The organism is Marinomonas vaga (assembly GCF_055388305.1).
In genome coordinates this window covers 2,536,200-2,766,885 of record NZ_AP043903.1, presented here as the reverse complement: position 1 = coordinate 2,766,885, position 230,686 = coordinate 2,536,200, and the positions used below count along the sequence as shown (strand labels likewise).

The window sequence follows — 230,686 nt, the reverse complement described above, 5'->3', positions numbered from 1 at the left end:
AAGCGATAATTTACAAGCGACCATCACCATTCCAGCCATCTATGGTGGCCAAGGCTCACACTCTAATCCTAAGGAGCTGTATGTCGCATCCACTGCTGCTTGCTTCATATCTACACTTACGGCGATGATTGAAGGTAAAAAATTAGCCATTGACGCTCTACGAGTCATTACTCATGCAGAAGTGGACGACGATAATTTTTCGATCACACACACAGCTGAAGTGAAGCTCTCTGAAGGGGTAACCGATCAGTTAATTGAGAAAGCTAAAGGGATAGTTTCTAAAGCAGATGAGATCTGTACAGTTGGAAATATGGCTAGAAAAGCTGGCGTACAAATCAGCGCGATTGCAAAGATTTCTTAAATTGAACGTTGCTACCCTCTAGAAAATGAGGGTAGCAAAAACTAAAGTCTATGCCTGTTTCCAGCTCAGCAACAGGCAATCCGCTGCCTTTAAAAGCGCATCTGAACTGGCTCCGTCTTTGGCTTGAATGGCAATCCCCTTCACAAAACTATCGAGCATCAAAGTGTAGGTTTCAATATCAGTTGCTACAGGCAACTCACCCTGCTCTACACCGCGCTTAACGCAACCCAAAATAGCATCTCTGGTTTGCTTTCTGACTGTAAAAGCTAGCTCCTCAACTTCTTTATTGTCTTCGCTACAGTGAATACCTGACAGTACTGCCATACACCCAAGGGGCGAAGTACTCGAAGTTTGTATCTGAATCGTATGCTTGAGCATGTCACTCATGGCCTCTCTTGGGGACTTCGATAAATCCACCAAGTACGACGTCACTTCACCACATGTTTCTGAGTACCGTTTTAAACATTCCTCATACAGTGACTTTTTTGAGCCAAATGCTGCATAGAAGCTTGCTGATGACAAATTGAGCAAGTCTCTAAGTTCAGACAATGACGTGCTTTCGAACCCTCTCTCCCAAAATGCATTCATTGCTGCATCGATTGCTTTATCTCGGTCAAACTCTCTTGGACGACCTGTTCTCGCCATAAATCCCCCTCCTAAATCATAATTTATAGATTAGTCATTCCATAATAAATTGACAAGCATACAAAGAGCCTTTAACTTATGGATCAATCAATCCATAAAAGAGAATTTTATTATGCCAATTGCCCTCTACGCACTTGCTGCGGCGTCTTTTGCCATAGGTATGGCCGAATTTGTCGTAGTCGGTATCTTGCCTGCTATCGCTAGCGACATGGGAGTAGACATCCCTACAGCAGGACAACTCGTCTCCCTATACGCACTAGGCGTTGCTCTAGCCGCCCCTCTATTAACGGCTGCTACTGGAAAATTCGAGCGCCGCAATCTTTCACTCATTTTGATGATCGCATTTGTGGCTGCCAATTTAATTGCTTGGCTAGCCAGCAGTTATTCAATGCTATTAGTCGGTAGGGTTCTAGCCGGGATGGTTCAGGGTGTTTTTTACTCCATGGCAACCGTGCTCGCTGCCAACCTAGTGAGTAAAGAAAAATCTGGGCAAGCAATTGCCCTAGTATTCATGGGGCTGACCGTGGCATTGGTATCTGGCGTGCCCATGGGAACCTTCATCTCTGACTTATTTGGTTGGAGAGCGACGTTTCTATTTATCAGCATTCTAGGTTTGATGTCAGCCATTGCCCAATGGATGTTTCTGCCTAAAAAAATCGAACGACCTGCTCCTGCAAAACTGCATCAACAACTAAGCGTGATCCTAGTACCGCGCATGATGTTGGTGTTTGTTATTACTTTGTTGAGTTACGGCGGGGCGTTTATCGCGTTCACTTACCTTTCTGAAATTCTTCAAAAAGTTACTGGCTTTTCGGTCTCGACCGTCAGTGCTGTGCTCATTCTATATGGGGTAGCAGTGACATTGGGCAACATCTATTGTGCCAAGTACGCAGGAACCAAAGGCCCAATCAAAGCGATGGTGGTTATGTTCGCCATCCTGACTGTTGTGTTGGCACTGATTGAGCCAGTGGCAAGCAACCCATTTTTAATGGTGCCACTGATCATGGTATGGGGTGCGATGGCGTTCGGGAGTATTCCTGTTCTGCAACTTTACGTTGTTCAACAAGCTGAAAAACATGCACCGCGCTCTATTGATGCAGCATCAGGCATGAATATCTCGGCTTTTAACGCGGGTATAGCCTTAGGCGCATGGTTAGGAGGGATAGTCGTCGCAAACTATGGCTTGCTTGCTACAGGTGGCGCCGCAGCTATCGTCGTAGCATTCAGCATATTACTTGTCGTACTCAGCGGATATCTCGATAAGAAAGACCGCCAACCTAAACACACTGTCGCGAGCTCTTTATAAGAGCTCTCACTACATCGCATTTCGAGGTCATTATGTCTGTTAACCCAATAACCCTAGAAAATTTCAATACCATTGTAATCGATGAGCCAGGAATCAAACTATTGCGCTTCTGGGCATCCTGGTGCCAGCCATGTGTAATCATGGGCCCAATGTACAAAAACGCCGCAAAGGAGCTAAAAAACAAAGCTCTATTTAGCGAAGTGGACGTCGTCTCTCAGCCAGAGCTCGCGAACATGCATCACATTCGCTCAATACCAACCATCGTTGTTTATAAAGACAACGAAGTCATTGATCGAGTGTCAGGGATATTGAATGAGAAAGGGCTGGCAACACTCGTAAATAGATATGCTAGATCTTAGATAGATCAACTCTTTATCTGTATAAAAAACCATCATCTAAACTAAGGGCGATTAGGTTCGTATACAGAGCTGAATCGCCTTTCTTTAACTGCCCCTTGCCAACTGAATCGACCCGCTTTAACTAGACAGCTTTTTACCCAAATCGTCAAAACCTTCTTCAACCTCTTTTGCACCACTTCTGTCTCTTTTGCACCAGTTCTGTGCAAAACCAAAAGTTAACACTCCAATTCCATTTTTGGCGGCATTTTGCGAGAAAAACGCTGAAAGCCCCAGTGCATCTAGCATTGGGGCGTTTTGAAGAAAATTCGGGCTAAAAAGTTAACAGTTTAATTCCAACAGAACCGGAGAAAGTTAACAGTACAATTAGAAAGTTAACACTTTAATTCCAAGGATCCACTCATGGATCGTTGGAATTGTACTGTTAACTATTTGACGCTGTAGGCCGCATGGTTGTGTCCGCAATTTTGGACAAAATTGGAATTGATCTGTTAACTTTTGCTCCAAAAGCCCATTTTGATCAAAAAACATACTAAAAGGCATAAAATGCAATTAAACCGTTAACTTTTTGATGCCAAAACGCACCAATATAGAGCATTTTTCAGTCGGGTTTTAACTACTTTTCATCCCCAAAAAGTAAGCTAAGAAGCAAACTCAAAAAACATACTAAAAACCATGAAATGAAATTAAAGCATTAACTTTTAACATAGATTCTGCAGCATAAAAGTGCAGAGAGCGACATCAAAGAGAATTTACCGTAACCTGGGCACTAACTCATCAATCTGAATTAGAGCATGCCTCATACTGTAGACTTTCCACCCTAACTTTGCTGCAGCAACAGCATCAGCTTTATCTACAGCAACCCCAACTTTTCTTAGCGGCCAAGCCAATTCCAGTTTAGCAACAACTCTTCCTCGTTCGTCTTGAAGCTCTTCACCTACTTCTGGAAAATGAACTTGATAACGCTCTAGCAGGTCAATCACACCGTGCATACCAGGATCTGCTAGTTCATATACACTTTTCCAGCTCTCTTTGGTGGTTATACCTTGTTCTTGCCTTAAGTGATTGATTTGTTGTGTTTGCTCATGGCTAACGAACATATGATTATGATTTGGCTGCTTACGATGACAATCACAACACAAAGATCTTAAGTTATCTTCGCGGTTATCTGACTTAACTCCATTAACGTGATGGACATGTAAAAGGCTCTTATTAAAGTTAAGATCCAGTCCACATTGCTGGCATTGATAGTTGTACTTTTCACGTATATTTCTAGAGATTTGATCCCAATCTTTGGTGTAACCGCTGGTAAGTTTTTCTGCTAAGCCTGATGGCATAAATTTGAAGAACGAGCTGTAGGTATCAAAGAAATCTGCGAGGCTAAACTGGTCAACAAACTCTCTTCTAGCACTTCCCTTCGATAAAGAGGCAAACTTCTTATAATTAATGTTTTCTAAACAATCTTGGCAAACATTAAGATTAGCCTCTCCCTCTATCTGCTCATTAGTACGCTTATCATGACCTGAAATCTTGAAAATACCGTCAACCTTGTTGGTTACAACGTAGCGATCAAATCGTCCGTTCCTACGCATCTTTTCCAAGGTTTTGCAATCTGCAATATGAAACTTATTACCTTTAGCGCCTTCTTGAAGAGCGCTGTGGAATTTGTTCCCATAACTATGATCTTTTATATAAAGTAAAACTTGTCGTCCCTGATAACTTGCCAAACCTGTAACAAAGTCAATATCTTCAAAATTAACTTCAATACCTTCGTCTAACTGCTTATCAATTGGTTCTATAGGGATAATTTCGTCATCAAGTTGTATTTCAACTGTTTCCGCCCCCATTGTGACAACGGCTTGCTCTAAAAGGGAAAAATCTACATCTAGTTTCATCTACAGACCTTCAACAATTCTACGAATTTGGATGTCTGCATTAGTGATAACCCTGAAAGAAACACGACGTGACCGTTCTTTATCTTCCGTCCCATCTCCATTAAGTCGGAGTTTTGATGATGCTAACCCCACCGCTGCGAAAGAAGACTTAATCCAAGATTGTTGCTCTTGTGATAGACTCGGTAAGAAATATGAGTAATTGAGTACCGAGCGCGTTCGGTTTTGCGAGAGCTGCATATTAAAGAAATACGCATCATCTTGGTTAGTTTCAGCTCCCCACTCAGAAGAGGTATGACCTTCGATACGAATTTCTCCTATACTTTCTTTATAACTCTCGAGAACAGATAAATATCGAGGAATAAAGCCTTTAAGAATCGCCTCGAATTCTGGCTTTAGTGAGCTTTCACCTGGAGAAAATAGCACTTCAGGTGAGTTAAATTGAAAAGATAATGTTGAATCGCCACTAGTTAGCTAGACACCTTTTAGTTAGATAAAATGATCTAATTGAGAGGTATTTATGAGCAAAACACGTTACCCAGAACAATTCAAAATTGAAGCGGTTAAGCAAGTGACTGAAGCAGGCTTTAGTGTTGCTGAAGTCGCTAATCGCTTAGGTACCACCACTCACAGTTTATACGCTTGGATTAAACGATATGGCCCTGAGGCAGAATCGTTTGCAGAGGCTTCTGCTGAGTCGAGCGAGATACTTCGTCTTCGGAAAGAGCTCAAGCGAGTGACGGAAGAGCGCGACCTGTTAAAAAAAGCCGCGGCGTACTTCGCAAGCCACCCAGACTAAGATACGCCTTTATCAGGGATCACAGTGCCGACTTTTCAGTAAGGCAACTATGCAATCTCTTCGATGTTCACCCTAGTGGCTATTACGTTTGGTTGAAAGAGCCAAAATCAAAACTTGCTAAGGAAAATGAACGCCTAACAGGTCTTGTCAAACAACTCTGGTTGGAATCGGGTTGTGTTTACGGCTATCGAAAGATCTATCAAGACCTGAGATCCTTGAATGAATCTTGTGGTATTAATCGAGTGCATTATCTGATGCGAAGAGCGGGACTCAAGGCTCAGGTGGGTTACCGTAAGCCTAGAGCTCGGTCAGGAGAAACACATACGATAGCCAGCAATGTGCTTGAAAGACAGTTTAATCCAGAAAGCCCGAATACAGCGTGGGTTACAGATATCACCTATATCCGAACTCATGAAGGCTGGCTGTATTTATCTGTCGTGCTTGATCTCTATTCCCGTCGAATAATAGGTTGGAGCATGGGGCCAAGAATGGTGAAGGAACTTGTTCTTGATGCACTGATGATGGCTGTGTGGAGAAGAAAGTCAAAGCAAAGGGTAATAATCCACTCAGATCAAGGCAGTCAGTTTACGAGCTATGAGTGGCATAGATTTTTGGAAGATCACAACTTACAAGCCAGCATGAGTCGACGTGGGAACTGTCATGATAATGCTGTTGCTGAAAGCTTTTTTCAGCTGTTAAAGAGAGAACGAGTGAAGCGAAAGATTTACTCGACAAGGGGCGAAGCAAAACAAGACATTTTTAATTATATAGAAATGTTTTATAACCCTGTCAGACGCCATAGTGCTAATGATATGTTGTCACCTGTTGAGTATGAGAAACTGTTCGAAAAGATGACTGAGAAGTGTCTACTGAACTAGTGGCGATTCATGTTTCTTGGTCAATAGATGCTTTCCAAGCAGATAAATCCGACTCAAACTCGTTCATCAACGCGTCATATATAGCTACTTGGTTCTCCTGATATGCAACAGCAACATCTTTGATCTTGTCTCTCTCAATTGATACGTGTCTCATGAAAGCTATCGCTATAAACAAAAACACGATCATTAGACCTGACATTAGATCAGAGACCGTTAGCCAGTGCTCACCGTCATCTTTGATAGAAGGCGATCCAAATATATTTTTAAAATCAGACATATTCTATTACCCAGCCTTGCTAACAACCTTACTCATCTGCTCAGTCAGGCGAGAATAGTCTTTTACAAACTGACTTGCGATTTGGCCTAGCTTAGTCCCCATCACGTTCATGACTTTGTTCAGCTCTTGCTGCATTGACTGATCGATCATGTCCAATTGCTTTTCAACAGCTTCACCAGTCTTACCAACTTGATCTCTCAAGCTCGCATCAATATTTGAGAACACTTTGTTCATGTGCTGCGTTTGCGAAGCTAATACATCTTCAAGAGAAGCTTCCAAGCGCTTCTGTAAGGTTTCGATACTTTGGGTAACCGAATCACGGACGGAGGATGTATCTGTCATCAAGGCTTTGTTAGCATCAACTAATGTTGCAGATAACACTTTAGAATCCTCTACCAATTCGTTAATCATATTACGAACATGGTTATTGAGATCTTCCACTGTGTCTTTAAGGTGATCTTTAATCATTTCGGTTTGGCTAGTAATATGATCCGCCGTAGTTTGAAGGCTACTGTTTGTATGATGAACTTTTTCTGTAAAGTCATTAGCCCCTTCTGTGATGACTTTTTCTACTTTAGAAGCACTGTCAGCAAGCTTTTCACCAATGATTGAAACGCCTTCATTAGTATTCGAAACAAACTTCTCTAATAGCTCATTCGATGAAGAAATATGAGACTGGATATATTTATCTGACTCTGTAAGCAGTTGATTGTAATGCGAACTTGCCTTCTCTACTGATTCAGCGATCGTATTTACCGTCTCATCAATTTGTTTTCTTATTTCAGGTACCGCTTCTACAGCTCGATCGCGAATATCTTTAAATGCGTCTAGGTGTCGTTCTAGCTCAGCCAATTGATGCTGATTTACTACCATGACTTCTTTTAGATTTTCCATACTTTCCGGAATCACTTTAGATTCGGTGCTGATCTTAGAAACGGACTGTTCTGTTGCAGAAATAGATGCAACGCCTAGCTTGTACTGCTCAGTCATTTCTGAGATTTGTTGTTTGTAATTTTCCTGCCACTGAACTAGCTCTTTTACGGCTTCATTCAGTTGCTTGAAGTTCTCACCAAACTGCTCAGTTAAGTTGTTATTAAAGTCTGTAATCACTTGCTTAAGTGCTTCAATAACGGTCTCTGTAGCTGACTTCGACAACATATCAGCAAAATCTTGCATCTTGATCCAAAGCTTATCTTTGAACTCAGAAAAGGCTTCTTGCTGTGTTGATAGCTGTTCGCTGATTTTTGTTAAACTTTCAGATGACTCTTTTTGAAAGTTAAGCGACTGCTTCTGATTATCACTCAGGTCGGAACGCAAAAGCTTCATTTGACTAACAACTGATGCATCCCCTTCGCCGCCGATAGATTTAATAAGAGAATCGATAGACGATTTCTGCTCTCGAATAGCCGATAAGATATCTTCAGGTGTCGCTGAATTAACAACAGAAGCATGCTTAGAAGGCCGAATTAAGCTAGTAGAATGAAGCAACTTATACAGAATTGAGGCAGCGATACCGACAATACTTGTGATAAAGGCAGTTTTAAGACCGTTTAATAATCCAGTGACACTGCCATCAATGTCACTAGCATCGAATGCCATGAGGCCGACAACAATGCCTGCAAAAGTACCAAAGATACCGAGAGATGTTAGTAGATTGGGAGCATAAGAAACAAACTCATTTGCTCTACCTAATTTTGAGTTAATTGCAGCAAGAATAAAAAATAAAATTATTGCCCCTCCAACAAACCAAGTTATTTGAGAAGCTAAAGTTGATGCCTGTTCAATTGTTAAATTTGTAATATCCATGTATTAAAAATACCGTATGTTAAAATATCAGTTGATAGTGTTTAATTCACAAATGAAGCTTTGGCTGTTACCAAAAAAGCCATTTAAATAAAGTCGGGGCGCTTCAGACTTTTGTGAGTCTTGGGCTATGGAAATTTTTGACAGAAAGCCTGACAAGTATTCTTGTTCTAAAACGAAGACAAGTGCCTTAGACGAACCTAAACCAATTATTTGATCACTGTAAGTAGATGGCAGACACCAGCGGTTTTCGCCATCTTCATCAATACATATGGCTGTCATGGCATTCATGTCACGCTGTACGTTCTTAAAGAGACCTTGAATCCCTTTTTCAAGCGCTGCATGAATTCTCGAAGTGGTTTTGTACCTTGGCTTTTTTGGAATGATTTTCAATATTGCCAACGTACGAAGTAGGGTGTCGTACTGTGAACCCATTTTGCATCCTTACTATCAAATCCAGTACACCACATCTAGCCTGAGCGGTAACTAGCTCCTTTACTAGGAGTTTACACTGAATCGACCAGTCTTATCTAGACACTGTATTGATATACAACTAAGTGTCTAGATAAGACTGGTCGATTCACAGAGAGGTAATACCAAGGCCTCTCGGTAATATGTACAAGCCGTCATTATTGGTCTTTAATGACATGACACAAACGTACTTGGGTAGCGACATGACGACATACTGTGAACTGGCTTTGAAAATAGAACCGGGCTTGGATGTGGAACAAACCCTCTCACTGTTTGCTGTTGAGCAATTTAACGGTCGTGAAGCGGTACCCATCGATTCTACTCAATACAATGTCGATAACGGTTTAAATGACTTACGAGCGGTCTTAAAACCTGAAATTGGTTTAATCACCTTTTGCTGTCGTTACAGCCAAGACGTGCCACGTGCCGAATCAAAAGTGCTCGCTTTCAGCCAGAAGTACGACTTAGCTACGGCTCGCTACGCGAAATAACCCACCCACTCATTTGTAGCTACGCCTTCTAGCAGGCATTTTAGGCGGCAACAGCTCTTCTAACCGTTCTCGATCATATTTGTAGAGATAAAAGAATTCTTTGTTGTACGCTGTTTTAACGTTCTGACGCGACCAATCCGTATGAGTGGTAACAGCATGTTTGATCATGAATACAGAGCGTTGCCAACGTCGCATTTTCTCAAGCTCTAAGCGCCACTTTGCTAGCCCTTTTACCTTACTGATCTCAGATTCCACCACATGAATCGGAAGGCCTAACTTTTGAGCGATGTATGATCGATCCCTCCCAAGTGAAGCCATAATAATAAGATGATGTCGCCAACGTGGTGCCTCGTTAAGCTTAATACCGTTCAAGGCCGCCACCCGTCTGACAACACTGTGAGCACAGCCCAACTTCAACGTAATGTCCCGAATGGATTTCCCCGTTTTTAACAAAACGAGCACCTCATCATCGATGTTTCGTTTTGGAGCTACCTCATCGGCTATTAGCTTAAACCGCGAGTCATCTATCGACACCGTGTAATCGATCCAAGTACTCAGCAACAAGTGATGAAAGGGATTTTGATTGAAGCTGGTTTTGTTACGAAGCATCGGCCCTAAGAAATAAAACTCTGTTACAGCTTCCATTCCCAATGGTGGCTGATAGTCCTGATAAAAACGAGTTAGGTCTGTTTTCAGGCTTTCCATTTTAAGTTGGCCGCTATCGAATACGTATCCCAACTGTTTTAGTACCGAAAGGTAGTATCTTTGGTGTTGTTGATGCGACCGTTCTCCTGCAACAAGCGCCACATTGACCAATTCACGGGCTTTAAATGCTAAGAGTCGGTTTTTGTATGCGCTCTTTTCCTCAGAGGTGCGCTTATAGGTAGGAAGCATCAACTTACGGTCTATGCCTTCATCGGAGCTGTCTATGATTTGCAGTTGAATCCCGTGCATTGGGCAACAATCAATCCCTGGAAATTGATCGTGGATTACATAAGGACCCAAACCAGTGCGGGTACGATATTCTTCAACACAGTGAGAACAGAAGTAATGCCCTGCTTGAATCCCCATTGACGCCTTCGCCCGGTGGCTCTCGACCACGCCAGTGGGGCCATAACACATGCTATTGAGTAACTTCGAGTCTTGCTCGCTTCCAAAATAGGCAAACAGAGAATACAAGGTGTGATCTCGGACCAGCGTTTCAACGTCAAAGTGTGTGTTGATATACGAGATATTGGAAGGTAGATAAGGATGAATTCGGGTGCGGCGACTCCCCAACAAGCTTTCTGTCGTCATCTTAAAACTACCGTTGCCGTATCGGTAATGATAACGACTGACCCAACTAAAAATGGTCTCGCTGGGTTCAATCGGTAAACGCTCAAGATAATCGAATTCGCCACTCATAATCGATCCATCCCAAGCTAGGAAGTTTATCCCGTAACCAAAACAGCACCATCAGCATATAGATAGGATGGCGAGCCCTACTTTGCATCACATCGTAATCGTATAAGACCACCCAGATTGGATTCGTTTTTTGCTTACATTCAAGCTCAAAGCAGGCAATCATGTGTTTGAAAAAGCTCTCTCCCAGTTCGGCTTCCATCACTTTAAGCGCTTCATCGAAAGAGCCTCGCTCGCGGTACAGCAGATTCCCGCTGACACCAAAGTAATCAAAGACTTCTCTCCGCAGTCGCTCAGGTAAGGTCACATCTTCTTCAAGTGCTGCAGACAGTTGCAGCATAAATGGCTGCCATAGGTACTGCCACTCATACTCGATTTGAATCGGTGTGCTGGTGTCTTTCCACTGCTGTGGCAGCCGAAAGTCAGCCTTAAATAACTCATCGTGCGTATGCAGCAGACAGTGGTGCTTTGCACATACCTGTACACCAATGTGTTGATGGGAGGTATGCCAATAAGAAAAACCATGTTCTGAGCAGTCTTCTTCAATACACTCAGGACAGAGCCGCCAAACTTTCTGGAGAGAGGAACAGACTGCAGGCATCTTGTAGGGCTGGCTTTCATTTGTCAGATACGAAAGGTATTTCTCACGACTTATAGACAAAAGCCACGGAGCTAAGGGGGAATGCTTCAAGCCAAACTCAATACTGACTTGATCATCGTATCGCTTCATGGACTCGATCAAAGCTTTGTTCAAGATTTTGTGCGTTTGCAATCGCTCGCAAGGCAGCCCCATTTCTTTGAGCCACCGAAAGTCACTCATGTGCATACCAGCACTCAACAATCGAGAACGCATAATCCCACTGAATACATGCTCATCAGCTTGCAATCGTTCAAGGTTCATTGGGTGCTCCCGTTCCATCAAGGTTTTGGGACGCATCCAACACAATGGAGCCCTCAATCGTCTGAGATCCATTTTCAATAAGTTGCTTAGCTTTCAGTTCACTGGCGAAATCTTTTAGTAACTCTTTTTCTTCGTGTGAAACACTCTGACTCGCAATCAAATTCTCTACATGTGCAACGGCGTCTTTCGCTGCAGGCCCTTTCACGCCATGTGTATTGAGCACCTTTCGAACACGTTTGAACTTATTCATACGGTTATGTTGATACATTTCATTAACCGTCATGCTATCAATGGGACGGCTAGCATTCTTTTCACGAATGTTATGTACGAATCGCAGCATATGAGGATACTCTTTCCTCATCGTTTCACCGACAAGCTTAGCGCTTAACAGCTTCCGCGTTGAAATAGCGACATCGATGCTCGCACGAAGTAAATCAAATAACGTTGCAGGGATACCAGCGCTTTGAAACCAAAGCTCTTCCTTGACTTCTTCCAAGGACTCAACAGCCACCGCTTTTTCAAGCTCGTTAAACAAAGCGCTATTCAGCTCATTAATCTCTTCTGGCGACTCGATGCGTGTAAATTCAAAAATGCGTCCAAGACGACGAAGATTACTGCCATATTCTTGAAATAGAGGCAGCATGTTCGGTGTACCAACTTTGATATGCGGGATCTTTAGATCATTACTGATCTCATCAAAAAGCTGCTTCATGAGAGTCAGTTCATCGCCTTTTAGAACTTCGATATGCTGAACATCGTCAAATAAAATTAGCCCGACATGATGTCTAACGAGTGCTGTTTTCAGTATGTTTATCATTTCAGCAATCGGGATACGCTTTCCATTTTTCGTTTTGACGCGAGCGGCGTAATTCATTTGTGGCCCGCCATGTTGTGCGATGAGCGTATCCATTTGAAATAACAGCCGCGCTATGAGTTCGGCTCGGTTTGCATCATGAGGGATACGAACCATGAGGTACACGATTTGCAGATCTTTAAAATCAGGCTTGTCGTGACAAACAACTTGCTCAAACGTACTGGTAAGTATGTGAGTGACCATTGTCGATTTGCCAAATCCTGTTGGGCCAACAATTACCTTAGTGTCGGAGACTGCATTGGATTGTGGTGCAGCAGACTTTGGATCCATCGCAACTTGATACATCCAACTGACATACGAAGGGTCCGTTGGGTACCGCCATTGATAGGTCCTCTGAAGCATCGTTAGTACGCTGTTGAACAGCTCGTAATGCTCTTGTCGTATAAAGCGAAACCAATCTATCTCACTAATGACTTCTTTAAGCAGTTCGCTTTTGTCATCAAACTGTGCTGCATCAGGATATTCGATGCTGCGTTCTGTCTTCTCACAGAATTCACGTGGGCTTAGCTTGCTAGGCAAGCCTTCAGACAAATAAGCCGGATATTGACTGTGGGGGTGATCCTTTCGGTATTTCATCGCGCGTATTACTCCTCATCTTTCCAAGATGTATGCTTAGTGGTGGTGTTATTATTTTTATTGTGTCCACTATCCTGGTTGGATAAGGGAACGTCTGAGTCTGTTGCATGCATAGGCGACACATCGTGACTGTGGTCGAACTTTCGATTCTCAGTAACCTCTGATTTGTTCGTAGTACTATTACCTTGATTTGCTTTGCGTCGTTTTTCAGCTTTTAAAACCGTATTTTGAGTACTATGAAACAGCCTTGCTTTAGAATTTGCGTGCGCTTGGCGGGCTTCATGCTCATTCTCAAGTTGCTTCAAGTTGAGTGCTGCACGCTCCGCTCTATTAAGACCTATGTAGCGTTCGTATTTTTTATCTAGCACTGCCTCGAATACTTTATTTTCAACGTATATCCAGATCTTACTGAGATCATCTGGGTCATAAGAACACTGAAATTTAGATGACTTACTTCGACCTTTAGCCGGTCGATGTTGATATTCTGATAATCGAATTTCATTGGAGGAAAACCATACCTCATGCTCCATCCCAAGCAGTCTTATGCCTTTTTTGTGAACAGTCACGTCACCACGAGGTAATAATGATTTTCGAAGGTCTTCATCCGTGTAGTTTGTACGCAAACAGGATTTCGAGTTCTCCACACTCCAACGAAACAAGTCTTTTGGTATACGAGACACACCATCATCAATAGCTTCGCGTGGCAATTGAATGTGTTTATTAATATGAAAGTTGTTATGATGGATGATTGTTTCCATCAAGATTTTCACTAACTCTTGTCGAATCAAAGAGGCATACCTTCTAGCAGTATTTGAGCGCTGTTCAGAAGGGCTTTCACTCTTATGCCCACGAGATAAATTCGGTAAGTTTCCAACGAGAGTTTTAAATGCGCTTTCAACGAACGGTTTGTCTTTACCTTGACCGGATTTAGAAAAGTCTAATCGTATCCCTAAAGTTTTGGCGATGTATTCAGACTTTGTATTATTGAATTCAGCATTATCAACAGCTAGCGCTTCAGGTAACCCTGTGTGTTTCCATTCATCAATATATTCTGGTAACCCTAGGCTTTCCAACCAATCCGCTTTACTTCGAAAACACTGATATAGTGCCGTTGCTGCTTGCTCAACAGAAGGTGCGCCAAAAGTGACATGAAAAGAAAAGATGTAGCGAGTAACAGCACATCGCAACACATAAAGTGTGATCTTTCCTACACGTTTAGTAACATCAAAACTGGATACCAATTCTTCGTCAAACGGCGTTTCATCAAACTCTAAACGCTGACCGACATTGATAAGATTTGTGAACGCATGACCATGATGACCATTGAAGTTATTGTTGCATTCGGCATTAGTCATCTGAGCATTTCTTAAAGCAGTCTTTTTGGGACCATATTCCTTTGTTAACCAATAATAAAACTGACCATAGCTTGGCTTAAGATGCTCTTCAAATGACTCATTATCTGAATTACTCCCAGTATCAGCCACTAGCGAATTATCATATACACCTGTTAAATAGCTGTACCTCTTATTTATCATATGCTCGTAAGTTGCAAAGAATGATCTTAGGCGTAACTTAGTATTTGACGTCAACTGCTTAACCGCCCATCTGAAATTTTCAAAATCTTCTGGCGTGAGCATTTTACGAGTAGGTTCACCTAGCAGCTTTTCTATATCACTCTTCCTTCCTAATGGCTTAGTAACGTTGCGCTCTTTCTTACGGACACGGGTAACTGATTCGCCAAGTCCTTTCCCTAGGGAAGCATAACAACACTCGTTAAAAAGATAGGTCCATATTATTTTGTATACTTGCTGTTTCGAGTAACCATGTTTTTTAGCAACACCGACAATAGTGCCTTTCCCATAGTTATTAGCAAAGAACTCATCCAAGTCACCAATCGTCTTAATGACGGCGAATCGCTTACTGGCTAACTGCAACTCCTTCTCACTCAAATCATCTAAGTGGACCGTTCGGCTTCTCTTAAAGCTACTTACCTTAATGACCTCTTTCCTTTGAATTGCTTCAACTAAATCAGTGATCGCGACTTCTTTGGGTTTCTTAGGCTTAGTACGAATATTCATCAAAAAAGCCGCCCCTCGCACAAGATCAATATGAACGATAAGGGAATCAGCAAGTATTTCAGTACCACCGATGACTACTGGCTCAACATCACCATAGTCATCTTCTGTCAGTTTAATGACTTCAAATTTGTTGATCGGAGCGCATACCTCCATAGGGAGTGCGCCAGCGCTTTGAGTAACCATCATGCTATTACTCATAGAGGCATCACTCATAGAGGCATCACTCATAGAGGCATCACTCATAGAGGCATCACTCCTAGAGACTCAGCACTTCGCTCATATCGAAGGCGTTGGCTCCAGTCCATCTTAAAATCTTTGCACCATAAAGCGTGGCAAAAGAAATGCGCGGACAATTCATCTTCGATACCAACACTGGATGCCACAGCCTTGATGAGTTTTCCTAAACGCATATCAGCATTGAACAAAAGCTCACCGCGAAAAGTATTCAACCAAGTGTCGTAGTAAATCTCTGTCGAGGGACGTAGTTTGTAGTGAAAATACAAAGTGTCTAAGGTTTCACTGTAAACATTCCTAATCTCATCATCTGTAATCAGACAGAACTCATACCCTTTCATGCGAGCGAAAGCTTCTTGAATTAAGAGTTTTTCGATTACACGTTTATTCGAGGCGTGATAACTTGATTTCACAGCCACCGCAAGCCATTTGACGTCTTCAACGCAAGTGTCATCGTTAGAGGCATCTAGCTCCACCAGAAGATCAAAGCTTTGATATGCCCAACTGGAACCTCGAGGAATTTTGGGGTGTTCGATGTCCAGCTTTTGGCAAATCAACATTGAGCTTTCGAGGTCGATGGCCCACTGTTCATAGACGTCAATCACATCGCAGTTGTGAAGAATATTAAGAAAAGCCCATCGTTCATTAACAGACATAAAGTGAATCAAGCGATCAGAGTCTCTGAAATGAGGGACTTTGGATCGGTTACCTGCGGATCGAGTAAAGTCCATCGTACGAATCATAGGGATGTAGGGTATCTCTGAATTAACGAATGATTCGTGATGCTCTGCGTAACGCTTATTTTGATTAACTTGTCTCATTTTCCTGAACCGATTTAAAACTCAATAAATATCAAATTACACGAATTTAAAATCGATTCAATATAGAGCAATTCAGTTTTCTATATATTATGAAAAATTCAGGGAAATATTATAAAACCTCATTAAAAAAGATATCTCAGATTAATTCAAATCCAATAAAAAACATATAAATCAATAGCTTATAAAAAATAGAGAACTGTGTTATTTTGACATAATATATTTTATTACTAATAAAAACCCCCTAAAATATTAGTTTAAAGCTAATATTTTTTAGCTTATTTGAAATATTATAAAAGAAATCTTTAAAATGGCTGACTACAAAAATTCACAATTCTTGCGTAATTTTAAAGGCATCAGATACTGATCATTTAGTAAACAAGCGGTAGGTCAACCCACCCAGAGGTCTACGCTGAGGACAGATGCTCACGCTTCATAGACCATTGAGGCCTGATGCCCTGTGAGGCTGAGAATACGGTGCCCTTTACGGTATAACCTGTCATCCACCAAACAGGAGTAACGCATTCAGGCAGTATTCATCAGCCACGCTCAAACTTACGGACAACCCCAGTTACTACGCCGAAAATCTCTAACTGGGATTCCTCTGTGATCTCAATGGGACGATAGGCTTTGTTTTTCGGACGGAGCAAGACTTGGGGTTTTAATTCAAGGGTTTTGACCGTCATCTCACCATGCAGACATGCAATCACAATGTCCCCATGGCGAGCCGTTAACGAACGATCCACCACCAAGATATCTCCTGAATAATCCCCGCTTCCACCATGGAATCCCCTTGAGCACGAACAAAGAAGGTCGCACTCGGGTGCTGAATACACAGCTCGTTCAAGTCTAACGTACGCTCCACAAAGTCCTGAGCCGGAGACGGAAACCCCGCCGACACCGACTCCACATAGAGCGGAATGTTTAACTTATTGATCGAAAGAAAAGCGGCTGATTCAGCAGAGCCAAGATACGTGACCTTCATAATACGCAAAATCAAATTACTGTATATTTATACAGAATAGTTTTGACAACGGATTGTGACAACAGGTTTTGGGGTTTGTAGGCTCGACACACAAGCCTGTCAACTCGATAGGTCAAGCAGGATCTAAGGTGGAAGGAAGTACGGATGGGATTGGGGCAAAAAGTCTAAACGTGGCGTATTGTGTGACTGGGGAATACGCATGGGGTCAGTGATCTATTTTCATCTGACCCCATTGTTACGTTCAAGTCTAACGTGCGCCCCACAAAGTCCTGGGCTGGGGACGGAAACCCCGCCGACACCGACTCAACATAGAGTGGAATGTTCAACTTATTGATCGAAAGAAAAGCGGCTGATTCAGCAGAGCCAAGATACGTGACCTTCATAATGCGCAAAACCCAATAACTGTATATCTATACCGTAAAGTTTTGGAAACGGATTGTAACAACAGGGTTTGGTGTTTGCAGGCTCGGCACACAAACCTGCCGACTCGATAGGTCAAGCTGGATCGAGGATTGAAGGAAGTACGGATGGGATTGGGGTGAGAAATTTAAAAATAGCGTAATGTACGTCTGAGGAATACGGATGGGGTTAATGCTCTATTTTCATCTGACCCCAATTATTTTTATTTTGATCCCAATTATTTTTTTAGTTTCGTTCTTATTTATTTTGGATCATTGTTGCAGCTATGCACGTTTCTGGAAAATCCTTTTTGTTTATATCACCGTCAGGATCAATATATTCTATAGAAATAGTACATGATGTAGTTGCAATATTATTTCCGTGTTCATACTTATTATAAATGACAGAGCTATACAGCTTAGAATCTAAAGATTCAATTATTCTAGATTTATCTTTTTCTAAAAGAGCTCCAATATTTTTTATTTTTGCTTGGTTTTTTACGTCGACATAAGGAACAGAAATAAAAATTCTTTTAAGTACAACATCATTACCCCCTGTATTGCTTACCAGAAGTGCTAACTTTTCATTTTCACTTATTATCGTTGCGGCATTTATGTCTGATACTTTGCTATCAAAATAGTTATATATAAAAATTCCTGCTGCAAAAATAATTGATAGAGAGGCTAAAAGGTCTGATATAATACTTATATTATCTTTTAAAAAATAGTTTAATTTCTTCCAACTAACTTTTTTCTTAGTGCTTGGGACTTCTGAAGCATCCATATTTACTGACTCATCGCTTATTTCATTAGTTTATGTTTTTTACTACTTAATAATTATTTGATGCTAAGAAGCTAGCGCCCGCAGCTTTGAAGTGGAGCCGAAGGCGCAACGAAGAAGCCGTAGGGTTGCCTGCGATTGTTAAGGCTGCTCGTTAAATATCGTGTGACCATATCCTGTTTCCATTCCATCCAGGATAACCTGTCTCTGCCCCCAAGATCATTAATACTATACCTTCGCTCTTGGATAGCCACTCTATAGCCTTCTTCGAATCGCTCATTGGTGTTCTCGAGTGCCAAAATAACCACAATAGAGTGCCCAGTTATGAAAGATGGAGGTAGGTTCCAAGTATCACCTATTGCCATGCCTGAACTATTACTAAAGTGAATCGATCTCCTTAGAGCATAACGCCAAAGTTAGCGCATCAGCAAGCCAAAGGCTTGTGGTTCCGCTGCACTTTATTATAATCTTAAAATTAATAACACTTGGCACATCTAGATTGAAGCTATATTAATCGTATCTATATAAAGTTCTTGATAATTCTCTAATGATTGAGAAAGGAAACCACGTTCAATCTGTCCACTACCTATGTAAAACAACTTTGAGTTTGATGAAAAGTAAGTGTCTTTAACGTCTTTGACTCTTACCTTTTCTATAGGTTTAACGTTTTCTTCATCTTTAGTACCAGAATCATCTTTAACGTGCTCAGATATAGAAATAAACGTCTGAGTATCGGACGGGATGTTGTTGCCAACAAATGACAAAATAGTCTCCAGATTGGTCTCGTCGATATCTTCCTTGAGAATCGCGTCTAGCAAGAATGGTAATCTATGAGCAGTATTCGACTTCGCAATCATAGCATTCAATGCAAAGTGATAAGCCATAACAGTCTTATGGAGTTCAACTCCTTGACGAGGGAAAGAGTGAATTTTATATAAATCCAGATATCGAGGGTCAGTAAGCGGCTTAAGTTCTAACTGTGACATATAAAATGAAAATAAGTTTTTGAATGCAACTTCTTTCTTAATCCGTGCGGCTATCGTTTCTTGTTCTGTAATCATAGAGCTAAGAGTCTTTTTAACGCTGTCTAGTTCATTTTCTGAGGCTTCAATATCAGCTTGCATTTGTTTATATAACGTAATATTTGCCTTATTAGCAACCCATTTCTCAAAAGTAACACCATCTACATTCTTGCCTAAAAGAACGCCGTAATCATCAAAAATCTCGTTCCTTATAGTTTTTATTTTCTTATTAGATGTATGTATCTTGGATTTTTTATCAGTTAGCTTATCAGTAATATGTGATTCAAGTTCGACAGTATCATTATATTTCTGATAATGGCTGTACAACCCTTCTAATGAGTATGACAAAACCTGTGTACATGCAGGACAGCGATCTAAATCATTGTAGTTTTGCTGCTTGATATTTCTCTTAGTTCTTTTCAAGATTTTATGGTGGTTCTGCAATAAGGAAAGTTCATTACAGAGCTGTATGTACTTATTCCTTTCTTCCTCTAATGAGTTCGACTTTTGAACATAGTTTTCAATGTACTCTTCCGCCTGTTCACCAAATGCCTCGTCAACCAAGTTAGAGAACTGGAACTCAGCTTTTTTGCTGTATCGCTTAAGATTATTAATATCAGCTAATAGCCGATCTCTTTTCTGCGTCAGCTTTCTATGCTCCACACGATCAAAGCTATTACTTATCCCCAGAAAATAGTCTAAGTAATCGTCTTTAAATCCCTTGTAATATTGAAGATTAGAAAATGATTCACGCAAATATACCCAGCCTACAGACTGAGAGATGTAATATGGTAAGAACATGCTTTCGAGTGGAGCTGATTTTAGTTCACCTTTTTGCTCAAGGTACAAGGTAAAACCAACTAAATCTCGTATGTAGTCCTTTAGCTTAACGTGTTCGACACTATTGTCGGCGTCGATACCATGGAAAGGCACTACTTTGCCATTCGGCTCTTTGACATAAATGGATTTGGGTTCCCTTACAATAGTGTATGTCTCGTCAATACCATCAACTGTCTTGGTGAAATCTACTCTGAAGGTTGGCTGATAATCGAGAATTTCATCCAAGTTTTCCTTAACATCATTAACACCAAAAGAAAATAATAAGCTTTGTATTAGTGTACTTTTTCCAGATGTGTTACGCCCACTAATAATGTTTGTACTGGGCGAAAATTCTTCGAAGAAGCAGAGATGATGCAATTCTGAGCTGACGAATAATCTGTTAAATGTAATAGTTGTATTCATTATAAAGCCTTACCGTGGCACTCTACAAAAGCGCATAACGTAGAGAAGAAAATATCGATATCTTTTAGATTCATGCTGTTTTTAACTTTGATATCATCAACGTATGCTTCAAACATATCCTCATTACTGTAATAGTTCATAGAGTAGTCATTTTCCCTAACGAAGCTTTTGATTATTTGATGTTCGTTATTATTCATGTCTTTCAAGAGTTCAAATGTGTTCCTAATATAGCTTTCGTGATTATTTTGGACACCTACAGGAACCCGAAACTTACGAGATAACGCTGTAGAGTAATCTCTCCATAACTTGAAAGTCTTTTGCTCTGTCTCAATAATATCAATCGCTTGCTTGATTTCATCGCCTTCAACCCTCTTGGTACTGTCAAGTAAGGTGATAACTTTACCTTGGTTGTATATGGCTTCGACCTCTCTAAATAGGCTAAGAAGCAGCTCAACTGCTGCTAAAGGGTCTGAAACATGTGAAAACTTCCTACACATTAGTCCGACTAGGGCATCTTTTTGTTCGTTCTTTTTGCGTGGGAAATCCACCCATTGCATATGCAGGTTATCGAGCTCAGCTTTGTGGTAAGTAAGTTTTTCCTTATTACAGAAACTATCTACTTTCTGGTTGATTTTATCTTTAATATCAATAGGAATTGCACCGTAACTACTCTTACAGTTTTGCTCATTAAGAAGATAGGTTATTTCCTTTTTCCCAACTTTCTTTTCTTGGTCGGTAGGCTTGTAGTTCAGTTTGATATCGGTGTTAGATACGAATGTTAATTCATGAGTGTAGCTTTGGCATTTAGGCGCTGGGTCGTTTATAAGTTCATTTCCAACATCAAGCATCTTGGCTATCACTTCGGAAAACCGCTTGTCTATAGTCCATACACTGCCTGAAAGTTTTTTTGCTTGATAAGAATGAACTTCTTCTATTTTACTGCGGCAATCTGACCTATAGCAAAATAGGAAGTCATCATGATGTTCGATGCATAGAAAGAACTCTCTTCCTTTAAAACGATTGTATTCATTCAGCAGTAAGTACAACGCACAATTACGCTGAAACTCAAAGCCTAATAAAGCATCTATTCCGGAGTTCGCCGCTTTTTTTCTTGTACTCAAAGCTTCACCTATGAAAGCTGGACTATTTATTTTTATGATAGTCCTATGCACTTACCTGTAACCTCCGCATTTTCTACTGGTATGGTACACAGCAAAAATCCATCCTTAAGACATGCGGTTGTTACGACTTAAATTTCTGCAAATGGAATTACGCATAGCTTACTTGTAATCAAGCTAACTAGCTGATACATAAATTGCTTAGGCAGTATTGCAACTGCTTCAGTTGCTATTGGCCTTAATTCACCTTGCATTATCTCTTCAATCTCACTTGGTCTATATCTGGCAGAATGCCCCAAATAAAACATTAAAAGATAAGAATTACACAAGTGATGATATGTTCCTTCTTGGAGAGAGCAGTAATACTTATATCCATTTCGTGTTAAAATTGACGCAATACCTAGACCTGAGTATTCCTTAAGAACATTTTTGTAAACTGTAGACCAGTTTTCATTACTTACCCGTTTTCTCTTTTGACTTCGGTGTATTACTTTTCCGTCTTTTTCATATGCCTCCAAAAAGTAGTCTTTACGATTATTTTTTAAGAATTTCGATGTATCAAGACTATTTTCTAGACCTTTAGCATAATCGACTTCAGTCATAAGATAAGTAGCTGTCTCATTAACGCAAAACCTGATATTTATTGGAAGATATTTTGGCTTCTTAAAGAAACCAAGGTTCCTACTAATACTGCTCAGCTCAGGTATGAAAGTGCACACATGGCGAAGTGCTAACTCATGCTTCCCAGATACTGGTGTTCCGAGTATTTTGGCGAATTCCAAAAATACATTTGTGCAATTATTAATTTTTCCAGATATCGTTAGGGAATGTTTTTTTCCGTGTGTGTTTGTTATACCATGATGCTCTACAACATCCTCAAGCTTTACTTTATGAACAGACAGCAGAGCCTTAACAAGATTCATCATCCCATAGTAAAAAAGCGTTCCTTTTGCTGGCATACTTGCTGATTCAGCTGCCTTATAAAAATCCTCAGCCAAAGAAGCAAAATATCTTGCTCTTTTATAGCATTGCCTATTATTGCCTGCAGAATTACTAATTTTTTCTAGAAGGTGACCATGCATAAATGACCAAGGATCAGCCGTTAAAGTAGCGGACTCCGCAGGTTCCATCGATATATGCGAAAACCTAACCTTTTGGTACTTATACTTCGCTTCCTTTACTTCTTGTAGTGCCATAAATCCTCTAGCCAACTAGTCATCTGTATAATCATGACGCCCCTGTAAGAGGCCGATAATGCTTGACTATACTGTTTAGCGAGACGAAACGAAACCATACTTAAGCAGCCTAGCTTAATTGGCTTGTTAGAAACCCGATCTATCGAACTAAAAAACAAACTATGCAACTCAAACTTCCGAGTATTCTTGGATAAGAAGTAAAATTGATACCATAAATAATGATAATTCTGGACTTCAGAGCAAAAAAACTCTTTACCGTTTATATCATTTTTTTGTGGTGACTGCAGGATATATCGAGCTAAGGCCCGAACTACAAATGGCAGGCTATCTGCTAATTCGAATCGGCATCAGGGTTACGAGCTCCGTCAACGATGCAATCAGTTCCCACAACATGCAGTTGCTTCGAGTAGCATCTGGTTTGCTGACCCACCTCAGTATAGCCAGCAAAGACATTCAGGCTAAACAAGAGCTGTTAGACATAACGATGATTCAATAATACAGATTTATCCCCATATGAATGGACAACACTTTGCGGGAACTAACCGTCAATTAGACAGCATTCTATAATGACACCGTAGTCGACCATTCTTTAAAGCAGCTCGATACAGCGATATTGCATTACAGAACACCATCAGCTCAAAAACCCTAATGCACCACCTTAGTGCAAACCAAAAAGTTAACACTCCAATTCCATTTTTGGTCGTATTTTGCGAGAAAAACGCTGAAAACCCCAGTGCATCTAGCATTGGGGCGATTTGGGAAAAATTCGGGCTGAAAAGTTAACACTTTAATTACAATAGAACCGGAGAAAGTTAACAGTACAATTACATTGTTAACAGTTTAATTCCAACGATCCACTCAAACAAACTGCCCTGCCGCGAAGCCGGACGACCATGCAAATTGGAAGTTGTAGCCCCCAAGCCAGCCGGTCACGTCAAGCACTTCACCGATAAAGTACAAGCCTTGGGCGCTGGTGCACTCAAAGGTTTTGGAGCTGACGTGTTGGGTGTCGATGCCCCCAAGGGTGACTTCCGCTGTGCGGTAGCCTTCGGTGCCATTGGGCTGCACATCAAAGTGGGTCAGGTATTGAATCAATTCGTTCAGGTTGTCGTTGGACAATTCCGCCATGGGGTTGGTCATCCATGGCAAGTCCTGTTTGATCACTTCCACCAGTCGTTTTGGCAGAAGTGTGTTGAGCTCCGTTTCTAGGGCACGTTTGGGTTTGTCTTGACGTAGAGCTTTAAAGTGAGCCTCAGGATCCATATCTGGCAGCAGGTTGAGTTGTAGTCCATCGCCCGGTTGCCAGAAGTTGCTGATTTGCAGGATGGCTGGCCCACTGATACCTCGGTGGGTAAACAGCATAGGCTCTTTAAAGGTCATGCCATTGGCACTGGCTTCGATCTCAAGACTCACACCGGAGAGTGTGGATAACTTGTCTTTCATGGCCGGTTGGATGGTAATTGGCACCAAGCTGGCACGTCGTGGTAATACCGATAGGTCAAATTGCTCCGCGATCTGGTAGCCAAATCCACTGGCTCCCATCGTCGGGATAGACAAGCCCCCTGTGGCAATCACTAGCGACTCACATTGGAGTGTGCCTTGAGTGGTTTCCAGTCGATAGCCCTGCTCTTGGGAAATCTTAGTGACGGAAGTCTCGAGTTTGATCTCGACGCCTGCCCACTCACATTCGGTCAATAAAATCTCTAATAAGTCTTTCGCTGAATGCTGACAAAAAAGCTGGCCTGGGGCTTTTTCTACGTAATCTAACCCATGCCGATCCACCAGATCGACAAAGTCCTGGGGTGTGTAACGACGCAAAGCAGATATACAGAAATGCGAGTTGGCTGATAGGTAGTGTTTGGGTGCTGCATCCATATTGGTGAAGTTGCAACGCCCACCTCCTGACATGAGTATTTTCTTGCCCGGTTTGTTGGCGTGATCTATCACCAGCACTTTGCGACCACGGTAGCCTGCCTGCGCTGCACAGAACAAACCTGAGGCCCCAGCCCCAATAATAACGACATCGTAATTCTGCATTTCAACCCCTTTTAAGAAGGTCGGCATTATACCTGAGCCACTAGAAAGGGAAATAAAACCTAGGATGTAGATGACAGAAGGCTTACCCGCTTATTTCCACAGAAACCGTGAAAAAGACTGTGGGAAGATCATTTTTATTCTTATAAATCAAGGCATTAAATTTAATCAAGCAATTTTTTAAAATTTTAAAAACCCAAAGGCACAGGTCAAAAAACAAAATTTTTAAAGATTTTGTCAAGGAAAAGCTAGACAAATTAACTGATCATTTATACAGTACTGTATAAACAAACAGTATAGGTGATTTGAATGAACGCTCTAATCAATTACTTACGTAAACATTCTCTTGTTGCACTGTTCGGGATTTTCGCGGTGGCCATGTATGCACCTGCTAAAGATCTGATGAATTACACCAATGACAAACTTGCTGACGCCAACATTGAGCTCGCCAGTATTTCGTTTGGTAACCAATCCCCTTGGTCCGGTTCCAATGTGGAAACAGGCTTTGTAAAAGCCAGCCAGAGCTTAAATAGCCCACAGCAAATCTTTACCAAGTTCACTTTGAAGAATCCCAGTGATGAGAAAGTGGTCTATCGCAAATTATGGCTGTACTTTGAACACGCAGATGGCAAACGTGAATACACAACTGACTACACTTTGTACGATCCACAAACACGTCAACGCTTAATTGGCCACTCTGTGGAGCTGGGTCCTAATAGTGAAGTGACAGTATTGGCGTCATACCGTTTTATTCCTAGCTACACCCAGAGCAGCCCTGAGACAGTATCTATTTCATGGGAAAACAACAGTCACTTCCGTGACAGCAGCTGTGAATATGAGTTATCCACAGGTGCTTTAAGTCAGTTCGGTGCCGCCTGTCGATAAAGGGCTAAAACGCCCTTTTGAATACTAACGAGAATAATTTATATTTAGGCATTGAGCTCTATTGATAATCATTTTCATTTTTACTAGAATGCGAACACAAATTGCATATGGAGCAGTAATTATGAAAAAAATATTGACGCCCATCGCTGCGGTCGTTGCAGCCGGGATGTTAACAGCCTGTGGTTCACAAGCCGTTAAGAGTGATAACGTTGCAGTAACACCAAGTACAGTTGTTACTCATTACGCAGACATTGCAGAAGCCGCCTACGGTGACTCTTACACCACTGCATTAACGCTACAAACTGCCATTGATACTTTCTTGGCTGCTCCAACTGAAGCCAACCTAAGCGCAGCCAAAGAAGCTTGGGTTGCTGCTCGTGCACCTTACCAGCAAACAGAAGTGTACCGCTTCGGTAACGCTATCGTTGATGACTGGGAAGGCAAGGTCAACGCTTGGCCACTGGATGAAGGTTTGATCGACTACGTGTCTCCTTCTCACTACGGCTCTGAATCTGACATTAACCCACTTTACACTGCCAACGTTGTTGCGAACGACAGCCTGATGGTTGGTGGTCAAAAGGTTGATGCTTCTACCATCACTCCTGAGCTAATCTCTGATTACCTACAAGAAGCAGACGGCGTTGAAGCCAACGTTGCCAGCGGCTACCACGCTATTGAATTTCTACTTTGGGGCCAAGACCTTAACGGAACTAACCCAGGTGCAGGCAACCGCCCTGCTTCCGACTACGACCTAGACAACTGCTCTAATGGCAACTGTGATCGTCGTCGTGAATACCTAAAAGCCGTGACTCAGCTGCTAGTTGATGATCTTAAATACATGGCTGACGCATGGAAAACTGGCGGTGAAGCACGTGTTGCCTTGTTCGAACAGTCTCCAGCGGAAGGTCTAAGCACTATGCTGACTGGCATGGGTAGCCTTGCATACGGTGAGCTTGGCGGTGAGCGTACTAAGCTTGGCCTAATGCTTCACGATCCTGAAGAAGAGCACGATTGTTTCTCTGATAACACCCATTGGTCACACTACTACGATGCTAAAGGCATCAAAAACGTTTACCTTGGTGAATACCAACGTGTCGACGGTAGCTGGGTGAAAGGTCCCTCTTTGTCTGCCCTGATCGCCGAGCAAAACAGTGAACTAGACAACGAAATGAAAGCGGATCTAGAAGCTACAGAAGCAGCTGGCCAAGCCATGGTTGATGCGGCTGCAAAAGGTCAAACCTTTGATGTGTTGATTGCCATGAACAACACCCAAGGTAACGCCCTAGTACAAGACTTCGTTGACTCTTTGGTTGACCAGACCCGTACTACGGAAGATCTGATCCGTGAGCTTGACCTTCAAGGCATCGCTCTAGAAGGTTCTGACAGTCTAGATAACCCAAGCGCAGTATTTGAATAATTGCTGATTTGGGATTGATATAGGGGATGACGCAGGTCATCCCCTTTTTCCGTTTATAAGCAGTACCAAAGATGTTACCAATTCGTACCCTTTGTGTTGCCATTTTTTTGTGGTCGACTAGCTCGGCACTTATGGCAACTGACAGTGCTTACAACTCTCCTTTCTCGGGGTTAACCGCCGAGGAAAAGCAAGCCTTTTACCTGGGAGAAAGCCTCTTTGAGCGCTTTTGGGTGCCCTCCCCATCCTCTACCACCGCCAGTGATGGCTTAGGTCCATTGTTCAACGCCCGCTCCTGTCACAGTTGCCATATTAACAGTGGCCGTGGCCATGCCCCCAAAGACGGTCAATTAGGCAGTCAGGTGCCCTCTTTTTTTATTCGCTTAGGGCAAATCAAAGCCGACAGCCAAACCAATGTTTTGGGTGATCCGGTATATGGTCGTCAGTTTCACCCCTTAAGCAGCACCAATATTCTGCCCGAAGGGGATTACACACTGGATTGGCAAGAGTCATTAGTCATCTTGGATGACGGCACCGAGGTATCTTTACGTAAGCCAATCCTGCATTGGCAGTCATTGCATTACGGTGAGTTCGATCCGAACACTGGCTTCTCCCCGCGGGTGTCTCCCCCATTGGTTGGCATGGGGTTATTGAATGCAGTGCCAGAATCGGTCATTTTAGAGTACGCCGACGAAGACGACAGGGATCAAGATGGCATTTCAGGTAAACCCAATTGGGTCGTTCGTGATGGCAAGCAAGTATTGGGGCGCTTTGGTCACAAGGCCCATATCCCCACATTAGACGAACAAAACCAATCGGCTTTTAATGGAGATCTCGGGTTATCTACGCCACTCTTTCCTAACCCAAGCGGTGATTGCACGCCTAAGCAAGAAGATTGCTTAATTGCTCCCAATGGCAATAGTCCTCACCTTGATAACCTTGAAGTGGGTCACGAGCAAATGGCTGTAGTAGATGCCTATGTTGCCCTTAGCCGACCACCGACCATGCGAAACCTGTCGGAAGATTGGTTTCTGGACGGCAAGAAGATTTTTGATACATTAGAATGCGGCAGCTGCCATCGACCCAAGCTGTCCACCGGTACGGCGTCTTATGATGTCCTAGCAAATCGCGACTTTTACCCATTTACGGATCTGTTATTGCATGATTTAGGTCCAGAATTACAAAACGGATTCCCCGTCGCCAACGCCACACCACAAGAATGGCGTACGGCACCTCTTTGGGGGATCGGTCTTTCAGAACAAGTGTCGGGGCGAAACGGCTTTTTACATGATGGCCGTGCTCGCACCATTGAAGAAGCCATTTTATGGCATGGGGGCGAAGCTGAATCCAGCCGCAACCAATATAAGTCACTGGACGCTCGGCAACGTGCGCTCTTTATCAGATTTTTGGAGTCTCTGTAATGTTTAATAAGAAAACAGCCCTAGCCGCTGGTTTCGCAGTATTAGCGGCCTCAGCCACTAACGCTGCTGAATCTTGGAATCCTACCCTAGATCAGATCCAGTCTCAGTTCATTATTCCAAAATACGAGGCCATGACTCAAAGCGCCCAGCAGTTGGCAGAGTCTGTTGAGTCCCTCTGCACCACACCGGATGCCAGCCACCTTGCCAAGTCCCAAAAGGCGTTCCGTGACAACGTTGCCGATTGGCAAACCATTCAATGGTTAAACTTTGGCCCAGTGACCTACTTTATGCGCTATTACGCTTACGAATACTGGCCTGATAAAAAAGGCGTAACTCAGCGTCAACTTCGGGCTCTAAGTGCTTCTCCAAACATGATGGAAGCGCCTAAGTTCTGGTCATCTGCGAGCATTGCAGTACGTGGTATGACCGCCATTGAGTCGCTGTTGTTTCACCCTGATTTTGATGTAGTCAATCGCAACAGTGATTGTGAAGTACTCGAAGCGGTAACACGCCATCATGTGACCACATCTGCCGATGTACTGAAACAGTGGCGAGAGAGCCAAGCCACTGATTGGGTCTTTGCAGAAGAAGGTGATAACACAAGCCTAGATCACATGGTGGTTGAGCAGTTTGTGCAGCAATGGCTGGAGCACATGTCTGTAGTAAAAGACGCCAAACTAGAAACGCCCATTGGCTACAATAGCCGCCCTAACCTTAAGCTGGCGGAGTTTTACCGTAGCGAGCAATCCTTGTCGTCCATTCAAACAAACTTGAAGTCTTACCGTGTGCTTTACCACAGCGGTAGCCCATCCTTATACGACACGGCCATCACTGAGCAACCTGAATTGGCAGTGGCATTAGAAAATGCTTTAGCTGACAACGTAAAAATTGCCCTGCAATTGCCTGATGATTTCTTCACTGGAGACTACAGCCAAGAAGAACGGGTTAACTTAGCAAAACCTCTGGTGAAATCCATTTCTAACAGCCAAACGCAGCTGACTAACTTAGTCACAGCCTTGGGCTTTCAAATTGGCTTTAACAGCCGAGATGGAGATTAATATGCTAAGCAGACGTGCATTTTTAGGGGTGTCTTTAGCAGCCTTATCCATTCCTACCTGGGCTTCCAGTGTGCCCGTTTCTGGGAAGTCGGAGTTGTTCTTTTCGGCCTTTTCCAAAAGTGCCACTGAGCATTTTATCGGTGCCTTTGGTAGTAATGGACAGCTTATTTGGTCTATGGCGTTGCCAGACAGAGCCCATGCACCGGTCGTACATCCGACTCACAGCGTAGTAGGTGCCGTGGCCCGTCGTCCTGGCTTTTATATGGACTTCTTTAACCCGCTTACAGGGGAAGCCATTACTTGCATTAAGCCTCAAGCAGAGCACCATTTCTATGGTCATGCCCTATTCACCTCGGACGGCACTCGCCTCATCGCTCAGGAAAACCATTACCCAACGGGACATGGCAAGATCACCATTCGGGAATGGCCATCCGGAAAGTTGCTAGCACAATACAGCAGTGGCGGCATTGGCCCCCATGAATCGGTGCTGGCTCCCAATGGCACCTTAGTGATTGCCAATGGCGGCTTAAAAACCCACCCAGACAATGATCGAGAGATTCTTAATCTCGAGACCATGGCGCCTAACGTTTCTTATCTGTCTCTTGAGACGGGGGAGCTACTGAATCAAGCGGCCCACGAGCAGGCGCTACATAAGCTCAGTATTCGCCATTTGGATGTGAACCAAGACGGTGTGGTCGCGTTAGGCTTCCAGTACCAAGGTGAAATCTGGGATCAAGTGCCCCTAGTTGCCCTATCTACACAAGACTCTAACCAGCTTGAGTATTTGGAAATGCCAGAACAGATTCGCTACCGATTTAAACAATACTGCGGCAGTGTGTGTTTTGATGCTTCTGGCAAAACCTTAGCGATCAGTACCCCACGGGGTGGATTTGTGGCTTACTGGGATGTAGCAAGTCGAGCATTCCTTGGCGTAGACAATTGTCGCGATGTTTGTGGCTTGGTGGCCACGAACAACGAAGGGGAATTTGTCATGACTAGCGGATCAGGCAAACAGTTAATTTCGACCCCAAGGTCAGGATCAATCTCTCAGATCAACCAAATTGATGGCGCAAAATGGGATAACCATCTGAGGCGTATAGAATTTATTGTGTAAAAATTGTCGTTTAAATCAAACTCAGGATAGTCAGAAGACGTTTTTTTAGGTAATGTTTACCTCTTGTGTTTGCACATTTTGTGCAAACACTGTCCCGTTTTCTAATTGTAGTAGTTTGATGTTATTAGACTTTTTTAAGCATTACTTTTTAGTTGGTAGCAACTCTGTTGAAAACAGTGACAAGGATTCGTTTCAAATCAGTGCATTACGCATTTTATTAGCGTCATGTCTGATTGTTTTTACAGCATTCACCATTCACAGCTTGTCATTCAATACGTTTGACAATGATAGCCTTTATATTACTTTGCTTAGCAGCGCTTACGTGGCCTTATTTGGCTTGTTGCTTTGGCTCTCCCAAAGCTACACCAAGCTCGCCGCCTCGGCCCTTGTGGTTTTGCTCGCCACCACAGGTGTCTCTCTGGTGCTGCTTTCTACAGATTCCAGCGCCATCAAATTTGGCTTGACTGCACTCTACTCCCTGCCCTTGATTGTGCGGCTGTTTTTCAGCTTCCGCGTGTCCTTAGCTTTTAGCTTTGGTAACTTCGGCACTTTCGCATTGGAGCTGCAAGAGTCTTATCACTTCCCAAATCTCGGCGCTTTAGGCGCACCTGACTATAGCTCCTTCTATTTTCAGTTATTGGTGTTTGCCTTATTGAACTTTGGCCTACCTCTGGCGGTGTCCCGTGTCTTGCACACATTGCAAATGTCTATACAGCGCTTCAAAGCACTGACAGCAAAGCTCAACCACCATACGGAGCTTTACGAAGAGATCTTTGAACACACAGGCACCCCAACCCTTTTGTGTGATCGCAAAGGTAAAATTCTTAAGGTGAATGAAAAGGCCGAGGCGCTGCTGACAAAAGGCCAGCACAAGACCATCGAAGGCTCCCGCATCAATGATTGGGTGACCTCTACGTCGGACTCTTCTAACCGCTATTTTTGGCAAAAGAACGCCTCAGAATGTACCCTAAAATCTGACACTAAGAGTTCACTCGAGGTACATCGCTCGTCCCTAACAACACACGGCCACTATGTGCTGCATCTACAAGATGTCACCCATTTACGAGCCTTAACCCAAGAGCTGGAAAGCACCCAACAAACCAACTCTCGCCTGACGCACTTTGATTCTTTAACCCGCTTACCGAATCACCCTAACTTCTGTCGTCAGGTAAACCACCGTATTCGCAATGTGTCCGACTACTACAACGGCGCCATGTTTATCGTTCGTATCAGCCAGTTCAAGCTACTGAACAAGCAATACGGTCGTGAGCAGGCTAACCGAGTGATTCTAAACTTCTCAAAAGTGCTGCAATCTCGCCTATCGGACAAAACCATTTGTGGTCGTTTACGTGGGGTGAAGTTTGCGTGCTTTATGCCCGTGGGACAGACCTATTTGATTCAGCGCAATTTGCGTACCCTGATTAAATCCGTCTTGCCAGAGCAACTTCAAATTGGTGAGGATCTACTGAACATCGACTATCAAATCGGCGTGACCTACTACAACAACGAAGGTGAAACCTCAGAAGAACTGCTAGAACGCTGTGAAATGGCGTTGGAGTACTCCACCTCCGCCGAGCGTATCTCTTTCTTTGACCAGCAGCTTGAAGCCAAACTGATTCAAGAGCATAAGCTAGGGCTTGCCCTGTCTGACGCTATTAAAGAAAAATCCATCGACATCTGGTTACAGCCCCAAGTGATTGGCTCGGGTGAAATCCGATCTTTTGAAGCCCTTGCTCGTTGGCGCTTAGAAGACGGCAGTTTTGTCTCCCCAATTGTCTTTATCAAGCTTGCAGAAGAGCTGGGCTTACTGCCTAAACTGGCTGAAAGTCTCCTAAAGCAGCTAGTGGAAGTATTAGAAGGCTGGCACAAGGAACACATCAAGACCCCTGTTGCTTTTAACCTAGCTGGGCAGGAATTGATGAATGACCACTTCTTTGCCCAATTAATGGCGATGACATCTGAGCGCCCATGGTTGAGTGACATGCTGGAATTGGAGATTACTGAAACCAGCCCGGTCATGACTCACCCATTGATTCATAAGCGTCTACGCACCTTGTCACAATATGGCTTCTCCATTGCCATTGATGACTTTGGCACGGGGCAAGCGTCCATGGGGCAGTTGATCGATATCCCTGCCAACATTCTGAAAATTGACCGTCGTTTTGTGGCGCCACTTCCAAATGACAAACGCCATTTGGACATTGTGAAGTCCACCATTCAACTGGCCAGATCCCTAAACCTTGCGGTGATTGCAGAAGGTATCGAAACCCGCGAGCAAGCGAATCTATTGATTGGACTTGGCTGTGACACCCTTCAAGGTTATTACTTCGGTAAGCCCTGCCCAATCACTGACTGGACTCAGAATAACAACGAGAAGGCCAAAGAACTGCGTATGGTGTACTGATTCACCGGGCCTGATGTCATAAAAAAAGCCAGCATTATGCTGGCTTTTTTATGTTCGGATCACACCGCCATTAGAATAACAACTTGTCAAAGACAGCACAGTCCGTGTAAATGAATTCTTCATCTGCCCTAAGTCGAGCGGCTTTATCTATGAGCTTTTGCGACGCTTCTTTCTGACGGGGTGAAATGTAATCTGAGGCAACATTCTTTTCCAATGTTTCTAAGTAACGATTCAGCTTGTCCGTGCATTCGTCTGGCGTTTGACCATGGGCATAGCTTCCTAACAGCACGACCGCTGCAGCAACCATTGGCTTAGATACGCTTCGAACAATACGTTTTGACATGACACCCTCAGACCCTGATTTATGAGCCGATATTTAAGCATAAGCAAGCTCTAGGTTGAACGTCAATCCAAGAAAGTTTTGTGCAACGGAGAGTTTCATCAGGCAAAAAAAAACCAGAGCAATAAATTACTCTGGCGAACAGAAAACTAGTAGTCAGGGTGAACAAAAATCAAACGTAGAAACGCTTATTTCGCAAACAATAGACTCATGTCTTTGAATGCTTTGAACTCAAGCGCGTTACCGCATGGGTCCAATAGGAACATGGTTGCTTGCTCGCCAACCTGTCCTTTAAAACGAACATAAGGTTCAATCACAAACTTGGTATCAAAAGATTTAAGACGCTCAGCAAGCGCTTCCCATTGCCCCCATTCCAATACGATACCGAAGTGTGGCACAGGCACATCGTGACCATCCACTGGGTTAGTTGTGGCATGTTCTTGGTCAGGTGTTTTTGGGTGGTTATGGATAACCAATTGGTGACCGTAGAAGTTAAAGTCAACCCAAGTGTCCGCAGAGCGGCCTTCTTCTAGACCAAATACATCACGGTAAAATGCACGAGCCAATGGAACATCGTACACAGGGATTGCTAGGTGAAACGGCTGTAAACTCATTTTGATTTCCTTTTATGTGGTCAGTCAGAACGCTTTTGAACGTTTTCTTTGATGTTTTCCATTCTAATACTGGCAATAGAGCAAAAAAATCAATATATTTTTTAAAAATACATAAAGAGATTTTATGAATGATTCGCGAGTTAAAAACCCTGCTCATGGTAGCCAAAGAAGGCACATTTGCCGCTGCTGGCAGTAAAATCGGCCTGACCCAAGCGGCGGTTAGCGCCCAGATGCAACGCCTAGAAGAAGAGCTAGGGCTCAAGCTGTTTGACAAGGTAGGTCGTAGCTCTGAGCTCAATGCCACGGGCCGCCAAATACTAGAGCAATCCAAAGACATCATTGAGCGCTACAACGCCTTAGGCACGAGTACCGACTCCAATGTGGGAGAATTAACCCTAAAACTGGGGGCGATTTCCTCTACCCAACGTAGTGGGCTCCCCACCATCTTGAAACACTACTTTCAGATTCAGCCAAATGTGCGCATCAAGGTGTTACCCGGTGTTTCGATTAAATTAGTCGACTTGGTGGACAGTGGCGAATTGAGTATGGCTGTCACGATCCTGCCCCCCTTTCCTTTGCATGCGGATTTGATCTGGCGCCCCTTGGTTAGCGAGCCTTACGTGTGCGTGGTGCCAAACGGCTGTGACGTCCAAGATTGGCGTACTGCCTTGAAGACCCTACCCTTTATCCGTTACGACAGATCTTCATTTGGGGGGCGTCAGGTGGATCGTTTTTTACAGCGAGAAGCCATAGAAGTGCAGGACAAGTGCGAAGCAGATGAGTTAGAAGCCTTGATTGGCTTAGTGGCAGCAGGAACAGGCGCAGCTCTGATCCCGAGGGCTTTTGACTTTACCCCATGGCAAGATGCCATCAAGGAGCTGTCCTTAGACAGCCACACCTTCTATCGAGAGGTGGGGCTGGTCTACCCTCGAAATCAGCAGCATTCTGCGCCGATTGCAGATCTTATTAAAACCATTGAAGCGTATTATCACGCAACAGTGGAGTAACGTCTCGACAAGGTATCTAAGCGAGCATGGAAGAGGACGCGCTCTTGCTCTTCTTCTTCCACGGATATCGCGCTAAATTGCACTTTATCTCCAGCCATTTTTTGTGCCAATAACGACCCACCCCACGTGGTGACACAACCCATTTTCGGGTAGCCACCGATGGTTTGGCGATCCTTCAGCAGCACAATGGGCTGACCATCCTTTGGAATCTGAATCGAACCATAGGCAATGCCTTCGGACACAATACCAGCACCATCATAAGCAATAGAACGACCTTCCATGCGATATCCCATGCGATCAAAGCTTTGGGACACCTTATATTCACTGGATAGGAAATGGGCCACTTGGATGCTGTTAAACTGGTCATGTTGGTAACCAAGCACCATGGGAATCTCTTTGCTTGAGTAATCCGGAATAGCAAACCGTGGCACATTGTTTTGCAGGGCTCCAAAGAAGGCTTCAAAGGGAATCAGATCTCCTTTTTGCAGCTTTTCTCCTTTACCGGTCAAACCACCCACTTTTTCACGGATTACGGTAGATACACTGCCCAGAGTCGGCTCACATTGAAAGCCCCCTACCACCGCAAGATAGGCACGCAGACCATACTTGGGTTGCTGGAATGCCAGACGGTCACCCTTTTCCACTTTATAAGTTTGCCAACAGAGCAAGGGCTCACCGTTTAACGTGGCCCCCAGATCTCCCCCGCATAGTGCAATGGTAGTCGGCGCTGTGGCTTCTAATGAAAATAAACCATAGGTGATTTCAATCTGAGCAGCATTGTCATCGTTACCCAATAGACGGTTACCTAAACGAAAGGCATATTCGTCCATTGGCCCACCATTGGATAACCCAATGGCATGAAAACCACGACGGCCTAGGTCTTGGATTAATGCTAAGACACCGGTTTGAATGACTTTAAATGCCATTAGAACTTACCTCCCATGGCCAGATAATCGTCCCGCGTAATAGGCTTAAAATGAATCCGATCCCCTACTTTCATCAGAGAAAGGGACTCACTCCCCCAGTCCACTAGCTCTATGGGGGTACGGCCCACAAGGTGCCAACCACCAGGGCTTTCGCTCGGGTAAACGGCGGTTTGCTTCTCCGCAAACGCCACCATCCCCTTCGCCACTTTGAGACGAGGCGTGTCTCGACGAGGTAACTGAATGCGCTCATCCAAGGTGCCTAAGTACGCATAGCCCGGCATAAAGCCGATGGCGTAAGCACGGTAAGAGCGACCACTGTGGATGGCGATGACTTCCTCTGGGGTTAAATTGCATCGCTTCGCCACGTCCAGTAAGTCTGGCCCCACTTCTGGGTCATAAAACACGGGAATCTCAATGTCACAAGCGGAAGTATCTTCTACCTTGCTGGTGGCCAAATTGGCAAACAAGGTCTGAAAGCGCTTGGCAATACTGTGGCGATCATAATGGTACGGATCAAACACCACCATCAAGGTGGTGTAAGAAGCAATCACATCGACAATGCCTTTATCTCCTTCCAAGGCATTCACCACAGAAGCTATGTATTCAGAGACGGCTTCGTCCACTTCTTTAGAGAACTCAAAGAAGCAGGTCTGACTATTTAAAAACTGACATTCGGTTGGGTACATCATAATTCAAAACGCCTTACAAAATGGCGCGAGCGCGTTTCACTGCATCCAATGCATGGGGGTTATCTCCATGAATACAGATACTGTCTGCTTTCACCTGTAGCACACTGCCAGTTTCAGTGGTGACTTTGCCCTCTTTTAACAAGCCAAGTACCTGCTGCTCAATCAGGTCAACGGAGCGATGGACGGCATTGGCTTGAGAGCGTGGCGTTAAGCGTCCTTCTGCGGTATAGAGACGATCCGCAAAGGCTTCAAATAACACAGGCACATTGTGCTCTTTAGCAAGGGCTTCGATCTCCTCACGCTCAGGCACGGCCATCACCATCAAGGGTAAGCTACTGCTTATTTCCGCCACAGCCTGCATCACAGTTGCCAGCATTTTGCTGTCAAAGGCCATCATGTTGTACAGCGCGCCATGGGGCTTCACATAATCCAAACTCACACCATGGGCCTGACAGATACCCTGTAAAGCACCCACTTGATATTGCACTAGGGCTTTTAACTCGTCTGGGGCAATGTCCATACGACGGCGACCAAAGCCTACTAGATCAGGGAAGCCCGGATGAGCCCCCACAGATACGCCATGCTGTTTCGCTAAGGCAACGGTTTTGCTCATAATCAATGGATCGGACGCATGGAAACCACAGGCAATGTTCGCTTGATTGACGAATGGCATGATCAAGTCGTCCTGTCCCATTTTCCAAGCACCAAAGGCTTCGCCCATATCACAATTTAATAACATTTGAACTCCTTAACGCTGAGACATAGTGGTTGGCAAGTAGGTCACGATCTCTGGGAATACAGTCACCAGAACGATTGCCAAACCAATCAGTAGGAAAAATGGCAAGGCTGCACGAGCCACATAAAGGATGCTCTTGCCGGTTAATGCTTGAATCACAAACAGGTTAAACCCAACAGGTGGCGTGATCTGGGACATTTCCACCACGAAGACGATGAAGATCCCGAACCACAGCAAGTCGATACCAGCCGCTTCTACCATAGGCAGCACCACAGCTACGGTCAGAACCACCACGGAAATACCATCCAAGAAACAGCCCAGCACCATAAAGAAGATAGTCAGGTAAACGATCAACATCATGGGCGACAGATTGAGCTCTGCAATCCATTCCGCAAGGGATTTAGGAATACCTAGGAAGCCCATAGCAATGGTCAAAAAGTGCGCTCCCACCAAGATAAAGGTGATCATACAAGCGCTCTTTACAGCCCCCATTAAGCTGTCCATAAAGCTTGCGAAGCTTAACGCTCCCGTTAGCCCAGCCAGCGCCAAAGCTCCTGCCACACCGATGGCTGCAGCTTCCGTTGGCGTTGTTAATCCACCGTAAATGGAACCCAACACAAAGCCGATCAAGCCCATCACAGGGAACAAACGGCGGATGGCAATAACTTTCTGAGCCAAAGGCACCGCGCTTGCGGATTTAGGCGGCAGCTCGTCTTTGTGTAGCTTCGCCCAGATCATGGTGTAACCCATAAACAAGGTCACAAGTAGTAAGCCCGGTAGCGCACCCGCCACAAACAAACGGGCGATGGAGACTTCGGCTGCCACCCCATAAACAATCAAGATAATGGACGGAGGGATCAGCAACCCAAGGGTGCCCGAACCCGCCAAGGTACCAATGGCCATACGGTCACTGTAACCTTGCTTTTTCAGCTCTGGCAAAGTCATGCGGCCAATGGTCGCAGCGGTCGCAGCCGAGCTACCAGAGACTGCCGCAAAGATGCCACAGCTAAAAATGTTCACATGCAGCAGCTTACCCGGAACGCCCCCCAGCCATGGGGACAAACCTTCAAATAAATCCGTAGAGAGCCGCGTGCGAAACAGGATCTCCCCCATCCAGATGAACAATGGTAATGCGGTAAGGGACCAAGCCGTCCCCGCACCCCATGTGGAGGTACCAAACAACAAATCGATTTGGTAATTACCCGACAGCAGCAAACCCAAGCCGCCCACGGCGATCAGGGTAAAGGACACCCACACACCAAAGGCCAACATGGCGATCATGACCACCGCTAGAAAAATAGAAATTAACGTCATATCCATGGTTAGCCTTCTCCCAACTCATCTTCATGTTTCATGTAGTCAGGAGTCTGACCTTTCAGGGCGCTCCAAAGCGCATCTAGGGTAGCAAACACCAAGGCGCAGGCACCGATAGCAACAGGCAGTTGTGGGATCCAAAGCGGTACCGGCACATAGCCATAGGACACTTCGTCATAGACGTAGGATTCATACACCATGAAGACACAGGCGTAGGCGATGCCAATGCTCAGCAGTACGCCCAGCACCAACACACAACGTTCTTGTAAAAGACGTGCTTGGGTGCCAAAACGTTGGATCACCAAGGTCACGCGAATATGGCCCCCTTCACGGAAGGTATAAGCCAAACCAAAAAAAGTAGAAGCGGCCAAAGCAAACCCAGCAAAGTCCTCTGCTGAGGGCACAATAAAACCAAACAAACGGCCGACAATTTGTAGCAAAAGCAACAAGGTAATAGCGACAATACAGGCGCCAGAAAGCAAACCAGACAACTGGTAGCCTTTAGATTTCAGGGAACTCATAGAGACCCTCCCAAGAGTGGCACCGCGTCAGAGACTGACGCGGTGGGTGGAGAGGTAAGGTATTAAGGGTTGTAGCGTTCTAGGATCTTACCGATCGCTTCTGGATCTTCCGCTTTCCATTCTGCGGCCATGGTTTTACCGATTTCCACCAACTCTTCGACGAATTCTTGAGTCGGCTCAGTCACGTTCATACCGTTATCACGCAGGATTTGTGTATCGTTTTCACCACGCACCTCTACACGCTTCCAGCCTTCGCTTTCAACATGCTGAGCAGCCGCCATAACGATGTCTTGGGTTTCTTTGTCTAGACGACGGAACGCACGGTTGTTAACGATTACGATGTTTTTCGGAATCCATGCTTTGATGTCTGTGTAGTAGTCAACATAGTCCCAAGCTTGCGTGTCTGCCCCCGTAGAAGGAGATGTCACCATGGCCTGAACGATGCCAGTACTGAACGCTTGAGGCACATCAGGTACTTGTACTGTGGTTGGCACTGTGCCCATCAAGTCCGCTAGACGTGACGTGGATGGACTATTTGTACGCATTTTTTCGCCTTTCAGGTCAGCTAGGTTTGACACAGGCATCTTGGTGTACAAGCTTTGTGCTGGCCATGCCACAGTGTAAAGAAGCTTCATACCGCTTTCAGCAAGTTTGGCCTCGATAGAAGGCTTAGCAGCTTCCCATAGGGATTGAGCGTCACCATAAGTAGACGCCAAGAATGGAATGTTGTCGTGTTTGTAAATAGGGTCTTCGTTACCCATGATCGCCATGAAAATCTCACCTACTTGGACTTGTCCAGAGCGCACAGCTCGTGGGATTTCCAAGTGCTTAACCAAAGAGCCGCCGGAGTGAACGGTAATGTCCAAGTCACCGCCAGTTTTCTCTTTGATTTCTTCAGCGAATTCGTATGCCAGTTGAGTAGATAGGTTACCGTCACCGTATGGCGTTGGCATGTGCCAAGTCGCAGCAAATACAGAAGACGACAGCAAGCTGGTTGCGATTAAAGTAGTTTTTAATGGCTTCATGAGTGTTCCTATTTAGTTTTTAGTATGTTTTGTCTGACTTTCGTCAATGCACTCCTAAAAACTAAACAGTTCAAACTCAAAAATCCAACTAATATTTTTTTACAATACAAAAAAATAATTTATCAATTAGCCACATTTATAAGGACATTCTGACCGTGATCCCAGAAAATACGGGTGAGATTCATTAACGTTGTTGATCTAATTGCCCCATGCTGCCAATAAAGAGGTACATCAACGGGGTTTGATTCATCTAGCATGGCCACTCGGTTTGAGCCTAAATCAGACTCAATCATGCACTCAGGGACCATACACCAGCCTAATCCTAGGGCCGCCGCCTCTACAAAGCCTTTCGAGGTAGGCAGGTAATGGGTTGGCGGAGATAAGATGTCATGGGTCTTGGATTTAATAAAACGGTTTTGCAATTCGTCTTTGCGGTTAAACACCATCATGGGCGCTTTAGCTAAGGCTTCTCGACTCACGCCCGCGGGAAAGTAACGTTTAATAAACTCAGGGGACGCGATGGCTTGATAGCGCATGGTGCCCAGCAAATGAATGTCACACCCTTGGATCGCTTTAGAGTCAGAAGTGATGGCACCAATCGCCGTACCATCCCGCAAGAGATCAAGAGAATGGTCTTGATCGTCCACCACCACATCAAACAAATAACCATACTGTCGGTTAAGCTCTGCTATGGCGGGCAGCACCCAAGTCTCTAAGGAGTCATCGTTGACGGCGATGGTCAGCCTGCGCGCCACAACATCGTCCCCTTGGTCTAGCTGAAAAGCCTCAAAGGCTTCCGCTTCCAGCACCTGCATGGACTTCACTCGACGTAACAGCAATTGACCTGCTTCCGTCGGACGACAAGGGGGCTGACGCACGATCAGCACCTGTCCCATGCGATCTTCCAAGGCTTTTACCCGTTGGGAGATGGCAGAGGACGTGACACAAAGGCGTTTCGCCGCCCCATCAAAGCTTCCCTCTTCTATAACTGCCGCAAACGCGGCCAATTGCGGATGCAAAAGACTCATTTCTATCCTTCTTGTAACGATCTGCCCTATTCGCCGCCGACGGCGGCTTTTGGAGCAAGTGATTTCAATACGCTCTCTAAACGCATGACGGCTTGCTCAAGTTTGTCAGGCGTAGCATTGGTAAAATTCAATCGTAACGCAGATTGACCTTTGTCACCGGAATAAAATACATCACTGGGCACAGCAGCGATGCCTTGGTCCAACAACCTATACGCTAAAGCCATGGTGTCGCAATCGGGTAAGGTTAACCAAACAAACATCCCCCCTTGTGTCGGCAAGGTACGACAGCCGTAATCTTCCAGAGCGGATAAGGCTTTCGCCAATACTTGGTAACGCCCTTGATACAGGTCACTTACTTTTGCCACATGGGCGTCAAAGTCTGGGTGTTCTAACAAGCCTAACAACATGGCCTGAACGGGCACACTGGAATGCAGGTCTGCCCCTTGCTTAACCTTGATTAAGGCATCCACCCAAGCCTCTGGCCCGGACACAACCCCCATCCGCAACCCAGGAGAGGCTATTTTAGAAAAGGAGCGTAATACCAAGGACTGATCTGGACAAAAGCTCGACACCATAGGTAACGCATCGCCACTAAAGCGTAAATCTCGATAAGGGGCGTCCTCGATCAAGGTCACCTGATAAGCCAGACAAAGCTCCGCTACCTTGTGTCGCGTGGCTAAGGACCAAGATACCCCTGTGGGATTATGAAAATCGGGGACGCCGTAAAATGCCTTGGGACGTTGCGTTGCAAAGCATACTTCTAAGGCCTCCAGATCCGGCCCCTCGTCCGTTTGCGGTACTTCCAAAATGCGAGCTTGTACCAAATCAAACACCTGCATGGCGCCAAGGTAGCTTGGTGCTTCCATAACAATCTTATCTTCTGGATCAAAGAAAGCCCGTGCGATGAGATCCAATCCTTGTTGGGAGCCCGTTGTTACTAATAGTTTATGATGATTCGGCACCTCATAACGGGCCGTTAAATGTTTCACCAAGGGCCCATAGCCTTGAGTTGGGCCATATTGAAACAATGAGACATCCTCAGGGATCTTAGTCATCACAGGCTTGAGAATATCGAGTGGGAAGGTTTTTTCGTCCGGCAATCCGCCTGCCAAAGAAATCACATTGGGATCGCTGGCCGCCGCTAATATTTCTCTGATAAAAGATGATTTCATGCGCAAAACCGGTGTCGACAACTTCATTGTATCCTTCCTTCGTTGGGTTAAGGGAGGCTTTATGCTACGGTTCTACCATCTAAAATAATTGTCCGTTTATGCTATAACTAATGTCCATTTATGCGATATACGTTGTCCATTTATGCTATTTTAGCGTTTTAACTTTTTTCAATTTTTAACAAGGCCATAAAGCGGATGTCAAAGCAGCACCTAAGCCGTATCAACGAAGTTTTGTTTTACATCCATCAGGACATCAGTCGTCCTTTGTCCGCAAAACAGCTTGCTGACATTGCCGCCTACTCTGAGCAACACTTTCACCGCTTGTTTAAGCAGATCGTAGGAGAATCCATCCACCAGTACATACGACGGGTGCGAATGGAATACGCTGCCAATCAGCTTATGTTTGATACCAGCTCTTCGGTGTTGGACATCGCCAATCGCTGTGGCTTTAGCTCAGCATCCTCTTTTAATAAAGCCTTTAAGAGCACCTTCCATTGCGCCCCATCCGCATGGCGCCAGCAGGATGAGCCCTCCACCGATAAGCCTTATTTAACGGACCCTGACGTGGCCCTTGGCTATCAGCGCATCAGTCATCAAACTTTACCTTCCCCTAAAATTATCGAGGTACCCTCTCGCTTGGTGGCCTACAAACGCCACCTTGGCTATGGGCGCTCCATTAAAGAAGCGTGGATGACCTTATTTGCTTGGGCCAATGCGGAACAGCGGGACACCTCTGGGCAATTTGGTTTGCATCACTCTAATCCAGCATGGGTGGAACTGAGCAAATGTCATTATGTGGCTTGCTTAGAAATCGACCGCCCTATCGGTCGCCAATCCCTCGTCAGTCAATTGACCATTCCTGCGGGACTGCACGCAGTGTTTCATTTAACAGGCAAGTATGGAGAGCTGCTGCCCCGCATTAGCCAAGTATTCGAAACCTGGCTACCAGCCTCTAAGTTCAAACTGCGTTCTACGCCGGGTTACGTGCGCTATCATAAAAACCAATTTATCGAAGCAGACGAAACCTTTGATCTTGAGTTCTATCTACCGATCAGTGTGTTCTAATTAGCTTTTCTTAACTTATCTAAGATTAATTAATTTTACTTACAATAACACCCATTGCATCATGCCCCCAGTTCATTGATTCAACTAGGGAACCTACATGCTTATTACCGCTATGCTATCGGGCTTTACCGCAGGCGCTGGACTCATTATCGCCATTGGCTCGCAAAACGCCTTTGTTCTGCGCCAAGGACTGCTAAGACATCACGTGGGTGTCATTGTCGCCATGACTTCCCTTAGCGATATGCTGTTGATTACTCTGGGGGTGGCAGGCATAGGCTTTTTAATCACTGAATGGCCCCAGTTGATAATAGCCTTGCAATACGGTGGTGCGGCGTTTCTCGCTTGGTATGGGCTGCTCGCCGCAAAACGAGCCATCACAGGCTCAGGGGCATTAGAAGCCAGTCAATCAGAAGCTCAAGCCTCCTTATCGAAAGTAGTACTCACCTGCTTAGCCTTCACCTTTTTAAACCCCCATGTGTATCTAGACACCATGGTGCTGTTGGGCAGCCTATCGACCCACTATATAGGATTAGGACAAATCGCATTTGCAGTGGGGGCTTGCCTCGCCAGTTTGGTGTGGTTTGTGGCGTTAGGTTATGGTGCGCGCTTATTGCGCCCCCTGTTTGGCAACCCTAACGCCTGGCGAGTATTAGACGGTTTTATCGCGGTATTTATGTTGCTGCTTAGCAGCTGGATGGCCTTTGGTACTCTTTAGCTAGTAAAACCAAACTAAATGGATCACCGCACGAACGAGCAATCCCAGTAACGCACCCAATATGGCATAACGAAACACCTTACCAATACGTGGGCCAATGGCTGAAAACAGCGCCAAGCCCACTAAATCCAATGGGTTACTGGCTAAACCAGCAATGATGTTTAAATCCCGTGGGGACAAGGTGCCATGTTGGGCTTGGTCAATGATCACACCTAGGTAAGCGGTCCCTCCCGCTACATATTTAGTGATAATGGGCAACACGGCTGCCCCAGGTAGACCAATGGCCTGAAAAGCCGGAGCCAGTAGATCCGTCAAAAATGCAATGACGTTTAAGTCTTTCAAAATGGTCAGAATAAAGATGGTAATGATCAACATCGGCAGCATACCGATGGCAATCTTCATCCCTTCCATGCCCCCGTCTGACAAGGATTGAACAATGGTTTTCTTAACAGCTGGCCCCTTTTCCACCACATCAATACTGTTGGCAGACGGAGACACATCACGCATCAGCACATAATAGGTAAACGCCGACGCAATGATACCGCCCACCAAGGACGAAAACAGCAATACCCAGATATTCAAGCCGTAGGCAATCAAAGGAAAGGAGATGTTACCCTGAGTCATGGTCATGACCAGAGCGATGGTAGCCGCCACTTTACGCTGATCGGGCTCCATGGCGTCCACTTTAATTAAGGCAGGAAACGGTGCCACAGAACTGACAAATAAAATCTTGATGGACGCGATAACCCCAATCCCTGATGCGCCAAAGGAATGGGTTACTTTCGACAGCTTAACTGAGAGCCAGGCCAACAGGCCCTTGTTCTCAAGCACCTTCATTAAGCCTCCCATCACCACAGTGATAGGTAGCATCAAATACAACACAAGATCGATGGCCAAACGACCTGAACTTTCGATGTTTGTAATAAATTCCATTTCGTCCTTCTTACTGCCCGCGCCACATGACTCGTTTAACAAGAGTAACAGTATACGCCAACCTTATTGGCAATACTTGTATCACGGCGCCAAACGAAAAAAAGCGCCCGATTACTCGGACGCTTGGTTAACGAAGGAGCGGAATAACTTCGTTAGAAAATCAGTAGGCCAAGGCCGATTACGACACCTGAACCTAACAATGCAAGTAAGCAGTAGCCCATCACGTCTTTCGCACCAAGACCTGCGATGGCTAATGCTGGCAACGCCCAGAACGGCTGGATCATGTTAGTCCAAGCGTCACCCCAAGCAATCGCCATGGCGGTTTTCGCCGCATCAACACCCAGCTCTGCCCCTGCTGGCATCATCACCGGTGCCTGTACTGCCCATTGACCACCACCAGACGGTACAAAGAAGTTCACAATGCCCGCACTTAAGAAAGTGAATAGTGGAAACGTAGTTTCATTAGAGATGGCCACAAACCCTTGAGAGATAAGACTGGCAAGACTGTCCCCAGTGCTGCCCACTGCCGTCATCATGCCCATGATGCCCGCGTAGAATGGGAATTGAAGCAAGATTCCAGAACAGTTTCTCGCACCGTCCGATACCTCTGACAACAAGCTCTTAGGTGTGCCATGAAGTAAAATGGCGGTGAACAAGAACACAAAGTTAACAATGTTTAGGTTAAGCGCGAAGCCATTTTTTATGAAATACACCACCACAAACACATAACCCATTAGACCGATCAAACCAGACAACACACGGCTGTTTTCCATGCGCTCTGCGGGGGTCATGTTAGCCTTGTCTAAGGGTTGCTCAGGGTTCTTGTCGATCAGCTCAGAGGTATCAAACTCGATGGTATCCTGTGGCGCTGGGTGCATGAAGCGGTTCAACACTGGGATGGTCACCAACATCACCAGCAAGATGGTAATGTTCATGGGAGAGAAAATGGTTTCCGACGTCGGAATGGCAGAGGTTACCGCACCATTGGTAACGGCTTCAATGTTTGAGCCACTGGCAATGGCTAATGGAATCGAGCCTGATAGGCCAGCATGCCAAAATAAGAAACCGCTGTATGCGGAGGCAATCAATAGACGGTAATCCACACCGCGTACTTTGGCGGCTAATTCACGGGCAAAGATGGCCCCAACAACAAGGCCAAAACCCCAGTTTACCCAACAGGCAATGGCACTGGTAACAGTGACGAGTAAGATGGCTTGGCTTGGGGTTTTGGCAATGCCTGCCATCATGGCAAGTTTGCGCTTAAAGGCGGGCGCGCTCGCCATAGCATGACCTGTTACCACAACCATAGCCATCTGCATGGAAAAGCTAAGTAGCTTCCAGAAGCCACCGGCCCATGCTTCAACCACCTGAACGGGGCCTTGGCCAGTACTTGGCATCACCAATGCAAACACCACAAGGGTCAGAACGATGGCAAAGATAAAAGGATCCGGCAGGTATCTTTGCAGGAGCGTCACGAAGAAATAGCTTAACCGCTGCAACGCAGTTTTTTGTGTCGTCAATTGAGACATGGTTTTTCCCTATTTTATAGTTATTTTAGGCAGGGCTTGTGGCCCTTTTTTAGTTTTTCATTTTTAGTGCTTAGCGCTGAACTGGCTTAATGTGCTTGGCTGATCAACATGGCAACACCCATGCCACCACCAATACACAAGGTCGCAAGTCCTTTTTCTGCTTTTTGCTTTTGCATTTCATGAATCAGTGACACCAACACGCGGCAACCTGAGGCACCGATGGGATGTCCTAGGGCAATCGCACCGCCATTGACGTTGACGCGATCAGCGGTCAGTCCTAACTCTTGGCTGACACATAGAGCCTGTACCGCAAAGGCTTCATTGGCCTCAATGAGATCCAGATCTTTTACTTCCCACTGGGCTTTGCTTAACGCTTTTTGGCTCGCAGTAATGGGGCCTGTACCCATGATTTGTGGATCAACCCCTGACGTGGCTGAGCCTTCGATGGTGGCTAAGATTGGCAAGCCCAAACGTTTTGCTTCTTCATCCGTAGTGACCACGACCATGGCTGCGCCGTCGTTCAGGGTCGAAGCGTTGCCTGCGGTCACCGAGCCAGTTTTAGTGAACGCAGGACGCAGACCACTCAAGGACTCCGCACTGCTATTGGGACGAATTTGTTCGTCTTCGCTCACTACAATGGGATCCCCTTTTCGTTGGGGGATAGCGATGGGCAAGATCTCTTCTTGAAAGCGTCCTGAGGCTTGAGCCTTGGCAGCTCTTTGCTGAGACATGGCCGCAAAGGCGTCTTGTTGCTCTCGAGTGATCTGCCATTGATCGGCAATGTTTTCGGCGGTTTGACCCATATGGTAATCATGGAAGGCATCCCAAAGGCCATCACTGATCATGGTATCAATCATGTTCCAGTGGCCCATTTTTTTGCCACCGCGGCTATTAGGTAATACATGAGGCGCTTGGCTCATGCTTTCTTGTCCGCCCGCGACCACCACTTTAGCGTCCCCATTGAGCACCGCTTGCGCCGCCAATTGAACCGCTTTAAGCCCTGAGCCACAGACCATGTTCACCGTCATGGCTGAGATATGATTAGGCAAGCCAGCATTTAACGCGGTTTGTCGAGCTGGATTCTGGCCACAGCCAGCGGCTAACACTTGACCTAGGATCACCTCGTCAATCTGCTTCACTAGGGCTGGATGCTTTTTCAGTAAGCCTTGCAATACTTGTGTGCCGATCTGAACCGCAGACAGAGGTGACAATGCCCCTTGAAATGCGCCAATAGCACTACGACCTGCTGCAACAATCACTGCTTTCATGGTCGATTCTCCTTGTCTCGTTGTCTTGTCAAAAGACGCTGCTTACGCAACCGCCATTTCTGGGACATGATCTGGGATCACCAGCTTGCCCGCTGTTTTTTCTTGGATCTCTTCAACCGATACGCCCGGTGCTCGCTCTTTTAGTACGAACGCCCCGTCTTCGATTTCGATCCATGCTAGATCCGTTAGCACTTTTTTAATGCAGCCTTTGCCGGTCAAAGGTAAAGCACAATCCGCCAAAAGCTTAGATTCACCGGTCTTTGATGCGTGGGTCATGGTCACAATGATGTTGTCCGCACCAGCCACCAAATCCATAGCGCCTCCCATGCCTTTCACAAGCTTGTTGGGAATCATCCAAGACGCAATATTGCCGTGTACATCCACTTCAAATGCGCCTAATACGGTGAGGTCCACATGACCACCGCGTATCATGGCAAAGGATTCTGCTGAGGAGAAAATCGATGCACCCTTGATCGCCGTAACCGTTTGCTTACCCGCGTTAATCATGTCTGCATCCAGTTGATCTTCGGTTGGGAACGCCCCCATACCCAGTAGACCGTTTTCTGATTGCAACATAACTTCCATGCCTTCAGGCACATAGTTGGCCACCAAAGTGGGGATGCCGATACCTAGGTTTACGTAAAAACCATCACGTAACTCTTGGGCCACACGTTGTGCCATTTGTTCTCTTGAAAGAGCCATAGCCACCTCTTGTTTTTGTTTAAATGGATAAATCGTTATGAGCGTACTGCGACTTTCTCAATGCGCTTTTCAAATGTGCCTTTGATCACACGGTTTACGTAGATACCCGGCGTATGAATTTGAGTAGGTTCTAGCTCCCCTACTTCTACGATCTCTTCCACTTCTACAACGGTAATCTTGCCTGCGGTGGCCGCGAGAGGGTTGAAGTTCTGTGCAGTATGGCGATATACCACGTTGCCAAAGCGGTCGGCTTTCCAGCCTTTCACAATGGCAAAATCACCTTTAATGGCGGGCTCAAGCAGATACTCTCTGCCATCAATTACACGGGTTTCTTTGCCTTCCGCCACTGGGGTACCCACACCTGTTGCGGTGTAAAATGCAGGAATACCTGCGCCGCCAGCGCGAATCTTTTCGGCCAATGTGCCTTGAGGGGTCAACACAACGTCGATCTCGCCGCTAAGCAGTTGCTGCTCGAACAGGTTGTTTTCACCCACATAGGACGCGATCATTTTTTGGATTTGTTTGTCTTCAAGCAAGATACCGAGTCCGAACCCGTCGGAACCACAGTTGTTGGACACTACGGTCAATTGCTTAGTTTGACGACGCTTAATCTCTGCGATTAAGTTCTCTGGGATACCGCAAAGGCCAAAGCCTCCGGCGATTATGGTCATGCCATCTTCCAGGCCATCCATGGCCTCTTCGTAAGATGTAACTACTTTGTCAAAACCTGCCATCACGACTCCTAATTATTATTGTGCGATGAATACTGTCTGGAATGTCTATGGCAAACAGTTTGACTTATCAGTTCGGATTAATTAATTTTATTTTTCATATATATTGATAAATAAATCAAATGAATATCAAGCAAATCAAGGCCTTTTTGGCGGTGGCTGAGTCCCTTAGCTTTGCCCAAGCAGCCCATCAATTACACCTTTCTCAACCTGCTCTAAGCCTTGCTGTTAAAGGCTTGGAAGACTCCTTGGGAGGCAAGTTACTGACCCGCACCACACGCACTATTTCCCTGACTCCAGAAGGGGATGCCCTAGTCCCCATCGCAAGGCGGCTGTTAGCACAATGGCAGGATGCGGAAGACGAAATGAAGCAACGCTTCGCTTTGCAGCTAGGCAAAATATCCATTGCAGCCATGCCCTCCTTTGCAGGCTCTTTGCTTCCCAAAGCCATCCAGCAATATCATCAGCGCTTTCCAAACATTCAAATCGCCATCGACGATGTCCTGTCAGACATGGTGGTGGAGCGAGTGGCAAACAACAGTGTGGAATTGGGGGTGACCTTTGAACCCAATCAAGCGGAAGGTCTAACGTTTTACCCCCTTTATCGAGATGAATTCATCGCCATTCTGCCTCAGGGACATGTGTTAGCAGAGCAAACGGAACTCACTTGGCAGGCGCTGTTAGCATACGATTTTATTACTCTGCAGCGACCATCGAGCGTGCGTACCATGATTGAAAAAAGCCTGAAAGACGCCCAGATTGATTTAGCCGTGGCATTTGATGCTCACCAACTTACGACGGTAGTGAGAATGGTCAGTGAAGGAATGGGGGTAGCGGTTGTCCCCGCAACCTGTCGTCAGCAAATCAGGGAACAGGGGGTACTGGAACGCCCTATTACCCATCCGACGATTGAGCGAACCGTGGGGGTCATCTGTAAACCTCGATCCATGTTATCCATCGCTGCTGCCGCTATGCTCGACACGCTTGTGGATGCCTACGCTCATACTCAACAATAAGCTGAGATGGCAAATCCTGGCTGGAAAACTGAAAATAGCAGAAAGCATCAATCCGCCTGCTTGATCGATGCTTTTTTGCTTTTGGGGCGCACTTCACTGAGCAATAACCCCGCCACCACAAACACGCCCCCAAGCATGGCAATGGCAGGCAAACGCTCCCCTGCAATACGACCCACAATGCCCGCCCAAACAGGCTCTCCCGCATAAATAATAGCGGCGGTAGAAGACTCCACACTGCGTTGCGCCCAGTTCATCGTGAGTTGGATCAAAGCACTGGCAAGCCCTAAGCCCACAATTAATCCCGTCAACTCCCAGGAAAAATCAGGCAACTGGGTTTCCCCCACAAACGGCATGGCAATAAAGGCAAAGATCCCTGCAAATAAAAGCTGCAGGATGGTGACATTTTTGAGATTCACATGGGGCGCGAAGTGGCTAATAAAGATGATTTCAAACGCCAACGCTATGGTGCCAAACGCTGTGATCACATGACCAAAATTCAGAGTCTGAGCACTGCTACCCACCCCAGATAACAGCATCAAACCTACAAATGCCACCAAGGCTCCCACACAGGTCATGTAATGGGGCACCTTTTTAAACACCATAAAGACAATCATTGGCACCAAGGGGACATATAACGCCGTAATAAACGCCGATTCACTACTGGTAATGTATTGCAAGCCCGTGGTTTGAGAGCCATAGCCCAGGGTAATGGACGCTCCAATGGCCATGGCTGCAACCACATCTGCACGACTGATGCGGCGCAAGGAATGATAAGAGATTAACGCAATGGCAAGAGAGGCTGCGGTAAAACGACTGCCCACAAAAAACATCGGCGTACTTAATGTGAGACCCACTTTAATCACGTAAAACGTGCCACCCCACACCATAGTGACTAGCACCATGGCTAATTTTGGGCCCAGCAATCTAGCCATTAAAGGGTGAGACAACACAGAAGACATAACCAACAACCTTGCCGAAAAGGCTCCTATACTGCCTGAGCGCGGCCTGAAAGGCTACGCCCTCACCTTTGAATCCAATTTTATAGGGGGTCAGCTAGGGTCTTGGCCAGTGCACATGGTGTTCGTCAATGACAAACTTATGCCGGTGTCGTTGCTTACTGTGATAATGGGGATGAATATGGGGCTCAGGGCCTTCCCAGCCTTGATGCTCATGCTGATGATGTTCATCGTGAACGTGGGGGTGTAAATGCTCCATGGCCGGATGTTCATGCCATAGGGTCTGTTGATCATCATGACGCCAAACCACCCATGCCAAAATGGTCGCGGCACCCGCTAACACAGCCAAACCTAAGAAGGCTCCGTTGATACCAAAGCGACTACCAAACCAGCCAGCTAGAAAATAGCCCAGCAACCACATGCCGTGAGTTAGAGCGAAATTTGCGGAGAAATAATCATTGCGATCACTCTCTTTACAGGAATGTCGAACCACCCGCCCCGTGGGAATCAAGATCAAGCTAGAGCCGAAACCAATGACCGCCCATAAGGGCATCATTTGCCAATAATTCGGCTCCCCTAGCCCAGCGAGTAAGGCCACTGTCAATAATCCAGCGCCACTAAGCATGACCCTTCGATCAGACCAATGATCTAGCACACTGGGCAAGATAAATGCCGCCAACATAGAACCCACACCCGCGGCCAGCATGAGCATAGGGACAAACTCCTCTCCCATGCCAAGCTTTACTCGCACATACACGACACTGTTGACGATCACCATAGCACCTGCTGCAGATAACACTAGGTTAAGTAGCAACACACCCCGTAAGCGTGGCGTCTTAAGGTAACTTTTTACGCCAAAAGTGACCCGTTGCCAGATCCCACCACTGCGATCACTTAAGGCCCCTTTGGGCAATGCTGCTGACAACAAACAACACGCCGCTAACACAAAGGCGATGGCATTTAATTCAAATAACAACTGATAGCTGGTGAACAATAATAAAAAGGCCGCCAATGCCGGGCTAAACAAGCTCTCCATCTCCATGGCAAGGCGAGATAAGGTCAACGCACGAGTGTAATCTTTGTCATCGGGTAAGACATCTGGCAGCAGGGCTTGATACACCGGGGTGTAGCCCGCCGCCATACTATTCAGGAGAAACATTATTAAGAAAAATTGCCAGACCTGATCGCAAAATGGCAGCAGTGCCACCAAACAAGCACGCCCCACATTCAGACCCGCAAGCCAAGCCTTGCGGGGCAACTGGCTGGCGTATCCCCCAACCACAGGCGCCACCAGTAAATAGGCCACCATCTTGATGGACAAAGCGATGCCCAATACCCAACCAGCCTGACTGGGGTCCAACTTAAAGGCAAGGAGCGCCAGCGCAACTGTGGTCAAACCCGTACCTAATAAAGACGTCACTTGTCCTAAAAATAGCCACCGAAACGTGGCGATTTTAAGTGGCTGAAGCATCTCCATTTCAAGCCTCCAAAACTAAAGTATGAACGATTAACGTCTTTGATCAACCAGCTTTCCGTCGACCAAGGTAACTTCCCGAGTGGCAAGTTGAGTCACCAGATCTCCATCGTGGGAAATAATCACCATCGCTTGAGGTAAGCATAGCAAGGTATCAATTAAACGCTGTCGTGCTTGGGTATCCAAGGCATTGCTCGGCTCATCCAGCAGTAACACATCAGGCTCCATGGCAAGCACAGACGCTAGGGTGATCATGCGCTTTTCTCCCCCAGAAAGCTGATGAGTAATACGCTCCTCAAACCCCGCCATCCCCAAAGAGGCCAACGTTTGCTTAGCAATCTCTAACGCTTGATTACGGGTTTTACCCAGATTCAATGGCCCAAAGGCCACGTCTTCCAACACCGTGGGACAAAACAACTGATCGTCAGGATCCTGAAATAAAAACCCGGCCCGAGCGCGCACTTCAACGAACTCTTTTTCCACATTGCGCTCTGCACCAAAGGCCCAAACCTGACCCGCCTTCGGCTTTTTCAACCCTACCAGAAGATGCAAAAAGGTGGTTTTACCTGCCCCATTTGGCCCAGTCAACGCGACTCGCTCGCCTTTCTTTAAGGTGAAATCCACCTGATCTAACACCACCCCACGTCGTGGATAACGATAACTAAGACCCATAACACTGATTAAAGCATCTGACTCAACCATAAAAATTCAGTCCAATTAAAAGGGTCAATAACACACTAAAAAAGCCACTAAACACAACGTCTGACCGTGTGACTCTCATGTCATCATAGAGGTAAAACTTGCCTTGATAACCTCGGCACTTCATGGCGTCCATGATACGTTCCGAGCGCTCAATGGAGTGCACCAACAGCATGCCGACTAAATAACCGATGGAGCGCCAAGTATGGCGATTGGTCGAAAGGACAAAGGCTCTTGCCTGCATGGCACGGCGCATGCGCTTATATTCTTGCCCAATCACATCCAAGTAACGCACAGTAAAAAGCATCAAATGCACCAGTTTATCTGGCACTCGCAACCGCGCCAAGGCATGACCTAGATGACTAGCACTCAAGGTTCCCAGCAAGGCTAATAATGCCAACACCACCGCATGGGCCTTAAGTAAAATCATCAAAGCATGCAAAAAACCGGCTTTGCTGGCAGACAAGCCAAGCAGGGTAAACCATGTTTCTCCTGGAGTCGTAAAAGGCAACAGAATGATCAAAAAGATCATAAACATGTCCATGGCGATGACCCGTCTCAAGGTACGCCTTAGATTTAACCGAGCCATCAAGGCCAATATCAGTGCCACACCCACCCCTGCGGTGAGTGCTATAAAGCTATGGGACAAGACCACGGTAAGGGCAAAAGCACACACCAACACCACCCGCACTCTGGGATCCAGACGGTCAATGGGAGACGGTCGATGTTTAACGGTCTGCCCTTGCCATGAGGTACCACTGTGCTCAAGATACTGAGGCATTATCCGTATCCTGCTGAGTGGTTTTTGGCTTGTTAGCGTTTAATTGTTGCTGACGGTGTCGCCACCAAATGCCTAACCCACAAAGCCCAAAAATGTATCCGATTCCCCCAATGATATCCTGAAGACCCGCTTTGGCTTGGTAAGCGGCCAATTCTTGGCGTAGAGGTTTTACCTGCTTGGCTACAGCGGCTTCAATCATTTCTGATAATTGAGCGTGATCAGTAGAGTTCACCGTTCCCCCTTGGCTGCTGGAGACGGGTTGAGATTGCCTTTTAGCCCCGCTCCCGCCCCCAAGAGAAGCCGGAAGCTGATCTGCAGGCAACAGCATCTCTGCCACATGCCCCGCACTCAGATTTGCATAAAATGCATAATCCATACGCTCAGAGGCTTGATAGGAAAACAGCCCCTCTCCATCGGTCTTAACACGATCTAGCTCATTTCCTTGTGCATCCGAGACAATCACCTCGGTGCCTTCAGGGGCCATATCTCCATTGGAAAAGCCAATCTCACCTTCGATGGTTGAGCCAATGGCATACACCCCACTGATGACGTTATGGGCATGAGCATTGTAAGACAGGCATATGAGCATCAGACAAGCCAGCCTTTGGCCCGTTGCAATCAATCCCTTAGCCATACACACGCTCCTCGTCTAGACCGAGGAATTCAGGCTTCACCTTACGAATCAGCAACACCGCCGCCGCGGTCACAAAACCTTCCACCACCATCACCGGAATATGAGCAACAAAGGTCGCTTTCGCCGCCAACACAAAGGCTTCCCCTGACATCATCAATGACAAGGCCACCATTAGGGTCGTGACAATGATGGCGCCCGCCCCGCCTATGGCTCCCCACACAGCAGCCACTTTGGGAGAGGACGCACTGATCCCATGACGACACAGGTAATACATCAACACCGCTGGCAAGGCGATATTAAGGGTGTTCACACCGAGCACCACAAAACCGCCAAAGCCAAAAAACACGGCTTGTAAAAACAAAGCTACTAATAACGCAGGGAACGCCGCCCATCCCAGAGCCAATCCAATCAAGCCATTTAAAATCAAATGCACACTGGAAAAACCAATGGGTAAATGAATGTAAGAAGCGATAAAAAAGGCAGCGGACAACACGCCAACCTGCGGCAAATGGTCATAGTCCATCTTCTTCAGACCCAAGGCGACGCCACCCAAGGTCAGTATGGCCCCTGTCGCCACCACGGGGATAGACAAAGCCCCATCAACTATATGCATGATGTCTTTCTCTGGTTAATTAACAGGATGGGCTTGCACCCAGATGACCGCATCTTGCGATAACTCTTTTCCTTGGTATTCGGTATCAGTGCCTACCCCAAGGGCAGCAAAGCCCCACTGCCCAGCCTTAGGAATGCCAAAGGTAAAGGTGCCATTGGCATCGGCAAAAAGAGTCATAGTGATAAAGGCATCCGCAGGAGGCTCAATTTTTGCCTCTTGAGCAAAGCCATTGGTCGCCATATCAGGCTCGTAGTTCACGTATTCCACTTCAATCTCTGCAAAAGGGACAGGTTCACCTTCGCTTCTGACGACACCGGTAAACGTGCCTCCTTCGTAAATGGCATAGGGCTTAGTCAAAGGCACGATTTCAGCCTTTAAGCCAAAATCTTGATTCCAGTCTGTTGGCAAACTGCCCACGTTGACGATGGATTTGGTGATCTGCTGGATATAGATATCTTCCGACGCTTCGTAATACGGCGCCATCTCATAGATGAACACGTAATCCCCCAAGCCACGCAAGCGTACATCTGCCTCATAGGCATCACCTGTATTGCTTGCACTGGTCCATTTGGCAGGCTTGACCGAGTTCAATAGATCCGTGGTCTTGCCTTTTTTAACCATATAAAAGGCCTGCGGCGGATCCACCGCCATCACATGCCCGCTTTCGGACGGATGGGTAAAAGGCAACTTTAAGGTGATCTGACCGCCGCTATCACGCAGTAGCTCCGGGGTATAAAGCATTTGAAAATGCGCTGACGCAGCACTGGCGTACACGCCCGCACCGGCCATCAAAGACAGGGTAAATTGTTTAAACAAAAGTACTCTCCAACAATATAAAACGTCGGAGTTGGGAGGATAAGTATTCTCAGCAGCGATGCATCCTTACTCGGTGAAGCCCTCCGCAACACCATGGTAAATCCTCATCAGGCTGGTATCCGGACTCATCAGCATGAGACTTAAATGCTCACAGTCCCCTCACCTTCCCATGACGAGCACAGTGGTCTTTGAAGGGGGCATAACCGATTTACCGTTGCGGGGGCAGTGTTGGGATAGCCACTAAATAGCGCACCAACTTCCCGAGTCTAAAAGACTTGTACAAAGTACGACCTAACGAATCCTAATAAGGTACGTTTGGCTCAAGCAAATTGCAACTGCGCGGTTTTGTCATTGGGATGAGTAGAATGCATACACCCGCCCCAATGTCCCGAACCCCTAAGGAAACTCTAAACTGCCTAAATACTCCTGAAACTCCCCAATCACCCTTTTCATTTCCACCTTAACATTATTCAGCAAGGGGGATTCCCGCCCTATTGCTTGGCAAAGGTATAAATCAGAGGTAATACCCGGAGGCAGATCAATGGCACGGAAACACAGATTTTCCATTCGTTGAGCACAGGCTGACATGGGCACTAATGCCAACCCAAGTCCCTGATTTACCATGGCCAGCATGGTTTGGGTCTGGGAGACTTCTTGGACAATGGTAGGCTGGGAATGGGTTAAAGCAAACAGAGCTTGATGCACCTTATGCAGCACCCCGCCTCGATACCATGAATACCCCACAAAGGGTTGTCCATCTAAATCCTGCATGGTCACTTTCGGCTGCACCGCCAAAGGATGATCCTTATGCACCACCAAGATGAGGTCTTCGGTCAGTACTCTAACGGACTCAATATCCTTGCCTGATTCATGGCTGCGGGTTAAACCAAAGTCAATTTCCCCACGGCGCAGCCCTTCAATGATTTCATAACTCATCATTTCCACCGATCGAATGGAAATGGTAGGCAAGGATTTATTCAGCTCAGACACCACTTTGGGCATCACGTCGATGGCGGAAGAAGGCACTGCCCCCACATGAACTTCTCCTAGTTCGCCACGCTCGGCCTGTCGGGCTTTAAGCACAGAATGCTCAGTACTGAGAAGAATTTCGGTGGCACTTTTGTACAGGCTTTCCCCTGCTGGGGTGAGTGTGACATTGCGGTTGGTTCGCTCAAATAAGCGACAACCAACGGCGTGCTCAAGCAGCTGAACCTGCCGTGATAAGGGAGGTTGCGTCATGTTTAATCGAACAGCCGCTTTGCGAAAATTCAGCTCTTTCGCCACCGCAACAAAGCAACGCAATTGATGTAATTCAATGTTTCCACTGGCCATGGTGTGATCCTTTTTTTGTTTTTATCCAAGCCTTGATTCAAATCTTATATCAAATCAATCCAACTTTGAAATATACACCTTGGCAGAAATTGCTAACCTCAATATCGCTGTCTCAACCACCTTATGCAGGCGTTGGGGGCAACAAGGCTACCTCCCAACGTGTAGGGAACCTGAAACGAAAAATCGAGGAGAATAAAAAAAATGAATTCGAAACGTATCATGCTAGCCACGGCGATTATCGCCACTACGACTTCGGGCTTCACCCTCGCAGCCAACCCATCTGATCTAACGGTTGTGCTGTCAGAGGAGCTGGATGTGGTAGAACCTTGCATGGCCGCACGCTCAAACATTGGTCGTGTTGTCTTGCAGAACATCTCTGAAACCGTGACTGAAATGGTACCAGGTGAAGGCCTAAAACCTCGCTTGGCCACTCAATGGGAAGATCAAGGTAATGGCACATGGCGCTTTCACTTGCGTAACGACGTGTCATTCAGCGATGGCACCCGCTTTGATGCAAAAGACCTAGCGCACACCTTGACCCGTCTCACCTCTGGCAAAATCGTATGTGAAACGGGTGCCAAGTACTTTGGGGGATTTGAACTAACAACTCAGATCCTTGACGACTACACCATTGATATTAAAACCGTTCCAGCCCAGCCAATTTTACCGCTGCTGATGTCAACCGTCGCCGTGGTGCCTAACGAAGCACCAGAGGATAAATTCATCACCAAACCAGTGGGAACAGGCCCTTACGTGTTTGACGAATACGCTCGTGGTCAACATATCAAGCTCTCTGCCAACCCTAACTACTGGGGCGAGCAACCTGCGGTGAAGAAAGCGACCTATGTATTCCGTTCAGACAGTGCCGTGCGTGCGGCTATGGTGCAAACGGGTGAAGCAGACATTGCGCCAAACATCGCCCTTCAAGATGCCACCAATGATAAAACAGACTTCTCTTACCCTAATTCAGAGACCGTCTACCTTCGCATCAATAATGGCACGGCACCGCTAAACGACACTCGCGTACGTCAAGCGTTAAACTATGCCATTGACCGCGAGGCCTTCATTGGCACCATCTTAGCGGATGGCACCTTGATCGCGACAGGCATCACACCTCCTTCAACCCTCGGTTACGACAAAGATTTGAAGCCTTATCCCTACGATCCTGATAAAGCTCGGGCGCTGCTTAAGCAAGCCAAAGCGGATGGGGTTAAAGTGGATACAGAAATCACCATGATTGGCCGCACAGGTAACTTTGGCAACGTGCTTGAAACCTTAGAAGCACTCCAGTCTATGTTCCAAGAAGTGGGCTTCAACGTGACCTTGCAAATGTACGAAGTGGGCGAATGGAATAACTTCTTCTCCAAGCCGTTTCCTACGGACAAAGGCCCCATGATGGTCCAAGCCCAGCATGATAATGCCAACGGCGATCCAGTGTTCTCGATGTTTTTCAAATACGGCAGTGACGGCCTCCAGTCCGGTGTAACCGATGCCAAATTGGACAAGATGATTGCCAAGGCAACGGCCGAGTCCGGTGAGACCCGTGAAGCCCTGTGGGGCGAGGCATTCCGCTACATCTATGAGGATGCCAAAGACGTGCTCTTGTTCCACATGGTGGGCTTCACCCGTGTCGGCGAAAACCTCGACTTTGTACCGACCATCAAGACCAATAACGAGCTTCAGCTCTCTCAAATTTCGTTTAAATAAATTTGTGGTCTAGCAGGCAGAGCGCCATGGGCTCCATGGCGCTCTGTCCTCACCCACTTGGTTAGGAAACTCTCATGAAACACGTTTTTTTAAAACGCGCCCTGGGCAGTGCGCTCTCACTTTTGGGCTTGGTTGTGCTGGTGTTCTTTTTATCCAGACTGACCGGTGACCCAACTGCTCTGTATTTACCGATTGATGCTTCCATGGAAAGCCGTGAGCAATTCCGTGAGTTACACGGCCTAAACGACCCGATTCTGATGCAGTTTGGCCATTACGCCACCGACTTATTGCAAGGGGATTTTGGGGAGTCTATTCGCCGCTCAGCGCCCGCATTAGATGTGGTGCTTGAAGCCTTCAGTTGGACCCTTCAACTGGCCGCTATCACCATGGTGCTGGTGATCTCAGCAGCCATCATCGTGGGCTCCCTTGCAGCGTTTCACGTAGGTGGATTGTTTGATCGTATTGCTACCTTCTTCTCTCTAGTCGGTGCTAGTGCCCCTGATTTTTGGATCGCCATTGTTGCAATTGTGGTCTTCTCCGTAGGGCTTGGCTGGGTGCCTACCTCCGGCACAGGGTCCATCCTTCACTGGATCTTACCGATTGCGGTGCTCTTCATCCGCCCCTTTGGTTTGATTGTGCAGGTGGTACGCGGCTCTATGATCAGCGCCCTTGGGTCTGCTTACGTTAAAACTGCCAAAGCCAAAGGCATTAAAAATCGCTCTATTATTTTCGTTCATGCCTTGCGCAATGCCATGTTGCCCGTCATCACGGTAGCAGGTGATCAGGCCGCCGCATTACTAAACGGTGCCGTGGTCATCGAAACCATCTTTGGCTTCCCTGGGGTTGGCAAGCTGATGATCGATTCCATCATGCAGCGAGATTTCACCGTGGTGCTTGCCGCCATCATGGTCACGGCGTTAGCGATTTTCATCATGAACCTCTTGATCGACATCGTTTACGCCATCTTGGACCCACGGATTAGGTACTGATTTATGACGACTTTAGTAACGCCTGCACAGGCGACTCCGACTCATCCTGCGCTGACCACATTACGCATGTTGTGGCGCAATAAAGTAGCCACCGCTGCCGCCATCTTTGTTGTGCTGGTGGTGATCACTGCAATATTTGGCTCCAGCATGCTGGAGGATATCGCCACCAAGCAGAATCTGCGTGGCCGTAACTTACCACCATTCGACTTTTCTAAGGATTGGTTGTACTGGCTGGGCGGGGATGCTCTGGGGCGTCCGTTGCTCGCACGCATCATAGTCGCATCAGGCAATACCATCCTAGTGGCCAGTGGCGCGGTATTTTTCTCATTGACCATTGGTACCCTGTTGGGATTAATCGCTGGCTATACCTCGAAGAACTTAAGCCAAGCCATCATGCGTCTGGCTGACGTGATCATGTCCTTCCCTTCATTGCTGTTGGCAGTGATCGTGCTGTACATGCTGGAGCCATCGGTTACCAACTTGATCATAGTGTTGGCAATCACGCGCATTCCGATTTACCTGCGAACCACCCGCGCGGAAGTACTGGAAATTCGTAAACGGATGTTTGTGCAAGCGGCACAAGTGATGGGGGCCTCAACCCTACGCATCGTATTCCGACACATTTTGCCAGTGGTGTTTCCAACCATTGTCACCATCGCAACCCTCGATTTTGCCTTTGTGATGTTGGCGGAATCTTCTTTGAGCTTTTTAGGTATCGGCATTCAGCCCCCTGAAATCACTTGGGGATTGATGGTGGCACAAGGTCGCTCTTATCTAACGACCGCATGGTGGCTGTCGTTTTGGCCAGGGCTTGCAATCATTTTAACCACTCTATCACTCAACCTACTGTCCAACTGGATGCGCATTGCCTTTGATCCAGTACAACGCTGGCGTCTTGAGATCGAGAGGAAGTAACCATGAATCATCTTTTAGAAACCAAAAATCTGTCAGTGGACTTTCATACCGCTGGTGGCACTGTGCACGCAGTACGTAATGTTAATTGGCACTTGGACGCTGGTGAAACCCTCGCCATTCTTGGGGAATCCGGTTCGGGTAAATCTGTTTCTGCGTCCGCCATCATGAACCTTATCGACACGCCTCCTGGGGAGATCGTCTCAGGGGAGATTCTTTACCAAGGTAAAGATGTGCTGAAAATGTCCACAGAACAAAGACGCCAGCTGAATGGACATAAAATCGCCATGATCTTCCAAGATCCCCTCAGCCATTTGAACCCTGTCTATACAGTGGGATTTCAAATCAGTGAAACCATGATGGCTCGTGGGGTTTCCAGGGCCGAGGCCCAGGAACGTACCCTACAGCTCATGGAGCGAGTCGGCATCATTGAGCCCCATATTAAGATTGATGCTTACCCCCACCAGTTTTCTGGGGGGCAACGTCAGCGCCTCATGATCGCCATGGCATTGGCCTTTGAGCCCGATGTCTTAATCGCAGATGAACCCACCACGGCATTGGATGTGACCGTACAAGAGCAAATTTTGAAACTGCTCAAAGACCTGCAACAAGAAACAGGCATGGGCATCTTGCTGATTACCCACGATCTGGGGGTGGTTGCCGAAGTGGCGGATCGTGTGGTGGTGATGAACAGTGGCGAAGTGGTCGAGACAGGCTTAGCCAATGATGTGTATCGTCGCCCTTCTCATCCTTATACACAAAAACTGATCAGTGCCATTCCTGGCAGTGGCGAGTTGGCTCAGCCCCTGCCCGATTCCACACCCAATATTTTGGAAGTGAACCAGCTCTGCAAAAGCTATGGCAACTTTCATGCCCTGCAAAACGCGTCCTTTACCATAGGTGAAGGGGAAAGCGTGGCCATCGTAGGAGAGTCTGGTTCAGGAAAATCCACCCTAGCTAAGTGTTTATTACGCTTAGAAGACACCAGTGAAGGCACAGCTCTGTACCGTGGCAAAGACCTACTTTCCCTCAAAGATAAAGAATTACTGAAGATACGTCGTGATATCCAAATGGTGTTTCAGGACCCTACCCAGTCCCTTAACCCACGTATGAGCATCTTTGACTTAATCTCAGAAGCCTTTGTGATTCACCCAGACATCTTGCCTAAAAGTCAGTGGAAATCCCGTGTGGCGGAACTCTTAGAACAAGTAGGCTTATCTGCTCAGCATATGAGCCGCTATCCCCATCAGTTTTCCGGTGGTCAACGACAGCGAATTGCCATCGCTCGAGCCCTCGCCCTAGAACCTAAGTTAATTGTCTGTGATGAGGCCGTTTCGGCATTGGATGTGTCGATTCAAGCCCAAGTAATCAACTTGCTCACGGACTTACAACAAAAGCTTGGCATCAGTTATCTGTTTATTGCCCATGATCTGCCATTGGTTCGAGATTTTGCCCATCGCGTGATCGTTATGCGCGGTGGACGAATCGTGGAACAAGGCACAGTCGAGCAAATTTTCGAACACCCACAAGAAAGCTACACCCGCAATCTATTGGCGGCTTCCCTTCATCCAGATCCAGAAGTCCAACAACAACGCCGCCAAGAACGTCTATTGGAGACCGCCTAATGTTAAAACCCAATGTACTGGTCATGTACCCCACTCGTCCAAACGCTATGGCGCAATTGGCTCAGACTTATCAGCTTCATCGCTACGATCTAGCAGAAGATAAAGACGCCTTCCTGCAAGCCCATGGACCAGATTGTGTCGCCATCGTAACCAACGGTCATACGGAATTGACCCGTGACCAGCTGGAATACTTGCCTAAGCTAGAAATCGTCTGCTGCTCTTCGGCTGGCTTTGAATACATTGATGTGGCCGCCCTCACCGAGCGCAGCATTCCTTTTACCAATTCTTCTGCGGCGTTATCAGACGATGTGGCGGATTTGGCCTTGCTGCTGGCTTTGGCTTGTCGACGTCAATTAGTCAAAGCACACCAGTATGTCACGTCGGGTGAATGGGGCAAACAGGGCATGTACCCCCTATTAAGTTCCATGGGTGGCAAAAAGGTCGGCATCGTTGGAATGGGGCAAATCGGCAAAGCCATTGCAACCCGATTCTCTTGTCTAAATGCCCATATCGGCTACACCGCCCGTTCCGAAAAGCCATTGGATTATCACTACTTCTCGGACGTCACAGCCCTTGCCGATTGGAGTGATGTCTTGATCGTGATCGTCCCCGGTGGCGCTGCCACAGATCGCATGATTAACCAACAAGTATTACAGGCTCTAGGACCAAAGGGTACTTTGATCAACGTGGCTCGGGGATCTGTCGTGGATGAGGCGGCACTGATCGATGCCCTATCGAACGGTACGCTTGGGGCAGCGGGGTTAGACGTTTACCAAAACGAACCCAACCCTGATCCGGCCTTAACCCAGCTCCCTAACGTGACCTTGTTCCCCCACCATGCGAGTGGCACCACCGAAACCCGAGATGCCATGGCTCAAACCGTTGTCGACAACTTGGCCGCCCACTTCGCGGGGAGCCCACTGCTCAACCAAGTGTCATAACACCCCATTCAAGGTGTCCTGTAGAGCGAATGACTGATTCGTTCTCGCTTCGCCCGAATGAGTCATTCATTCGGGCGTTTTTTTAGTTACCAGTCTCCTATTGGATTATGGCCAATCAGAAAATCCTGCTTCTGACAGCTCATTTTGTTCAGTGGTTTTGACCGCATAGTGACGCTTAAAATGACTGGGAGAATGTCCCATCTCTTTTTTAAAAAAATGACTGAATTGACTCGCGTTGGAAAAACCCAGTCGATTAGCAATCACTTGAATCGAGTCAGAAGACTTTTTTAATCGAAGAGTGGCTTCCATCAAGATGCGATGATTGATGAGCTGCAAAGGCGATTTTTGTAGGTTTCGTTGGCAAATAGCATGGAGGCGATCATAGGTCATCGCCATAGCTTCACAATAGAATGAGACCGTCCGACGATTGCGGTACTCCACTTCCACTAACTGGCGAAACTGCTGCAATACCAGCTCATCAGGAGAACGCACAATGGGTTTTGTATCCATATTACTCAAACGATAAATGCAAATCAGCAACACCCGTATTAATGAACAGATCACATTTCGAGAGCGCTTATTCGCCGTGGCAATTTCCACTTCAATCAAACGCAACAGAGGCAAAAACTCCTCTGTAATACTCTGCTTGTTGCATTGAGTGATAGAAAACTGGCGCATGAGCACATCCAACTTTACGCTGTCATGATCTGCTCCTGTCACCAATGCGGTCAGATCATCACTGTATCCCAGTATCCAAATTTGACTGCCCGGCGGCACAACGACCTTGGCGGATTTTTTATGGGGAATACAGAAAATGGAGGATTCAGTTACCTGATGGGTCTCATCCATGACGACAGACACCTCCCCCCATTGCACCCAGCCCATAAGGTTAAAATCCCTAAAACTGTCTTGCCCAGTACTAAAGGTACGAGTTTGTAGACTCGACTTAATGGACTCAAAACGCACCATCGAACCAATGATATTTGCCAGCATTCGGATACCTTTTGGGTTATTTTCGACTCAAAAACCAGAAATCAACAACATTAAACCATTTTTTGACATATCGAGAACAATAATTGCTGTTAACCTGTAAGAAATCACTCAGCTCGTTGACAATAAATTTAATAATAATCAGGGTGAAAACTTGAACATGGCATACACCAATATCGACCTAAATGACGCGCCTAAAGTGGATCTGTTTATCAATGGACAGTTCACTCCTGCCAGTGCAGGAGGCTACTTTGAACGACTTGATCCAAGCACGGATTTAGTGGCTTCAAGGGCTGCCTGCGGACGCCGAGACGATGCCGAACACATGGCAGCCGTCGCCTCTGCGAGCTTTCCAAAATGGTCGGCTATGCCAGTCACAGAGCGAGCCAAAATTCTACGCCGAGCGAAAGACCTCATACCAAGCTACCGGGATCGCTTTGCCACCCTCATGCTCCGAGAAATTGGCGCCGTGGAACAATGGGTCGACTTCAACATCAGAGTGGCCACAGAAGCATTAGAAGCCGCTGTGGATCTAGCCCTCAAATACCCAACCGCACCCAACGACAACGAGAACGAACACTCTTTTATCACCCGTCACCCAGCGGGAGTTTGCTTGGCTATTGCCCCTTGGAACGCCCCTATTGTATTAGCGGTAAGAGCCATTGCCTTTCCGCTGGCGTTTGGTAACAGCGTCATTTTAAAAGCATCCGAACTGTCGCCTGCCACCCATTCATTGATCGCCGAAGTCATGCAAGAAGCGGAGTTACCGAATGGTGTTCTGTCCATCATGACCAATGCGCCAGAGCATTCCGAAGAAGTGGTTGCGACCCTGATTGCGCACCCTTCCATACGTCGTATCAACTTTACTGGCTCCACACGAATTGGCCGCGTGATTGCGGGGTTGGGCGCACAGCACCTCAAGCGGTGCTTGCTTGAGCTTGGGGGGAAGTCACCACTCATCGTACTCAAGGATGCGGACCTTCAACTGGCGGCAAAAGAAGCCATCTATGGAGCCTTTTTAAATCAAGGTCAAATTTGTATGGCAACGGATCGGATCATTGTTGAGCAAGCAGTAGCCGATGAATTTATTGGTATTTTAAAACACTTGGCAGAAACATTGATCGCCGGTGACCCACGACACGAAGGGGTAAAATTAGGACCTGTCGCAAGCCCCTCCATTGCTTCAAGACTGTCCGCTCTGATCGAAGATGCACTGGATAAAGGAGCAACCCTAGTCTCTGGCACGCCCCGTCGAGGACAATTCATCGATGCCACTTTATTGGATCACGTGACCCCCATGATGCGTATCTACTCAGAGGAATGCTTTGGCCCCATCGCCGGAATCTATCGAGTAGATTCACCAGAAGAAGCCATTACGGTTGCGAACAATTGCGAATATGGCTTAGCCGCTGCGATTTTTACCCGCGACCTGACCCTAGCTAGACAACTGGCCAACCAGATTGAGTCGGGCATTTGTCACATCAACTCAACCACTGTCAAAGATAATCCTGCCATGCCATTTGGCGGGCTCAAATCGAGCGGCTATGGCCGTTTCGGTAGCGATGCATGTGTCGACGAATTCACCGAAATTCGTTGGATTACTTGCGCTCCACCCTCGTAAAGCTCTCCGTTTAAGACATTTCTAAAACAAAAATAACGCCAAGAGGTTCTTATGAAAGCACGTCTAATAGCCCCGTTCGCCCAAAATTTGGGAAAAACCTTGCTCTGCGCGGCAACTGCAACCGGCATGTTGTGGTCAGCCAATATTGTCGCCGCAGATGAGGACACCATTCGAATTGGCTTTATCAGCCCCAGAACAGGCCCACTCGCGAGTTTCGGTAAAACAGATGGTTTTGTCTTGGAACAAGCGCGCAAGTCTCTCGCAAAGGGTCTGACAATCGATGGCAAGCACTATCAGGTGGAAATTCTAGACCGGGATACGCAATCTGATCCCGCTCGGGCTGCACAACTGGCCAAAGAGCTGATTAACCAAGACATAGATTTGATGCTTGCTATTTCGACACCTGAGGTGATCAACCCAGTGGCTGATGCCAGCGAAGCAGCAGGGATTCCTTGTCTATCCACGGTGATGCCTTGGGAAGCTTGGTACTACGGCCGAGGCGCCAAGCCTGGAGAACCTAGCCCCTTTAACTGGACCTACCATTTTGGGTTCGGCACAAACGAGTTCTATCAGACCTATTTGTCCCAATGGTCCTTGCTTGATACCAATAAAAAAGTGGGGGTCATGTACCCCAATGATGCTGACGGAAATGCGATCCGCGCCGTATTAGCGCCACGCATAGCCGAAGCGGGTTACACAGTCATTGATCCCGGCGCTTATGAAACAGGTACATCTGACTTCTCTAGTCAAATCGCTCTGTTTAAAGCCGAAGGGGTCGATATCATTAACTCCTTCCCTATTCCGCCAGATTTCGCAGCATTTTGGCGTCAAGCAGCGCAACAAGGACTACATCGTCAAATCAAAATCATTCAAATCGCGAAGACCGGATTATTCCCATCGGACATCGAGGTACTGGGTTCCCTTGGACCTAAGATCGCATCTGCCGCCTATTGGCATAAAACCTTCCCTTACACCTCGCCACTTACGGGCTTGAACGGTGAGCAGCTAACGGACATGTGGGAAGCGGAAACCGGTGAACAGTGGACGCAACAGTTGGGAGCCACCCTATCCCTTTTGGATGCGGGGACGGAAGCACTTAAGCACTCAAACAACCCCAAATCCCATGATGCCATTCGTGATGCCATCGCAAGTCTCAATGTCACCACCATTGCCGGCAAAGTGGACTTCACCTCAGGCCCCGTTCCAAACGTTGCCTCTGGCCCTATTATCGGCACCCAATGGATCAAGGGAACCGGCAAACACAAGCTGGACTATGTGGTAACAGAAAACGTCACCGATCCGAATGTCGAAGTGTCTCACACCCTGCAACCTTATAACCGCTAACAGGACCCTATTGTGCAAAAAACGCCCTATTCACAATTAAAAGCAACGGGGATTCATAAGTCCTTTGGGCACGTTCAAGTGCTCAATGGGATTGATTTCACCATGGATACCAGCGATGCCATTGGCATCGTTGGACCCAATGGTGCAGGAAAATCAACACTCTTGAGTGTGCTATCAGGTGCTCAACCACCATCAAAAGGACGAATCCACCTTAACGATCAAGACATCACCCAACTGCCCGCCCGCCATAGAGCAAAACAAGGGCTGGTCAGGACCCATCAAATCCCTAAACCATTTTCGGGTATTAGTGTGTTTGAGAACGTCTTTGTCGCCGCGATCCATTCTGCGACCCCAAACCGTAGCGAAGCTTATGACATCGCCTTAGAGTCACTGGAACTGTGCGGCATGATGCACATTGCAAATCGTGAAGCAGACAGCATTGGCTTGTTAGATCGTAAACGCTTGGAGTTAGCCAGAGCGCTCGCCACCCAACCAAACCTGTTATTTTTGGATGAAATTGGTGGCGGCTTAACCGATGGCGAAGCGCTCCAACTGGTCGACACGATTCTCACACTGCGCGCCCGAGGGATTGGCATCGTATGGATTGAGCACATCGTCCATATACTGCTTCGGGTGGCAAAAACACTCATCTGTATGGACAACGGCCGGATACTCGCCCAAGGCCTGCCCAGCCACGTTATGGCCAACGAAGAGGTGATGCGCGCCTACATGGGAGGTTCTCAGCATGCTTAATATCTCTGATTTGGATGTTCGATATGGTCAATTTAGAGCGGTTCAGGGTGTGTCTTTATCGATTATAAAAGGGGAAACAGTGTCTCTCATTGGAGCGAATGGTGCGGGAAAATCTACCTTTCTTAGGGCCATCGCGGGGGCACTTCCCTGTCATCAGGGACGCATCACCTTTAAAGATGAAAATATCACCTTAAGTTCTGCCAGTCACCGGGTTCAACGTGGTTTAGCACTGGTTCCAGAAGGGCGTCGCCTATTCAGTGACATGACGGTGGAAGAGAACTTGTTATTGGGAAAAACCACCAATCGTGACGGGGAATGGACCCTTGAGCGCATCTTTGAGACCTTCCCAAATTTGGTCAAACGTCGTACCGCAAAAGCCGGCAATCTCTCTGGTGGGGAGCAGCAAGCCACAGCAATTGGCAGAGCCCTCATGTCCAACCCTGAGCTGTTGATTTTAGATGAAGTCAGCCTGGGTCTTTCACCATTAGTGGTCGATCAGGTCTATGACTCCATCGAAAAGCTTCGCCAGACTGGAACCACCATTGTGCTTGTGGAGCAAGATCTAGCTCGCGCCATTGCTTTTTCAAACCGCGCCGTATGCATGCTCGAAGGTCGCATAGTGCTTGATAAACCCTGCGCAGAAACAAACCGTGATGAAATCACTCAAGCCTATTTTGGTCTCGATCCATCACAGACTCAGGAGGCCATATGATCAATAGCTTAATTCAAGCCATACTGCTTGGGGGCTACTATGCACTGGTCGCCTGTGGATTAGCCTTTATGTTTCAAGTGATGCGCATTATTAACTTGGCCCATGGTTCCTTGGCGATACTAAGTGCCTACATCGTATGGGAGATCACTGATCTATTAGGCTTATCGCCGTTTATTTCAGTACTTATGGTGCTGCCCATCATGGCTATCATCGGGCTGATTTTGCAGCGCATCATTCTTGAACGCGCCGCAAAAGGTGGCGAATTGCTCCCGGTACTGACCACCTTTGGCCTAGCCATTGTGATCGATAACTTGTTGTTCCAACAATTTGGTGCCAATACCCGCTCCCTCTCCCCGTACTTGGGTGATTTAAGCTGGGAATCCTATGAAATCATGGGACTATGGATTGGCAAGCTACCGATCATAGTTTTGCTCACGGCGGTGGTTGTCATTGGCGGATTGGATCTTGTTCTGCGCTTTACGCCACTGGGGCGTCAAATCCGAGCCACGGCTTTTGATCCAGATACCGCGGGCTTGGTGGGCATTGATGCCAGAAAAGTAGCAGGCATCTCCGCTGCCATTGCCATGATGACTGTTGCCATATCCGGTACGGCGCTGGGGTTACGAGGGACATTTGACGCCTATGCTGGCGGGCCGCAATTACTGTTTGCCTTTGAAGCAACCATCATTGGCGGCGCAAGCTCCCTATGGGGGGTGTTCATTGGCGGAATCATTCTTGCCATGGCGCAAAGTCTTGGAGCGCTTATTCACCCTCAAGGGTTCTTATTAGGCGGCCATTTCGTGTTTCTCGTCTTTCTCTTTGCACGTATTTATCTTGGCAATCATGCATTGCTGTTTAAACACTGGCTCAGTAAGTGCTTTGCTAAAGGAGGTGTCCTATGAAGGTGACTCGTTCAAATGTGTATTCTAGGGGTGTCATCTTGAGTGTCGTGGTCATCACTCTACTCATGACAGTCCTACCCTTATGGGTCTCTAATAACGCCATTGAGCGCCTTACTGTGCTCTTTATTTATATTACCCTCGCGGCCATGTGGAACACCTTGGCTGGCTTTGGCGGACTCATCTCCATTGGGCAACAGCTGTTTTTTGGCTTAGGTGCCTATGCCACCATTAGACTTTCAGACCTTGGCGTTACTCCCTTCGTGGCCTTAGTGTTAAGCGCTCTTATTGTAGGACTGTTAAGTTGGCCTATCTCCCGCTTCATGTTGCGCTTGCGAGCTGGTGAGTTTGCCATCGGCATGTGGGTACTTGCGTCCATTGGTCACTTATTAGTGAACCTTGATCCGCTGATTCAAGGGGAAACCGGGATATCCCTGATCGCGTTGAATCAATACCCAATTGAAACCCGTCGTACGCTTATTTACTGGTCCGCATTAATTGGCATGCTGGGGCTGCTGTTAGGGCTATTCTGCCTATTGCGTTCCCGAGCAGGGATTGCCATGCAAGCCATCCGCGATAACGAAGAAGCAGCGGATTCCATTGGCGTCGATCCCGAAAAGGTAAAACGCTGGTTCTTCCTATTTGCAGCCTTTGGCACCGCTTTAGCGGGCGCCTTGTGGCTGGCCCAAGCGTCCACTTTTCAACCTAAAGCCTATTTCTCTGTGCAGTGGACAGCCTACATGATCTTTATGGTGTTGGTGGGCGGCATTGGACGTTTTGAAGGGGCAATTTTAGGCGCCTTATTGTTCTTCGTCGTAGAGACTTGGTTTGCAGCCACAGGGGTCTGGTATCTGGTTGGGTTAGGAGCTGTGGCTATGTTGTGCTCGCTATTTTTACCAAAAGGCTTGTGGGGTTTCATCGAGCAACGCCTCGGCATCCAGCTGATCCCCGTTGGCTATCAAGTGACCTCTCCAACCTCACAAATAGCAAAGCCCTCACCTAAGGAAACCCTATGCCGCCACTCGGAAAAACCCTCATCGTAACGAAGGGCTTGAAGCCTCAGTCACCGTTAAACTTGTAAAATAAAAAGGACATAAAATCATGACCGTACTATTAAGCATTGGGGGGCAGGATTGCTCCGCTAGTAATCATAACGTCTATGAGCGCACTGACCCGGTAACAGGTAAAACTGCTTCTACCTGTGCCGCAGCAACCCTAGACGATATTAAAGCCGTCACCGAAGCCGCTCAATCTGCCTTTGGCCATTGGGCTAAAAGTTTACCTGCTGAGCGCCGCACGTTATTGAATCGTGCTGCGGACATTATGGAGACCAAGCAAGCAGACTTTATCCAAGCCATGATCACGGAAACAGGTGCAACCAAACCCTGGGCGCAATTTAATGTGATGCTTGCAGCAGGCCATATTCGGGAGGCGGCAGCGCTCACCACGCACGTGGGGGGCGAGGTACTCCCTTCCAACAAACCTGGCACACTGGCTATGTCAGTGAATACTCCCAAAGGGGTTTGTCTGGCGATGGCACCTTGGAATGCGCCAATCATTTTAGGCTCCCGCGCCATTGCAACACCCTTAGCCTGCGGCAACACCGTCATTCTTAAAAGCTCTGAGTTTTGCCCATTAACGCACCGTCTTATCATTGATTGTTTCTTAGAAGCCGGCTTCCCATCGGGTACTGTGAATCTTATTTCAAATGATCCAAGTGATGCCCCAGAGATCGTCAAAGCCTTAATCGAAGCGCCTCAGGTGCGACACGTCAACTTCACTGGCTCCAGTCCAGTCGGTCGTATTATTGGTCGTTTAGCAGGTGAAAACCTGAAGCCAGCGTTACTGGAACTGGGTGGCAAAGCCCCCTTAGTGGTGTTGTCCGATGCGGACCTAGAGGGGGCGGTCAATGCCGCGGTCTTTGGCGCCTTTATGAATCAGGGACAAATCTGTATGTCCACAGAACGAGTCATTGTTGAACGCTCGATTGCAGATGAATTCGTTGAGCGTATGGCAAGCAAAGCGTCTAAATTACCTTGGGGGGACCCGCGTGATCAGGTCGTGCTGGGGTCTTTAGTTAACCCAGACGTCGCCGAAAAAATGCATGAGCTCATTCAGGACGCTACCAGCAAAGGAGCGACGCTTCTCTGTGGCGGCGAAAATCGTGGCACCTGCTTTGCCCCGACGTTATTAGATGGTGTCGACAGCTCCATGCGAATCTATAGGGAGGAAAGCTTTGGCCCAGTGAAGTCCATTATTCGAGTCGACAATGAAGAAGAAGCCATTCGTGTCGCCAATGACAGCGAGTATGGTTTATCCTCTGCGGTCTTCTCACAAGACATCAACCGAGCCATCAAATGCGCCAATGCGATAAACAGCGGCATCTGCCATATTAATGGCTCGACCCTTGCCGATGAACCCCACATGCCTTTCGGAGGTGTTGGTGATTCTGGTTATGGTCGATTCGGCGGTAAAGCGGGCATCAGTGAATTTACGGATATCCGCTGGATCACCATTGAAGACCCCAATCAGCACTATCCTTTTTAAATACTGACTAGTGAACGGCCCATTTGCCCGTTGGGACAAATGAGTCGTTCACTGAGTCCCCTGCATCCATATTCAGAAATATCACTATATTCATGACAAATGCCTTCACGGATGTGTACCGTAAGCTGCGCTACGACCACCAAAGATCTGAATCTCGATACTATTTAGAAAAGGTCACTAAAGCGAAGAAGAATTACCAATAACGAGAAGAACAATAGGGCAATAAGGAATCTATTTAAAATTAGATTTTCAAAGTAAAAGAGAAGAATGACCAGAAAGTGGTGGGTGTGGAGAGGTTCGAACTCCCGACATTCGCCTTGTAAGGGCGAAAAATCAAAAGAACTTTAACTTATCTCAACCAACACTTTGGGGAATTTCAAGTAAATCAGATTACAAATCAACAACTTATAAAATAACTTATTGGTTAAAACCGAAATAGAAAAGACTGCTCATTGCTGATTGTGACCAATTTTTTTAAAAAAATTGGTCACAAATCTAGGCATACCAATTATCAGAGTTTACACCAGTTTATGAGCTTCGCTCAACAACGAGCGCAGGTGATACAACATTGAATTTTTATAACTAGCTTTGAATAACAAATTTTTGAAAAAACTAACTCGTTGTTAATAAAGTAGAGTAAATTATTTTGGGAGAACTAGTTGCTACCGCTAAACCACCTCCCCAATGAAGAGAATGAGTCAGAGACTTCATTATTTACCTTAAGTAGAAGATCTCTCTCACCCAGGCGGTTTTTTATCAAGTAACGATTAGTTCTACAGCTATCACAATGTAAACTAAATGTACTATTAGCTTGGCTTTTTAGTGGTATATTTCTTGAATCACACACTGGGCATTGTTGCAGTACTTTAATCTCTTCTATTCGTAATATTAAAGAATCAGCTTGTTCATGAGCGTTATTTTCTCTTAATAGTTTTATCAACGCTGAGGAAAAATCATTAGAAACATCCTCAAGAACACATAAACTTGGCGGAATATCTCCAGTTAACTTCAATGACTTTTTATGTTTACTATTTGATGCACTTAAAAAGTCTAATAATTCCTGGGGGAGTTTCTGTATCGGCTCACCGTAGTTTGCAACTAAAAATTGGGTCATGGTGCGATCAACAAACCACCCCAACCTCTCTACACCGTACAAATCCATTGGTGATAGAGGTATTGCATTGTCACGATCAATAGAAGGCTTTAGCTCTTGGTCTATTGATGAGAAGGCAATCAGCGAGTTTGATTTTTCATAATTATGGTCATGAAAACCTAGCCATGTTTTGATCCGCAGCACATCAACCTGCTCTCTATTTTCTACTAATGTCCAGTCAAAACCTTCTCTGGTTAACTTAAACTCTCGTCCAGCCCAAACAAACACCTTCTCTTGTGATTCATATTTACACTCAACCTCAGCACTATAGGGTTTCAATGCATGCTGAAAATGGAGCCCAACATAACGACAATAGTATTCTGATAACTCTTGGTTACGGACAAATTGTTCTGCAGGTGAACTCTTTAATCTCTGTTGGTTTTTACTTAGCATTTCCCAAAGTATTGATAAATACCGATAGTGAGCATCGTGATTAAGGATGTTGGTACGGTGTAGTGCACCACCGATTTGCGTGTTACGGTTGATCAATAGATACAGACCGCTTTGTTTGAGGTTACAAATGCTGTGATGCATGGCCCGCAACGTGGTAAGGGTTTCTTCCAGTAACGTCAGTGTTTCCAGTGTGGCTTCTTCATCAAAAGTTTGTCCCCAAAGATCACATACTTTGTAGGACAAACGATGGTGAATATCACGGTTGTCGTAAAACCTGAGTGCCTTGTCCAGTGTGTCGTTCAGTTGCTCAACAGTGCGGATACGCTGGGTTAAATGAGTATCAAGCTTATCTAGCAGGCGTGCATACACCCGGTTCTCGTAGATGTGGAAGTCATCTTCACTAAAACGGGCTTTTACTTTTTTGGGAACGACGCCACTCAGGGTTTGGCGTTGCCAGCACTCTGAGTGGGATGCTAGGTGTACCAGCGCACCTTTGGCCAGTCGTTTGGCGCGGGCTACATCGGTGATTTCTTCTTCATAGCGAATATCCAAACGAGGCCGATGAGATATCTGATGCAGGTGGCCTTTTTCAAGAATAATCTGCAGTTTTTTTTCCAATGGCAACAGGTGAGAATCAGCATCAACGACTGCAGAAGGCAGCATGGGGGACATTAGTTTGCTATCATGCTCCAGTTGTCTGCCAATGGTGGCAATAGCGTTTTCAAACAGGCTGATGTCCTGCTGTCGGTTTTTGTCTGGCATCAAAAACTGATGGTTTGTCTGATTCAGGCTGCAGCGCTCTGAGCCATCGCTGACCAGTATCTCCCCTGGATAAATATCGGAGTGCCCGTTCAGACACTCGGCATGCTTTCCTTCCCAGACATAACGCCCGGAATCGATCTGCATTGGCAGATCGAAGCATTTGGTATTGGTGAATCGATCAAACCACATTAGCCACCGCGCTCCTTGCGTTGACGGTCTGTTTCCAGCAGTTGCAGGGACTTGTCTGGATCGCCCTTAAGGTCGGTTTTGCTCCAGAAATCCTGCAATGCATCGCTGAGCTTACCCACATCCTCGGCGGTAACATCGTAGCGGCCAGTCACCTTGCCATTACGCATCACTCGGGTAGACAGCAGGTGGTCGAGTGCTTCACCTTCTGTGGCTCCACAGGCCAGCATGACTGGAATAAAGCGCTTGGCCTGACGCTCAAAACGGTTGCCCCAGCCAAGGTCAAAGGTCTCAGCAAGTTGAGTGGTGATGTCGTGATCTGCCAATTGCTTGAGAAGCTCTTGCACTTGCGGCGTGTGCTGTTGGCTAGCTTGTTGAAAAGCTCTCTGTAAGGATGTGAATGAAAAGCTTGCTGAATCGTACTTGGTGATTTTGAATCGATTGTCCTGCTTCGGCAGCGTCATCACATGGGCGCGGTCGTAGGTCTTGTCGGCTAGCTCGTTGGTGGTTTCGTCGTGGTTGGCGGTGCCGATAAACCAGACGTTACTTGGCACCAAAATCTGGCGGCCTTCTTTCAATCCTTTAGGCGCATTGGGCAGCGCGGTTTCGGCCAGACTGATTAATCGTTCCTTGCGGTCGTTTTTCTCCAGTGCTGATAAAAACTCAGAGAAATACTGTTCCGGACGTGAAAGGTTCATCTCATCGAGCAGAATCACGTTGCAGGTATCACTCCAGCGTGGAGTCTGCGCCTGATACAGGGCTTGCAGGCAGTCCTTTTCGTAAAACTTGCGCTCAAAGGCGTTGTAATGACCCAGCAGATCATCACGATCGCGCCAACCAGCCTGAACAGCAATATCGGTACAGAAACCGCCCATAGCTTTGGCGAAAGCCTTGGCTAGGCTGGTTTTACCTGTGCCACTGATGCCCTGGAATACGTGTAACTGACTCATGGCCAGGCCACCGAGCAGTGTGCGGATATCCTCGATTGGATAGTAGAGTTTTACACGCTCGGCCAGGGCAATGCGGTGTTGGAGCTCTTCGGCAAAGGTGGACAGATCCGGGATATCTTCCAATTCCATAGTGGCCTGGAAATCCTTGCCAGTATCCATACCAGACATTGCTGGGAATGGTGTCTGGGTCTTGTGAGCATCGGTCAGCTGGCTGATACGGCTTTCAAGGTCATCGATATGAACCTGCAAGGTATTTTTATGCTGGGTCAGAAGTCGGTTTTCCTGCTCTTTACTGTAAAGCTCGGTTGCTGCAATTCGTTTATGAGCCGCTTCTGTTTGCGCTTGTAAGAGCTGGGGGCGCAGCTGGGAAAGTTCTGTTTCCAGATCAGACACACGACTACGCAGGAACTCGTTGGTTTCTTGCAGTTCGGCAGTGTCGGATTCATTCAGCTGACGTTCTAACTGGCGATTTTGATCTTTCAGGTTGTCCAGCTGCTGCAAAAACTCTTCTGCTGTTTGGGAGCCAAGCGCGTTTTCCAGATCTCTAAAGCTGGATAGCTGGTCTTTAAGGTCGTCGATTTTTCCCCAGTTGTCATCTAACTTGGCGTTTAGCTTGTCCAGCGCAATTGAGTGTGACTCGCGCTCACGCTCCATAGCTTCGTCTACCAATGCATCAAGGTTTTCTTTGGCTTGACGAAGATCCTCCCATTCGGCATCGATTTTTTGACGTTCAACAGACAGTGTGAACTCAATTTGCTGTCGGTCGTTTTCGATACGTTGTTGGGTAAATTCGTTGCCAAGGTCCAGATCCAGTTTGTAGGTCTGTTTATCCTGTTTCAGCGCTTGCCTGGCGTTTTCAAGCAAGGCTTTTTCTTTGGCAAATTTGGCCTGTTCAGTTGCAAGTTGAACGCTACTTTGCTCCAGCTGTAAGTCACGTTCATCCAAGGCTCGTTTACGTTCTTGTTCTGCCGCCGTCAGTTCTATTTGGGCCTTCTGAATCGCCAGTTCCAATTCGTATTTCTGTTTTTGCAGCTCTGCAAGAGCCGTCTTAAAAGTCGCTTTTTCATCTTGATGCTGCTGCTTCAGCTTTTCCAACGCCTTACGGTTTTGCTGTTCAAAATCGGCTTCAGCATTTAATTCGCGTGCACTGATTTCTCGCTCGCGTTTGGTCAATTCACCTTGTAGTTTGGCTTGTAGGGTTTGTTGTTGTTGAAGTTCTTCTTGTTGTTCTGAAAACTCAGCTTGGGCATCAGCAAGTTCCTGAGAGAGCTTTGCTTGCTCGCGTTCTTTGCTTTCGGCTTCTTGCCATTTTTGATTGCAGGTATCCCAGCGAGCACTGTATTCCTGCTCCAGGTTTTGCTGGTACCTGCCAATCTCCTTGCAGACGTCCGCAAACCTTTGAATCCATTTTCCGAACTCATTTGCCTTATCGGCGGGAATGGCGTTGATCAGCGCTTTCAGATATTGCTGATCAACATTAATGTTCAGTGAGTTATTGGTGCTTTGATAGATCTTGCTGGCGCTCTCAAAAGATGCCGTCCACATGGGCACCTGTTTTTCGAGGTTCATAGCAGGCGTTGGCTTCAGGGCTGCTGCTGTACTTCCCTGTGGCGGAGGGGTTGGACGATTTTGTTTCTTAGCCATTAATCCATTCCTTGAAGTGTTCGGTAAATTGCAGCGCGTAGTCGATATGTTGCTGCGCAATTTCCAGTGTTATTTCTGTGTACTGTTTGCCGGTATAACGGCTATTACCATGGCTGGTCTGATTGCGTAAATCCGCCAGATCGAGCAGTTTGCGAAGTTGTAGCCGTTGGTTGGTGAGCTGTTTAAACGGGTGATTGTCGTGGCCGAGTGAACCTAAGGCAGCGGCGAATACCAGGCCTTTTAAAGAGCTGGATGGTGTTCGTAAGGTACTGATGGCCACCTTCAGGCTTTGTCGTGACAAAGGCTCGATTACCTGATCGGTAAAAGCAGGCAAGGCCAATGCGGTCAGGAGCTTTTTATTCAGCTCGTGATTGTTTTTACTCTGCTTAGGTAATGAGCCTGTGTTGGCAGGAAAGGTTTTGATCAACCATTGCATCAAAACCTCCAGCAGTTTCTGGCTCTCGGTAACCGCCGTTTCCAGGTCATTTTTGTGATCCTGGCCTTGCTCGAGTGTTTCTTTACGGGTGAGCAGCACCGCAATGGCCGCAGCAATGTCTGGTTCTTTTTGTGCCCATGGATAGTTCACTAGAACATGCAACTGAGATTGCTCCTTCAAGCTCTGTAGCCATTCGGCGACTGTTTGTGTATCTGGCTCGGCTTGCCCAATCAGCTTCGCGAGCTGTTTAAGCAGGTGGTTATTGTTTTCCAGCAATTGGGGAAGGGTATCCTTCAGCCACCAGGCTTCGTCGCGAATATCGAATGGGTCTTTGATGCTCCAAAGATTTGAATCATGGCTGGGGGTCACCCAAACCAGAATCCAGGCAGACTCCGGTTGTTCAGTTTGAAAACGGATACCTGATAATTTGATCTGCTTTGGAATACCGCTACCGGAATGTAGCTGTTTGGCTGCCCGGTAATCAGCCCGGTAATCCTGCCAGGCATTCAGTGCGCCTTTGGTATCTGGCTGTGAGCAGTCTGATTTTGGGGGAGCTGGCTTAAAGGGTTTCAGGGTATATCCGGTCTTACGATCCTGAACAAATTCGGGGTATTTGGATTGGGGATTACTGGCTTCCATCACCTTGAGTTTGTTATCAATCCGTGGCCATAGTTTGCCGGTAACGGCATCCTGAAACAAATAACCGCTGGCCAGCTGCTCACTTTGATTGTCTTCCTCAGTGATGGCTTTGATGCCGTTATCAGTAAGTTCGGTTGCTTGATCATTAATCCAGCCACGACTTACTAGCTGAGCCTGAATCAGCTTGATCAAGTTGGTGTGTAGGCCAGTCAGCTGTGCAATGTCTTCGGCGTCGTGGTTTTTGGCCCGAATCAGGCGCAGCACGGCTTTCTGAAACAGGTTCATCGTGGGCTGTTTTACCTCTGGGTACAGCACTCGGTGAACCATAACTGGCCATAACACGGCTTGCACTTTATCGTGCTTGCCGGGCGGACGACGCCCATATTTCAGGTAGGTTGAGGAATCAACGAAGGCTGCCATGATCACCTCCACACAGTTGATAGAAGGCCTGCAGAGCAGGAACACCTTCTTCGGCATCCGGATTGGTGGCTAATTGAGCGTCGCCCACACAGATCAGCATCTGACGTTGACGGCTCATGGCCACGTTCATACGGTTAGGCAAGCGCAGGAAGCCAAACATACGGTTGAGTTGGGTTTCGTGGCTTTCCTCTGCCGACTTCTCTGATTCGTTATTATTGGGATGTTTTGCTGGTTTGGGTTTGTGCCAGGTGCGTACACAGGAGAGCAGTACAACGTCGAATTCTTTGCCCTGGAAGGCATCGACGGAACCAACGCGCAGTCCTTCCTCGCCTTTGGATGTCGTTGCAAACTCCGCTGAAGGCTCATATTGGCCATTCACTTTTTTCATCAAAGGTATGTCGTTGATACGGGTACGAGCGAGCTTTTCCATGATCAGCTCGCGCTGGGGAGCATAGAAGGTAATCACACCAATTGAGAGATTGTTTCCTGCGGCTTCAAATAACACCTTCACTTCTTCAGCAATTCGCTCGGCTTCTGCCTCGCGAATCCGGCTGGTGCCTCGTTTGGTCGATTTACCCTCTGATGCTGGTACATCAATCCATTGGCAAACCTTGTTCTCGTAGCTGGATTTGCGATTGCCAAGGGCTTTCAGAAACTCGGGCTTAAAGGCAAAGTAACTTTCCGGGCGACCGGATTTCACCTTGTCCATACCAATGGATTCGTAGAACTGCTGGCTGACAAAATCCCCCAGTATCGGATGCATACGGAACTGCGTATCGAGCATCACCACACGCTTGGTTTCATCCTGTTGCTGCAGTTTGCTCAGTAAGGAACGCATACGCTCGAACATGCTGGTGCGATAAGCCTCGAGTTGCTGTTCTGTCAGCTGGTGCTCTTCCTGAAGCTGGCCCTCGATATCAGGTTCCAGCATATGTGGAAGCTGGCGATCATCCCCGACCAGAATGATTCGGCGCTTCGCCATAGACATAGGGATGAACAGGTCCAGAGGATTGGCGCGAGCGGCTTCGTCGATAACGACGGTATCAAAGTCGATTTCTGAGCTGTCCAGCCCAGCCACGGACTTCAAGCTTGCCATCTTGTTGCCTGCGGCCTGCTGGCAGGTTGCGCCGACGACCATGGCGTATTCTTCTGTTGTCGTCAGCGCGGCCTGGCGATCTGTTTCGATACTGTTCGCCAGTTCCTGTAACGCCCAGGCAACGCCTTGTTTGTGTTGCTGCATCTGTTGATCAAGAGCGCTTTCGATCTGGTCGATCAGCTTTAGCCCAGCGTCATCCAGAGACTGTTTCAGCTCCGGTGGGCGGTAGTCGGGCAGATGCTGATCTAGTAATCGGTTTTGCAAATCTTCGAGTAATTTCAGTAAGCCGTCGTCTGCCTGTTGAGTTTGAGCAGCTTGCTCCAGTACCGCTTGGTCTTCGTGCTGGAAGCGGTAGAGCTGACGCTTCAGTTCTCGCAACAGGTCATCGGCACGCAACGATCCATCATCAGCAAAGCTGGTGGGCGTAATTCGCAACCCTCGGATAAACCGCAGCGTGTTTTGGTTATGTTCGATATTGCTGGTTTTTGGGGCTTTTCTTTTTTGCTCTGCAACATAGTCTTCAAATTCACTGATCAGCCGGGATGGCAATCTGACTCGATGCTGCTCCAGTTGCTGTAGCTGCTTAAGTAGCAGGCTCAGTTGCCTGACATATTGAGCAGGTGAATACTGGCTTACCCGCAACAGCGCCAGATTGGCGTTGAGTTCATCCAGTTGCTTTAGCAACGGCTGTTGTTGGTATTGCTGGTCAATTTGCTCATTCAGGTATTGAGCCTGAGCATCGACCCAGCGACCAAAACCGCTTTCTTCTTCGGCACTGCCTTTTTTACCACCAACTCGTGTTGCGGGCAGGTTAAAGACCTGGCTTCGATCCAAGGCGTTATCGACAGCATCGTGTTGAAAGCTGCTGACCAGCACCTGACCGCTGAGGTTTTGTTCCTCAAACTCTTCTGCCAGTCGGCGTTGAAGCGCGGCGATTACCTGGGTTTTCCCTGTGCCAGGTGGGCCAATAATGATCGCGACATCCGGTGTGTTCAGAGCGGTTTCCAGGGCAAGCAGTTGCTTGTCGGTAGGCTTGCCACCCTTGAACGTTTCTTTGGCGTAGGACGTCAGCCCTTGGATTTTGCGGCGACGATCCGAAGGGATCGATACACCTTCCAGTAACGATTTGAGTTGCGGCATGCGTTTGCCAGAATCGATCGCCTGGCGCGCAATCATACGACGCTTGGCAATGGTGCACTGACCCGCTAGGGAGAGATAAAGCCAGCCGTCTTTGGGCTTGTCGTTTTTATCGGCTAACTTTTGTGGCAGGTCAAAGCGGGGAATATCTTTTTTGCGGTCTAATGCCGGTGTAAATACCAGATGATCCTCTTCAAACCGTATTTCACCACGAGCATTTTCTTGCTGCGGTTCGGCTTTATTTTCGGTTCTCAGCTCTTCAGCCCAATCGGGGGCTTGATGTGATAAATCCACTTGCTCGGATTTTCCAATGTCGAGTGATCGCCAGCGTTCCTGGAACTCTTTGAATGCATCACTGGACTTGGGCCAGATCCGCCAGCGGTTGGTACGACCATCTTCAAAGGCTTCTGCATGGGTAAAGCGTAACGCTTTCAGGGTCTCTGCCTGTTTCAGGGCAATGGCCCACTCCTTGTCGTTGTACAGATTCCAGAGCTCCAGATAGCTGCCGTTGTCTCGCAGGGCTGCGTCCAGAGTTGCTTTGTGGGTTGCGCTATTCAATGCAGCTGTAGCGCTAGCATCCTGAAAAGAGAAACTGCCCGAGAGCAGAGAAAAGCCATTATCGCGACGAGGATGTCGGGTAATACGACGGATCAAATGACGCCCGTCTTTTTCGGCTTCTACGTCAGCACGCCAGCCTTTGCCCAGCAGTTGGAAACCCTTTCCTGAACCAGAGTTGCTGAAGCGGGCTATGGCCAGCCAGTGTTCTTCAGTCGCCTCGGGAGACTGGCTTGTTACCACAAAGTGCTCTTGCAGCCACTGACCCGCCAATTCAATGTCGTTTTCTTTGATTTCCTGTTTGGTGAACAAATCATCGGAGATCAGGCCGTCGACACCCAATTGCAGATCCAGTGCAGTGACCTCGACGGGTGCCAGATACTGCAACTGCAATGTGTTTTTTTCTACTTGGGCCAGCATCCAGCGAGTCTGATCGCGCAGTGTCAGGCTGGTTAAAAATGGCCAGTCCTGAGCGGAGCAGGATACCTGAATATGTTCCATCTCCTGTTGGAGCATCCAGCCATCGTTGTAGGGCATCAGGCTGACAGGCTGGTTTTCCCGAAGCCCGGAAAGGTCTTCGCTTGAGCGCAGATTAATCAGATCACTGGCAAAATAAGGGAATTCATGTAATTGCATAAATCACCACCGAAATTGCCAAAAAACGTGGGTTTCTGCCGGGCTGTCCAGGTGAATGCAGTAAGGCTCCTGGTTCTTTCCACGGGTTTCTGATTTCAGAGGGATCTTTTTTCTGAACTCTTTCATGTTGTCGTCACCACGGGAAATGTGTAGAGGATCAACAGGCGTGATAACCAGCTTCGTTTCTGAATATTCAATCTGAATATGGTCGCTGGGAACTCTGTCGTAACTGAAAGACGGCATCAGGCGTTTCAGTTCTTTCTGGTCACCGGGTTGCAGGCAAACCCTCCTTCCTGTGGCAATCTGGTTACCATCCAGCTCCGGGTATTTATCCTGCTTTTCGGTTTCTGAAACCCTGATGAACTCCTCGAACAATACCAGTTTCGGGTCGACCGGTGAGTCACAGAAGAAACAGCAGACGTCATCCATACACTCAGTGTCAGAAGGCAGTATCGTTTGGCCGTTGCACTCCTTGCACTTAAACAAGTGCTCATCGACTTCTGTCAATGCTTCCAGCCATTCCGCCATGGATGGGCGTGACAACGGGGTTTCTTTACCTACGCCGAAGGTTTGTTGGAATAACTCCGGCAGTTTGCTGTTGTCGATCAGTTGAATCGGCAGATTGGTGAAGCACTCGTTATCCGGGTTGTCTGGATCATTGATCCAGGGATGCTTACCACGAAGCGCTTCGTCTTCTATCTCGGGTTCGCCGTCGTTGATCATTTCGCCCTTTAACGGATGGTTATGGGTGAGCAACTGATAAGCAATGACTGCAAAGCTCCAGCAGTCTGTCAGGCTGGATAGCATGGCCTCGCCACGAACGACTTCCGGGGCACCGTAATCCGGCGTATGTACGGTTAAACTCGAGTGGGATTCATAGCTGATGTTGTCGCAGTCAATCAGCCAGGTTTCGGCATGGTTCGGGTCGTCTGAAACAAAGATATTATCGGGAGAAATATCACCGTACAGCATGCCACGGCTATGCAGTTGGTTAAGAGTCCGGGCCAGTTGGCAAAGGATACGAATGCGACGACGTAAGCCGCCCTGATCCAGATAGTTCTGAATATGAGGGGCCGGGTTCTCTTCCGTTGCGTTATCATTGGCCTGGATAAAGCTATCAAGGATGGATTTTAATGGGACCAGACCATCCATCAACTCCATGGCGTAGGCCATGCGCGGCTCTTTCATCAATGTCAAAGGCCGCGCCAGTTTCAGATCGGCGATGTCCTGTCGTATCAGCCATTCAATATGGCCGCGCCATTTCTTCTTCGCAGTCTCATCTTTATTTGTGAAGCCTTTGATGAGTACTTGAGGCCGGTCGGTGGTGAAAACCACACCCTGACCGCCTTCAGCCAGTTTTTCTTTGAGCTCGTACTTCATGCCCCGCACATCTTCCAGTGGCGGTAGCTTCTTCTTTTTACTGCCTGGGTTACTCATGATCTATTCAGTCCTGAATATGCCTGCAATGCTTTTGTCATCCCCGTGTCTTGGGGTGGTCCATTCGTTCAGCTCTTTGGTCAGCCAGCGTTTGCAGCGGCGTTTGTTACTGCGCTTTAACTGCTGAAAAATCGCATCAAAAAAACCTTCCAGGTGCTCTGGAATCAAGTCATCTGATATGCCATCAGTCATCAGCAGTACGCCGTCACCAGGCTGGGCCAGAGTGAACTCAACGCTCGTCCAGTCATGATCTTTGGCCTTGGAGAGTGTTTGTGTCTGATTGCCAAAGCCATCTCTCAAGGAGGTAACCACTCTGAGCTGCCCCTGGCTCTTGATAAGCAGTAATCCATCCCCCACCTGGGCGGCCATGCCACTTCCAGCTGGAGTGACAGAGGCCCAGAGGCAAGTGGTCTCAAACGCTGAGTGACTATCGCCAAAGTGGCTTAGCCAGAATTGCTGTATCTGTTGGCTGATCTGCAACGGTGTTGAATTGAAACCAGCCTGCAGCTCTAGCGAGCGTTGAACACTCTGGACGCAGTAACGGGAGCCTATGTAGCTCAGTGGTCGACTGCCCAGTCCGTCGGCAACAGAAATACACCAGCCCTTTTGGATGCCGCGCACGAGCACGGCATCCTGGTTAGGAATGTGTTCGAAGAGGTGAGCCGGGCCGATTACTGAGCTACCGGTTGCAGCCAGTTTCATCAGAAGTCTAGCTCTTCGTATTCATCATCTTCGTTTTCCAAGCTGACAGAAGTCGCTGGAATCACTAGAGGGGTAACTTGATTCGGCGTGGTTGAACGACTTCTCGTAGTTACACTCATAGTGACAGCCTTAAAGAAGCGATGAATATCCCGTGCATTTTCTGCTTTGAAAACTGGTGCTTCAATGTCATTAGCAAAATCGTTTAATAATGAAATATCTGCATCAGCACCAATGCCCATAGCAAAACGGGTTGCTTTACTTGAGCGCTCTCCGCTCAGTAATTGTTCAAATGGAGCTTTAATATCATCTGTAGGATGACCATCAGATACTAAAATAATCACTGGTTTATAGGCACGAGAAGGAATTTTATCGATATCTTCAATTAGTTTTGATACCAATTCAAAAGCTGCGCCCATCGGAGTCCCCCCCATTGCAGGTAAAGGCTCGAAAGACTCTATTTTATGAGCAGCTATAAGAGGAAGGTGAACTTCTGCGTTACCACCAAATGTTATTAAGGAAACCTGCAACTCGGCACGCAAACGACTTTCACCAGAAAATGTACTAATCATGTCTTTCAGCGCAGAATTAAGCGCTTCAATTTTTCCATTAACGGACATGCTTCCACTGGTATCAGCCATTACAATTACAGGTAAAGGGCGGGCAGTCTGAGTTTGGAATTGTTTTAGGCTATGAGCCATAGTTTTTCTATCCTTGTCTTAAATTAAAACAGTAGCGTCTCGATAAGAAAGTTATCTAAATTAATTCACCTAATAACTTAATATACGGAGAGGTTAGCTATATCCATGCCAAGATTCTTAGTTATCTATTTTCACCCTATGTTTTTCAATCCAATTATTTAATGTTTGATAGTTTTTTAGGCCCAAAAGCTTAGCTGCATCGGACTTATTGCCTTGGGATGCTAACAGTGCTCTCGGCACATAGTGACCTACCAACTCCGAAATAATATCTTGTATATCAACACCTTGAGACACATCCCTATCTAGCAGGCCATCTTGTTTTTGTGGCCGATGGAAAAATGCTTGCTGCATTTCCTCACCACTAATGAGTTCATCACTACTCCATAGTGATGCTCGTAGTATCGTAGAGCGTAGTTCGCGAATGTTGCCAGGCCAGAGATGCAGTAGGATAAGATTTTTTGCATCAACAGAAAGTTTTTTATCTTCGAGCGCTTTATCTTGTTTTGCTAGGCCTGCAAGCAGCGTTTCAGAGAGATGCAGTAGATCTCCTTCACGACTTCGTAAAGGAGGCAGTGTTAGCACGCCAACCGCTACACGATAAAATAAGTCTTCTCGAAACCCCCCATTGGCGATGTCTTCGATAAGATTTCGATGTGTCGCAGTAATAATTCTGACATCAACGGATTCTTCTTTTTGAGAGCCTACTGGCGTGACTAAGCCCTCTTGTATCGCGCGAAGTAAACGCACTTGAGCAGCTGTTGTTAATTCACCAAATTCATCCAAGAATAACGTACCACCATGGGCTTGCTGAAAAACACCCGCTCTATCTGAGGCTGCCCCCGTAAACGCTCCTTTTTTATGGCCGAAAAGCGTCGTATCGATTAATTCTGGCGGTATTGCTCCGCAGTTCAATGCGATAAAGGGCTGATTAGCACGCCGACTAACGTTATGTATAGCTCTGGCAAATAGCTCTTTGCCGGTACCCGTTTCACCTTGAATCAAGACTGGCACTTCACGTTCTGCCAAAATCTGCGCCTGTTTCTTAAGGCGCAACATATTAGGGTCTTGTGTGATGATGTCATCAAATGCAGCATGAACGAGTGCTTGGTCATTGATCAGATTCGCTAAATGTTGGTCATTCACTGACACCGCACTAGGAATGTATTCAGCAGCAATATTGAACGGAATCTCGACCTGCTCAACCCCTTGCTCACGACTAGATTGATAAAAGGTCACCGGGTACTTAGTTTTACCTAGTAATATCCATACCGCCTGCATTGCTGGCGTGCCAGGCGAAAGTAAAATCGAGAGATTTGATTGGTCAGAGTGAAGACGCTGGAGATGTCGGTCAGCCACTTGGTAAATGCTGGTAAAATCTATTGGCGAATTGAGCGGCTCATGGTGAGATTCAATCGAAGGTGCAGAGTCCCTTAAACGTTCAACTAGCCAGGACTTATACTTTCGAAGTTCACTCGATGAATAAGAACTTAAAAGAACGACCCTGCTAAACTGGAAGGCCTTCAGGGTACTTAGAACTGGGCCTTGATCAGTACAGGTAATTGCTTCAAGGTCACGCTTACCTACCCAGGTTAGTAAAACTGCTTCCATACACCCCACTTTAAGTTTTTCCCTGCAACTACCAACAATCCAATAACCAATAAAACCTATCACAAGCTTCAGTAATAAGAAATCACCGGGACTATATAGATACGGTATCGAACCGCTACATTTTAGCTAGCCAATTTAAACAGTATTCAATTTAGAATGCTTGCTAATTAAAAATACAGTTAATTAAAGTAGCGTATTACTACTTATATATTTCTTCGACAGAAGTGCTTGGTTATCATTTTTTGGTTTCACTCTCTACTAAACCAAACTCAGGCATTTCTTGCGCAGCATGTAATATTGACTCAGTAAATCGTGAAAGTGACGCATGGGGTCTAGTATTTGTTGGATACGATATTCCATAAGGGTAGTAAATTGCTGGCTCAAATGGTCGGGTGATTACGCCATTAGCCTTCCATACATTTGCTGCAAACGGCTCGACTACTGCGACCGCAAGACCTGCAGCAATCATCGAATATCCTGTATGAGAAGTGTCAATCATAATCGCTTGGTTGAGCTTATCTTTTACCGAGCTCAGTACCCCACCCAACTCACTCCAGTAAACTGGTGAGCTGTCTACAACCTTAAGAACAGACTCTCCAATTAAGTCTTCCGCACAGATAACCTTTTTCTTTGCCAATGGATGATCATATCGCGCAGCAAAAACAAAACGAACTTTGCCGATAGATCGCCTATCGATCCCCGTTAGTGATGGAAGCTCCAGCCCTACCGCGGCATCGACCTGATTACTTTGCAGTTTTGCCACCAATTCAGACATACCATCGGTGTGAATAGTAATCCGTTCGACCGGGTAATATTTTAGATGTTCTTTAAGCGCCATAGGCAGTAAGGTCGTGGCAATGGCCGATGTACTGGCAATTTTTAACTCAGTAGGCGCCTTCGCACGTATTTTTCCTGCCACAACTTCCAGTTTTTCAAGCCCTAGAAAGCTTTCTTCAACGGAACGAAAAAAGTCTGTGGCCTCTAAAGTAGGCAGTAAACGCCCTTTTTTCCTTTCAAAAAGTCGAAAACCCAAATGATCTTCCAAATCTGCTAGCAACCTACTCACAGCTGGTTGAGAAATATGCATTTCTGCTGCGGCAGCGGCGGTTGTTCCTCGTAGCATGATGAATCGAAACGCTTCTATTTGCCTAAATTTCATTCTCAACCCTTTTCAATAACATTCAGTTATCGACTATGCATTAATATAAGTGGATGTCATTTAATTTAATACACATTATAGAAATCAGTAAAGAATAAGAATGATCACAAGGAGTACTTTGCTATTGCTTAACACTTCACAGCAATCACACCAAGGCTATAAGGAACACATCGTGCCAGAGACTGCCAATACGCCAATTCTGAGCGTGGATAATTTGTCAGTAGAGTTTGACGGTCATCGCGTAATCGAAGATTTAAGCTTCACCGTCGAAGCAGGAAAAACGCTTGCTATTGTTGGTGAGTCTGGATCGGGTAAATCGGTTACCTCTCAATCCATAATGCGCCTAGCTGAAGGCGTTGGCGCTCACTACCCAAGCGGCCATATTTGGTTTGAGTCCGAGAGCTTCGGCACCATCGATTTACTCCAAGCACCATTAAACACTATTCGCAAAGTGCGCGGAAAAGACATCGCCATGATCTTTCAGGAGCCGATGACATCCCTAAACCCGGTATACACCATCGGTGATCAGATTTGTGAATCATTAACGTTACATAAGCAAATCAGCCAAGATGTTGCACGTAAAGAGGCTGTCGAGCTCTTAAAAATGGTGCGACTGCCCGACGCCAGTGAAATGCTTGATCGTTACCCGCATCAATTATCAGGCGGTATGAGGCAGCGTGTCATGATTGCTATGGCGCTAGCATGTCGCCCAAAAATACTGATTGCTGACGAGCCGACCACTGCATTAGATGTCACGATTCAAGCTCAGATTTTGGCGATTCTGAAAGAGCTTCAAAAAGAGCTCAATATGGCCGTGATTTTCATAACTCATGATATGGGCGTGGTTGCAGAGGTAGCAGATGACGTTGTGGTTATGTGGCAAGGTAAGAAAGTCGAGCAAGGCCCTGTAACAACGATTTTCACTGAGTCAAAGCACCCCTACACTCGAGCTTTGCTTTCTGCTGTGCCAAAACTCGGCACCATGGAAGGGCAACCCTACCCTAAGCGCTTCCCCATAACTATCGTTGAAAATAACGAACCAACTGTGATTGGCGAAGAGTGTATTCAGAATACTGCTGATTATGAATCAGAACCTTTATTGTCTGTGCGCAATCTTGTTACTAGATTCGACACTAAAAAGAACTTTTTTGGTAAAGCAACTCATCGAGTCCACGCTGTTGAGCAAGTAAGCTTCGATATCTTCAAAGGCGAAACCCTAGCATTGGTGGGCGAATCAGGATCTGGAAAATCCACGATTGGACGCACCATTCAACAACTTCAGAAAGCCACAAGCGGTGATATCAGCTTTAATGGCAAGTCATTTGACAAGCTATCTAAAAGCGAGCGCAAGAAGCTTCGCCAAGAAATTCAGTACATTTTCCAAGACCCATTAGCCTCTCTTGATCCTAGAAAAACCATTGGCTTTTCCATCGCTGAACCGATCAGAACACATAACCTTATTCAAGGGGAAGGTAACATTCAAAAGCGCGTAACGGAGCTTCTTGAACGAGTGGGATTAACAAAAGACCACGCAAATCGCTATCCGCATCAGTTCTCGGGTGGCCAGCGCCAAAGGATTTGTATCGCCCGAGCACTGGCCTCAAACCCCAAATTAATCATTGCAGATGAAGCGTTGTCTGCACTGGATGTCTCCATCCAAGCACAAATCATCAATCTATTCATGGAACTGCAAGAAGAACACGGGATTTCTTATCTCTTCATTAGCCATGACATGGCAGTAGTTGAAAAGATGAGTCACCGCGTCGCTGTCTTATATCTCGGACAAGTAGCAGAGCTTGGTTCTCGCCAGCAAGTACTGGAAACGCCATCTCATCCTTACACCAAGCGACTTCTAAGCGCTGTACCGGTCGCCGATCCATTTGTGCAGCGCGACTTTAGCAAGATTGAGGGCGAAATCCCCAGCCCTGTTCGGATGGTTGGTGATGAACCAATGATCTTGACTCAGCTGGAAATCGCTCCAGGGCACTTTATTGCCCAGTCATAAAACAACAACACTCATCACAAAAGAACGGAGAATATCTTATGTACAAAGCATCTTTAAAAGCGATGTTACTGAGCGGAAGCTTCGCCTTAGCGCTACCCGCTTTAGCAAGCACGCTGACAGTTTCATCACCGCAAGATCCAGGCAGCTGGGACCCAGTAGACACCTTCTTGGTAAACTGGTCTTCGGTAGCGACCAACATCTATGACGGTCTCACCTACCGCGCCCCTGACCTGACGCTACAACCTGGACTAGCAACGTCATGGGAGCAATTGGATGAAGGCAGCAGAATCCGCTTTCACCTGCGTGAAAATGTAACCTTCCATAACGGCGAATCATTTAACGCAGAATCCGTTAAATTTACTTTTGATCGGCTTATGGGCGAAGAAGGTAAAAAGGGACCTCAACGTTCTAACTATGCTGCGATCCAGTCTGTTGAAGTGATCGACCCTCTAACGGTTGATTTTCATCTAAACGCCCCTGATCCTGTTTTATTAACTAAATTGGCAGGCTACGGTGCGATGATTGTGCCGCCGAACTACATAAAAGAGTACGGCGAAGAGTTTTTCAACACGCATCCTGTTGGTACTGGTCCATTTAAATTTGAGACCTACGAGCCAAAAGTGCGCATCGATCTAAGTGCTTACGAGAATCACTGGGGCGGTGCTCCAAAGCTTGATCACTTGAACTACCGTTTTATCAGTGAGCCTTCTACTGCAGTCGCCGAATTGCAATCTGGACGTGTTGATTTGGTGATTCCACCGACTATCCCGATCGGCATGATTAGCACCATCGAAGACGATCCAAAGCTAGACGTTGTAACTACAGCAAGTCCAACTGTATTTGCTCTACGCTTTAACACTCGTGATGGAATCACGAAAGACGAACGCGTACGTAAAGCGTTAATTTATGGGGTCGACCGACAAGCAATTATTGATTCCATCCTAGGCGGTCAAGCGGCTCAAATTTCCAGCTTCCAGAGTGATATTTCCTTTGGTAATGACCCGGACATGGCGCCTCTTCCTTATGACCCGAATAAAGCAATGCAGCTATTGAAAGAGGCTGGCGTTAAACCCGGCACAAAACTGCAAATCGACATTCGTGGCAATGACGCAACGTTCAGCGAAGTGGCTCAAGCCGTCGCAAGTTACCTGCAAATCGTAGGCATTAACGCAACGATTAAGCCATACGAAACCAATGTGCTGTTAAATGACATCATTCCGTCTGGTAAAACCGGTGCAATGTTCCAACAAAAATGGGGCGGCTGGACGCTTGATTATGACAACACAGCGTACTTCATGTACCACACTGGCGAAAAGTGGAATCCATACGACAGCGATAGCGCACTAGACGAAATGCTGGAGTCGCAACGCTCCATTACCGATATGTCAAAACGTGAAGAGATCTTACAGTCGATCGCTCGATACACTGCTGATCGAGCGCTTGAGATGCCGCTTTACAGTCAAGATGCCATCTTCGGTATTTCGAAGAAAGTTAAAGACTTTACACCAGTCCCAGATAATCGACTTCGCCTAAATGAGGTCTACGTCGATTAAATACCACCTTGTCTACGGCATTAGTACACGAAGAATGCCGTAGACAACTTTTAAAAAGAACGCCATCAAGCATCACTCGCTTGAGTCATCACTGTTAAAAGGATTAAGTATGGGAAGCTTTTTATTAAAGCGCCTATTTCAAGCAGTCTTTGTACTGCTTGCTATTACTCTAATTGTCGCTTACGCAATACGCCTAACGGGCGACCCAGCATTAATGCTGACACAAGGCGCAGGGAGCGTTACTGAGGCGGATTTACAAATGATTCGCGAATCACTTGGCATCAATAAGCCCTTTGTGGCTCAGTATTTAGAATTTTTGCAAAGCTTGCTTGTTTTGGATTTTGGACGCAGCTTTTTAGGCGGTACCCCTGTATCCACCCTCATAGCTCAATCTCTTCCTGCAACACTTGCACTTGCTACCTGCGTAATGTTTGTTTCAATTGCCATCTCAATTCCATTAGGCATTAAAGCAGCAGTATCAAAAGGCAAATGGGCTGACCAAGTCATCCGTATCGTGTCTCTCATTGGCTTATCATTTCCGAACTTCTGGCTAGCGCTAATGCTGGTCTTAGTGTTCTCAATTTGGCTACAGTGGCTTCCACCTAGCGGCATGACAGACTTCACAAGCTTCATCATGCCGGCGTTCACTATGGCGATCATACTCACCGCAACCAATGTGCGCTTGGTTCGCTCGTCAATGTTAGAAACCTTGCAGTCTCAGTACATCATGGTCGCGCGCGCAAAAGGCCTAAGTGAAAACAAAGTCCTCTACAAACATGCATTGCGCAACTGCGCCATTCCTTTGATTACGTATTTTGGCCTTCAATTTGGTGGTCTCTTAGGCGGCATCGTTGTCATCGAGCGAGTGTTCAACTGGCCTGGCCTTGGCACCTTGGCGTTTGATGCCGTTGGCTCAAGGGATTACCCCGTTCTCCAAGCCGTGATTACCGTACTGTCCATGCTCATCGTCGGAGTAAACCTGTTAGTGGATATTGCTTACGGCCTTATCGACCCTCGAATTCGCACGGAGTCTTAACATGTTGTTTAACCGTTTCAGCAGCAACTTATCAAATTATAAAAGCTTAGAGTTCATACTGGGGTTCCTACTTACTGGCTCTATCTGTCTACTCGTGCTTCTTTCCGATTTTATTTTCCAAGGTGGAGACAAGATCAATCTGAGCGCGCGCCTGTTAGAGCCGTTTAGTAACCCAGACTACCTGCTTGGCACAGATCCTCTGGGCAGAGACATTATGGCACGGGTTATTTCAGGCGGAAAAATCTCTCTACAGGTAGGGTTTTTATCGGTTGCAGGCGCTGTCGTTCTTGGTGTCATCATGGGCTTGATCTCTGGCTATTACCGAGGTTTTTGGGATGTTATTGTGATGCGCTTCGCCGATGTCCAGCTGGCGATGCCCTTTATCCTGCTTGCCATCACATTCATCGCCATCATAGGCGGCGGGCTCACTAATATGATCATTCTGCTGATCATTTCCCAATGGGTGCAGTACGCACGATTGGTTCGAGGCTCGGTCCTGTCTCTTCGTGATAGAGAGTTCATTCAATCCGCAGAAGCGATTGGTGTGAGTCATTTAAATATTCTATTTCGTCACCTCCTGCCGAACCTGATCGGTCCGGTGATTGTGTTAATGACACTGAACGTCGCCAACAACATTTTGCTTGAGAGCAGCCTTACATTCTTGGGCTTGGGCGTTGACCCCTTGACCCCTAGCTGGGGTGGCATGCTCGCTGATGGGCGTACTTATATACAAACCGCGTGGTGGGTGAGCGTTTTCCCAGGACTGGCAATTCTTCTAACTGTACTTGGCTTAAATCTACTCGGTGATTGGCTTCGAGACAGCTTAGACCCAACAGGTAGGACCGCAAAATGAGTATTACTTTCACAAAAACGTTTCAATCTACTGGAAATCATCTTATTGAGCGATTCTCAACTGAAGCCAGCAAAGGACGACTCATTGAGGCTTGGATCTTTGCTGACAGAGAGAAGCGCCAAAGTATCGAAAGAAGCCTTCTAAACGCAGGCATCAAAGCCAAGGTGCGCAGTGCTTACAAGCCACTGCTGCACTTTATGCTTGAGGACTTAAACCTCAATGACAGCAACTTAAAAAAAGTGGAAGTGTTTTATCCTGTTCATCAAAAAGCATCGGATAATAGGTTTCTTCTAGAAGCCTACCCGCTTGCTGCTCTAACAGGAAAAGCAGAAATCGCATTTCATCCAGATAACAGCAGTGACCATCAGTACCGAGTGATACTTCACTCCCGGTCTGGAATGTACACTGAACATAAAGTATTTGCGCCAAATCACACTCACACTGATGTAATAAATCAAGAGCATCTATCCCCTACTGGCTGGTTAAAAGTACACGACGAAAATGGCGAACTCGAGACTGATGAACGACTCGAAACAGACTACGAACAATTATTCAACTGCGTGTTAGAAGTCGTTACTGAGCATAATTGGACAGGTCAAGAGCCATTTTTTGAAACGTTGAGCATTGACGTCGAACTGCCGTGGCCAGACCAGCCAATCGGTTACGAACAAGAAAACATTAGCCTTACAGAGGCCCTTCATGAAGATTTGTACTTCTCTTTGCAAGAATGGTTTAAGGTCAAAGCGGGCTACCAGCCCAAAGACCGTGAAGGACAGCCTGGGCAAATTGTCCCTTCAGTCATTCACTCACATGCAGATGAGTTAACCCTGAAAATGCGCACTCAGCCCTACAATATGTCAGAGAGTGGGCATTTACAGCCAATCGACTCTGCCACCAAGCCACTGAGTACCCACCAAATTGCTCAGGAGCTGGCGCAAATCTCGGGCACAGAGCTTGACGCTCACTCTATCTCAGGAAGAAAGGTAGCCGCTCGTTATCATCATGGCTCGGACATCCCTGTCATGATCAGTGGGGGCCAACACGCAAATGAAACGACAGGAGTCATCGGAGCACTTCGTGGCGCCTTAGAGTTGTCTAAAAAGCAAAATTCTAACTTTGTCATTTCTCCATTAGAAAACCCTGATGGCTATAGTCTTCATCAGACACTCATCAAAGATAACCCTTTCCATATGCATCATGCTGCAAGGTATACCGCGTTAGGAGACGACCTCGAATATCGTAAAAAAGGACCGATGTATGAGAAAGAGATTCGCTTTAAAGCAAGAGAAATAAGTCAGGCTGAACTCCATATTAACCTTCATGGCTACCCTTCTCATGAGTGGGTTAGACCCTTTTCAGGCTATGTTCCATTAGGGTTTGATATGTGGACTATCCCTAAAGGGTTTTTCTTAATATTGCGCCATCACCCTACTGACTTTTGGAGAGAATACACACTCAAGTTCACCGAGCGTTTAACCGAAAAGCTCATGAGCATTCCTGGAGTATCCGAGCTTAACCAAAAGCAAGTGGACCTGTATAACCAGCATGCTGGTATAACTAACTTCGAACTGATCAATGGTTTTCCATGCCTCATCTCTGAGAGCAAAGAAACAGATATTCCTTTGCAACTCATTACAGAGTACCCAGATGAAACCATCTACGGTGAACTATTCATACAGGGTCATGAAGTTCAAAAGCATACCGTGGTATACGCTTATGAAATTCACCAACAACTTATGAGCGAATTAAACCTCCCTTCCTAAGCGCTCTCAAGCACCTCAATGGTCTCCCCCATTGAGGTGCCGTTTAATACATATGGCAATGGATAGCTGTAAGTCCACTTCATCACATCACAAACAATAGTGTAATTGAACCGTTCGAAGGTTCGCTGGCCCAAAGCCGAAAATACGCTGAGATCCGTAATATGTAGGTAAATATACAACTCTTTTTTCTTATTCAGTTGGTATTTGTATGATTTTTGAGCGAAAATAATCTTAATTAATATGTGGCGTATCAGAAATTAGTTTTAGAGGGAGTTACAGGGATGAAATCAGTAAATGTTGACCCGTGGAAGGATGGAAGCGCAAACCTTTCAAGTGCGAAAAAGTCACATCGAAACTCTGACGAACCACATATCCAGCATGCAATAGAAAAAAGCAAAGTCTTAGTGGCTCTAACGCTTGTTTTAACCATCGCTCTTACTGGCGGTGTGGCTGCGTATTTAGCAGGTGGAATACCTCTGGAATATATCGTAGCTTTTATTATTTCTGCTATGTCTCACATCTTTATCTGTGCGTATCCAAACACCAACCTAAGCTCCAAAAAATTGTTTGGTGGTCATATTGGGGCTGTTCTAGCGATGGTTGTTGTATTCGTAAGCCTCAAAAAAGTCGCTCAAGAATTGGGGGCCAACTCTGTTAGTCAAACTCTTGAATCATTTGACTTGGCTGGCTTCGTGTTCGCTTTAGTGCTTGTAACTATTGTATTGAAAGTGGGTATGAAGTTTTCAATTGCTCTTATGAAATGCAAGAGTGTATCAGGCTTCATCGCTATAGCATCAATACAGGCTGTGCTTGCGCTGTTCGGGGGAGAGGATTACTTCGGTGTGACATTCATTTTCACAGCGTATGCAAGTGTTATGGTAGGGATTGGAGAAAAGATTGGTTTATACGCTAATAATCCCAAAACAGTGCTAACGTTTCGATTTGATAACCACTATAAAGATGATCAAGCAACACGATTGAAGGATGAGTATGTAGACCCCTCTTATTCGATGTATTCACATAACATGCATTATCGTTATCGTAATCGCGATCTATAAACAATAGTAACGGCTGCTACTAATTGGTAGCCGCCGTTGAATCCAGAATATCCCTATCTACTAATAAATTTAAGCGAACTCAAAATGGGAATGTTAAAAAGCTTGAAAGGATTTAATAACAAACTAAATAGCGCTTCAACAGCAACTAGCGCGTATGCGGGAATGCTACTTTGGGGGGGATACCTTACTTTGTTTGTAGGAGCTAATACCTTCAATGCTGCTGTAGTCCTATACGCAGGTTTTGGCTTATTTCGTGTTTACACCCCGACTAGTGGGCTTTCTAAACTGGTTGGTAAGATAGGGTTCATTGGTAACGCATTTTTAGTTCTGGTTCTTAGTTTTCTTCTGGCAGCTTTGGAAATCGATAACACTCTTGCTATTGTTGGGGCGCTGTTTGTTGCAATGGTTCTAGGGGTGATTTCAAAGGTGTTTGTGTCTTTTGTGCCTTCATCTACAGCAACTGGTGCGACTCTATGGGGGGTAATTGCTCTATTTTTAACTCCTGTTCTAGGTATCATCTGCCCTTTCAGCTTTTCGATCGCATTGTCTTGGATGAGGATAGCAAACCAAGAAAAAGCTTATGGAAAGCTTCATCCTAATTATGCTAAAAGCAAAGCAAGGATTAAATCAGAGGAATGGAGTCACTACAAAGCAACGCCAAATGTTTCGGTTTCGTCTGAAAGTGACGCTGGTGAAGCGGTATTAAATAAGCGAAATAGGGGAGCTTTTGATTCTGACCATAATATCTACAGCGACTTAAGTTTTGACTTTGGTCCTCGATAGCCAACAATAAGGCAGCTTAAAAAAGGCTTTCGGTTGAAAGCCTTTTTTATGATCTCAATAACTCTCTTTATTGTTTTGAGTCTTCGATTGCCTCACGGTCAGCTTGAAGAATTATTTCATTCACGCCTTCGTCACTTCCATTGTATCCCCTGTCGTAGCTATTGTTCAGCATTGCAATGCTTGCAAAATGGCCATCTTGGAAGGACGAACGTAATTGGCGATTAAATTAGCTTAAACCTTATTTCTTCGACGAAATCTCTTTTCTCCGTTATAAGCTGCTCTCCAACGCAAATATGCTTCATCAAGACCAGTTATTTTCGGCGGAGATTCAAGCGCTGCCACGAAACGATCCATTCCCTTTGCCGTTAGCCTGATCTGTTTATTCAATGCCTTTGAAGTCATTAGTATGCTCCTCTCAACTTAGCTTGAGCTTATTCTGGTTAGCCTTCCTCAATATCAGCCGTAATTAAAATGATGCTCCAAGGAAAATTTCAGATGGCACCCTCGACCTAAAGCTAATTCTTCGATCTGTTTCCATAAGAGCGGCAAGTAAGCTTTGAGAATTTCCGCATGCGATTGGTGGTAATCGTCGTCACAATTTCCGTCTGCCGCTTTAAGCCACTCAGAAGGAGTTAAAAGAGTTAGCCCTTGTTGGAAGTATTCAGGAATAAATTCCCGAATTGATTCTTCACTACCACTAGCGACAAAAAGTGTTGCGCCCTCACCTGTGGCGAAATAATACACAACCCCTACATAAAACATTTTCACTCCTAGACACTTTGTCATAGCACCATAACATCAGTTGAAAGTCTGAAAAGAAGCCCTCATTGAAATCCTCCCAACTCTCGACCATCCACCCACTCGTGAAGGGCTTCGATTCCTCCATTATGGTACGACTTAACAACGTCAGAAGGGGTCAAACCATTGAACGGCGCCAATGGTTCATTGATGAACCATTCCCATGTTGCTTTATCAGAGTTAAACCATGGCCGAACTCGACACAGTAATTTATGGATATCGAGCAATCGAGTATGAGTGAGCTCAAGGCTTTTACTATCTAGCGACTTCAAAGGATTTAATGGTAGGCCGACATGCTGCGCGACCAAATCAACAGAAGTTGGAAACGCCTCAGCCCATCTCTCCAGAAGTTCAGTTCCTAGCTCAGGGGTAGACTCAATTTCAAACATAGTAATAACCCCCATTTAGAGCGCCCTACTTTTCTTCAGGCAAATATTCAGCAATTTCAGACAATGTACACCCAAAATAAGCACATAATTTATCAAGGTTGTCTGTGACAGTGCTGTAGCCTTTTTGATTTGCCATTTTTGACAAGGTAATACGGCTTATCCCTGTCTTCTCAGCAACCTCAACCATCGTAATACGGCGCCCTTCTTGGAACGACTTTTCTGCCAGCATCTCTTTAAGCTTGAATCTTAACAAACCTTACACCATACATATGTATAAATAATTTAACATTAATATCTTGACAGGTACTTTAATGCCTATTAAGCTAATTCTAAATGTTAAATTATTTTAACATTTGAACAAGCATAAATACTAAAGGATCTATATATGAGCACTTACCTTAGCACAGAACAGTTGTCAGAGAGAATCCATTACACTCCACGCACGATCCGCAATGAGCTTTTGGATTCATGTTTATTCGAGGGACGCCATTACATCCGTCCATTCAACCGCCGCAAAATCCTTTTCATCTGGGAGAACATCGAAGCAGATATGGTGAGCCAAGATGATTCTCTAGCTTTGGCATTTACAGAGGAGGCTTAACATGGCTAGTGTCAGTATCCGAAAGGAAACCAATACGCTATATCTTGACTTTCGCTACATGGGAAAACGTTGTCGAGAACAAACAACTTTGAAACCCACTCTGGCGAATCGTAAAAAACTCGAGCGCACTCTAGTGCAAATTGAGTCCGAGATGATCTCAGGGACTTTTCGCTACAAGACTTACTTTCCAAGCAGCAAAGTTGCGGAGCAGTTCACGGAACTTGAGCTACAAATCCATAGCCCTGAAGAGTGGAAAGCTCTTAAAAACCAAGGTGAAATACCCACTTTTGAAGTATTCATTGAAGGCTGGATTGATCGCAATAAGATCTCATGGCGCAGATCACATATTGTGAACATCGAGAGCATCGTCAAGAAATACTACTTGCCTTTCTTTGGAAAGCTAAAGGTCGACGACATCACCCGTAATGACATTCTTAAATTTCGAACCTCACTCGCCAAAGTTCCGGGTCGAAATGGTAAAGAAAGCCTAGCCAACACACGCATAAACAAGATCATTAATCCATTAAAACGCATATTTGAGGACGCCGCCGACGAGTACAACTTTACCACGCCATACATTCGTATCAAGCCTTTGAAGAGCCCTAAAACTGATGCATTCCCATTTACACTCGAAGAAGTAAACCTCATTCTTGATACCGTTCGACCAGACTATCGAGACTACTTTCTAATTCGGTTTTTTACCGGTATGCGTACTGGCGAGATAGATGGCTTGAAATGGAAGTATGTCGATTTTTCACATCGAGTCATAAAAATTCGTGAGACCATTGTTGCAGGTGAAGAAGATATTACCAAAACTGAATCGTCAGTCCGCGACATTCACATGAGTACTCCAGTCTATAACGCCCTACTCCGCCAGAGAAAACACTCAGAGCATTTTGAGAAATTTGTGTTCTGTAATCGTCATGGTGAAGCGATCAATCATAACAATGTAACGCAGCGTATCTGGTATCCACTACTAAAACGTCTAGGTCTAGAGAAGCGTCGCCCTTACCAAACGCGTCACACCGCAGCGACTTTATGGCTTGCTTCCGGCGAATCCCCTGAGTGGATTGCTCGTCAGATGGGCCATGCCAATACATCAATGCTCTTTCGAGTCTACTCACGATACGTTCCAAACCTAACACGTATGGACGGCTCAGCCATTGAAAAGTTATTACAAAGCAAACTGGGGGCGAAATATGCATAGCTTGAATGCTCAACCTAACCTATCAGAAGCCATGACTCACCAACGCTTCAAAGGCTGTTATTTGCTAGCGTCCGTACAAATGAAAATCACAGCATCAGGCTGGCCCGTTCGCATAGCGACGATTAAAGATGTACAGGATCACAACACCTTAGAGCTACGTTTACTCGGCAATCATTTTTTAGCGATTAATCACTTCATTGGGGATTACGTCCAACTGGAAGCAGCAATTAAACGCTTTCGAAATGGCCACTTCTATTATTTAGCATGGTACGAGCCCGTTGTTGAACCTCTAACGACACCAAAGGCGTTAGGTCAAGCTACGGCTAACTCCAAAACAGATCGCGAACGCTTCCTACAAGCCATTAGGCAACGCATACAATTTTTACCGTCACAATCTGAACAGTCATTTTGTTTTAATGTATTGAGCAATCTCAGTCATGAGACTTCAACAGACGTGATGAAATGCTTATCCGAGCAATTACACACACTTGATGATGACACGTTCATTCTAGAACTTGCTTATCATGTGAATAAGCAGAATGATGATGTCGGTGCGACTGGCGAACTATTGAGTCAGCTTATTAATATGCGCCCTTATGAAATCTGGGAGCATCGGGTACTTGGTTTCTAACGAATTAGGTCGCTGTTTGAATTTCCAAAGCAGCGACCTAACGAGTATATTTTCATTTGAAATGCTCTAATCCCCGCTGATAGAAGGTAATGCAATGCTCGATAATGACATGACAGGTATCGAAAGAACCGCAATCGAATGGTTGGAAACAATGCGCTCCGAAGATAGGTGGAATCTTACAACAGATGAAATGTGCATTTTATTAGCCACTTCAATAGAACAATATCAAGCATGGTTAGAGCTTGCAGCTGACGAAGTAGACTTCAAGCTCGATGAAAACACTCTGATGCGAGCCAGTGTATTAGCAGGTGTTCACAAGGCATTGGCTTCAACAGCTCCATCGGGACAGGAATATACTTTTTTTAATAGAGCAAGCAAGGCTTCACCATTCGACGGGCGTACAGCGAAGGAATTGCTGCTAGACGACCCCTCTATCGAAAATTTATTTCTTGTCAGAAATTATTTTGGATCACGTATGTAACCACCAGCCAGATCTCAGCGAGTGATGTTTACGTTACCCACTAGATCATTTTCAAAATATCACTAGCGATACTTGCAGATACAGTACGTTATTATTGACGTGATAGTTACTGCCACAAATATAGCGATTTCAATAAACATTATTACTCACCTCGTTTCTTGGAGCTTTGTTAGCTCTCGTGATTTAGAGTCTTCATAGTACTCATTACTATAATCTTTCATTGCGCTTCTGCAATCATCCATATAGTTTTATCATTCAAGCCATTACCTCTAAATGAATGCTAGGACGCAATATGAATTACACGGAGTTAAAAGCACGCCACCGTTCGGAACGCGAGAACTACGCGTCAAACGCATTATCCTTGAGACTTCATCGAGCACTTAGCTGGCTCAATAAAGCCGAACAAGTGGAGGATGATGACTCAAAATTTATCTTTCTGTGGATTGCTTTCAACTCTGCGTATGCACAAGAATCAGGTCAAAAGCACTACGATACTGAACGAGAACGTTACATCGCTTTCATCGAGCGTTTGGTCTCATTGGACTCTGAGAAAAAGCTCTACAATCTAGTTTGGAGCCAATACTCCAGTAACATTCGCTCTATACTTAACAATCAATTTATTCTTGCTGATTATTGGCGATTCCAGTCTGGAGACATCAAAGAAAACGCTTGGATTGAAGCAAAAAACAAAGCAATGAAAGCCGCGCACACCGCTTTAGCACATAATGACACGACAACCGTGCTGTCTATCATCTTGTCTCGCCTCTATGTTCTAAGAAACCAAATCATGCACGGTGGAGCGACTTACGGTAGTGGTGCCAACCGTCAGCAACTGGCGGACTGTTCGGCATTGATGTTTGATATCGTTCCGCTCTTTATCGAACTTATGATGGCAGGACAGCATCAAGTATGGGGCGATGCCGCCTACCCTCTGATTGAGCATTAACACGCTATGAATCACTTCGATATTTGATTAACAAAAAGCACAACACGAAAGCTGGGGGTATCCCAAACACTAAACCCGCTGGTCAAATCTGCATAGCTTGATAACTGTTCATGAAGCGCTTCATTGATCTCTGCATAATCAGCGAGAGTGAAAGACTCAGGCGCCCAAATATGCATCAGAATCTTGGTGATACTATCGTCATCTTCTAAAGATTGGGCGTCTTGTAGCAATGGAAAGTCAGTAATCTTCTCAATGATGGATTCAGAGTCCTCGGCTTCGATAACGCTGCCTCTCCCTACTCCATGACCCGACAAAACCGATAGCAAGTGAGCAAAATCAATCCGTGCAATCGCCTCACTATCAATGGTTGCCAACAATCCCGAGACCAGTTCATTGATATAGTGGTTTGCGGCTTCCAAAGCATCGTCGAGCCTGACGTCCGCACCTAACGCCTGCTGTAGCTTGGCATTTTCTAGAACAAAGGTCGTTCCCGCTAGATTGCGACAACGCTCAATTAACGTATCAGCTAAGACTAAACGTCGCTTACCTTCAAAGCTGAAAGGGCGCACGATAAATGCAATGGTCGGCACACGAAGCTGTTCACATACTTCTAGTAATACTGACGTAGCCCCCGTACCAGTCCCGCCACCACCTGCGCTAACAGTGATGACTAAGTCTGCGCCTTGAATCAGTGCTTCGAGACCCTGGATTGACTCACGAGCAGACTGCTCGCCAACATGAGGCATCGAGCCGGCTCCAAGGCCTTTCGTAAGTACCTCTCCTATTGGGATCTGTACTGGGGCTTTTGTTAACTTGAGCTCTCGTTGGTCTGTATTGATTGCAGCCAAAGTCACCTTTTCAGCTATGGCAGAATGCATCATTATTTCCACTGCACTGCATCCACAGCCTCCAATCCCCACCAATAGAATATTAGGTACTCGATCTTCGGCCAGCGCAAACATCATTTCGGATTGGCTTTTACTCATAACCCCTCTCCTTGCTCTAATATCATCCAATCCTGCTCTCCATTGGCTACTGCAAGCCACCATTCCAAAAAATCTGTATCATATTGACGTCGAGTCCCATCACGACGGACGGCATTAATCACTTCCCAACGACCATCGCCCAAACACTCAAATTCAATCACGCGTTCTTTACCTGGTTCGTCCACTCGATAGACATAACGCTCACCATTTCGAATCTGCTCAATAGTGCTTTGAATATGCCCATTCATATAACGTTGCTCGTTATGAAACATGCCCTCCGTTTCGATGGCTGTCATACGTCCATCTGACTCGTACGGTGGCAGTGGAAAGAACACATCATTAGGCTTTGCAATTAGAGCTCGACGACGCTTTTGATAAGTCGCCAAAGAACCTTCATATTGATCAAACCAATCCTGTACCGCCTTTAACGTTTCCGGTGTCGCCTCGGCATTTTCACGGCCTTTGATCTGCCCTAGATTCCAGACACCGTTCAAACAAGTCAGCTCTACCGTTGCACGCTGTTCGCCCAAATACTGATAGATATAACATTCACATTGTTTGATTGCGTCACTGTAACTGGCCACACAATGCTTCATCCGCTCACTCTCTTCGATTAGGGCGAACCCTGTACGGATCGGCTTAATCAACTCAGAACCCTCTAAAGGCGGTTTAGGAAAGACACTATACAACCCTGCTTCGTTGGGTAGCGCCTTAATCAAGCGTTCTGTCCATTTATCATGACGCTTTTTAAGCCCAGCAAACGAACACAAGCGATCAAAGTGGCTGCAAGCAGGAATGCCTAGTGCCTTACCAATACGCTGAGTATCTACAGCAATATTCTTCACTTCCCACAGCCAACTGCGAATATCTTTGCCTGAGAGCGATTTGACCTCTTCTAAGTCTTCTTTCCATTGGCGAATATCCACCGGCAAATCAAACAAAGTCTGAATTTGTAAGAAAGACACACTCGCTTGCCCGAAACCATTTAGATAAGCGACGTGCTGCGGATCACGTAACCATTTTTGCAGTCGTTGCCAATCATGCACATCACCTACATTGGCGCTCACTTTTCGTAGCCACTTGAGCATCCATTTCTTACGATGTCCTGCCACAAGCTCTAATAAATCTACACGCGGGCGTGTTAACCAATGCTCGACATCATCCTTTGCCAACTGCGCTTGCTGGGCATGGTCCAAGAACAGCCAGGCCAAATTAAAATCTGACTCACACAGTTGTTTAAACGCATCAGATTGATGGCACATATTGAGCATCGAGATCTGTAAATACCGAACCGACAGAGCTATCTTTTTTACGTCATCAGGTAAGAAGCGCACTACTTCAGCCAAGATTGGGCACGTTTGTGCCCAAGTCAGCAATGGCAAACCCGCGTCCTGCTCGATCTCCTGCCAGCGGTCGTCATTAAGCTTACTGCGCTTAATGACTATGCCTTCGTGAATCGGTAGATAGGGTTGAATCAGTAGCCTCTCTTTGATTGGGTAGGTAATCTCCCAAACCAGTGCTGAGCTCTCTAAGTAGAAGGCCTCATCGTGAGCTTGCAAAGCGACGAGCTCTGATAATCGCTTGTCACGGGTTTCTATGTGTTCACGTAAGATCGCCATATCAGTGCTCCTTACTTCTTCGACTTACGTGATCCATTACGGTTGATTTTGCGGGGCACCCACTCGTCAGACGATCGTGGCACAGCCTTTAGCGGCGCTTTCTTTTCGCCTGGTTTATCGTGCAGTTCAAACGTAATCGATTTAACGCTAAGACAATCCGAGCGATGACCAACGATCTTAGCCAGCATGTGTTCTAATATCTCATAAAGCTCGGCTTGTGCGTGCTGCTCATCACCGTACGCCACCATGGTACGATCGCCATCTTTCAAGATGTTCTTACGAGAAAGTTTTACCTTGCCATCTTTCTCATCGAAACAACCAAAGCTACCGCACTCAACACTTTCGCCGTTATCCCATAGGAACCACTTCTGCTGTTGATCTGGATACCAAATTTGGCTGCTCTCCACATGAAACCAAGGCTCTACCTTCGAGGTACCTTCTCGCCAAGTACGCACATCGACCGCACGTAGGAATCCCGTCTCATTGATTAATTCCTCAAGTTCGAAGTACTCCTCGAAGTCCTCTGCTAGCTCCTCAAAGTCGATCCACTCTTCAAGGTCCTCCACCGAAGCAATGTAAATAGGATCTGTCGCGAAGGAATCCAAGACACGCTGACGCGATACCCAGAACGTCGCCGCCAAGTTAGCGTCGTTATAGACGCGTTCTTCCAAAGCATCGACTATGGCTTTTTTAAGGCGCTGCGCCGCACTGCCCATTAAATAATTAGCGTGATCATTGCGCTCATCAAAGGTGTACAAGTCAAACTCATACACATACTTCACACGGGGAATATAGAAATCCGGCTCAATCTTACCCATATTGTGAACTGGGTTTGAATCCGGAAAAAATCGTAAATTGCGAGAATGAATAATCATAGAAAGTGTCCTTATGTCTGTCGTTCAACAAGGACTACTTTAACACTACCAAGCGACAGAATAAATCGATATATATCATTGATTTTAAAGGAAAAGTTTAACTAAAACCGTAACCATAACACACCGCCTAACTCAATAAACGTCAACTAAAAACGGCACCATTTTTGACGCTAGAACTTAGCCAGACGAGACTATAAATACCTACAATCCTCCCCTCAAAATAAAGGTTTAGCGCATGAAATTCGGACAGTGGCAGGGTTATAAAATGCGCTAAAGGGACTTAGCGGCAACACAGCTGCAAGCAAAGAGAATCTATATGCCCAATATCGGAATATTTTGGTATTTCAATGGAAAGATCATTGGTCGTAGCCGACCTTTTCAGGAAGGAGAATGCAGCCTACCAGGCCTGTGGGACACACCGGATAATCATGTCAACCTATGGGAACACGCCCCCGATATCATCCAACTGCCAAATGAACTTAGGCATTTGGAATATCAGTCCATACCGAAAGGGAGAGTCCTTTACAACCAGCATAGCAAAACAGCCATGGTGTATAAGGATAGAACGCTCTTCAACGATGGCAGTAAATCAGCTATTCGTGACTTCTTCGAGCTACAAGGCAACAGAATAAAGTGGTGTCGAGACCCTCATTACCAAGTGTTCTAGATTGACTCAGTACCAACAGAGCAACCACCAAAAAATCAAGTTTGAGTAAACATGAGCTTGCTTTGCGACAAGCTCTGCTAATCGCTTGTCACAGGGTGCTATGTGATGTGTTCACGTAAGATCGCCATATTCCACCGTCTTATTTCTTGGGCTTACGGGAAACGCTACGGTTAATCCGTTGTTTATGCACCCATTCGTCTGAAGTAGTCGGTATCGCTTGTAACGGCTGAGTTTTTTCCTCTTCCGTTTGATGCAACTGGAACTTAAGTGACTGTACACTGATTTTACCGACCGGATGATTCACGATCTTGGACAATAAGGTTTCAATGATATAAAACAGCTCGGCCTCTGTGTGCTGGGTATCACCATACGGCATCATGGTTCTATCATCGAGATCCAACGACCAAAAGTAACACGGCATTGTCTGTCATCTGCGAATGGCACAGGGTTTGTAGACATAGAGATTAGAACTTCTTGGCGTGTGTTCTGACAGTCTTTGTTCTCATCATCCCAGCCATGTCCGAACTGATCTCGACTGTACGTAGTTGCTTTTGAAGAACTTGATGTTGTGTCTTTTGCAGGGCTCTGAGAAGGGCTTAAAGACTGGCCTTTAGGTAATCTCCCCCCGCTGGCAAGACAGGCTTCAATCGTCTCATACGCAGTGAAATTCTTTGTTCGAAAGTAATACTCAGTGTTAGGCCTGTGGCAGATAGAAGACTGACTTCTTTACTGGTTGGTCTGCCCAAGCAGGTTGGAAGAGGCATAAAAGGATGAGTGATGTTAGCAGTGTCTTCATGAATTGCATTGAGTGGCGCTCACAGTTGTCCATAGGTGATGCCTGAGTGTAACCAATTGAGGGGCTTTGAATAAGCATTGAGAGTGCCTACTGGTAAGACACTCCCAATTCTCTTGAGTGACCTAATGGATGATTGGAGGTGCTGGAAGTGGCTGACCTGTCGCACTAAACATGGCAGTAAGACGCTCTGGAAGATCGTCAAAATTGACCACTAGCAGGAGTTGCTCTTCTTGTGGTGAATATTACAAAACCAAAAGTAGACATGACCTAAACCCCATTACAGGTAAAAATGGTCTTAATCTTAATATCTTCGATCTTTCGCGTTGGATTACGCCTTAGCATTTGAAGTCGCTGAGTACTTTCGTTTATCTGCGACAGAGGCTACCCGCATTTATGATGAAGTGTTGGGTGCGGTGGGAGGCTGTAGCCAGCAAGATATTAGTCACAGGGAGCAACTTCTAAAGCTGGTTGCGTTTAATGTATGAGTGAATATCAATTTATTAAATAAGTATTAAAGTTCAATAAATCACTTAATGGTTTTTATATCTGATTTAAATAGATTGTCCACTTATAATGTCGTACTTGAGTGCTACTGAGGAATCTTCCCCTTGGAAGGGGTTGATAATGAAATGCGAAGAAAATGAATGTTAGATGTCGAGTACGCTTCAGTAGCTTTTCAGGCATAAGGAAAAGTGTAGAATCAAAGGTTAAGTAATTAGAGCACTCTCCTGGCGACTGATCACGGTGTGTGGGAGAAGATCAAGAAACCATTTAGTTTTAAAGGAAAAGGAGTTCAGTATGTCTTCTATCGAGGCTCGTGCTGAGAAGATGCGATCTAAAGTGCATGACACGCTAAATTCAAGCGGAATGCATGAACACCAGCGTGAAGCGGCTAAAAAAACATTCAATGCGTTTGATGGCAATACTCGAGCTGTAGTCCTCGCTGCTGAGATGCAAGCGGGTAAGTCGGGTATATCAGTAGCTTTAGCCTGCCAACAACGCCTTAGTCTGTCAGATGAGGCCATTACAGATCGATCCCAGTTAAAAGATACTCTGTATATGCTGACTATGGTTGATACAGCACTTCTACAGCAAGCTGAGGATGATCTCAAGTCCGCTAAAAATGCTGTTGTCACCAACTTCAACCGATTTGAAAACGATATTGAATCCAACTTCAAAGGTTGTCCGCCCAAGTTGATCATTATTGATGAGTGTCACTATGGTTCCAACATAAGCGCGGTGCGCTACAACCGAGTATTTGATTACCTGGAAGAACACACCGACTGCAAAATAGTCTTCATTTCTGCAACGCCATTTGGTGCGCTCTACGCAGCAGAACAAGCCTACGATGAAGCCATAGAAATCGCAGAAGAAGCCGATTTGGATGGCGATGTGGAAGTAGCCCAGGAGGCGCAACAACTGGCCGAAAGAGCGGCACAGAACTCGATTCTGCGCAGAAGCTTTGGCACAAAGCTAGTTTTTCATCGTACCAGTGATGAGTACTTTGGTGTTCGCGAGATGCTGTCTGCAGACCTGGTTCATCCGTTAGTTGATGAAGAACGAAACTTCTCCACACAATCTTCAGCTCGCGATCGTTTCATGGAGAAATTTAACGCCTATGAAGGAGATGGTTGGGCTTTGGTCCGTGTTCCTGCTGGTACCGTAAATGACGCTAAATCATTCTTTCTGGAGCAGGGTGTTTCACCAGATAACATTTTTATTATTGGTAAGTCCCTCCAAGGGATTCCAAAAGACGATCAAACCGAAATCGAGCGATTCAAGCGTGAGTACGAAAATGCAGAAGGCTTTGATGAAAAATTCATCGCCATCACTGTTGCAGGCTGTCGTGCCGGTATCAACTTCGGTGGTATGAAAAACACTCTGATCTCTACTTGGGATAGTACGGTTGCCAGTGTTGCGGCTGTCGTCCAGGCTAATATTGGTCGTGGCTGCGGTTATCACAGCAACCATGAAGCCTTGCACTTTACCAACCTTCCAGCTGTTAAAGCCTATGCCGAATCACTCGACTTTTTAGAAGACAATACTAACGAGTTGGGGGCGTCGAATTTCGAGGGTTTACGCGAGTTTTTTGATGAGTTGTGCGATGAATACAACGTCCAAGGGTTGGATGTTGGACTGACAGTCAAACGAAAAAAACGTCGTCCGATTGGCGACGTGGACACCTATCATACGGGAGAATATGCAGTCGTTCCATTACAGCTTTTTACTGAGAAGCCAGACTACTCACTGTATACGAAAAACCAAGATTTCATTAGAGCACTGGAACTGATTACTGAAGAATATCTTAAGGATTCAGGCCCACGCCCTAAAGGTCATCGTGCCATGCGTGGGAAACAGAAGAATTGGCTTAAAGCTCAATGGGTTAACGGCGATAGTTATGATAACCCAGAGAAGGCTGGTCGCTTGGGTACAATGAAAGAGCGAACCTTGAAGTTTATCAATAGGTTGGAGAACAACGAACGAGTTGAGTACAACCAGATTGTTGCTCCAGGTAATGGTGAATCCTCTGCTGCAAAATCGGTTACCGCAACCATATTCAGTCGCTACAACCAATCTCGTAGGAATGTCACAAAAACTCAAATGAGTAACAGTGACTTGCAAGAAATTGCAGACCTGCTTGATGTACCACAAGACAATACGATCGTGGTCTTGTATGCACAAGGTGAGTTCGATGCTAAAACCACTCAGGCCAAAATCAATCACAACCAGCTTCCTGAGTCAGAAGGAACAGTAAATGATGAAAGCCAGTTCAGTGGCATTCCGGATGTAGTGTTTTAATGGCAGAGCTAATTGTCGAGCAAGTGAGCAAACACCGTCAGCGCGTTCTCGAAGCGCTGACGGAGCATACCTTTGAACATCAGCGCCAAGCAGCTGAGAGAACGTTTGAAAAACTCAATACCGGTTCAAGAGCGGTGGTACTGGCAGCCGAGATGCAATCCGGTAAGTCAGGCATTGCACTGGCGCTGGCCTGCTTACAACGCAACAGCCTAAGCGATGAGCAAATATGCGACAAGCAACTGCTGAAAGACGTGTTGTACCTGGTTACCATGGCCGATACTGCCCTGCTCGATCAGGCCCAGGAAGACCTGTTGCCTGCACGCAATGCCGTAGTCAGTAACTTCATACACTTCCGTTCTGCTATCGCACGGGATTTTAAAAAGCACCCACCAAAACTGATCATCATTGATGAATGTCACTACGGTTCAGCCAAATCGGCGATTCGTTACCGGGAAATCTTCAACTACCTGGAACAAGAAAACCTGCAAGGTAAGGTGGTGTTTGTATCGGCAACACCGTTCAGTGCGCTGTTTTCCAGTGGTGAAGACTCGATTCTGAAGCATAACTTCAACACCTCTATTGTGTTTCATAAAGCCAGTGCCGAGTACCGTGGTATTAGGCAAATGCACCGGGACCGCCAAATCACCAAAATCGCGGCCGATCAGCGCAACTTCTGCAATGACTCCCTGATGCGGCGGCAGCTTTTCCAGCACCTGGAAGACTTCGATGGCCCAGGCTGGGCCCTGATTCGTGTGCCACCCAACAACGCCAACGAAGCCAAACAAATCTGCATCAAGGCCGGATACTCCGCCGATCAGGTTTTTATCATTGGTCAGAGCCTGAAAGGGGTAGACGAAAACGAATTAACCTCGCTGACGGAATTCAAGCGCGAGTGTGAAGCGGCCATTGAGTTTGACGATAAAGTCATTGCCATCACGGTCGCCAGCTTTCGTGCCGGTATCAACTTTGGCCAGGATCTGAAGGCGCACTTGCTGGCAACCTGGGACAGCACGGTTGCCAATATCGCCGCCGTTGTTCAGGCAAACATTGGTCGTGCCTGTGGTTACCACCACAACACCCAAGCCATCCATTTTACTAACCTTGATGCCATCAGCGCCTACAGTGAGATCCTGGCTCACCTGGAAATGGCGAATACCGAACCCGACCTGCTGGCAATTCGCAGCACATTCGAAAGCATTTGCGAGCGTTACGACATCCAGGGCTTTGATCGCGGTTTAACGGATATTCCTGATCCGATCAGCCCGCAGAAAAACGATAAACCCGTTATACAGCAGAGCTACGAAGCCGGTGACTTTGCGGTGGTGCCCCTGCAGCTTCACGCAGACTCATTCTGCCCGAATCTGTTCACACCCAACGCCCAGCTGCAACGAGCAGCGGAGCTGATTCGAGATACTTTGCTAGATGATGAAGGGCCTGTGATTAAACCTAATCGTGCTTTACGTGGTAGTGACAAGAACTGGATCAAAGCACAGTGGGTGAATGGTGTCACTTTTGATGACTACAGTAACAGCATGAGCTCTGCTCGCTTTCGAGCCTTGCACTATCTGAGAGAACTGAAAGACGGTGCCAGCGTCGACTACGAAACCCTGGTGAATCTAGGCGGTGGTGAGAGTGTTGAAGAAAAAAGCGTGTATGCGGTGATTTTCAGCGTTTATAACCTGTCGGCTCAGGTCGACAAATTCAAGCGAGCAATTGACCAATACGAGATGGACGACCTGTGCCGTGAGCTTGATTTATCAAGCGATGACAGTGTGGTGATTTTGTTTGAACGCGGTAAATCAGCCACCAGCTCCCAGGATACAAAACCAACTACAACAGCTCAGTCACGCCAATCGGGCAGCTCCGTCTTCGACTGATTGAAAACGTCGGTAGTGGCTATTTTACAACTGACAAGCCACTACCGAAATTCAAAGCGCTCTCAGCGAATATCAATCACAGGCGTTAGACACTCCTGCAAACTCAGGCCACCGTGGTCGTAATGGGAACCTGCTCGGAAGGCTTTGATGCCTGGAGCAAAGGCAATATTAACATGGTTGTTCCAGTACCAGGGCGCCGTAATATGTTCACTGCTCGCGGCACTTTTCATCATAGCGCAACGCAACGTTTTATCGATGGTGGCGTTTTTGTTTAACGTGGCTTTTGGCATGCCACCGGGAACCCATAACCAGCCATGGTCGGTGACAATACGAATATGTTGCCAGCCTGCCTGCTTCAAACCGTGAACGCGGGCGATGACTTCATCGAGGATATCTGCGATGCGGCTTGGTAAGCGCAGCTGCTCTTTATGCCCCGCCTTATCCAGATCACCGGTTTGCACCCAGGCAAGGCCACTAGGATCACCGGTTTCAACTCCATCCAGATATTGCCAGCCTTCCTGCTCCAGCAACTTTTTAAAGCTGGTGGGCGACAGATCACTACCACTGCTTTTGACCCGAGGGATAAAGTTGCTGCTATCGACATCGCCATCAAGCAAGGCCTTGATCGGCATCACCGCTGCTTTGGCAGTGGCAGTCAGCGAAGGCAAGGCTGACCACTGCGTTGACACCGCTACGGAATAATCCACTTCCAGGCTTTTGGCAAATTCCCGCGCCACATCAAAACGCAGCCCGTCGACGAAAAACACCACCTGACTGGCGGTCTGGTAAGAAGCTGTAGCGCATTCCCTGATTTGATAGTCGCTGCTGTTGTATCCATTCTCTTTGATTAGTTTCTGGAAATATTCGGCGCGGCTTTCCAACCAAGGCGTGTAAATCACCTTCAGTACACCTTCGATCGCCTGACGATGGCTGTCGTGTTGAGCGCAGGCCATGGCTTGCAAAGCCGCGTAGTCCAGTTGCCAAAACTCACGTTCATAGGCACTGGCCATAATATCAATATCGGGCCCGCCAAAAGGTTTGTTTTTCAGTTCAACCAGTTTGTCAAAATGCGGCAACGCGCAGGCATAAGGGGTGTAACCCAAACGAGACCACAGGCTTTCGTTTCTACCTGCGTGTTCTGACTGCAATCGAGTAATCTCAGGCTCAATTTCCAGATCACTCTTGTTGGCCATATCTGCAAAAGTTTTGGCCAGCACCTGCTCCTCTTTCAAAGCGAGCGACAAATAGCATTCGGAATTGAGTGCCAACGCCAGCGGCTCAACTGTTTCCAGCTGTTTGAGCAACCCTGGCAGTCGTTCAGCCATATCCTCGAAGCGCGCCCACAGTGCCGACCAAACTGGCTGAGGCTGTTCACACAGGTTGGCTAAAAACGTGCTGCGATTGTTGGTATCGGCATTCAGGCCATATTCACGCTGGCAGTATTGCTGCAGCATGGTTTGGCGCATGGGCGACCAGCTATCTGCATTGGCTGGGTTATCCAACCAATGCAACAGATCACGAAGCGGGTCTTCTACCACCAGCGCACCCAATTCGGCAGAGGTAATGCGCTTGCCTTGCAGCGTATTCACCTCGGCTTCCAGCAAGGGCTCCAATACCTGTGACAGTGTCTCCTGGGTCACTTTGTCTTTGGCGATATCCAGTTCCAGGCCAATGGTGTTATTGGCCAAAAAGCCGGAGACCGTCCAGTCACGATTATTGTTGGGGGTGGACCACCAGCGGGAGCGATATTGCAGCTCGGCCAGCATGGCTAAATGGCCAGGGCAGGATTCAATGGCGCGAAGCTCACTGCGAGAAATACCAGGCAGATAAATCACAGGCACTTTGTCTGTTTCAAGCGGGCTAGCAAGACCTGCAATCACGCACTTAAGCCACACTGCCGGGCCGGTACGCTGCTCCGGGTTGTAGTCGCCCAGTTCCAGCAGCTCGGGCATGGCGCTTTTTAGCAGCGGCATGGCGGGTTGCCAGGCCGCGTCTTTATCCGTCCATAAAATCGCCGCCGGAGGCAAGGCCAGTAAATCGGCCTTATCCCCGAGCCTGCGAATATGTTTGATCAAGGCGTCAATAATCTTCATGCGTTGTTGCCGCCTTCCAGCTCAAGTGTGTCAGCACCTGCATCAACACCAGCGGCTTTGGCCTTTTCAGCCTGGGCTTTGGCATAGGCTTCACGCGCTGCCTGCTTTTCGGCTCGGGTCAGGTGGTGGTCATTAATGCGGTCACCCTCTTTACCACCGTATTCGAGGCCAAGGTAATACCAGGGGGCACTTGGCACATCCGAGCCCCGGTCTTTTTTCCAGTGGATATTGGGTTTGGCACGCAGAATACCCGCGCCTTTTTTAGCCACGTCTTTGGCGGTCATAAAGGGGCGAATATTCAGGCGTACACCGTCATTCAGGTCTGGCTGCCAACCGATCGGTTGTTCGTGTAATGGCTTCCAGCGAACGAAAATATCGTAACCGCCAGCACCATCATTGGTGGCCTCACCCTGTTTGATGGCTTCCAACTCGGTTTTCAGGGCCTGGGCGGCGCTTAACCGAATGTCCGCCCCATCCACACCCTGTTTAACCCCTTCGGCTTGCTGGCCAATCCAGTCGTTCAGGTAGGTATAAATCAAGCGGTCGAGGTTATTGGCATCAAGCTGATGGTAGTTTACCAACGCACTGAAACCGTCTTTTAAGCCATCCCAAACCTGCCAGATAAATGGGCGATGTTGGAATAGTTTGCAGTGCTGCTCAAAGAACTTATCGCGCAACCATACTTCCAGAGACTTGGCCCCGACGCTGGCCAATAACTGCTCACGCACAGTGTTTGACCAGGCATCGCCATAAGCGGCTTCCAACATCAGCTCCAGACGATGGGCTGCGGTTGCTTCACCACGCAGCGCAGGCAAACAGACGATGCCATCGTCATCAACCAAATCACCCAATAATTCATCGCAGCGATTTACCCAGGCGCGTTGTTCTTCTACCAGCTCCATCTCTGGGTCCAGCTCCGCAGGCCAGCGGTAACCTAATAAGCGTGCGGTAGCGATTTGCAACACCGAATCGTCGATACGCAGTTCACCTTCCTCAATCCATTTGGATTCGTCGCTCCAGATTACTGAGCCACAAGGGTGGCCATGAAAAATCCATTGAGTGGGATCGTTGGTGTAGGGTTGCGGGAGACCGTTGGGGTATTCTTCTTCGGCTACTTTTTCCCATCGCTGTTTGTCATAAACAATTTTTACTAATGTTGAATTTGTCACTTTTAAAGATTGATCAATTTCACGAACCGAGTCGTTGAAAAGCTCTGAAGCACAAAAACACCATATAGCTTCCATGCTTAGAGAGTCATCAGGAATTAATACTGCGGTGTTGTTATCAAAACGACATCCAGAGTAAATAGCTACAGGGAGATCTCCCATACTGCTGACAGCCAATCCAGGGTGCCCCCAAACATCCTGACCGCGTTTCCAGTTTTGGACGGCGTGATTCGTACCCTTCATTTCTTCAGCAAGAGAGTAAAGAGCTCCCTTGCCCTTTTGCCAAAATATGACTTGTTGCAATCCTGCAAAGTGCTGAGTTTGGGATACTGTCGATTGTAGAAACTCCCAGTTCTCTTGAGTAAGAATTTGCTCCCAAAAAAACCTATAAAAACGCTCACTATCACTTGTTAAACAGCCTGATCTATCAATTACACATTCTGAAAGCAACGCTTCCCCTCTAGATAAATCAAAACTCACTCTGAAATCTGGGTTTTCCAGCTGTACAGCCTGACTAACCGACTTCACTTCCTCTACCAGCAAGGCCTCGGCTTTATCCGAAGCTGTTTTGTAATCAGCAACATCTAAGCCACGCAGTTTATGGGTGTTTTTCTCGTCAGTATTGCCGAGCGACAGCGCTGGCTCTTTTTGGCCACGGGTAATTCCCAACAAGATGGCCTTCACTACTTCGCCAGAAATAGTTTCAAACGCACCACTCCCCATACGCGCCACCATATTCCAGGTATCCTGGGTCAGTAGCTGTTCGCGGAATTTTTTATAGCTAGTTAAAAATAGCCAGTTTTGTGGCAGCACCACACTGGTATGGCCTCCCTGGGTATTCATTTGAAGACAACGATCAAGGAACACCGTAGCTAAATCTGCCTTGGCACCTGAATGAAATGTTTCCGAGAAGTTTTTAAGTATCTCGTTCTGCTTACCACTCTTTAAATACGGCACATTGGTAATTACCCAGCTGTATTGCTGGCTAAGTAATTGCGCGGCCTTGGTCAGGCCCTGAGCGGCGACCTGGGCTTCAAAGGTAGTTGCATCGCTGCTGCTATCCAGCGCCTGGGTTAACGCTTGCTGCAGGGTTGGCCAGTCGACAATTTTCGCGGCGTCGCTGCGGCGTGGGTTAATCAGGCTACCCAACACCGGCGCGTGCTCGAAGGTTATTTGTAACCAGTCGAGGGCAATACTGAGATTGTTCTTTTTCTGCTCGGCGCTGTCTGCGATGGCTGTACTTTGAGCGGCAATTTCTTTTGCCAGTTGCTTCCATTCACCTTTAGCTGAACCAATAGCGGTGCCACTGCAGGCCAGTTGTAGCTCGGGCAGTTTGCGATAGCCCAGTGGCTTACCGGTTTCATCCGGGTAGCGCCAGGCTTCCAGGGCGATGGCGAAGGCGGCCAGTTCCACACAACGCTGATCCAGCTCCAAACCGTGCAGGTTCTGGCTCAGTACCTTGTTTACTGCCTCTTTGGCACTCAGGCCTTCGTCGGCCATACGCAGAGGTACCAACATCAAGAAGGCGGCCACCAAGAAGTGCCCCGAACCACAACAAGGGTCGATCACCGTGAGGTCTGGCAGCTGCTCTGGCCACTGTTCAAACGTGCCTGCGGCGGGTGCCCAGGCGTTGTTTTCGCTCGGTGGCTGGTCGGCGTTGGGTTTTACAAAGCGCAGATACTGCAGCGGTACACCCGGTAAACTGGCGGCTTGGCGCAGTTCGGCTTCGGTGGTGGTGGTGGTGATATCGTTTTGCGTGAGCTTGCGATTAGCCCACCAGGCACCCAAAGCGTTGTCGAGCAGAAAGCTCACCATATAGGGCTCGGTAAACAGCTGAGTCACCGGGCTCAGTTCTTCAGCTCCGATTTTGACGCCCGAGGCGTTCACGGCGTTTTTGCGTTCGCTCTGCCAAAACTGATACAGCCAGCCCAGAGCATCCTGGGCCTGAAAGGTGTCCGGGTGCAGATTAACAATCAGCTGTTCCAACTGACGTACCGCATCGATGGGCAGCACGATTTTGAGCGCAGGTGAGCTAGCACGGAATACCTGCGGCAGCATTTGAGCCGCCAGTACACCAGCCGCTTCCCAGCCATTACGAGCGTCCAGTTCAGAAGCCAGCTCGTCACATTCTTCCATTGTGACGGCATACCCTTCACATATCAGCAGGTTGTTTTGTGCCAAAAAATAGGCGAACAACATGCGGTGCCAGTGTTCGTAAGCGACTTCGCCCACCAGATGCTCAATTTGCTGGCTGTCGTCACTGTTTTTAATATCACCCAAAGTGCGGCCATGGGCACGCAGCTGGACACGCAGTTTGGCATCTTTGGGCTGCAAATAACTGGGCGCACTGCCTTCGCCAACACCCAGGCGTTCGATTTCTTCGCGTGCCGCTTTTTCGACCAGCGCACGGGCCTGACCAACGGTTTTTTCCAGCTGGCCACGCAGGGTTTTGTTCAGTGGTTGGCGCATATGAGTTGTTGTCATGTGATTACCTGTTGATTCCTACTCACTGCCGTTAAATAACGGAGACTGGGCCATTGGAGAGCTTGGCGCGAATGCTGGCTTCAGACTCTGCCAACCATTGTTTCAGCTCATCTTCGTTACTGATCACTTTGCGTGGCGCATGCAGGGACTGTACACGTGGCTGCAGACGACGGACGGCCTCGGCCCGTGCGCGATCAAATTTGGAAATCAGCGAGGCGGTGCGGTCTTGCCATTGCCCCAGGGAGCAACGCTCCAGACTGGTCAGCACCTTGTCGTTACTGCTCAGATCCAATGGTGGCATGGTAGAAACACTGAACTGCTGCAGCACCTCTTGCTGCTCGTTGGCCTGTAATTTTTGCCACTGTTCATCCGATTCCAGCTGCAGTAAGCAGCGGTCATATTCTTTCTGATACTCGCTCTGGTGATGAACAATGGCATCACGCAGTTTCGAAATGGCATCGCGAATCAGCGGCTTAACCGGGTTAGGATCAGCCAATAGGCTGCGGTTACTGATAATGGCCTGTTGTTCTTTTTGCAGATCGACATAAAAGGCCATATCCCGGCACAGTGGCATCAGGCTAAGGAATTCACTCCAATCCTTTTGGCGTTCTTTAATCAGCTCAATTTTGCCTTGCCACTCTTCCACATCCGCTTTGATCTTTTCCTGATTAATGCAGATTTCTAGCAGCAACTCGTTACCTGAGTACTGCATGATGTCATCCAGGTAACTCGGCACCGGACTCGCTGGCAGTGGTGCATCCCCCCCCGCCTGTCGGGCAATGGCCTTGGCTGCCTGCAAAGCAGGCATTGCGGCACTGGCTTCTTCGCCAGGCTGCACTTGCTGCCCTAGCACCTGCAATACGCCCTTCACCTTGATCAGCTGCATATTGGTCAGCTGTACCTTTTCTGGCTTAAAGTTGGCTTTGGCAATATCACGGCGTTCCAGGTTTTTGGCATCTACTGCCTGACCATTGATATTGGCGTTCAACTGGCTGCTGGCCAGCATCGCGACCAGGGCACCGTCAATGGCATCAGATGGCCAGCCGTAAGGTTCACCCAAGAAGTTCTGTTGAATTTCCTTGCCGGTTTTGCCAACCCCCAGATAACGGCTGATCGCTTCTGTTACCGGGTGACTATTACCCTTACTGCCGCTTAATAAATCGAGAGCAGTTTCGCCTCCGGTTTTACGGGCAGCGTTGTAGACCTGAGCCCACTTTGGATCGTCCGCTTTATCAAAGTCCGTGTACAAACGCTCAATCGCTTTACGACCAGCACTTGTCAGTTGTTCGGCGGTGGTATCGCCATCAACATCGCTGCCACCGGCCATCTTGATTTGAATGCCAGCAAAGATTTCTTTGTTGATGACATCGATTCGGCCTTGGGCGACCGCCATACGGTGCTCCATGGCAGCTTTGGCATCACGTCCCGCTTCGGTTTTAGGTGTACCTTTATTGCTTAGGGTCTGCTCTGCAGCTTTCAGCTCGATCATGGCGTCAACCAGATCGCTCTTATGCAGATTCGGCACATACAGCAGAATAGTCGCCTGATCAGAAGTGGCTCCTCGAGCGGTGTGAAGGAAATTTTTCTCTGAATCGTTGTGAACCCAAACATAGAGCTTGTCTTTCGCATCGGCTGGCAAAGTCGATTCGAAGCAGGTACTCAGTGGGCGCGGTTCGGCACACTGGCCTTGAGTCAGGCGAGTTTGACCGACCATTCGGCGAATGTGAGTTTGCACCATCTCCAAACGCATGTTTTCAATGCGATTCAGGTTGCCATTCAGCTGGTTTTGTTCTGATTTAAAGTGGTCGTACCACTGGGCACTTTCAGGCGTTTGCAGGCGATATTCGTTGTGACCGTGCTTGTTCTGGAAGGTCATCAACAGACCTTCTTTCACCAGCTCATCCAGCAAAGCTGGCACCTGTTGACGCATGCTGTTTTTCTCGCCCGCCAGATCTTCGATCATCAAATCGGCAAGGTAGTCAGCTGTCGCAACAATGCCGTGGTCAACGTCGGTTGGAAGCTTACCAATCAACAACACCAGTGCCAGCACACGGGCCTGCTGTTGCTCAGTTGAATCACCGTCTGCTTTGCGGCTGATAGTCTCGTGAATGTCTTTCGAGATGACCTGTGCTTGAACCAGCTGGGTTTTCAACTGGTCATAGATGAAGTCTGCAGGCAGTATGTTACCGAGCGCCTTGTCTGCGGTGCTTTTACAGGCATCGTGCACAATTCTTAGTTGGGTGCGCAGCTGGGAAACGGTACCGGTGGCATCCAGGGCGTGTAGAACACGGTCCCAGAAGCGACGGCGAACTGGCAGCAGTGGATAATCGGCCACCATGTTCTTTTCATCAACCGCACTGTGTTCAATGACAGAGCCATGTAAGTGGCGGGATATTTCGCCCAGATGGCTGTTCAACTCAGCCTGAATCTCTGCGCGGGCAGATTCTTTCTTCTGCAGGATCACTTTACGGATTACCGAATCCACGTCGGTATCTTCCAACTGTACTTTCAGCTGGAAACGCCCCATCAGGCGCTGCAGGTTTTCGTTACTGCTCAACGCGCTCTGACCGGTTGCGACAAAAATTACTCGTGACTTTAGCAAAGAGGAGGAACAAAGCTTCTCAACCACGTGCTGTACATCGTGAGCGCGGTCTACTTCGTTACCAATAAACTGCTGAACTTCATCCAGCACAATAAGAGTCAGTGGTATTTCACCGTTTTCTTCCAACACATCAAAGAAGGTTTGCTGCAGCTCAGCGTCGCTGATTTCTTCCGTTTTTTGGAACTGACTTGCGAGGAGCTTACCAACAGCAACCGGAGATTCTGCCAAGTCCGGGATGTGTTTAAGCAGTATTTTATGGAGGTCTGGGGCCACATATAAATTACGTAGAGCTTTGGTCCATTGCTGCTCACCCAGCTCTTGTTTAATGGTGTTTAACAGACCTTGCTGTTTCAGCCAGATGCAAAAACGTGCAAGGTGGTATTGCTCAGGCATCCCCAATGAGCGAAACAAAATAGCGAGTACAGCCAAACGAACGTTTTTGGTTCCTGCGCTACCGATGGTACCAGATGCATGATGTTTGCCTGGCGTTTGTACTGCGATGCTATCCAGCTCGTTAAAAAGCTCGATAGTACTGTAGGGTAGATCTGCCAGTGATCGTGCGCTTTGGTCAGCAATATTCTCATTGGACCAAAGGGCCGCAAGCATTTTCGCCAGATGTGATTTACCCGAACCGAAGAAGCCCGAGATCCATACCCCTTGCTGTTCTTCTCGGCCTTTAAAGCAGCTAATGAACTGCGACAGTATATCTTCAACGCCTTCCTGGTAACGGCCATCACAAACGAAGGTTTTTAGCTCGTATTCCAGTGTTGCCAGGGATTCTGCATCACGGCTATCACCAACTTTAGCGACCCCCTGGTTTTTCAACAGGTGAGTGGTCGGATCGTTTTGGTAGATGTCTTTGTTTAACATGAGAAGTCCTTATCCTTTTAATGCAGTTGCCAGATAGCCCCAGCCGTTTTTTGCATCGAGTAGTCGATAGGTGTTGCCGTCTTTTTCTCCTGGGAAGAAGACCAACAAGCGACCTTGAATAACGTCAGCTAACTGGCGAACCAAATCGGAGACAGAAGTAATACCAAACAAGGTGCCACAACCCAGTAGTGCCACTGCGGTTTTGCTGGCGTCACTTTCATTGTTTGCTTGAATTTTTTGACGTAATTCCTTCACCAGGTCTTCAGCGAAGAATTCGTAGTTTGCTTCCAGGTATTCTGGATTTTCGTAATAGGCCTCAGCGTAGTCTTGCTCAGTCAGCCATTTTTCAAATGAATGGGTTATATCGAGTAACAGCCACTGGTAGCCATGCCAGGTGGTGGCCTGTTCAAAGGCTTCAACACGAGCGCGCAGTTTTAGTTCATCTTCCGGTTTGTAAATGGCAAAAATAGAGCGCTCCTCACCGGAGGCAACTACGGGCCAGCTGAGACTAATGTGACTCTCATACTCTTTGAGAAGGTTGCTGATGCGATCAGCCATTCAGAATTTCCTTTTCGTGTTCGTTTAACCAATTTGGGAAACGTATCTCAACAACTTCCCCTGCATGGGTGAATTTAATCAGTCCGCGGCTATGTGCATTATGTGCCTGTGCGACGATCTCATCTTGATTTAGGCCAAGCAGCTTCACCCACTGACTCTTCAACGCGATGCTACCATCCTCACCATTCAAATGAGCGATGAACAGAGCAAAAGCCACATTAGAAGCACCAACGCTTGGCTGACTCCTCACCTTCTTAGTACGGCCTTGTAGAAAACCAGCTTGGGTCAGGCTGCCGTTGATGTTTTGGGCAAACGAACTCAGCGATGATGGACTATAGCCACCTGGATTATGTTGCTCTAGCAACTCTATAGTATGTTCTTTGCTGTAAGGCTCACCAGCGGAGATTGAGCTCAACATCGGTAGCGCTAGACGAAGTAGGGGGTCGCGGCAAAAAGCCAGCTGCAACGCCAATATAGGCCGTTTTTGTGCGTCTGTCTGCTCCCACAGGGCTAGAAAGTTGCGGTACAGACAAACGTCCGTTTTCAGGCTGTATAAATCCACTAAGTGTCGATACGTTAGTTTACGGCTATTCGCGGTACTTTTATGCAACACGTTACAGTGAATGATGTCATCTTTAATCGTTTGCAAAGGCGAACCATGAGGGTGCAAAGTTAACAGTTCGTTGAGTTCTGTAATCATCATGCTTCGCGCAGAGTGCGCACCACTCATGCCAAACTTGAAGCCTAGCTGTTCTAATTGAACTTTATCGGAATGAGCCGCCATATTTCTCAAAATTATCTCCAGACTTTGCGTCTCAGCCAACAGTAGTTGGCAATTATAACCTTCAGCATATACACGTTGCCAAGTTGTTGTACATTATATATTTATGAGAAATATAAGTGGCTTACAGGGCTACATTTCTTCAAGGTAGATATAACGATAGTAAGCCCTTCAACGCCTTTGAATTTACGGTTCAACAAGTGTTCTGAAATATGGCTGGGGTGTCAATAGAGGCTGTCCACCACTTGGTCTTTTCGGATGAATTTTACCTTACTTGATGATACCGATGTAAGCCAAGCTTATGTGGCTTATTTACGTGAGTTACGCAAGCAGGCAAAACTGTCACGAGCGGCGCTTGCTGAGCGAAGCTGCGTACCTGCGGCCACCATTAAGAAATCTGAGCTGACCGCGCAAATTTCATTTCGCCAATTGCTTTTGCTATGGCAAACCCTTGATTCGCTAGATAGACTTTATCAGCTCACACAACCTAGCAAAGAACGCGCTGCTATGCCCATGAGTATTGATGAGGTGCTAAAAGATGAGTTTTAAACCCATTCAAAAACTCGCCGTAACTCGCACCTTAAGCTCAGGTGAGCAGGTTGCTGTAGGGGTCTGGCGCAGAATCGGCAAGGTGTTTTTTCCAGTATGCAGACGGCTATTTGCAGCAGTTTGGTAATTTATCGCTTTTTACCTTGCAACCGAATACGCAAGTTCAAGCCGCACCTAAAGCGCCGCATCAAGGTCTACAAACTGTTACCTGTGAAGTCACTTTGTGTAGACCTATAACTGCTGAATTTCCCCGTTCGGTAAAACGTATAGAGGAGTACTCAACTCGCATTGCACACTTTTATGCGAGTATAAAGCAGTCCCTCAATAGCTCCCTTTCTTCTTTGCTGATGCCCGCTTGTTGAGCAAGGGCTTCCCATTGAGAAACGGCTTTTAACAATCTTTGGTGGATGGCCTTGGCTTTACTTTCAGTAACGTGAAAATACGCTGCAACGTCAAATGCTAAGTCAATCGAAAGCGCGTTGCTTACGTCATCAATATTAAGGTGTAGACCAGTAGCGTATAACATAGGATTGATATCGTAAGCAGGAGATAGCCGCCAACCAGAGGGCTCCAGAATGAATCCATGATTTCTAAGATGATCATCACAATTAGATACCATAATATTAAACAGTATTCTGGTCCAAAGTTGTTCAAGATCTGCCTGAGTATTCGAGCCGTGTTGGATCAAAAACTCAGCCAACTCTAAGTAACTTGCCCCTTCATCCTGGCCATCAAAGTACTCTAGTTGAGTCATCGCAGAGCTGAAGTGTAACCGCTTCCCTGTTTCGGTACGGTCGAACCTTTTTGTTAAAAAAATATGATAAATCCTCAGCAGAGGGCCTCATAGTGCAAGGTTTTATGGCCTTTCATTAAGCCAAGATCGTAGCCATCTAACAGCCAGTTAATCTGTTCGCCGGTGAGAGATAGCAACTCATCCGATGCTTTGGGCCATTTAAACTTTTCTTCTGCCAAACCTTTGTAATAAAGCACGAAGCCATTGTCTTCCCACATCACGCACTTGATCTTATTACGATGCCGATTAGTAAAGGCATACAAGGCCCCAGAAAATGGGTTATGTCCAAGTTCTTGTTCAATCAACACCGCTAACCCATGAGCCTGCTTTCTAAAATCCACAGGGTCTCGGTACAAAAATATCTGGGGTAGATTTAAAGCAGGACGCAGATAACGGGGTTTCATAAAGCAGCGACGAAGCGAGCCACTAATGAAATATTATCCGAATCAATGCCACGTATGAGCACACCATTGGGGAGCTTGATTTCTAAATCACTAGCCTGCTTGGAAGGCGGTGCCAGTACTACCGATACTAATTTCGATCCGTTTGGCGAGTCACCGGCAGGAGAAAATTTCTGCCGCCAATAGCCGAACTGGTGATACACCAAGCCTTCTTGTTCACAGAACGTTTTGGCGGATAATCCAGATGACCGCCACTTTTCGATATGGGCAGCCCAAGCTTGGTTTAATGCAGTGTTTGTGCTCATGTTGATTACCTCGTCGATTATTTATTGGGACGAAGCACAGTGTGTAAGGGACTAAGTACGAAGGCTAGAGGCGGATTTAGTGACGCTTACGCACAGCAAAGTTATCAAATTCACGAGCAACTGGATTCAGACCTAGTGTTCGTCTTCGTCTTTGAGACTCTATTTTATCTGGCCCCAATAATCCCCATTCCATGTTTTATTCGATCTCCCCCAAAATTCATCTAACTATTTTGTACATCTTGCTCATTGAAAAAATATTATTACCACTATTTCTACTAGAAATAGAAATTTAAAAGGTACAAATCATTAGCTTAATTAAATAACACCACCAAAAAATGTTGGATTGTAGCTTTTTACATCAACTATATTCTTTAAAGCCTCTGAAACTCACTTCATAATTGAAGACTAGAGGGTTAAGTTTACAAAACTCCTCTACAACGTCTTACGCCAATCTAAACTCGCTCTTGCTATGCCATAAATTTGCAGCACTATTACGTGCTATCTGATACGCCCAATCCGCTACAGCCATGGATTTATCTTTATCGCATTCAACGTAGCTGGCAAGTTCCTCAAAGATCATGTTGGCGTGGTTGGCAAGGTTGTTTTCCTCCCATTTATATTTGTGTTCATAACTGGCGAGGTAATCTCGTTTACTGTTGTTGCAGGTACGATCCGCCAACACAAAGTTGTGGCCAAGGTCGAATGCGTATTTGGCAAATGGGATAAAGTGATCCACTTCGGCATGTTGGTCGAGCTTTTTGCCACAGTAGAAGCAGGTATTTTTCTGTATCTCTTGAAGTAGTGGCTTGGCATAGGCTAAGGCCTTACGGTCTTGGCCAAACAGAAATTCCGGTAAGTTCGCTTGTGCACCCACGAGGTATTGGTTGTGCTTAAAAGAAATGATTTTGTCGATCCAAGCGGCCCGTGCAAGATAGGTGATCAGGTGATAAAACTCACGAAAATAGCCCGCGATGCCAGCATTCAACTCGATATGGTTCTGGCTTTTATCATGCGGATATAAAAAGCATTCTTCTTTTTTTGCCAAAATCTGCAAGCGCCACAACGGACCATTTTTGAGGGCTGTCTTGGCTACTCTATGCACAGTTTTATAGTGTGGGCTTTTATATAGCTGATTGATGTTGTACAAACCTGTTTGCTGGATGCTTTGCACCGCCGTGATAATAGCGATTTGCTTTTGAGAATCACTGTTTTGATGCAATTGCATTGTTTGGCTAGAACCACCAAACGGTCGGGCCTGATTCCAATACAAACGAAGCATTTTGTCCGCTAAAACATCTAACTGGATAGGGAGTTTACTGTTGCCGGTCACACTGGAACTTTCCACACATACATCCGCAATCGCATGTAGTAACGCATACTTGTACGTCGCGGTAAAATCGCCTTCTACCAACATCCGTTGAATGTAAGCAATAAACTCGATGGCCGTTTTCATCGATAGGCTACTCTTGTTTCTCAACGATTACATTGAGCCACAGTTCGGACGAGCGACCTTCTCTCTGATCACCTGTGATCCACATATCTTTGACGTCGAAGCCTGCCAAATACTGGTTGATCGTTTGTTCATTTTGGTCACAAAAAAAGCGCCCTTCTTTGATACGCTCTTCATCACCATACTTGAACGACATATACAAAACGCCATGCTGTTTGAGCGCCCTACGTAATCGAGAAATCGCATCCATAAGCTCAACTTTGGGGACATGCAATAAACTCGCACAGCACCAGATGCCATCATACATATCGGACTCATTAAATGTTTGAAAGGTGAGCACATCGACGTTGATATTCAGATAATTCGATGCCATCTGAGCAAGTTCAGAGCTCGCATCAAAAGCCGATACTTCATACCCTAGTGATTGAAAATATTTCGCGTCGCGACCACTGCCACAACCCGCATCGAGAAGATGACCGCTTGGAGAAATAAGAGGGAGAAAACGCTGATACAAATCAGACATATCGACTGACAATGTACTCTGTGCAAAATCTTCAGCGTACGTGTTGTAATACAAGGTCGTGTTAGCTTTCAAATCCATGTTGCACCTTAGCCAAAAAAGAATGATAAAACTTAAAATGACGACTATCTATCAAGACGTCAGCCCCAACACTTCCCTCGCCTGTTGATGAATATGCTCGCGCCATTTTTGTGGTTCATGCACATCAATCGCTGAGCCATAACCTTGTATCCACCATAGTGTTTCTTGGTCATTTGGTACCGTGGCAGTCAGTTGAAACCAGCCTTCGTCGTCCGGCTTTAATTCTTGATCTTCGCTTAAAGGCGTTTCGGACAGCAGCCAAGCGATCTCAGCTTTCACCCGCGCTTTAAGCACAACTAGCCCTGAGGATTGGCGATAGCTAAAGCCGCCCTGTTCGATGTATTCGGTTAGATCAAACCCTTTAAGCGGTCGGAACTGTTTATCCGAACGCTCAACAGTTTGAATTCTATGTAACGCAAATTGGAGTATGTCGTCGTAGTCTTTTACGGTTGCCAAAAGGTAGCTGACGCTATGGCGAACAACGCTGGCTTATGGGTGAAGTGTGTAGCTTTTGGGCTCATTATGCTTTCGGCTTAGATACGTCACTTCAATGGCATATTCTTCTAGCGCTGCCTCCGATACCGCTTCCCAAATGCCCGCTTTGATTTGTGCTGGTATTAGGGTTTTACCATTGGGTATCGCTTTGACACGGTTGGCCCAACCGGAATAATGATTGGAAGGTAAAGCATTCAGATACTGCTGCGCCGCTTTGAATTGAGACGAGATCTGATCAACGGCGATTTGAGGCAATAGGTCAGAAAGATATTCGTGAGCCAACACTAAAGTCAGCGCGGTAGGTGTATCCAATCCCAATTTAGAATCATTAAAACTTGCCGACAGACTCCAGCGACGCTCTCCATCGCCTTCAAGGCATATCAAAGGCAAGTGTGATTCCATCGCATTCAGATCACGCTGAACGGTCCGCAAAGACACCTGAAAACCTTTTTCTTCTAATGCGGCATGAATTGTTGAGGTGGCTTTGTAACCAGGCTCTTTTGGAATGATTTGCAGCATCGAGAGCGTGCGAAATAAGGTGTCGTGCTTAGCACCCATGAATGATCCTTATTCAAAAATCCGTTAATCTTCAGACTGATAGCTTCTTTACTGAAGGCTTACATTACCTGATTTGAAACACAACCTCTACGCCAAACACCTACAATTCATAATTTACGCTGTAGCGTTAACAAGAACAACGCATGACTAAATTGCGGAATGGATATGGGAGCCCTCTTAATACTCAGTTGCTCAACCGGTAACGAATCACGAACCACTCCTCCTGAGCGTCTATTAATCCCTTCTTTGCCTGTCTCAAATGCGAGTAGACAATTTGCAAATGCAGATTTGGCCTCTTGCACTTGATTTGATGCGATATAAAGCTTCTTCTTTGCGTCGTACCATCCATGCGCCCATTGCTGTGCTAGCGCCATAAATGCTTCCTCATTGGATTCTCTGCATTTTATCAAGTGTGCGAGCAGACTATAGAAAGCCGATTCTTTGAAATAGTTTCTTGCTTCATATAGACGAGGCTGTCCAATGAACGCTACCCCTTGCTCATTAGAAGGAATCTTATAAGCCCTGTAGGAAACATGGTTAGAGAGAACAGCCTGGTATACATTTCTAACACTCTCCACATAAGACTGTGTCAGCCCATATTGGACGCTTGAAGGCGATATAGGTGTGGAATCTGAATCAATACAAAGCTGCTTTTCTATGTCTTCATGGTAGCGAAGAGCTTTTTCAATCTTTTGAATTTCGCTGATAACTGGAGTGATATTGTCTTTCTCTTTCAAACTTAGACGAGGCGCAACATCACTGTCTTCGACTTGGTAACCAATGACCTCGGGCAACATGTTCTTTTTTAGTCTCTTTAATACAGCAAAGCTTGCGGACAAACCCCATTCGCTTTTCATTTCGGTGAGTCGCTTACGTGGTATTGAAGATAATTCTGATAAAACTCCATCCAGGTTTTTGATCTTTTTAAATTCAGCCTCAACTGATAACAAACGCCAATACTCCATTAAGTGTGTGTATGAGGACAACGTAGTGGTCGCATTAGAATGCCCCACCATAAGAGCCAATGCAGGGAGTAAAGCATGACGTGTCGACGGCGCCGCCACACATGTATCAGCAAAACGATCTCGAAAGTCTGTAAACGAATCAACTCGCATCCATTCTTTAACAACTTTAGATATTGGGTCCTTCTGTTGATCTTCGAGAACAAGGGACGTAGCAGTAAAGCTGATAAAAGTATGACGCCCATCATGAAGACGCATGCTTGGGTCACCAGTAATAAGCTTCAACGCCTCAATAACTCGGCTAAAGTGGCTATCCATATAGCGAATTTCGCTCGGATTCATCGAGTCAAAAAATAATGGTGTGGATTGTTTATTCTGAGCTTCCGCCTGCTCCATGCACCAACTAAGTAACCGCATTTCTGTGTCATTAAGGAACAAAAAGTAAGGAACGCGACGATTGCCGCTTTTTGACTTAACTCGAACCGTTTCGTTTGAAATACGATGAGTCCTTATGTGGAGCACCTGATCTTCAAGCGAGAAATCTCTCAACTTTAAGCGCCTCACTTCTTGCCGCCTAAGGCCCAAACGGCAACAGAATATTAATATTGCTGCATTAATATACTGCTCATGCAAATTAGCATCTTTGTCAGTCAACAACATGGTCAGGGCTTGCTCATACTCCCAAGGCATGACCACTCTTCCCGTCGTTCTTGTTTCATGACTTCCTACATCCAGATCTCGAAAGTCCAAATGAACAACACCAAAAACCTCATGAATTTGAGTATGGAAATCAGCCAATATCTTAGCCCTTTCTGAGCGGCTAGACGCATCTCCCGAATCAATGACATCCTGATAAAGATCCAAGAAATCTTCGTAATCAAATGTCGTCAATGATTCGTTCGCAGCAAACTCACACAAGCTTGGCGCTATTTTAGAAAAATAGGTCTGAATCGACGAAGGGGCCAAACCGCCCGCTCGCTGCCCTTTTCTGCCTGACGCCCTATACAGCCAAGTAAGGATCAGCAACAGAATTTCAGGTAGTTCGTGAGATGCTTTTACTAAATCAGCGAGCTTCTTTGCGCTTTCATTGGCGATTAGATCCTGCCAAAACCTAACAATTTTTTCATTTGATGTTCCAGAGTAACGCTCAAACTTCTGACGAAAATCCGCCATAAACTTTTTGTAGTACTCATTCGAGTGCCGTGATTTTTTGAAGAATGTGCGTTCAGGAACAATCTGCATTGCCGTCTCTGTATTAGAAGGCATAACATAACGATGCTTACGATCTAGCATACGTATGAGCGTATGATTTGATAACCCTTTCACCCGTAACGTGCCTTGACGTAGACCGTATAGACTCCCAGATTCAAATCGCCTAGGTGCATGTTCAATAAGTCTAAAAAGCATACTGAACGTCATTGCCTTGTTATGCACTCTCGCGAACCACGCAGAAAACTTTTTATAGCTATTCGCTATTGATTTATCTACTTTGTCTTCCTGACACTGACCACTCATCAACGCCGCCAGGCCTTTCGGATTCAATGTAATCGTTTGAGAGTCTTCCCTTTTAACCAGCATAGCCAAAAGAATCGCAGACAAACCACCGAAAAAAGTTGTACCGCCATCATCCATTTCAGCATTCATGTAACCGTTAATATATTGGGCAGAGTTAATCGCCACTTGTTTCTTTAATGTCTGAGGAGATAGATCCCCCGTACCATCAAGCACCATAGAAAAGAGTAACGCACTGCCCAATGTCTCTTTAGACACTTTCTTTTGATGTGCTAACAGCGTTTGCACGAACTCATAAAACAAGGCTGTTAAGTCGTGGTAATGCCGCTCTGAAAGCATAGCGTTATATGGCAAAATTGCGGTAGTAACGGGAGGCTTCTTGAAACTACCTACCAACGCTGACTTTAAATCATCAATACTGACCACTTCCTGACTATCAGAGCTGTTGCTACCTGCTTTATTAACTAACTCCAGCACTTGCTCATGCAGATAAGGATCATCACAGTAAAACTCAGACAGCAATTCGTAGAAATCTTTATTTGATTTAATCGCTTTATCAATCAAAGCCCTTAAGTCAGCCTGCAACGTCTGCACTATATTCTTTGACTTGAGAGTAGTTTTTGATCTTATGGAACAGGGGACAAACTGACCGTTATTGCGCTTTCCAGAGTTAGAAGAACTCATTCGTCCAAGCACCTCGAACTCCAATTCTTCAAGGCATTTAGAAATTACATTTCGGTGAGTATCAAATTCGGAACTATTTCGAAGCATCACAGATGTATTTTGAAATGAATGCATCTCAGAAGAAATATGTCCCATTTGATGATCTAAGTACGGCACAGCTTCTCTGTAGCCAAATAATGTATGATACGAAAGGTGGCGCATGACATTCTGTGGCAAGCTCCATCCCTCCCCCATAAATACCTCGATCTGGGACGTACTGGGCGTGTCCAACGAGCCATCACTTTGCCATAAACCTAAAAACGGGGAATTGCCATCACGAAGAATGGATGCACTAAGCTTCTTTGCCATTTCCGTATCCAACAAACGAAGACGCTTAACAGTTTTCTCAATCCAGCCCAAAGTGTTGAGAATCTGCCTAGTCATAAGCTCAGGCACTGGAATAATTCGCGTTGCGCTTTCACCAAAGTGTATTTTGTCGGCCACAAGCACACACGTATAATCGTCATTCCAGCAGTAATGCTCAATGAACATGCTCTTACTGCGTCGGTGACTGGTTACAATGGAAAACATTAATACCGTATAAGAAACGAGCTGATTATAGGTTTCTCGTAACGTACTTATAGAACGACTTTTCGATACTTTTTCTAACGACGCTTTTAGAAGACTTACGCGCTCAGCCAACTGCTGAGAAAAAGTCTCCCTACATAAGGCTAATCTTGTTCCCACCACAAGGTCTCGATTCGAGTCGAAAACATCGCTTTCAAATTCGAATCTCAACTCTTGCGCACAGGTGTCAATAAACGCCGCCTGCAAATCACACACTTTAGATGTCATGTAATAATGCCAAGTTGACAACCCAAATTCGTTATTGGCAAACATGAGAGCAGCTTTATGTCTTCCGTACTTGGATACCACACACCCATATAGCAAATAACGAAGCGCTTTATGGGTCAGGCGCCTATTAAAATCATGGGAATGAACAATCTCACGACAAACCGTCGTCAATAAGGCGAATGCATTCCCAACAACCTCTGAAGGCAATATCTGCTCAACCAAACCAGCCTCAAATGAATTAAAGTAAGCCCTGAACAGGCACAGAAACGGTTTTGGTATGGGTAACTTAAGCCAATTAGAATGAGGGCTTAACCACCGCTCATCTGAATCAGTCGGCTGATAACGATCACTGATATCTAGCTCTTTACGCCAATACACGCCTGACTTTAGGTTAATAACACCATAGCTATCATCTAGTTGCTTAAATGCATCTTGATCACTGTCTGACAATGCTATGTGTAAACCGAGCACCTCATGTAACTTCAAAGCGGTCAGCATTGTTAGAAAGGCCAGTGCAGAACCGTGCGAAGGAGATGCACTATTAATCCACTGAATAACTTTTCTCAGCTCTGAAGGTGTTAGACGATAAGTGACATATTGAAGACCAAATTGCTCTTTAGATGTGAGAATTTGATTTCGAAAGATCTCACGCTCTGCCCTTATTGTTGGACTAATTGCGCTAGGATCCAGCTCGACCGCATTGACGTCGGGAACGTCTTCGATATCTAAATCGTTGCCGTCAAAGGGAAATGGCTCAACTTGGATAGGTGATTTAACTTTGGGGTTAGGGCGTCGCTTCTGGATTCTTGGTTTTTTGATTAAAGGCTGTTCATCTTTGAAATTTGAACAAACGTTCCAGCCATTACGGACCATTTTTAAATAGACCTGAGAGATCGTGTATCGTCCTGTAATTTCATTGCATAGATAACTTAATGTTTCGACCGTTGAAAGATGCTTAGGGATAGACTTAATTTTAGATACGTATGCAGTGCTCGACAATATTAGCCGAATTTCCTTAGCAGCCTCCGTAACAGAAGTAAAATTGAAGGTGGAATCTTCACAGACCAATGCAAAGTACATTGAAGACTTCAGTTTTTGAACGACGAGCTGCTCTGACTCTCCATGTAGCGTTGCATCATAAGATAAAAGAGAAAGTAAAGGATACTGTGAAAGGCTCTTATGACAGCTATATTGAACACGGTCTTTGAGTATATACAGTTCTTCATTGTGTAATGGCTGATAGTGGTGAAGAACATCCAGCTCGAGGTCATTAGCTCTAAAAAGGTTAAAAAGCAACAGCCCTAGACCATCACTACGCAACAATAGCGTCGAGCGCTCCTTTGCCCAACGTTCTTGTAAACGCCCCTCAAACAACAAACTCAAATATCAAAACCTGTCTGAGCACTAGCGCTTTTTACATCAAGCAGTTTAAACAGCTTTGGCTTAATCTGCGTGACAGTAAAATTGTAAAGCTCGTAAGCTCTGAATGAAAAACACCTATCGCAAAAAAAAGCAAACTGTTCCGCAGTCAAGACTATTTTCTTCTCGCCTTTGCCTGATTCAGAAACAACAAGAATACTACGATCTTTATTAAGTCCCCCTATTATTTCATAGCGTTCCCAGTACAAATCCCGATCATCTGGTTCAAATTCAGGCCTGCCAGGCGTAACCTGAAAATTGATTTTTCGAGTTTTATCCAGCCCTGGAAACTTAATAGGAACTTCATCAAGGCCCTCTCGGACAATAAGATCGTCAAAAACCCTCATCATTTCATACGCATCTTTTGGATTAGAAAACCCCGATGCTTCATATGAGCGATTTACTGGCTGCTTCTTCGTATTAAGTTCGAAAGCAGAGGTCTCGATTCCAGCAAATTGGCGATCTAAAACATCACGCAATACGTCCATTCTTGAATCAAGCAAATCAGAGGTATCATCCTCAAAATCATAGAGCACTTGAATACTATTAGGTAACGCATAAGCAGAGAATTTTTTAGCTTTCAGTTTAAAGCCTTTTTTCTTTTCTGCTTTATCTGCAGAGCCTTTAGCATTCGCCACCTTTGCAGATATTTTAAACAGCTTCGCTAATGCTTTGAGCGAGGGGTTACCACTCTGAGCAAATTCAGTGATATGAATGGCCTTTGTTTCTTCGTCAACGGCAATCCCGCGAAGCCCTATTCCGATTTCAAAAACGCTCTCTCTCATTCAAACTCCAATCATGATTTAAGAACCGCAGATACGATAACTCGTTGTTCCTGATTAGAATTTACACAGAAAAAAATGATAATCAAAATAAGTGCGTCAAAGAATGTACCACAAACACAATAACCATCATAAAAATTACATTTTGTAACAATCCTATTCCATCTTTGCTTTCAGCCCTCCCAAGCTGTCTGACAACTCTTTTATAGACGCAACCTCTTCAAGCAATGAGCTTTTTAATGAAATAGGCTCTCGCACGATGAGCTCAGCTCCCCTACTTAGCAACCAAGATCTTGTATCCCTATCATCTGGAATGACAGCCCTAAGGAGCCGCCACTTCTCATCATCAGTTTCCAAAATAATTTGAGAGTCACTTAATTTTGTTTCGCTTAGTCTTTTTGCTAAGTCTTTGCTAATCAGAGCTTCTAGTTGAATAGGCTCATCGGAGTATTTAACCCCCGGTTCACCAGCATCTATGTATTTCTGAATGGTGAATTCTGGACGAGGTCGAAAGCCCCCAGAGGATATCTTTAAGGACGTGAACCGGTGAAGAGCATACTGCCTTACATCATCATAATTATTGTAAGAGCCCAAAATATAAGTGGCGCTCTTGCGAACCATCACTCCGTATGGATGAAGAACGAACTTCTGGGGTTCATCTTTAGAATGGCTTTCATACACAACATCTAATGCCTTGTTTGACATAATTGCCTCACAGACACTCTTCCAGAAATCTGGGTCGATTGCAGCTGGTCTAAGCACCTTCCCTTCGGGAACAACCGCAACTTTATCCAACCAATTCAAGTACACACCATCGGAGTGAGACTGCATAAAATCCCTTGCTCGATTTAGCTGCGGTGTAAGTTGAGACAAAAGTGGTGCAGGCACAACCCCAGCAAGGTATTCATGTGCAAGAATGGCATTCACTGCAGTGGCTGGATCCATAGCAACAAAGCTACCTTTATACCCAAATTCAAAGCTCCACCGGTAAGGTCGAGACTTATCATTACATTCAATTGGGTAATACATTGATAAGCTCGTTAAATCGCGCTGAAGCTTGCGCGAAGAGATTGAAAACCCTTTTTCGCGTAGAGCCTTAAGTATTCCTGTTGTTGAAACAGCATTGTCTGGCCCGATAGGTATCAGCTCAAGTATGCTGATATATCTAATTATAGAATCCATTTCTGACTCTCATCGTATATTCAGAGCAGATTCTAGTCTAAAGAGTGCCTCGGTTGACCTATAGCTTGTCATTTTTCGCAACCTAAGAGCATCACAGCTCAAATGAAAGCCAATTCCCCCCCTCTATCGAGACACATCAGTTCGAATAGAAAAACTTTTACACTAGAACAGACGACAACTAACACGGCAAACATATTAAAAATAATCGAGAAAGAAGAGTCACAATAAGGTAAATCAAGGTACATGAAATAGCGAAATCAGAGAAAATGTGGCGTTTTAAAGCGAAATGCAAAAACGCTAGAAAAATGGCAGATATTTCAAATCATAAAAAATGCGAATCGCTGACTTGGTCACAGGTTGGTCACACCTGGGTCACAACGGAAAAAGTGAAAAGTCTTGGTGGAAATGTGATTACGAATTACGAGTAAAGAGTTTTAATTAAAAAACTTTAAAATCATGAAGTTAGGGGAAACTGAGAAAGATTTATGAGTGGTGGGCGTGGAGAGGTTCGAACTCCCGACATTCGCCTTGTAAGGGCGACGCTCTCCCAACTGAGCTACACACCCATCTTGAAGATGGCTACTTACTTTACTGAAGAAAGTAAGTGGCGGAACGGACGGGACTCGAACCCGCGACCCCCTGCGTGACAGGCAGGTATTCTAACCAACTGAACTACCGCTCCTAACCTCAACACAAACAATCGTCTGCGTCAGAAGATGGAGCGTATTATAGGGAAACTTTTCTCGAACGCAACAATTTTATTAAAAATAAATCGTTAATAAACAGTAGGTTAAAATACAACCAGATAATCGTCGTTTCGCTTCGGTTTACACTCTACAGCAATGAATCTAACGATTTCTCAAAAGTTAGGTAATCCCATCATTTTGACAAACAAAAAGCCAGTATGAATACCATGCTGGCTTTTTATGACCTAAAGAACTGTTCGGGTTAAAGAGAAGTACGCAAACAGGCTTCGATCACCTTTTGTAGCTGCTGTTTGATATTAGGCAACTTATCCTTATCCAACTGATAGATAGACTGCTTTGCCAAGTCATCATCAAGATAGGTCGCTTGGGACAGCTCAAGCTGAATCCCATGTATGCCTTGGTTTGGCTGACCAAAATAGCGAGTAATGTAGCCCCCTTTGAAGCGGCCATTTGTGACCTGAGAATACTCTGGTGCAATCACATCACTTACCGCTTGCGTCAGTGCTCCATGGCAGGCGTCGCCGTTGTTCGTTCCCCAATTAAAGTTCGGCAGGGTTCCTTCAAACAGCATGGGAACTTGAGCCGCAATACTGTGGGCATCAAACAAAATAGCGTAACCAAACTCCGCTTTCATGCGAGCTAATTCTGAAGCAATGGCCTCATGATAAGGCCGCCAGATATGCTCTTTACAAAACGTCTTATGGGCATCAGAAGGCATCTGGCCAGTTTTAAAAATGGGCGAGTCTTCAAATAAGATGTCAGGAAACAATCCCGTTGTTTTAGTGTTGTACAAAGGCTTGTCGTCATAGGGACGATTCAAATCAATCACATAACGGGAGTAATTTGCCTTGATCATCCCTACCCCTAATGTGGGCAAGAAGTCGTATAATTCAGGAATGTACCAATCCGTATCCGGCAACTTGGCCGCTTGATCCGTCAAGCCAGCTTGCACTTCAGGTGTTAACGCCAAACCGGAATGGGGCATGCTCACCAACATGGGCACACGTCCTTGGCTAAACTCAAACGCCGGTAAAATTAATTCATTGGCAGTCATACGACCTCCTCTACCCCTTGGTAAATGCGTTGTTTAATTAACTGACCACCTAACCAATAACTTAGTTCACCGGGGCTTTCTACGTCCCAACACACAAAATCCGCCACTTTACCCACTTCTAAAGTGCCATGGGAATCTTCCATTCCTAATGCTTTTGCCCCATGGACTGTCGCTCCCGCCAAGGCTTCTTCCGGTGTTAGTCCAAACAAAGTACAGGCCATATTCATCATCAAACGCAATGACAAGGCAGGAGAGGTTCCCGGATTCGCATCTGTCGCGATCGCCATGGGCACCTTGTATTGGCGCAACCAATCAATAGGCGGCTTTTGTGTTTCTTTTAGGGTGAAAAATGCCCCGGGGAGTAACACCGCCACCGTGCCGGATTCCGCCATGGCTTTCACATCCGCTTCTTCAATGAATTCAATGTGATCAGCGGACAGGGCTTTGAAGGAAGCTGCCATGCGAGTGCCCCCTAAAGACGAAAGCTGCTCCGCATGGATCTTCACTGGTAGCCCAAGTGCTTGGGCAGTTTTAAAGTAGCGCTCTACTTGCTCGGTACTGAAGGCAATGCCTTCGCAAAACGCATCCACCGCGTCCGCCAAACCTAAAGCCGCTACCTTGGGCAGTACGGTGTCACACAGGTAATCAATATAGGCGTCTTTGTCGTCGTACTCGGGAGGCATGGCATGGGCAGCCAAACAGGTTCGCTTAATACTGACGGGAAATTGGTTTTCTAAAATAGACGCCACCCGCAGCATTTTCAGCTCGTCCTCTAGACTCAAGCCATAGCCGGATTTGATCTCCACCGTAGTGACCCCATCCGCCATGAGGCTTTTTAAGCGACGGGCAGCACTGGCGACCAGATCCGCTTCACTGGCTTCACGGGTCGCCTTTACGGAAAAGGCAATCCCTCCACCCTGCTGGGCAATTTCTTGGTAACTGACACCGTTTAAACGCTGCTCAAACTCTCCCGCACGATTGCCACCGAACACCAAGTGCGTGTGGCAATCGATCAGCCCCGGCGTTACCCAACCGCCACCGAGGTCGTGCTCCCGAAGAGCCTCATAAGCAGGCAAATCCGCGGCTTTACCAAGCCAAGCAATACGCCCACCTAGGACACCGATGGCGGCGTCTTCGATGGTGTTATATTGACCATTTACCATGGTCGCGACCTGTGCACCGCGCCAGAGACTGTCAAACTGTACCGGCGAATCAAGGGTCATTAGATCAGGCTCCTAAGCTCGGCAACAAGCCTACAGGCATTGCGCTATTGTGAACCGCTTCTGCTAGCAGCTCATTGGCTTTTTCGATATCGGGTGCAAAGTAGCGGTCTTTGTCATAAAACGGCACTCGGGCACGTAACTCCGCACGAGCATGCTCCAACGCCTTAGTGGATTTAAGGGGCGCACGGAAATCCAACCCTTGCACGGCAGACAAAATTTCGACGGCCAATATGCCTCGGGTATTCTCTGACATGTCTTTTAGACGACGTGCAGCATAAGTTGCCATGGACACGTGGTCTTCTTGGTTAGCAGATGTCGGTAGACTGTCCACGGACGCAGGATGGGCGTGGCTCTTGTTTTCACTGGCCAAGGCCGCAGCCGTCACCTGCGCGATCATAAAGCCCGAGTTCACACCGCCGTTATCCACCAAGAAAGGTGGCAATTTGCTCAAGTTGCTGTCGATTAATAAGGCCATACGACGTTCTGACAAGCTGCCAATTTCAGCAATCGCCAGGGCTAAATTATCCGCCGCCATGGCCACAGGCTCGGCGTGAAAGTTACCACCAGAGATGATATCGCCCTGTTCTGCAAACACTAGGGGGTTATCAGAAACCGAGTTGGCTTCCACACACAGCACGCTCGAAGCACTGCGAATCTGCTCTAAACAGGCTCCCATTACCTGTGGCTGACAACGTAACGAGTATGGGTCTTGTACTTTTTCACACCCTTGGTGAGAGTCGCCCAACTCTGATGTTTCGCCCAATAAATGACGGTATGCCGCCGCGGCATCGATTTGAGTCTTATGTCCGCGAACTTCGTGAATACGAGCATCAAATGGACTACGGCTACCCAATGCAGCCTCTACGGACAAGGCTCCGCATACGGTGGCTGAGGCAAACAAATCCTCCGCCTCAAACAAGCCTTCTAATGCAAACGCAGTGGATGCCTGAGTACCGTTCAGTAGGGCTAGACCTTCTTTCGGTGCCAAAGAAATGGGCTCCAATCCTGCAATGGATAAGGCCGCTTGTCCTGAAATCACTTCCCCACGGAAGCGAGCTTTACCTTCACCCAAGAGAATCGTGCTCATATGAGCTAAAGGCGCCAAGTCACCGGACGCACCAACAGAGCCTTTTTTCGGAATGCATGGGTAGACTTCTTTATTAATCAGCGTCAGCAGTGCTTCGATGACTTCTAAACGAATGCCTGAGAAGCCTCGCGCTAAGCTGTTTACCTTGAGAGCCATGATCAACTTAACGGTTTTGTCATCCATTAACTCACCAATACCCGCCGCATGGGACAACACGATACTACGCTGTAGCTCATCTAAGTCCTCTGGTGCGATGCGAGTATTCGCCAACAAGCCAAAGCCCGTATTAATACCGTATACGGTGCGGTTCTCAGCAATCACATCATTCACTACCTGAGTACTCGCTTGGATCGCTGGAATAGCGCTCTCATCAAGGCTTAAATTTACTTTGCGACGGCTAATCTGACGCAATTGATTCAGGGTTAATTGCCCCGGTTTAATAGCTAATTCAAACATAATGTGTCTCTCTAAAAAGTTGCGATGTTCTGCGGTGATACCACCCAACCTCCCCCAAGTTCCCTCCCCTTATTTAAGGGGAGGGTTAGGGAGGGGTTTAAGTTATTTACCTTGACCACCCGTAATCATTGGCAAGTTAAGCCCCTGCTCTTTCGCACAATCAATAGCAATATCGTAACCCGCATCCGCATGGCGCATCACGCCTGTTGCTGGATCGTTATGAAGAACGCGAGCAATACGCTCTGCCGCGGCATCGGTTCCATCACACACGATCACCATACCGGAGTGCTGGGAGAAGCCCATACCCACACCACCACCGTGATGTAGAGAGACCCAAGTTGCGCCTGAGGCAGTGTTCAATAAGGCGTTTAGCAGTGGCCAATCGGATACCGCATCCGAGCCGTCTTGCATACCTTCCGTTTCACGGTTTGGACTGGACACTGAACCCGAGTCTAGGTGGTCACGACCAATCACGATTGGGGCAGACAATTCACCACTGCGCACCATTTCATTAAAGGCTAGGCCAAGCTTGGCCCGTTGACCAAGACCCACCCAAAAAATACGTGCTGGCAAACCTTGGAATTGAATACGCTCTCGAGCCATGTCTAACCAATGGTGCAAATGCTCATCATCAGGAATCAACTCTTTCACTTTTGCATCGGTTTTGTAGATGTCCTCTGGATCACCAGATAAAGCCGCCCAACGGAATGGACCAATACCACGACAGAACAAAGGACGAATGTAAGCAGGCACAAAGCCTGGGAAGTCAAAAGCGTTTTCGACCCCCTCTTCCATTGCCATTTGTCGAATGTTGTTACCATAGTCAAACGTTGGAATGCCCATTTGCTGGAACGCCAACATGGCTTCAACGTGCTTCGCCATGGACTGCTTCGCAGCTTTGACAATGGCTTGGGGCTCCGTTTGCCCTTTGTCCCGGTACTCTTCCCAACTCATACCAAGGGGCAAGTAACCATTTAATGGGTCATGGGCAGAGGTTTGATCAGTCACCATGTCTGGACGAATGCCACGTTTGACCATTTCAGGAAGAATTTCGGCGGCATTGCCACACAATGCGATCGAAACAGCTTTGCCTTCCGCGGTGTATTTCTTAATTCGCTCCATGGCATCATCAAGGTCTGTGGCTTGCTCATCCACATAACGGGTACGCAAACGGAAATCGATACGACTTTGCTGACATTCGATGTTTAAAGAACAGGCCCCCGCAAGAGTGGCTGCCAATGGTTGAGCACCGCCCATACCACCTAGACCTGCGGTAAGCACCCAACGACCCGTTAGTTTGCCATCATAATGTTGGCGACCTGCTTCCACGAAGGTCTCGTAGGTTCCTTGCACGATACCTTGGCTACCAATGTAGATCCAAGACCCCGCGGTCATTTGACCGTACATGGCCAGACCTTTGGCATCTAACTCGTTGAAGTGTTCCCAGTTTGCCCAATGGGGCACTAAGTTTGAGTTGGCAATTAAAACACGGGGAGCATTGCTGTGGGTTTTGAACACGCCCACGGGCTTGCCCGATTGCACTAATAGGGTTTCGTCTTCTTCTAGAGCTTTTAGGGATTCAACGATTTTGTCATAGCTTTCCCAGTCACGGGCGGCACGACCAATACCACCATACACCACCAATTCTTCAGGGTTTTCCGCCACATCTGGATCAAGGTTGTTCATCAACATGCGCATAGGCGCTTCAGTCAGCCAAGATTTTGCTGAGAGTTGTGTGCCGGTGGCGGCTTTCACGACACCTGGACGGTAACGATTTGGAGTGTGGGCTTGCTTAGTCATCGTCTTCACCTACGTAAAAAAGAATTAGTTAGAATTACTTTGTCTTTAAATGTATATACAACTTAAATTTAAAATAAAACCTAACTCACCAAGATGCAAGCCATTTATCTAATAAATTCTTTTGAATGGCTTAAATAAAAGGAATAAACCGTTATTAATGACGCATTTAAGAAATTTGATTGTATAGACAGATAAGTATGGTAACGACTGGATTGGACTTTTAAGTGACAAATAAAAACGCCGTAGTAAAGACTACGGCGTTTTATCAAATAAGCAGACGATCACCCCCCACAAGGATGATCAGATCTCCACTAGCGGCCGAAATGACCGAACAGTTGGAAGCGGGAACCCGGGTGCAACAAACGGGCGGCGGTGACAATGTCGTCACCTGCCCAAGTCCGACGTTTAATTTGCAAACAAGGTTCCGAGGACTCTATAGCTAAGCGCTGGCACTCTTCAGGGGTAGGCAGTACGGCCTCCACCAGATGTTCACCTTCGGTCATAGGAGCAACGCTGGTTAGGTATTCATATGGGGTATGTTTATCGAAATCTTGCTGGGCGTAGTCAGGTGCCAGTTTTGCGTTGACGATGCGCTCTTCGATCTGGATCGGCAGCTCGTTTTCATAGTGCAGTACCACGGATCGAAATATGCTGTGATTGGTTCTCACCCCTAGCATCATGGCTTCTTCTACGGTGGCTTTCGCTGGCTCTAAGATTAATAGCTGAGAGCGATGTTGATGGCCACGGGCGGCGACTTCTTCTGCAATATTGTGAACTTCAAACAGCGCGGAGTGAGATTTTTTCTCCGCCACAAAAGTACCCAGCCCTTGATGACGAACCAGTAATCCTTCTGCCGTTAGTTCACGCAGGGCACGGTTGACTGTCATGCGACTAACAGACAAGGCTTTTACAATCTCTGCCTCTGAGGGCACACGCTGATTAGCTTGCCACTCACCAGAGCGTACTTTTACCGTAATGGCGTGTTTGAGCTTGGCATAGATGGGTTGAGACGTTTCTGGCAAATCATCTAAAAGTTCCGTCAAGGCTGACGACATTACATCTGACACAAAACACTCCATTCCCAAATTAAGCACAATAACGGGTGATCCTTTGAACACCGCCCTTCATCATAGCGTTTTTTGTCTGATTCGATCTAGCAGATTGAGAACACCAATCACCGAATCGAGGCAAATATTCACAAAAAAAGCCGGTTCAATAGGCTTGAACCGGCTTTTTACGCTTTATGAATCTAACCCATACCTTTCACTACAAGGTATCCACCACGGTAGGAGTTAGCTTCATATACCCTTCCGCGTACTGAATAGTTCGCTTAGCCGTAATACCAATATTGCGCTTTGCTTGAACACCACGCTGCAGGGCCACACGCGTGTAATATTCCCAAAGGTGCTCCTGACCTGCCATACACTGAATGGCTTTTAACTTCGTATCCCAAACATCGGTAATATCGAGGAAAGTATTCGGCTCCCAATGGCACTGTTCCGTTTGATGAGGTTCAAAGGCGTAGACAGGTGGTGCACCAAGGATCTGTTCTCCAGGGTTATGCCCCTCTGCCTGAGCAATGATGCGTGCTTCTTGGGCTGCCCGCATGGCCAATGGATGATCAAAATTATAGGGATCTCGCTCTGAGTGGCTTAATACAAACTCTGGCTGCAAACGGCGATAGACATCCACCAGCTTGAACAAAATGTCATCTGAGATGCGCATGGGGTAATCCCCAATATCCCAAAACTCCATATCTGCACCAAGAATCTCCCCTGCGGCACGGGCTTCTTCTTCACGAACGGCTTTGACCTTGTCTAAGGTCATATTAGGCTGGCGCCACAATTTCGCGGACTCTCCTCGCTCCCCATAGGACAAGCAAATCACTTTCACTTGCCAACCTTGTTGCACATGGCTGGCAATGGCACCCCCAGCTCGCCAAACAAAATCTGCGGAATGGGCACTCACAACCAATGCTGTTTTTGGATTGGACATAAACTTCTTAATCCTTAGTCTTTTTATTTATTGAGGTTATGTTATAACATAACAGATAGTATCAAGATCATTGAAAATAGAACCATACCTATCGATTTTTGAGTAAAGCCACCCGTAACCCCGATCAGGATTTACCCCTTGTTATGACCATCCCAACTCCACTACCAGATGTGGCCAGTAACAGCACCACTCACTTGCCTATTGATCAAGTCGGTATGGCTAATATTTCCATCCCGATTCTCCTTGAAATAGACAAACAGACACTTAGCTGTCCCGCCTCTGTTAGCATTCAAGCGAATGTTGTGAACGATCAAAAAGGCTTACACATGTCGCGCATGTACCAATCCCTCCAAGGATTAGTACAGACGCCCCTCACTCCAAGGAATATTAAGACCTGTCTCATTGAAGCTTTGCAGCAACAGCGAGAGGTGGCCTCATCGGATATCCACATGACCCTAGAGTCTAAAGTACTGAGAATTCGACATGCCCTGCATACGGATCAATTTGGCTGGAACTCATATCCAATCCAGCTCACTGCCAACTACAATCCAAGCCAAGGGTTCAAGTTAGAACTGTCCGTGACCATCACCTATTCATCCAGCTGTCCTGCCTCTGCCGCTTTATCAAGATCAGCGTTAAAGGAAGCCTTTCTGGATCAATTCCATTACGCCCCCAACAAATTGGATAAACAGCAGCTTGCCGCTTGGCTTGACCAGCAAGGTACCTTAGCTATTCCCCATAGCCAGAGAAGTCACGCCGTGGTGACGGTTGTGGCAGATCAAGACAATTTAGAAATCGAAGCACTCATAGACCTCTGTGAAACCACCCTTGGTACCCCAGTTCAAACCTATGTAAAGCGTAAAGATGAACAACAGTTCGCCATTAACAATGGCCAAAACCCAATGTTTGTTGAAGATGCCACACGCCGCCTGATGGAAGTTCTAAGCGCCCACGGCTATCAAGGATCTTTAAGTGTGTCCCATTTCGAAAGCCTGCACGGCCACGATGCTGTGGCCCATTCCACTTTTCCTCAGGAGGTTGCCCCAGCATGACAAACATGGATTTACTGATTAAGAATGTCTCCGTTTTTCTCCCTACAGGCCTTACAAACGCCCATATCATTTGTCATAGGGGCAAAATTGTCGCCATCAATACGGAAGTAGAAGACATAACCGCAAAAGAAGTACTGGATGGGCAAGGTAAGGTATTGTTACCCGGTATTATTGATTCCCAAGTGCACTTTCGGGAGCCCGGTCTAGAGCATAAAGAGACCATCGAAGCTGGCACACGGGGAGCAGTATTAGGTGGCGTCACCAGCATCATTGAAATGCCCAATACAGCGCCTCCGACCACCTCAGTTGAGGCGCTACAACAAAAGCTCGCCATCGCCGAGCAAACCGCTTGGTGTCACTATGGGTTCTACGCGGGGGCCAGTGCAGATAACACAGCACTGCTACCGACACTGGAGGCGACCCCTGGATGTGCTGGCATTAAAGTCTTTATGGGGAGCTCCTTTGGCTCACTACTGGTGGACGATGATCAAGTGCTGCGCAACACCCTATCGACCTGTAAACGCCGCATTGCGGTGCATGCAGAAGATGAAGCCCGATTAAAGGAACGCAAACACATAGCCGAGGCCAGTGGCATCGTATTATCCCACCCAGAATGGCGGGATGTGGAAAGCGCCTTAATTGCCACTCAAAAAGTGGTTTCTATCGCCGCAGACACAGGCGCAAAATTACATCTATTGCATATTTCGAGTGCAGAGGAAATGAGCTATCTAAGGGAACAAAAGCGCCGCCTACCCGAACACCAAGTAACGGTAGAGACCTTACCGCAATACCTGCATTTTCACGCCCCCTCCTGCTACATCGAGCGGGGAACCCGAGTACAAATGAATCCCCCCATTCGCGAACGCTATCACCAAGATGCCATATGGGATGCCATCCATGACGGCACAGTGGATGTGATGGCCACAGACCATGCTCCCCATACTCTCCATGAAAAGCAGCAAGCCTACCCTACTTCCCCAAGCGGCATGCCGGGGGTTCAAACCTTGCTGCCCGTACTACTCAATCAAGTCCATCTAGGCAAATTGACTCTAGATAAACTGGTCGACCTAGTATGTGAAGGTCCCTGCCGAGTCTTAGGCATTCAAAACAAGGGCCGCATCCAAGTTGGCTACGACGCAGACTTTGTATTAGTAGACCTAGAAAAACAGCACACCATTGATGACCAGCAGATTGCCTCGCAATCCGGTTGGACGCCCTACCACGGGGATACCGTCACGGGCTGGCCCATTGCCACCGTTATTTCAGGGGAGGTAGTGATGCAAAATGGCCAGTTAATAAAACGGCCACAGGCGATGCCACTTTCTTTCAAGACACAAGATATAAACCTGATCGTGTGATCAGGTTTCACTTTAAAGTGAATGTTTTGATGAGACTTTAAATAAGAATCGTTCTAACATTCGCCTCGATTTTAGGATTATTAAACCTAAGGACAACGGTTAAATGAAACATTTTTTTTCTCTCTCATGGCTTAGCGCCGCATTACTCGTTACCACCAATGTGTCGGCCACTGATTACCCGCTCACCATTGAAAACTGCGGCTATACACACACTTATCAGCAAGCTCCAGCCAGCACGGTGACCATTGGCCAAGCCGCAACAGAAATACTCTACGCCCTAAAGTTGGAAGACAAGGTCAAAGGCACCTCGGTTTGGTTTAACGAAGTCCAGCCTAAATACCAAGACATTAATGCCAACATTCCACGCCTAGCAGATAATGACCCAAGCTTTGAGTCGGTACTAGCGAAACGACCAGAACTCGTCACCGTGCAGTATGAATGGCACGTGGGTCCACAGGGCATTGTTGCCACGCGAGAAATGTTCCACGATGTGAATGTGCCAACCTACATTCTACCGACGGATTGCGACGCTAAGGATAACTCTGTCGGGCTGGATGGTACCCGATTAGATCAGTTCTCTACTGCTTCCTTGTATAAGTCTATTGACCAGTTAGCGGATATTTTTGACGTATCTGAACGAGGTGATGGGTTAGTTGCATCACTTCAAGATCGTGAATCCGACGCCATTGCGCGAGCGAAAGCTGCAGGCAGTCAAGGTAAAACCGCCCTCTATTGGTTTTCCAGTGCTGCCATGGACATAGACCCATACGTTGCTGGGCAAAAAGGCGCAGCAGGCTACCAGATGAAAATCCTAGGCTTAGAAAACATCGTCCAGTCCGATGAAGAATGGCCTACAGTGGGCTGGGAAACCATTGCCAAAGCTAATCCAGATATTCTAGTCCTCGCTGAAATGAACCGCCGCCGTTTCCCCGCTGACGATGTTGAAAAAAAACTTGAGTTTTTGCGCAGCGACCCAGTGACCAAAGAAATGGATGCCGTAAAAAACAACCACATAGTGATTATGGATGCCTTAGAAATGGATGCGACAATTCGCATAATCGATGGGCTCGAAAAACTCACTAAAGGGATTGAACAGCTTTAATCATGCCAGTTCGCTTTATTACCAGGGTGATGTTTCATCACCCTCTGCTGTTTATATCTGTCAGTCTCGCCATGCTGTTGTGCGCGATCACCGCGGGAGTAGTCATAGGTGAAACCAATATCCCTTTCACCACGGTTATCCAAGCAGTGGGCAATGGTATGCTGCAAATGGATTATCCTATCCACCCAATTGATCAAGGCGTGATCTGGAACTATCGCCTGACTCGCACACTTGTAGCAGCTTGCTGTGGTGCTGGTCTTGCCCTAACTGGGTTAGTTTTACAATCTCTGCTACGCAACGCCCTTGCCGATCCTTACCTACTTGGCATATCCGCCGGCGCCTCTACCGGAGCTGTGGTAGTGACCATTGCTGGCGTTGGCATTGGGGTCATCAGCATGTCTCTCGGTGCACTTTTGGGTGCGATTCTGGCGTTTGGCTTCGTGGTTCTGTTATCTCTATTAGCATCACGCCGGCGTATGGGACAGATTTCAACACATATTATTTTGGCAGGTATTGCTGGCTCACAGTTGTTTAACGCCATGACGGCCTTTGTCATCGCCAAGTCTGCAAATGCGGAGCAGGCACGAGGCATTATGTTCTGGCTTTTGGGCAACCTATCAGGTGCTAGGTGGCCTGTAGTCACCCTTGCGTTCCCTGTTTTGATCACCGGTTTTGCCATTGTTATTTGGCACGCTAGAGCGCTAGATGCCTTTCTGTTTGGCACGGATGCGGCTGCTTCCATCGGTATCCCAGTTCGCAGAGTACAAGTGGTGTTAATCTTTTGCACCGCTATGATGACAGCTGTGATGGTCTCTATGGTGGGTGCTATTGGCTTTGTGGGTCTGGTCATTCCCCATGCGGCCCGTTTCTTATTTGGCACCTCACATCTAATATTGGTACCAGCCTGCGCCATCATCGGCGCCCTGTTTATGATTTTCTGTGATATTGGTTCTCGAATTGTTATCCCGGGTCAGGTGCTTCCGATAGGGGTTGTGACCGCATTAATCGGCGCTCCCTGCTTCGCTTTGATTCTTATTCGAGGGCAAAAACAATGAACCTAACGGTGACCAATGCCCATTTCCATGTGGGTAAGAAATCCCTTATTAAGGATGTCTCTTTCCATCTAAAAACGGGTGAACGAGTGGCTTTAATCGGCCCCAACGGCTGTGGTAAGTCTACGCTTTTGCGGTTGATTTGCGGTTTAAACAAACCCAGTTCCGGGGAGATTTTACTGGATGATAAAGCAGTGCACGCCTACCCCAGACGCAGCTTGGCTCAGCGCTTAGCTTATGTACAACAAAAATCCAGCACAGAAGAATTAGTCAAAGCAGAGGATGCCGTCGCCTTAGGCCGAACCCCTTGGATCAGAGCCTTTGAGAGATGGGGCGACAACCACCAAGCCCATGTTGATAAAGCCCTCAAACAAGTAGGAATGCGCCATAAGCGCTCCCAGTATTGGCACACTTTATCTGGCGGAGAGCAACAACGCTTGCACATTGCCAGAGCTTTGGCCCAGAGCACACCTTTTATCGTCATGGATGAACCCACTAACCATTTGGACATTAAACAGCAGTTGGTGGTTTTAGGCTTGATTGAGCACATCGAGCGAACCCTATTAGTGGCGGTCCATGATCTGAACCACGCCATGCGCTTTGATCGTATTATTGCCATGAAAGAAGGCTGCCTCGTTGCTCAAGGCACACCGGATGAGCTCATCAGCGAAGCCTTTATCCAAGATGTATTCGAAGTGCGATCTCGAATTATCCGCTCCGAGGGGCATCCACCTCATATTCAATTATTGTCTTAAATAGGTTAAAAAATATGCGGAACCTTTTTACAGCCCTACTACTTATGTTTGCTATAAACAGCCTTCAGGCCGCTCATTACGAGGTTCAGATGGTGAATCGTAATGCCCTAGGTGCCATGTCGTACGAGCCCAGCTATTTAAACATCCAGCCGGGGGACACGGTAAAGTTCATACGTACGGCCCCTGGACACAATGCTGCCGCCATCGTCAGTATGTGGCCAGCGGATGCCAAGCAATACCGTGGCAATATCAACGAAGAAATTGAAATGACCTTTGATAAAGCTGGTATTTACGGTATCGAGTGTACGCCTCATATGGCCATGGGAATGGTCATGGTGATTCAAGTGGGTAAAAAGGATTTACCTGCCATCCAAGCCCCAAAGTCACTTCCCTCAAGGGCCAAACAACGCATTCAGACAATTAAGACTCATTACAGTCAACAGTAACCTCCTTCACTTGGCCGCCAGAGGCGGCCTCTCTTCTCTTTTTTAAATCCATATTTATTTCTTAGATTTGCGTTATTAGGTCTTCTGCCACTTGGTAAAAAGTGATAAATTTCGCCGTTACATTATAACATATCAAAACGGCTGCATTTCCTGTGATACCTGCGCTCTTAGCGGTCCAAGGTTTGACCATTTCATCCCAAGAAAAAAACCTGTTTCAAGACATCTCTTTTTCCGCTCATGCGGGAGAATTGATTGCCATTATGGGGCCTTCTGGCATTGGTAAATCCATGCTCACACGGGCCATTGCAGGCTTTTTACCCAGCGCTTTAACGGCTCAAGGAAGTATTCGCATCAATGGCTCAGAAGTGGCCAATGTACCTTTGATTCAACGGGCAGCTAGCCAGCGCCCAGCGTTTATATTCCAAGATGCCCTGCAAGCACTTAACCCATTAGTCAGTGTAGGAGGCCAACTGACACTGGCACTTACATCTAGCCGGACCCGTCCTAATAAAGCTCAAAAACAAACCATTGTGTCTCTTTTAGAACAACTAGGGTTTGAATCACCAAAGGACACTCTAGGTAAGCTTCCCAGTGAGCTGTCAGGGGGGCAACGGCAGCGTATTTGTATCGCCGTTGGACTCCTCAGCAGCACCAACCTACTTGTGGCAGATGAACCCACTAGCGCATTAGACCCTATTACAGAGCGAGAGATTTTGCGTTTGCTCAGCCAAAGCGTGAAAGATAACCAACTAGCTGGACTGCTCATCACCCATGATCTTCATACCGCCTTGGAGTGTGACAAGTTACTGCTGATAGACGATGGACAGATGCTGGCATTTGGGCCGCCAAAAGAAGCACTGGCGGGTAGTACCCATCAGTTTTGCTGTTCACTAAGGGATCTCATTTCATGAAGGTACCTAATACACTCATGCTCGACGGTAAAGGAATTCAGTTCGATGACGTCTGCGTTTCTTTTTACAATCGCCCAAAATGGCTTGGTGGCAAAGAGTACAAAGCCCTAGATAAGATTACCCTCAACTTTGGGCAAAACAGCCTAGCGGTTGTTGGTCCTTCCGGAGCAGGCAAATCCACTTTGATCGACCTACTCTTTGGCTCGAAGAAACCCTCCAGTGGACGTGTCACCGCATTTGGTCAGACTTTGCCGTTAACGTCTAAGTGTCATCAACGGGCCATTTGCCGAGCCATGAGCTTGGTTCCCCAAGAACCTCATACCAGCTTGAATCCATTTTATAGTGTCCGCCAGATCTTAGCAGAGCCCCTTAACAATATGGGGATCGGCGGCGACCATGAGAGCCTCATCCATGGTGCCCTAGAAGATGTTGGGCTTTCCCAAACACTGCTCGACTTTAATGCTGGGCAGCTATCCACGGGCCAAGCCCAGCGGGTGGCCATAGCGCGGGCATTAGTGCTTGAGCCACAAATTCTTGTAGCAGATGAGCCCACCAGCAGCCTTGACCCAGTCAGTCGTCAACGACTCATCGACCTGCTCAATTCACTAAAAGAACGCCGCAATATGAAGCTATTGCTAGTGACTCATGACCTTACCGCAGCACAAGCCTTATGCGATGAAATGCTGGTACTCAGTCACGGCAAAGTCATTGAACACAATCAAACAACCAAGGTCATGCAGCAACCGAGTCATACCACAACTCAGGCACTGATTGCTGCGCAACCTTGCTTATCTCTCAAACATCACCCCCTACCAACCATTTAACGAAGGATCAATTCATGGGCACCACTTATAAACTAGCGTTTGCTATGGCTCTAGCATTGCCTCTTGCGGGCTGCTTTGACTCACCAGAAACCGCTGAAGAAACCAGCAGCACAGCCGCGGGCAAAAGCTCCCAAATTCGGGTTGCAATGATGCAGCCTCCGCGCACAGGGCTGTCACCCTTGTCAGATGATGCGTTTAAGCTGTCTCGTTGGAGCACTGCCGAGACTTTAGTCAACCTCTCCCCGGAATCGGAAGCACTGCCAATGCTGGCGACAGCCTGGGAACAAGTAGAGCCCTTGGTCTGGCACTTCACCATTCGTGAAGGCGTAAGCTTCCACAATGGCGCACCATTAACAGCAAAAGATGTGGTGAACTCACTGCAAGCAGCCATTGATGCCGCTCCTAAGCCTCGCATTTTAGATGGCATCGACCTTGAAGTCAGAGCATTAGGTGACTATCAAGTGGAAGTCAAAACCCAATTCGTTGACCCCCTATTACCAAGTCGTTTGTCCAGTCCGCAACTGGCGATCTTGGCTCCCAGCGCCTATCAGGAAGACGGCCGAGTAGTACCAATCAGTGCCGGTACGGGTCCCTTTGAACTGCTAGAAATCAATGGCACCACAAGCGCCAAATTAGAGCGAAACGACAATTACTGGGGTGAAAAAGCCAAAATTGAAACCATTCTTGCTGAATACGTACCAGATGGTTTTGCCCGAGCAGCGGCTTTAAAAACAGGGACAGCAGACGTGGTAGAAGCCGTGCCCGTGGCTCAAATCGCCACCATAGATCCAGCATTGCTAACAGAAGTAGCCATGCCCCGTACCAACACCCTATACCTAAACAGCCAATCTGGCGTATTTGATGACATTAAGATGCGCAAAACCGCTGCGGCAGCCATTGATCGTGAGCAGATCGTGAATACCGTTTACGAAGGCCATGCGGACATTGCAGAGGGTTTATTAGGACCTGCCCTCGCCTGGGCTGCGCCTATCCGACCTGAGCGTCCTCAACTGACAGAGGGCTTAAAAGCGAATGGAGAATCCATTGTCATTGGCACCTTCACCGACCGAGCCGAGTTACCCGAAGTGGCAGCACTCCTCAAGCAACAGCTGGAAGCCGTTGGGTTTGCCGTAGAGTTGGATATTCGTGAGTACGCACAAATCGAAAATGATGCCCTTGCAGGTAAGTTTGATGCCTTTATCTTGTCCCGCGCCACGGTATTGGATTCAGGGGATCCAGTTGCTTATATGATGAGTGACTTCAGCTGTGCTGGCTCGTTTAACATTGGTCAGTATTGCTCAGAACAAGTAGACCAAGCTCTAAAACACGCGGACCTACAACCGCTTGGTGCGCCACGTAATCAAGCCATTATTGCAGCGGAACAAGCGATTTTGAATGACTATGCAGCCATCCCTATGCTGCATGAGCGAGTGATCCAAGGGGAAACTAGCCGTGTTTCCAACGTGGTACGTGACCCAAGTGAACGTCGTTTGATTAACCAATTTACGGAAATTAATTAACCGATGCGTTCTGTAGAAGCCCTATTTCCAGCCATGTCTGCGCTAACCCCTTGGCTATCTCGCATCGCAGCACTTGTGATTGTGGTGATTATCCTAGGTCTCATGCCAGATATCGCGGGCATTGACCCCAGCCAGACCATTTTGCGTGCTCGGGCAGGTCAATCACAACTGATGACACCTGAAGCCTTGGCAGCGGTGCGAGCAGATCTCCAGCTGGATCGCACTGCCAGCGAGCGTTTATGGGACTGGGCCAGCCATGCATTACAGGGAGATCTTGGGCGATCCTGGATCGATAACTCCCCTGTGGCAGAAGGGCTTCTACACGCTATGTCCACTTCTTTGCTGTTAATGTCTAGCACCCTAGCGCTTACCTTTGTGCTATGTGGTTTGGCCGTTTTGCAGCGTATGTTGGTGTGGCGCAAGGGATCTAACACCGCTAACCATAACAGTCTAAGCACTGTACTCATTTCATTACCTGAGTACGTGGTCGCAACCGTCTTAATACTGGTCTTTGCGGTGTGGTTCGGCTGGTTTCCGCCCTACGGATGGCAGGGCTTGGAAAACATCTGGCTGCCAAGCCTTGCCCTTGCCCTACCGGCTACAGGTCTCTTCAGTCGATTACTTGGGGACAGTTTAAGACGCGTCCTCAAAGAGCCTTGGGTCATTACCTGGCTAAGCGCCAACGTCGCGCCAAGCTTGATCATTCGAGGGGCACTTAAGAAAGCCATCAGCAGTTTGATCCCACAAATCACCATGATCATTATCGGCCTCACCGGAGGGGCCGTGGCAGTAGAGCAGATCTTTTCGATCCCAGGGGTGGGTCGTCTGATTTTAGGGGCGACCAAGGCTCAGGATTTGCCTATGCTCCAAGGGGGCTTGCTCATTCTGCTAACGATTTCTATTGCTATCAGTTGTACCGGACTTTTCATTCAGCAACTTATTTTGGGAAAAAGCTTAAAAGCAGGAAAGCTTATCAGCAGCCCTTCCAGCTTTCGCTTCACCCAAAGTAAAATCAAGCGCAACACAGGAATAGGAATACTCGTTTGCCTGATTGGAATCGTGATCTGGTCAACGTTTCGTGACCCTTACCTGTCCCAGTTTTCGCGTTTGGCCGCACCTAGCCTAGCAGCGCCCATTGGTGGCGACGGACTCGGTCGCGATTTATTAGCCCGTTTAGGGGCTGGTATGATCTCGACCTTCCAGGCGGGGATCTTAGCAACAGCACTAAGTTTGCTTGTGGGGCTAGTAATGGGCTTTTTCGCACGCTATACCCAAGGCTTTATTGAAGTCACTAAAGCCATTCCCTATATCATTGCCGGTCTATTGATCGCTGGACTCTTTGGCATGACCCCTTATAGTGCTTTGATCGCCATTGTATTGGTCTCTTGGGCGCCACTAGCAGCCCATTGTTCTAGCTTAATCATGGAAGCCAAAGCGCAACCCTATACACACCTAGCCCCAGTTTGGGGGGCCAGCCAATGGAGAGTCTTACGCCATTACCTATTGCCATACATACTACCGCCCTTACTGCGCCATGCATTGCTGCGTTTGCCTGTCACGACCCTGAGCTTGACGGCATTAAGCTTTATCGGACTAGGCGCTAAGCCACCCGCGCCTGAATGGGGGCTTATGATTGCCGAAAACTTACCTTACATTGAACGGGCTCCCCAAGGCGTACTTAGCCCTATCTTTGGTCTGGTTCTCTTTGGTGTCGCTATCAATCTGCTATTCGATGATTAACCAAAAATAAAGCCCACTCTGGGCTTTATTTCGTCTCTCCTAAGAAAAGTACCTCTTCAGAAAAGCACCTCCTCAGAAAGCACCTTCACAGTTTTTGAACACTTAATATTTAAGCCATACCACTTACGCAAACAATAACCATTATCATTTTCGTTAGTATTTCTTTATACTGACATCTTCTTAACATTTGCATTTAATTTAAAGAGATCAATCGCCATGAAGGATAATTGCTTTTCCCTTTCAATAATTGCGGCCGCTGTACTTGTGTCTAATTATGTTAATGCGGCTTCCGAAGGGGCTTCCACACAACTTCAACCGATCACTGTTGAAGCCGAACAAACCACTGAACAAACAAATCTAGGCAGTTCTCAAAAGGAAATTGAGGCAAGTCAGATCGATGCTCAGCTCGCTCGAGACCTTGATGACCTATTGCGCTACGAGCCTGGGGTAGACGCCTCCCAAGACTCACGTTTTGGCATCAGTGGTGTGACGATCCGAGGCCTTGATGGTAACCGCGTTAAGATCAGTGTCGATGGCGTAGATCAAGCGGATGGTTACGCTCCAACAAGCACTTATTTACGCACTGGGCGCAATACCCTCGACATTGATGCCCTTCAGGCAGTACAGATCGAAAAAGGTGGCAACGTCACTGCAGGTAGCGGTGCCTTTGGTGGCTCAGTCCGTTATGAGACCAAAGATCCGGACAACTATTTAAATCCTGAAGGCAATGACACCTATGGGGCCTTCAAACTCGGTTATAAAAGCGCTTCAAATGAGCTGAGTAAAACCGTTACGGCTGCCAACCGCACTGGCAAATTAGAGTCTTTATTGGTGTACACCAGAAGGGATGGCAATGAAGGGGAAAACTACTACGGTGATGCTGGGTCTGATCAAACCACGGGTGCCACACGACAGTCAGTGGATCCGAGTGAACAAGACAGCGATAACATCTTAGTAAAAAGCATTTACAACATTAATCCAGCCAACCGGATTGGTGTTGTCGCAGAACATTACCACCAAAGCTTCAACGCCGACCTTTACTCAGAGAGCTCAGACAGCGCAATGCGCCGTGCCGATGACGACAGAGAACGTCAGCGCTTCGGGATTTTCCAAGACTATGAACAAGCCACTCCAATAAGCGACAAACTCACTTGGCAATTGGATTATCAGGTCACTAAAACCACCAACCGTACCGATATCGAGACCACATCGTTACGAGAAGTGGATCGATACTACGAAGAAAAGGCACTTTCGTTATCCACAGACTTAGTTAAGAACATCGGTAATCACCGCCTCGGCTACGGCTTTAACCTAGCCAATAAATCTCTTGATAATCTAAGTGAAGATACCAGTAACTCTACCTCTCGTTTTTCTCCGAAAGCGGACGTTAACATGGCAGGCATCTACCTAGAGGACACCTGGAAGATCACAGACCGACTCACGTTAGTGCCTGGAGCGAGATACGACAGTTACGGTTATTCAACCGATGGGGACGATTTATCCGACGATTATGCCGACAGTAATACTGAAAAACTCACAGGACAACTGGCAGCAGAGTTCGCGCTGACGGAACGAACCAGCTTATTTGGGAAGTATGGAACAGGCTTTAGAGCGCCCAAATTGGACGAATTGTATTACTACTACAACAGTGGTCGTGGCTACGCCATCATCCCTAACCCAGACCTTAAACCAGAAGAAAGCACCTTCACAGAGCTAGGTATCCGAGTGGAAGGTCAAGCAGGTAGCGCTGAAGTGGTTGCCTTCTATAACGATTACACTAATTTCATCGAGAGTAATTACTCCCTTGGTGCCACCGCAAGCAATCCTTGGGGCGAATACACCACCGCCAACTTAAGCGATGTAGTGATCAAAGGGGTAGAAGCCAAAGGCCATCTAAATCTAGATAGCACCTTAGGCCAAGGGTGGTCTGCCATGGGCGCCATGGCCTACGCTGAAGGTGAAGACAAGGAAAATAACGAGCCTCTCGCCTCTATTGCGCCATTTAGCCTTGTGGCTGGCTTGGGTTACGATGCGCCTTCAGAAGTCTGGGGTGGCCAACTTAACCTCACTTGGGTAGCAAAGAAAAGCAGCTCAGACTTAGCAGAATCAGATCAATGGCTAGAGACATCAAGTTATTCTCTGGTTGACCTAACGGCCTATGTGAAGCCTTTAGAGAATGTCACCATTAACGCCGGCATTTTTAACGCCTTTGATGAAAAATATGTGGTCTGGAATGACGTGCGAAATCTATCAGATACCAGCACCAATCTTAATCGCTATACCCGCGCCGGACGCAATTTCGGTATCGATGTGACGGTTTCTTTCTAAGTTCCTGCAAAACCTTTCTGCTCGTCGCCTCAGGTGGCGAGCGGATCCTCCTTCTCTCCCCGCCTGTATATCAAAAAATAATTCCAAAGCCATTAATGGTAATAATTATCATTTACTTAAATAAATAAAATGTTATGATATAACACAATTAACAGGAGGTACCCATAATGCGCAACAACATACATCCGGAATACAGAACAGTGGTTTTCCATGACACCAGCGTAGACACGTATTTTTTAATTAAAACCACCCTGCAAACCAACCAAACCATTGAGTGGAAAGACGGTAACACCTACCCGTATCACACCATTGATATCTCATCCGCTTCCCACCCTGTATACACGGGTGAACAGCGCGCTACTCAATTAGAAGGTCGAGTACAAAACTTCAAGCGCCGCTTTGGCTCTCGACAATTAAAAGGATCTCGATAATGCAGGTATTAGCTTCGTTAAAAACAGCCAAAAAACGCCATCCTGATTGCCAAGTGGTAAAGCGACGTGGTCGTCTATTTGTCATTTGTAAATCTAACCCTAGATTCAAAGCAGTACAGGGACGTGGCGGCAAAAAGTCTTAAACCCCATAAAAAAAGGACGTTTCAGCAACCGCTGCTACGTCCTTTTCCAACCCAATATCTGTCCTGTAAGAAGCTAAATACTCCCCTCACCTAACTGGTAGCGCTCTATTTTTTTGATTAATCCTTGTCGCGATAGCCCCAAAAGTTTGGCCGCTTGAGTCTTATTCTGTTCGGTTTTCTCTAACGCGGAGCGAATCAAGGTGACTTCTAAGGCCTGTACCTGTTCTTCAAGGGTACGATCCAAAGTGGGTTCATTGATGGCATGTTCATCTGCCACAGGAGACTGGAAACTTTGATCGCCAGCAAAGTTCAGTAGCTCGATTTCCGCCAAGGTGATTTGCCCAGCCACACTGATGGCCGCCACACTCTCCAGTGTGTTTTTCAATTCCCGCACATTCCCAGGCCAAGAGCATTGTCGAAACCACTGCAAGGCCTCATTAGACAGCTGTAAACGCTTTCCTTGCTTTGCTTCCAAGGCCATTAGAAAACTTTGCAACAAGGTAGGAACGTCCTCTAGACGCTCGTTTAAGCCTTGGGTTTCAATCGCCACGCCCTTGATTCGATAATACAGGTCTTCACGAAAGGTTCCCTGTTCCACTAACTTAGTTAGATCTGCATTGGTGGCGGAGATCACTCTTACGTCTATGGTTTCTAACTGGCGTCCCCCCACAGGATAAAAACTGCCCTCTTGCAGCACTCGCAACAGCTTAACTTGCATGGGGGCTGGCATTTCCCCTATTTCATCCAAAAATAAGGTGCCCCCATCGGCCAATTTAAGTAACCCTTGTTTGTCTTTTTCAGCTCCGGTAAATGCCCCTTTCACATGGCCAAACAACTCGCTCTCTAACAATTCCGCCGGAATAGCACCACAATGCACGGATATGAAGGGTGACTTTTTACGAGCACTCAAGTCATGCAATGCTTTAGAAATCACTTCTTTACCTGTTCCCGAAGGCCCAGTAACCAATACCCTTACATCCGTCGGAGCGATCCGTTCAATCAGAGCTCTTATCCGTTGAGCGCTAGGAGAAATACCAAGATAGGACTCTGCGCCTTGCTGTGGAGCACTTTGTTGTAGACGTTCAACTTCCCGCTCCAAACGGGTTTTAGCCAAAGCACGACGCACCACCACCGCTAACATATCAGGGTCAATCGGCTTGGCGATAAAGTCCCATGCCCCTTGAGAAATGGCTTGCAAGGACAACTCTCGCTCTGCATGTCCGGTAATAATAATCACCGGACTGCCATCAAATTCAGGCATGGCTAATAGGGTTTTCTGAGGATCAAAGTATGGAGGTAAGGACAAATCTAGCAGCACAAGATCCGGTGCACCTTGTACCTTTTTTGCTTCAATTGCTTCATGAATCGAACCAACAGTCTTAACCTTAAAACCTTGCTGAGTCAGCCAGCCACCCGCTAATTCACGGAACGCAGGCTCGTCATCCACGAGTAAAATGTAGCCATTATTAGACATGGGAGGTTTCTCCTGACGCTTGCTGTGGGGATTTGGGGAGGCGGCATTCAAAGGTGACTGGCCAACCTAGGTCTTCTCGATGACTAATGATCCCATGGTGGGCATCCATGATGCGACGTACTATCGCCAGCCCTAAGCCACTACCACCGGGACGTTTACTCACGAAAGGTCGAAATAAATCGTCTTGTTTTATGCTGGCATCCAATGCAGGACCATTATTGTGGATACGGCAGACACAGGCGTCCTGCTCCATATGGGCTTCAATGCACACAGAACCGCCCTCTTGATTACGCACATAGGCCAAAGCGTTATCAATCAAGTTAATAAACACCTGCTGTAACCGATGGATATCCCCTTGAACCTCTAGCTCTGGTGGGATTTGCACCGTGATAAGTACCGACTCCATATTCAAGACACTTAGCACATTTGTTACCAAGGATTTAATGGCGACCGACTGATATTGCAGGGTCAACTTGCCAGAATACACCAGCATGTCACTGACAAGGCGATCGGCTCGAGTAAGCTGCTCTTGAATGTGACGCTTAGTCTCTGGTGGCGAGTTATATGACGCCATAGAAATAATATTCAGTGGATTACGTAATTCGTGGGCCATGGCTGCAGACAAACTGCCCAACTCAACTAAATGCTGCTCGTCTAAGCGCTTACGTTCTGCTTCCGCTAGGGCTAAAGAGCGTTCTAAAGCGGCACACTTAGTCGCAAAAATAGAACTGAACACCTCTAAGGTGAGACGCATACCGGGACTCAGGTCTTCCGTTTGGCTTGGCTGCACATACCAGCCATTAGCCGTCTTTTCGACTGACAAGTAGAGGGGTTCTGAAGCGTCTGAATCTTGCATATAGATACCGACTGGCTGACGCAAATGGTGAGCTAACAATTGCCCCCCTTGGTTCAATAAGTCGGACCAAGATTCCGCTTTGTTTAACTCAAGGTTCCAGCTCTCTAGAACACTTTCGTTCAAGACCGCACCAGGAAACACCAAACGCTCAGTCACACGACGCAACCAGGGATAAACCGTGGCCGCAACCAGCAACACCACCAAGGAATATAGCCACAGTTGCCAAACAGGCACAGTGGTCAGCGCCTGCAAACCAAATCGGCCAGACAAAGTGCCAAATACAGCGATCACACACAAGATCACCAACATCATGGCAAGGGCAAGCAAGGCACGGTTAGCAAATCGGTTCACATCTAGGATCTGATAACGCACTACCCCATAAACCAACAACAGCAGGTAGCTTGGGAGTAATAACATGGGGTAAGGGAAAACATTGATACCAAACGAAGGAAACACAAAGCTGGTCGCAAGCAGCAACCCCCAAGCCGCCACCCCAAACATAGCCAAAATCGAGCGTTTTTTATTCCCCGTATGCTGGCGCCACCCCAGCAACAAAACCCCATGTCCCAGTACACCAATGAAAATGGTGTAGCCTAGGTTGACCGCCCCTAATTCATTAAAGACAAAGAAAGGGCGACCGCCCATCAAGGCCACCGTATCACCGGCTCCGCCCCAAATACTTAAGAGTACGATCAAGACACTGGTGGCATAAATCCATCCCATATTACGGGCGATAATGGACAGCCAAGGCCGCCATGCGGCCCCTTCATTGACGAACAAAATAGCGAAATGCAGGAAAAAAGTAGGCATCAGTGGATTCGCCAGCAGTAACACCATGCCTAGGGTTTGTAAGTTATGAAACAGAGCTAAATGTCCAAAACACCAAAGGGCCATCATCACAGCAAAACCCGCCAGCGCTTTTAGATCTCCTTGCTTTCGCCCGCGCCAGACCAACCACGCCCCCACCAAAACACCACAAACACTGGTGACCCAGATGGCTATCTCAAACGCAATAAATAACGTCAAAACGTAAACCTCGTTTACACCACAATTCGTCCAACAATCGTAAACTTAGTTTACACCCCGATCAAATATTATTTAAAAACCAATAAAATCAAACACTTAAATTTTATTATTTTCTGGCACATGGGTTGCTATAGGTCAATCAAAGTGACCTATATCAAAAAACCTTAGAGGGACACCCTATGCTAGTCAGCCATTTTTTAATCGATGCCGCCGTATTGTTCAGCATCATTGCCTTAGCCATCACGCCATTGGCATTTCGCCGCTGGCTAGGAGCCATCAAGGTGCGTAACGGATAGACCGAGGCCAGTAATAAGCAATCGTTCAATCATTTTCAGGGGACATGCCCCTATAACGTTTTATACGGATACCCTTATGGAACTCGATACAGCCCTGCTCTCCCGAATGCAATTTGCGTTTACGGTGAGCTTCCATATTATTTTTCCCAGCATCACCATTGGCTTAGCGACCTTGATCGCCATCTGGGAAGGTCTATGGCTCAAAACCCATAACCCAAGATACTTACAACTGGCTAAGTTCTGGATAAAACCTTTTGCCATCACCTTCGGTATGGGCGTGGTGTCAGGCATTGTTTTGTCCTATGAATTCGGCACCAACTTCTCTAAATTCTCCGATATTGTCGGACCAGTGCTCGGCCCTTTAATGGCCTATGAAGTATTAACCGCTTTCTTTCTGGAAGCTGGCTTTTTAGGCGTCATGTTATTTGGCTGGCAGCGCGTAGGCCGTAAGGTACATTTTTTCTCAACCGTGATCGTTGCCATTGGTACTTGGATTTCTGCGTTTTGGATCATTGTGGCGAACTCTTGGATGCAGACCCCTCAGGGCTACACCATTGTGGATGGGCAGTTCCACGTGGCGGATTGGTTTGAGGTGATTTTTAATCCCTCCATGCCCTATCGCTTCACCCACATGCTGTTGGCGTCCTTTATCACAGCGACCTTTGTTGTGGCCGGTGTCTGTGCCTATTATCTACGCAAAAAACAACATGTGGATTTCGCCAAAAAAGGTCTGTCTATGACCATGTGGATCGCGCTGGTGTTAACCCCACTACAAGCTTTTATCGGTGATCAACATGGTTTAGCCGTCAAAGAGTACCAACCCACTAAGCTTGCAGCGATGGAAGGTATTTGGCCTGCACAAGAAGAAAATGTGCCCCTGCTGCTATTTGCCATGCCAAACATGGAAACCGAGTCTAACGACTACGAAGTGGGTATTCCTCACCTTGGCAGCTTGATCCTTACCCATTCTATGGACGGTGCAGTACAAGGCTTAAAGGCCGTGCCCCCAGAAGACCGACCTAATGTGCCCATGGTGTTTTGGTCCTTTCGAGTCATGGTTGGCCTAGGAGTAGGCATGATTGGCTTAGCGGTGCTTGCGCTTTGGTTACGTAAGCGTGGCACCCTGTTCCAAAACAAGTTCTTTTTAACGTCCTTAATGCTCTTTACTCCGTCTGGGGTGATATCGGTCCTCGCGGGCTGGTATGTGGTGGAAATTGGCCGCCAACCTTGGCTGGTCTATAACCTGGTACGCACCAGTGAAGTGGTTTCCCCTCTGCCCGCGGAGCGGGTGCTCTTTACCCTCATCGGCTTTGTGGTGATCTACAGTTTACTGTTTGGGGTTTATCTCTACTTTATGCGTAAGTTGATTAAAAAAGGCCCCCCATCTATGGCCAACCTTGAGCAACAATTAGTCGGCATGAAAGCCCCTGGCTACGCCCTTGCTTGGGTCAAAAACCTGAAACATGAAGACGGAGAAAAGTAATGGATCTGATACTGTTTTATTTCTTGCTACTTGGTTTTGCCGTGCTCATGTATGTGCTTCTGGACGGTTTTGACCTAGGGGTGGGGATTCTCTACCCATGGTTTGATCGAGAGGGAGAGCGTGATCATCTGATGCGCTCTATCTCCCACGTCTGGGACGGGAATGAGACTTGGCTGGTGTTTGGTGGCGTAGTGCTGTTTGCCGCCTTTCCTGCAGCCTATGCGGGCATCTTATCTACCTTTTATCTGCCGATCATTTTGATGTTGTTTGCCCTGATCTTCCGCGGTGTTGCATTTGAATACCGCTTTAAGGCACACCGCTCTCGCCCCTACTGGGATCTGGCGTTCAGCGCGGGCTCTGCCACGGCGGCGTTTTGTCAGGGATTGATCTTGGGCTCCATTGTACAAGGGGTCAATGCCGAGCAGATCGCGGACGTGAGCTGGTATTGGCTGTCGCCTTTCGCCATTTTGACCGGTTTTAGTGTGATGGCCGGATACGCTCTACTTGGGTCATGCTACTTGTATATGAAAAGCCGAGATCGCATACAACAGCATGCGGCACATCTGGCCAAGCGCTTGATCGTATTGGTGATGCTCGCCATGGTGACGGTAAGTCTTTGGACGGTGATGTCTTCTGACGACATTCGAGAGCGTTGGTTTAGTGGCATGAACTTTATATACCTGAGCCCACTGCCTATTCTGTCTGCCCTATTTGCTTGGTTTGCATGGCGTGGTTTACACAATACGGATCATGAAGCTCGCCCATTTTGGTTTGCAGCGGCCATCTTCTTATTAGGATTTTCAGGGTTAGTGGTCAGTCTGTTCCCTTACCTGTTACCTAATCAACTCACCATCTGGGATGCGGCATCACCGGATACCAGCCTAAGCTTTTTGCTGGTGGGCATTGTGATCTTTGTGCCTCTGATTCTTGCTTATACCCTTTGGGGCTATCGAGTATTTGCGGGCAAGGTAGAAGATTATCAGGAGGGCTACTAATGAAACCATCAATACGACTGAAGTCATGGCAGTGGTTTGTTTTATTGTATCTGGGTGGACTCATTGGCATAAGCATCTTAGCCTATGGTCTACGTTTACTGATTAACGGGGCGCTATAACCCCTATAGCCAGTCGGCGCTGCCCCTTGGGGGAAATCAGCGCCGATTTGCCGTTGAATCGATATTTGGAACTTCTTCCCATGATTAAGACTTTGATTTTATACGCCTCGATAGATGGTCAAACTAAGAAAATCTGCGAGTATCTCGCAAACCATTTATCAGAGGATCATGACATAACCTTAGGAGATCTTGCCCAAAACAAGGATATTGACCTATCGACATTCGATAAGGTGATTATTGGTGGCAGCGTGCGTTATGGCCGACATCATGAGTCCATGGAGGCGTTTTTGACGCAGCATAAGACCCTGCTCAACACACAAAAAACAGCGCTCTTCAGTGTTAATGCAACGGCTAGAAAAGCAGGAAAGAATACTCCTGAATCCAATGTGTACTTCACAAAACTCATTCAAAAGACGCAAGTAAAGGCCAAACTTGAGGCGGTCTTTGCCGGTAAAATCCACCTTAGTCAGTATGGTTGGTTTGATCGTTTTATGATTAAACTCATCTTCCGTATGGGGGGTGAGGCATTGGGGCCACAGGCCTATGAGTTTACCGATTGGCAGCAGGTGGAGCGCTTTGCCCTTCGTATTCAGCTGTTGTGAGCGTCTAAGAAATAGCGCCTTGTCCAACTTACATCCTCGGATTCGGCGCCATCGAAATTACGAACCAGCGGCCTGCTGACGAAATACTCGTGGCGACAGGCCATAGTATTCCTTGAAACAGTTACTAAAGTGGCTCGAGCTAATAAACCCACTGGACAGGGCCACCTCCATAATATTCTTACGAGAGCAGTAATCACTTGTTCCAATTCCGTTTTTTCTGCGTCATCCAATCCCATTAATGGGGAACGAACGACACCCGCATCATGGCCATCGAAAGTCACGCCATGCTTAACGCTTTGGATGAATTTACCGCCCTGCTCAAGAACACTCATCAATGGCATCATCACTGCCATGATCTTGCGGCCTTTGTTGAAGTCGTTTTCAACAACACATGCTTGATACAGCGCAACGTGCTCTTTTGGTAGGAAGTTAGAGCCAGCACACACCCAACCTTTAGCACCCCAAGCGAAGAACTCCAACGCTTGATCGTCCATGCCACAAGTCACTTGTATGTGTGGGAAATCGTTCATCAACATGTGTAAACGGTTGATATCACCAGAGCTCTCTTTGATACCGCAGATGTTTTTAGCACCTTTAACCAATTCAAAGAATTCTGGTTCCATGTTAACGCCCATACGATCTGGGTAGTTGTAAAGCATCACTGGTAGGCCACCTACGCGATCGATCTCAAGCGCTAGAGTTAGCAGATCTAAAAATTCGTGTATGAGAAGTATTTAAATAAAATGTAATGAGGGATCAGAAACGATCAAAAAAGGTAACGAGAAAAACATGGTGGGCGTGGAGAGGTTCGAACTCCCGACATTCGCCTTGTAAGGGCGACGCTCTCCCAACTGAGCTACACGCCCGCTCATAGTTTTACATCTTGGGAAAGATGGTTCTTTTACCAACTTACTTTAGAAGTAAGTGGCGGAATGGACGGGACTCGAACCCGCGACCCCCTGCGTGACAGGCAGGTATTCTAACCAACTGAACTACCACTCCGTTGTCATAAGTTGTTTTACCACTGCTTATAAAGTGGTGGGCGTGGAGAGGTTCGAACTCCCGACATTCGCCTTGTAAGGGCGACGCTCTCCCAACTGAGCTACACGCCCGCTCATAGTTTTACATCTTGGAAAAGATGGTTCTTTTACCAACTTACTTTAGAAGTAAGTGGCGGAATGGACGGGACTCGAACCCGCGACCCCCTGCGTGACAGGCAGGTATTCTAACCAACTGAACTACCACTCCGTTGTCATAAGTTCTTTTACCACTGCTTATAAAGTGGTGGGCGTGGAGAGGTTCGAACTCCCGACATTCGCCTTGTAAGGGCGACGCTCTCCCAACTGAGCTACACGCCCGCTCATAGTTTTACATCTTGGGAAAGATGGTTCTTGTTCCAACTTACTTTAGAAGTAAGTGGCGGAATGGACGGGACTCGAACCCGCGACCCCCTGCGTGACAGGCAGGTATTCTAACCAACTGAACTACCACTCCGTTGTCATAAGTTGTTTTACCACTGCTTATAAAGTGGTGGGCGTGGAGAGGTTCGAACTCCCGACATTCGCCTTGTAAGGGCGACGCTCTCCCAACTGAGCTACACGCCCGCTCATAGTTTTACATCTTGGAAAAGATGGTTCTTTTACCAACTTACTTTAGAAGTAAGTGGCGGAATGGACGGGACTCGAACCCGCGACCCCCTGCGTGACAGGCAGGTATTCTAACCAACTGAACTACCACTCCGTTGTCATAAGTTCTTTTACCACTGCTTATAAAGTGGTGGGCGTGGAGAGGTTCGAACTCCCGACATTCGCCTTGTAAGGGCGACGCTCTCCCAACTGAGCTACACGCCCATGCTACTGATGATTGATGGTGCCGCCACCAAGAGTCGAACTCGGGACCCTCTGATTACAAGTCAGATGCTCTACCAACTGAGCTATAGCGGCTCAAATCATCAATTTCATGGTGCCGGCACCAAGAGTCGAACTCGGGACCCCCTGATTACAAGTCAGGTGCTCTACCAACTGAGCTATACCGGCAATGTTTGTAATCTGCTAATGGTGCCGCCACCAAGAGTCGAACTCGGGACCCTCTGATTACAAGTCAGATGCTCTACCAACTGAGCTATAGCGGCTTAACAGTTACAACTGTCAAAACCAGTAGAAGTATGGTGCCGCCACCAAGAGTCGAACTCGGGACCCTCTGATTACAAGTCAGATGCTCTACCAACTGAGCTATAGCGGCAAAATAACCTTTACTGGTCGGGACGGCAGGATTTGAACCTGCGACCACTAGCACCCCATGCTAGTGCGCTACCAGGCTGCGCTACGCCCCGAATTCTGATTGGGGCGCTGCCCCTGTCAGCGGGTGCGTATATTACTATAACAAACTGAAAAGGGAAGATTTTTTTCAAAAAAATTTAAAAGAATTCTGATCGGCGTTTTCTATGGCTTTTACGTAAGTGATTTATACACATACAGAAACCTAAGTTAACAAAAGCGGCTTAGATCGCCCTACCCTCATCATAAGCTAGGCAAGAGTTACATAACCCTACACAGTAGCCATAATTTCTTCACAAGATCAAAACAGGAGTCAACTAGTTCTAACCGCCTCACGCTCTATGCTTTTTACACGTAGACGGGATCAACCCAAAGTAAAAATAACATTGTATGCGTTGAACGCTTCTGGAGATCGAGCCATGGCCCTGAAAAAATCCTCTGTTGACAGCACACCTGCCCCAATCAACCAAGACGCAAGCGCCGCTTCAGCAAGGCGTGCAGATATGCAAAGAAAACACGCCCGCACCGTTGCTAAGCAACAACAAGCTGCAGAGCGCATCGCTGCCTCCTCAGCAGAGCTTGCCAGTGCCATTACCGAGGCAAGCGCCGCACGGGAACAACTGACCCGCGCTGCTACCAGCATTGCCGCTGGCGCGGAACAAAGCAGCAGCGCCTGCCAAGAGAGTTTGGCAGCCATCAATCAGGTCAACTCCTCTCTGGTCATTCAACAAGATTTAATCTCCGCTTCAAAATCCAAATCTGATGAGCTACAAGAACTCATTAAGCACGTGAGTACAGAGATCTCTAACCTAGTGGAAAACATCAGTACCGCGAGTCAGCGCCAAACTCAATCCGTCAGCATGATGTCTGAACTTGAACAACTGGCAACCAATATTGGCGAAACCGTTAAACAAGTTACTCGCATAGCGGATCAAACCAACCTTCTGGCCCTAAATGCCGCCATCGAAGCAGGCCGAGCAGGCCAACACGGTAAAGGCTTTGCTGTCGTCGCCGACACAGTGCGATCTCTAGCAGAAGTATCTGAGAAAAGCGCCTTAGACATCGCCGATCAAATTACCCAAATTCAGCAACAGTCCCGTAGCGTCAGCGACTCGGTGCAGTCTTCAGCCGAAACCGCTTTAGAAGAAGTTAATAAAGGAAAGCTTGTCACCGAGCAGCTTAACCAAATCCTGCAAGATATCGGAGTGATCAGCTCAGGAGCAGAAGAGCTGGCCACTGGCTCAAACGAAATGTTTGCGGCAGGCAAAGACATTTTAAAAGGTTCAGAAGAAATCGCCTCCGCTGCGGAGGAGCAATCCGCCGCGGCCGAGCAAGTGGTTAAAACCATCGAGCAACAAGGCATCGCACTTACGGGGGCAGAACAAGCCTCACAAGAGCTAGAAAGCATTGCTGACGAACTCAAAAACAGCTCAGACATTTCTAAGAGCGCAGAAGAAGTGGCTGCATCTTCTGAAGAGCTTTCGGCCTCCATTGAAGAAATCAACCGTGCTGCCACTGAGATCAGTGCTGCAATTGGCCAAATTAGCCGTGGAGCAGAACAAGCCGCCGCTGCCGCTGAAGAATCTGCCGCCGCCCTAAACCAGCTTGAAAAAGGGACAGACCTCGCATCCGACCGGGCCAACATGAGTCTTGAGCTAGTCGATAAGATCCAAACACTCCTTCGCGAAAACAAAACCAGCGTGGATGAAATGATAATAGGCATTAATGACTCACTGGGTACCGCTAGAGCCAACGTCAATGCTATCGCGTCCATGGAACAAATGGTGGGTGCCATTGATAAAGTCATCGACACCATTACCACAGTCTCTATTAAAACTAGCATGTTGGCCGTTAATGGTGCCGTCGAAGCAGCACGCGCTGGGGAATACGGTAAAGGATTTGCGGTGGTCTCTGGAGACATTCAAAACTTAGCTGATGAAGCCGCAGAAAACGTCGATCAGATCAAAGACCTAGTCAAAGCCATTCGTGACCAAACCATCCGTGTAAGAGTGGATCTAACAGAAACCTCTGATAGCGCTCAACGTGAAGTCGAAAAGGCAGCCCGCTCCACGAATGACCTAACCCTGATCGAAACTGAAATTGTCCTAGTACAAGACAACAGCAAAGAGATTCAACGAGCCGCCCTTGAGATCGCCTCTGCGGTAAACCAAGGCAAAAAAGGCATGGAACAAATTGCCGCAGCAGCAGAACAAGCCAGTACCGCTGCAGAAGAATGTGCCACAGCCGCCCAGCAACAATCCCAAAGTACAGAAGAGCTCTCAATCTCGATTGAGGAGATCGCCTCTGTAGCGGACGAATTGCAAAGCGCATAAGCGCCTAAATACCGATTTCGGCGGAGAACCTTATGACGAATTCTATGTTAGCAGAGCCACTGCATGACGATCAGGATGAATCCTTGAATCAATACGTCACCTTTTATATTGGCAAGGAGCGCTATGCGTTTCCTATGCAGGAGGTGGTTGAGATCATTCGGATTCCTAAGATGGTGGACGTCCCCCTCACCTCGCCTGCCCTAGTCGGCTTGGCGAACCTTCGAGGCCACGTTTTACCTGTGCTGGACTTACGAACCATTCTGTCCTTCGAAACCCAAGACAATACAGACAGCTCTCGAGTACTGGTTGTGAATGTCGGAGCCAACATTGGCTTAATCGTAGATCGCGTGTCTCGAGTCATTAATGTACAACCTAACGATATCCAAAATGCTAAGAGCATACAGAGCACCATTGATGCCGAGCTTCTACAAGGCGTCATCGCCACGAATGACGCTGATGCCTTTATTCAAATACTGGTCCCTAGACAATGTATTGAACTGGAGTTTTCTCACTTCACATCAAACGTACAATCCCACGGAACATCCGATGGGAACTATGTTGAGCCTGTGCATGACTCCGCACCGGAAGAGGAAGAAGACATAGACATGCTGGTCAGCTTTGACATTGAGCAACAGGAATATGCCTTCCACCTAAGCAGTGTTCAAGAAATTGTGCGTTTACCAGAACACATCTCTCAGGTGCCTCGGGTCGATCATCACGTATTAGGCTTAATCAACCTGCGCCAGCGCATATTGCCTTTAATCAGCCTGCGCTCACTATTTGGTATGACGGACGTGGGCGCATCCGAAGATCAACGCATCCTAGTTGTGGATTTGAATGAGTTCGGCAAGAAAAGCGCCTGTGTCGGCCTAGTGGTAGATGGGGTCAAAGAAGTGCTCCGCATACCGACGGCTCAGCAAGATGATGTCCCCAAACTACTCGATGCCAGCAGCAGTGAAGACATCGAAAAGATTTGTCGTTTAGACCAAGGTAAACGACTTGTGTCGGTGTTAAAGCCCAGCAGCCTGCTGCAAAACCAAAGCATTCAGAAAGCGTTTGAAGAAGTACAGCAAGAGGATAGTCAGATGGACCACTCTATTTCGATTCAAGACGAGGACACCGACAGCAATAGCGAGCAAATGGTGGTGTTCAAACTCGCAGATCAGGAGTACGGCATCAGCATCGAAGACGTACAAGAAATTACCCGTCAGCCAGATAAACTCGACAAAGTTCCAAAGACCGCTAGCTTTATAGACGGCATGGTCAACCTTAGGGGCACTATTCTACCCGTGGTCGACATGCGTTCCCGATTCGACATGAGCCGTATTGAGAACAATGATCGCCAACGCATCCTTGTCGTAAATATCGACAACGTAAAAACAGGTTTTGTAGTGGACTCCGTATCAGAGGTACTTCGCCTGTCGAAAAGTCAGATCGAAAGTTCGCCATCTCTCTCAGACGACCAAAACCGTATGCTCGGACAAGTTGTAAATCTTGCGGATCGTAACCGTATCATTCAGATATTGTCCGCTCGAGAGCTATTGAATTCTAACGAACAAGAAATGATCGCCAGTCAAATGGGGTAATTTTCATGAATGAATTGATTCTAGTGGTGGATGACTCCGCATTAATGCGCAAACACATTGGCGAGTTTTTGCGCTCTAGCGGCTTTCGTGTGGAGATTGCTCGCAATGGAGAAGAGTGCCTAGATAAATTAGAACGCCTATCACCAGATGCCATTACTTTGGACATAAACATGCCCGTGATGGATGGCTTAACCTGCTTGAGCCATATTATGGAAAAGCAGCCCTGCCCAACCATCATGCTGTCATCATTAACCAAGCGTGGTGCCATGTCCACCATTGAAGCCATCCAACTGGGGGCCGTGGACTATGTCTGCAAGCCAGGGGGCACCGTTTCCCTCAACATTGAAAACACCTTCCCAGAGCTGATCACTAAGATTGAAGTGGCATTAAAGGCACGCCTTAAAGCAAAACGTAAACCTGCTCCCATTGCTTATCGCAACCAGCAGGTCACATCAAGACCGCCAGTCCATGTAAAAGCCCCCAGTCAATCTGCGCCATTGTCCACCGTCCCTTCAGAAAAGATTGATTTGGTCTTGATTGGCGTATCTACCGGGGGGCCAAGCACCTTAGAAGATGTCTTGACTCAGCTACCCCAAGACTTCAGCGCTCCCATTGTGATCGCCCAACACATGCCCGCCTCTTTTACCAAAAACCTCAGCAAGCGTCTCAATGCTTTGGTCCCAATCAATGTGACCCACGTGGAAACAGTTACCGAGTTAAAACCGGGGAATGTGTATATCGCTCGCGGGGAAGCAGATCTCATCATCCAGCGCCGCAACAAACGCTTTATCGCCCAACCTGCTCCCGCATCGGAGCAATTCTTGTGGCATCCGAGTGTCTCCAGAATGGTGGAATCAGCGAACCGAGCCTGCTCACCTAAACGCATGGTGTGTGTTCAGCTGACAGGGATGGGCAACGACGGTGCACAGGAAATGGCCTCAGCCAAACAACGGGGGGCTCTCACCATCGCCGAGTCGGAAGAAACCGCAGTGGTGTTTGGTATGCCAAAAGAATTAATCAAACTCAATGGCGCAAGCTGCATTATGCCGTCCCATAAGGTGGCTCAGCAGCTTATCCAATGGGTGATGAATTAAGAATAGGAGTGATCTCATGGTGCTTAAGAAAGCCTCCGCAATGTCCCTAGAAAATGCGCCGGAGCATCCCTACGACGGCAAAGGCCTGCGGGAATGGTTAGAAACACTAGAAAGCCAAGACCCTGCCGCACGACGATTAGCTGCTCGGGAACTGAAAGAATTCAGCGTCGCCGCTCCAGCATTAATTAATGCACTAGCGCGTGAGCCAAATGTGCGCGTCAAGGGCGCCATTCTGGTCAGCTTACAGTACATAGGCGGAGCGCGAGTATTTGAAGGCCTAGTCCCGTTTCTTCGCTCAGAAGACGTGGGACTTCGTAATGGCATCATTGAAATCTTGCAAGGCATGCCTGAGGAAGTCAGTAAACACATTTCCTCACTGCTGCATGATGATGACTCAGACGTGCGCATCTTTGCCATCGACATCTTACAAACCCTAGCCCACCCTGACACGCCCCTGTGGCTTATGGATGTCATCAAAAATGATGAACACGTGAATGTGGTGGCGACCGCCATTGACCGCCTTATTGAAGTCGGTAACCCAGAGCATTTGCCTGCTATTGAGCAAGTAAAAGTCCGCTTCCCAAATGAGCCTTATATTAGTTTCATTGTCGATTTGGCTCTTCAACGTTTAAAAGGCGGATAGCTCATGACTCTGACTAAACAAGACGCCAATTTAAAAATCTCAACCGCAGACTTTGAACGCTTCCGTGACTTTTTTTATCGTAAGACCGGTATTCGTTTTGAAGACAGCAAACGCTACTTCGTAGACAAACGTTTAGTTGAAAGAATGCGTCAGACCCAAGCGTCGACCTTCCGAGATTACTTCACTCACATGCGCTTCCAAGCATCAGGTGAAGAATTACAACAGCTGATCAACACCATGACGGTGAACGAGACCTACTTTTTCCGAGAGTCTCATCAATTCGACTGCATGGTGCAGGAGTTACTGGACGAAATTGTCAAAGTACAAGGCAAACGGGAACTCAAGATTTGGTCAATCCCATCAAGTACAGGGGAAGAGCCCTATTCCATCGCCATTTACCTAATGGAACGCTGGCCCTCTATCCAACACATTGACGTGGAGCTCATGTCTTCTGACATTGACTCAGCCGTTATTAATAAGGCCAAAGCAGGATTATTTAGCGAACGATCCGTTCAGTATTTGGATAAGGTACTACTGAAAAAATACTTCACCAAAAGAGAAGATGGCATGTATCAGGCCTGTGATGATTTGCGTAGTTGCGTGCATTTCTCTCAGGTCAATTTAAACGACCAATTACAAATGAAGCGATATCGGGATATCGACTTGATCTTTTGCCGAAATGTATTGATCTATTTCGATGATAGCTCACGTCGCAGCGCTGCAGAATCTCTGTATGACACCCTAGCGCCAGGTGGCTTTATTTTCCTAGGCCACTCTGAGTCTATGAGCCGCATTTCTTCATTATTTAAGATTCGCAAGTTCCACCATGCGCTTGCTTATCAAAAGCCGAGTGTATAGGAGACACAGTCCATGAAAAAAATACTCATTGTCGACGACGCAACCACTGTACGCATGTATCACCGACAACTCATGGAAAGCCTAGGTTATGAGGTTGAAGAAGCCGAAAATGGCATCGAAGCGCTTGAGCGAGCGTCAGATCAGACCTTTGATCTCTTTCTGATCGACATCAACATGCCGAAGATGGATGGCTACACTCTCGTGAAGGAAATCCGTCACTCAACAACTTTTCAGTCCACTCCGATCATCATGATCAGCACCGAAGAAGCTGACCACGATAGTGAACGTGCTTATGCCGCTGGCGCTAATTTTTATCTGGTTAAGCCGGTTCGTTTGGATACGCTGCACGCTTACGCAGACTGCCTAACAGGAGGTGCCCAATGAACAAGATGCTCGAGTCCTTCATTTCCGAATCTCGCGATAACTTAGAGGAAGCAAGCCAATGCTTCTTAGCATTGGAGCGGAACCCTGATGACGATACCACCATGCAGAACTTGTTTCGGGCCATGCATACCATTAAAGGTTCTTCTGGGTTATTTGAGTTAGGGCCTTTTACCAGCTTAATGCACGTGGCAGAAGACATCCTCGATCTGTCCCGTGGCGGGCAGTTGTCATTGACCTCTTCCCACATAGATATCTTATTAGACGCTATGGATCAGATCACGGCTTGGATCGATGAGCTGGAGGCCACCGGCGAGCTTGGTAGCGATGCGGAGCAGGTTGCTCAACCTCACATTGCCGCGTTGGAAGCCATCCGCCCCGCTTCAAGCGATACGGCTATAATCCAAGAGAGCTCCAAGGCCACACTGGTCAATGAGCAGTCCCTTGAAAATTTGTCTGAGCATGTGGCCAACCTACCTGAGGCAGATCGTTATCGCGTTTTCACTGAACATGACAGCGCTGTAATGGTTCATTATGTGCCAAAACAAGATTGTTTCTTTGCTGGAGATGACCCACTTTTCACCGCGCGTAATACGCCCGCCTGCGAGCACCTCGCCATGTCAGCCCTCATGCCATGGAACGAACTCTGCGAGCTGGACCCTTATCAGTGCAACGTGCAATTCACCGTACTTTCCACTGCCGATCTAGAAGCTGTGTTAGATCATTATCGCTATGTGGAAGACGACATAACCTATGCCGAAATTGACCTATCTGATTTGGTCATCCCTAAGGGTGAGTGGTCTGATGACACATCACTTTTCCAAGACCTTGAACCGCTACTGGCAGAGGCCATTGAAAACCAGGATTGGAGTGATATCTCGAAGCTTTTAGGGCCTTCTCTTTCATTAGCTAATCCAGACACCTATCAAGCCTCTTGCTTACGCTGGATGTGCGCCGTTAGTCAAAAGGACGCAGCCGAACCTGAACTCATGGAGCAATTGCATCGGGCTTACTTAACCGGTGAGTTTGAATCCTGCGCACCCGCTAGCTCAATGACAATTGAGTCAGAAGTCTCTGACTCAGAAGCAAATGAACCAGAACAAGCAACCCCTAATACCAGCACCGCCTTAACAGACGTACACATTACTCTGCTCAATGCTCAAATTCAGATGCTAGATCATGCGACAGACTCTGACGCAGCCAGCCGAGTGCAATCGGTGGTGCACATCCTGGGTAACATCCTGAAAGAAAGCAGCCTACTGGCTAAACTTGAAGGCATCGCTGCGGCTAACAGCCCTGAGGCACTCATTAACTTTATAACCCAGGTCACTCAAAACGAGCCTACCCTTGAAAAGGCTCCTGAAGCTTCTGATTCGATTCAAGATCCTGACGACGAACTGGATATGGCTGCCATCGTGCGACAAGAACAATCACAACGAAGTGATGACGCTCTTGCTATGGAAACGGGAGACCAACCACAGCATGTATCTGAAGTGCTCGTTTCCCAAGCTCCCTCTCAACGTCAATCAGAAGTCACGCAAGCGCCAACAAAGGCAGAGAAAGCCGAAACCCAAAAGCCTCCTCAAGTTCTCAAGGTTGACCAACAACGCATTGACCTACTTATGGATCTTGTGGGAGAGCTGGTGGTGGCAAAAAATAGCCTGCCATACCTTGCTAAGAAAGCAGAAGATGAATTTAACGTACGTGCTTTGGCAAAAGAAATTAAAAGCCAATACGCCGTCATTAATCGCTTAGCGGAAGCCATGCAAAGCACCATGATGCAGATCCGTATGGTGCCTGTTTCTACCATCTTCCAGCGCTTCCCTCGGTTAGTACGCGACCTCTCTCGTAAACTCAATAAAGACATACAACTGGTGTTAGAAGGAGAGCAAAGCGAAGCCGATAAAAATGTGGTGGAGAACCTAGCCGATCCTTTGATCCACCTGGTGCGCAACAGTCTTGATCATGGCTTTGAAACCGCAGACGAACGCCAATCTACCGGTAAACCAAGCCAAGGCACACTATGTCTTCGCGCCATTCCCAAGGACGACCAAGTCATTATCGAAGTGTCCGACGACGGCCGCGGTATGGACCCTCAAAAACTCAAGTACAACGCCTACAACAAGGGCATCATAGATGAAGCAAAATTAGAGTCTATGACGGATCAAGAGGCCCTGTACTTGATCTTCGCTCCGGGATTCTCAACCGCGGAACAAGTATCAGACTTGTCTGGTCGAGGCGTGGGAATGGATGTGGTCAACGGCTTGATACAGCAAGCAGGTGGCCGCGTAACCATTCAAAGCGAATTGGGTAAAGGCACCACCATTCGTTTGTTCTTACCACTGACCATGGCCGTCAGCCGAGTCATGATGATTGAAGTTCAGGAACAATGCTTCGGCATCTCCATGGAAAACATCGTCGAAACCGTCAAGGTCCCCCACAGTCGCCTAAAACGTATCAAGCAAGGGGAAGCCATCATTTTGCGAGACAAAGTGATTCCCGTGATCTCCCTTCATGATTTATTGGGGTTGCCCTATGTGGAACCTCTGGAAGAGTGTCCATTATTAATCATGAACCTGAATGGTGAAGACGTGGCGCTGAAAGTGGATCAATTCCATGAAGGCATTGATATCGTCCAAAAACCCCTTGCAGGCTTGATGGCGCAATATAACTACTATGCAGGATCCGCTCTATTGGGAGACGGTCGAGTTTTATTAATCCTCAATATTAAGGAGCTACTGTCATGCCAATAACATACAAAACGAATGTAGCGGTGTTCAAAGATGTATGCAGTATTGAAGAAGGTGACGAACTGTTGCAATGGTTGCTAGATCACCCTAAAGGCAAACTAAACCTAAAATCTGTCACCCATATCCATACGGCCCTGACACAAATCATTCTGTGTAAACAACCGGCGGTCAGCATGACACCAGAAGACCCTGACATGCTCAAACTATGGCAGACCAGCTTTGCTAGTGTAATGGAGCCATAACAATGGATGTGATGACGGTGTGCAATCGTAAAGGAGGCATGGGCAAATCCACTACAGTGGTAAACCTCTCACGCCACTGGGCAGCACAAGGTAAACGTGTGCTTGTCATTGATTTGGATTCCCAGGGACATGCTACCTTGGGGCTCATCGGCCACGATGCCATGCTGGCAAAAAGTCCAGGCATTCACAAGGTACTCTCCCATGACTTACCTATTGGCCACACCGTGATCCAGACGCATTACGAGGGGCTCGCTGTGATTCCCGCAGACCTGAACTTTAACGAATCCAGCCTGCCACCTGACATCGCCATCTTGAAAGTGAAACTTGAACAGCTCTCAGATTCAGGTTTTGATCTAGTCATCATAGATACTCCCCCATCACTCAGTAACGCCCTTCTCTCTGCATTGGCTTGTTCTAATTGGGTATTAGTGCCCTTTATTCCCCATTCACTGGCTTTAATGGGCGTTATGCAATTGAGCGAATTGTTTAAAGATGTGGCCCTTTCACACAACCCATCACTAAAGCTCATTGGACTTTTACCCATCATGGAAGACCGTCACATACGCTTACAAAAGCGAGTAATAAACACACTGTCAAACCGCTTTGGTTCGAGCAAACTTTTAAGAGGTATCAGAACAAATATCGCTTTAGCGGAAGCATTTGAGGCGGGCTCACCGATTCAAGACTACGCCCCCAAAAGTCGAGGGGCTTTGGATTATCACATGCTCGCCCACGAACTGGATTTGATGATCAATTAGGAGCCGATTATGAAAAAAATACTACTGGTCGACGACTCGCTCACCATGTTAATGAGCATGGAAGGCGTTTTAAAGCGAGCAGGCTTTGACGTGAAAACAGTTACCGATGGTGCCAGCGCACTAACACTTGTCCCTCAGTATTCTCCTGACCTTGTGATCACCGATTTAAACATGCCAAACATGGACGGCATCAGTCTGATTAAAGAACTTAAGAAGCTGCCCAACATGCGCTTTAAACCAATTTTGATGCTGACCACAGAGTCCCAACAATCGAAAAAAGTGGAAGCTAAAGCTGCTGGAGCAACAGGCTGGCTGGTGAAGCCAGTTTCCCCTACAGACCTAACGGACGTAATCAAAAAAGTGCTGCCCGGCGCATAATCCAGCCGGATAAGCATTTTGTATGAGGAGGCGGCATGTCTGACGTAACCCCTAACTTATCTGAACAACGATCGTCACGAAAAGAGATTCTCAAGTTGACGATCACCACTGCTCTGCTAACGGCTCTTGCCATTGCTGGGGCTGAGGCTTTCTTACAATCACAAAGTTTTAACATGCCACTATGGGCTGTTGTGAGCGGTATACTGCTGCTCGGTTTAGTAGGCGGTTATTTGTGTGGCATCTGCTATCGTTTTTACTTGAGAAAGCAAAAGATCAAAATTGCTTTTGTGGACTTAGGCTGTATGTATCTGATGGAGTCCGATCTATTGGATCAAGAGCACATGCTGGACTGCATCAGTCGTTATAAAGAGTCCAATGGCACCGTTAAACAATGCAATCGCATTCTCGACCAACAGCTTAATGGCATCATTGAACTGACAGATGATGCGGCCATGAACCTCATGACTAAGATCCACACGGCAGAAAACGAGGCCACCAATGCGCTACAGGAGATATTGGAGGCCATTGCTAATACGTCACACACAACTAATCGCTATAGTGAAAAACTGGCGCAAAAAACCACTAACGCCTACGAGCTGAGTAACTTCCTAACCACTCAGGTCACCGCCAATCAAGACAGAGCCAAATCCGTTGAGAAAGCACTGGGACAGTTGGACAAGCTTTCGGAACTCACTGATTTAGTAAAAAACATTGCCGAGCAAACCAACCTATTAGCCCTGAACGCTGCCATCGAAGCCGCGCGAGCAGGCGATGCTGGTCGAGGCTTTGCGGTGGTCGCTAACGAAGTACGCACCTTATCGAACCAATCTCTGGATGTGGCAACGCGGATCGATTCAGCCATCACGAGCGTCATCAAAGAGGTCCATGATAGCTTACAAGGCTTCTATGAGCATGAGTCCAATGAAGACACCCATGACTCTCTACACGAGTTTGCAGACGCGTTTTTAGATGCCATCAAAGAGCTAGAGCATTTGAGTGAGTTACAGGAGTCGGTCAGAGACAAAGTGGATTCCACCTCAGCCAACCTCATTAACACCATTGCAGAAATTTTTGCTGGGGCGCAGTTCCAAGACATTACCCGCCAGCGACTTGAGCAAGTGATTTCGGCCCACAAGACCATTGATGACTATTTTACTAACTTGGACAACTCCGCCATGGAAAAAACGGAGCTGAGAAATCTCGAACCTTTGGATTTAGAGCTACTGCATAAGGAATATAAGATGGAGGAGCAACGTGCTCGCCACCAAGCCGCTTTGGGAGGCGAAGAAGTGGACACACCAAAATCAAGTGTGTTCACGGATTCTAAAGCTGGCAGCAGCAATATTGAGCTTTTCTAAACTCAATCAAACACCGCTTACATTTTGACCATAAAAAAAGCCGCTAGATCACTAGCGGCTTTTTAAGTTCAGCGTCAGCTACTCTTTCATGTAGCTTTCGACTTTAGACTTGAGCTTCTGGCCAGGCTTGAAGGTCACTACGGTACGAGCCGTAATAGGAATCTCCTCACCTGTTTTCGGGTTACGTCCTGGACGTTGGCTCTTTTCGCGCACTTCAAAGTTACCAAAACCTGATAACTTGACCTGCTCCCCCTCCACTAAGGTTTCTCTGACCGTGTCAAAGAAGCTCTCTACGAGGTCTTTCGCATCTTTTTTACTCATTCCCATGGAATCGACTAAATTTTCTGCAATGTCTGCTTTCGTCAAGGACGCCATACTATTACCCCCGAATTACCGCTCCTAGCTTATCTGCAAGCGCACCAGTCACTGCTTCCACAGCGCTGTTCACTTCTTCATCACTAAGAGTGTGTGAAGGATGCTGCCACGTCAAGCCTAGAGCGACACTTTTTTCTGATTCATCAATGCCTTGGCCCTGATAAATGTCGAAAACAGTGACTTTTTTGAAGGCTTCACCAGCGAACTCAGCAATCACAGATTCCAATGCTTTCACTGGCGTTTCACGCTTAACCAATAAAGCTAGATCGCGACGCACTTCTGGGAACTTAGAAATACGCTGGTATTCAGGCAGCTTAGCTCCTAATACCGTGACAAGGTCGATCTCAAAAACATACACGGCTTGGTTCGTGCCCAATTGCTTCGCCAATTGTGGATGCAACTCACCAATCACACCTACACGCTCACCATTGACAAGCACGTAAGCGGAACGGCCTGGGTGTAAGTACACTTCGTCCGCACGCTCAAACTCAGGCTTAGGACCTTGGTTCAACGCAAAAATCGCTTCAACGTGTGCTTTTAGATCGTAGAAGTCCACTTTTTCACTGTTGTGATACCAACCTTCAGGGTAACGCGAACCGGCAATCAGACCAGCAACTTGATGCTTTTGATCCAACTCGTCTAGCTTGTTCACATCCCCAACAAAACGGCTGCCTGTTTCAAAGATACGAACTCGAGACTGCTGACGGTTTTGGTTGTGTAGATACACTTTCACCAAGCCTGGTAATAGACTTGGGCGCATCACACCCATATCACCCGAGATAGGGTTTTCAAGGGGCACAGGATCGATCTCAGGGAAGAATTGCTTGCTTACAGCAGGATCAATAAAGCTGTAAGTGACGGCTTCTTGATAACCTTGAGACACGAGTGTGGCACGCAACGCCTGAATCGGTGTTTTGCTCTCAGAAGACGGCGTGAAATCCACCGCTGCTGTTGGCATAGACGAAGGCAGATTATCGTACCCGTAGATACGTGCTACCTCTTCGATCAAGTCCGCTTCAATCTCGATATCAAAACGATGGGACGGTGCAACGGTCACCCATGCTTCATCCGTCACTTCAACCATTTCTAGATCAAGGCGGGTCAAGATATCTGTCACCAGATCTTTATCTAGCGAGGTGGCCAAGTATTGATCTAGCTTCTTACGACGCAAGGTCACTTGATTGGCTTTTGGCAGGTTCGCCTCTGTAACCGCCTCATTCACTGGGCCCACTTCACCGCCAGCAATCTCAAGGATCAACTGGGTAGCTCGCTCCATAGCTTTAGGCGCTAAAGTCGCATCCACGCCACGCTCAAAACGATGGGAAGAGTCCGTGTGCAAACCGTACGAACGAGCTTTACCAGCCAAAGCCAGTGGTGCAAAGAACGCACTTTCAAGGAAGATCGTTTGAGTTTGCTCGTTCACACCTGAATGCTCACCACCCATGATGCCAGCCATCGCTAAAGGCTTCTGCTCATCGGCAATCACCATAGTATCAGAACGAAGTGCGATCTCTTGTCCGTCAAGTAGAAGTAGCTTTTCGCCCTCTTCTGCCATACGCACAACAACAGAGCCAGACAAATTGTTTAAATCAAACGCATGCATCGGTTGACCTAATTCGATCATTACATAGTTAGTAATGTCCACAATCGGGTCAATCGAACGAATACCGCTACGACGTAGTTTCTCAACCATCCACAAAGGTGTTTCAGCCTTGACGTTAACACCCTTGATCACACGACCAAGGTAACGAGGACAGCCTTCTGTTGCTTCGACGCGCACAGGGAATGTCTCATCGATGCTTACCGCTTGAGTTTCGATTGCGACAGGCGTCAGGTCCACTTTGTTGATAACACCCACTTCGCGAGCTAAACCTGCGATGCTTAGGCAGTCCGCACGGTTTGGCGTTAAGTCAACGTCAATAATGCTGTCATCTAAGCTTAAGTATTCACGGATATCAGCACCCACTGGGGCATCGGCTGCCAGCTCAAGAATACCATCATGATCATCACTGATCTTAAGCTCTGACGCAGAACACAACATGCCGAAGGATTCTACCTGACGCAATTTCGCTTTTTTGATTTTGAAATCACCGCCAAGAACCGCACCGATTTTAGCAAATGGAATCTTGATACCTGGGCGAGCATTGGGTGCACCACACACTACTTGGAATTGCTCTGTGCCATCCGACACAGTACAAACTTGTAGTTTGTCAGCATTTGGGTGTTGTTCTGCCGCAAGGATTTCACCCACGACAACACCGGTAAACTCCCCGGCAGCGGCTTCCACTTCGTCTACTTCTAGACCAGCCAATGTCACTTGAGCCACCAGCTCATCCGTAGTGACGTTAGGATTGACCCACTCTCTTAGCCAATTTTCACTGAATTTCATAGTTAGCCTTGGTCCTTACTTGAATTGCGTTAGGAAACGAAGATCGTTTTCGAAGAACATACGTAGGTCGTCAACTTTGTAACGCAGCATGGCGAAACGCTCGACACCCATACCAAAGGCAAAGCCAGTGTATTTCTCAGGATCAATCCCAGACATTTCAAGGACTTTTGGATGCACCATGCCACAGCCTAATACTTCCAACCAGGATTCTTCGCCCTTGCTGTTCGTACGCATGATATCCACTTCAATGGATGGCTCAGTAAATGGGAAGTAACTAGGACGGAAACGCACTTTCAAATCATCTTCAAAGAAGACATTTAGGAACTGTTGCAAAATGCCCTTCAAATCAGCGAAGGAAATGTTTTCGTCGATCAACAAGCCTTCAACTTGATGGAACATAGGTGTGTGTGTCTGATCCGAATCGCTTCGGTATACACGGCCTGGACAGATAATACGAATCGGTGGCTGATTATTTTCCATCGTACGCACTTGTACAGGAGAAGTATGGGTCCGCAACACCGTATTCGGATTAAAATAAAACGTGTCTTGCATGGCACGGGCGGGGTGATGCGCCGGAATGTTTAGGGCTTCGAAGTTATGGTAGTCATCTTCGATTTCAGGCCCAGATGCCACATCAAAACCAATACCACGGAAGAAGTTTTCGATTCGTTCCATAGTACGAGTAACTGGGTGCAAACCACCGATTTCTTGACCTTTACCAGACAAGGTAATATCAATGGTTTCGTTAGCAAGTTTTGCATTCAATGCAGCGGCTGCTAAGGCAGTCTTACGCTCATTCATTTTCTCTTGTACTTGCTGTTTGGCTTCGTTCACCAATTGACCAAACTTTGGACGATCTTCTGGTGCCACGTTACCAAGCTGTTTTAACAGCGATGTTAGAGCGCCTTTTTTACCTAGATACTGTACACGTACTGCATCCAGACCGGCCTCATTATCAGATGCAGCCACCGCAGCTAATGCGTCAGCAAGAATCTGGTTTAGGTTCTCCATTTCATACTCCAAAAAATAAAATAGGGGAAGAGCGTTGGCTCTTCCCCTATCAAAGACTGCTTGAGTGAGGACACACGAGGTGTAAATTCACTCTAGGCACTACGTCTGAATTAAGCCAAGCTTGCTTTCGCTTTTTCAACGATCGCAGCAAAAACTTCTTTTTCGTAAACTGCCAAGTCAGCCAATACTTTACGGTCGATTTCAATAGAAGCTTTCTTAAGGCCAGCAATGAAGCGGCTGTAAGATAGACCGTTTAGACGAGCCGCAGCGTTGATACGCGCAATCCATAGAGCACGGAATTGACGTTTACGTTGACGACGGTCACGGTAAGCGTATTGACCTGCTTTGATAACCGCTTGTTTCGCTACACGAAATACACGGCTACGAGCACCGTAGTAACCTTTAGCTTGCTTTAAAATCTTTTTGTGACGGCGACGAGCCTGAACACCACGTTTTACGCGAGGCATAATATAAACCCTTTAACTAGTTGTTGACTGAAAATATCGATTAAGCGTATGGAAGCATTCGAACGATCAATGGCTTATCGCAAGATTTGATCTGCTGCATTGAACGAAGTTGACGCTTACGCTTAGTAGACTTTTTAGTCAGAATGTGACTAGTGAAAGACTGCTTATGTTTAAAACCGTTTGCGGTACGTTTGAAGCGCTTTAGAGCACTACTGTTAGATTTAATTTTTGGCATGGTAAAACCACTCTCGCATTCGTTAATGTTAAATGTAATAACAAGGGCTAAGTCCAAGACTTAGCCGCCTTTATTACTTCTTCTTTTTAGGGGCCAGCACCATAGTCAATTGACGACCTTCCATTTTCGCAGCTTGCTCTACTACACCATGTTCATCTAAGTCTTGAGCGACTCGATTCATAAGTTGCATGCCAAGCTCCTGATGGGCCATTTCACGACCGCGGTAACGTAACGAAACCTTGGCCTTATCCCCTCCTTCAAGGAAACGTATCAGGTTGCGGAGTTTTACCTGATAATCCCCTTCCTCCGTCCCTGGACGGAATTTCATTTCTTTAACTTGGATTTGCTTCGCATTCTTGCGTTGAGCGGCTTTCGCCTTTTTCTGCTCGAACACATGCTTACCGTAGTCCATGATTTTGCAAACAATCGGATCTGAATCAGCAATCTGCACTAGGTCTAAGCCTGCAGCTTGAGACGCTTCTAGTGCTTCTTCAATCGAAACAACACCAATTTGATCACCTTCAGCGCCAATTAAGCGCACTTCGGTAGCTCGAATGTTTTCGTTGATTTGAGGACGTTGTTTCGCGTTAGCGCGTCCACGATTCATATTACCTTTTATAGCTCTATCTCCATTTTTTATTTACGACTACGGCGTGAGACTTCGTTTTGAAGCAAGTCTTCAAAATCTTTGATACTCATCACACCAAGATCTTCGCCAGAGCGAGTACGAACAGCAACCTGCTGATTTTCGACTTCTTTATCACCGACAACGATCAAATATGGCACTCTTTGTAGAGTATGCTCGCGGATTTTAAACCCGATCTTCTCGTTTCTCAAGTCAAGTTTTGCTCGGAAGCCATTAGAATTAAGAGTTTTCTCTAAATTCTGGCAATATTCTGCCTGACGATCCGTAATATTCATGATTACAACTTGCTCAGGCGCCAGCCAAGCTGGGAAAGCCCCTTCCGTTTCCTCAATCAAAATACCAATGAAACGCTCAAGTGAACCGACAATAGCACGGTGCAACATGACAGGTGTTTGACGTGAGCCATCTTCTGAAACATATTGGGCGTTCAAGCGATTTGGCATTGAGAAATCCACTTGGATTGTGCCACATTGCCATACACGGCCGATTGCATCTTTCAATGAGAACTCGATTTTAGGGCCATAAAAAGCCCCTTCTCCTGGCAATTCTTCCCACTCTAATTGAGCGGAGTTCAAGGCATCGGCCAGTGCTTTTTCAGCTTTATCCCAAACTTCATCCGATCCAACACGCTGTTCTGGTCGAGTAGACAGTCGGTAGATAATTTGGTCAAAACCAAAATCTGCATACACTTCATGGAGCAAGTCGATAAATTCAGACACTTCAGACTGAATTTGATCTTCTGTCACAAAGATATGACCGTCATCCTGAACAAAGTTACGTACACGCATAATACCGTGTAGCGCACCGGACGGCTCGTTACGGTGACAAGAACCAAACTCCGCCATACGGAATGGCAAATCACGGTAACTCTTCAAACCTTGGTTGTATACCTGAACATGACATGGGCAGTTCATTGGTTTCACCGCGTAATCACGGTTTTCCGAATGAGTGGTGAACATGTTTTCGTGGTATTTACCCCAGTGCCCAGACTTTTCCCACAATACGCGATCAACGATTTGTGGTGTCTTAACTTCTTGATAACCGTTTTGACGCTGCTTCTGACGCATGTACTGCTCTACGATTTGGTAGAGAGACCATCCTTTAGGATGCCAAAACACCATACCTGGGGCTTCTTCTTGCACATGGAACAGGTCAAGCTTTTTACCTAACTTACGGTGGTCACGCTTTTCAGCTTCTTCGATACGAGTCAAATAGGCTTTTAGATCCTTTTTATCGGACCAAGCGGTACCATAAATACGCTGCAACTGCTCATTGTTAGAGTCACCACGCCAGTAAGCTCCCGCCAGTTTCATCAATTTAAAGTGACGAAGCACACGGGTATTTGGCACGTGAGGACCACGACACATATCCATATATTCTTCATGATGATATAAGCCAACCTCTTTTACAGAGTCGTCCATATCGTCAATTAGCTGAACCTTATAATCTTCACCACGCTCTACAAACTGAGCTCGGGCTTGATCGACAGGCGTCATCTTCTTGATGACATCGTAATCTTTCTTGATGAGTTCACCGATACGCTTTTCAATCGCTGCCATATCATCCGGAGTGAATGGGCGTTCGTAGGCAATATCGTAATAAAAACCTTCATCAATAACTGGGCCGATGGCCATTTTTGCCGTTGGAAATAACTGTTTAACGGCATGGCCTACCAAATGGGCAAAGGAGTGACGAATGATTTCTAAACCTTCATCATCACGTCCGGTTACCAAACTTACATCAGAGTCTTCGGTAATCAATTCGCAAGCATCAACCAGTTGACCATTGATCTTTCCGGCTACGGTGGCTTTCGCCAAGCCCGGACCAATGTCTTCTGCGACTTGCATTAAAGTTACTGCTTCAGGAAATGAGCGTTGGCTTCCATCTGGTAAAGTAATTACTGGCATTTTTGTTCCCCTATCGGAGTCAGTGGTGCTCCATACGCCAGAGCACATGTAAATTTAAGGCGGATAACCTAACATTTCTTTGACTACTTTGCGACCCAATGCACACATATTCCTCGGTTGGAAAAGAGATTTTTTCGGACTCACAAAAATCAACCTTTTTTTATGCATTTCTGCCATAGACATTAAAATCTAGCACGTTAAAATAGCCGCCGTTTCACAACAAAACTGTTCGATACCAAAGGCCTTATGGATCACGAAGCAATTGACAATTACTGTGTTGAGACTACTCAAGCAGAACCCGACTTATTATTGGAACTCGTCGAGAAGACGTACTCTGATATGGGTTACCCAAATAAATTGTCAGGACGCACAATCGGTCGCACTCTAAAACTGTTGACTAAGATCCACCAACCTAAACGTGCTCTAGAGATAGGTATGTTTACAGGTTATTCAGCCCTCTCGATTGCAGAAGGCATGCCTGAGGACGGCAGTTTAACTTGCTGTGAAACCAACCCCCGCGCAATTGAATTTGCGCAATCCTTTTTTGATCGCAGTCCGTTCGGACATAAGATCACACCTATTTTTGGTCCTGCACTAGAGACAATCGAGTCTTTAGAAGGGCCTCTAGATTTTGTGTTTATCGATGCCGATAAGCGCAACTATCTAAATTATTACGAAGCAGTCGTACCACTCGTTCGCAGCGGCGGCCTGATCGTAATCGACAACTCAATTTGGCAGGGACGAGTTCTCTCTCCTGAAGAGAACAGCGATGTTGCAGTGGATGCAATGAATAAACGCATCGCAACAGACCCGAGAGTGGAAAATGTCCACCTTCATGTACGAGACGGGCTAAATCTCGTAATCAAACTTTAAAACTAATGTATTCACTAGCGTCGGCACTGCCAAATAATGGCGGTGGCGGCGCTATGTTTTTGACTGTAAGAAATTCAAGAGGCAGCGATTTTGGTCGTTTTTAAAATCACAAATAATGTCACTGGAAAACACTACGTCGGCACATCATTTAACAGCGGCTTTCAGCGCTTCGAACAATACGTCGAAGCTGCCAATGAAAACCTTGACTACCCGCTGTATGAAGAAATCCGTGCCCACGGTGTTGATGCATTTTCAGTAGAAGAACTGTACGAAACCCGCGATAAAGAAGAATTGTATGAGCTAGAGCAAGATTACATTTCAATCTACAACGCAGAAAGCTTACGTGGTTACAAGATTGGCCAAACCGCCAACAAAGCGAGCCAACTAAACTTTGGCAAAAAAGCAATGTTTGACACCAATGGCGTGTCCACTGCTGAGCAACCAAAGAAAACACCTGGTCGTAAAGCTGCAACAAAGAAAACAGAAGTACATCAAGTTGCTTTACCAAAGAAAGATGAACCAAAGCCTACTGCTTCATCGTTTTTTGGTGAACTTATTGGCGAAGATCGCCTAGATAGCCCTGCGGCATCTAAAATGGAAGATCCAACCAAACCTTCTTCTGTAAAGCGCACCACACGCAGCCAAAGCAGCATCCAGAAAATGCTACGAGAAGCTGAAAAACAAGCTAAACAGGAGCGCGCTGAGAAGCTAAAAGCAGCACAGCAAGAGCAAGCAGATGAAATGGCCCTTATCATGGCCAAATTAGACGTAACCTCTAAATCTGTAAACTCAGCGTTCCGCCGCCGTAAAGGCTAGGCACACGCCCCATCTAAAAAGCCCTGTCCAATTGCATTGGACAGGGCTTTTTTATTACGTCTAGGTTAGACGGACCGCATATTACTGAGCTGCTTTGCGCAATGTCTCAGAAATCATAAAGGCCAACTCAAGAGATTGATCTGCATTCAAACGAGGATCACAATGGGTGTGGTAACGATCAGCAAGATCCGCCTCTGTCACTTGGAAGGCTCCCCCGACACACTCTGTCACATTTTGACCTGTCATCTCGAAATGCACGCCGCCAGCATAGGTACCTTCAGACTTATGCACTTCAAAGAATTGCTGCACTTCGCGCAAAACATCGTCTACTTTGCGAGTTTTATAGCCAGTACTGGCTTTCACAGTATTGCCATGCATTGGGTCACTGCTCCAGACCACCTTCTTACCTTCGCGCTCAACCGCTTGGATCAATTTAGGCATACCGTCCGCAACCTTGTCAGCCCCCATACGAACAATGACGTTTAACCGCCCTTCTTCGTTTTTCGGGTTCAGCACATCACACAAACGCACTAGATCCTCAGGATCCATAGAAGGCCCAGCTTTTACACCAATAGGGTTATTAACCCCACGCAAAAACTCCACATGAGCACCGTCTAGTTGGCGGGTTCGGTCACCAATCCATAACATATGAGCAGAACAGTCATACCAGCCTCCCGTCAAACTATCCTGACGGGTCAAAGCTTCTTCATAGGGCAACAAAAGAGCTTCATGAGAGGTGTAAAATGAGGTCTCACGCAATTGAGAAGCACTGGCACCAATGCCACAGGCCTCCATAAACTGAAGCGCATCGTCAATGCGGTTTGCAATCGCGTGGTAACGCTCACCTGCCGGACTACTTTGAATGAAATCCAAGTTCCATTTATGCACCTGATGGAGGTCTGCAAAACCACCTTGGGCAAATGCTCGAAGCAAGTTCATGGTTGCGGCACTTTGATTGTATACGCGCACCAATCGCTCTGGATCTGGCACCCGAGCACCGGTTTCAAATTCGATACCATTGATGATATCGCCGCGATAACTTGGCAACTCAACACCATCAATGATTTCCGTACCAGCGGAACGAGGCTTAGCAAACTGTCCCGCCATGCGCCCAACTTTAACCACTGGACACTTAGCGGCATAAGTCATAACAGCCGCCATCTGCAACATTACCTTAAAGGTGTCGCGAATATTGTTGGCTGAAAACTCAGCGAAGCTCTCTGCACAATCGCCACCTTGCAACAAAAATGCTTTGCCTTTTGCCACCTCAGCGAGGTCAGCACGCAACTGACGTGCTTCACCAGCGAAAACAAGTGGAGGCATTTGCCCTAATACACTTTCGACTCCCGCTAACGCATTCTGATCAGGGTATTCAGGCTGTTGTAAAGCTGGCTTATGACGCCAACTCTTAATGTCCCATGAATTCGACATATATCCTCTCTATACTTTTAGCATTTCCCTTAGGTTCTAGCGTGCGACCACCCATAAAATTTGGGCATCTTCAGATGAAGTAGAAATCACAGCGTGACCCATGGCTGCATCATAATACACACTATCCCCTTCATTTAGATCGACAGGCTCATAAAATTCAGAATAAAAAATTACCGATCCTGATAACACCAATAAGAACTCTTCCCCATCGTGACGAACCCATTCTTTAAATTCGTTAAAGTTTCTGGCTCTAACAATGGTTTTAAAGGGCACCATTTTTTTACGGCTGATGGAGAAACTGAGTAACTCATGCTCATACGTGGCAGTGGGATGAGGCTCACCCTCACCAGCTTTGGTGACATCTCTACGCCCCGCTATGGAATGCTCTTTCGTTTCCACAAACAATTGCGGCAAATCCATTTCCAAGCCATGAATCAATTTCTGCACAATAGCAAAACTTGGTGATACTTGATCGTTTTCTATTTTCGAAAGAGTAGAACGAGCAATTCCTGTGCGCTTGCTCACTTCTTCTAATGTCCAACCTTTCGTTAAACGAATCTCTTTAACTCGCTTACCAAGCTCAAGCGGTTCAACAAACTTATCAGGATCGGAAGCTGTCGCGGTTTCCAATGAGGGTCGACTTACCATGTAGAGTTCTCCTATACGCTCCCTAAGTTTACTAAAATAAACTCCCCTGACCTACCATAACTGGACACAAGCGTCGCTTTAACAACAAAAAAGCCCGCACAGGGCGGGCATTTGAAAACTTTCATATGGAATTAACGTTTCAAAGGGGCCATTGCCGGCATGCAACGTCCTAGATCAAACCCTTTGGCTTGAACCTGGTCGACCAACTCATCAAAAGATGCAAGATGCCCCTGATTCGCTAGCACCCAAAGGACAGAAGAACGAGTACCTGTTCGACAGTATGAAAACACCTGTTTTCCTGAATCAATCTGTGCCGCTTGAGCTTGAACCTCTTTTTCCGACAGAGCTTTCAAATCAACAGGATTGAAAACATATTCCAGACCTGCCGCCTCAACGGCTTCTTTCATCTGCGCACTGGTTGGTTGATCTTCCGTTTCACCATCAGGGCGATTATTGATCACCACTTCCACTCCCTGAGACTTCAACATATCAATGTCTTGAAGAGTGATTTGCGGAGACACACTGTAGCTTTCAGTTAACGCTGTAATTGTCATAATCCTAAATCCTAATTACGATCGATAAAGTACTTTAATCAGGTGAAAGCCAAACTTGGTTTTCACTGGCCCTTGAATTTTTAATAACGGCCCCGTAAAGACAGCCTTATCAAAGGCAGCAACCATATCCCCTTTGCGAAACTCCCCTAAATCACCACCCTTTTTACCAGATGGGCACGTGGAATGCTTTTTCGCAAGTTGATGAAAGTCTGCCCCTTTATCAAGTTTCTCTTTCAGCTGCTCAGCCTCGCCTTTGGTTTTCACTAAAATGTGGCAAGCACTTGCTGTGGCCATAATAAACCTCTGAATCTATTTGTTATAAACACACATGGAAAATCCTGTGTTACATTTGGGTAAGTATAACTTGTTTAGCATTCGAGGGTAGTATGGAACTAATGCCGTCTTCAGAAGAGCTGTCCCTATTATTAGTGGAGCCTTCTTCGACACAACAAAAGATCATCCGTATCGCGTTAGAAGAAGCCGGCATTCGCCATCTCTATTTCGCTGACTCCATCAAATCCGCACTTTATTCCATAAAAGAAAATGCCCCTGATTTGATTGTCTCTGCCATGTACCTACCAGATGGCACCGCTGAGAAACTGATCACTCTCATAAAGCAACACCCTGAAACCGAGCACATCCAGTTTATGCTGGTTTCCAGTGAACGCAATCGCGCGCAACTAGAGACCCTTCGCCAAGCAGGCGTCATTGCCATGCTTCCCAAACCTTTCAGCATGCGTGACCTGAGACGAGCAATCAATGCCACGCTGGATTTAACGATCGAACAAGAGATTGAGCTAGAGCTGCTGGACCCTCACGAGATGCAAGTGCTATTAGTGGATGACAGCAAACTAGCACAAAAACACATCACTCGGGTGCTTGAAACCATGGGCATCATCAATATCGATGTGGCGGCCAATGGGGAAGATGCCATCATGCTTCTTAATGATGGGGAGTATGATCTGATCATTACAGACTACAATATGCCAGAAATGGACGGTAAGGAGCTCGCTAACACCATTCGCCACGCAGAACATCTGGCGCACATCCCCATTTTAATGGTGGCCTCTAACGCCGATCAGCCACAGCTAGCGAATATCACCCAAGAAGGGGTCGATGCGATTTGCGACAAGGTATTTGAACCAGAAACCTTGAGGCGCTTACTTCACAACATCCTAGATTGACCAATAAAAAGGCAGCCAATTGGCTGCCTTTTTATTTCTTATCCTAGATGTCTCTGCAACAAAGCATCGACAATGGGTACATTAGCCTCTGGAAAGGTTAAGTCTGATAGACCAGCATAAGAGACCCAAGCGACCTCCTGACCTTCTTTACCGGAAGGTTCACCAATAAAATCGGTCACTTCATAAAAATGCAGTTCGACGGATTTATCAGTGTAATCATGGCGAATCACCCGAAAAGGTGATGCCTTCACCACCTCAATACCACACTCTTCTTGAAGCTCTCGAGCCAAAGCTAAGCTTGGCTCTTCATCAGGCTCACATTTACCGCCAGGAAATTCCCAGCAGCCTCCCTGATGCTGCTTAGAAGAACGTAGCGCGACGAATATCTGATCGCTTCGCAGAATAATCCCAGCCGCCACTTTAATAACCATTAGGTACGGTACTCAGCATTAATAGTGACATAGTCATGGGAGAAGTCTGTAGTCCAAACCGTATCAGCTTCAGCTCCTGCACCAAGATCCACAAGAATATGAATTTCCTCTGGATTCATGGCCGCTTGGCCAGCCTCTTCAGTGTAGTCAGGAGAACGACCTCCATCACGGACAATTTCACAGCCATTAATGTGTATAGAAACACGGTCTACATCCAACGTCTCGACACCAGCACGGCCTACTACTGCAAGAATACGACCCCAGTTTGGATCTGAAGCAAAAAGCGCTGTCTTCACCAAAGGAGAGTGAGCAATTTCAAATGCTGTCTTAGTCGCATCAGACTGCACCGCTGCACCTGTCACCTCAACCGTTACAAACTTGGTTGCCCCCTCACCATCACGCACAATAGCGTGGGCCAATTCCTGCATGACAGCCAAGAAGGCTTCCGCAAAGGCTGCACCGGCTTCGCTATTAATATCAGAGATCAAAGGCGCGCCGGATTGTCCTGTCGCAACAGCGATACAGGAATCATTGGTAGAAGTATCACTGTCGATAGTGATGCGATTAAAGCTCTTATTCGTTGTACTTTTCAGCAAGGCTTGCAGCACTGATTGGTCAACCGCCGCATCCGTGAACACATACCCCAACATGGTCGCCATGTTAGGTCGGATCATACCGGCACCTTTGGAAATACCACCAATGGTCACTGTTTTACCCCCAAGGGTAATCTGGCGATAGGCACCTTTAGGCAGAGTATCTGTGGTCATAATGCCGACACCAGTGTTGCGCCAATTTGATGACGTCAATGACTCCAGAGCAGCAGGCAAGACAGCGACGATTTTCTCAACTGGTAAGGGCTCACCAATAACGCCAGTAGAGAATGGCAGCACCTGCTCAGTGGTCACCCCCGCTTTTTCAGCAAGGATTTCACACGTCTGGATCGCCTTCCCATAACCAGATTTACCTGTGCCAGCGTTGGCATTACCAGTATTAATCACCAAGTATCTTGGAGAAGCCTTCCCTAGATGCTCTCGGCACACTCGAACCGGCGCCGCGCAAAATTGATTTTGTGTAAACACACCCGCAACACTAGAACCTTCCGCCAACTCAAAGACCACAACGTCTTTTTTATTTGGCTTTTTGACTCCAGCTTCCATTGCGGCAAAACGAATTCCTTTGATTTCAGGAATCTCAGGGAAAGCATTCAATCCTACTGCCATCTCGGCCTCTCCAATTCTTAAACTAAACTACCGTGACATTGTTTGTATTTTTTGCCAGAACCACAAGGACAAGGCTCGTTACGACCGACTCGAGGCACTGACTCACCTTGCGCAGCATTGTCCGCATTCTCGTCAGCAACATTAGTTGTCACACGAGTCTTTGCTTCTTGCTCACGGCGGGCTTCTTCAATTTTCTTCGCTTCGTCTTCAGATTGAACCTTCACTCGCGTGATAACTTGAATCACGTCAAACTTAATTTGCTCTAGCAAGTTTTGGAACAACTCAAAGGCTTCACGCTTGTATTCTTGTTTCGGGTTCTTTTGCGCATAACCACGCAAATGAATACCTTGACGCAACATATCCATTGTTTGCAGGTGCTCTTTCCAAAGGGTATCTAGCACTTGCAACAACACTTGTTTTTCAAAGTTACGAAGTGCAGCGGAACCTGCTACGGCTTCTTTAGCAACATAGTCGTCAATAAAGAATTGCAAGATTTTCTCGCGTAATGGCTCTTCGTAAAGTTTCTTGTCTTCCTCTACCCAAGCCTTAACTGGAATTTCAAGACCAAAGTCGTTACGAATACGCTCTTCTAGCCCCTCAAGATCCCACATATCAAAGATACTTTGCGGTGGAATGTATTCATCAATAACACCTGACACCACTTCTTCACGCATGGATTGCACGGCCGCAGACAAGTCATCGGACACCATCATATCGTAACGCTGACGGTAGATAACTTGACGCTGATCGTTAGCCACATCATCGTATTCGAGCAACTGCTTACGAATATCGAAGTTACGGCCTTCCACTTTACGCTGGGCTTTCTCGATCGCGTTAGACACCATCTTGTGCTCAATGGCTTCGCCTTTCTCCATACCCAGAGCCTGCATCATCTTTTTGATACGCTCAGACATGAAGATACGCATTAGGTTGTCTTCAAGAGATAAGTAAAAGCGAGAAGAACCCACATCCCCTTGACGACCCGCACGACCACGCAACTGATTATCAATTCGTCGAGATTCGTGACGCTCTGTACCAATGATATGCAAACCGCCTGCAGCCAGTACGGCTTCATGGCGCTTCTGCCACTCTGCTTTCACTGCATCAATCTGTTCTTGTGTAGCGTTCTCGCCCAACTTGGCAATCTCAACACCCTGGTTACCACCTAGCACTATGTCTGTACCACGACCAGCCATGTTGGTTGCAATAGTCACCGCACCGGCGCTACCTGCTTCTGCAATGATTTCCGCTTCGCGCTCATGGTGCTTAGCATTCAAAACGTTATGCTTAACGCCTTTTTGCTCTAAGAAGTTCGACAACATCTCCGAGTATTCAATGGACGCAGTACCCACCAACACAGGACGCCCTGCTGCCACCACATCTTCAATATCTTTTACGATGGCCTCAAATTTTTCCGCCGTAGACATAAAAATAAGGTCGTTATAATCCTTACGCTGAACAGGATTATTGGTTGGGATAACCACAACAGTTAAGCCGTAAATCTGCTGGAATTCGAAGGCTTCCGTATCGGCGGTCCCCGTCATACCAGACAGTTTTTCATACAAACGGAAGTAATTCTGGAAGGTGGTTGAAGCAAGAGTCTGACTCTCAGCTTGAATGTCGACACCTTCTTTCGCCTCAACCGCTTGGTGAATACCTTCAGACCAACGTCGACCGGCCATAGTACGACCTGTGTGCTCATCTACGATGACCACTTGACCACCCTGAACAACGTAATCAACGTTCTTCTGGAAAACAATGTGCGCACGCATACAAGCGTATACATGATGCAATAACTGCAAGTTACCGGCGGCGTATAAACTATCGCCCTCTTCCAGCATACCTTGCTCTACCAACCAAGCCTCAACGAACTGGTGCCCATTCTCAGTTAACTCAACGTTCTTTTGGGCCTCATCGTAAGTGTAATGACCAACGTCTTCGCCTTCTTCCTCTTGTTTTACAAGTAAAGGAGCCAATTTATTGATCTTACGGTATTGCTCTGAACTGTCTTCAACAGCACCAGAAATAATCAGTGGTGTACGGGCTTCATCAATTAAGATGGAATCCACCTCATCGACTACCGCAAAAGCTGGCTCACGCTGCATACGGTCTTCCAAGCGGAACACCATGTTGTCTCGAAGGTAGTCAAAACCAAATTCGTTGTTCGTACCATAAGTGATATCAGACAGATAAGCCGCGCGTTTTGCCTCACGCTCTTGGCCCGCATGCACTACGCCTACACTCATATCGAGGTATTCGTACAATGGACGCATCCAGTTGGCGTCACGGGTAGCCAAGTAATCGTTCACCGTTACAACGTGAACCCCTTTACCCGCCAAGGCGTTCAAATATACCGCTAGGGTCGCCACTAGGGTCTTACCTTCACCGGTACGCATCTCTGCGATTCGACCTTCGTGAAGCACCATACCGCCGATCATTTGCACGTCAAAATGACGCATCCCCATGACACGCTTACTGGCTTCACGGACTGTTGCAAAAGCTTCTGGCAAAAGAGAGTCTAGTGACTCGCCCTTAGCGAGACGCTCCCGAAACTCATTGGATTTAGCCATCAAGTCGTCATCTGACAGCTGAATAAAACTTTCTTCTAACTTATTGATTTGCGTGACAGCTTTTCTGTAACGCTTCACTTCGCGGTCGTTCTTAGTACCGACGATTTTCTTAATGACTGTTCCTAGCATCTTTTATACACAACTTAGAATTTTTGAGTGATTAGAGTCTATCATGGTAGATTGCGACAAAACATGAGTTATCAAGTCTTAAAAACGAAAAAAGCCAGACATAGTCTGGCTTTTTAGGAATATTGATCAAAGTCTATGCAGTGGCTGCAGACTCTGCGTACGAGATAGGATTCAAGGCTGAATCTTCTTCAAATGTGACATATTCCCAAGCATCTTGGTTTTGCAGTAATTCCAACAACAACTTGTTATTCAAGCCGTGTCCAGACTTATACGCCTTGTATTCACCGATTACACTGTGCCCAAGAAGGTATAAATCACCAATAGCATCCAATACCTTATGGCGTACTAGCTCATCACGGTAACGAAGACCTTCGTCGTTCATAACGCGGTAGTCGTCAAGAACCACCGCGTTTTCCATGTTTGCACCACGTGCAAGATTGTTGTTCTTGAAGTACTCAAGGTCTTTCATAAAACCAAAAGTACGTGCTCGGCTGATTTCCTTAACGAAAGTCGTTGTAGAAAAATCAACCGATGTAAACTGAACATCTTCATCAATTGCAGGGTGCTGAAAGTCGATAGTAAAAGACAAACGGAATCCAGAAAACGGCTCTAAAGAGGCGTATTTGTCTTCTTCTTCAACGCGAATCGGCTTTTTGATTCGAATGAATTTTTTCGGAGCATTTTGCTCTTCAATGCCAGCTGATTGCAGCAGGAATACGAAAGGACTCGCACTGCCATCCATCAGCGGAACTTCGCTTGAGCTAACTTCAACATAAGCATTATCAACACCTAAGCCCGCCATAGCAGACATTAAATGTTCAACTGTGCTTACTTTCACGTCACCATTGCACAAGGCCGTCGCAAAGTTTGTCGAGCCTACTGCACGAGCGTCACCATGAATTTCAACATGAGGTTCTAAATCTGTACGCACAAAAACAATACCTGTGTTAACAGGCGCTGGTTTAAGCGTAAGATAAACTTTCTCGCCAGAGTGCAAACCTACTCCGGTAGCGCGAATAATGTTCTTGAGTGTGCGCTGACGTACCATTACTTTCCTACAATATGATGACAGTTAAATTATGTATAAATAATACCAATACGCATCTTCAGTTACAATTAACCAACCCTAAAGCTGCGCATTTTTTACTCAAATTAGTCTGCTTGGCGGCGTAAAAAGGCCGGAATGTCCAAATAAGACAATTTATCTTCACTATTTTGTGACCCAGACGCCTGAGACTCAGCTGATTTCGCTGGTTCCGCTGCCGCTTTTGGGCTCACGTTTTGCTCCACAACAGGTTTTTGCTCTTCTTTAGGAACAACATTGATTGCAACACGCTCCTGCTGTGTTTCCTCTGGCTTTGCCACAGGTGCAGAAGGTTGAACTGTAGTAGAGCTGCTTACCACACCAGAACCCACAGCGGACTGCATTTGAGAAGACGAACCTTTACCTTCCAAACCAGTTGCAACCACAGTAACACGCATCTCATCACCCACGTTCGGATCAATGGCACAACCAATCACCACAGTCGCATCTTCAGAAGCGTATTCCTCGATGATATTACCCACTTCACTAAACTCAGATAATCCCACTTCATCGTTCGCGGTAATGTTAACCAAGACACCACGGGCACCTTTAAGGTTAATATCTTCTAGCAATGGGTTATGAATAGCCGCTTCCGCCGCTACACGAGCACGATCTTCACCCGTTGCGTAACCAGATCCCATCATGGCCATACCCATTTCTTTCATCACCGTTTGTACGTCAGCAAAGTCGACGTTGATCAGGCCTGGACGCATGATCAAATCGGTAATACCTTGAACCGCATTCAGCAAAACGTTGTTCGCTTCACCAAAAGCCTTCAATAACGAAATGTTTTTACCTAATACAGGAAGCAAACGCTCGTTTGGCACTGTGATCAGAGAGTCCACGTTATCACGTAACTCTTTAATACCCTCTTCGGCCACTTTAGCACGACGACGCCCTTCGAATGGGAATGGCTTAGTTACCACAGCGACCGTCAAGATACCAAGTTCGCGAGCAACTTTTGCGATCACAGGCGCTGCACCTGTGCCCGTGCCGCCACCCATACCAGCGGTAATGAAGACCATATCTGCGCCAGTCAAAAGCTCAGTAATCTTCTCCTGATCTTCCAGTGCAGAATCTCGTCCTACACTTGGATTAGCACCAGCACCTAAGCCTTTAGTGACAGTGGTACCCAACTGCAAAGTAATACCTGTGTCCAAGCCAATCAGTGCTTTCGAGTCTGTGTTTGCACAGATAAACTCGACGCCGTCCAGATTGCTTTCCAGCATGTGCTTGACAGCGTTACCGCCACCACCACCGACACCAACTACTTTGATGACAGCATTTTCAGATAAATTTTCTTCGGCTAAATCAAATACGTTCATAGACATGGGCTACAAGCTCCTATAACTCTGCTGTCATTCCTGACTTAAATATAACTCTGAAACCAATCTTTTACCTTGTGCCACGCTTTCGTTGGACTGAAAGCAGGCTTGGCCTCACCTTGCGCCACCTCGGGCAAATACTTTTTCTTTGGCGTTTTCTTAACTTGGGCAGTTGGTGCTGCTGCTTCAGGTACTGGCATATCCATACCTGCATGCATCAACAACCCAACACTCGTTGCATAACTTGGATTATCGACCACTTCGCTAATCCCTTTAGTCTGCATCGGTGCTGCAAGTCTAACTGGCATATCAAAGATACGCTCCGCCAACGCCTCCGCACCTTCCATCAGAGACGTACCGCCAGTAATGACAATACCCGCTGGAATTCTTTCGGCGAATCCACTGCGGTTCAGCTCATCACGCACCATTTGGTAGATCTCTTCGTATCGCGCCTCAACCACTTCCGCCAAAGCATGACGAGAAATAGAACGAGGTTGGCGATCTCCCACACTTGGCACTTCAATAATCTGATCCGATGACGCCAGATTAGACATTGCACAAGCGTATTTTACCTTAATCTCCTCCGCATGAACGGTCGGCGTGCGCAACGCCATGGAGATATCATTGGTGACCTGGTCGCCAGCAACAGGAACCACTGCAGTATGATGCAAAGCCCCATCAATCCAAACAGCCAGATCAGATGTGCCTGCACCGATATCCACAATGCAAACACCCAAATCTTTTTCATCTTCGCTCAGACACACATGACTTGATGCCAATTGAGAAAGAATCACTCCGTCAACGCCTAAACCACATCGACGGATACATTTTTCTACGTTCATCACTGCGTTTGCAGCCCCAGAAATCAGATGCACATTGGCCTCTAATCGGACACCAGACATGCCTAATGGGTCACGAATACCTTCCTGAGAATCTATATGAAACTCTTGGGGTAACACATGCAATAAACGCTGATCAGAAGAAATAGGAACAGCTTGGGCGGCATCGATCACTCGATCTACATCTTCCACCTGCACTTCACCATCTTTGATTGCCACAATGCCATGGGAATTTTGGCTGCGAATATGGCTTCCTGCCACACTCACATACACAGAATGAATATTACATCCAGCCATCAGCTCTGCTTCTTCCACGGCGCGTTGAATAGACTGAACTGTAGACTCAATATTGATCACAACACCACGCTTCATTCCCTTGGCAGAGTGCGTGCCGATCCCAACTATTTCAATGCCACCGTCAACACCTACCTCACCTACAATACAGGTGACTTTCGATGTGCCAACGTCCAATCCAACAATCATGAGATACCCTATCCCCTTTTACTGCAAATAAAAGCCTGATTAAAAAAGCAACAATCAGACCAACTCTTACTCTTCCAATTTCCATTTGACCGCAACGCCATGGGGATACCTTGCATCCACAGACGAAATTTGATCTATTCTACCCGATAAATCGCTTTTATACACGGCTACAAACCGCCCTAAACGATCCAAAACATCGTTTCTGCCGAGCTTTACGCCAATCCCATTGTCAAACCAAATATCCCAAGCCCCACGATCCTCTAATTCAAGCTTGACAACCTTTAGAGAAGAGGTTGATAACATTTGACTGATCAAACTAAATTGATCCAGTACTACCGTTTCTGTGTCTGCCGGACCAACTAGACTCGTAAGCGGCAAATCAGGCAGATTCTTTGGCGCAATCACTTTCCCTTCAGCGGTAAGAACTTGCCTCTCATTCCAAAAAGCCAGTGGCCGATGCTCGGTCACTTCAATACGAATACTGTGGGGCCAAACTCGTCGAATCTTAGCCCTGTCCACCCACTCTGGTTGCTGGGCAAACTGAGTCAGCTCTGCCATAGAACGGTCGAACAAACCATCCCCTAACAGCTGGTCATAATACTGCTGCAGTGCTATCGGATCTGCGTATTTCAGATCCCCAGCAATTTCGACCACACGTACATCAAACATGGGATCATCTGCTGCCACTTGATCAGGGTCCCCCTGAAACAAGGCAAACACTATTAACAACACAGCCCCTATTAACGCAGCGATCCGCATCGACTTATTTAACCCCTTGGGCTCTACGCCAACCTAGCTGGGCTATCATCTCAACCAACTCGTCATAGTCGACACCCTCGTGGGCCGCAGCCATTGGCACCAGACTATGAGACGTCATTCCAGGCGAAGTGTTCACTTCTAACACCATAAAATCCCCAGAATCTGTCATCATGACATCTACCCGCCCCCAATCTTCGCAATTCAAAGATTGATAAGCTTTCAAAGCTAGGTCTTTTAACTCTTCTTCCCGCTCAAAAGGCAAACCACAAGGCAACAGATACTGGGTGTCATTCGCCACGTACTTAGCATTGTAATCATACAAAACATGCTCTTCTGAAGGCTTCAAACCAATCGGCGCCCAAGCACGATCACCGATCACAGCAATCGTAAATTCTGGTCCGGTAACAAACTCTTCGACCAAAATATCAGAATCGTAACGCTGGGCGTCTTGCAGAGCCTCAGCTAGGCCTTCTGGGCCATCTACCTTGCTGATACCAATGGTTGAGCCTTCACGGGAAGGCTTAATGATCAAGGGATACGTCATCTCTTTATTGATCTGCGCCACATCCGGTTTATGACTAAAGCATAAGTATTTTGGCGTTGGGATTCCGATCCCCTGCCAGTAGCGCTTAGTTAAGGCTTTGTCCATAGCAAAACCGGACGCTAAAGGCTGACTTCCCGTATAGGGCTTATCCATCAAATCCAGCAATGCTTGCAGACGACCGTCTTCACCCTCTCCACCGTGAAGGGCAATAAAAGCAAAATCAAACGCTACCGCTTGCAGCTGCTTAATCACATCTTGGTCAGGGCCTTCATGGTATAAATCTACCGCTTCTACTTGGTAGCCTTTATTCTTTAAAGCCTGCACCACTCGCGCACCACTCTCTAAAGACACTTCACGCTCAGCAGAACGGCCACCATATATCACAGCAATCTTTTGGTCTTTTAACAGAGACACGTTAGATTCCCTCCGCCGCAAGCTTTTTCGAGATAGACCCGATGTCACCCGCACCTTGCGTAATCAAAAGATCATCAGGGCGCAATACATTGGCTAAAATACTATGTAAATCATCCTCACTGCTCACATGCACAGGATCAATCGTCCCACGCTGTCGAATGCTGCCGCACATAGATTTACTGTCAGCGCCATTAATAGGTGTTTCACCTGCAGAGTACACATCCAGCAACAAGAGCACATCCACATCAGAAAGTACCTTAACGAAGTCTTCGTATAGGTCCCGTGTGCGGGAGTAACGATGGGGCTGATACACCATCACCAAACGCTTCTCTGGCCATCCATCGCGAATCGCTTTAATGGTTGCCCTTACCTCACTCGGGTGATGACCGTAATCATCCACAAACATCACCTTACCACCCTCAGGAAGAGTCAAATCTCCCTGCTCTTGGAAGCGGCGACCAACGCCTTCAAAGCCCATTAGACCGGCTTGTATTGCTTGAGGAGATACACCTAAATCCGTTGCAACGGCGATAGTAGCCAGCGCATTTAACACATTATGACGCCCAGGCATGGGTAATCGAATAGGTAAACTCTCACCTTCAGGAAGATGCGCCACAAACTCACAGTAGCGACCTGTTTGCTTAATATCCGTTGCGTAGAAATCAGCTTCTTGCTCAATACCATAGGTTAAAACAGGGCGACTAAGCTCCGGCATAATAGAGCGAACATTTTCATCATCAACACACAACACTGCCAAGCCATAAAACGGCAGGTTATGAATAAACTCAACAAAGGTACGCTTTACTTGTTCAAAGTCGCCCTTGTAGGTATCCATATGGTCTTCGTCAATATTGGTAACAATGACAGTTTGCGGCTGCAAATGCAGAAACGAAGCATCACTTTCGTCTGCCTCTGCCACCAAATACTTACTGCTACCCAATTGGGCATTGGCCCCAGCACTGGTTAAGCGACCACCAATAACAAATGTAGGAGACTCATCGGTGGCAGCCAAAATAGAAGCCATCAAACTGGTTGTAGTGGTCTTACCATGGGTCCCAGCGACCGCTATGCCATGGCGGTATCGCATCAACTCAGCAAGCATTTCGGCACGACGCACAATAGGAATACGATGCTCTTTACCCCATTTGATCTCGGGGTTTTCTTCATTGATCGCACTAGACACCACAATAACGTGGGCGTTTTTAACATTCTCTTCTCGGTGGCCAATAAAGATTTCAATACCCAAGCCTGATAAGCGCTCCGTGACAGCAGAACCTTTTAGGTCTGACCCACTCACCGAGTAGCCTTGGTTATTAAGTACTTCTGCGATACCGGACATACCCACACCACCCACACCAATAAAGTGGATATTCTGAATTCGACGCATGGTAGGGATGTCATACTGAAACTTGGCTTCAATCATTTTTCATTAACCTTATACAGTGAGAGACAACGGTTTGAGTTGCCTCAGGCTGAGCAACCGTCTTCGCCTGCTCTGCCATCTTCATAAGTTTGTCTTGCTCAGTCACACAAGACGTCAAAATATTCGTTAATTCGTTTAAAGTCAGCTTCGGTTGAGGCACAAGAAACGCTGCTCCTACGCTCTCTAACACTTGAGCATTCTTTGTTTGGTGATCATCAATAGCATGGGGATAAGGCACCAAAATAGACGGTAGCCCTGCAATCGCGAGCTCACTCACCGTCATCGCACCAGCGCGACACAACACCACATCCGCCCAGTAATAAGCCTGATTCATATCTTCGATGTAAGCATCAACTCTTGCTTCCACATGCAAGGCAGAATAACTTGCCTGAACTGCTTCGATATTACGGGCTCCCGTTTGATGCCACACATCTAAACGTATATCCATTGACCAATTTGCGAGTAATTCAGGCACCAGATCATTAATGGCTTTTGCCCCCAAACTACCACCAACCACAAGCAACCTCAGTGGACGAGCATTATCTTCCCGGGGCTTGCGCGTCATTTGTTTCAAAATGGCACCGCGCACTGGATTACCGACAGTCAGCCCATTAGGTAAAGCCCCATCAAAGGCTTGCAAGGTGACATTTGCCACCTTACTTAATAAGGTATTAGTAGTGCCACCGACAGCATTTTGCTCATGAACCACCACTGGGATACGCAAAAGTTTTGCTGCCACACCGCCGGGACCGGCAACAAAGCCCCCCATGCCTAACACTAAATCTGGTTTTGAACGGCGTAATATTGCTAAAGCCTGTCCAACGGAATGGGCAATACGTAATGGTGCCAATGCGAGTCCCATCAGACCTTTACCACGGACACCTTTGATTGAAAGAGTGTGCAAAGGAATATCATGCTGCGGAACAATACGTTCTTCCATTCCGCCCGCAGAACCGATCCATTCAACGTCCATTCCCTTCTCTAAAAATTTTTCAGCACAAGCCAATGCAGGGTAAATATGCCCACCTGTCCCACCGGCCATTAGCATCACTTTTTTAGGTTTAGACACTGCTCATTTCCTCAAATTTTTCCGATGCAGTTGTACGCTTTTTATCTTCCGGCTTTGCCTGGGCAAGACGCCTATTCTCGATATCTACCCGGGCGATAACAAACAGACTGCCCAAGGTAATAATGAGGCTACTGCCGCCATAACTAATCAAAGGCAAGGTCAAGCCTTTAGTTGGCAGAAAACCTGTATTCACACCAACATTGATAATCACTTGAGCCAAAATCAGAATTGCCAAGCCAAAACTCATGTAGCCTTGAAAAAAGCGTCCAAGCCCCATGGCTCGCTGACCGATTTTAAAGGCTCGACTCACTAGCACGCCAAACACCGCCAGCAACAAAAAACCACCAAGAAGTCCCGTTTCTTCAACCCAAACCGAGAACACAAAATCCGTATGGGCTTCAGGTAAATAGGCAAGTTTCTGCACACTATTTCCCAAGCCAAGTCCAAACCACTCACCACGCCCATAAGCAATTAATGCTTGGGAAAGCTGATACCCATCATTAAATGGGTCCGCCCACGGGTCGACAAAGTTCATCAGACGCTTGATTCGGTAACTCTCGGAGACAGCAACCAAACCCAAAGCCGCAACTACCGCAATAACCAAACCTATGAATTGATAAATCGGCGCTCCAGCAATAAACAAAAGAGCTATCACTGTCCCTACCAGCACTACCGATGCCCCAAAATCCGGCTCCAACAAAAGGAATACCAAAAACAAGAAAGACACCACCATTGGCATGCCTGAGCCAATTAACTTTTCTCTTACTCGATCTGCTCGTCGCACCAAATAACCAGAGACATATACCACCATACAGACCTTAGCCACTTCTGACGCCTGCAGGTTAAATACCACCAAGTTAATCCAACGACGACTACCGTTTACCGTTTTACCAATTCCCGGCACCAGCACCAGTACCAGTAACAACAAAGAAAAGGCCATCAGCCAAACACTGTATTGCTGCAAACGCTCTGTTGGCACTGAGAGCATCACATAGCCAAACACCAAGCCAATGAACAAATACACAATCTGCCTGGTCATAAAGTAATAAGGATGCCCATAATTACTTTCTGACAAAAAAACCGAAGCGCTCGACACCATAACAATTCCAAGCATCATCACACACGCCACCGCCCCCAAAAAGACGTTATCGATATGACGCAGTTCACTCAGAGAGACAGGCTCAAAGAACGCTTTCAAATTCATAGGGCTGCCACCAACTTTTTAAAATGATCGCCCCGATGCTCAAAACTCTTATACTGATCAAAACTTGCACAAGCAGGTGAGAAAAGCACCACATCCCCTTGTTTTACATAGCTTTTCAGAGCTTCCATGCATTGTTCCAAATTATCATGGTGAGAGTATGCAGTGCCCTCAGGAACGATGTCGATGATGTGTTGGGCATCTTTACCAAAAACATAAAGATGACTGACAAACTTTGCTAAGGCTGGTGCCAATGGGGAGAAGTCAGCCCCTTTTCCCACGCCACCAGCAATCAAATGAATGGTTGGTGTTCGAGGTGAGCCAAGCCCCTCTAACGCTGCCAGCGTCGCTCCTACATTCGTGCCTTTGGAGTCATTGATGTACACCACATCCTTTAACTCACGAACGGTTTCACAACGATGAGGCAAGCCACCAAAATCACGCAATACACCCTGTACACGAACATCCTCAATGTCCAAGCCAAGCACATCCAAAATCGCCAAGGATGCCAAGATATTGGCATAATTGTGTTCGCCTTTTAGCTTTACATCCTGAGCATTGAATAGACGTTTAACCCCTTTACTCAACCAGATACCGTCGCTGTCACGAAGCAAACCAAATTCTTTAAGATCCGGCACACCCTTGGTAAAAGCACGAACGGGAGTATTTTGAGCCAATAAAGGAGCGGTCAGAATATCCTGCTTATTGCACACAGCCGCTTCACAACCACGATAAATACGCTGTTTGGCACGTTGGTAAGCATACAAGTCGTCATAACGATCCATATGATCTTCGGAGACATTCAACAGACAAGCCACATCCGCCTTTAAAGCATGGGTGGTTTCTAACTGAAAACTGGACAACTCAAGGACATAATAATCCACCTCTTCAGAAATCAGATCCAAAGCCGGTAAACCCAAATTGCCACCCGCAACAGAGCGCTTCCCTAGAGCCAACAACAACTCATTTACTAAGGTCGTCACGGTGCTCTTAGCATTAGATCCTGTGATTGCAATGATCTTGCCATTTGCATAGTCACGAAACAGGTCAACATCTCCACGCATTTTCACACCCGCTTGAGCCAGCTGCTGCAAAATAGGTGTTGCCAAAGCGATGCCTGGGCTGACAAATAACTCAGTTACACCGAGAGTTAAAAGTGCCTCGAGACTCCCCGTGTAAATCCGATCACTGGGACAATATTGCTTCACCTGATCTAACCCCGGCGGATTGTCACGGGAGTCGATCACATAAAAATCCAAACCTTGTTGCGCCAGAAATCGAGCCGTCGACACTCCGGTCAGGCCAAGTCCAACGACAGCACGTACTCGATCGGTCGAAATCAAAGACATAATTTCTTATCTCACCTTCAAGGTCGCAATACCAATCAACACCAAGCACACGGTAATGATCCAGAAACGGACAATCACTTTTGGCTCAGCCCAACCTTTTAACTCAAAATGGTGATGGATTGGCGCCATACGGAAGATTCGTCGCTTCGTGAGTTTATAAGAAGCCACCTGCAGAATGACCGACACCGTCTCCATTACAAAGACGCCCCCCATAATAAACAACACCAACTCTTGACGCACAATCACCGCTATGACACCCAATGCAGCACCCAGCGCCAAAGCACCCACATCACCCATAAACACTTGAGCGGGATAAGTGTTGAACCAAAGGAAGCCCAGCCCAGCCCCAACTAATGCGGAACAGAAGACAATGAGCTCACCGGTACCCTGCACGTAAGGGATCAAAAGGTACTCAGCAAAACGAACGTTACCTGTGAGGTAGGCAAATAAACCTAGGGCACCACCAACAAGCACAGTTGGCAAAATCGCCAAACCATCCAACCCGTCAGTCAAGTTCACCGCATTACTGGTACCAACAATAACGAAGTAGGTTAGCACCACAAAAAACACACCCAGTGGAATGGCCGCATCTTTAAATAACGGAATCAACAGCTCTGTTTCAGCAGGCGTCGAAGCACTTACATACAAATACAAGGCAGCAGACAGACCAAACACACTTTGCCAAAAGTACTTCCACTTGGCAGGCAGGCCTTTAGAGTTTTTCTCCACCACCTTGCGATAATCATCTACCCAACCAATGGCACCAAAGGACACCAAAGTTAATAAGGTCACCCATACGTATTCATTGGTTAAATCGCCCCAAAGCAAAGTACTGATGGTGATCGAAAAGATAATCAGGACCCCCCCCATAGTGGGAGTCCCCGCTTTGCTAAGATGAGATTGAGGACCATCATCTCGCACAGCTTGACCAATCTGCAGACGCTGCAGCAGACGAATCACTTTTCCGCCAACAATCAACGAAATAAACAAGGCCGTCAGCACACCCAAAATGGCACGTAACGACAGATAATTAAAAACTGTAAAAAAAGTAACGTACTTACTTAAATAGGCAGTTAAGAGCAGTAACATGGTTAAATGGGTTCCTAGTCTTTCAACGCGTTAACAATGTCTTCCATTTTGGCCGAGCGTGAACCCTTCACCAAAATCACATGGTCTGAATTTAACGAAGCCAACAACTCTGTTGCCTCGCTCTTTGTCTCACACCGATGGGCAACACCTGCCCCACCGTGCTGTTCAAACCCGTTTGCTGCCAATTCAGCAATCGGGCCAATGGTTATTAATCGGTCAATACCTGCTGCCGCTGCATAGTTGCCAAGACCGGTATGAATGGAAGACTCCAACTCACCCAATTCTCCTAAAGCTCCTAAAACAACCCACTTTTGCTGGTCAGCAAACAGCGCCACCACATCAATGGCAGCCTCGACAGATTTTGGGCTCGCATTGTAACAATCATTAATCATGAGAGCTTTACTTTTTGTTACAATTTGCTCCATACGACCAGGGACCTGAGCAGGATGCTCGATACGTTGAACCACATCAGAAAAATCGTATCCCAGCCCAACCATAGCAAGGGCCACGGCCATAGCATTGGCAATATGATGGCGACCGGGACGGTCTAATTTCATCGGGTAACTGGCCCCTTTGAATACCAGCTCAAATTCAGACCCTACAGCAGATACCTTAATTGATTTTGCATAAAGGGTGGCAGCCGTATTTTCAACGGAAAACGTCAGGCATTCACGCCCGTCTAAGATAGACTCCCAATATGGGTAGGACGCATCATCTAGATTCAGAATAATGACCCCATCAGGCTTGGCCGTCTCGATCAGCTTACCTTTCTCAATGGCAATCCCTTGGATTGACCCAAATCCCTGTAAATGACTTCCGCTGGCATTAGTCAGCACCACCACATCCCCATGGATGGCATGCCCTAATCGCTCAATCTCACCTGGAAAACTTGTTCCCGCTTCAATGATGGCAAACTTGTCGTCAGAAGACGCACTCAATAAAGTCTTAGGCACACCAATCTGATTATTGAGATTACTAAATGTTTTGAGTACTTTAGCCTCGTTTGATAACACATCAGCCAACCAATCTTTCACACTGGTTTTACCGTTACTGCCAGTGATAGCAACAACAGGACAGGTGAAACCATCTCGACTTAAACGCCCAATCTCACCATAAGCCTCAGTGGTGTTTTGAACCTCGATGCGCGGTTCTACTGTGCATGGCTCACTGACCAACACCGCGAGAGCACCTTGCTTAACGGCCTGATCGATAAATGCATGGCCATTAAATCGGTCACCTACTAGCGCTACAAATAAAGCCCCCGCTAACGCCTCCCGAGTGTCCGTAGAAACGGATGTGACAAGCTGATCTTGGCCGACTAATCGTCCACCAGCACGAGCAGCAATGTCTGATAATTTAAGACTGTTTAACATAAGCATTCAGCGCCTTAAGCGCTTCCTCTCTGTCATCAAAATGATGTCGAACCCCCATCACTTCCTGATAGGTTTCATGTCCCTTTCCAGCAATCAAAACTATGTCTTCAGGTTGAGCAGTTGCAACTGCCTTAGTGATCGCGTCACTGCGATCAACAACCACATGTAGCTGCTTAGAAAGAGCTAAATTTTGCCCACTCAGCACTTCATCAATAATTGCTTTGGGGGATTCTGAGCGAGGGTTATCCGAGGTTACCCAAACTTCATCTGCATATTGCTGGGCAGCCTGCAACATCATAGGCCGCTTCCCTTTATCGCGATCACCACCGCAACCAAACACACAAATCAAACGACCTGGGACATGGGCGCGCACCGCAGACAATGCCATATCAAGGGCATCCGACGTATGAGCATAATCCACTAGCACCAAAGGGGCGCTAGTGACTTTTACTGGCTCCATTCTACCTGGGGCGCCATTGAGATTCGCTAATGCAGCAACCAGCTCCCCTTTACTTGGCGCAACACGCCATACCGAGGCCAAAGCCGCCAAAGCATTTTGAACATTAAATCCACCCAACAAGGGCAAGAAAACCTCATAAGTGACACCACACAACAACAGCTCAAGCTGAACCCCTGTTTGCAGGTAGTTTTTACTAACAACACTGAAATCAGCACCAGCCCCTTGGGAATACGTCCACACAGGAGCCACACTCTTTTCAGCCATATATTGCCCGTAATCCGAGTCAATACAGATCACGGAACGCTGCAACCCAGAAAAGCCAAAGAGCTTACTTTTGGCCATCGCATACTGCTCCATGGAGCCATGATAGTCGAGATGGTCCCGCGTCAAATTTGTGAAAACTGCGGTAGTAACAGGCACACCGGCAAGGCGCTTTTGATCTAGAGCATGGGATGAGGCCTCAAAGGCAACAAAATCGATCCCTTGCTGAGCGAATTTTGATAGCAACTTATGTAACGTAAGAAGGTCTGGAGTAGTTTGTTTAGCTTCTTCCAATTGGTCCAGTGGACCAATGCCGAAAGTCCCCACCATGGCACTGTTAAAACCAATCTGATTGGCTAATTGAGCAATATAAAAACAAGTGCTCGATTTACCATTGGTCCCCGTCACGGCAACAATATGCTCAGGTGCTGGCCCATATACTTGACGCACTAACGCGCCCAAGACCTCTTCCAGCCCTGCCACTTCAATGATGGAAATTTTATCGTGAACAATCTGGAGACCCTGAGGCACCAAAGCTAAGGTACAACCTTTCTCTGCCACCTGCTCTAGGTAGTCCCAACCATTTGAGGTCACGCCAGGTAAGGCAATAAAGACGGAATACTGATCCACTAAACGAGAATCGGTCTCTAAGGACCGATACTCTATCTGCTCTAATGTGTTAGGAAGTGGAAGCTCTAACCAATGGGATAGCTGCGCACTTGAGAACATATCAATTCCCCTGCACGATGCGATATGGGGTTTTCGTTTCGAGACGAACCTCGCGCAACCCTTCAGGTCTGTCTGGCGGGATATTCAGCACAGTCAGCGCCCCCTCCATGACCCGAGAAAAAACAGGCGCAGACACTTCACCGCCGTAATACTCTTGCCCTTTCGGATCATTGACCATGACCACCATAGCTAGGCGTGGATCTGTCGCAGGCACTACACCGGCAAACAATGAGACGTACTGATCATACTGGTAGCCAGAAGCTCCCACTTTGTGCACCGTACCGGTTTTGCCCGCGACATTATAGCCAGGAATCTGAGCTTTTTTGGCCCCTTGGGCAACCACTTGCTGCAACATCCCTACTACATCATGGGCGATGTTAGCTGGTACCACTTGCTCCCCATCAGGCGGCAAGTCTTGTTTAAAAATAGTGACTGGCACTTTGTAACCACCATTTGCTAACACCATATATGCCTGTGCTAGCTGAAGAGTAGACACTGAAAGGCCGTATCCATAGGACAGTGTTGCAATTTCAGAGGGGTGCCACTTAGGGTGCATTGGCAATACGCCCGTTGCTTCACCGGGGAAACCAATCCCCACTGGCGTACCAATACCCAGTTCGTAAAACATGTTCCAAATAGTGTCTTGAGGCAAAGACAATGCGATCTTGGAGGTTGCCACGTTACTGGACTTAACCAGAAGCTTCTCCAAATTGATTTTGCCATAGTTGCCCAAATCTCGAATGGTGTAACGCCCAAAGCGAATATAGCCTGGAGAGGTATCAATAATGGACTCTGTTGTGTATTGACCAGAACGCATGGCCGCCGTCACAGAAAACGGCTTCATGGTAGACCCCGGCTCAAACAAATCGATAACAGCTCGGTTACGCAGCTGATCATACTCTAAATCAGAACGATCATTAGGGTTATAGGAGGGCTGATTCACCATTGCCAAAATTTCGCCGGTACGCACATCCAAAATGACGGCCGAAGCCGAGGTTGCTCGCTGCTCGGTGACCGCTGCTTTGAGTTCTCGATAGGCTAGGTACTGCAATCGCATATCGATGCTTAACTCAATATTTTCCCCTGCTCGTTCGGGTACTTCTTGGCCAAGCACACTGATGATATTACCTTTAAGGTCCTTAACATAAGACAATTTACCGGGCTTTCCTTGCAAGGCTTTATCGTAGGCCAACTCAATACCTTCCTGACCTTTGTCATCAATATTGGTAAAGCCGACGACTTGAGCAGCCACTTCCCCAGCCGGATAAAAGCGTTTGTATTCCTTAATCTTACTAACACCTACAACACCTGCCTCAAGGATTGCTTGGGCTTCATGGGGCGGAATTTGACGTTTAAGGTACATAAACCCTTTGTTACGGTTGGTCTCAAAACGCTCTTCCAACCAAGCTCGGCCCACCCCCATTACTTCTGCTAGGCGCGCTATTTCTTGTTTCGCTGTTTTACGCTCTTTAGTGGGATCAAGCGCTCCAGCAGGCACAGTATCGAGCGCCCATAAAGAACGGGGATCGGCAATCACTGTCCAAGTAGGAGTACTGACGGCTAAGGGCTCACCATTTCGATCAAGGATCATACCGCGAGTCGCTGGAATAGATTCCGTACGCACCGCCCGTATTTCACCTTGGTTCTTTAAGAATTCCTTATCTAGAACCGTCAAATAAAACAAACGCCCTGCCGCCACTGAGAACAGAACAAATGCGAGGAAGTAGACTAGGTAAATCCGCCACTTCGTTGGTTGGTTATTAATCTCGTTTGTACTCATGGCTTCACTATGACCAATTCATCCTGACTCGGGGCATGCATATTTAAATCTCGAATAGCCGCCTGCTCTAGACGGCTTGGCTGGGTTAAAGCACTTTGTTCCAGCAAGAGCTGCCCCCACACCACTTCATAATTCACTTCATCTTTCTTTAGCTTTTGCAGGTAAGCGAAATCCTTGCGGAAGTCATAAACCTGCACCACTAACACAATCGCCATCACTCCCATCGCCAGCAAGGAAACAAGAAATGACAGCGGCTTGACGTTCGGATTATTCACTTATCCGTTCCATAACTCGCAATACCGCACTGCGAGATCGCACATTGTCACCCACTTCATTTTTAGAGGGCTTAAGCGCCTTACCAACCGTCTTAAAATGGATATCTAAGTGAGCATTTTGGATCGGCAAATGACGAGGCAAATCCGGCCCTTTACACATCCTCTTCATAAACTGCTTAACAATTCGGTCTTCCAAGGAATGGAAGCTAATCACTACTAGACGTCCACCCACTTTTAAAGCCGCCGCGGCCGCTTCAAGCCCTTGCTCTAGATCCCCAAGCTCATTATTGATATGTATGCGGATACCCTGGAAAGCACGAGTGGCTGGGTTTTTACCTTTTTCCCAAGCTGGATGAGCTTCTGCCACAATTTTGGCTAATTGCTTGGTCGTAGTTATTGGAGTATCGGTGCGATAATTAACAATGGCCTTTGCAATACGACGGGAAAATCTTTCCTCACCGTATTGGTACATGACATCAGCAATTTCTTTTTCTGGAGCAACTGCAATCCACTCAGCAGCACTCATGCCTGCATCAGGATTCATGCGCATATCAAGGGGACCATCATTCATAAAACTAAAGCCACGGGAAGCATCATCCAGCTGCGGAGAGGACACCCCCAGATCCATCATGATACCGTCCACTTTCTCGACACCAAAAACATCAGGGATATGTTCAGCCATGTTGGCAAAACTGTCTTGAACAATGGTAAAACGGTCATCTTCTGCTTCGAGAGCTTTGCCATGACCAATAGCCACAGGATCCTTGTCGAACCCAAGCATTCGCCCATTGGATAGACGGGACAGCACAAGTCGCGTGTGACCACCTCGGCCAAAGGTGCCATCAACATAAAAACCGGCGTCATCTGTCACCAGCATGTCGACCGACTCATTCAGCATCACACTAATATGTTCTGGGGTGCTATCTGTCATAGAGATATATCCATCATGCTATCAAGTTCTAAATTTTCTAAATTCGTTTCCGACAAGTATTCTTCACGCTGAGCATCCCACTCTTCCTGAGCCCAAATCTCGAGCTTTTTACCTTGCCCTAACAAGGTGGACTTGCGTGCAATCTTAGCGAAGTCCCGTAACGGCCCTGGAAGCAAGATCCGTCCTGCGCTGTCCAGGTCCAAATCTGTCGCATGCCCCACCAACAAGCGCTGTAAACGTCTCGCTTGAGGCTGAAAAGACGGCAACTTATCCAACTTTTGCTGAATTTGCTCCCATTCCTGCACCGGATATAGCAGCAAACACCTAGACGCTGGATCGATCGTCACTACCACACTGGGCTCATCGTATTGAAGAAACTCATCGCGTAAGCGTGCCGGGAGCGCCATTCGCCCCTTTGCATCCACGCTGACCTGATGAATTCCTCTAAACACGCCCATTACCCACTTATCGACACCATAACCCACAATTTAACACTAATTTTTCCAAATGGTAAAAAAAAACCCAAAAAAACTGCTCCAAAGGGGAAAACTTACACTTTGAATACACGGAGTTTTTGAGTTTTAGGCGTTTGTGGATAAAAAATGGGGCAAAACTTGTATGAGAAAAGAAATAAGCACTGGGAAAAATATAGACATACAAAAGGAGAGAAGAATGCAAGTTGGCCGATAAGCCGGGTTCTGTCGTGGACAGCCATTCATCTAGGCTATGCATCGCTACATAGCTCGAGCAACCTACCCGAACTCAGTGCGGGTCACACCGATGAGTTCCTATTTGGTCTTGCTTCAAGTGGGGTTTACCATGCCACGAACTGTTGCCAGTCGCGCGGTGCGCTCTTACCGCACCATTTCAACCTTACCGGCAGTAAACTGCTTAGGCGGTATATTTTCTGCTGCACTTTCCGTAGGCTCTCGCCCCCCAGGCGTTACCTGGCACTTTACCCTGCGAAGCCCGGACTTTCCTCCCCCCAGAGACTGGGCGGCGACTGCCTGGCCAACTTGCGGATGGGGATACTACAGTCTGACGCTGTAATTGCAAGTAGAAATGAAAAGAAGTTTATAAGGGAAAGCAAAAGCGCACTTCTAAGCCACCTTCTGGACGATTAAGTGCCTGTATTTCACCGTTATGAGTATGGGCAATACGCATAGCAATTGTTAACCCGACACCAAAGCCACCACTGTTGGCCTCCCGAGCGGACGAGGAGCGAAAGAAAGCATGGAAAATCTTATCTAGCATCTCATCCGGCACACCAGGGCCATTATCTTTTATGGAAATAACGGCTCGGTTATCAACCACACTGGACTCCACTTCAACCACACCGCCATCGCCTGCGTAAAAACACGCGTTTCGCAGTACGTTTTCTACTGCATGTCGCAATTGCACCGCATCACCATTCAAGTGTTTTGGTGTTGCCCCGACACGACTGATAGAAATACCTCTGAGCTGAGACTCAAACTGCACGTCTGAAACAATCTCATCCAACCAAGGCTGAAGTTCAATCTGCTTTTTCTCTAACGAAGCAGCCTCTAACCGAGATAAGGTCAACACCTCACCAATGAGCTCATCCAACTCATGCAATTCATTGCGAATACGATCAAGGTAGTTTTGTTGAGCGGGCTGACCTTGCTTATCTTCGGCAATCGTTAAAGCCACTTCGATACGCGCTAATGGCGTACGGAGCTCATGGGACACATCCCGCAAAAGCCGCTCTTTTGAGTCCAACAAGGTACCGAGACGCTCCGCCATCTCATTAAACTCACGAGCCAAGTTACCAATGGCATCTTGACGACGCACTAAGCGACCATCCACACGGGCAGACATCTCACCTTGACCAAATTGACGTGTAATTTTCTGCAGTTTTAGCAAAGGCCCCAATAACCAATAGGCCAAGATACCACTGGACACTAACAAGCCCAGCAGGGATAAAAACGCTATCCCCCAAGGACCAACAAAGTCTGCTGTGGGATTAGGGCGAAACACCAGCAAATATTGAGTATTCTTCGACCCCACCACTTGAATAAACTGGCTGCGGCGAAAATCAGCGGAAGGCGAAGGGGCGCCATCTTCTAAGGAAGAATCTAATCCGGAGTTATTATTGAAATTTTTCGGTAAAGGACGCAACAGCGGTTTACCATTCTCTTGGTAGATATAGATGCTGCCATCTAGTCTCTTTTCGAAGCGCTGGGCCTGATCTGTTAAAGCATCAGCCCCCTCTTCTTCATATACAGAAACGAGAGTGACACCTATATCCCCCAAGACATCTGCGGATACCTGATTTCTATCTTCAATAAAGTCTACTACTCCAAGACCAATGGCCACGACCACAATATTGGAAAATAGAACAACTAAAAAAACACGGAGAAAAGTGTTCTTCATATAATCAGGCAACCATCTCAATTTTAACCCTCAGCACCATCTACAAAAATGTAACCTACGCCACGAACCGTTTTAATACGCGGCTCACCATTATCGAAGTTTCCGACCTTCTTACGCAAGTTACTGATGTGCATATCCAAACTGCGGTCGTACATAGTCAATTTACGACCTAGCGCTTTTTCTGACAATTCCTGTTTAGTCATCACCTGCCCAGGCACCATCATCATACACTCAAGCAAAGCATACTCAGATGTGGTCAGCTCAATCGCTTCTTCGTACAAGTAAACGGTACGGTCGCGACGACGAAGCAATACGTCAGATAGCTCCAAGTCAGACATTGGATCGTCTTCTTTCTCTTGGGAAGAACGACGCAAGATTGCCTTGATACGGGCCAACAGCTCACGCGGATTAAACGGCTTAGACAAGTAGTCATCTGCCCCCATTTCAAGACCTAGAATGCGATCAATATCATCGCCTTTCGCGGTCAACATAATGACGGGGATAGAGCTCTTGTTACGTATCTGCTTCAAAGTCTCAAAGCCATCAAGTACCGGCATCATCACATCTAGAATCACGATATCAGGGCGATCCTGTTCCATGTAGTCTAATGCTTCTTGTCCGTTCCACGCATGAGTTACTTCGTAACCCTCTCCATCAAAGTACTCTTTTACTAAGTCTGAAAGACGAGCATCGTCGTCTGCTAAAAGCATCTTAACCATAATCAACCCTTTTAAATGTAAAGTCGTTTGACTCTTAGATAGTATGGTAGTAAGCGCACAATTAAATCCCTCTTTTCAATGTGCTGACACTTTTTACTAATCGACTGACGTATTGCCCCCTAAAAAAACAAAAACGCCCCCTGAGATCCACTCATAGGGGCGTCTTTACAATTGAAGGAGGCGTTATTTCACTTCGATCACTTGCTCTTCAATGCGTGCTTTCCATTCGGCTGGACCAGTCAAATGAACGGAAGTACCTGCCGCGTCCACCGCAACAGTCACCGGCATATCCACCACATCGAACTCATAAATGGCTTCCATCCCCATTTCAGGGAAGGCTACTACATCCGCTTTCTTAATGGCTTTAGACACCAAGTATGCAGCACCGCCGACCGCCATCAGATAGACAGCACCAAACTCTTTGATCGCTTCGATTGCCACAGGACCACGTTCTGCTTTACCAATCATGCCAAGTAAACCTGTCTTCTCAAGCATGGTATGGGTGAATTTATCCATACGTGTCGACGTGGTTGGACCTGCTGGACCTACCGCTTCGTCTTTTACTGGATCCACAGGCCCAACGTAGTAAATAAAGCGCCCTTTGAGATCTACTGGCAATTCTTCGCCATTAGCAATCATCTCAACCATTTTCTTGTGAGCAGCGTCGCGGCCCGTCAACATTTTACCGTTTAATAGGATGGTTTCACCTGGCTTCCACTCTTTCACCATTTCAGGGGTGATTTCATCCAAGTTCACACGGCGAACACTGTCACCCACTTCCCAAGTGATATCTGGCCAATCATCTAAAGAAGGTGGAACTAGATCCGCAGGACCTGAGCCATCCAGTACGAAGTGCGCATGACGAGTTGCCGCACAGTTTGGAATCATAGCAACAGGCAAAGACGCGGCATGGGTTGGGTAATCCATAATTTTGACATCTAGTACTGTCGTTAGGCCACCAAGACCTTGTGCGCCAATACCTAGATTGTTAACCGCTTCAAAGATCTCTAAACGCAATTCTTCTGCACGGTTTTGTGGGCCACGAGCTTTCAATTCATGGATATCGATGGGTTCCATCAAGGACTCTTTCGCCATCAACATGGCTTTTTCAGCCGTACCACCAATACCAATACCCAACATACCTGGAGGACACCAGCCCGCGCCCATCGTAGGTACTGTCTTCTTAACCCACTCAACAATTGAGTCAGATGGGTTCAACATTGCCATTTTAGATTTGTTCTCAGAGCCACCGCCTTTCGCAGCAACATGCACTTCAACTGTGTCACCAGGAACCACTTCCATATGAATAACAGCAGGAGTATTGTCTTTGGTGTTTTTACGGGCACCAGCAGGATCATCCAGAATGGACGCACGCAGTACGTTATCCGGGTGCAAGTAAGCACGGCGCACACCTTCGTTAATCATGTCAGTGACGCTCATAGCGCTTTCCCACTGAACATTCATACCGACCTTTACAAATACTGTCACGATGCCTGTGTCTTGACAGATCGGACGCTTACCTTCGGCACACATACGAGAGTTAATTAGAATCTGAGCCATCGCATCTTTTGCTGCTTGGCTTTCTTCTCGCTCGTAGGCTTCATGGACGGCTTTAACAAAATCTAGAGGGTGGTAGTAAGAGATAAACTGAAGTGCGTCGGCCACGCTGGAAATCAGATCATCTTCTTTAATAATGCTCATGCGACTCTCCTGCTGAGTATTATGCTTTTATGAGGAAGCAGAATGTTAAAAGATGCGCTGACGCATTAAAAGGTTTTACTAAAATTTTCAGCAAATATACCAGCCATTCACAAAATCAATATTAATTCCCAACCAACAAAAAAGCCTCCGTATGCAGGAGGCTTTTTTATACTCAAGGCTGAATCAGGCTTTCTGAGACGAATGAGGATGTCGCACGGAATACTGCACATACTCTTCAAGAATGGACGAAGTAAAATTCTCGCGCTCTGTCAATGATGGAATCTGCTCCGCCTCCCAATTAATCAAGCTCACGAAAACAGAATATTTATTGATGCAACCATAGTTCAAATCACGGACACTGATTTGATGCGCCTCCATTAGGCGTAACACTTGCTCGATGACTTTTTGACTTTCAAACTGACTGACACCTTCGATACTCTTCAGCATACGCTGAACCCGCTCCACTGGGTTTTCAGACACTTTCGGCTCCGCTTTTGAACGGCTTGCCATCAAGAACTTATCCAGCATTTCTTCAGTATACACTTCACGCTCATGTACATCGGAAACTTGCGCGCTTTCACGCTCTAGCAAACGGATAAATAAACTCTTGTTTTGAATGTCCGAAAACTCAAGATCCCGCAGAGTTAAACCGCTTTCTGTCATGATGGTGATCACAGCATCGTAAGACTCTTTAGCTGAATCATTTCCCTTGGCTGCTAGGGACAGATGACGACGCAACTCATGCATGATCTTCGCAGCGCGATAGTCTTCTTTCATCTGCACGTGTTGGGTGTACTGCTCTTTACAACCTTCCAGCTTAGCATTGAGCTCTTCAAAACCTTGTTGGGCATCTTGCTCAGCACGCAAAGAGCTTATCCGCAATTCTGAACGCTCAGTCTCCCATGCTTCGTAAGCACGAGCCCGAGCTTGGAAAGCTCTTTCAATAGCCTCTTCAAAGCTTTGCTCGATGCGAGCACGTTCAGAACGCTCTTTCTGCTCTTCTAACTCAATGGCAGCACGTTGGGCTCGTCGAGCAGACAAAGACTCTTGCGCAAGAATAAGCTGGCTTTCCAACCCTTGAATCTCAGACTGAATAGTGGATTCATCAAAGTCCATCAAACGATCATGAACCTTCGACCAATAGCCATCTTGCTCAAAAGGCACGTCAGGATTGCTAGATGCGTATTGATTACGAAGAGTTTCCTTGAAGGCTTCCCCAGAAGGACGAAATGCTTGGGCCGCATCAATCACATTATCATGAGTGGCAAAACGATCTTCCGCCACGGCGGGCTCTGCATGTATGTCGTCGGGATCTTTACTGGCTTCCATTTCTACTTCTTCACAAATAACATCTTCGTTTAATTCTTCTGCGGGTTCTACCGAATCCACTGGGTCATCCACAGATTCTAGCTCTGGCTCGGCCGCTACCTGCTCAGCTGCAGATTCATCTCCCGAATCTTGAGACTTGGACGACTCAGTAACCGAGTCCTCACTGGCAGCCGCTTGCTGGGCATTACATTCTGATTGATTAGAAAAATCGACTTCTGATTCAAAATCCACTGAATCATCATCAAGAATAGTCTTCGCATTAGCGTAGGCTTTCTGAGGATCTACCGGTTTCTCAGAAAAACGACGCTGAGACACATGCTCTGAAGTACTGACAGTATTGGTTGCTGTCTTAGCATGGCGTGGCGGCCCGCTCCAGCTCACTTTGAACAATGTGGTTCGATCACACAGCTGATACATGGGGATATCCCCTTGATTTAAGCCATTCTGGAGAATGATGGCTTCAGCATGCCTAAATGCCATACTGGACTCGCTTGAGTTGGTCGAAGTTGCGAGATTTAGTAGCTTTACAACTTTCCCGATCGCTTTCTTTTTCCGTCTCAGACTCATTATTTGCCGCCTTTGTGCTTTTTGACTCTGCAACCAATACTTAATCAATCAACAAACAACACGCCATACATCATCTCATTGGCTTATCAACTAAAAAGTAAGATCTTCTGCTAACAATCCCCTAACCTTTAGCAAAATGCTCGCCAACTCTTCTTCAGTATAACCCAAAGCTGGAATTTGCCCCCATACAGGCTCAGGCCAGCAGGGATCATCTACATTCCGCGCCACATGGTGAAGATGCAATTGACGCACTTTATTACCAATTGCAGCCACATTTAACTTATCAGGGGCAAATACATCCTGCATCATTTCCGCCAAGAGGCAACTTTCTGCCATCACCTGCATACGATCTTCCGGCTGCAAATGATGAAGTTCTTCTACCTCCTCTCGACGTGGTACAAGTATAAACCAAGGCACATGACTGTTGTTTATTAACCGCAACTGACTCAAGGGGAAATCTCCAACCCAGACAGAGTCTTTTTCTAAAACCGTATCTAATTCAAACATGTCCATGACTTCCTATTTACATTACCGCGCTAGATGCGCACTATAGCACTCTAATTTAAAATGTTGCCAATGACTTGGAGTCCCCATGACGGAAATGCGTTGTGTCCTTGACGCACAAGCCAAACTCGCCGAATGCCCTCGCTGGGATGAGCAAACCAATACTCTTTATTTTGTGGATATTGACTCCTTTGAGTTACACGCCTTCCATCTCGATACTGGCGATCACGCAAAGCGAACGTTTGACGAAGAAATCGGCTGTTTTTCACTCACCCAAAATGGCGGCTTCATTGCTGCATTTCGCTCTGGTGTCTATACCTTTGCAGACTTCAATGCGCCATTAATCCCTTATTGGCTAGCGGACTACGATCAAAAAACCACCCGTTTTAATGATGGCCGCTGTGACCCTAAAGGTCGCTTCTTAGCAGGCACCATGTACTCCCCTAAAGACGCTTTCCTTGGCGGCCTTTACCAATTCGAAAATGGTCAGCAACTTTTGCTCGATCAAGCGGCTTGGACATCTAATGGGTTGGCCTTCTCTCCAGACCACAAAACTATGTACTATTCGGATACCCCCAACCATATTGTCTATCAATTTGATTACGACGTAGAGACGGGAAAAGCCACAAACAAGCGGACATTTATTGAATTCCCTCGTGGCAACGGCCGCCCCGACGGCGCCGCTGTCGACGCTGAAGGCAACTATTGGTCCGCTCTTTACCAAGGCCAACGGGTGGTCAAAATTAGTCCTGAAGGGGACATTTTGGCGGAATACCCTGTCCCTGCCACTTATCCAACCATGGTCGCTTTCGGCGGCAAAGACATGAAGACTCTATTTGTCTCCACTTGCCGTGGCGCTCAAACAGAAGAAGAACTTAAAAGTTTCCCCAACGCTGGGGGAATTTTTGCGCTAGACACTGACACTCAAGGTCAGACTGAATTCCGCTTTGCGGGTTAATTGAAGACTAAATTTTAGAAAGACGAATAACACTATGCGTGCAAGCAACTACCTATTTTCTACCTTACGTGACGCACCTTCTGATGCTGTGGTCACAAGCCATCAACTGATGATACGCGCAGGCATGATCCGCCAAGTATCTAAAGGCTTGTACACTTGGCTACCCACTGGCATCAAGACATTTAAAAAGGTTGAAAACATCGTCCGCGAGGAAATGCAAAAAGCAGGCTCCCTTGAAGTGATGATGCCTGGTGTACAGCCAGCAGAGCTATGGCAAGAAACTGGCCGTTGGCAAAAATATGGCCCAGAGCTTCTGCGCCTAAAAGATCGTCATGACCGCGACTACTGTGTGGGCCCAACCCATGAAGAAGTCATAACGGACCTTGCCCGCAACGAACTCACAAGTTACAAGCAGTTGCCGCTTAACATGTTCCAAATTCAGACCAAATTCCGTGACGAAGTGCGCCCTCGCTTTGGCGTCATGCGTTCTCGCGAATTCGTGATGAAGGACGCATATTCTTTCCACATATCACAAGAATCTCTGCAAGAGACTTACGATGTGATGCATCAAGCCTACTGCAACGTATTTGACCGAATTGGCCTAGATTATCGTCCAGTACAAGCGGATTCAGGCTCTATCGGTGGTGCTTATTCTCACGAATTCCATGTGCTTGCCGACTCTGGCGAAGATGATATCGCTTTCAGCGACTCGTCTGACTTTGCAGCCAACGTTGAATTGGCTGAAGCCATCTGCGCAAAAACTGAAGCAGATGCTGCCACACAAGCCCTGGAAGAAGTCTTCACACCAAACTGCAAAACCATTGCTGCGGTGGCTGAATTCTTAAAGTTACCGGTTGAGAAAACCGTTAAAACCATGCTGATCAAAGCCACAGACGAAGAAGGCGAACCTTCTATCATTGCTTTGGTATTACGTGGTGACCATGCAATCAACGAGATTAAAGTTGAGAAAATCAAAGGTGCAGTAGTGCCATTTGAGTTCGCAACCGAAGCCGACATCATTGCTAAAGTGGGCTGCCAACCAGGCTCTATCGGACCTAAAGGCCTTAAAGAAGCAGGCGTTCGCGTCATTGTCGATCGCTCCGCTGCCGTCCTGTCCGACTTCTGTGCTGGTGCCAACAAAGATGACTACCACTTCATCGGCCTTAATTGGGCCCGTGATTGCGCCGAGTTCGAAATCGCAGACATTCGTAACGTGGTTGAAGGGGATCCATCTCCAGATGGTCAAGGCAAAATCGTCATCAAACGCGGCATTGAAGTCGGTCATATTTTCCAACTTGGACAAACTTACTCTGAGTCCATGAAAGCGACCGTTCTAGATGAAAACGGTAAAGCACAAACCATGTGGATGGGCTGTTACGGCATTGGCGTGTCTCGCATCGTAGCGGCTGCCATTGAACAAAACTTCGATGATCGAGGCATTATCTGGCCAGAATCCATTGCACCGTTTCAAGTGGCCATCGTTGCCATGAATTACGAAAAATCAGAAGCTGTTCGCGATGCTTGTGAAACCCTATACAAAGACCTTCAAGAGAAAGGAATCGATGTGATCCTAGATGATCGCAAAGAACGCCCGGGTGTAAAATTCGCAGATTGCGAACTACTCGGCATCCCTCATCGCTTAGTGGTGGGTGACAAAGGACTTGCAAATGGCACTTTAGAATACAAGAGCCGCAAAACAGGAGAAGGCGAAGATGTTAATCAAAGCAGTGCCGTTTCGTTCATCTTGGAGAAATTGGCCTAGCGCCAAACCCACACTGCTGGTAATCAGCCTGAGTGCCGTTGGCACTCAGGCTGCTCACGCAGCAGATGCAACTATCTGGCGAAGCGCTATGGGCGCAACCGTTATTGCCACAGCATTAACTAATGCACTAGGTTCAGACACCATGCTTTTGGAACTGGGCACAGGCAATGACATTTACTTTGCGCGCTACTCCGCACGCTGGTACTCAGATACCTCCACCACGTTTAGCAACGGCTTAACCATCACACCATCGCTGCAGGCAGGCTATTCTAAGTGGCAGAGCGCAAAAGACTCCAGCTCATCCGCCACCAACAATGTTATCGATCTGCTACCGGTATTTCGCTGGGAAGGCTCAGCCCTTCCACTAGTCGATTTTATTGATACCGGCGTTGGGCTCTCAATCTTTAGCAGTGATGAATTAGCGGGCCGAAAGTTTGGCGGGCCATTGCAGTTTAACAACTACCTTGGAATCGGTTGGCGCTTCGGGGAAGACGATAACTGGGAAGCCTCGGTCCACTACCAACACTACTCCAACAACAACATCTACGAAGAAAATAACGGCGTAAACTTTGCCCACATTTCCATCGGATACAACTATTAAGAAACCATTATGACAGTTATTTACCATAACCCTCGTTGCTCCAAATCCCGTGAAACACTTCAACTTTTAGAAGACAACAACATCATTCCTGAGGTGAAGCTTTATTTGCAAACACCTCCAACAAAGGAAGAATTGAAAGAGTTACTAAATAAGCTTGGAATGACTTCCGCCCAAGAACTGATGCGCAAGAAAGAAGAGGACTATAAGACCTTAAATCTAAAATCAGAAAGTGACGAAGAAACGCTAATAGACGCCATGATCAACCACCCTAAACTGATCGAGCGCCCTATCGTCGTTCACGGGGGCAAAGCGAAAGTTGGTCGCCCACCAGAATCGGTGCTTGAGCTATTTTAATGAATATCAACCTACTGATTCTGTATTACAGTCGCCACGGCTCTGTGGCGACTATGGCAAAACATATCGCCCGTGGTGCTCAACAAGTCGCCAACACTCATGTGGTCATACGCCAACTACCTGACGCTTCCTTCACCACAGAACAAACCAGCGACCCTATTCCTGAGTCCGGCTACCCATATTGTGAATTAGACGACCTAGCAGAATGCGATGGCCTAGCCATTGGCTCCCCATCCTACTTTGGCAGCATGGCAGCCCCAGTAAAGTTATTTCTGGATCAAACCAGCACCCTTTGGATGAGCGGACAGTTGATCGACAAACCCGCCTGTGCCTTTGCCAGTGCCAGCTCCATGCACGGCGGACACGAGATGACACTGCAATCTATGATGATCCCCCTACTACACCACGGCATGGTTTGGGCTGGCTTACCCTACAAAAACAAGGCTTTGATCAATACCAAAGCAGGAGGCACTCCTTACGGTGTTACTCATTTAGCGTCTCATACCTCTGATACAGGATTATCAGATGATGAAATCGAATTATGTGTTGCCCAAGGCAAACGATTAGCTGAGCTTGCTACGGCCCTAAAAAAGCGATCATAGACGCAAACAAATCCCCAAGAGCTTACTCGGCACCCGTTAACCAACAGGGTGCCGTGCAAGCCTAACGCTTCTTGGAAAGCTCACAATAACGCCTTCGCCACTTATATTAACGCTACTATCCAAACAATCGTTGCGCCCATACCGTTAAGCCGCTGGCCACACTACCAAAGTGATCGCCATCTAAAACGGGGATATCACCGATTTCTGCCCGTATCGCCGACTGTACTGCAGGAGATTTTGCAGAGCCCCCCGTTATATAAATAACATCTGGACGCTCCCCGGCTTCTGCAATGGCGCTTTTCATGAGCCTAACCATCTTCCCTAAAGGAGACTCCACTGCGCGGGTAAACGCATCACGTTCAATCGTTACATTTAATTCTGGCTCGATATAATCCAACTTTACTTGGTAGGACATTTGCTCTGACAACCCAATTTTGGCTTCTTCCGCATTACGAACCACATGAAAATTATGCTTATGTTCACGCATCAAGATAAAACGGTCCATCAGCTTAGGATGAACCATATCCATGCGAAGCTGCTCCATCTGAACCTTACTATCTAGACTGGCAAATATCCCTTGTGCAGACACATCATTGGTTGTCACAGCATTCCAATACAACTGGGTCGGCATCGGTAGACCCGTTTTTAACTCAGCCCCCATACCAAATACCGGCATCAACTCACGACCAGCAAGTTGAATATCAAGATCATTCCCACCTACCCGCTCCCCGGTATAAGCCAAGAAATCCTCAGAGCGATCAAGTTTATCCCGGTAGCTAGGCCCCATTCGCACCATTGCACAATCACTGGTACCACCACCGATATCAACCACAAGCACCGTCTGATCTTTGGACAAATTCCGCTCAAAATCCAATCCCGCAGCAATTGGCTCATACTGAAACTCAACGCTTTTAAAACCTGCACGCTTCGCCGCAACAGACAAGACATCCAGCGCCTGAGCATTACTTTCTTGCGCATCCAAGCCCTGAAAATTGACTGGCCGACCAATCACTGTATGAGTTAGTTCTTGCCCTGTTGACACTTCAGAACGGCGCTTAACATTCAGCATCATCAAAGCAACAATGTCTTCAAAAAAGGCTATATGCTCAGCCCTTAGCCCTGAACCACCAAGAAATGACTTAGGGGACTTTACAAAATAACCATCTTCAGGGAACTGGTAGTACTCTGAAAAAGCCTCTCGCCCATAAAACACAACCGTATCATCAGACTCATAACCTTCCCCAACACGAAATCTACGCGCTCGAGTCAAGATTGCTTGTCGCGCTTGAAGATAGGCCTCTCGTTGATCTGCTGATAAGCCCAATGCAACGGCCTCAGTGATCAGATCACGGTGCATCGCGTACACTGTAGAAGGCAAGTATTTGTGCTCACCCTCTAATCGTAGCAACTCAGGCACCCCAGATTTCATAACGCCTAAAGCACAATTGGAGGTACCATAATCAAATCCACAAAACATCTTATTGCCTCCAAATCTAAAAAAGCCGTGGACTGTACCACAGTCATTGTCCCCCGTCAGCGTAAAGCCAAGAAAGCACGTTATCTGCTGTCCCACTACTCATAATAGGTTTATAATGGTTGTCTAATGTCTATCAATAACTTCGACGCTCGTTACGGAGGACTAAAGCTTGAGCATTTCCAATAATATTCTTCATCACATTGAGAATTTCACTGCCCAACGTGATAAGGAACTGCTTGCTTTCAGTTTATTAAAAAGTATCCGTAACATATTGACCCCAGTTAAGGCCTCTATTCTTACGCTTAATAGCAAGGATGAGCCAACCATGGAGATCACACTAGCAAGTAGCGACAAATGCCGCTTTAATCATAAAAACATCCACCTGCCACCTGAAATTAAAAAATCTATTGAGTACATGAACTCTTGGCAGCTAGATGAATTTGTCGATGCATACGATCATCAACACGTATCCTTTCACTTACTCAAACAAAGTCGACAGAACGCTCAATACCTAGTAATTACGCTGGATAAAAAACCAAGCAAATCTGAAAACTACATCATTAAAGGTATGCTGAGCATTTACAGCAACTTCAGCTCCCTGTTAATCGAAGCCCAAACAGATGAACTCACAGGGTTAATGAATCGCAAGACTTTTGAAGAATCCATCGTAAAGCTCTATCAAAAATTCGACGTAGAAGACGATGAGCATACAGAACAATCTAATTGGATTGCGATTATAGACTTGGACCACTTTAAAAATATTAACGATAATTTTGGCCACCTATATGGTGATGAAGTTCTGATCCATGTTTCTCGTGTGATGCAACAGACATTTCGCCATGATGATTTACTGTTCCGCTTTGGCGGTGAAGAATTCGTTATTTTAATGAAAAATCGCGGACGCAAGGATTGCGAAAGAGTTTTAGAAGCACTGCGACAGAATGTCCAAAATATCAAACTTCCAAATATAGATGCCATTACAGTTAGTATTGGCGTATGTGAGTTTAATGATGACGTATTCCATATCACCTTAATGGATCGCGCAGACCAAGCCTTGTATTACAGTAAGCAGCACGGCCGCAATCAAATTACCTTCTTCGACCAAGTCGTAGCAGAAGGACTGGCCGTAGAAAGCCAGGTTAACGCTGGCGAAATAGACTTATTTTAAGATAGACCTGTTTTACTCCCAAACTATTCATCTTCTAAACCAATACCTAAACCCCATAACGAAAAAAGCCGAGACATTTACTGTCTCGGCTTTTTTGCAGTCTTACAAAAGCTTATGCTTTGAATGGGTCGCGCAATACGATCGTTTCGTTACGATCTGGACCAGTTGAAATGATATCCACTGGCACACCAATTTTCTCTTCGATAAACTTGATATAAGCCTGAGCATTAGCAGGCAAAGCTTCAAAGCTTGGAGCGCCCACAGTTGACTCGGACCAGCCAGGAAGCTCTTCGTAAACAGGAATAGCCTGATCGTAGCCTTCAGAGTCCACAAGCGAGCCAGACACAGGATTACCATTAGCATCCTGATAGCCTACACAAACCTGAATTGTCTCAAAACCATCTAGTACGTCTAACTTAGTTAAGCAAATACCAGAGATAGAGTTAATTTGAACTGCGTGGCGAAGCACCATGGCATCAAACCAACCACAGCGACGCTGACGACCAGTTGTCGCACCAAACTCATGACCACGCTCCCCTAGACGCTGACCGTTTTCACAGGACAACTCTGTTGGGAATGGGCCTGAACCAACACGGGTCGTGTAAGCTTTAGTAATACCCAAAACATAGTCTAGATACAAAGGACCGAAGCCAGTGCCTGCAGGAGCACCACCAGCCGTCGTGTTGGAAGACGTTACGTATGGGTAAGTACCGTGATCCACATCCAGCAATGAACCCTGCGCACCTTCGAACATAATGTTCGCGCCAGATTTACGTAGATCGTGTAACAAGCTGATTGTGTCGGTCACCATCGGACGCAAGAACTCAGCCATCTTCAGACCTTCTTCATAAACGTCTTCAAATGCAACTGGCTCCACTTTGTAGAAGCTTTCTAGCATGAAGTTGTAGTAGGCCAAAACTTCTTTTAGCTTCTCAGCGAAACGATCTTTATCCAGAATGTCTGCTACACGGATCGCACGGCGGGCAACCTTGTCTTCGTAAGCAGGACCGATACCACGACCTGTTGTACCGATTTTCTTATCGCCTTTTGCAATCTCGCGCGCCTGATCCATAGCAATATGGTAAGGCAGGATCAAAGGACATGCTGGGCTCACTTTCAAGCGCTCTACCGCTGGGATACCTTGCTCCTGAAGCTCTTCAACTTCTTTAAGCAATGCAGCCGGAGACAATACAACACCGTTGCCAATGACACATTGAACGCCTTCACGCAAAATGCCAGATGGAATCAAATGCAACACGGTTTTTTTACCGTCAATCACTAGCGTGTGACCCGCATTGTGACCACCTTGGAAGCGTACTACCGCAGCCACTTCTTCTGTTAGTAGGTCAACGACCTTACCTTTACCTTCGTCACCCCATTGAGTGCCTAGAATAACAACGTTCTTACCCATTTTTATGGTCTCACTTAAGATTGTTCTATACAGAAAATCGGTTATTTAATTGAAACGAGTTTCCATTGGTCGCCTTCGCCTACCAATTGGAAATCAAAATCTGCCCCATCAAGACTTGGCTCTAGCTGCTCAATAACTTTGTAACCTTCGCTGCGAAGGGATTGAACTTGCTGCCAAAGTGCTGCGGTTGTGGCTAAAGGTGCTAACACCTTCTGCGGCTCTGCAACCACTACATCAGCTAACGCCACCAAAGCTTTTACATCGGTACTAAAACCCGTGGCTGGACGAGAGCGGCCAAAGACTTCACCAATGTAATCGTATCGACCACCACGGGCGACAGCATTACCATGACCAGGAACATAGGCAGCAAACACCAAACCAGTATGGTAGCTGTATGACTCCATATCAGATAAGTCAAAGTGCAAGCCTACGGACTCAAAGCGCTGAGACACAACTTCAGACACGGCACGAATCTGTTTCAGAGCATTAGTAACAGACTCACTCACGCCACTTAAAGCCGCTTCCGCTTGCTCTAACACCTCTACACCACCGCATAAACGCGGCAACGCCAACAACCATTGTTTCGCTTGCCCATCAATGGTTAAAGTAGAGACATACGCTTCAAGCTCAGGTAAGCCTTTGGCACGGTAAAGGTCAGTCAATTTGCTTTCTTGCTCGCCATTTACACCTGATGCAGCCATCACACCACGAACCACATCAATATGGCCCACATCCAACACCAGCTTGTTAAGCCCTGTCGTTGTTAAGGTATCCAGCATTAGAGAAAGGATTTCCAAATCACTTTCTATGCCACTATGGCCATACAGCTCAGCGCCTAATTGAATCGGGCTACGGGTTCCATCAAGCCCGGCTGGGGTTGTGCGTAATACACTGCCGCAGTAGCTCAAACGCTGAACACCATCTTGCTTCAAACAATGGGCATCAATTCGAGCAACTTGAGAAGTAAAGTCCGCACGAATCCCCATCAAACGACCTGAAAGCTGATCAATTACTTTGAAGGTTTCTAAGTCTAAGTCTGAGCCTGCGCCGATAAGGAGGGAGTCGAGATATTCTAATAGAGGGGGTATGACTAATTTGTAACCCCAATTTTCGTGGAGATTAAGCAGTGTTCTTCTTAGGTGCTCGATCTTCGCCGCTTGTTTTGGCAAAGCCTCATCTACACCGTCTGGAAGCAACCAGCGATCTGCTAGCGTCATTAATGTTTATCCTCTTAGCTTCGGGCCAGTAATAGGAGTATTAATCCCAGAAACATACTCACCGCCCCAAGCACTCGCAAATTCGTATTTGAACTCGCGATCGCCTTTGCCATAATTTCCCGCCATAAATTCGGCTTAAGAAACGGCAAAACGCCTTCGGCAATCAGAAGTAAACTGACGCCAACCAGCAGCGAATGCAACAATTCCTGCATAGACTCTCTATATTTTGACCATTAAAAAACCGGGCTTAACCCGGTTTTGTAGATTCTATCACGATTATATGGCCGACTTACAGGCTAAAGCCATGTAACCCGACCAAAATAATTACGATTAATTAGTTTGTTTGAAGTACTGGAAGAACTCGCTATCAGGCTTCAATACAAATAAGTCACCATTACCAGAGAAGCTCTCACGGTATGCTTGTAAGCTACGGTAAAACTCGTAGAAATCTGGATCCTGAGTGTAAGCGTCTGCGTAGATAGCAGCTGCTTGCGCATCGCCGTCACCGCGAATCATTTCCGCGTCACGCTGGGCTTCTGCCTCAAGCACGACTTGCTGACGATCAGCGTCCGCACGAATACCTTCTGCAAGTTCTAGACCTTTAGAACGGTGCTCACGAGCCTCACGTTCACGCTCTGTCCGCATACGCTGGTAAACAGACTCACTTACGTCAGGTGGCAAGTCGATACGCTTAACACGAATATCAACGATCGTAATACCTAGCTCATTTTTCGCTACCGTATCGATTCGATCGCGCAATTCTGTCATCAACTCTTCACGTTCACCGGATACCACTTCGTGCATGGTTCGCTCACCAAATTGGTTACGCAGC

Annotated in this window: 204 protein-coding genes, 16 tRNA genes, 1 other RNA gene and 1 riboswitch (2 of these 222 only partly in view); of the genes, 79 read left to right on the top strand and 142 right to left on the bottom strand. The window is 46.8% G+C overall.

Features of this window, described 5'->3' with window-relative positions; all coding sequences use genetic code 11:
- Positions 1-361: the 3' portion of an OsmC family protein gene (locus tag ACZ5DR_RS12985; protein WP_377366866.1), read on the top strand. The gene continues 59 nt to the left of window position 1, outside the view; only the last 361 of its 420 coding nucleotides appear in the window; the start codon falls outside the window, past its left edge; its stop codon occupies positions 359-361.
- Between the two features lie 48 nt (positions 362-409).
- Here ACZ5DR_RS12985 and ACZ5DR_RS12980 read toward each other — a convergent pair whose 3' ends face one another.
- A complete protein-coding gene (locus ACZ5DR_RS12980; RefSeq protein WP_377366864.1) occupies positions 410-1,006 on the bottom strand; it encodes a TetR/AcrR family transcriptional regulator in 597 nt (198 codons plus the stop codon).
- A 112-nt stretch (positions 1,007-1,118) separates the two neighbouring features.
- On the opposite strand from ACZ5DR_RS12980, the gene ACZ5DR_RS12975 reads away from it, so the two are divergent.
- Both ACZ5DR_RS12975 and ACZ5DR_RS12970 read left to right on the top strand, forming a co-directional pair.
- Positions 1,119-2,312, top strand: a complete 1,194-nt coding sequence (locus ACZ5DR_RS12975; protein ID WP_377366862.1) for an MFS transporter — start codon at positions 1,119-1,121, stop codon at positions 2,310-2,312.
- A 32-nt stretch (positions 2,313-2,344) separates the two neighbouring features.
- The gene (locus ACZ5DR_RS12970) at positions 2,345-2,671 is read left to right on the top strand and encodes a thioredoxin family protein (protein WP_377366860.1); all 327 of its coding nucleotides are present in this window, start codon (positions 2,345-2,347) and stop codon (positions 2,669-2,671) included.
- 117 nt (positions 2,672-2,788) lie between these two features.
- On the opposite strand, the gene ACZ5DR_RS12965 is transcribed toward ACZ5DR_RS12970, so the two are convergent.
- From ACZ5DR_RS12965 to ACZ5DR_RS12955, 3 genes are all read right to left on the bottom strand, one after another.
- The gene (locus ACZ5DR_RS12965) at positions 2,789-2,956 is read right to left on the bottom strand and encodes a hypothetical protein (RefSeq protein WP_377366858.1); all 168 of its coding nucleotides are present in this window, start codon (positions 2,954-2,956) and stop codon (positions 2,789-2,791) included.
- 464 nt (positions 2,957-3,420) lie between these two features.
- Complete coding sequence (locus ACZ5DR_RS12960; protein WP_377366856.1) at positions 3,421-4,563, bottom strand: HNH endonuclease; 1,143 nt, start codon at positions 4,561-4,563, stop codon at positions 3,421-3,423.
- Positions 4,564-4,986, bottom strand: a complete 423-nt coding sequence (locus ACZ5DR_RS12955) for an OmpA family protein (protein ID WP_377366854.1) — start codon at positions 4,984-4,986, stop codon at positions 4,564-4,566.
- A gap of 94 nt (positions 4,987-5,080) precedes the next feature.
- Here ACZ5DR_RS12955 and ACZ5DR_RS12950 point away from each other — a divergent pair.
- Positions 5,081-6,237, top strand: a protein-coding gene (locus ACZ5DR_RS12950; protein WP_464543525.1) for an IS3 family transposase whose coding sequence is annotated in 2 segments (ribosomal slippage) — positions 5,081-5,326 and positions 5,329-6,237 — 1,155 coding nt in all. Because the reading frame shifts where the segments join, the coding sequence is not laid out codon by codon here.
- Positions 6,238-6,244: 7 nt separating this feature from the next.
- On the opposite strand, the gene ACZ5DR_RS12945 is transcribed toward ACZ5DR_RS12950, so the two are convergent.
- The 3 genes from ACZ5DR_RS12945 to ACZ5DR_RS12935 are packed head-to-tail and all read right to left on the bottom strand — an operon-like array spanning position 6,245 to position 8,752.
- Positions 6,245-6,514, bottom strand: coding sequence for a hypothetical protein (locus ACZ5DR_RS12945; protein ID WP_377369984.1), 270 nt, complete (start codon positions 6,512-6,514; stop codon positions 6,245-6,247).
- A gap of 6 nt (positions 6,515-6,520) precedes the next feature.
- A complete protein-coding gene (locus ACZ5DR_RS12940) occupies positions 6,521-8,320 on the bottom strand; it encodes a MotA/TolQ/ExbB proton channel family protein (protein WP_377369982.1) in 1,800 nt (599 codons plus the stop codon).
- A 27-nt stretch (positions 8,321-8,347) separates the two neighbouring features.
- The gene (locus ACZ5DR_RS12935; protein WP_377369980.1) at positions 8,348-8,752 is read right to left on the bottom strand and encodes a hypothetical protein; all 405 of its coding nucleotides are present in this window, start codon (positions 8,750-8,752) and stop codon (positions 8,348-8,350) included.
- Positions 8,753-8,931: 179 nt separating this feature from the next.
- Here ACZ5DR_RS12935 and ACZ5DR_RS12930 point away from each other — a divergent pair, with 179 nt between their 5' ends.
- Entirely contained in the window at positions 8,932-9,279 is a 348-nt protein-coding gene (locus tag ACZ5DR_RS12930; protein WP_377369978.1) for a hypothetical protein, read from the top strand.
- 9 nt (positions 9,280-9,288) lie between these two features.
- Here ACZ5DR_RS12930 and ACZ5DR_RS12925 read toward each other — a convergent pair whose 3' ends face one another.
- From ACZ5DR_RS12925 to ACZ5DR_RS12865, 13 genes are all read right to left on the bottom strand, one after another.
- Entirely contained in the window at positions 9,289-10,683 is a 1,395-nt protein-coding gene (locus tag ACZ5DR_RS12925) for a TniQ family protein (RefSeq protein ID WP_377369976.1), read from the bottom strand.
- Positions 10,658-11,581 carry a TniQ family protein gene (locus ACZ5DR_RS12920; protein ID WP_377369974.1) on the bottom strand — a complete coding sequence of 308 codons (924 nt, stop codon included), beginning with the start codon at positions 11,579-11,581 and terminating at the stop codon, positions 10,658-10,660. The genes ACZ5DR_RS12925 and ACZ5DR_RS12920 overlap by 26 nt, the downstream gene beginning before the upstream one ends.
- A complete protein-coding gene (locus ACZ5DR_RS12915; RefSeq protein WP_377369972.1) occupies positions 11,571-13,031 on the bottom strand; it encodes an AAA family ATPase in 1,461 nt (486 codons plus the stop codon). The genes ACZ5DR_RS12920 and ACZ5DR_RS12915 overlap by 11 nt, the downstream gene beginning before the upstream one ends.
- 8 nt (positions 13,032-13,039) lie before the next feature.
- Positions 13,040-15,352: a Mu transposase C-terminal domain-containing protein gene (locus ACZ5DR_RS12910; RefSeq protein WP_377369970.1), complete on the bottom strand. Its 2,313-nt coding sequence runs from the start codon at positions 15,350-15,352 to the stop codon at positions 13,040-13,042.
- Positions 15,349-16,164 (bottom strand): TnsA endonuclease N-terminal domain-containing protein, encoded by an 816-nt coding sequence (locus tag ACZ5DR_RS12905; protein WP_377369968.1) that lies wholly within the window; start codon positions 16,162-16,164, stop codon positions 15,349-15,351. Before ACZ5DR_RS12905 ends, ACZ5DR_RS12910 begins: the two co-directional genes overlap by 4 nt.
- A gap of 404 nt (positions 16,165-16,568) precedes the next feature.
- Positions 16,569-16,664 (bottom strand): DUF4113 domain-containing protein, encoded by a 96-nt coding sequence (locus ACZ5DR_RS12900; protein WP_377369966.1) that lies wholly within the window; start codon positions 16,662-16,664, stop codon positions 16,569-16,571.
- Positions 16,665-16,700: 36 nt separating this feature from the next.
- A complete protein-coding gene (locus ACZ5DR_RS12895; RefSeq protein WP_452600539.1) occupies positions 16,701-16,907 on the bottom strand; it encodes a S24 family peptidase in 207 nt (68 codons plus the stop codon).
- Complete coding sequence (locus ACZ5DR_RS12890; RefSeq protein WP_452600537.1) at positions 16,892-17,146, bottom strand: S24 family peptidase; 255 nt, start codon at positions 17,144-17,146, stop codon at positions 16,892-16,894. Before ACZ5DR_RS12890 ends, ACZ5DR_RS12895 begins: the two co-directional genes overlap by 16 nt.
- A 657-nt stretch (positions 17,147-17,803) precedes the next feature.
- Positions 17,804-18,328: a hypothetical protein gene (locus ACZ5DR_RS12885; protein WP_377369964.1), complete on the bottom strand. Its 525-nt coding sequence runs from the start codon at positions 18,326-18,328 to the stop codon at positions 17,804-17,806.
- A gap of 491 nt (positions 18,329-18,819) precedes the next feature.
- Positions 18,820-20,589, bottom strand: a complete 1,770-nt coding sequence (locus ACZ5DR_RS12880) for a hypothetical protein (RefSeq protein ID WP_377369962.1) — start codon at positions 20,587-20,589, stop codon at positions 18,820-18,822.
- A complete protein-coding gene (locus ACZ5DR_RS12875; protein ID WP_377369960.1) occupies positions 20,589-21,710 on the bottom strand; it encodes a hypothetical protein in 1,122 nt (373 codons plus the stop codon). Before ACZ5DR_RS12875 ends, ACZ5DR_RS12880 begins: the two co-directional genes overlap by 1 nt.
- 128 nt (positions 21,711-21,838) lie before the next feature.
- Entirely contained in the window at positions 21,839-22,903 is a 1,065-nt protein-coding gene (locus tag ACZ5DR_RS12870) for a YaaC family protein (protein WP_377369958.1), read from the bottom strand.
- An 858-nt stretch (positions 22,904-23,761) separates the two neighbouring features.
- Positions 23,762-24,940, bottom strand: coding sequence for a BaiN/RdsA family NAD(P)/FAD-dependent oxidoreductase (locus ACZ5DR_RS12865; RefSeq protein WP_377369956.1), 1,179 nt, complete (start codon positions 24,938-24,940; stop codon positions 23,762-23,764).
- 306 nt (positions 24,941-25,246) lie between these two features.
- Between ACZ5DR_RS12865 and ACZ5DR_RS12860 the strand changes: the two genes are divergently transcribed.
- From ACZ5DR_RS12860 to ACZ5DR_RS12835, 6 genes are all read left to right on the top strand, one after another.
- Positions 25,247-25,822, top strand: a complete 576-nt coding sequence (locus ACZ5DR_RS12860) for a hypothetical protein (protein WP_377369954.1) — start codon at positions 25,247-25,249, stop codon at positions 25,820-25,822.
- A gap of 121 nt (positions 25,823-25,943) precedes the next feature.
- A complete protein-coding gene (locus ACZ5DR_RS12855; RefSeq protein WP_377369952.1) occupies positions 25,944-27,239 on the top strand; it encodes an imelysin family protein in 1,296 nt (431 codons plus the stop codon).
- A gap of 131 nt (positions 27,240-27,370) precedes the next feature.
- Entirely contained in the window at positions 27,371-28,657 is a 1,287-nt protein-coding gene (locus tag ACZ5DR_RS12850; protein WP_377369950.1) for a di-heme oxidoreductase family protein, read from the top strand.
- Complete coding sequence (locus tag ACZ5DR_RS12845) at positions 28,657-29,715, top strand: imelysin family protein (RefSeq protein ID WP_377369948.1); 1,059 nt, start codon at positions 28,657-28,659, stop codon at positions 29,713-29,715. The genes ACZ5DR_RS12850 and ACZ5DR_RS12845 overlap by 1 nt, the downstream gene beginning before the upstream one ends.
- Before the next feature lies 1 nt (position 29,716).
- Entirely contained in the window at positions 29,717-30,829 is a 1,113-nt protein-coding gene (locus ACZ5DR_RS12840) for a DUF1513 domain-containing protein (RefSeq protein ID WP_377369946.1), read from the top strand.
- Positions 30,830-30,947: 118 nt separating this feature from the next.
- Positions 30,948-33,233 (top strand): EAL domain-containing protein, encoded by a 2,286-nt coding sequence (locus ACZ5DR_RS12835; RefSeq protein WP_377369944.1) that lies wholly within the window; start codon positions 30,948-30,950, stop codon positions 33,231-33,233.
- Between the two features lie 70 nt (positions 33,234-33,303).
- Here the strand turns inward: ACZ5DR_RS12835 and ACZ5DR_RS12830 are convergent, their stop codons facing one another.
- Together ACZ5DR_RS12830 and ACZ5DR_RS12825 are read right to left on the bottom strand one after the other, a co-directional pair.
- The gene (locus ACZ5DR_RS12830) at positions 33,304-33,576 is read right to left on the bottom strand and encodes a hypothetical protein (RefSeq protein WP_377369942.1); all 273 of its coding nucleotides are present in this window, start codon (positions 33,574-33,576) and stop codon (positions 33,304-33,306) included.
- A gap of 185 nt (positions 33,577-33,761) precedes the next feature.
- Entirely contained in the window at positions 33,762-34,187 is a 426-nt protein-coding gene (locus ACZ5DR_RS12825; RefSeq protein WP_377369940.1) for a VOC family protein, read from the bottom strand.
- A 128-nt stretch (positions 34,188-34,315) separates the two neighbouring features.
- Here ACZ5DR_RS12825 and ACZ5DR_RS12820 point away from each other — a divergent pair, with 128 nt between their 5' ends.
- A complete protein-coding gene (locus tag ACZ5DR_RS12820) occupies positions 34,316-35,194 on the top strand; it encodes a LysR family transcriptional regulator (RefSeq protein ID WP_377369938.1) in 879 nt (292 codons plus the stop codon).
- Here ACZ5DR_RS12820 and ACZ5DR_RS12815 read toward each other — a convergent pair.
- The 8 genes from ACZ5DR_RS12815 to ACZ5DR_RS12780 all read right to left on the bottom strand — a co-directional run bounded on the left by ACZ5DR_RS12815 (position 35,176) and on the right by ACZ5DR_RS12780 (position 42,632).
- Positions 35,176-36,120 carry a 5-oxoprolinase subunit C family protein gene (locus tag ACZ5DR_RS12815; protein WP_377369936.1) on the bottom strand — a complete coding sequence of 315 codons (945 nt, stop codon included), beginning with the start codon at positions 36,118-36,120 and terminating at the stop codon, positions 35,176-35,178. The two genes, ACZ5DR_RS12820 and ACZ5DR_RS12815, sit on opposite strands and share 19 nt — an antisense overlap.
- Complete coding sequence (gene pxpB / locus ACZ5DR_RS12810; protein ID WP_377369934.1) at positions 36,120-36,809, bottom strand: 5-oxoprolinase subunit PxpB; 690 nt, start codon at positions 36,807-36,809, stop codon at positions 36,120-36,122. The genes ACZ5DR_RS12815 and pxpB overlap by 1 nt, the downstream gene beginning before the upstream one ends.
- 13 nt (positions 36,810-36,822) lie before the next feature.
- A complete protein-coding gene (locus ACZ5DR_RS12805; protein ID WP_377369932.1) occupies positions 36,823-37,548 on the bottom strand; it encodes a 5-oxoprolinase subunit PxpA in 726 nt (241 codons plus the stop codon).
- A gap of 9 nt (positions 37,549-37,557) precedes the next feature.
- Positions 37,558-38,865, bottom strand: a complete 1,308-nt coding sequence (locus ACZ5DR_RS12800) for a TRAP transporter large permease (RefSeq protein ID WP_377369929.1) — start codon at positions 38,863-38,865, stop codon at positions 37,558-37,560.
- A 2-nt stretch (positions 38,866-38,867) separates the two neighbouring features.
- Positions 38,868-39,380: a TRAP transporter small permease gene (locus tag ACZ5DR_RS12795; RefSeq protein ID WP_377369927.1), complete on the bottom strand. Its 513-nt coding sequence runs from the start codon at positions 39,378-39,380 to the stop codon at positions 38,868-38,870.
- A 62-nt stretch (positions 39,381-39,442) separates the two neighbouring features.
- The gene (locus tag ACZ5DR_RS12790) at positions 39,443-40,405 is read right to left on the bottom strand and encodes a TRAP transporter substrate-binding protein (RefSeq protein ID WP_377369925.1); all 963 of its coding nucleotides are present in this window, start codon (positions 40,403-40,405) and stop codon (positions 39,443-39,445) included.
- A 122-nt stretch (positions 40,406-40,527) separates the two neighbouring features.
- A complete protein-coding gene (locus ACZ5DR_RS12785) occupies positions 40,528-41,433 on the bottom strand; it encodes a LysR family transcriptional regulator ArgP (protein ID WP_377369923.1) in 906 nt (301 codons plus the stop codon).
- A gap of 26 nt (positions 41,434-41,459) precedes the next feature.
- Positions 41,460-42,632, bottom strand: a complete 1,173-nt coding sequence (locus ACZ5DR_RS12780) for an aminotransferase-like domain-containing protein (protein ID WP_377369921.1) — start codon at positions 42,630-42,632, stop codon at positions 41,460-41,462.
- A 168-nt stretch (positions 42,633-42,800) separates the two neighbouring features.
- On the opposite strand from ACZ5DR_RS12780, the gene ACZ5DR_RS12775 reads away from it, so the two are divergent.
- Entirely contained in the window at positions 42,801-43,670 is an 870-nt protein-coding gene (locus ACZ5DR_RS12775; RefSeq protein WP_377369919.1) for an AraC family transcriptional regulator, read from the top strand.
- Positions 43,671-43,767: 97 nt separating this feature from the next.
- On the top strand, positions 43,768-44,385 hold the full coding sequence (locus tag ACZ5DR_RS12770; RefSeq protein ID WP_377369917.1) for a LysE/ArgO family amino acid transporter: 618 nt from the start codon (positions 43,768-43,770) through the stop codon (positions 44,383-44,385).
- On the opposite strand, the gene ACZ5DR_RS12765 is transcribed toward ACZ5DR_RS12770, so the two are convergent.
- From ACZ5DR_RS12765 to ACZ5DR_RS12745, 5 genes are all read right to left on the bottom strand, one after another.
- Positions 44,386-45,318, bottom strand: a complete 933-nt coding sequence (locus ACZ5DR_RS12765; protein WP_377369914.1) for a nucleoside recognition domain-containing protein — start codon at positions 45,316-45,318, stop codon at positions 44,386-44,388. It abuts the gene before it with no gap.
- Between the two features lie 152 nt (positions 45,319-45,470).
- Positions 45,471-46,847 (bottom strand): short-chain fatty acid transporter, encoded by a 1,377-nt coding sequence (locus tag ACZ5DR_RS12760; RefSeq protein WP_377369912.1) that lies wholly within the window; start codon positions 46,845-46,847, stop codon positions 45,471-45,473.
- An 86-nt stretch (positions 46,848-46,933) separates the two neighbouring features.
- Positions 46,934-48,115, bottom strand: a complete 1,182-nt coding sequence (locus ACZ5DR_RS12755) for an acetyl-CoA C-acetyltransferase (RefSeq protein ID WP_377369910.1) — start codon at positions 48,113-48,115, stop codon at positions 46,934-46,936.
- A 42-nt stretch (positions 48,116-48,157) separates the two neighbouring features.
- Positions 48,158-48,817: a CoA transferase subunit B gene (locus ACZ5DR_RS12750; RefSeq protein ID WP_377369908.1), complete on the bottom strand. Its 660-nt coding sequence runs from the start codon at positions 48,815-48,817 to the stop codon at positions 48,158-48,160.
- A gap of 35 nt (positions 48,818-48,852) precedes the next feature.
- Complete coding sequence (locus ACZ5DR_RS12745) at positions 48,853-49,551, bottom strand: CoA transferase subunit A (protein ID WP_377369906.1); 699 nt, start codon at positions 49,549-49,551, stop codon at positions 48,853-48,855.
- Between the two features lie 119 nt (positions 49,552-49,670).
- On the opposite strand from ACZ5DR_RS12745, the gene ACZ5DR_RS12740 reads away from it, so the two are divergent.
- Complete coding sequence (locus ACZ5DR_RS12740) at positions 49,671-50,564, top strand: LysR family transcriptional regulator (RefSeq protein ID WP_377369904.1); 894 nt, start codon at positions 49,671-49,673, stop codon at positions 50,562-50,564.
- A gap of 47 nt (positions 50,565-50,611) precedes the next feature.
- On the opposite strand, the gene ACZ5DR_RS12735 is transcribed toward ACZ5DR_RS12740, so the two are convergent.
- The 8 genes from ACZ5DR_RS12735 to ACZ5DR_RS12700 form a co-directional block, all read right to left on the bottom strand.
- Positions 50,612-51,523 (bottom strand): DMT family transporter, encoded by a 912-nt coding sequence (locus tag ACZ5DR_RS12735; protein WP_377369902.1) that lies wholly within the window; start codon positions 51,521-51,523, stop codon positions 50,612-50,614.
- A 94-nt stretch (positions 51,524-51,617) separates the two neighbouring features.
- Positions 51,618-52,997, bottom strand: a complete 1,380-nt coding sequence (locus ACZ5DR_RS12730) for an MFS transporter (protein WP_377369900.1) — start codon at positions 52,995-52,997, stop codon at positions 51,618-51,620.
- Positions 52,998-53,027: 30 nt separating this feature from the next.
- Positions 53,028-53,696, bottom strand: coding sequence for an energy-coupling factor ABC transporter ATP-binding protein (locus ACZ5DR_RS12725; RefSeq protein WP_377369898.1), 669 nt, complete (start codon positions 53,694-53,696; stop codon positions 53,028-53,030).
- Complete coding sequence (cbiQ, locus tag ACZ5DR_RS12720; protein ID WP_377369896.1) at positions 53,689-54,474, bottom strand: cobalt ECF transporter T component CbiQ; 786 nt, start codon at positions 54,472-54,474, stop codon at positions 53,689-53,691. Before cbiQ ends, ACZ5DR_RS12725 begins: the two co-directional genes overlap by 8 nt.
- On the bottom strand, positions 54,458-55,108 hold the full coding sequence (locus ACZ5DR_RS12715) for a hypothetical protein (protein ID WP_377369894.1): 651 nt from the start codon (positions 55,106-55,108) through the stop codon (positions 54,458-54,460). The genes cbiQ and ACZ5DR_RS12715 overlap by 17 nt, the downstream gene beginning before the upstream one ends.
- Positions 55,101-55,721, bottom strand: a complete 621-nt coding sequence (gene cbiM, locus ACZ5DR_RS12710; RefSeq protein WP_377369892.1) for a cobalt transporter CbiM — start codon at positions 55,719-55,721, stop codon at positions 55,101-55,103. The genes ACZ5DR_RS12715 and cbiM overlap by 8 nt, the downstream gene beginning before the upstream one ends.
- A 15-nt stretch (positions 55,722-55,736) precedes the next feature.
- Complete coding sequence (locus tag ACZ5DR_RS12705; protein ID WP_377369890.1) at positions 55,737-56,537, bottom strand: DUF4198 domain-containing protein; 801 nt, start codon at positions 56,535-56,537, stop codon at positions 55,737-55,739.
- A 93-nt stretch (positions 56,538-56,630) separates the two neighbouring features.
- A riboswitch (cobalamin riboswitch) is annotated at positions 56,631-56,847 on the bottom strand.
- Positions 56,848-56,933: 86 nt separating this feature from the next.
- Positions 56,934-57,869, bottom strand: coding sequence for a LysR family transcriptional regulator (locus tag ACZ5DR_RS12700; protein WP_377369888.1), 936 nt, complete (start codon positions 57,867-57,869; stop codon positions 56,934-56,936).
- Between the two features lie 201 nt (positions 57,870-58,070).
- On the opposite strand from ACZ5DR_RS12700, the gene ACZ5DR_RS12695 reads away from it, so the two are divergent.
- The 5 genes from ACZ5DR_RS12695 (at position 58,071) to ACZ5DR_RS12675 (ending at position 64,043) form a co-directional block, all read left to right on the top strand.
- Positions 58,071-59,576: an ABC transporter substrate-binding protein gene (locus tag ACZ5DR_RS12695; RefSeq protein WP_377369886.1), complete on the top strand. Its 1,506-nt coding sequence runs from the start codon at positions 58,071-58,073 to the stop codon at positions 59,574-59,576.
- Positions 59,577-59,650: 74 nt separating this feature from the next.
- The gene (locus ACZ5DR_RS12690; protein ID WP_377369883.1) at positions 59,651-60,565 is read left to right on the top strand and encodes an ABC transporter permease; all 915 of its coding nucleotides are present in this window, start codon (positions 59,651-59,653) and stop codon (positions 60,563-60,565) included.
- A gap of 3 nt (positions 60,566-60,568) precedes the next feature.
- Positions 60,569-61,480 carry an ABC transporter permease gene (locus tag ACZ5DR_RS12685; protein ID WP_377369881.1) on the top strand — a complete coding sequence of 304 codons (912 nt, stop codon included), beginning with the start codon at positions 60,569-60,571 and terminating at the stop codon, positions 61,478-61,480.
- 2 nt (positions 61,481-61,482) lie between these two features.
- Positions 61,483-63,102 carry an ABC transporter ATP-binding protein gene (locus ACZ5DR_RS12680; protein WP_377369879.1) on the top strand — a complete coding sequence of 540 codons (1,620 nt, stop codon included), beginning with the start codon at positions 61,483-61,485 and terminating at the stop codon, positions 63,100-63,102.
- A complete protein-coding gene (locus tag ACZ5DR_RS12675) occupies positions 63,102-64,043 on the top strand; it encodes a 2-hydroxyacid dehydrogenase (RefSeq protein ID WP_377369877.1) in 942 nt (313 codons plus the stop codon). Before ACZ5DR_RS12680 ends, ACZ5DR_RS12675 begins: the two co-directional genes overlap by 1 nt.
- A 105-nt stretch (positions 64,044-64,148) precedes the next feature.
- Here the strand turns inward: ACZ5DR_RS12675 and ACZ5DR_RS12670 are convergent, their stop codons facing one another.
- Entirely contained in the window at positions 64,149-65,036 is an 888-nt protein-coding gene (locus ACZ5DR_RS12670; RefSeq protein WP_377369875.1) for a helix-turn-helix domain-containing protein, read from the bottom strand.
- A gap of 157 nt (positions 65,037-65,193) precedes the next feature.
- Between ACZ5DR_RS12670 and ACZ5DR_RS12665 the strand changes: the two genes are divergently transcribed.
- The 7 genes from ACZ5DR_RS12665 to ACZ5DR_RS12635 are packed head-to-tail and all read left to right on the top strand — an operon-like array spanning position 65,194 to position 72,909.
- Complete coding sequence (locus ACZ5DR_RS12665; protein ID WP_377369873.1) at positions 65,194-66,654, top strand: aldehyde dehydrogenase; 1,461 nt, start codon at positions 65,194-65,196, stop codon at positions 66,652-66,654.
- Positions 66,655-66,705: 51 nt separating this feature from the next.
- Positions 66,706-67,998, top strand: a complete 1,293-nt coding sequence (locus tag ACZ5DR_RS12660; RefSeq protein ID WP_377369872.1) for an ABC transporter substrate-binding protein — start codon at positions 66,706-66,708, stop codon at positions 67,996-67,998.
- A 12-nt stretch (positions 67,999-68,010) separates the two neighbouring features.
- Positions 68,011-68,751, top strand: a complete 741-nt coding sequence (locus ACZ5DR_RS12655; protein ID WP_377369870.1) for an ABC transporter ATP-binding protein — start codon at positions 68,011-68,013, stop codon at positions 68,749-68,751.
- Positions 68,744-69,463, top strand: a complete 720-nt coding sequence (locus tag ACZ5DR_RS12650; protein WP_377369868.1) for an ABC transporter ATP-binding protein — start codon at positions 68,744-68,746, stop codon at positions 69,461-69,463. The genes ACZ5DR_RS12655 and ACZ5DR_RS12650 overlap by 8 nt, the downstream gene beginning before the upstream one ends.
- A complete protein-coding gene (locus ACZ5DR_RS12645; RefSeq protein WP_377369866.1) occupies positions 69,460-70,365 on the top strand; it encodes a branched-chain amino acid ABC transporter permease in 906 nt (301 codons plus the stop codon). The genes ACZ5DR_RS12650 and ACZ5DR_RS12645 overlap by 4 nt, the downstream gene beginning before the upstream one ends.
- The gene (locus tag ACZ5DR_RS12640; protein ID WP_377369864.1) at positions 70,362-71,405 is read left to right on the top strand and encodes a branched-chain amino acid ABC transporter permease; all 1,044 of its coding nucleotides are present in this window, start codon (positions 70,362-70,364) and stop codon (positions 71,403-71,405) included. The genes ACZ5DR_RS12645 and ACZ5DR_RS12640 overlap by 4 nt, the downstream gene beginning before the upstream one ends.
- A gap of 58 nt (positions 71,406-71,463) precedes the next feature.
- Positions 71,464-72,909, top strand: coding sequence for an aldehyde dehydrogenase (locus ACZ5DR_RS12635; protein ID WP_377369862.1), 1,446 nt, complete (start codon positions 71,464-71,466; stop codon positions 72,907-72,909).
- A 655-nt stretch (positions 72,910-73,564) separates the two neighbouring features.
- On the opposite strand, the gene ACZ5DR_RS12630 is transcribed toward ACZ5DR_RS12635, so the two are convergent.
- The 9 genes from ACZ5DR_RS12630 to ACZ5DR_RS12590 form a co-directional block, all read right to left on the bottom strand.
- A complete protein-coding gene (locus ACZ5DR_RS12630) occupies positions 73,565-75,406 on the bottom strand; it encodes a hypothetical protein (RefSeq protein WP_377369860.1) in 1,842 nt (613 codons plus the stop codon).
- On the bottom strand, positions 75,406-77,997 hold the full coding sequence (locus tag ACZ5DR_RS12625; protein WP_377369858.1) for an AAA family ATPase: 2,592 nt from the start codon (positions 77,995-77,997) through the stop codon (positions 75,406-75,408). Before ACZ5DR_RS12625 ends, ACZ5DR_RS12630 begins: the two co-directional genes overlap by 1 nt.
- Positions 77,990-79,492 carry a hypothetical protein gene (locus tag ACZ5DR_RS12620; protein WP_377369856.1) on the bottom strand — a complete coding sequence of 501 codons (1,503 nt, stop codon included), beginning with the start codon at positions 79,490-79,492 and terminating at the stop codon, positions 77,990-77,992. The genes ACZ5DR_RS12625 and ACZ5DR_RS12620 overlap by 8 nt, the downstream gene beginning before the upstream one ends.
- Positions 79,476-82,916 (bottom strand): DEAD/DEAH box helicase, encoded by a 3,441-nt coding sequence (locus tag ACZ5DR_RS12615; protein ID WP_377369854.1) that lies wholly within the window; start codon positions 82,914-82,916, stop codon positions 79,476-79,478. Before ACZ5DR_RS12615 ends, ACZ5DR_RS12620 begins: the two co-directional genes overlap by 17 nt.
- Before the next feature lie 3 nt (positions 82,917-82,919).
- Complete coding sequence (locus ACZ5DR_RS12610) at positions 82,920-84,353, bottom strand: protein kinase domain-containing protein (protein WP_377369852.1); 1,434 nt, start codon at positions 84,351-84,353, stop codon at positions 82,920-82,922.
- Between the two features lie 3 nt (positions 84,354-84,356).
- Positions 84,357-84,974 carry a protein phosphatase 2C domain-containing protein gene (locus tag ACZ5DR_RS12605; RefSeq protein ID WP_464543628.1) on the bottom strand — a complete coding sequence of 206 codons (618 nt, stop codon included), beginning with the start codon at positions 84,972-84,974 and terminating at the stop codon, positions 84,357-84,359.
- Between the two features lie 80 nt (positions 84,975-85,054).
- On the bottom strand, positions 85,055-85,753 hold the full coding sequence (locus tag ACZ5DR_RS12600; RefSeq protein ID WP_377369848.1) for a vWA domain-containing protein: 699 nt from the start codon (positions 85,751-85,753) through the stop codon (positions 85,055-85,057).
- A gap of 117 nt (positions 85,754-85,870) precedes the next feature.
- Positions 85,871-87,361, bottom strand: a complete 1,491-nt coding sequence (locus ACZ5DR_RS12595; protein ID WP_377369846.1) for a sigma 54-interacting transcriptional regulator — start codon at positions 87,359-87,361, stop codon at positions 85,871-85,873.
- A 235-nt stretch (positions 87,362-87,596) separates the two neighbouring features.
- A complete protein-coding gene (locus ACZ5DR_RS12590; protein WP_377369844.1) occupies positions 87,597-88,520 on the bottom strand; it encodes a LysR family transcriptional regulator in 924 nt (307 codons plus the stop codon).
- A 124-nt stretch (positions 88,521-88,644) separates the two neighbouring features.
- Here ACZ5DR_RS12590 and ACZ5DR_RS12585 point away from each other — a divergent pair, with 124 nt between their 5' ends.
- The 7 genes from ACZ5DR_RS12585 (at position 88,645) to ACZ5DR_RS12555 (ending at position 97,571) form a co-directional block, all read left to right on the top strand.
- Complete coding sequence (locus ACZ5DR_RS12585; protein WP_377369842.1) at positions 88,645-90,525, top strand: ABC transporter ATP-binding protein; 1,881 nt, start codon at positions 88,645-88,647, stop codon at positions 90,523-90,525.
- 38 nt (positions 90,526-90,563) lie between these two features.
- Entirely contained in the window at positions 90,564-92,078 is a 1,515-nt protein-coding gene (locus ACZ5DR_RS12580) for an ABC transporter substrate-binding protein (protein ID WP_377369840.1), read from the top strand.
- A gap of 109 nt (positions 92,079-92,187) precedes the next feature.
- Positions 92,188-93,114 (top strand): ABC transporter permease, encoded by a 927-nt coding sequence (locus ACZ5DR_RS12575; protein ID WP_377369838.1) that lies wholly within the window; start codon positions 92,188-92,190, stop codon positions 93,112-93,114.
- Position 93,115: 1 nt separating this feature from the next.
- Entirely contained in the window at positions 93,116-93,967 is an 852-nt protein-coding gene (locus tag ACZ5DR_RS12570) for an ABC transporter permease (RefSeq protein ID WP_377369836.1), read from the top strand.
- Positions 93,964-95,730: a M14 family metallopeptidase gene (locus ACZ5DR_RS12565; protein ID WP_377369835.1), complete on the top strand. Its 1,767-nt coding sequence runs from the start codon at positions 93,964-93,966 to the stop codon at positions 95,728-95,730. The genes ACZ5DR_RS12570 and ACZ5DR_RS12565 overlap by 4 nt, the downstream gene beginning before the upstream one ends.
- 281 nt (positions 95,731-96,011) lie before the next feature.
- A complete protein-coding gene (locus ACZ5DR_RS12560; protein WP_377369833.1) occupies positions 96,012-96,788 on the top strand; it encodes a hypothetical protein in 777 nt (258 codons plus the stop codon).
- A gap of 36 nt (positions 96,789-96,824) precedes the next feature.
- Entirely contained in the window at positions 96,825-97,571 is a 747-nt protein-coding gene (locus ACZ5DR_RS12555; protein WP_377369831.1) for a hypothetical protein, read from the top strand.
- A 231-nt stretch (positions 97,572-97,802) separates the two neighbouring features.
- Here ACZ5DR_RS12555 and ACZ5DR_RS12550 read toward each other — a convergent pair whose 3' ends face one another.
- The 4 genes from ACZ5DR_RS12550 to ACZ5DR_RS12535 form a co-directional block, all read right to left on the bottom strand.
- The gene (locus ACZ5DR_RS12550) at positions 97,803-97,973 is read right to left on the bottom strand and encodes a hypothetical protein (protein ID WP_377369830.1); all 171 of its coding nucleotides are present in this window, start codon (positions 97,971-97,973) and stop codon (positions 97,803-97,805) included.
- Positions 97,974-98,027: 54 nt separating this feature from the next.
- Positions 98,028-98,333, bottom strand: coding sequence for a hypothetical protein (locus tag ACZ5DR_RS12545; RefSeq protein WP_377369828.1), 306 nt, complete (start codon positions 98,331-98,333; stop codon positions 98,028-98,030).
- Between the two features lie 62 nt (positions 98,334-98,395).
- Positions 98,396-98,758, bottom strand: coding sequence for a hypothetical protein (locus ACZ5DR_RS12540; RefSeq protein ID WP_377369826.1), 363 nt, complete (start codon positions 98,756-98,758; stop codon positions 98,396-98,398).
- 25 nt (positions 98,759-98,783) lie between these two features.
- Positions 98,784-99,011 (bottom strand): helix-turn-helix domain-containing protein, encoded by a 228-nt coding sequence (locus ACZ5DR_RS12535; protein WP_377369824.1) that lies wholly within the window; start codon positions 99,009-99,011, stop codon positions 98,784-98,786.
- A 132-nt stretch (positions 99,012-99,143) separates the two neighbouring features.
- On the opposite strand from ACZ5DR_RS12535, the gene ACZ5DR_RS12530 reads away from it, so the two are divergent.
- The 5 genes from ACZ5DR_RS12530 to ACZ5DR_RS12510 all read left to right on the top strand — a co-directional run bounded on the left by ACZ5DR_RS12530 (position 99,144) and on the right by ACZ5DR_RS12510 (position 102,624).
- Positions 99,144-99,359, top strand: a complete 216-nt coding sequence (locus ACZ5DR_RS12530) for a hypothetical protein (RefSeq protein WP_115466102.1) — start codon at positions 99,144-99,146, stop codon at positions 99,357-99,359.
- Position 99,360: 1 nt separating this feature from the next.
- Positions 99,361-100,566, top strand: a complete 1,206-nt coding sequence (locus ACZ5DR_RS12525; protein ID WP_377369821.1) for an Arm DNA-binding domain-containing protein — start codon at positions 99,361-99,363, stop codon at positions 100,564-100,566.
- Positions 100,559-101,197 carry a hypothetical protein gene (locus ACZ5DR_RS12520; RefSeq protein WP_377369820.1) on the top strand — a complete coding sequence of 213 codons (639 nt, stop codon included), beginning with the start codon at positions 100,559-100,561 and terminating at the stop codon, positions 101,195-101,197. Before ACZ5DR_RS12525 ends, ACZ5DR_RS12520 begins: the two co-directional genes overlap by 8 nt.
- A gap of 94 nt (positions 101,198-101,291) precedes the next feature.
- Positions 101,292-101,678 carry a hypothetical protein gene (locus tag ACZ5DR_RS12515; RefSeq protein ID WP_377369818.1) on the top strand — a complete coding sequence of 129 codons (387 nt, stop codon included), beginning with the start codon at positions 101,292-101,294 and terminating at the stop codon, positions 101,676-101,678.
- A 292-nt stretch (positions 101,679-101,970) separates the two neighbouring features.
- Positions 101,971-102,624, top strand: coding sequence for a hypothetical protein (locus ACZ5DR_RS12510; protein ID WP_377369816.1), 654 nt, complete (start codon positions 101,971-101,973; stop codon positions 102,622-102,624).
- Between the two features lie 11 nt (positions 102,625-102,635).
- Here the strand turns inward: ACZ5DR_RS12510 and ACZ5DR_RS12505 are convergent, their stop codons facing one another.
- From ACZ5DR_RS12505 to ACZ5DR_RS12490, 4 genes are all read right to left on the bottom strand, one after another.
- Positions 102,636-103,610 carry an FtsZ/tubulin family protein gene (locus ACZ5DR_RS12505; protein ID WP_377369814.1) on the bottom strand — a complete coding sequence of 325 codons (975 nt, stop codon included), beginning with the start codon at positions 103,608-103,610 and terminating at the stop codon, positions 102,636-102,638.
- On the bottom strand, positions 103,607-105,229 hold the full coding sequence (locus ACZ5DR_RS12500) for a PcfJ domain-containing protein (protein ID WP_377369812.1): 1,623 nt from the start codon (positions 105,227-105,229) through the stop codon (positions 103,607-103,609). Before ACZ5DR_RS12500 ends, ACZ5DR_RS12505 begins: the two co-directional genes overlap by 4 nt.
- A gap of 11 nt (positions 105,230-105,240) precedes the next feature.
- The gene (locus ACZ5DR_RS12495) at positions 105,241-106,104 is read right to left on the bottom strand and encodes a hypothetical protein (protein ID WP_377369810.1); all 864 of its coding nucleotides are present in this window, start codon (positions 106,102-106,104) and stop codon (positions 105,241-105,243) included.
- An 806-nt stretch (positions 106,105-106,910) separates the two neighbouring features.
- Positions 106,911-107,150, bottom strand: a complete 240-nt coding sequence (locus tag ACZ5DR_RS12490) for a hypothetical protein (protein ID WP_377369808.1) — start codon at positions 107,148-107,150, stop codon at positions 106,911-106,913.
- A 740-nt stretch (positions 107,151-107,890) separates the two neighbouring features.
- On the opposite strand from ACZ5DR_RS12490, the gene ACZ5DR_RS12485 reads away from it, so the two are divergent.
- The 3 genes from ACZ5DR_RS12485 to ACZ5DR_RS12475 all read left to right on the top strand — a co-directional run bounded on the left by ACZ5DR_RS12485 (position 107,891) and on the right by ACZ5DR_RS12475 (position 112,243).
- Entirely contained in the window at positions 107,891-108,052 is a 162-nt protein-coding gene (locus ACZ5DR_RS12485; protein ID WP_377369806.1) for a hypothetical protein, read from the top strand.
- Between the two features lie 313 nt (positions 108,053-108,365).
- Positions 108,366-110,366, top strand: a complete 2,001-nt coding sequence (locus ACZ5DR_RS12480; RefSeq protein WP_377369804.1) for a DEAD/DEAH box helicase family protein — start codon at positions 108,366-108,368, stop codon at positions 110,364-110,366.
- Positions 110,366-112,243 carry a DEAD/DEAH box helicase family protein gene (locus tag ACZ5DR_RS12475; protein WP_377369802.1) on the top strand — a complete coding sequence of 626 codons (1,878 nt, stop codon included), beginning with the start codon at positions 110,366-110,368 and terminating at the stop codon, positions 112,241-112,243. Before ACZ5DR_RS12480 ends, ACZ5DR_RS12475 begins: the two co-directional genes overlap by 1 nt.
- 62 nt (positions 112,244-112,305) lie before the next feature.
- Here ACZ5DR_RS12475 and pglZ read toward each other — a convergent pair whose 3' ends face one another.
- Genes pglZ through ACZ5DR_RS12450 form a run of 5 tightly spaced genes read right to left on the bottom strand, consistent with a single transcriptional unit; the run spans position 112,306 to position 122,809 of the window.
- On the bottom strand, positions 112,306-114,336 hold the full coding sequence (gene pglZ / locus ACZ5DR_RS12470) for a BREX-1 system phosphatase PglZ type B (protein WP_377369800.1): 2,031 nt from the start codon (positions 114,334-114,336) through the stop codon (positions 112,306-112,308).
- The gene (locus ACZ5DR_RS12465; RefSeq protein ID WP_377369798.1) at positions 114,333-117,986 is read right to left on the bottom strand and encodes an Eco57I restriction-modification methylase domain-containing protein; all 3,654 of its coding nucleotides are present in this window, start codon (positions 117,984-117,986) and stop codon (positions 114,333-114,335) included. The genes pglZ and ACZ5DR_RS12465 overlap by 4 nt, the downstream gene beginning before the upstream one ends.
- A 31-nt stretch (positions 117,987-118,017) precedes the next feature.
- A complete protein-coding gene (gene brxC / locus ACZ5DR_RS12460) occupies positions 118,018-121,458 on the bottom strand; it encodes a BREX system P-loop protein BrxC (RefSeq protein ID WP_377369796.1) in 3,441 nt (1,146 codons plus the stop codon).
- A gap of 9 nt (positions 121,459-121,467) precedes the next feature.
- The gene (locus tag ACZ5DR_RS12455; RefSeq protein ID WP_377369795.1) at positions 121,468-122,016 is read right to left on the bottom strand and encodes a BREX protein BrxB domain-containing protein; all 549 of its coding nucleotides are present in this window, start codon (positions 122,014-122,016) and stop codon (positions 121,468-121,470) included.
- Entirely contained in the window at positions 122,009-122,809 is an 801-nt protein-coding gene (locus tag ACZ5DR_RS12450) for a hypothetical protein (protein ID WP_377369793.1), read from the bottom strand. Before ACZ5DR_RS12450 ends, ACZ5DR_RS12455 begins: the two co-directional genes overlap by 8 nt.
- Positions 122,810-123,055: 246 nt before the next feature.
- Here ACZ5DR_RS12450 and ACZ5DR_RS12445 point away from each other — a divergent pair, with 246 nt between their 5' ends.
- A complete protein-coding gene (locus ACZ5DR_RS12445; RefSeq protein WP_377369791.1) occupies positions 123,056-123,346 on the top strand; it encodes a helix-turn-helix domain-containing protein in 291 nt (96 codons plus the stop codon).
- Positions 123,347-123,644: 298 nt separating this feature from the next.
- Here the strand turns inward: ACZ5DR_RS12445 and ACZ5DR_RS12440 are convergent, their stop codons facing one another.
- The 18 genes from ACZ5DR_RS12440 to ACZ5DR_RS12355 all read right to left on the bottom strand — a co-directional run bounded on the left by ACZ5DR_RS12440 (position 123,645) and on the right by ACZ5DR_RS12355 (position 143,646).
- Positions 123,645-124,163: a type II toxin-antitoxin system HipA family toxin gene (locus ACZ5DR_RS12440; protein ID WP_377369998.1), complete on the bottom strand. Its 519-nt coding sequence runs from the start codon at positions 124,161-124,163 to the stop codon at positions 123,645-123,647.
- Between the two features lie 11 nt (positions 124,164-124,174).
- A complete protein-coding gene (gene tnpB, locus ACZ5DR_RS12435; protein ID WP_464543617.1) occupies positions 124,175-124,480 on the bottom strand; it encodes an IS66 family insertion sequence element accessory protein TnpB in 306 nt (101 codons plus the stop codon).
- 59 nt (positions 124,481-124,539) lie between these two features.
- Positions 124,540-124,845: an IS66 family insertion sequence element accessory protein TnpA gene (gene tnpA, locus ACZ5DR_RS12430; RefSeq protein WP_377369787.1), complete on the bottom strand. Its 306-nt coding sequence runs from the start codon at positions 124,843-124,845 to the stop codon at positions 124,540-124,542.
- Between the two features lie 442 nt (positions 124,846-125,287).
- Positions 125,288-126,298: an HNH endonuclease gene (locus ACZ5DR_RS12425; RefSeq protein WP_377369785.1), complete on the bottom strand. Its 1,011-nt coding sequence runs from the start codon at positions 126,296-126,298 to the stop codon at positions 125,288-125,290.
- A gap of 7 nt (positions 126,299-126,305) precedes the next feature.
- The gene (locus ACZ5DR_RS12420) at positions 126,306-126,896 is read right to left on the bottom strand and encodes a class I SAM-dependent methyltransferase (RefSeq protein WP_377369783.1); all 591 of its coding nucleotides are present in this window, start codon (positions 126,894-126,896) and stop codon (positions 126,306-126,308) included.
- Between the two features lie 51 nt (positions 126,897-126,947).
- Positions 126,948-127,352 carry a helix-turn-helix transcriptional regulator gene (locus ACZ5DR_RS12415; protein WP_452600507.1) on the bottom strand — a complete coding sequence of 135 codons (405 nt, stop codon included), beginning with the start codon at positions 127,350-127,352 and terminating at the stop codon, positions 126,948-126,950.
- 33 nt (positions 127,353-127,385) lie between these two features.
- Positions 127,386-127,949: a helix-turn-helix transcriptional regulator gene (locus tag ACZ5DR_RS12410; protein ID WP_377369781.1), complete on the bottom strand. Its 564-nt coding sequence runs from the start codon at positions 127,947-127,949 to the stop codon at positions 127,386-127,388.
- 107 nt (positions 127,950-128,056) lie between these two features.
- Positions 128,057-133,324: a hypothetical protein gene (locus tag ACZ5DR_RS12405; protein ID WP_377369779.1), complete on the bottom strand. Its 5,268-nt coding sequence runs from the start codon at positions 133,322-133,324 to the stop codon at positions 128,057-128,059.
- Entirely contained in the window at positions 133,321-134,145 is an 825-nt protein-coding gene (locus tag ACZ5DR_RS12400) for a hypothetical protein (RefSeq protein ID WP_377369777.1), read from the bottom strand. The genes ACZ5DR_RS12405 and ACZ5DR_RS12400 overlap by 4 nt, the downstream gene beginning before the upstream one ends.
- A gap of 153 nt (positions 134,146-134,298) precedes the next feature.
- Positions 134,299-135,324, bottom strand: coding sequence for a helix-turn-helix transcriptional regulator (locus ACZ5DR_RS12395; RefSeq protein WP_377369775.1), 1,026 nt, complete (start codon positions 135,322-135,324; stop codon positions 134,299-134,301).
- Positions 135,325-135,814: 490 nt separating this feature from the next.
- Positions 135,815-135,890 (bottom strand) — tRNA-Val (locus tag ACZ5DR_RS12390).
- Between the two features lie 39 nt (positions 135,891-135,929).
- Positions 135,930-136,006, bottom strand: a tRNA-Asp gene (locus ACZ5DR_RS12385).
- 266 nt (positions 136,007-136,272) lie between these two features.
- A complete protein-coding gene (gene hutG / locus ACZ5DR_RS12380) occupies positions 136,273-137,085 on the bottom strand; it encodes an N-formylglutamate deformylase (protein WP_377369773.1) in 813 nt (270 codons plus the stop codon).
- Positions 137,082-138,308, bottom strand: coding sequence for an imidazolonepropionase (gene hutI, locus ACZ5DR_RS12375; protein WP_377369771.1), 1,227 nt, complete (start codon positions 138,306-138,308; stop codon positions 137,082-137,084). The genes hutG and hutI overlap by 4 nt, the downstream gene beginning before the upstream one ends.
- Positions 138,309-138,312: 4 nt before the next feature.
- A complete protein-coding gene (gene hutH / locus ACZ5DR_RS12370; RefSeq protein WP_377369769.1) occupies positions 138,313-139,851 on the bottom strand; it encodes a histidine ammonia-lyase in 1,539 nt (512 codons plus the stop codon).
- A gap of 102 nt (positions 139,852-139,953) precedes the next feature.
- Positions 139,954-141,651: a urocanate hydratase gene (hutU, locus tag ACZ5DR_RS12365; RefSeq protein WP_377369767.1), complete on the bottom strand. Its 1,698-nt coding sequence runs from the start codon at positions 141,649-141,651 to the stop codon at positions 139,954-139,956.
- 311 nt (positions 141,652-141,962) lie between these two features.
- On the bottom strand, positions 141,963-142,718 hold the full coding sequence (gene hutC / locus ACZ5DR_RS12360; RefSeq protein ID WP_377369766.1) for a histidine utilization repressor: 756 nt from the start codon (positions 142,716-142,718) through the stop codon (positions 141,963-141,965).
- A gap of 199 nt (positions 142,719-142,917) precedes the next feature.
- Entirely contained in the window at positions 142,918-143,646 is a 729-nt protein-coding gene (locus tag ACZ5DR_RS12355; RefSeq protein ID WP_377369764.1) for a PIG-L deacetylase family protein, read from the bottom strand.
- Positions 143,647-143,789: 143 nt separating this feature from the next.
- Between ACZ5DR_RS12355 and folE2 the strand changes: the two genes are divergently transcribed.
- The 13 genes from folE2 to ykgO all read left to right on the top strand — a co-directional run bounded on the left by folE2 (position 143,790) and on the right by ykgO (position 157,308).
- The gene (folE2, locus tag ACZ5DR_RS12350) at positions 143,790-144,698 is read left to right on the top strand and encodes a GTP cyclohydrolase FolE2 (RefSeq protein ID WP_377369762.1); all 909 of its coding nucleotides are present in this window, start codon (positions 143,790-143,792) and stop codon (positions 144,696-144,698) included.
- Complete coding sequence (locus ACZ5DR_RS12345) at positions 144,695-146,056, top strand: dihydroorotase (RefSeq protein WP_377369760.1); 1,362 nt, start codon at positions 144,695-144,697, stop codon at positions 146,054-146,056. The genes folE2 and ACZ5DR_RS12345 overlap by 4 nt, the downstream gene beginning before the upstream one ends.
- A gap of 103 nt (positions 146,057-146,159) precedes the next feature.
- Positions 146,160-147,158, top strand: a complete 999-nt coding sequence (locus ACZ5DR_RS12340; RefSeq protein WP_377369758.1) for an ABC transporter substrate-binding protein — start codon at positions 146,160-146,162, stop codon at positions 147,156-147,158.
- A 29-nt stretch (positions 147,159-147,187) separates the two neighbouring features.
- The gene (locus tag ACZ5DR_RS12335) at positions 147,188-148,213 is read left to right on the top strand and encodes a FecCD family ABC transporter permease (protein ID WP_464543922.1); all 1,026 of its coding nucleotides are present in this window, start codon (positions 147,188-147,190) and stop codon (positions 148,211-148,213) included.
- Positions 148,210-148,965 (top strand): ABC transporter ATP-binding protein, encoded by a 756-nt coding sequence (locus ACZ5DR_RS12330; protein ID WP_377369754.1) that lies wholly within the window; start codon positions 148,210-148,212, stop codon positions 148,963-148,965. Before ACZ5DR_RS12335 ends, ACZ5DR_RS12330 begins: the two co-directional genes overlap by 4 nt.
- Positions 148,966-149,054: 89 nt before the next feature.
- Complete coding sequence (locus ACZ5DR_RS12325) at positions 149,055-149,411, top strand: pseudoazurin (RefSeq protein ID WP_464543610.1); 357 nt, start codon at positions 149,055-149,057, stop codon at positions 149,409-149,411.
- Positions 149,412-149,593: 182 nt separating this feature from the next.
- Positions 149,594-150,322 carry an ATP-binding cassette domain-containing protein gene (locus ACZ5DR_RS12320; protein WP_377369750.1) on the top strand — a complete coding sequence of 243 codons (729 nt, stop codon included), beginning with the start codon at positions 149,594-149,596 and terminating at the stop codon, positions 150,320-150,322.
- Positions 150,319-151,146 (top strand): ABC transporter ATP-binding protein, encoded by an 828-nt coding sequence (locus tag ACZ5DR_RS12315; protein WP_377369748.1) that lies wholly within the window; start codon positions 150,319-150,321, stop codon positions 151,144-151,146. Before ACZ5DR_RS12320 ends, ACZ5DR_RS12315 begins: the two co-directional genes overlap by 4 nt.
- A gap of 14 nt (positions 151,147-151,160) precedes the next feature.
- Positions 151,161-152,666 (top strand): ABC transporter substrate-binding protein, encoded by a 1,506-nt coding sequence (locus ACZ5DR_RS12310; RefSeq protein WP_377369746.1) that lies wholly within the window; start codon positions 151,161-151,163, stop codon positions 152,664-152,666.
- Between the two features lie 3 nt (positions 152,667-152,669).
- Complete coding sequence (locus tag ACZ5DR_RS12305; RefSeq protein ID WP_377369744.1) at positions 152,670-154,406, top strand: ABC transporter permease subunit; 1,737 nt, start codon at positions 152,670-152,672, stop codon at positions 154,404-154,406.
- Positions 154,407-154,622: 216 nt separating this feature from the next.
- A complete protein-coding gene (locus tag ACZ5DR_RS12300; protein ID WP_377369742.1) occupies positions 154,623-156,734 on the top strand; it encodes a TonB-dependent hemoglobin/transferrin/lactoferrin family receptor in 2,112 nt (703 codons plus the stop codon).
- A 167-nt stretch (positions 156,735-156,901) separates the two neighbouring features.
- A complete protein-coding gene (locus ACZ5DR_RS12295) occupies positions 156,902-157,165 on the top strand; it encodes a type B 50S ribosomal protein L31 (RefSeq protein WP_377369740.1) in 264 nt (87 codons plus the stop codon).
- Entirely contained in the window at positions 157,165-157,308 is a 144-nt protein-coding gene (gene ykgO / locus ACZ5DR_RS12290; RefSeq protein WP_377369738.1) for a type B 50S ribosomal protein L36, read from the top strand. The genes ACZ5DR_RS12295 and ykgO overlap by 1 nt, the downstream gene beginning before the upstream one ends.
- Positions 157,309-157,381: 73 nt before the next feature.
- Here ykgO and ACZ5DR_RS12285 read toward each other — a convergent pair whose 3' ends face one another.
- Both ACZ5DR_RS12285 and ACZ5DR_RS12280 read right to left on the bottom strand, forming a co-directional pair.
- Positions 157,382-158,782 (bottom strand): sigma-54-dependent transcriptional regulator, encoded by a 1,401-nt coding sequence (locus ACZ5DR_RS12285; protein WP_377369736.1) that lies wholly within the window; start codon positions 158,780-158,782, stop codon positions 157,382-157,384.
- Entirely contained in the window at positions 158,775-160,664 is a 1,890-nt protein-coding gene (locus tag ACZ5DR_RS12280) for an ATP-binding protein (protein ID WP_377369734.1), read from the bottom strand. Before ACZ5DR_RS12280 ends, ACZ5DR_RS12285 begins: the two co-directional genes overlap by 8 nt.
- A gap of 372 nt (positions 160,665-161,036) precedes the next feature.
- Here ACZ5DR_RS12280 and ACZ5DR_RS12275 point away from each other — a divergent pair, with 372 nt between their 5' ends.
- The 3 genes from ACZ5DR_RS12275 (at position 161,037) to hemG (ending at position 164,159) form a co-directional block, all read left to right on the top strand.
- Positions 161,037-162,443, top strand: coding sequence for a cytochrome ubiquinol oxidase subunit I (locus ACZ5DR_RS12275; RefSeq protein WP_377369732.1), 1,407 nt, complete (start codon positions 161,037-161,039; stop codon positions 162,441-162,443).
- Positions 162,443-163,438, top strand: coding sequence for a cytochrome d ubiquinol oxidase subunit II (gene cydB, locus ACZ5DR_RS12270; protein WP_377369730.1), 996 nt, complete (start codon positions 162,443-162,445; stop codon positions 163,436-163,438). The genes ACZ5DR_RS12275 and cydB overlap by 1 nt, the downstream gene beginning before the upstream one ends.
- 199 nt (positions 163,439-163,637) lie before the next feature.
- A complete protein-coding gene (gene hemG / locus ACZ5DR_RS12265; protein ID WP_377369728.1) occupies positions 163,638-164,159 on the top strand; it encodes a menaquinone-dependent protoporphyrinogen IX dehydrogenase in 522 nt (173 codons plus the stop codon).
- Here the strand turns inward: hemG and ACZ5DR_RS12260 are convergent.
- From ACZ5DR_RS12260 to ACZ5DR_RS12190, 15 genes are all read right to left on the bottom strand, one after another.
- On the bottom strand, positions 164,147-164,818 hold the full coding sequence (locus ACZ5DR_RS12260; protein WP_464543606.1) for a dihydrodipicolinate synthase family protein: 672 nt from the start codon (positions 164,816-164,818) through the stop codon (positions 164,147-164,149). The genes hemG and ACZ5DR_RS12260 overlap by 13 nt on opposite strands.
- A 131-nt stretch (positions 164,819-164,949) precedes the next feature.
- Positions 164,950-165,025 (bottom strand) — tRNA-Val (locus tag ACZ5DR_RS12255).
- A gap of 59 nt (positions 165,026-165,084) precedes the next feature.
- Positions 165,085-165,161 (bottom strand) — tRNA-Asp (locus ACZ5DR_RS12250).
- Between the two features lie 34 nt (positions 165,162-165,195).
- A tRNA-Val gene (locus ACZ5DR_RS12245) sits at positions 165,196-165,271 on the bottom strand.
- Between the two features lie 59 nt (positions 165,272-165,330).
- Positions 165,331-165,407, bottom strand: a tRNA-Asp gene (locus tag ACZ5DR_RS12240).
- Between the two features lie 34 nt (positions 165,408-165,441).
- Positions 165,442-165,517: transfer RNA gene (locus ACZ5DR_RS12235), tRNA-Val, on the bottom strand.
- A 59-nt stretch (positions 165,518-165,576) separates the two neighbouring features.
- Positions 165,577-165,653: transfer RNA gene (locus ACZ5DR_RS12230), tRNA-Asp, on the bottom strand.
- A gap of 34 nt (positions 165,654-165,687) precedes the next feature.
- Positions 165,688-165,763: transfer RNA gene (locus ACZ5DR_RS12225), tRNA-Val, on the bottom strand.
- 59 nt (positions 165,764-165,822) lie between these two features.
- A tRNA-Asp gene (locus ACZ5DR_RS12220) sits at positions 165,823-165,899 on the bottom strand.
- A gap of 34 nt (positions 165,900-165,933) precedes the next feature.
- Positions 165,934-166,009 (bottom strand) — tRNA-Val (locus ACZ5DR_RS12215).
- Between the two features lie 17 nt (positions 166,010-166,026).
- Positions 166,027-166,102: transfer RNA gene (locus ACZ5DR_RS12210), tRNA-Thr, on the bottom strand.
- Positions 166,103-166,119: 17 nt separating this feature from the next.
- Positions 166,120-166,195, bottom strand: a tRNA-Thr gene (locus ACZ5DR_RS12205).
- A gap of 19 nt (positions 166,196-166,214) precedes the next feature.
- A tRNA-Thr gene (locus tag ACZ5DR_RS12200) sits at positions 166,215-166,290 on the bottom strand.
- 34 nt (positions 166,291-166,324) lie between these two features.
- A tRNA-Thr gene (locus tag ACZ5DR_RS12195) sits at positions 166,325-166,400 on the bottom strand.
- A 14-nt stretch (positions 166,401-166,414) separates the two neighbouring features.
- Positions 166,415-166,491, bottom strand: a tRNA-Pro gene (locus ACZ5DR_RS12190).
- Positions 166,492-166,854: 363 nt separating this feature from the next.
- On the opposite strand from ACZ5DR_RS12190, the gene ACZ5DR_RS12185 reads away from it, so the two are divergent.
- The 11 genes from ACZ5DR_RS12185 to ACZ5DR_RS12135 are packed head-to-tail and all read left to right on the top strand — an operon-like array spanning position 166,855 to position 178,816.
- Entirely contained in the window at positions 166,855-168,768 is a 1,914-nt protein-coding gene (locus ACZ5DR_RS12185; protein WP_377369724.1) for a methyl-accepting chemotaxis protein, read from the top strand.
- 32 nt (positions 168,769-168,800) lie between these two features.
- Positions 168,801-170,354: a chemotaxis protein CheW gene (locus ACZ5DR_RS12180; RefSeq protein WP_377369722.1), complete on the top strand. Its 1,554-nt coding sequence runs from the start codon at positions 168,801-168,803 to the stop codon at positions 170,352-170,354.
- A 5-nt stretch (positions 170,355-170,359) separates the two neighbouring features.
- Positions 170,360-171,448: a chemotaxis-specific protein-glutamate methyltransferase CheB gene (gene cheB / locus ACZ5DR_RS12175; RefSeq protein WP_377369720.1), complete on the top strand. Its 1,089-nt coding sequence runs from the start codon at positions 170,360-170,362 to the stop codon at positions 171,446-171,448.
- 16 nt (positions 171,449-171,464) lie between these two features.
- On the top strand, positions 171,465-172,091 hold the full coding sequence (locus ACZ5DR_RS12170) for a HEAT repeat domain-containing protein (RefSeq protein ID WP_377369718.1): 627 nt from the start codon (positions 171,465-171,467) through the stop codon (positions 172,089-172,091).
- Positions 172,092-172,094: 3 nt separating this feature from the next.
- A complete protein-coding gene (locus tag ACZ5DR_RS12165) occupies positions 172,095-172,949 on the top strand; it encodes a CheR family methyltransferase (RefSeq protein WP_377369716.1) in 855 nt (284 codons plus the stop codon).
- A gap of 12 nt (positions 172,950-172,961) precedes the next feature.
- A complete protein-coding gene (locus ACZ5DR_RS12160; RefSeq protein ID WP_377369714.1) occupies positions 172,962-173,333 on the top strand; it encodes a response regulator in 372 nt (123 codons plus the stop codon).
- Positions 173,330-176,083 carry a chemotaxis protein CheA gene (locus tag ACZ5DR_RS12155; RefSeq protein WP_377369712.1) on the top strand — a complete coding sequence of 918 codons (2,754 nt, stop codon included), beginning with the start codon at positions 173,330-173,332 and terminating at the stop codon, positions 176,081-176,083. The genes ACZ5DR_RS12160 and ACZ5DR_RS12155 overlap by 4 nt, the downstream gene beginning before the upstream one ends.
- Positions 176,074-176,322, top strand: coding sequence for a hypothetical protein (locus ACZ5DR_RS12150; RefSeq protein WP_377369710.1), 249 nt, complete (start codon positions 176,074-176,076; stop codon positions 176,320-176,322). The genes ACZ5DR_RS12155 and ACZ5DR_RS12150 overlap by 10 nt, the downstream gene beginning before the upstream one ends.
- Positions 176,323-176,324: 2 nt before the next feature.
- Complete coding sequence (locus ACZ5DR_RS12145; protein ID WP_377369708.1) at positions 176,325-177,080, top strand: ParA family protein; 756 nt, start codon at positions 176,325-176,327, stop codon at positions 177,078-177,080.
- 9 nt (positions 177,081-177,089) lie between these two features.
- Entirely contained in the window at positions 177,090-177,458 is a 369-nt protein-coding gene (locus tag ACZ5DR_RS12140; RefSeq protein WP_464543601.1) for a response regulator, read from the top strand.
- 35 nt (positions 177,459-177,493) lie between these two features.
- Positions 177,494-178,816, top strand: coding sequence for a methyl-accepting chemotaxis protein (locus tag ACZ5DR_RS12135; protein ID WP_377369706.1), 1,323 nt, complete (start codon positions 177,494-177,496; stop codon positions 178,814-178,816).
- Positions 178,817-178,894: 78 nt separating this feature from the next.
- Here the strand turns inward: ACZ5DR_RS12135 and ACZ5DR_RS12130 are convergent, their stop codons facing one another.
- From ACZ5DR_RS12130 to thrS, 7 genes are all read right to left on the bottom strand, one after another.
- Positions 178,895-179,191, bottom strand: coding sequence for an integration host factor subunit alpha (locus tag ACZ5DR_RS12130; RefSeq protein WP_377369704.1), 297 nt, complete (start codon positions 179,189-179,191; stop codon positions 178,895-178,897).
- Positions 179,192-179,195: 4 nt separating this feature from the next.
- Positions 179,196-181,580 (bottom strand): phenylalanine--tRNA ligase subunit beta, encoded by a 2,385-nt coding sequence (gene pheT, locus ACZ5DR_RS12125; protein ID WP_377369702.1) that lies wholly within the window; start codon positions 181,578-181,580, stop codon positions 179,196-179,198.
- A gap of 15 nt (positions 181,581-181,595) precedes the next feature.
- Positions 181,596-182,591 carry a phenylalanine--tRNA ligase subunit alpha gene (pheS, locus tag ACZ5DR_RS12120; RefSeq protein WP_377369700.1) on the bottom strand — a complete coding sequence of 332 codons (996 nt, stop codon included), beginning with the start codon at positions 182,589-182,591 and terminating at the stop codon, positions 181,596-181,598.
- Between the two features lie 110 nt (positions 182,592-182,701).
- Positions 182,702-183,058 (bottom strand): 50S ribosomal protein L20, encoded by a 357-nt coding sequence (rplT, locus tag ACZ5DR_RS12115; RefSeq protein WP_140588345.1) that lies wholly within the window; start codon positions 183,056-183,058, stop codon positions 182,702-182,704.
- Between the two features lie 40 nt (positions 183,059-183,098).
- Entirely contained in the window at positions 183,099-183,293 is a 195-nt protein-coding gene (gene rpmI, locus ACZ5DR_RS12110) for a 50S ribosomal protein L35 (RefSeq protein WP_067210550.1), read from the bottom strand.
- A gap of 73 nt (positions 183,294-183,366) precedes the next feature.
- Positions 183,367-183,900 carry a translation initiation factor IF-3 gene (infC, locus tag ACZ5DR_RS12105; RefSeq protein ID WP_377369698.1) on the bottom strand — a complete coding sequence of 178 codons (534 nt, stop codon included), beginning with the start codon at positions 183,898-183,900 and terminating at the stop codon, positions 183,367-183,369.
- 29 nt (positions 183,901-183,929) lie between these two features.
- Positions 183,930-185,846 carry a threonine--tRNA ligase gene (thrS, locus tag ACZ5DR_RS12100; RefSeq protein ID WP_377369696.1) on the bottom strand — a complete coding sequence of 639 codons (1,917 nt, stop codon included), beginning with the start codon at positions 185,844-185,846 and terminating at the stop codon, positions 183,930-183,932.
- A 246-nt stretch (positions 185,847-186,092) separates the two neighbouring features.
- Between thrS and ACZ5DR_RS12095 the strand changes: the two genes are divergently transcribed.
- Together ACZ5DR_RS12095 and ACZ5DR_RS12090 are read left to right on the top strand one after the other, a co-directional pair.
- Positions 186,093-186,719: an O-methyltransferase gene (locus ACZ5DR_RS12095; protein ID WP_377369694.1), complete on the top strand. Its 627-nt coding sequence runs from the start codon at positions 186,093-186,095 to the stop codon at positions 186,717-186,719.
- 90 nt (positions 186,720-186,809) lie between these two features.
- A complete protein-coding gene (locus ACZ5DR_RS12090; RefSeq protein ID WP_377369692.1) occupies positions 186,810-187,535 on the top strand; it encodes a hypothetical protein in 726 nt (241 codons plus the stop codon).
- Positions 187,536-187,616: 81 nt separating this feature from the next.
- Here ACZ5DR_RS12090 and ACZ5DR_RS12085 read toward each other — a convergent pair whose 3' ends face one another.
- From ACZ5DR_RS12085 to ppiC, 4 genes are all read right to left on the bottom strand, one after another.
- Positions 187,617-188,966: a class II 3-deoxy-7-phosphoheptulonate synthase gene (locus tag ACZ5DR_RS12085; protein ID WP_377369690.1), complete on the bottom strand. Its 1,350-nt coding sequence runs from the start codon at positions 188,964-188,966 to the stop codon at positions 187,617-187,619.
- Positions 188,967-189,002: 36 nt separating this feature from the next.
- Positions 189,003-189,614: a helix-turn-helix domain-containing protein gene (locus ACZ5DR_RS12080; RefSeq protein ID WP_377369688.1), complete on the bottom strand. Its 612-nt coding sequence runs from the start codon at positions 189,612-189,614 to the stop codon at positions 189,003-189,005.
- Between the two features lie 131 nt (positions 189,615-189,745).
- A complete protein-coding gene (locus tag ACZ5DR_RS12075) occupies positions 189,746-190,168 on the bottom strand; it encodes a protein tyrosine phosphatase family protein (RefSeq protein WP_377369686.1) in 423 nt (140 codons plus the stop codon).
- A gap of 15 nt (positions 190,169-190,183) precedes the next feature.
- The gene (gene ppiC, locus ACZ5DR_RS12070; protein ID WP_377369684.1) at positions 190,184-190,462 is read right to left on the bottom strand and encodes a peptidylprolyl isomerase PpiC; all 279 of its coding nucleotides are present in this window, start codon (positions 190,460-190,462) and stop codon (positions 190,184-190,186) included.
- 92 nt (positions 190,463-190,554) lie between these two features.
- Between ppiC and ACZ5DR_RS12065 the strand changes: the two genes are divergently transcribed.
- On the top strand, positions 190,555-191,352 hold the full coding sequence (locus ACZ5DR_RS12065; protein ID WP_377369682.1) for a response regulator: 798 nt from the start codon (positions 190,555-190,557) through the stop codon (positions 191,350-191,352).
- Positions 191,353-191,390: 38 nt separating this feature from the next.
- Here ACZ5DR_RS12065 and mutT read toward each other — a convergent pair whose 3' ends face one another.
- The 25 genes from mutT to ACZ5DR_RS11940 form a co-directional block, all read right to left on the bottom strand.
- A complete protein-coding gene (gene mutT / locus ACZ5DR_RS12060; RefSeq protein ID WP_377369680.1) occupies positions 191,391-191,783 on the bottom strand; it encodes an 8-oxo-dGTP diphosphatase MutT in 393 nt (130 codons plus the stop codon).
- Positions 191,783-193,003 (bottom strand): bifunctional glutamate N-acetyltransferase/amino-acid acetyltransferase ArgJ, encoded by a 1,221-nt coding sequence (gene argJ / locus ACZ5DR_RS12055; protein WP_377369678.1) that lies wholly within the window; start codon positions 193,001-193,003, stop codon positions 191,783-191,785. The genes mutT and argJ overlap by 1 nt, the downstream gene beginning before the upstream one ends.
- Before the next feature lie 17 nt (positions 193,004-193,020).
- Complete coding sequence (gene secA / locus ACZ5DR_RS12050; RefSeq protein ID WP_377369676.1) at positions 193,021-195,702, bottom strand: preprotein translocase subunit SecA; 2,682 nt, start codon at positions 195,700-195,702, stop codon at positions 193,021-193,023.
- 133 nt (positions 195,703-195,835) lie between these two features.
- A complete protein-coding gene (gene lpxC / locus ACZ5DR_RS12045) occupies positions 195,836-196,750 on the bottom strand; it encodes a UDP-3-O-acyl-N-acetylglucosamine deacetylase (RefSeq protein WP_377369674.1) in 915 nt (304 codons plus the stop codon).
- Between the two features lie 104 nt (positions 196,751-196,854).
- Positions 196,855-198,111: a cell division protein FtsZ gene (ftsZ, locus tag ACZ5DR_RS12040; RefSeq protein WP_377369994.1), complete on the bottom strand. Its 1,257-nt coding sequence runs from the start codon at positions 198,109-198,111 to the stop codon at positions 196,855-196,857.
- A 44-nt stretch (positions 198,112-198,155) separates the two neighbouring features.
- Positions 198,156-199,433, bottom strand: coding sequence for a cell division protein FtsA (ftsA, locus tag ACZ5DR_RS12035; protein ID WP_377369672.1), 1,278 nt, complete (start codon positions 199,431-199,433; stop codon positions 198,156-198,158).
- A 66-nt stretch (positions 199,434-199,499) separates the two neighbouring features.
- Positions 199,500-200,165 (bottom strand): cell division protein FtsQ/DivIB, encoded by a 666-nt coding sequence (locus ACZ5DR_RS12030; RefSeq protein ID WP_464543920.1) that lies wholly within the window; start codon positions 200,163-200,165, stop codon positions 199,500-199,502.
- 31 nt (positions 200,166-200,196) lie between these two features.
- A complete protein-coding gene (locus tag ACZ5DR_RS12025) occupies positions 200,197-201,150 on the bottom strand; it encodes a D-alanine--D-alanine ligase (RefSeq protein ID WP_377369668.1) in 954 nt (317 codons plus the stop codon).
- A 1-nt stretch (position 201,151) separates the two neighbouring features.
- A complete protein-coding gene (murC, locus tag ACZ5DR_RS12020; RefSeq protein ID WP_377369666.1) occupies positions 201,152-202,573 on the bottom strand; it encodes a UDP-N-acetylmuramate--L-alanine ligase in 1,422 nt (473 codons plus the stop codon).
- Entirely contained in the window at positions 202,566-203,642 is a 1,077-nt protein-coding gene (murG, locus tag ACZ5DR_RS12015) for an undecaprenyldiphospho-muramoylpentapeptide beta-N-acetylglucosaminyltransferase (RefSeq protein ID WP_377369664.1), read from the bottom strand. Before murG ends, murC begins: the two co-directional genes overlap by 8 nt.
- The gene (ftsW, locus tag ACZ5DR_RS12010) at positions 203,635-204,846 is read right to left on the bottom strand and encodes a putative lipid II flippase FtsW (RefSeq protein WP_377369662.1); all 1,212 of its coding nucleotides are present in this window, start codon (positions 204,844-204,846) and stop codon (positions 203,635-203,637) included. Before ftsW ends, murG begins: the two co-directional genes overlap by 8 nt.
- On the bottom strand, positions 204,843-206,192 hold the full coding sequence (gene murD, locus ACZ5DR_RS12005) for a UDP-N-acetylmuramoyl-L-alanine--D-glutamate ligase (protein WP_377369660.1): 1,350 nt from the start codon (positions 206,190-206,192) through the stop codon (positions 204,843-204,845). Before murD ends, ftsW begins: the two co-directional genes overlap by 4 nt.
- A 6-nt stretch (positions 206,193-206,198) precedes the next feature.
- Entirely contained in the window at positions 206,199-207,281 is a 1,083-nt protein-coding gene (gene mraY, locus ACZ5DR_RS12000; protein WP_377369658.1) for a phospho-N-acetylmuramoyl-pentapeptide-transferase, read from the bottom strand.
- Positions 207,282-207,295: 14 nt separating this feature from the next.
- Positions 207,296-208,654 (bottom strand): UDP-N-acetylmuramoyl-tripeptide--D-alanyl-D-alanine ligase, encoded by a 1,359-nt coding sequence (locus ACZ5DR_RS11995; RefSeq protein WP_377369656.1) that lies wholly within the window; start codon positions 208,652-208,654, stop codon positions 207,296-207,298.
- Positions 208,638-210,104: a UDP-N-acetylmuramoyl-L-alanyl-D-glutamate--2,6-diaminopimelate ligase gene (locus ACZ5DR_RS11990; RefSeq protein ID WP_377369654.1), complete on the bottom strand. Its 1,467-nt coding sequence runs from the start codon at positions 210,102-210,104 to the stop codon at positions 208,638-208,640. Before ACZ5DR_RS11990 ends, ACZ5DR_RS11995 begins: the two co-directional genes overlap by 17 nt.
- Before the next feature lies 1 nt (position 210,105).
- The gene (locus ACZ5DR_RS11985) at positions 210,106-211,884 is read right to left on the bottom strand and encodes a peptidoglycan D,D-transpeptidase FtsI family protein (protein WP_377369652.1); all 1,779 of its coding nucleotides are present in this window, start codon (positions 211,882-211,884) and stop codon (positions 210,106-210,108) included.
- Entirely contained in the window at positions 211,881-212,159 is a 279-nt protein-coding gene (gene ftsL / locus ACZ5DR_RS11980; RefSeq protein ID WP_377369649.1) for a cell division protein FtsL, read from the bottom strand. Before ftsL ends, ACZ5DR_RS11985 begins: the two co-directional genes overlap by 4 nt.
- Complete coding sequence (rsmH, locus tag ACZ5DR_RS11975; RefSeq protein WP_377369647.1) at positions 212,152-213,090, bottom strand: 16S rRNA (cytosine(1402)-N(4))-methyltransferase RsmH; 939 nt, start codon at positions 213,088-213,090, stop codon at positions 212,152-212,154. Before rsmH ends, ftsL begins: the two co-directional genes overlap by 8 nt.
- Positions 213,087-213,542: a division/cell wall cluster transcriptional repressor MraZ gene (gene mraZ / locus ACZ5DR_RS11970; protein WP_464543919.1), complete on the bottom strand. Its 456-nt coding sequence runs from the start codon at positions 213,540-213,542 to the stop codon at positions 213,087-213,089. The genes rsmH and mraZ overlap by 4 nt, the downstream gene beginning before the upstream one ends.
- A 219-nt stretch (positions 213,543-213,761) precedes the next feature.
- Positions 213,762-214,109: RNase P RNA component class A (gene rnpB / locus ACZ5DR_RS11965), an RNA gene on the bottom strand.
- Between the two features lie 55 nt (positions 214,110-214,164).
- A complete protein-coding gene (locus ACZ5DR_RS11960; RefSeq protein WP_377369643.1) occupies positions 214,165-215,484 on the bottom strand; it encodes a HAMP domain-containing sensor histidine kinase in 1,320 nt (439 codons plus the stop codon).
- A gap of 23 nt (positions 215,485-215,507) precedes the next feature.
- Positions 215,508-216,203: a response regulator transcription factor gene (locus ACZ5DR_RS11955; protein ID WP_377369641.1), complete on the bottom strand. Its 696-nt coding sequence runs from the start codon at positions 216,201-216,203 to the stop codon at positions 215,508-215,510.
- Between the two features lie 183 nt (positions 216,204-216,386).
- Entirely contained in the window at positions 216,387-217,904 is a 1,518-nt protein-coding gene (locus tag ACZ5DR_RS11950) for a fumarate hydratase (RefSeq protein ID WP_377369639.1), read from the bottom strand.
- Positions 217,905-218,087: 183 nt separating this feature from the next.
- Entirely contained in the window at positions 218,088-219,713 is a 1,626-nt protein-coding gene (locus ACZ5DR_RS11945; RefSeq protein ID WP_377369637.1) for a hypothetical protein, read from the bottom strand.
- Between the two features lie 177 nt (positions 219,714-219,890).
- Complete coding sequence (locus ACZ5DR_RS11940) at positions 219,891-220,307, bottom strand: HIT domain-containing protein (protein WP_377369635.1); 417 nt, start codon at positions 220,305-220,307, stop codon at positions 219,891-219,893.
- Positions 220,308-220,392: 85 nt separating this feature from the next.
- Between ACZ5DR_RS11940 and ACZ5DR_RS11935 the strand changes: the two genes are divergently transcribed.
- Genes ACZ5DR_RS11935 through wrbA form a run of 5 tightly spaced genes read left to right on the top strand, consistent with a single transcriptional unit; the run spans position 220,393 to position 224,581 of the window.
- Positions 220,393-221,262, top strand: coding sequence for an SMP-30/gluconolactonase/LRE family protein (locus ACZ5DR_RS11935; RefSeq protein ID WP_377369633.1), 870 nt, complete (start codon positions 220,393-220,395; stop codon positions 221,260-221,262).
- Positions 221,263-221,296: 34 nt separating this feature from the next.
- The gene (locus tag ACZ5DR_RS11930) at positions 221,297-223,024 is read left to right on the top strand and encodes a proline--tRNA ligase (protein ID WP_377369631.1); all 1,728 of its coding nucleotides are present in this window, start codon (positions 221,297-221,299) and stop codon (positions 223,022-223,024) included.
- Complete coding sequence (locus ACZ5DR_RS11925) at positions 222,975-223,625, top strand: acyloxyacyl hydrolase (protein WP_377369629.1); 651 nt, start codon at positions 222,975-222,977, stop codon at positions 223,623-223,625. The genes ACZ5DR_RS11930 and ACZ5DR_RS11925 overlap by 50 nt, the downstream gene beginning before the upstream one ends.
- A 9-nt stretch (positions 223,626-223,634) precedes the next feature.
- Positions 223,635-223,979, top strand: a complete 345-nt coding sequence (arsC, locus tag ACZ5DR_RS11920) for an arsenate reductase (glutaredoxin) (RefSeq protein WP_377369627.1) — start codon at positions 223,635-223,637, stop codon at positions 223,977-223,979.
- Positions 223,979-224,581, top strand: a complete 603-nt coding sequence (gene wrbA, locus ACZ5DR_RS11915) for an NAD(P)H:quinone oxidoreductase (protein WP_377369625.1) — start codon at positions 223,979-223,981, stop codon at positions 224,579-224,581. The genes arsC and wrbA overlap by 1 nt, the downstream gene beginning before the upstream one ends.
- A 115-nt stretch (positions 224,582-224,696) precedes the next feature.
- Here the strand turns inward: wrbA and yegD are convergent, their stop codons facing one another.
- Positions 224,697-226,058, bottom strand: coding sequence for a molecular chaperone (gene yegD, locus ACZ5DR_RS11910; protein WP_377369623.1), 1,362 nt, complete (start codon positions 226,056-226,058; stop codon positions 224,697-224,699).
- Positions 226,059-226,227: 169 nt separating this feature from the next.
- On the opposite strand from yegD, the gene ACZ5DR_RS11905 reads away from it, so the two are divergent.
- The gene (locus ACZ5DR_RS11905; RefSeq protein WP_377369621.1) at positions 226,228-227,226 is read left to right on the top strand and encodes a GGDEF domain-containing protein; all 999 of its coding nucleotides are present in this window, start codon (positions 226,228-226,230) and stop codon (positions 227,224-227,226) included.
- 112 nt (positions 227,227-227,338) lie between these two features.
- Here ACZ5DR_RS11905 and ACZ5DR_RS11900 read toward each other — a convergent pair whose 3' ends face one another.
- From ACZ5DR_RS11900 to hflC, 4 genes are all read right to left on the bottom strand, one after another.
- The gene (locus ACZ5DR_RS11900; RefSeq protein WP_377369619.1) at positions 227,339-228,637 is read right to left on the bottom strand and encodes an adenylosuccinate synthase; all 1,299 of its coding nucleotides are present in this window, start codon (positions 228,635-228,637) and stop codon (positions 227,339-227,341) included.
- A 41-nt stretch (positions 228,638-228,678) separates the two neighbouring features.
- A complete protein-coding gene (locus tag ACZ5DR_RS11895) occupies positions 228,679-229,854 on the bottom strand; it encodes an ATP phosphoribosyltransferase regulatory subunit (protein ID WP_377369617.1) in 1,176 nt (391 codons plus the stop codon).
- Between the two features lie 14 nt (positions 229,855-229,868).
- A complete protein-coding gene (locus ACZ5DR_RS11890) occupies positions 229,869-230,066 on the bottom strand; it encodes a DUF2065 family protein (RefSeq protein WP_377369615.1) in 198 nt (65 codons plus the stop codon).
- Between the two features lie 118 nt (positions 230,067-230,184).
- Positions 230,185-230,686 carry the 3' portion of a protease modulator HflC gene (gene hflC / locus ACZ5DR_RS11885; RefSeq protein ID WP_377369614.1) on the bottom strand. Its footprint extends 365 nt past the window's final position, so the window shows 502 of its 867 coding nt (coding positions 366-867); its start codon lies off the right edge, out of view; its stop codon occupies positions 230,185-230,187.

Bases quoted from the DNA above. Each gene is read 5' to 3' on its own strand.
- ACZ5DR_RS12980 (WP_377366864.1), bottom strand. From the start codon at position 1,006: ATGGCGAGAACAGGTCGTCCAAGAGAGTTTGACCGAGATAAAGCAATC.
- ACZ5DR_RS12975 (WP_377366862.1), top strand. From the start codon at position 1,119: ATGCCAATTGCCCTCTACGCACTTGCTGCGGCGTCTTTTGCCATAGGT.
- ACZ5DR_RS12970 (WP_377366860.1), top strand. From the start codon at position 2,345: ATGTCTGTTAACCCAATAACCCTAGAAAATTTCAATACCATTGTAATC.
- ACZ5DR_RS12965 (WP_377366858.1), bottom strand. From the start codon at position 2,956: ATGCTAGATGCACTGGGGCTTTCAGCGTTTTTCTCGCAAAATGCCGCC.
- ACZ5DR_RS12960 (WP_377366856.1), bottom strand. From the start codon at position 4,563: ATGAAACTAGATGTAGATTTTTCCCTTTTAGAGCAAGCCGTTGTCACA.
- ACZ5DR_RS12945 (WP_377369984.1), bottom strand. From the start codon at position 6,514: ATGTCTGATTTTAAAAATATATTTGGATCGCCTTCTATCAAAGATGAC.
- ACZ5DR_RS12940 (WP_377369982.1), bottom strand. From the start codon at position 8,320: ATGGATATTACAAATTTAACAATTGAACAGGCATCAACTTTAGCTTCT.
- ACZ5DR_RS12935 (WP_377369980.1), bottom strand. From the start codon at position 8,752: ATGGGTTCACAGTACGACACCCTACTTCGTACGTTGGCAATATTGAAA.
- ACZ5DR_RS12930 (WP_377369978.1), top strand. From the start codon at position 8,932: ATGTACAAGCCGTCATTATTGGTCTTTAATGACATGACACAAACGTAC.
- ACZ5DR_RS12925 (WP_377369976.1), bottom strand. From the start codon at position 10,683: ATGAGTGGCGAATTCGATTATCTTGAGCGTTTACCGATTGAACCCAGC.
- ACZ5DR_RS12920 (WP_377369974.1), bottom strand. From the start codon at position 11,581: ATGAACCTTGAACGATTGCAAGCTGATGAGCATGTATTCAGTGGGATT.
- ACZ5DR_RS12915 (WP_377369972.1), bottom strand. From the start codon at position 13,031: ATGAAATACCGAAAGGATCACCCCCACAGTCAATATCCGGCTTATTTG.
- ACZ5DR_RS12910 (WP_377369970.1), bottom strand. From the start codon at position 15,352: ATGAGTGATGCCTCTATGAGTGATGCCTCTATGAGTGATGCCTCTATG.
- ACZ5DR_RS12905 (WP_377369968.1), bottom strand. From the start codon at position 16,164: ATGAGACAAGTTAATCAAAATAAGCGTTACGCAGAGCATCACGAATCA.
- ACZ5DR_RS12900 (WP_377369966.1), bottom strand. From the start codon at position 16,664: ATGACAGGTTATACCGTAAAGGGCACCGTATTCTCAGCCTCACAGGGC.
- ACZ5DR_RS12890 (WP_452600537.1), bottom strand. From the start codon at position 17,146: ATGAAGGTCACGTATCTTGGCTCTGCTGAATCAGCCGCTTTTCTTTCG.
- ACZ5DR_RS12885 (WP_377369964.1), bottom strand. From the start codon at position 18,328: ATGGATGCTTCAGAAGTCCCAAGCACTAAGAAAAAAGTTAGTTGGAAG.
- ACZ5DR_RS12880 (WP_377369962.1), bottom strand. From the start codon at position 20,589: ATGAATACAACTATTACATTTAACAGATTATTCGTCAGCTCAGAATTG.
- ACZ5DR_RS12870 (WP_377369958.1), bottom strand. From the start codon at position 22,903: ATGGCACTACAAGAAGTAAAGGAAGCGAAGTATAAGTACCAAAAGGTT.
- ACZ5DR_RS12865 (WP_377369956.1), bottom strand. From the start codon at position 24,940: ATGCAGAATTACGATGTCGTTATTATTGGGGCTGGGGCCTCAGGTTTG.
- ACZ5DR_RS12860 (WP_377369954.1), top strand. From the start codon at position 25,247: ATGAACGCTCTAATCAATTACTTACGTAAACATTCTCTTGTTGCACTG.
- ACZ5DR_RS12855 (WP_377369952.1), top strand. From the start codon at position 25,944: ATGAAAAAAATATTGACGCCCATCGCTGCGGTCGTTGCAGCCGGGATG.
- ACZ5DR_RS12850 (WP_377369950.1), top strand. From the start codon at position 27,371: ATGGCAACTGACAGTGCTTACAACTCTCCTTTCTCGGGGTTAACCGCC.
- ACZ5DR_RS12845 (WP_377369948.1), top strand. From the start codon at position 28,657: ATGTTTAATAAGAAAACAGCCCTAGCCGCTGGTTTCGCAGTATTAGCG.
- ACZ5DR_RS12840 (WP_377369946.1), top strand. From the start codon at position 29,717: ATGCTAAGCAGACGTGCATTTTTAGGGGTGTCTTTAGCAGCCTTATCC.
- ACZ5DR_RS12835 (WP_377369944.1), top strand. From the start codon at position 30,948: ATGTTATTAGACTTTTTTAAGCATTACTTTTTAGTTGGTAGCAACTCT.
- ACZ5DR_RS12830 (WP_377369942.1), bottom strand. From the start codon at position 33,576: ATGTCAAAACGTATTGTTCGAAGCGTATCTAAGCCAATGGTTGCTGCA.
- ACZ5DR_RS12825 (WP_377369940.1), bottom strand. From the start codon at position 34,187: ATGAGTTTACAGCCGTTTCACCTAGCAATCCCTGTGTACGATGTTCCA.
- ACZ5DR_RS12820 (WP_377369938.1), top strand. From the start codon at position 34,316: ATGATTCGCGAGTTAAAAACCCTGCTCATGGTAGCCAAAGAAGGCACA.
- ACZ5DR_RS12815 (WP_377369936.1), bottom strand. From the start codon at position 36,120: ATGGCATTTAAAGTCATTCAAACCGGTGTCTTAGCATTAATCCAAGAC.
- pxpB (WP_377369934.1), bottom strand. From the start codon at position 36,809: ATGATGTACCCAACCGAATGTCAGTTTTTAAATAGTCAGACCTGCTTC.
- ACZ5DR_RS12805 (WP_377369932.1), bottom strand. From the start codon at position 37,548: ATGTTATTAAATTGTGATATGGGCGAAGCCTTTGGTGCTTGGAAAATG.
- ACZ5DR_RS12800 (WP_377369929.1), bottom strand. From the start codon at position 38,865: ATGGATATGACGTTAATTTCTATTTTTCTAGCGGTGGTCATGATCGCC.
- ACZ5DR_RS12795 (WP_377369927.1), bottom strand. From the start codon at position 39,380: ATGAGTTCCCTGAAATCTAAAGGCTACCAGTTGTCTGGTTTGCTTTCT.
- ACZ5DR_RS12790 (WP_377369925.1), bottom strand. From the start codon at position 40,405: ATGAAGCCATTAAAAACTACTTTAATCGCAACCAGCTTGCTGTCGTCT.
- ACZ5DR_RS12785 (WP_377369923.1), bottom strand. From the start codon at position 41,433: ATGAGTCTTTTGCATCCGCAATTGGCCGCGTTTGCGGCAGTTATAGAA.
- ACZ5DR_RS12780 (WP_377369921.1), bottom strand. From the start codon at position 42,632: ATGAAGTTGTCGACACCGGTTTTGCGCATGAAATCATCTTTTATCAGA.
- ACZ5DR_RS12775 (WP_377369919.1), top strand. From the start codon at position 42,801: ATGTCAAAGCAGCACCTAAGCCGTATCAACGAAGTTTTGTTTTACATC.
- ACZ5DR_RS12770 (WP_377369917.1), top strand. From the start codon at position 43,768: ATGCTTATTACCGCTATGCTATCGGGCTTTACCGCAGGCGCTGGACTC.
- ACZ5DR_RS12765 (WP_377369914.1), bottom strand. From the start codon at position 45,318: ATGGAATTTATTACAAACATCGAAAGTTCAGGTCGTTTGGCCATCGAT.
- ACZ5DR_RS12760 (WP_377369912.1), bottom strand. From the start codon at position 46,847: ATGTCTCAATTGACGACACAAAAAACTGCGTTGCAGCGGTTAAGCTAT.
- ACZ5DR_RS12755 (WP_377369910.1), bottom strand. From the start codon at position 48,115: ATGAAAGCAGTGATTGTTGCAGCAGGTCGTAGTGCTATTGGCGCATTT.
- ACZ5DR_RS12750 (WP_377369908.1), bottom strand. From the start codon at position 48,817: ATGGCTCTTTCAAGAGAACAAATGGCACAACGTGTGGCCCAAGAGTTA.
- ACZ5DR_RS12745 (WP_377369906.1), bottom strand. From the start codon at position 49,551: ATGGCAGGTTTTGACAAAGTAGTTACATCTTACGAAGAGGCCATGGAT.
- ACZ5DR_RS12740 (WP_377369904.1), top strand. From the start codon at position 49,671: ATGAATATCAAGCAAATCAAGGCCTTTTTGGCGGTGGCTGAGTCCCTT.
- ACZ5DR_RS12735 (WP_377369902.1), bottom strand. From the start codon at position 51,523: ATGTCTTCTGTGTTGTCTCACCCTTTAATGGCTAGATTGCTGGGCCCA.
- ACZ5DR_RS12730 (WP_377369900.1), bottom strand. From the start codon at position 52,997: ATGGAGATGCTTCAGCCACTTAAAATCGCCACGTTTCGGTGGCTATTT.
- ACZ5DR_RS12725 (WP_377369898.1), bottom strand. From the start codon at position 53,696: ATGGTTGAGTCAGATGCTTTAATCAGTGTTATGGGTCTTAGTTATCGT.
- cbiQ (WP_377369896.1), bottom strand. From the start codon at position 54,474: ATGCCTCAGTATCTTGAGCACAGTGGTACCTCATGGCAAGGGCAGACC.
- ACZ5DR_RS12715 (WP_377369894.1), bottom strand. From the start codon at position 55,108: ATGGCTAAGGGATTGATTGCAACGGGCCAAAGGCTGGCTTGTCTGATG.
- cbiM (WP_377369892.1), bottom strand. From the start codon at position 55,721: ATGCATATAGTTGATGGGGCTTTGTCTATCCCCGTGGTGGCGACAGGG.
- ACZ5DR_RS12700 (WP_377369888.1), bottom strand. From the start codon at position 57,869: ATGGCCAGTGGAAACATTGAATTACATCAATTGCGTTGCTTTGTTGCG.
- ACZ5DR_RS12695 (WP_377369886.1), top strand. From the start codon at position 58,071: ATGAATTCGAAACGTATCATGCTAGCCACGGCGATTATCGCCACTACG.
- ACZ5DR_RS12690 (WP_377369883.1), top strand. From the start codon at position 59,651: ATGAAACACGTTTTTTTAAAACGCGCCCTGGGCAGTGCGCTCTCACTT.
- ACZ5DR_RS12685 (WP_377369881.1), top strand. From the start codon at position 60,569: ATGACGACTTTAGTAACGCCTGCACAGGCGACTCCGACTCATCCTGCG.
- ACZ5DR_RS12680 (WP_377369879.1), top strand. From the start codon at position 61,483: ATGAATCATCTTTTAGAAACCAAAAATCTGTCAGTGGACTTTCATACC.
- ACZ5DR_RS12675 (WP_377369877.1), top strand. From the start codon at position 63,102: ATGTTAAAACCCAATGTACTGGTCATGTACCCCACTCGTCCAAACGCT.
- ACZ5DR_RS12670 (WP_377369875.1), bottom strand. From the start codon at position 65,036: ATGCTGGCAAATATCATTGGTTCGATGGTGCGTTTTGAGTCCATTAAG.
- ACZ5DR_RS12665 (WP_377369873.1), top strand. From the start codon at position 65,194: ATGGCATACACCAATATCGACCTAAATGACGCGCCTAAAGTGGATCTG.
- ACZ5DR_RS12660 (WP_377369872.1), top strand. From the start codon at position 66,706: ATGAAAGCACGTCTAATAGCCCCGTTCGCCCAAAATTTGGGAAAAACC.
- ACZ5DR_RS12650 (WP_377369868.1), top strand. From the start codon at position 68,744: ATGCTTAATATCTCTGATTTGGATGTTCGATATGGTCAATTTAGAGCG.
- ACZ5DR_RS12645 (WP_377369866.1), top strand. From the start codon at position 69,460: ATGATCAATAGCTTAATTCAAGCCATACTGCTTGGGGGCTACTATGCA.
- ACZ5DR_RS12640 (WP_377369864.1), top strand. From the start codon at position 70,362: ATGAAGGTGACTCGTTCAAATGTGTATTCTAGGGGTGTCATCTTGAGT.
- ACZ5DR_RS12635 (WP_377369862.1), top strand. From the start codon at position 71,464: ATGACCGTACTATTAAGCATTGGGGGGCAGGATTGCTCCGCTAGTAAT.
- ACZ5DR_RS12630 (WP_377369860.1), bottom strand. From the start codon at position 75,406: ATGTGGTTTGATCGATTCACCAATACCAAATGCTTCGATCTGCCAATG.
- ACZ5DR_RS12625 (WP_377369858.1), bottom strand. From the start codon at position 77,997: ATGGCTAAGAAACAAAATCGTCCAACCCCTCCGCCACAGGGAAGTACA.
- ACZ5DR_RS12620 (WP_377369856.1), bottom strand. From the start codon at position 79,492: ATGGCAGCCTTCGTTGATTCCTCAACCTACCTGAAATATGGGCGTCGT.
- ACZ5DR_RS12615 (WP_377369854.1), bottom strand. From the start codon at position 82,916: ATGCAATTACATGAATTCCCTTATTTTGCCAGTGATCTGATTAATCTG.
- ACZ5DR_RS12610 (WP_377369852.1), bottom strand. From the start codon at position 84,353: ATGAGTAACCCAGGCAGTAAAAAGAAGAAGCTACCGCCACTGGAAGAT.
- ACZ5DR_RS12600 (WP_377369848.1), bottom strand. From the start codon at position 85,753: ATGGCTCATAGCCTAAAACAATTCCAAACTCAGACTGCCCGCCCTTTA.
- ACZ5DR_RS12595 (WP_377369846.1), bottom strand. From the start codon at position 87,361: ATGGAAGCAGTTTTACTAACCTGGGTAGGTAAGCGTGACCTTGAAGCA.
- ACZ5DR_RS12590 (WP_377369844.1), bottom strand. From the start codon at position 88,520: ATGAAATTTAGGCAAATAGAAGCGTTTCGATTCATCATGCTACGAGGA.
- ACZ5DR_RS12580 (WP_377369840.1), top strand. From the start codon at position 90,564: ATGTACAAAGCATCTTTAAAAGCGATGTTACTGAGCGGAAGCTTCGCC.
- ACZ5DR_RS12575 (WP_377369838.1), top strand. From the start codon at position 92,188: ATGGGAAGCTTTTTATTAAAGCGCCTATTTCAAGCAGTCTTTGTACTG.
- ACZ5DR_RS12570 (WP_377369836.1), top strand. From the start codon at position 93,116: ATGTTGTTTAACCGTTTCAGCAGCAACTTATCAAATTATAAAAGCTTA.
- ACZ5DR_RS12565 (WP_377369835.1), top strand. From the start codon at position 93,964: ATGAGTATTACTTTCACAAAAACGTTTCAATCTACTGGAAATCATCTT.
- ACZ5DR_RS12560 (WP_377369833.1), top strand. From the start codon at position 96,012: ATGAAATCAGTAAATGTTGACCCGTGGAAGGATGGAAGCGCAAACCTT.
- ACZ5DR_RS12550 (WP_377369830.1), bottom strand. From the start codon at position 97,973: ATGACTTCAAAGGCATTGAATAAACAGATCAGGCTAACGGCAAAGGGA.
- ACZ5DR_RS12545 (WP_377369828.1), bottom strand. From the start codon at position 98,333: ATGTTTTATGTAGGGGTTGTGTATTATTTCGCCACAGGTGAGGGCGCA.
- ACZ5DR_RS12540 (WP_377369826.1), bottom strand. From the start codon at position 98,758: ATGTTTGAAATTGAGTCTACCCCTGAGCTAGGAACTGAACTTCTGGAG.
- ACZ5DR_RS12530 (WP_115466102.1), top strand. From the start codon at position 99,144: ATGAGCACTTACCTTAGCACAGAACAGTTGTCAGAGAGAATCCATTAC.
- ACZ5DR_RS12525 (WP_377369821.1), top strand. From the start codon at position 99,361: ATGGCTAGTGTCAGTATCCGAAAGGAAACCAATACGCTATATCTTGAC.
- ACZ5DR_RS12520 (WP_377369820.1), top strand. From the start codon at position 100,559: ATGCATAGCTTGAATGCTCAACCTAACCTATCAGAAGCCATGACTCAC.
- ACZ5DR_RS12515 (WP_377369818.1), top strand. From the start codon at position 101,292: ATGCTCGATAATGACATGACAGGTATCGAAAGAACCGCAATCGAATGG.
- ACZ5DR_RS12510 (WP_377369816.1), top strand. From the start codon at position 101,971: ATGAATTACACGGAGTTAAAAGCACGCCACCGTTCGGAACGCGAGAAC.
- ACZ5DR_RS12505 (WP_377369814.1), bottom strand. From the start codon at position 103,610: ATGAGTAAAAGCCAATCCGAAATGATGTTTGCGCTGGCCGAAGATCGA.
- ACZ5DR_RS12500 (WP_377369812.1), bottom strand. From the start codon at position 105,229: ATGGCGATCTTACGTGAACACATAGAAACCCGTGACAAGCGATTATCA.
- ACZ5DR_RS12495 (WP_377369810.1), bottom strand. From the start codon at position 106,104: ATGATTATTCATTCTCGCAATTTACGATTTTTTCCGGATTCAAACCCA.
- ACZ5DR_RS12490 (WP_377369808.1), bottom strand. From the start codon at position 107,150: ATGATGCCGTATGGTGATACCCAGCACACAGAGGCCGAGCTGTTTTAT.
- ACZ5DR_RS12480 (WP_377369804.1), top strand. From the start codon at position 108,366: ATGTCTTCTATCGAGGCTCGTGCTGAGAAGATGCGATCTAAAGTGCAT.
- ACZ5DR_RS12475 (WP_377369802.1), top strand. From the start codon at position 110,366: ATGGCAGAGCTAATTGTCGAGCAAGTGAGCAAACACCGTCAGCGCGTT.
- pglZ (WP_377369800.1), bottom strand. From the start codon at position 114,336: ATGAAGATTATTGACGCCTTGATCAAACATATTCGCAGGCTCGGGGAT.
- ACZ5DR_RS12465 (WP_377369798.1), bottom strand. From the start codon at position 117,986: ATGACAACAACTCATATGCGCCAACCACTGAACAAAACCCTGCGTGGC.
- brxC (WP_377369796.1), bottom strand. From the start codon at position 121,458: ATGTTAAACAAAGACATCTACCAAAACGATCCGACCACTCACCTGTTG.
- ACZ5DR_RS12455 (WP_377369795.1), bottom strand. From the start codon at position 122,016: ATGGCTGATCGCATCAGCAACCTTCTCAAAGAGTATGAGAGTCACATT.
- ACZ5DR_RS12445 (WP_377369791.1), top strand. From the start codon at position 123,056: ATGAATTTTACCTTACTTGATGATACCGATGTAAGCCAAGCTTATGTG.
- tnpA (WP_377369787.1), bottom strand. From the start codon at position 124,845: ATGAGCACAAACACTGCATTAAACCAAGCTTGGGCTGCCCATATCGAA.
- ACZ5DR_RS12425 (WP_377369785.1), bottom strand. From the start codon at position 126,298: ATGAAAACGGCCATCGAGTTTATTGCTTACATTCAACGGATGTTGGTA.
- ACZ5DR_RS12420 (WP_377369783.1), bottom strand. From the start codon at position 126,896: ATGGATTTGAAAGCTAACACGACCTTGTATTACAACACGTACGCTGAA.
- ACZ5DR_RS12410 (WP_377369781.1), bottom strand. From the start codon at position 127,949: ATGGGTGCTAAGCACGACACCTTATTTCGCACGCTCTCGATGCTGCAA.
- ACZ5DR_RS12400 (WP_377369777.1), bottom strand. From the start codon at position 134,145: ATGAGAGAGAGCGTTTTTGAAATCGGAATAGGGCTTCGCGGGATTGCC.
- ACZ5DR_RS12395 (WP_377369775.1), bottom strand. From the start codon at position 135,324: ATGGATTCTATAATTAGATATATCAGCATACTTGAGCTGATACCTATC.
- hutG (WP_377369773.1), bottom strand. From the start codon at position 137,085: ATGACTGCCAATGAATTAATTTTACCGGCGTTTGAGTTTAGCCAAGGA.
- hutI (WP_377369771.1), bottom strand. From the start codon at position 138,308: ATGACCCTTGATTCGCCGGTACAGTTTGACAGTCTCTGGCGCGGTGCA.
- hutH (WP_377369769.1), bottom strand. From the start codon at position 139,851: ATGTTTGAATTAGCTATTAAACCGGGGCAATTAACCCTGAATCAATTG.
- hutU (WP_377369767.1), bottom strand. From the start codon at position 141,651: ATGACTAAGCAAGCCCACACTCCAAATCGTTACCGTCCAGGTGTCGTG.
- ACZ5DR_RS12355 (WP_377369764.1), bottom strand. From the start codon at position 143,646: ATGTCCAATCCAAAAACAGCATTGGTTGTGAGTGCCCATTCCGCAGAT.
- folE2 (WP_377369762.1), top strand. From the start codon at position 143,790: ATGACCATCCCAACTCCACTACCAGATGTGGCCAGTAACAGCACCACT.
- ACZ5DR_RS12345 (WP_377369760.1), top strand. From the start codon at position 144,695: ATGACAAACATGGATTTACTGATTAAGAATGTCTCCGTTTTTCTCCCT.
- ACZ5DR_RS12340 (WP_377369758.1), top strand. From the start codon at position 146,160: ATGAAACATTTTTTTTCTCTCTCATGGCTTAGCGCCGCATTACTCGTT.
- ACZ5DR_RS12335 (WP_464543922.1), top strand. From the start codon at position 147,188: ATGTTTCATCACCCTCTGCTGTTTATATCTGTCAGTCTCGCCATGCTG.
- ACZ5DR_RS12330 (WP_377369754.1), top strand. From the start codon at position 148,210: ATGAACCTAACGGTGACCAATGCCCATTTCCATGTGGGTAAGAAATCC.
- ACZ5DR_RS12325 (WP_464543610.1), top strand. From the start codon at position 149,055: ATGGTGAATCGTAATGCCCTAGGTGCCATGTCGTACGAGCCCAGCTAT.
- ACZ5DR_RS12315 (WP_377369748.1), top strand. From the start codon at position 150,319: ATGAAGGTACCTAATACACTCATGCTCGACGGTAAAGGAATTCAGTTC.
- ACZ5DR_RS12310 (WP_377369746.1), top strand. From the start codon at position 151,161: ATGGGCACCACTTATAAACTAGCGTTTGCTATGGCTCTAGCATTGCCT.
- ACZ5DR_RS12305 (WP_377369744.1), top strand. From the start codon at position 152,670: ATGCGTTCTGTAGAAGCCCTATTTCCAGCCATGTCTGCGCTAACCCCT.
- ACZ5DR_RS12300 (WP_377369742.1), top strand. From the start codon at position 154,623: ATGAAGGATAATTGCTTTTCCCTTTCAATAATTGCGGCCGCTGTACTT.
- ACZ5DR_RS12295 (WP_377369740.1), top strand. From the start codon at position 156,902: ATGCGCAACAACATACATCCGGAATACAGAACAGTGGTTTTCCATGAC.
- ykgO (WP_377369738.1), top strand. From the start codon at position 157,165: ATGCAGGTATTAGCTTCGTTAAAAACAGCCAAAAAACGCCATCCTGAT.
- ACZ5DR_RS12285 (WP_377369736.1), bottom strand. From the start codon at position 158,782: ATGTCTAATAATGGCTACATTTTACTCGTGGATGACGAGCCTGCGTTC.
- ACZ5DR_RS12275 (WP_377369732.1), top strand. From the start codon at position 161,037: ATGGAACTCGATACAGCCCTGCTCTCCCGAATGCAATTTGCGTTTACG.
- cydB (WP_377369730.1), top strand. From the start codon at position 162,443: ATGGATCTGATACTGTTTTATTTCTTGCTACTTGGTTTTGCCGTGCTC.
- hemG (WP_377369728.1), top strand. From the start codon at position 163,638: ATGATTAAGACTTTGATTTTATACGCCTCGATAGATGGTCAAACTAAG.
- ACZ5DR_RS12260 (WP_464543606.1), bottom strand. From the start codon at position 164,818: ATGCTTTACAACTACCCAGATCGTATGGGCGTTAACATGGAACCAGAA.
- ACZ5DR_RS12185 (WP_377369724.1), top strand. From the start codon at position 166,855: ATGGCCCTGAAAAAATCCTCTGTTGACAGCACACCTGCCCCAATCAAC.
- ACZ5DR_RS12180 (WP_377369722.1), top strand. From the start codon at position 168,801: ATGACGAATTCTATGTTAGCAGAGCCACTGCATGACGATCAGGATGAA.
- cheB (WP_377369720.1), top strand. From the start codon at position 170,360: ATGAATGAATTGATTCTAGTGGTGGATGACTCCGCATTAATGCGCAAA.
- ACZ5DR_RS12170 (WP_377369718.1), top strand. From the start codon at position 171,465: ATGGTGCTTAAGAAAGCCTCCGCAATGTCCCTAGAAAATGCGCCGGAG.
- ACZ5DR_RS12165 (WP_377369716.1), top strand. From the start codon at position 172,095: ATGACTCTGACTAAACAAGACGCCAATTTAAAAATCTCAACCGCAGAC.
- ACZ5DR_RS12160 (WP_377369714.1), top strand. From the start codon at position 172,962: ATGAAAAAAATACTCATTGTCGACGACGCAACCACTGTACGCATGTAT.
- ACZ5DR_RS12155 (WP_377369712.1), top strand. From the start codon at position 173,330: ATGAACAAGATGCTCGAGTCCTTCATTTCCGAATCTCGCGATAACTTA.
- ACZ5DR_RS12150 (WP_377369710.1), top strand. From the start codon at position 176,074: ATGCCAATAACATACAAAACGAATGTAGCGGTGTTCAAAGATGTATGC.
- ACZ5DR_RS12145 (WP_377369708.1), top strand. From the start codon at position 176,325: ATGGATGTGATGACGGTGTGCAATCGTAAAGGAGGCATGGGCAAATCC.
- ACZ5DR_RS12140 (WP_464543601.1), top strand. From the start codon at position 177,090: ATGAAAAAAATACTACTGGTCGACGACTCGCTCACCATGTTAATGAGC.
- ACZ5DR_RS12135 (WP_377369706.1), top strand. From the start codon at position 177,494: ATGTCTGACGTAACCCCTAACTTATCTGAACAACGATCGTCACGAAAA.
- ACZ5DR_RS12130 (WP_377369704.1), bottom strand. From the start codon at position 179,191: ATGGCGTCCTTGACGAAAGCAGACATTGCAGAAAATTTAGTCGATTCC.
- pheT (WP_377369702.1), bottom strand. From the start codon at position 181,580: ATGAAATTCAGTGAAAATTGGCTAAGAGAGTGGGTCAATCCTAACGTC.
- pheS (WP_377369700.1), bottom strand. From the start codon at position 182,591: ATGGAGAACCTAAACCAGATTCTTGCTGACGCATTAGCTGCGGTGGCT.
- rplT (WP_140588345.1), bottom strand. From the start codon at position 183,058: ATGCCTCGCGTAAAACGTGGTGTTCAGGCTCGTCGCCGTCACAAAAAG.
- rpmI (WP_067210550.1), bottom strand. From the start codon at position 183,293: ATGCCAAAAATTAAATCTAACAGTAGTGCTCTAAAGCGCTTCAAACGT.
- infC (WP_377369698.1), bottom strand. From the start codon at position 183,900: ATGAATCGTGGACGCGCTAACGCGAAACAACGTCCTCAAATCAACGAA.
- thrS (WP_377369696.1), bottom strand. From the start codon at position 185,846: ATGCCAGTAATTACTTTACCAGATGGAAGCCAACGCTCATTTCCTGAA.
- ACZ5DR_RS12095 (WP_377369694.1), top strand. From the start codon at position 186,093: ATGGATCACGAAGCAATTGACAATTACTGTGTTGAGACTACTCAAGCA.
- ACZ5DR_RS12085 (WP_377369690.1), bottom strand. From the start codon at position 188,966: ATGTCGAATTCATGGGACATTAAGAGTTGGCGTCATAAGCCAGCTTTA.
- ACZ5DR_RS12080 (WP_377369688.1), bottom strand. From the start codon at position 189,614: ATGGTAAGTCGACCCTCATTGGAAACCGCGACAGCTTCCGATCCTGAT.
- ACZ5DR_RS12075 (WP_377369686.1), bottom strand. From the start codon at position 190,168: ATGACAATTACAGCGTTAACTGAAAGCTACAGTGTGTCTCCGCAAATC.
- ppiC (WP_377369684.1), bottom strand. From the start codon at position 190,462: ATGGCCACAGCAAGTGCTTGCCACATTTTAGTGAAAACCAAAGGCGAG.
- ACZ5DR_RS12065 (WP_377369682.1), top strand. From the start codon at position 190,555: ATGGAACTAATGCCGTCTTCAGAAGAGCTGTCCCTATTATTAGTGGAG.
- mutT (WP_377369680.1), bottom strand. From the start codon at position 191,783: ATGGTTATTAAAGTGGCGGCTGGGATTATTCTGCGAAGCGATCAGATA.
- argJ (WP_377369678.1), bottom strand. From the start codon at position 193,003: ATGGCAGTAGGATTGAATGCTTTCCCTGAGATTCCTGAAATCAAAGGA.
- secA (WP_377369676.1), bottom strand. From the start codon at position 195,702: ATGCTAGGAACAGTCATTAAGAAAATCGTCGGTACTAAGAACGACCGC.
- lpxC (WP_377369674.1), bottom strand. From the start codon at position 196,750: ATGGTACGTCAGCGCACACTCAAGAACATTATTCGCGCTACCGGAGTA.
- ftsZ (WP_377369994.1), bottom strand. From the start codon at position 198,111: ATGAACGTATTTGATTTAGCCGAAGAAAATTTATCTGAAAATGCTGTC.
- ftsA (WP_377369672.1), bottom strand. From the start codon at position 199,433: ATGATTGTTGGATTGGACGTTGGCACATCGAAAGTCACCTGTATTGTA.
- murC (WP_377369666.1), bottom strand. From the start codon at position 202,573: ATGATTGAAGCCAAGTTTCAGTATGACATCCCTACCATGCGTCGAATT.
- ftsW (WP_377369662.1), bottom strand. From the start codon at position 204,846: ATGAATTTGAAAGCGTTCTTTGAGCCTGTCTCTCTGAGTGAACTGCGT.
- murD (WP_377369660.1), bottom strand. From the start codon at position 206,192: ATGTCTTTGATTTCGACCGATCGAGTACGTGCTGTCGTTGGACTTGGC.
- mraY (WP_377369658.1), bottom strand. From the start codon at position 207,281: ATGTTACTGCTCTTAACTGCCTATTTAAGTAAGTACGTTACTTTTTTT.
- ACZ5DR_RS11995 (WP_377369656.1), bottom strand. From the start codon at position 208,654: ATGTTAAACAGTCTTAAATTATCAGACATTGCTGCTCGTGCTGGTGGA.
- ACZ5DR_RS11990 (WP_377369654.1), bottom strand. From the start codon at position 210,104: ATGTTCTCAAGTGCGCAGCTATCCCATTGGTTAGAGCTTCCACTTCCT.
- ACZ5DR_RS11985 (WP_377369652.1), bottom strand. From the start codon at position 211,884: ATGAGTACAAACGAGATTAATAACCAACCAACGAAGTGGCGGATTTAC.
- rsmH (WP_377369647.1), bottom strand. From the start codon at position 213,090: ATGACAGATAGCACCCCAGAACATATTAGTGTGATGCTGAATGAGTCG.
- ACZ5DR_RS11960 (WP_377369643.1), bottom strand. From the start codon at position 215,484: ATGAAGAACACTTTTCTCCGTGTTTTTTTAGTTGTTCTATTTTCCAAT.
- ACZ5DR_RS11955 (WP_377369641.1), bottom strand. From the start codon at position 216,203: ATGGTTAAGATGCTTTTAGCAGACGACGATGCTCGTCTTTCAGACTTA.
- ACZ5DR_RS11950 (WP_377369639.1), bottom strand. From the start codon at position 217,904: ATGAGCATTATTAAAGAAGATGATCTGATTTCCAGCGTGGCCGACGCA.
- ACZ5DR_RS11945 (WP_377369637.1), bottom strand. From the start codon at position 219,713: ATGGCATTTAGGCATGCTGAAGCCATCATTCTCCAGAATGGCTTAAAT.
- ACZ5DR_RS11940 (WP_377369635.1), bottom strand. From the start codon at position 220,307: ATGTTTGAATTAGATACGGTTTTAGAAAAAGACTCTGTCTGGGTTGGA.
- ACZ5DR_RS11935 (WP_377369633.1), top strand. From the start codon at position 220,393: ATGACGGAAATGCGTTGTGTCCTTGACGCACAAGCCAAACTCGCCGAA.
- ACZ5DR_RS11930 (WP_377369631.1), top strand. From the start codon at position 221,297: ATGCGTGCAAGCAACTACCTATTTTCTACCTTACGTGACGCACCTTCT.
- ACZ5DR_RS11925 (WP_377369629.1), top strand. From the start codon at position 222,975: ATGTTAATCAAAGCAGTGCCGTTTCGTTCATCTTGGAGAAATTGGCCT.
- arsC (WP_377369627.1), top strand. From the start codon at position 223,635: ATGACAGTTATTTACCATAACCCTCGTTGCTCCAAATCCCGTGAAACA.
- wrbA (WP_377369625.1), top strand. From the start codon at position 223,979: ATGAATATCAACCTACTGATTCTGTATTACAGTCGCCACGGCTCTGTG.
- yegD (WP_377369623.1), bottom strand. From the start codon at position 226,058: ATGTTTTGTGGATTTGATTATGGTACCTCCAATTGTGCTTTAGGCGTT.
- ACZ5DR_RS11900 (WP_377369619.1), bottom strand. From the start codon at position 228,637: ATGGGTAAGAACGTTGTTATTCTAGGCACTCAATGGGGTGACGAAGGT.
- ACZ5DR_RS11895 (WP_377369617.1), bottom strand. From the start codon at position 229,854: ATGACGCTAGCAGATCGCTGGTTGCTTCCAGACGGTGTAGATGAGGCT.
- ACZ5DR_RS11890 (WP_377369615.1), bottom strand. From the start codon at position 230,066: ATGCAGGAATTGTTGCATTCGCTGCTGGTTGGCGTCAGTTTACTTCTG.